This is a genomic window from Phycicoccus sp. DTK01, from assembly GCF_017312765.1.
Lineage (GTDB): Bacteria > Actinomycetota > Actinomycetes > Actinomycetales > Dermatophilaceae > Phycicoccus > Phycicoccus jejuensis.
This window is the reverse complement of sequence record NZ_BOPU01000004.1, coordinates 67235-294307: the sequence shown is the minus strand read 5'-3', so window position 1 is coordinate 294307 and position 227073 is coordinate 67235. Positions and strand designations below refer to the sequence as shown.

Below are 227073 nucleotides of genomic sequence, written 5' to 3'. Positions count from 1 at the left end.
CAGAAGGGCATCGTCGACCGCTTCCTCGCGGAGCTCGAGGCCGGCGAGGTCCGGCCCGAGAAGGTCGCGCCGGCCGGGCAGGACGCCTGATGCGTGGCTCGTCCCGCGGTGCCGCGAAGGCCTCCCAGGAGGCCCTCGACACCGCCCTGCGCGGCGGTGACGCCGGGACCCTCGCCGAGGAGCTCTTCGCGGTGACCGGTGTCGTCGAGGGCAACGCGTCCCTGCGGCGCGCGCTCGCCGACCCCTCCCGCGAGGGCTCGGCGAAGGCCGGGCTCGCCCGCTCGCTCTTCGGCAGCCGCCTCGGCGCCTCCACCGCCGAGCTCGTCGCCACGGTGGCGGGCCAGCGGTGGGCCGACGAGCGCGACCTCGGCGACACCCTCGAGAGCCTCGCCGTGCAGGCGGTCCTCGCGGGTGCCGAGTCCGCGGGCCGCATCGACCGGGTCGAGGACGAGCTGTTCCGCTTCGAGCGGATCGTCGCCGCCGACCCCGGTCTGCGCGACACGCTCTCCAGCCGCAACACCGACGCCGAGGGCAAGGCCGGCCTCGTCCGGACGCTGCTGGCCGCCAAGGCCGCCCCCGAGACGGTGCGCCTCGTCGAGCAGGCCGTGCGCACGCCGCGCGGTCGTCGGCTCGACCGGGTCATGGAGGCCTACCTCGAGCTCGCCTCGCGCCGTCGCGACGAGCTCACCGCCCTGGTGACGACCGCCGTCGCCCTGAGCGAGCAGCAGCAGGCCCGCCTGCGCAGCGCGCTCGAGAAGCACTACGGCAAGGCCGTCGCCCTCCAGGTGGTCCTCGAGCCCGCCGTCATGGGCGGCATCCGGGTCCAGGTCGGCGACGAGGTCGTCGACGGGACCGTGCTGCGCCGCCTCGACGAGGCGCGCCGGCACGTCACCGGCAGCTGACCTCCGCACGACAACTTCAGACGCACGACCACACGAACTGCGGCCCACAGGGGCCGGTGACCGAGGAGAAGATCACACATGACGGAGCTCTCGATCCGTCCGGACGAGATCCGGGACGCGCTGGACAGCTACGTGCGCTCCTACGAGCCGGGGGCGGCCTCCCGCGAGGAGGTCGGCCGCGTCACCGACGCCGGTGACGGCATCGCGCACGTCGAGGGTCTGCCCTCGGCGATGACCAACGAGCTGCTGCAGTTCGAGGACGGCACGCTGGGCCTCGCGCTCAACCTCGACGTCCACGAGATCGGCGTCGTCGTCCTCGGTGACTTCTCCAAGATCGAGGAGGGCCAGGAGGTCAAGCGGACCGGCGAGGTCCTCTCGGTCCCCGTCGGGGACGCGTTCCTCGGCCGCGTCGTCGACCCGCTCGGCAACCCCATCGACGGCCTCGGCGAGATCGCCTCGGACGAGCGCCGCGCGCTCGAGCTCCAGGCGCCGACCGTCGTCCAGCGCAAGTCGGTCCACCAGCCGCTGCAGACCGGCCTCAAGGCCGTCGACGCGATGACGCCCATCGGGCGTGGCCAGCGCCAGCTGATCATCGGTGACCGCCAGACCGGCAAGACCACGGTGGCGGTCGACACGATCATCAACCAGAAGGAGTTCTGGGAGACCGGCGACCCGGAGAAGCAGGTCCGCTGCATCTACGTCGCCATCGGCCAGAAGGGCTCGACGATCGCCTCCGTGCGCGGCACCCTCGAGGACGCCGGCGCGATGGAGTACACGACCATCGTCGCGGCCCCCGCCTCCGACTCCGCGGGCTTCAAGTACCTCGCGCCGTACACCGGCTCGGCCATCGGCCAGCACTGGATGTACCAGGGCAAGCACGTCCTCATCGTCTTCGACGACCTGTCCAAGCAGGCCGAGGCCTACCGCGCCGTCTCCCTCCTGCTGCGCCGCCCGCCGGGCCGCGAGGCCTACCCCGGTGACGTCTTCTACCTGCACAGCCGGCTGCTCGAGCGCTGCGCGAAGCTCTCCGACGAGCTCGGCGCGGGCTCGATGACCGGCCTGCCGATCATCGAGACCAAGGCGGGTGACGTCTCGGCGTACATCCCGACCAACGTCATCTCGATCACCGACGGCCAGATCTACCTCCAGGCCGACCTGTTCAACGCCAACGTCCGCCCGGCGATCGACGTGGGTGTCTCCGTCTCCCGCGTCGGTGGTGCCGCGCAGATCAAGGCGATGAAGTCGGTCGCCGGTCGCCTCAAGCTCGACCTCGCGCAGTACCGCGCCCTCGAGGCCTTCGCGATGTTCGCGTCCGACCTCGACCCGGCCTCCCGCGCCCAGCTCGCGAAGGGTGCCCGCCTCGTCGAGCTCCTCAAGCAGCGCCAGGCCGCGCCGGTCCCGGTCGAGGAGCAGGTCGTCTCCATCTGGATGGGCACGACCGGCAAGCTCGACAGCGTCGCCGTCGAGGACGTGCGTCGCTTCGAGGGCGAGTTCCTCGACCACCTGCGCCGCACCAAGGGCGACCTCCTCGCGGCCATCCGCGAGACGGGGAAGTTCGAGGAGAGCACCGAGCAGGCGCTCGAGGCCGAGGTCGAGACCTTCAAGACCAAGCTCTTCGACGGCTCGGGCGCCGAGTCGGTCCCGGTCAACGACCAGGGCGAGGACGGCAGCGAGGCGATGGACTCCGACCAGGAGCAGATCGTCCGCCAGAAGCGCTGACGCCCTCCACCGAGACACGACGAAAGGCGGGATGACATGGGAGCGCAGATCCGGGAGTACCGGCAGCGCATCCGCGCCGTCAGCTCGACGAAGAAGATCACCCGGGCCATGGAGCTCATGGCCGCGGCCCGCGTCGTCAAGGCGCAGGAGGCGGTCCGCGAGTCCTCGCCGTACGCCCGGGCGCTGACCCGTGCGGTCTCGGCGGTGGCGACGTTCTCGACCGAGGACCACCCGCTCACCTCCGAGAAGACCGACGTGCGGCGTGCGGCGGTCGTCATCATGACCTCCGACCGCGGCCTCGCGGGTGCGTACTCCTCCTCGGTCATCAAGGAGAGCGAGCGCCTCGTCGCGCGCCTGCGCGACGAGGGCAAGGAGGTCGTGCCCTACCTCCTCGGCCGCAAGGCGATCGGGTTCTACAAGTTCCGCCACCGCGAGATCGCGGCGGAGTGGAGCGGCTTCTCCGAGAAGCCGTCCTTCGAGATCGCCCGCGAGGTCGGGGAGCGGCTCGTCGCCGACTTCACGACGGCGACCGACGAGGGCGGCATCGACGAGGTGCACGTCGTCTTCAGCCGCTTCGTGTCGATGGTGACCCAGGAGCCGGACGTCATCCGCCTCCTGCCGCTCGAGGTCGTCGAGGGTGAGGAGAAGCCGTCCGCGGACGAGCTGCTCCCGCTGTACGACTTCGAGCCGGGGGCCGCCCAGGTGCTCGACGCGCTGCTGCCGAAGTACGTCAACGCGCGGCTCTTCAACTGCATGCTCCAGGCCGCCGCCTCCGAGCTCGCCGCCCGCCAGCGGGCGATGAAGTCGGCGACGGACAACGCCGAGGAGCTCATCAAGAAGTACACCCGGCTGGCGAACCAGGCGCGCCAGGCCGAGATCACCCAAGAGATCAGCGAAATCGTCGGTGGCGCCAGCGCGCTGGCCGAGAGCAAGTGAGTGAGAGAGAGACCATGACTGCCACTGTCACCGAGAACAGCGAGGCCGCCGCCGCCGGCGCGGTCGGCCGGATCTCCCGCATCATCGGCCCGGTCGTCGACGTCGAGTTCCCCGTCGACGGCATGCCGGACCAGTACAACCTGCTGACCACCGAGGTCGAGATCGGCGGCGAGAAGAAGTCGCTCAACCTCGAGGTCGCCCAGCACATCGGCGACAACATGGTCCGCGCCATCTCCCTGCAGCCGACCGACGGCCTCGTCCGCGGCACGGCGGTGCAGGACACCGGCGGCCCCATCACGGTGCCCGTCGGCGACGTCACGCTCGGCAAGGTGTTCAACACGACCGGTGAGGTCATGAACCTCGCCGAGGGCGAGCGCTTCGAGGTCAACGAGCGCTGGGGGATCCACCGCAAGGCCCCGGCCTTCGACCAGCTCGAGTCCAAGACCCAGATGTTCGAGACGGGCATCAAGGTCATCGACCTGCTCACCCCGTACGTCCAGGGTGGGAAGATCGGCCTCTTCGGTGGTGCGGGCGTCGGCAAGACCGTCCTCATCCAGGAGATGATCGCCCGCGTCGCCCGCGACCACGGTGGTGTGTCGGTGTTCGCCGGTGTCGGCGAGCGCACCCGTGAGGGCAACGACCTCATGGTCGAGATGGAGGAGGCCGGCGTCCTCGGCCAGACCGCCCTGGTCTTCGGCCAGATGGACGAGCCGCCGGGCACCCGCCTGCGCGTCGCCCTGTCGGCGCTGACGATGGCGGAGTACTTCCGCGACGTCCAGAAGCAGGACGTGCTCCTGTTCATCGACAACATCTTCCGCTTCACGCAGGCCGGCTCCGAGGTCTCGACCCTCCTCGGCCGCATGCCGTCCGCGGTGGGCTACCAGCCGACCCTCGCCGACGAGATGGGCACCCTCCAGGAGCGCATCACCTCGACGCGTGGTCACTCGATCACCTCGATGCAGGCGATCTACGTCCCCGCCGACGACTACACCGACCCGGCGCCGGCCACGACGTTCGCGCACCTCGACGCGACGACCGAGCTCTCGCGCGAGATCGCGTCGCTCGGCATCTACCCGGCCGTGGACCCGCTCACCTCGACGAGCCGGATCCTCGACCGCCGCTACATCGCCGAGGACCACTACAGCACCGCGCTGCGCGTCAAGGGGATCCTCCAGCGCAACAAGGAGCTGCAGGACATCATCGCGATCCTCGGCATCGACGAGCTCTCCGAGGAGGACAAGGTCCTCGTCAACCGGGCCCGTCGCCTCCAGCGCTTCCTGTCGCAGAACACCTACGTCGCGAAGCAGTTCACCGGCATCGAGGGCTCCACGGTCTCGCTCGCCGACACGATCGAGGGCTTCACCAAGATCTGTGACGGCGACTTCGACCACGTCGGTGAGCAGGCGTTCTTCATGTGCGGTGGCCTCGACGACGTCGAGCGCCAGTGGGCCGAGATCCAGAAGAACCTCTGATGGCTCTCCAGGTCGAGCTCGTCGCCGCGGACCGCAAGGTCTGGGAGGGCGAGGCCAGCCAGGTCAGCGCCCGCTCGACCGAGGGTGACCTCGGCGTGCTCCCGGGCCACCAGCCGATGCTCGTCGTCCTCGCCGAGGGCGAGGTCCGCATCAACGCCGGTGGCTGGAAGAGCGCGGTCGTCGACGGCGGCTTCATGTCGGTCGACCACGACCGCGTGACGATCGTCGCCGAGACGGTGGACGCCGCCGGCATGGGTTCCTGACGACACGGGCGGGGACGGGCTTCGGATGGATGCACTGGTCGTCTCCGAGCTCGTCCTCGCCCTCGTCGTCCTCACCGTCCTCGGCGCGCTCACCTTCGTGTGGGCGCGCCGTCGGTTCATCTCCGGGGACGGTCGTCCCGTCATGCTCTGCGCGCTGCGGGACGACGACGGGGGACGCTGGCGCCTGGGCCTGGCCCGGCTCGGGGCCGAGCGCTTCGAGTGGTTCAGCATCGTCGGGCCGTCGCTGCGGCCCGAGGTCTCCTGGCTGCGCGGGGAGGTCGAGCTCGGCTCGCCGCAGCCGACGACCGAGGTCATCCCCGGGCTGTCGGAGCCGGTGGCCGTGACCGGCACCGCGGCGGGCCGCTCGTGCGAGTTCGCCTTCGTGCCGGCGGCCTACACCGCCGTCCGGGCCTGGCTCGAGTCGAGCCCGCCCGGACTCAACGTCAACGTCGCCTGACCTCAGCGGGCGTTGGGGTCGGCCTCGCGGCCGCCGCCGGGCGCCCAGAGGACGTCGCCGCCGGCATCGACGTTGGCCGTGCGGGCGAGGACGAAGAGCAGGTCCGAGAGCCGGTTGAGGTACTGCGCGGTCGTCGGGTTGACCCCGCCGTGGCCGCGCTCGGTGCCCGGCTCGGTGCCGTACTCCTCGATGGCCGCCCACGTCGAGCGCTCGGCTCGCCGGACGACGGTGAGCGCCTGGTGCAGGTAGGCCGAGCCGGGCGTGCCGCCGGGCAGGATGAACGAGCGCAGCTTCTCGAGCGGGGCGAGCCAGGTGTCGCAGTCGGCCTCGAGCTCGGCGACCCACTCGTCCTTGACGCGCAGCGGCGGGTACTCGTAGCTCTCCTGGAGCGGCGTGCACAGGTCGGCGCCGACGTCGAAGAGGTCGTTCTGCACGCGCAGCAGGACGGTGCGCACCTCGACCGGCAGCCCGCCGCACGCGATGGCGACGCCGAGGGCGGCGTTCGCCTCGTTGACGTCCGCGTAGGCGGCCAGGCGCACGTCGGTCTTGCGGGTGCGGCTGAGGTCGCCGAGCGCCGTCGTGCCGTCGTCGCCGGTCCGGGTCCAGATCCGGGTGAGGTTGACCATGCGCACAGTCTCGCAGGCGACCGGCACGGCCACGGCGCTGGCCGCTAGGTGACATCGGCGACGTCGTTGTCGAATCGTGACCGTGTGCGCTGGGCCACCGGGGCGGGTTCGTGGGTCGATAGGGGCACACGACGACGTGGAGAGGGGGAGGACGTGGCCGACCGGGGAGAACCGACCGCGACCATCACCGAGCACGCCCGGGACGAGGGTGTGCTCATCACCGTGACGGGGCGCCTCGACGCCCGCAGCGCCGCCGACCTCAGGTCGGCGCTGCACCGGGTCATCGCCCAGGGCGCGGACCCGCTCCACCTCGACCTCACGGGGGCGCACATCGGGGACGCGTGCGCCCTCGGGCTGCTGCTCGAGGCGCACCGGCGGGCCCACCGCGCCGGTCGGCGCCTCGTCGTCGTGGCCGCCGACGACCGCACCCGCCGTCTGCTCCTGCGGCTGCGGCTGCCCGGCCTGCTCGCGCCGCCGGTCCCCGTGCCCTGAGCGGCGGTCGGCGCGACGCCGGTCGCCGTGGCGTGCCTCACGTGTGGGCACTCTCACCGCCGGACGACCTACCCGGCTCCGGGGGCCGCGGCTAGCGTTCCGGCCATGTCCGAGAGCAGCGACGCCCCGCGCCCCGAGCGCGACCGCCCGTGGGTCATGCGCACCTACGCCGGCCACTCGAGCGCGGCGGCGAGCAACGCGCTCTACCGGCGCAACCTCGAGAAGGGCCAGACCGGCCTGTCGGTCGCCTTCGACCTGCCGACCCAGACCGGCTACGACCCGGACCACGCGCTGGCCCGCGGCGAGGTCGGCAAGGTCGGCGTCCCCGTGTCGCACGTCGGCGACATGCGGGCGCTCTTCGACGGCATCCCGCTCGCCGAGATGAACACGTCGATGACGATCAACGCGACGGCGATGTGGCTGCTCGCCCTGTACCAGGTGGTCGCCGAGGAGCAGGCCGAGGCGGCCGGGCTCGACCCCGACGAGGCGGTCCGGGCGCTGGCCGGCACGACGCAGAACGACATCATCAAGGAGTACCTGTCGCGGGGGACCTACGCGTTCCCGCCCGGACCCTCGATGCGGCTGATCACCGACCTCGTCGCGCACACCGTCGCCGAGATCCCGCGGTGGAACCCGATCAACATCTGCAGCTACCACCTCCAGGAGGCCGGGGCGACGCCGGTGCAGGAGGTCGCCTACGCGATGTCGACCGCGATCGCGGTCCTCGACGCCGTCCGCGACTCCGGGCAGGTGCCGCCGGAGCGGTTCGGCGAGGTCGTCGCCCGCATCTCGTTCTTCGTCAACGCCGGCGTGCGGTTCGTCGAGGAGATGTGCAAGATGCGCGCCTTCGTCCGGCTCTGGGACGAGGTGACGCTCGAGCGCTACGGCGTCCAGGACCCCAAGCAGCGGCGCTTCCGCTACGGCGTGCAGGTCAACTCGCTGGGGCTGACCGAGGCCCAGCCCGAGAACAACGTCCAGCGCATCGTCCTGGAGATGCTCGCCGTCACCCTGAGCAAGGACGCGCGGGCCCGCGCCGTGCAGCTGCCGGCGTGGAACGAGGCGCTCGGGCTGCCCCGGCCGTGGGACCAGCAGTGGTCGCTGCGGATCCAGCAGGTGCTCGCCTACGAGTCCGACCTGCTCGAGTACGCGGACCTCTTCGAGGGGTCGGTCGTCGTCGAGGCCAAGGTCGAGGAGCTGCTCGCCGGGGCGCGCGAGGAGATGGCGAGGGTCGCCGAGCTCGGCGGCGCGGTCGCGGCGGTCGAGGGCGGCTACATGAAGTCCGAGCTCGTCGCGTCGCACGCGCGCCGCCGCGCCCGCATCGAGGCGGGCGAGGAGGTCGTCATCGGCGTCAACCGCTTCGAGTCGACCGAGCCCAACCCGCTGACCGCCGACCTCGACACCGCGATCCAGACCGTCGACCCCGGGGTCGAGGCCGCCGCCGTCGAGGCGGTGCGGCGCTGGCGCGAGGAGCGGGACGCCGACCCCGCACGGCGCGAGCGGGCCGAGCGCGCCCTCGCCCGCCTGCGCGAGGACGCGGCCGGGTCGACCAACCTCGTGCCCGCGACGCTCGAGTGCGCACGGGCCGGGCTGACGACGGGGGAGTGGGCCGGCGCGCTGCGCGAGGTGTTCGGCGAGTTCCGGGCGCCGACGGGGGTCACGGGCTCGGTCGGGGTCGCCGCGGGTAGCGCCGAGCTGGTGCGGGTGCGCGAGCTCGTCCGCTCGACCGGCGAGGAGCTCGGCGAGCGGCTGCGCGTCCTCGTCGGCAAGCCGGGGCTCGACGGGCACTCCAACGGGGCCGAGCAGGTGGCCGTCCGGGCCCGGGACGCCGGCTTCGAGGTCGTCTACCAAGGCATCCGGCTGACGCCCGAGCAGATCGTCGGCGCGGCCGTCGCCGAGGACGTCCACCTCGTCGGGCTCTCGATCCTCTCCGGCTCGCACATGGAGCTCGTGCCCGACGTCCTCGAGCGGATGCGGGCCGCCGGCGCCGGTGACGTGCCGGTCATCGTCGGCGGGATCATCCCGGACGCCGACGCGGCCCGGCTCAAGGCGCTCGGGGTGGCCGAGGTGTTCACCCCGAAGGACTTCGGGCTCAACGACATCATGGCCCGCTTCGTCGACGTCATCCGCGAGTCCCGGGGGCTCGCGCCGCTCTCCGCCGACAGCGACGCGCCCGCCCCGGCCTGAGCCGGGACGGGCGCGAGGGGGCGTCGGTCAGGCGCCGAGGGCGTCGGTCAGGGCCTTGCCGAACGCGGGGAGGTCGTCGGGGTTGCGGCTCGTGATGAGGTTGTCGTCGATGACGACCTCGCGGTCCTCCCACGTCGCGCCCGCGTTGCGCAGGTCGGTCTGCAGGCTCGGCCACGAGGTGAGCGTGCGACCGCGCAGGACGTCCGCCTCGATGAGCGTCCACGGGGCGTGGCAGATCGCGGCGACCGGCTTGCCGGACTCGACGAACGTGCGCACGAAGGAGACGGCGTCCTGCTCGGTGCGCAGGGCGTCCGGGTTGGCGACACCGCCGGGCAGGACGAGGGCGTCGTAGTCGCCGACCTCGGCGTCGGAGACGACGACGTCGACGGAGAAGGTGTCGGCCTTGTCCAGGTGGTTGAAGGCCTGCACCTCGCCGGACTCGGTGGATACGAGGACGGGGGTGTGGCCGGCCTGCTCGACGGCCTTCCAGGGCTCGGTGAGCTCGACCTGCTCGATGCCCTCGGTGGCGACGAGGAAGGCGACCTTGCGGGGGGTGGTGTTGGTGTCGGTCATGACCATCGGCTACCCGGCCGGGAGGACGCCGAAACAGCGGGTCAGAAGAGGCGGTGCTCGGTGTCGTCGATGCCGCGCAGGGCGTCGTAGTCGAGGACGACGCAGCGGATGCCGCGGTCCTCGGCGAGGGTGCGCGCCTGCGGCTTGATGACCTGGGCGGCGAAGATGCCGGTGACCGGCGCGAGGTGCGGGTCACGGTTCATCAGCTCGAGGTAGCGGGTCAGCTGCTCGACGCCGTCGATCTCGCCGCGCCGCTTGATCTCGACGGCGACGTGGCCGCCGGAGGCGTCGCGGCAGAGGATGTCGACCGGCCCGATCGCCGTCATGTACTCGCGGCGCGAGAGGGTCCAGCCCTCCCCGAGGGTCGTGATGTGCTCGGCGAGCAGCCGCTGGAGGTGCGCCTCGACCCCGTCCTTGACGAGGCCGGGGTCGACCCCGAGGTCGTGCGAGCTGTCGTGGTGGACCTCGTGCAGGCGCACCCGCAGCCGGTCCTCGGACTTCGCGTGCTGGACGACCCAGACCGCGCTCACGCCGTCGGCGGCCTCGGTCTCGTCGGGGGCGACCTCGGCCATCGCGCACGGCGGGGACATCCAGTTGAGCGGCTTGTACGAGCCGCCGTCGGAGTGGACGAGCACCGAGCCGTCGGCCTTGACGAGGAGCAGGCGCGTCGCGAGGGGCAGGTGGGCGCTCAGGCGTCCCTCGTAGTCGACCGAGCACGTCGCGATGACCATCCGCACGAGCGTGAACCCTACCGACCGGCCGTCGAGGCCGCTTGCCCCGCCCCGGACCCCGCGCGCACACTGGTGCCCGAGGTGAGGCCGATGAGGGCAGCGCTGGTGCCGCTGGTGCTCGTGGCGCTGCCGGGCGCCGTCTTCGTCGCCGGCCTCTCCCTCCTGCGCTGGTTCACCGGCGAGCCCGCGCCGCGGGTCCTGCGCCGGCTCGGCCGGCCGACCCGGTGGTGCGCCGACCGGCTGCGGGGCGTGGCCGACGGGATGGAGCGCGTCGGGATGGTGCGGCGGACCCGTCCCGAGCCGGTGCTGCCGGTGCTCCTCGTCCTCGAGCTGCGCCGGCTGGCCGCGGAGGTCGTGCGCATCGAGGGCGACGACCAGCCGCACCGCGCCGCCCGGCTCGCCGCCGCGCGGGCCGCGTACGACCACGTCCTCGTGCAGCTCTGCGGCCACGCCAGCGTGCCGACACCCATCGGCCTGCTGCCCCTGGACCCGCGCGACCGGCTCGGGCTGGAGGTCGAGCTCGTCGCCGCGGGCGTCGACTGGTGACGCCGGGCCCCGCGGCCACGGGGTAAGCAGCGTCACGCCCCGCCGGTCTCGTGGCCCGTGGGGCCCTCTGGAAGGATCGCCGCCATGACGCGTGACTTCACCAGCGTGGGTGTGATCGGCCTCGGGACCATGGGCGCAGGCATCGTGGAGGTGTTCGCGCGCAACGGCATCGACGTCGTCGCGGTCGACGCGAACGAGGCCGGCGTGGCCCACGGTCGCGAGATCCTCGCCGGCAGCACCGGCCGCGCCCTGCGCCGCGAGAAGATCACCCAGGAGCAGCACGACGCCCTCCACGCCCGGGTCCGCTTCACGAGCGACCTCGCCGACCTCGCGGGCTGCCAGCTCGTCGTCGAGGCCGTCCCGGAGCAGCTGGAGCTGAAGAAGCAGATCCTCGGCCGGCTCGACGACATCGTCGCTGCTGACGCCGTCCTCGCGACGAACACCTCCTCGCTGCCCGTCACCGAGATCGCCGTCGCCACCCGAGACCCCAAGCGCGTCGTCGGGATGCACTTCTTCAACCCGGCCCCGGTGCAGCAGTTCGTCGAGGTCATCCGCACCGTCATCACGGCCGACGACGTCTTCGAGGACGTCAAGGCCCTCGCCGAGCGGATCGGCAAGAAGCCGGTCATCGTCGGCGACAAGGCGGGCTTCATCGCCAACGCCCTGCTCTTCGGCTACCTCAACCACGCCGTCGCGATGTACGAGAGCCGCTACGCCACCCGCGAGGACCTCGACGCCGCGATGCGCTTCGGCTGCGGCTACCCGATGGGCCCGCTCCAGCTGCTCGACCTCATCGGCCTCGACACCGCGTACGAGATCCTCGACACGATGTACAAGCAGGGCCGCGACCGCCTCCACGCCCCGAGCCCGATCATCAAGCAGATGGTCTCCGCCGGCCTGCTCGGCCGGAAGTCGGGCCGCGGTTTCTACACCTACGCCGCCCCCGGCTCGCCCGAGGTCGTCGCCGACGCGCAGACCCCGTCCGGCGGGGTGCCCGCGGGCGTCGACCTGCGCGAGGTGCGCACGGTCGGCGTCGTCGGGAGCGGCACGATGGCGACCGGCATCATCGAGGTCTTCGCGAAGGCCGGCTACGCGGTGACGTTCGTCGCCCGCTCGGACGCCAAGGTCGCCGACGTCGTCACCGCGCTCGGCCGCAGCTGCGCCCGCGCGGTCGAGAAGGGACGGATGGAGCAGGCCGACGCCGACGCGCTCCTGGGCCGGGTCGCCGGCGCGACCAGGCGTGAGGCGCTCGCCGACGTCGACCTCGTCGTCGAGGCCGTCGCCGAGGACCTCGCGGTCAAGCAGGACCTCTTCCGCGACCTGGACCGCATCTGCAAGCCGGGCGCGATCCTCGCGACGACCACCTCGTCGCTGCCGATCATCGACTGCGCCAAGGTCACCGCCCGGCCGCAGGACGTCATCGGGATGCACTTCTTCAACCCGGCGCAGGTGATGAGGCTGGTCGAGGTCGTCCACACGATCTCGACCGCGCCCGACGTCGTCGCGACCGTCCAGGACCTGTGCGCGAGGACCGGCAAGGTGGCCGTCACCTGCGGCGACCGCAGCGGCTTCGTCGTCAACGCGCTGCTCTTCCCGTACCTCAACGACGCCGTGAAGATGCTCGAGGCCAACTACGCGAGCGCCGACGACATCGACACCGCGATGAAGACCGGCTGCGGGCTGCCGATGGGGCCCTTCGAGCTGCTCGACGTCGTCGGGCTCGACGTGTCGCTGGCCATCGAGCGCGAGCTCTACCTCGAGTTCCGTGAGCGCGGCTACGCGCCGGCGCCGCTGCTCGAGCACCTCGTGACGGCCGGCTACCTCGGCCGGAAGACCGGGCGCGGGTTCCGCACGTACGCCTGAGCCCGGCCCGTCCGGGCGTGGCCGATCGGTGGATGGGCATCGGCCGGACGGACATCACACACCTTTCGGGGTGCGCACCGGCGCGTCGCACGGGATCCTGAGGGGGAGATCGGTGCTGCAGCGCAGACGTGGACCCTCTGCCCAGCACGCCCTGCCGCCCACCTCACGACGCCGTGCACCCCTGCCGCACGGCGCGGTGAGGACTGCCCGAGGAGCCGACGTCATGCAGTCCACCCCTGTCCTGCGAGTCCCGCGCGCCCTCGGGCGCGTCCTCCTGGCCGCCGCCACGGTCATCGCGGCCGCGGTCGGTGCCACCGCCCCCGCGCTCGCCGACGGGCCGCGCATCGTGCGCCCCGTCGTCCTGCCGGCCGCCCCGGCGCCGGGCCGGGTCGCGGCCATCGACTCGAGCCACCCGTACAGCGCGCCGGTGTGGCTGCCGCTGCGCAAGGCCTCGGCCATCTCGTGCGTGAAGTCCAACTGCGCGGGCAGCGGCGGCGACTACCACGGCTACTGGGCGATCGACTTCATCGGCGACCTCGGGGAGCCGGTCTACGCGGCCGGCGCGGGCGTGTTCCACGTCGGGGCGACCAGCCGGACCTGCAGCACCTCGGGCCAGAGCGACGGCACGTGGGGCTGGGTCGACCACGGGGGCGGCGTCGTCACCAAGTACACGCACCTGGACTCGCTCACCGTGGCGGAGGGGACCCGGGTCACACCGAGCACCCAGATCGGGCGGATGGGGCACTGGGGCGACACCCTGCCCTGCACGACGAACTACCTGCACTTCGAGGTCCGCGAGGGCGGCATCAAGGGCACGCGGGTGGAGCCGCGCATCCTCTCGGCCTGCACCGCGTACGGGCGCGCGGACTACCCGAGGGCCTTCGGCGTCTCGTCCTTCGACAGCCTCGTCAAGGGGCAGAGCTCCACGGTCGACTCGACGAACGCGTGCATCGCCTCCCCGTGGGTCTCGACGCCGACCGCGCCGCGCCTCTCGGTCACCCGCCAGAGCTCCTCGGCGCAGCTGTCGTGGGGCACGCCGCCCGCCGGCACGACGACGGTCCGCATCGCCACCCAGCTGTGGAGCCCGAGCCTGTCGGCGTGGAACGACCCGGTCTACCGCACCTACGGCGGCACGACGACCGGCACCACGCTGACGAGCCTGACCAACGGCCGCACCTACCGGACGACGGTGGCCTTCGCGAACGCCTCGGGCTTCAGCGCCTGGGCGCCGCAGGTGTCGTACGTCCCGGCGAGCGTGCCCTCGGTGCCGAAGAGCCCTCGCTTCCTCACCTCGCCGACCCGCGACTACATCCACTACGGCTGGTGGAAGAGCACCGACAACGGCGCGGCCGTCTCCCGCTACGAGACGCAGGTGCGCTGCTACTACGGCACCGCCTGGAAGCCGTGGACGACGCGGACGACGAACGCCTCGACGTACTACTACAACCACCGTGGCCTGACCGGGTACCAGACCTGCCAGGTGCGGGTCCGGGCGGTCAACGCGATGGGCGCGAGCGCCTGGTCGGCCGCGAGCCAGATCCGCAAGCAGCGCTGAGCCGTCCGGGCCGTCGGGGCCGCCGCGCCGGCCAGTAGGGTCGGCGGGTGAGCCCCGCACCGCTGCCCGCCCGCGCCCGTGTCGTCGTCGTCGGCGGGGGTGTCATCGGCACCTCGGTCGCCTACCACCTCGCGCAGGCCGGCGAGAGCGACGTGCTGCTGCTGGAGCGCGACCGGCTGACCTCCGGCACGACGTGGCACGCCGCCGGCCTCATGACGTGCTTCGGATCCTTCAGCGAGACGAGCACGCGGCTGCGCCTGTACTCCCGCGACCTCTACGAGCGACTCGAGGCCGAGACGGGGCAGTCGACCGGTTTCACGCCGGTCGGGCTCGTCGAGGCCGCCGCCGACCGCGACCGTCTCGAGGAGTACCGGCGGGTCGCGACCTTCCAGCGGCGCCTCGGGCTGGAGGTCGAGGAGGTCTCGCCGGCCGAGATGGCCGAGCTCTTCCCGCTGGCCCGCACCGACGACCTCGCCGGCGGCTTCCACGTCCCCGGGGACGGCCGGGTGAACCCCGTCGACCTGACGATGGCCCTCGCGAAGGGGGCCCGGGCCCGCGGCGTGCGGGTCGCCGAGGGGGTGCGCGTCGAGCAGGTGCTCACGCGCCGGCGCGGCGTCGTCGAGGAGGTGGCCGGGGTCGTCACCGACCACGGCACGGTCGAGTGCGACGTCGTCGTCAACGCCGCCGGGATGTGGGCCCGCGAGCTCGCCGCGCAGAACGGCGTCGTCGTGCCCAACCAGGCCGCCGAGCACTACTACCTCGTGACCGAGCCGATCGAGGGGATGAGCCCGGACGCCCCGGTCTTCGAGGACCCCGCCTCCTACGGGTACTACCGCGAGGAGGGCGGCGGCATGATGGTCGGCCTCTTCGAGCCGGTCGCGGCCGCCTGGAAGGTCGAGGGCATCCCGCGGGACTTCTCCTTCGGCACCCTCCCGCCCGACACCGACCGCGTCGGCCCGTTCCTCGAGAAGGCGATGGCGCGCGTGCCCGTCGTCGAGACCGCCGGCATCCGCACCTTCTTCTGCGGCCCCGAGTCCTTCATGCCCGACCTCGCCCCGGGCGTCGGCGAGGCCCCCGGCATCCACGGCTACTTCGTCTGCGCGGGGCTGAACTCGGTCGGCATCCTCTCGGCGGGCGGGCTCGGGCGCATCCTCGCCCGCTGGGTGCTCACCGGGAGGCCGGACGTCGACGTCACGGGGATCGACGTCGCCCGCTTCCGAGAGCACCAGCTGCTGCCGGAGCACCGGCGGGCCCGCACCGCCGAGGTGCTCGGCACCGTCTACGCCGCGCACACGCCGGGCGTGCAGCTGACCACGTCGCGGGGTGTCTTCCGCTCGCCCGTCCACGACCGGGTCGTCGCGGCCGGCGGGTACCTGCGTGACGTCTCGGGCTGGGAGGGCGCCGCCTGGTACGCCGGGCCGGGGGAGACCCCGCAGGCGGAGCCGACCTGGGGGCGCGCCCCGTGGTTCGCGCGCTGGGAGGCCGAGCACCGGGCCGTCCGCGAGGCCGCCGGCCTGTTCGACATGTCGTTCATGGGGCGCTTCGCCGTGCGCGGCCCGGACGCCCTCGCCGTGCTCGACCACCTGAGCGCGGGCGACCTGTCCGTCGACGGCCGGATCACCTACACGCAGTGGCTCGCCGACGACGGCGGCCTGCTCGCCGACCTCACGGTGACCCGGCTCGCCGCCGACGACCTCCTCGTCGTCGCCTCCGACACCCAGCACGCGCAGGTCCTCGGGATGCTGCGCCGCGCCCTCGGCGACGCCGACGCGACCGTCACGGACGTCACCGAGGACGGCGCGATGCTCAGCGTCCAGGGGCCGGCGTCCCGCGCGGTGCTCGAGACCGTTGCGCCGCAGGCGGACTGGAGCGACGAGGCCTTCCCGTTCCGGGCCGCCCGCAGCATCGAGGTCGACGGCACGCCGGTGCTCGCCGTCCGTGTCACGTACGTCGGTGAGCTGGGCTGGGAGCTCTACGTCCCGGCCGCCGCCGCGCCCGCCGTGTGGGACCGGCTGCTCGCGGCCGGCGCGCCGCACGGCCTGCGGCCGACGGGGCTCGCCGCGCTCGGCAGCCTGCGTCTCGAGAAGGGCTACCGCGACTACGGCCACGACGTCGACACCACCGACGACGTCCGCACCGCCGGGCTGTCCTTCGCGGTGGCGGCCGACAAGCCGGGCGGCTTCCGGGGCCGTGGGGCCGTGCAGGCCGGCGCACGGGCCGTCGCCCCGCGCCACCGCGTCGTCTCGCTCGTCGTCGCCGACCCCGAGCCGCTGCTCTTCCACGGCGAGGTCGTCCTGCGCGACGGCGTCGCGGTCGGTGACGTCCGCAGCGGCTCCTACGGCTGGAGCGTCGGGGGAGCCGTCGGCCTCGCGGGCGTCGAGCACGAGGAGGGCGTCACGGCGCAGTGGCTGCGCGAGGGCCGCTGGGAGGTCGACGTCGCGGGCACGCGGTACCCGGCCGAGGTCTCGCTCCGCCCGCCCTACGACCCCACGTCCGCGCGCGTGCGCGGCTGAGCGGCAGACTGGTCGACGTGCCCCGCTCCAACCGTCGCCGCCGCGACCTCGAGTCCCGTCCGCTCGGCGGCTCGACCGAGGTCGCGACCGAGCTATGGCGCGGACGGCCCTGGCACGTCCGCCGGCTGACCGGCGCCACGTCGAGCCGCGAGTACCGCTGCCCGGGGTGCCACCAGGGCATCCCGGTCGGGACGGCCCACGTCGTCGCGTGGCCGGCGACCGGGGTGGGCGGGGTCGAGGAGCGGCGCCACTGGCACACCCGCTGCTGGGCCTCGCGGCACGCCGCGCAGCCCTGAGCCTCCTCAGGCCTCGCGCTGGCGCGGGACGAGGACCTCTTCGTAGAGCAGGAGCAGCCCGGCCGCGACGGGGATGGCGAGCAGCGCCCCGAGCACGCCGAGCAGCGCCCCGCCGGCGAGCGCGGCGACGACCGTGACGGTGCCGGGCACCGAGACCGTCTGCTGCATGACCCGCGGGGCGATGACGTAGTTCTCGACCTGCTGGTAGACGACGTAGTAGACGACCACGACGAGCGCCTTCTGCGGCTCGTCGAAGAACGCGACGAGGGTGACGATGGCCGCGCCGAGCGTGGCGCCGACCATCGGGATGAGGCCGAGCAGGCCGACGGTCACCGCGAGGACCGCGGGGTAGGGCACGCCGACGATGCGGAGCATCACGTACGACAGCACCGCGTTGAGGGTCGCGATGAGCACCTGGCCGCCGGCGTACGCGCCGACCCGACGCATGATCTCCTCCGAGAGCGCGACGACCCGCGGGCGCCGGCTCATCGGGACCAGCGCGTAGGCGGCGGTCTTGACCCGGGGCATCGACACGAGCAGGTAGAGGGTCAGGACGAGGACGGTGAGGACCTGGAAGGTCCCGCTGAGCACGGCCCGGCCGGCGCCGAGGAGGCCGCCGAGCAGGCCCTCGACGAACGACTGGTCGGTCAGCTTGGACACGAGCTCGGCCTGGAGCCGGTCGATGACGTCGTAGTGCCGGTCGAGCTCGCGGACCCACCGGGCGTCGAGGAGGTCGCCGACGTACTCGGGCGTGCGGGCGGCGAGGGCCGACCCCTGGACGACCACGGTCGGCAGGACGAGCGAGGCGATGGCGGCGAGGACGAGCAGCAGCCCGCCGAAGACCGCCGTGACGGCCACGGGACGGGGCAGCCACCGCTGCGACAGCTTCTCGACGACGGGGTCGAGCGCGAGGGCGAGGAAGAAGGCGACGAGGAGGATGGTGATCGTCGTCGCGAGCCGGGCGAGGCCCGTCCACAGGCCGACGGCGAGCAGCGCCCCCGTGGCCCCGAAGAACCCGATGTAGAAGGGCGAGTGCCGGTTGAGCGGCTGGCCCGCCGAGCCGTAGCGCAGCAGCGCCGCGGTGCCAGGGTCGAGCGCGCCCGCGGGGCCCGGCGGCAGGTCGCCCTCGGCGGGGATCGCCTCGGGGTCGATGTGGTTGCTCTGCTCGAGGACGCGCCGCTGGCGCCGCCGGTAGTCGCCCCACCGGGACACCGGGCCCCACACCGTCGTCATCCGCACCGGCACACCTCCGGCCCACACCCTAGTGGCGGGTGCGGGCCGGGGGCGGAGGCGCCCGGGATGTCGCTCAGGCGTCCCGGAACCGGTTGATCTCGGCCTCGAAGCGCGCGCGCTTCTCGGGGTCGCTGACGCCCAGGCCCTCCTCGGGCGAGAGGGTGAGGACGCCGACCTTGCCCTGGTGCGCGTTGCGGTGGACGTCGAGCGCCGCCTGCCCCACGTCCTCGAGCCGGTAGGTCTTCGACAGGGTCGGGTGGACGATGCCGCGGTCGATGAGGTCGTTGGCCTCCCACGCCTCGCGGTAGTTCGCGAAGTGCGACGAGAGGATCTTCTTGAGGTTCATCCACAGGTAGCGGTTGTCATACTCGTGGAGGTAGCCCGAGGTCGAGGCGCAGGTGATGATCGTGCCGCCCTTGCGCGCGACGTAGACCGACGCACCGAAGGTCTCGCGGCCCGGGTGCTCGAAGACGATGTCGACGTCGTGCCCGCCGGTCAGCTCACGGATCCGCTTGCCGAGGCGCTGCCACTCCTTCGGGTCCTGCGCGGTGTTGTCCTCGTTCCAGAACCGGTAGCCCTCGGCGGAGCGGTCGATGATGAGCTCGGCGCCCATCGCCCGGCAGATGTCCGCCTTCTCGGGGGAGGAGACGACGCAGATCGGGGTCGCGCCGCCGGCGAGGGCCATCTGGGTGGCGTAGGAGCCGAGGCCACCGGAGGCACCCCAGATGAGGACGCGGTCGCCGAGCTTCATGTGCGCGCCGTTCTTGCTCACGAGCTGCCGGTAGGCCGTGCTGTTGACGAGGCCGGGGGAGGCCGCCTCCTCCCACGACAGGTGGGCCGGCTTGGGCATCAGCTGGTTGGCCTTGACGATCGCGAGCTCGGCGAGACCGCCGAAGTTGGTCTCGAAGCCCCAGATGCGCTGCTGCGGGTCCATCATCGTGTCGTCGTGGCCCTCGGCGTCCTCGAGCTCGACCGAGAGGCAGTGCGCGACGACCTCGGTGCCCGGCTTCCACTTGGTGACGCCCGGGCCGGTGCGCAGCACGACGCCCGCGAGGTCGGAGCCGACGACGTGGTAGGGCAGGTCGTGCCGCTTCGCGAACTCCGAGGTGCGGCCGTAGCGCTCGAGGAAGCCGAAGGTCGAGACCGGCTCGAAGATCGAGGTCCACACGGTGTTGTAGTTGATGGCGCTGGCCATCACCGCGACGAGCGCCTCGCCGGGGGCGAGCTCGGGGGTGGGGACGTCCTCGACGTGGAGGGACCGGCGCGGGTCCTTCTCCTTGGTGGACAGGCCCTCGAACATGTCGACCTCGTCCTTGTGCACGGTGGCGGCGCGGTACGAGCCGGGGACGGCGATGCCCGAGTAGGTCTCGGGGGTGCGGTCACCGGAGAGGATGGCCTCGCGGATCTGGTCCATGGGGTCGTGCTCCTTCGGTGCTGGGCAGCGGTTCCCGGCGAACCTACTGGCCGGTCACCGGGCCCGGTACTGCCTGAGACGGCAGTCACCCCGTGACCCCGGTCACGGAGCGGCGAGCCGGTGGGCGGGCGCGCGGGATACCGTTCCGGTGTGTGTCCCGAGCCCATCCGCCGACCCCGGCGCGCCGTGGTAGGCGCGCTCGTCGCGACGCTCTGCGCGGTGCTGGGGCTGCTCCTCGGCCCGGTGCCGACGGCCTCGGCGGCCACCGGGGCGGACCCCGTCCCGGTCGTGCTCGTCGGGGCCCCCGGCCTCGCGTGGTCCGACATCGACGAGGCCCGCACGCCGTGGCTCTCGCGGGTCGCCGCCGAGGGCGCCGTCGCGTCGCTCACCGTGCGGGGGCCGCACTCGCGGGCGTGCGCCGTCGACGGGTGGCTCACGCTGTCGGCCGGGCGCCGGGCCGGTGGCCCGACCGCGGCCTGCGAGCCGCCGGCCGCCCCCGAGTCGGGGCTCCTCCCCGGCTGGGGCACCTACCGGCAGGCCGCCCGCGACGCGTCCTACGGCGCGGTGCCGGGGACGCTCGGGCAGCGGCTGGCCGACGCCGGCACGTGCGTGCAGGCCGTCGGGCCGGGGGCCGCGCTCGCGGCCGCCGACGAGGACGGGGCCGTCCCCGACTATGCGTCCGAGGTCCCCGCCACCCCCTCGTGCCCGGTGCTGCTCGTCGACGCCGGCACCCTCCCGGTCGACCCGCCTGCGCGCGACGCCGCGCTGCGCCGCCTCGACGCGGTCGTCGAGGGCCTCGTCCGCTCGACGGCGCCGGGGACCCGCCTCGTCGTCGCCGGGGTCGGTGACGGCGACTCGCCGGTGCGCCCCCGTGCGGTCGTTGTCTCGGGGCCGCCCGCGGGCGTCCTCACCTCGCCCTCGACGCGCCAGCCGGGCCTCGTGCAGCTCCAGGACCTCACGGCGTCCGTGCTCGAGTGGTCCGGGGCCGACGCCTCCGGGCTGACCGGGCGGGTCGTCACCGCCGAGGCCGACGACGTGCCCGGGCAGGAGCGGGTCGCCGCGCGCGACGGGTTCGAGGTCCGGGCCGCGACGCTGCGCGAGGTGAGCCCCCAGGTCACCGGATGGCTGGCGGCGGCCTTCGCGCTGTGGTGCGCCGCCGCCGTCGGTGTGCTGCTGGTCCGTCGTCGCCGTGGGGGAGGGGACGCGCCCCTGCCGGCATGGCTCGTCGCCTCCGGCGTCGCCGTGGCGACCGTGCCCGTCGCGACCTTCGTCGCCAACCTCGTGCCGTGGTGGTCGACCGGTCGCCCGCGCCCGGCGTTCGCGGGTGCGCTGGCCGTGGCCGTCGTGCTCGTCACGGCCGTGGGGCTCGCGGCCGGGCGGCGCCACCGCCTCGGCGCGGCCCTCGTCGTCGGCGCCGTCACGCTCGTCGTGCTCGGTGGCGACGTCCTCGCCGGCTCGCGCCTGCAGCTGTCGTCGGTCTTCGGGCAGAACCCGACCGTGGGCGGGCGCTTCTACGGGTTCGGCAACACGAGCTTCGCGCTCTACGGCGTCGCGGTCCTCACCGTCATGGCGGTGCTCGGGGCGTGGACGCGGCCCCGCCGGCGGGTCGCCCTCGGCCTCGCCGCGCTCCTGCTCCTGCTCGCGACGGCCCTCGAGGGTCACCCCTCCTACGGCGCCGACTTCGGCGGCCCGCCCGGTCTCGTGCTCGGCGGCCTGCTCGTCCTCGCGGCCGCGGCGGGCCTGCGGCTCAGCGTCGTCCGGGTCCTCGTCGCCGGGGCCGCCGTCGTCGTCCTCACGCTCGCGCTCGCGGTCCTCGACTGGCTGCGGCCGGCCGCGGCGCGCACGCACCTCGGCGAGTTCGTCCAGACCGTGATCGACGGCGGGGCCGGCGAGGTGGTCGGGCGCAAGCTCGCGCAGAACCTCACGAACCTCGGCTCGCCGCCGCTGCTGACGATCTCGCTCGCGGCGCTCGTGCTCCTGCTCGTCGCGTGGCGGACCGGGTGGCGCGTGCCGGCGCCCGGCGGCGTGCTCCTGCGCGCGGCCGTCGTCCTCGGGGTCGTCGGGTTCGCCGTCAACGACTCCGGGCTCGTCGTCCCGGCCTTCGTCCTGCTGCCGCTGCTGCCGGTCCTGGCGGCCGCCGGACCCCGCCGCGACGCCTGAGCGGGGTCAGTGGGCGGCGTCGGCCGCCGGCTCGACGAGCTCCACGAGGATGCCGCCGGCGTCCTTCGGGTGCACGAAGTTGACCCGGCTGTCGCTCGTCCCGCGCTTCGGGGTGTCGTAGAGCAGGCGTAGCCCCCGCTCGCGCAGGGTCGCGCAGACGGCGTCGATGTCCTCGACGCGGTAGGCCATCTGCTGGATGCCGGGACCGCTGCGGTCGAGGAACTTCGCGATCGTCGACTCCTCCGACAGCGGGGCGAGCAGCTGGATGCAGGAGCCGCTGTCGCCGACGCCCATCATCGCCTCGCGCACGCCCTGCTCCTCGTTCGTCTCCTCGTGCAGCTTCGTCATCCCGTAGGCGCGCTCGTAGAAGGCGACCGCCTCGTCGAGGTCGCGGACGGCGACGCCCACGTGGTCGATGGCGGTGAAGAGGTCGGTGGCGCTCATGCGGCCAGCGTAGGTCGGCCCCGCGCGCGGCGACAGGGCACGGTGGCGAGCGTCACCGTGCCTCGGGGTCGGCAGCGTCGGAGGCCGCCGACTAGCATCGAGAGGATTTCCCGACCCGACCACGGAGGCCACCGCATGTCCACCGACCCGACCGTCATCGTCGCCGGCGCCCGCACCCCGATGGGGCGGATGAGCGGCTCCCTCAAGGGCTTCAGCGGGTCCGACCTCGGTGGCTTCGCCATCAAGGGCGCCCTCGAGAAGGCCGGCGTCGCGCCGGACCAGGTCGACTACGTGATCATGGGCCAGGTCCTCACCGCCGGCGAGGGCCAGATCCCCGCCCGCCAGGCCGCGACGAAGGCCGGCATCCCGATGTCGGTGCCCGCGCTGACCATCAACAAGGTGTGCCTCTCGGGCATCGACGCCATCGCGCTCGCCGACCAGCTGATCCGCGCCGGTGAGTTCGACGTCGTCGTCGCCGGTGGCCAGGAGTCGATGACCAACGCGCCGCACCTGCTCGAGAAGAGCCGCGACGGCTACAAGTACGGCGACGTCACCCTCCACGACCACATGGCGCAGGACGGCCTCTGGGACGCGTTCACCGACCAGGCGATGGGCCTGCTCACCGAGACCGCCAACACCGGCGACCTCGCCTTCACCCGCGAGCAGCAGGACGAGTTCTCGGCCCGCAGCCACCAGCTCGCGGCGCGCGCCTGGAAGGACGGCCTCTTCGACGACGAGGTCGTCACCGTGAGCATCCCGCAGCGCCGCGGCGAGCCGGTCGAGTTCAAGAGCGACGAGGGCATCCGCCCCGACACCACGACCGAGTCGCTCGGCGGTCTGCGCCCGGCCTTCAGCAAGGAGGGCACGATCACCGCGGGCTCGGCGTCGCAGATCAGCGACGGCGCCGCGGCCGTCGTCGTCATGAAGCGCTCGAAGGCCGAGGAGCTCGGCCTCGAGTGGCTCGCCGAGATCGGCGCCCACGGCGTCGTCGCCGGCCCGGACTCGACGCTGCAGAGCCAGCCGGCGCGCGCCATCGCGAAGGCCTGTGCGCGAGAGGGGATCTCGCCGACCGATCTCGACCTCGTCGAGATCAACGAGGCCTTCGCCGCGGTCGGTCTCGCCTCGACCAAGGAGCTCGGCCTCGACGCCGACAAGGTCAACGTCAACGGTGGCGCCATCGCGCTCGGCCACCCCATCGGGATGTCCGGCGCGCGCATCACGCTGCACCTCGCCCTCGAGCTCAAGCGCCGCGGCGGTGGTGTCGGCGCGGCCGCCCTCTGCGGCGGCGGCGGCCAGGGCGACGCCCTCGTCGTCAAGGTCCCGGCCCGGGGCTGACCCCGCTGGCCGCGGCGCGCGACGTCGACGTCCCCTCCCTCGTCTCCGCGGCGAGGGAGGGGAGCCCGCGCGCCGTCGCCCGGCTGATCTCCCTCGTCGAGGACGCCCACCCCGCCCTGCGCGAGGTGATGGCGGCCCTCGCCCCGGACTCGGGCCGTGCCCACGTCGTCGGCCTGACCGGCGCCCCCGGTGTCGGCAAGTCGACGACGACGAACGCGCTCGTCGCGGCCCACCGCGCCCGTGGCCGGCGCGTCGGCGTCCTCGCCGTCGACCCGTCCTCGCCCTTCTCCGGCGGGGCGCTGCTCGGCGACCGCATCCGGATGTCCGAGCACGCCGCCGACCCCGAGGTCTTCATCCGCTCGATGGCCTCGCGCGGTCACCTCGGCGGCCTGTCGTGGGCCGCGCCGCAGGCCCTGCGCGTGCTCGACGCCGCCGGCTGCGACGTCGTCCTCCTCGAGACGGTCGGGGTGGGGCAGAGCGAGGTCGAGGTCGCGGGGACGGCCGACACCACCGTCGTCCTGCTCGCGCCGGGCATGGGCGACGGCATCCAGGCCGCGAAGGCCGGCATCCTCGAGGTCGGTGACGTCCTCGCCGTGAACAAGGCCGACCGCGAGGGGGCGTCACGCACCACCCGCGACCTGCGGCACATGGTGGAGATGGCCGACCGGGGCGAACCAGGTTGGCGCCCACCGGTGGTGAGGATGGTGGCCACGTCCGGCGAGGGGGTCGACGACCTCGTCGAGGCCGTCGAGGCCCACCGGGCGCACCTCGGCACCGACGGTCTACGGAAGCGGCGGCTGGCCCGGGCCGCGCGCGAGGTCGAGGGCCTGGCGCTCGAGGCGCTGCGGGCCCGCGTCGGCCGGGTCGCCGGGGCCGACCGGCTCGGCGCGCTCGCCGCGGAGGTCGTCGACGGCCGGTCCGACGCGTGGTCGGCCGCCGACCGCCTCGTCGAGGCGTCCCGCACGACCTGACGGTCGGTCGGGCCGCGGGCTCAGCTCGTCGGGTCGCCCGCGAAGGCGTCGGGGGAGTCGGCGACGTCGAAGGGCATCGGGTCCGGTACCCCCGCGGTGATCCGGCTGCCGTCGGCACGGGTACCGCCGGTCTGCGGGCGCTTGGGGAGCAGGCCGTCGACGCGGGGTCCCTGGTGCCCCAGAGCGACGACGACCGGCCGGCCCGGCGCGACGACGTGGTCGGAGCCCCGGACCGACACCGGCACCTCACCGTCACCCGCCTCGACCTCCATCCGCAGCTCGGAGGCGCTGAGCCGCACCGCGATTCGCGTGCCCCGCCACGTGAGGCGGAAGCACAACGATCCCCAGGCCGCGGGCAGCCGCGGGTCGAGGGTGAGGCGTCCGCCGTGGTCGCGCATCCCGCCGAAGCCGCCGACGAGGGTCGCCCACACGCCTCCCGCGGAGGCGACGTGGAGGCCGTCGACGGTGTTGTCGTGGAGGTCCGCGAGATCGACGTACAGGGCGTCGTGGAAGTACTCCAGCGCGGCCTGGTGGTAGCCCACCTCCGCGGCCACGACCGACTGCACGACGGCGGAGAGCGTCGAGTCCCCGGTGGTGATCGGGTCGTAGTACTCGAAGTCGGCGCGCTTCTCGTCCGCGGTGAAACGGTGGCCCTGGAGGTAGAGGGCGAGGACGACGTCGGCCTGCTTGAGCACCTGGAAGCGGTAGATGACGAGCGGGTGGTAGTGCAGGAGGAGGGGGCGCAGCGAGGCGGGCGTGCGGCTGAGGTCCCACACCTCGCGGTCGAGGAAGAAGTCGTCCTGGGGGTGGATGCCGAGGCCCTCGTCGAACGGGATGTGCATCCCGTCGGCGCACCGCCGCCACTCCGCCACCTCGTCCGGGCTGACGTGCAGGCGGTGCGCGATGACCGCCCAGTCGTCCGGGTGCTCGGTGCGCAGCCGGTCGGCCGCGTCGGCGGCCTGCTCGAGGGTGGCCCGGGCCATGACGTTGGTGAAGAGGTTGTTGTTGACGACCGTCGTGTACTCGTCGGGGCCGGTGACACCGTGGATGTGAAAGCTGTCGGTGCCGTTGCTGCGCCAGAACCCGAGGTCGGCGTAGAGACGAGCCGTCTCGACGAGGATCGGCATGCCGTGCCGGAGGAGGAACTCGACGTCGCCGGTCGCGGCGAGGTACTGCGTCAGCGCGTGCACGACGTCGGCGTCGATGTGCACCTGCGCGGTGCCGGCGGCGTAGTAGGCCGAGGCCTCCTCGCCGCTGATCGTCCGCCAGGGGAACAGGGCCCCGCGCTGCGACATCTCGCGGGCCCGGTCGCGGGCCGCCGGCAGCATGAGGCTGCGGAAGCGCAGCAGGTTGCGGGCGGTCTGCGGCTGTGTGTAGGTGAGGAACGGCGCGACGTAGATCTCGCTGTCCCAGAAGTAGTGCCCCTCGTAGCCCGACCCCGTCACGCCCTTGGCCGGCACACCCATCCGGTCGGCCCGGGCGCTGGCCTGCGCGAGGGAGAAGAGGTTGAACCGCACCGCCTGCTGCACGGCGTCGGCGTGCTGGTCGGCGGTGTCGACCTCGACGTCGCTCGCCGCCCAGAAGGCGTCGAACCAGGCGCGCTGGGTCGCGTGGTGGTCGGCGACCGTGCGGCGCACCGCGCGGTCGAGGGTGCGTTCGCAGCGGTCGCGCAGTTCGCGGACGGGCAGGCTGTTCGAGGTGTGGTAGGCCACGAGCTTCTCGACGCGGATGGTGTGACCCTCGTGCGCCTCGACCCGGTAGACGGCCTTGGTGAGGTCGTCGTCGTCGCGGACGACCACCTCGTAGGGGTCCTCGATGGCGACCCGGTGGTCCGCGGCCACGGCCACGGTCATCCCCGAGCTCGCGCAGCGGTACCCGAGGACCTGCCGGTCCTCGTCGGCGGTGTGGAGCACGGGCAGGAGGACCCGGCCCTCGAAGACCGACGCCTTGCGGGGGTCGCTCGTCGAGGCGCGGCTGGGGGCGGGGGCGTGGTACTCGTCCTCGCCGTCCTGCCGGTTGAGCAGCTGCGACGACACGACGACCGGCGCGTCGCCCGAGAGCATCGTCACCTCGAGGGTCAGCACGGCGAGGTGGCGCTCGGTCATCGACACCATCCGGGTCGAGTCGACCCGGACGCGCTTGCCCGACGGGGTGCGCCAGACGAGGGAGCGGCGCAGCAGGCCCGCCCGGAAGTCGAGCGCGCGCTCGTAGTGCTCGAGGTCGGCCATGCCGACGACGAGCGGCTCGTCGTCGACGTAGAGCTTCATGAGCTTGGCGTCCGGCACGTCGACGATGGTCTGCCCGGTGCGTGCGAACCCGTAGGCGGACTCGGCGTGCCGGATCGGCCAGGTCTCGTGGAAGCCGTTGACGTAGGTGCCGTGCGCGTGCGCCTCGCGGCCCTCCTCGGGGTTGCCGCGCATCCCGAGGTAGCCGTTGGCGACGGCGAAGAGGGTCTCGGTCAGCCCGAGGTCGCTCGTGTCGGGAGCGCACTCGACGAGGCGCCAGGGGTCGGCGGGGAAGCGGAGCCGGTCGACGGGGTCCGGCCCGACGGCCGCGGTCCTCACGCGAGCTCGCCGAGGTCGGCGACCACGAGGTCGGCGCCGGCGGCGGTGAGCGCCTCGGCGCCCGCCCCGCGGTCCACGCCGACGACGAGCGCGACGTCGCCCGCCGCTCCGGCGCGCACGCCGGAGACCGCGTCCTCGACGACGACCGAGGCGCCGGGCTCCGCCCCGCACACCCGCGCGGCGTGCAGGAAGGTGTCGGGGGCGGGCTTGCCCGCGAGCCCGAGCTCGCGGGCCACGCGCCCGTCGACGACCGTGCGGAACCGGTCGGTCAGCCCCGCGGCGGCGAGGACGGCCGGCGCGTTGGCGGAGGACGAGACGACGGCCAGCGGCGTGCCGAGGTCGCGCAGGCGGTCCAGGAGGGCGACCGAGCCCGGGTACGGGCGCACGCCGTCGCGCTCGAGGACGGTGCGGAAGGCGTCGTTCTTGCGGTTGCCCAGCCCGCAGACGGTCTCGGCGGAGGGCGGGTCGTCGGGGGAGCCGTGCGGCAGCGTGATGCCGCGCGCCGCGAGGAGGTCGGCGACGCCCTCGTAGCGCGGCTTGCCGTCGACGTGGGCGTAGTAGTCGGCGTCCGTGTAGGGGGAGGTGTCGGCGCCCTCGAGCCCGGGCCGGGAGGTGTCGACGCCGGCGAGGTACGCGCCGAACATCTCCGCCCAGGCCGCCATGTGCACCTCGGCGGTCGGCGTCAGCACGCCGTCGAGGTCGAAGAGGACGGCGGCGTACGCGTCCCAGGCCACGCTTCTCGAGCCAGTCACGGGGACCACGGTAGGGACACGGGGCCCGGACGGGCGAACGGCGGGCGTGTCGCGTTCGCTAGCGTTGAGGCGTGAGCGAGCCGGTCCGCCTCCCGTTCGACCCGATCGAGCGGGCGCGCGAGCTCTGGGTGGCGCGGTGGGGCGAGGGGTCGCGGGCGACCTCGATGGCCACCGCGACGTCGGTGATGCGCGTCCAGCAGCTCCTCCTGGGGCGCTTCGACGCCATCGCCGGGCGGCACGGGCTGACCTTCGCCCGCTACGAGGCGCTCGTCCTCCTCGCGTTCAGCCGGGAGGGTCGGCTGTCGATGTCCAAGGTCGGCGAGCGGCTCATGGTCCACCCGACGAGCGCGACGAACATCGTCCAGCGCCTCGTCGCCCAGGGCTTCGTCCAGCGGGTCCCGAACCCCGCCGACCGGCGCGGCGCCTTCGCCGTCATCACCGACAGCGGGCGGGTCGCGATGGAGGCCGTGACGCGCGACCTCGAGGAGGCGGACTTCGGTCTCGCCTCGCTCTCCGAGGAGCAGCACGCCCTCCTGTTCTCCCTGTTGCGGGAGGTGCGGGTGGGGTCGCGCGACTTCCTTCCCTGAGAACCGGGGATTTGTCCGGACCCCTCGGCGTTTGTCATCGTGGAGAGATCGCCCTGCGCCCGACCGACCCGGTGCGGGGCGTCCCCGGACCCGAAGGAACCCTCTCGATGCTCAGGACACTCACGCGGGTGGCCGGCGCCCTCGCCGCCCTCGTCGGGCTCGCCCTCACGGCGACCGGCGTGTGGTTCGCCGCCGCCCTCGGTGGCAGTGGCACCGCCGAGTTCACCGCCAAACCAGCCCCGGGCGCCCCGGTCGTCATCACCCCCGACGTGCTCAACCGCGTCGATGCCGACGTGCGCGTCAGCGCCACCCCGTCCCGCGGGGCGTCGCTCTGGATGGCCCGCGCCAACCCCTCCGACGCCTCGGCCGTCATCGGCGAGGGCCGTCACGTCGAGGTGACCGGCGTGTCCGTCCGGGACTGGGCCCTGCTGACCGCGGCCCGCGGCAGCGGTGAGCCGGCGACGCCGGGCGCCGCCGACCTCTGGCGGCAGCAGGACGACGCCGACGGTCCGGTCGCCCTGACCGTCGAGCAGGCGGACGCGCCCGAGAGCGTCGTCATCGCCGCCGACGGCGGCTCGGTCGAGCAGGTGACGCTCACGGTCGTCGACAAGCGCTGGTTCGTCGAGTCGGTCGTCGCCGCCCTCGTCGGGCTCTTCCTCCTCGCCGCCGGCGTCGTCGCCCTCTGGCCGCGTCGCCCCCGCCCGGCACCGGCCGCACCGTCCGTGCCCGCCCGACCGGCTCCCGGGCCGGACACCGACGAGCAGACCGCCGACGAGCCGACCGCCGACGCCCCGGAGGACGCCCGATGACCCGCCACCCCCTGTCCGTCCGGCCCCGTCGCCGGACCGCCCTCGCGGCCGCGGCGCTCGGCCTGGCGCTCGCGACCACCGGCTGCGGTGCCACCGACGCGCTCGTCGGTGTCCACCCCGCGCCGGCGGAGCAGCCCGCGTCCGCCCCGCTCGACGAGGACGGCGCGACGGCCATCGCGACGCGCCTGCTCTCCGCCGCCGCGGCCGACGCCGCGACGAAGGGCGACGCGGGCCACGACGCCCGCGCGAAGGTCCTCGCGGGCGACGCCCTGACGATGGCCGACAACACCGCCGCCCGTGGGGCCGCGCCAGCCGCCGCGACCGACCTCGCGAAGCAGCCCGAGCCGTCCGTGCTCGCGCAGTCGCGGGGCCGCGAGTGGCCGCGCGCCATCCTCGCCACCACCCTCGACGAGGCGACCTCCACCCAGTCGCTGCACGTCATGGTCTCGCGCGAGCCGGACCAGCCGTACCGCATCGAGGCCTCGGTGCCGATGCTCGCCGGCTCGCGCCTGCCCAGCCTCGGCTCGCAGGGCGCGGGCGCCCCGTTCGTCGACGTCACGGACGGCGAGGGCCTCGTCATGTCACCCGAGAAGGCGTACGGCGCCTACGCCGCCGCGCTCGGCCGGCCCGCCCCGAAGAAGGCGCCCGCCGGCGTCACCACCGACGACCCCTTCGGCCAGGCGCTCGAGGCCTCGGCGGCCGTGCAGGCCAAGGCGCTCGGCAAGCTCGCGACGCTCGAGCAGGCCCACGAGCCCGTGCTCGACGACGCGCTCGCCTTCCGGCTCGCCGACGGCGGCGTCGTGACCTTCGGCATGATGCGGCGCACCGACACCATCACCGTCGGCTCCGGGGCCAAGGAGCTCGTCCTGCCCTCGCGCTACTCGGGGCTCGTCGGGAAGAAGAAGGTGACCCGCGACGTGCGCCTCACGAGCCTGGAGCCGGTCGTCCTCGTCGTGCCGACCGAGGGCGAGGTGTCCGCCATCGGCGCCACCGAGCTCCTCGTCTCCGGGAAGGGTCGCTGACCCCGGTCCCGCGCGAGGGCCCGAGGTGCGCGAGAATCCGACCATGACGCAGACTCCCGACCCCGCCGGCGCCAGGGGCGCCGTCGACCTGTCCGCCGTGGCGGCGATGACGACCCCCGGCGCCGCCACCGCCGGCGCGGCCGCACCCGTCGCGCCGGTGCCCGGGCCGCCGGCCCCCGCCGGGCGCGCGGTCCCGGACGGCCTCGTCGTCGAGGTCACGCCGGCCACGCTCCAGCAGGCCCTGACCCGCACCGTCAACGTCGCCGGGCTGCTCGTCCTGTGGTCCTCGGGCCACCCGCAGACGCGGCAGCTCATCGACACGGTCGCGGCGGTCGCCGCCCGGCAGGAGGGGCGTGTCCTCGTCCTCACCGCCGACCTCACCGGCCACCCGGAGCTGCTCCAGGCCTTCCAGCCGCTGCTCGTGCAGGCCTTCGGCCAGCCGACCGTGCCGGCCACCTTCGGGCTGCTCCAGGGACAGCCGGTCCCGCTCTTCCCCGGCATCGCCGACGAGGGCCAGGTCGCGCAGGCCGTCGAGCAGCTGCTGCAGGCCGCGGTGCAGAACGGCATCACCGGTCGCGTCGACCTCGGCCCGCTCCCCGAGGGCGCCGAGGCCGAGGAGGAGGCGCTCTCGCCGCTGCACGAGGCGGCGTACGAGGCCATCGAGCGGGGTGACCTCACGGCGGCCGCGCAGGCCTACGAGCAGGCGATCGCCGCAAACGCCTCCGACGACGACGCGCGCCTCGGGCTCGCGCAGGTGCGGCTCATGGAGCGCACCCAGGGTGTCGACCTGAACGCCGCCCGTGCGGCGGCCGCGGCCGACCCGTCCGACGTCGAGGCTGCCTGCGTCGTCGCCGACCTCGACGTCCTCGGCGGTCACGTCGAGGACGCCTTCACCCGCCTCGTCGACCTCGTGCGCACGAGCGCGGGGGAGGAGCGCGACCGCGCCCGCACCCACCTCCTCGGGCTCTTCGACGTCGTCGGCGCGCAGGACGAGCGGGTGCGCAAGGGGCGCACCGCGCTCATGAGCGCCCTCTTCTGACGGTGCCCGTCGTCGTCTCCGACGAGACCCTCGAGCTCGTCCACGACACCGACGACGCCACGCTCACCGGGGTCTCGCTCGACTGCGACCCCGCCGTGCCCGGGCCGCGGGAGTTCACGGCGGTCCCCGGGGGCTGGCGGCTCGTCCTGCCCCGGCCCGCCCTCGGGCGCGTCGAGTACCGGCTCGCGCTGAGCCGGGGCGAGGAGACCGAGGTCGTCTGCGACCCCGCCAACCCGCTGCGCGTCGGCACCGCGTTCGGCGACCGGTCGGTGCTCGAGCTGCCCGGCTACGCGCCGCCGTGGTGGCTCGACGCGCCGGTGGCCCCCGGGCGGATGTCGCCGATGGCCGTCGCGGGCGAGACCGCCGACGACGTCCCCGTCACCGTGTGGACCCCCGAGCGGCTCGCCGACGACGAGCCCGCACCGCTGCTGCTGGTCCACGACGGGCCGGAGTACGACCTGCTCGCCGGGATGACGCGCTACTCCGGCGCGCTCGTCGAGGCGGGAGTCCTCCCGCCGCACCGCGTCGCGCTGGCCCACCCGGTCCTGCGCGACGCGTGGTACTCCGGCTCGCCCGGCTACCTGCGCACGGTCGCCGAGGCCGGGCTCGACCGGATCGCGGCGGCGCACCCCGTCTCGGCGCCGGTCGTCGTCGTCGGTGCCAGCCTCGGTGGCCTGACGGCGCTGCTGCTGGCCCTCGCCGCGGCCCCGCGCGTGGGTGGGGTTCTCGCGCAGTCGGGCTCGTTCTTCCAGGTCCGGCACGACGACTCCGAGAGCGGCTTCAGGTACTTCGGCCGCATCTCGCGCGCGGTCCAGGCCGTCCTCGACACCCGGCACGCGGAGCACCCGCTCGTCGTCGGGATGACGTGCGGCGCGCTCGAGGAGAACGCCGCGAACAACCGCGACATGGCCGCGGCCCTGGCCCGCGCGGGCCACGACGTGCGCCACCGCGAGGTCGACGACCTGCACTCGTACACGGCGTGGCGCGACGCGCTCGACCCCACGCTCACCGACGTCCTGCGGACGGTGTGGTGCTCGGAGGGCGAGCGGCCCTGACGCCCGGCTAGGGTCGGGGCGCATGGAGCAGCGCAGCGTCCGGCTCGGGGTCCCCGGTCACGACGCCGACCTCGAGGTCGTGCGGTACGGCCACTGGGGGCGGCCGGTCCTCCTCTTCCCGTCCGAGGCCGGCGCGGCGCGCGACGCCGAGGGCAACGGGATGCTCGACGCGGTCCGCCCGCTCGTCGACGCCGGCCGGGTCAGCCTCTTCTGCGTCGACTCCCTCGACGGCTGGTCCTGGTCCGACACCTCGCTGCCGACCGAGGAGCGCGCCCGCCGCGCCGGCGCGTACACGGCGTGGCTCTCGGAGGCGGTCCTGCCGTGGGTGCAGGGCGAGAGCGGCGGCTCGTCGGAGGTCGTGGCGGTCGGGCCGTCGATGGGCGCGTACCACGCCGTGCACCTCGCGCTGACCCGCGCCGACGTCGTGCCCCTCGCCATCGGGCTCTCGGGCAACTACGACCCGACGACGTGGAACGGCTGGGGCGAGGTCGGCGACGCGACGTACTTCGCGAACCCGTCGGCCTACGTCGCGCACGCCGGCGGCGACCACCTCGACTGGCTGCGCGCGCGGGTGTCCATCCTCCTCGTCGTCGGGCAGGGGCCGTTCGAGGTCTCACCGACGCGGTCGCTGCCCGCCACCCACGAGTTCGCGAACGTGCTGTCCGGCAAGGGGATCCGCCACGAGCTCGATGTCTGGGGCCACGACAGCGCCCACGACTGGCCGTGGTGGTCCCGCCAGCTCGCCCACCACCTGCCCCGCTTCACCTGACGAAGGGACCTCGCCGTGACCGACCCGACCGACCACCCCGTCGGCCTCCTGCTCGGCGCCGAGCAGGACTGGCCGACCGCGTTCGAGGCGCTCGCCGCCCGGCTGGGCGTGCTCACCGCGCCCGACGGCTCGCGGCACACGCTCTCGACCGAGCGGATGACGATCGAGCCGTTCAACCTGCGCGACCGGGCGCGCCACGAGCTCGTCATCGACCGGCTCGCGCACTGGTACTACCACCCGCGCGAGTGGCTCAAGAAGGCCGCGCTCATGGACGACGTGTACCTGCTCAACAGCCCGTTCACCTTCCAGTCGATGGAGAAGCACTCGGCGTACTGCGCGCTCATGCGGCTCGGGATGAACGTGCCCGAGACGGTGCTCGTGCCGTACAAGAACCCCGTCGACAACGCCCGCTGGGCCTTCACCTCGGCGAAGTACAACCGTCCGTTCGACCTCGACGAGATCGCCGACTCGCTCGGCTACCCGCTCTACATGAAGCCCTTCGACGGCGGTGGCTGGCGCGGCGTCTCGCAGGTCCGCGACCGCGAGGACCTGCACCGGGCGTACGACGACTCCGGCGAGATGCTCATGCACCTGCAGGCCTCGGTGCCGGACTACGAGCACTTCGTCCGGACGCTGACCATCGGCCCCGAGACGATGGCGATGAAGTTCCGCCCCGAGGAGCCGATGCACGAGCGCTACGCCGTCGTCCACGACTTCCTCTCCGACGAGGTCGGCCGCGAGGTCCTCACGGTGAGCCAGACCGTCAACGCGTTCTTCCGGTGGGAGTTCAACTCCTGCGAGATGCTTGTCAAGGACGGGGTCGTCTACCCCATCGACTACGCGAACGCCTGCCCCGACGTCGCCGTCACGTCGCTGCACTACTACTTCCCGTGGGCGATGACGGCGCTGCTGCGCTGGACGACGTTCTGCACCGTGACCGGGCGCTCGCCGCGGCCGCACATCGACACCGCCCCGTGGTTCGCCGTGGCCGACGACGAGGTGCTCGACCACCAGGGGCGCCTGGCTGCCTACCAGACCCTGGCCGACGACCACTTCGAGGCCGAGCGCTACCGCGCCTTCTGCGACTCGACGCTGGCGCACGTCCCCGAGATGGTCCTCGAGTGGGTCGGCTCCGAGGACTTCCACCGGATGCTCGTCTCCACCGTGCAGCAGACCTACCCGCCGCAGGAGTGGGAGCGCTTCGAGGCCCACTTCACGGGGCTGATCGGGCTGTGGCTCTCGGACGAGCAGGTGCGGCTCACGACGGGTCCGGCGGCGGGCTGAGCTCCCGCCGGCGGCGCAGCTCGGCGAGGGTGCCACGTACCCGCAGCCAGCGCAGCGACGCGAGAGGGAGGAGGGCGAGGAAGAGGAACGCGGACTCGCGCCATCGGCCGAGCACGAGGAACACGACGAGCGCGACCGGCAGGGGCGCGAAGACGGCGAGATCGAGCACCATCCGACGGCGCAGGACCCGGGTCGGTGTCGGCGGCACGTGGAAGGGCGAGCCCGGCGGCGCGACCGGCCAGGTCCTCGGGTCCCCCGAGAGAGGTTCCACGGCGACCACCCCCTGCGCGCGACCGTACTCCTGCGGGGGCGCCACGTCACCCTGCCGGGGCGCGCGACAGGCCTAGGGTGGGCGCATGAGCACCCGGGTGGGGTTCCTGCGGGCCGTCAACGTCGGCCGGCGCCGTGTCGCGATGAGCCGCGTGGTCGCCGTGTGCGAGGGCCTCGGGTACCAGGACGTGTGGACGTACGTCAACAGCGGCAACGTCGTCCTCGACGCGACGGGCGCCCGGGCGGCGGTCGAGCGGGCGGTGCAGACGGCGCTCGAGGAGGAGCTCGGGTTCGAGTGCTCGACGTTCGTCCGCACGCCGGCGCAGCTGCACGCGGTGCTGGAGGACCGGCCGTTCGAGGTCGCCGACGGCGACACGCACTTCGTGACGTTCCTGCGCTCGGCGCCGTCCGCCGCGGACCGCGGGGCGCTCGAGTCCCTCTCGAACGAGTTCGACACCATCGTCGTGCGGGGGAGCGACGTGCACTGGCGGATGCGGGGGAAGTCGACGGACTCCCGTCTGGTGACGCGCGACTGGGAGCGCATCCTCGGCCCGGCGAGCAGCACGAGCCGCAACGTCACGATGCTGACCAGGCTTGTCGCGAAGATCGACGCCCGCTGACCACCACGCCGCCGTCACCTCGCCCTGCCGCGCTCACCTCGTCCTGCCGCCCTGTCAGGTCGCCCCGGCACGGCGAGGTCGTCCCGGCACGGCGAGGTCGTCACGGCACGGCGAGGTGGCACCGGCACGGCGAGGTCGCCCCGGCACCGCGCGAGACCCCGGTTCGTCCGCGAGACCCCGGTTCGGAGCCGGGGTCTCGCGGACATTTCGGGGTGACCCCGAAATGTTGGGGCGGGTGGGGCGGGTGGGGCGCGTGGGGCGGTCGGGTCAGGAGCCGAGGGCGGCGGAGACGACGTCCTTGGCCTCGGCCTGGACCTGGGCGAGGTGGTCGGGGCCGCGGAAGGACTCGGCGTAGATCTTGTAGACGTCCTCGGTGCCGCTCGGCCGCGCCGCGAACCACGCCGACTCCGTGACGACCTTGAGGCCGCCGATGGCCGCGCCGTTGCCGGGGGCCTCGGTGAGCTTGGCGGTGATCGGCTCGCCGGCGAGGGTCTCGGCCGCGACGTCGGCGGGGGAGAGGGCCGCGAGCTTCGCCTTCTGCGCGCGGTCGGCCGGGGCGTCGATGCGGGCGTAGGCCGGCTCGCCGTGGCGCGCGACGAGGTCGCCGTAGTGCTCGCTCGGGGTCCGCCCGGTGCGCGCGATGATCTCGGAGGCGAGCAGGGCGAGGAGGATGCCGTCCTTGTCGGTCGTCCACACCGAGCCGTCGTGGCGCAGGAACGACGCACCGGCCGACTCCTCGCCGCCGAACGGGCCGGAGCCGTCGAGCAGCCCCGGCACGAACCACTTGAAGCCGACCGGCACCTCGACGAGCCGGCGTCCGAGGTCGGCCGCGACCCGGTCGATCATCGAGCTCGACACGAGGGTCTTGCCGATGAAGCCGTCCTCGCGCCACTGCGGGCGCGCCCCGCCGTAGAGGTAGCGGATGGCGACCGCGAGGTAGTGGTTGGGGTTCATGAGACCGGCGTCCGGGGTGACGATGCCGTGCCGGTCGCTGTCGGCGTCGTTGCCGGTCGCGACGTCGTACTCGTCGCGCCGCTCGATGAGCGAGGCCATCGCCGAGGGGGAGGAGCAGTCCATCCGGATCTTGCCGTCCCAGTCGAGCGTCATGAAGCGCCAGGTCGGGTCGACGAGCGGGTTGACGACCGTGAGGTCGAGGCGGTGCCGCTCGGCGATCGCGCCCCAGTAGTCCACGGCCGCACCCCCGAGGGGGTCGGCGCCGATCCGCACCCCGGCCTCGCGGACGGCGTCGAGGTCGAGGACGTTCGGCAGGTCGTCGACGTAGCGGCCCATGAAGTCGTAGGACTGCGCGGCGGCCCGGGCGCGCGCGAAGGGGATGCGCCGCACGCCGTACAGCCCGGCCCGCAGGTACGCGTTGGCCGCCGCGGCGATGACCTTCGTCGCGTCGGAGTCGGCCGGCCCGCCGTGCGGGGGGTTGTACTTGAACCCGCCGTCGGTCGGCGGGTTGTGCGACGGGGTGACGACGATGCCGTCGGCGAGGCCGCGGCCGGCCGGCATGTCGTCGACGCCGGAGACCTTGCCGCGGTTGGCGACGAGGATCGCGTGGGAGACGGCCGGGGTCGGGGTGTAGCGGTCGGCGGAGTCGACGAGCACCGTGACGTCGTTCGCGGCGAGCACCTCGAGGGCGCTCGACCACGCGGGCTCGGACAGGCCGTGGGTGTCGCGACCCATGAACAGCGGTCCGTCGTAACCCTGCTCGCGCCGGTAGTCGCAGATGGCCTGCGTCGTGGCCAGGATGTGCGCCTCGTTGAACGACGTGCGCAGGCTCGAGCCGCGGTGGCCGGAGGTCCCGAACGCGACCTGCTGGTCGACGTCCTCCGGGTCGGGCACGCGCGTGTAGTACGCCGTGACGAGCGCCGCGACGTCGACGAGGTCGGAGGGCTGGGCGGGCTGTCCGGCGCGCGAGGAGGTCATGGCGCCGATCCTCGCAGACCACCCGCACCACCGACAGGTGACGGTGTCTGCGAGATCACACCCGGACATACCCCATGGGGTAGACGCAGAACTACTACGACGAGTAGTAAAGAACCATGACCGGAACCCAGAAGCACCTGCTGGTCCTCGGCGCCGGGACCGCCGGGACGATGATCGTCAACAAGCTGCGCAAGCGGCTGCCCCGCGAGGCGTGGACCATCACCGTCGTCGACCGCGACGACGTCCACGACTACCAGCCGGGCTACCTGTTCATCCCCTTCGGCATCACCACCCCCGAGCAGGTCCGCAGGACCAAGCGCCCCTTCATCCACGACGGCGTCGACGTCGTCATGGGGACGGTCGAGCGGGTCGACGCCGACGCCCACGAGGTGCGCCTCGAGGACGGCCGCGTCCTGCCCTGGGACCAGCTCGTCATCGCCACCGGCACCTCGCCCCGCCCCGACCAGACCGAGGGGACCCTCGGCCCCCAGTGGCACCACGAGGTCGGCGAGTTCTACACGTACGAGGGCGCCCTCGCCCTGCACGAGCAGCTCGACACCTTCACGGGCGGCCGCCTCGTCGTGCACATCACCGAGCTGCCGATCAAGTGCCCGGTCGCGCCGCTGGAGTTCACCTTCCTCGCCGACGACTGGCTGCGGCAGCGCGGCCTGCGCGAGCGCACCGAGCTCGTCTTCGTCACCCCGCTCGACGGTGCGTTCACGAAGCCCGTCGCGAGCCGGACGCTCGGGAGCCTGCTCGAGGAGAAGGGCATCACCGTCGAGCCCGACTTCATGGTCGAGCGGATCGACCAGGAGCGGAAGGTCATCGTCTCCTTCGACGAGCGGGAGGTCGCCTACGACCAGCTCGTCACCGTGCCGCTCAACATGGGCGCGGACTTCGTCGGCACGTCGGGGCTCGGCGACGAGCTCAACTACGTGCCGGTCGACAAGCACACCTTCCTCGCGCACGGGTACGACGACGTCTTCGCCCTCGGCGACGCGAGCAACATCCCGACGAGCAAGGCGGGGTCGGTCGCGCACTTCTCGGTCGAGGTCTTCGTCGAGAACTTCGTCGAGCACGTCGCCGGCCGGCCGATGACCCACTCCTTCGACGGGCACGCGAACTGCTTCGTCGAGTCGGGCCACGGCAAGGCCCTGCTCCTCGACTTCAACTACGACACCGAGCCCCTGACGGGCACCTTCCCCCTCCCGAAGGTCGGCCCGATGCGGCTGCTCGGGGAGTCGCGCGCCAACCACCTCGGCAAGCTCGCGTTCCGGCACATCTACTGGAACGCCCTGCTCCCCGGTCGCCCGCTCGGCCTGCCCGCCGAGATGTCGATGGCCGGCAAGAACCCCGCCTGAGCCCCACGGAAAGGACACACCGCGATGACCACCACGACGATCGCCGGCCACCAGGTCGAGATCAACGAGGAGGGCTTCCTCACCCGCCCCGACGAGTGGAGCGAGGACCTCGCCCCGGAGCTCGCCGGCCTCATCGGCCTCCGGCTCGGCGACGAGCACTGGAAGCTCATCCACTTCCTGCGCGACGACTTCGCCGCCCAGGGCGAGACCGCCACCCTGCGCCGGGTCTCGACGCAGACCGGGACGCCCGTCAAGCAGCTCTTCGCGCTCTTCCCCGGCAAGCCCGCCAAGAAGATGGCCTACGTCTCCGGCCTGCCCAAGCCCAAGGGATGTGTCTGACATGACCGCCACCGACACCGCACCCGTCGTCGTCCCCTCGTTCGACGACGCCGTCGACAGCGGGCGCAAGCTCGCGATCATCTGCTCCAAGGGCAACCTCGACATGGCCTACCCGGGTCTCATCCTCGCCAACGCCGCCGTCGGCGAGGGCGTCGAGACGCACATGTTCTTCACCTTCTGGGGCTTCGACATCATCACGCGCGCGACGATGGCCGACCTCAAGTTCAGCTTCGTCGGCAACACGGCGATGCACCCGCCGGGCCACAGCGGCGTGGGGATCCACCACATGCTCGGCGCCCTGCCGGGGGCCACGGCCGCGGCGACGAGGATGATGAAGAAGCAGATCGCCGACCTCGACGTGCCCGACGTGCCGGAGTTCCTCGAGCTGCTCAGCGGCTCCGGGGTGCACATGTGGGCCTGCCGGATGTCGGCCGACATGAACCACGTGACCGAGGACGACCTCTACGAGGGCGTCGAGGGCATCATCTCGGCGAGCGACTTCATCGAGCTCACCGACGGCGCGCAGCTGCTGTTCATCTGAGGGGGCGGCGCGCACGACAGCCCGGCGGGACCCTGTCACCCGCCGGGCCGTTCGCGCGTCGTCAGATGTCGAGGACGGTGGCCGGACGCTCGGTGCCCGGGACCGGCGCGAGGTAGACCGTCGAGAGGCGGGCGACCCGCACCGTGACCGACCACGGCTGGTCGTTCCAGGGCGTCGGCTCGGCGGACACGACGACGCCGCCCTGGCTCGGGCTGCCGGCCTCGTCGTAGCCGCTCGTGTCGAGGACGACCTCCCAGTCGCCGGAGCGCGGGACGCCGAGGCGCACCCACTCCTTGTCCTCGCCGCTGTAGTTGACGGCCGTGACGACGACGTCGCCGGTGCCGTCGGACCGCTCGTGGCGCAGGTACGACAGGAGGTTGCCGGTGTTGTCGTCGGCGTCGAGCCACCGGAAGCCGGCGGGCTGCTCGTCGAGCGTCCACAGGGCGGGGTGCGCGCGGTAGAGCGCGTTGAGCTGCTTCACCAGGGCGTGCACGCGGTGGTGTGCCGCGTGGTCGAGGAGCCACCACTCGAGCGAGCGCCCGTCGGCCCACTCCTGCGGCTGGGCGAACTCCGAGCCCATGAACAACAGCTGCTTGCCGGGGTGGCTCCACATGTAGGCGAGGAAGGCCCGCAGCGTCGCGAGCTGCTCGGGCCGCTCGCCGGGGATCTTCGTCAGCAGCGAGCCCTTGCCGTGGACGACCTCGTCGTGGCTGATGGGCAGCACGAAGCTCTCGCTGAAGGCGTACATGAGCGAGAAGGTCAGCAGGTTGTGGTGGTACTGGCGGTGGACCGGCTGCTCCTGCAGGTAGCGCAGGGTGTCGTTCATCCAGCCCATGTTCCACTTGAGACCGAAGCCGAGGCCGCCGGCGGACGTCGGGCGGGTGACGCCCGGCCAGGAGGTCGACTCCTCGGCGATCGTGACGATGCCGGGCACCCGCTTGTAGGCCGTCGCGTTGGCCTCCTGGAGCAGCCCGATGGCCTCGAGGTGCTCGCGGCCCCCGTGGACGTTGGGGATCCACTCGCCGTCCTTGCGCGAGTAGTCGAGGTAGAGCATCGAGGCGACGGCGTCGACCCGCAGGCCGTCGACGTGGAACTCCTCGAGCCAGTAGACCGCGTTGGCGACGAGGAAGTTGCGCACCTCGAGCCGGCCGAAGTCGAACACGTGCGTGCCCCAGTCGGGCTGGTCGCCGCGGCGCGGGTCAGGGTGCTCGTAGAGGGGCAGGCCGTCGAAGCGGGCGAGGGCCCACTCGTCGCGCGGGAAGTGCCCGGGCACCCAGTCGAGGATGACCCCGACGCCGGCGCGGTGCAGGGCGTCGACGAGGTACTTGAAGTCGTCGGGGTCGCCGAAGCGCGCGGTCGGGGCGTAGTAGCCCGTCACCTGGTAGCCCCATGAGGGACCGTACGGGTGCTCCATGACGGGCAGGAGCTCGACGTGCGTGAACCCGAGGTCGGTCACGTAGTTGACGAGGTGCTCGGCGAGCTCGCGGTAGCCGAGGCCCTGGCGCCACGAGCCGAGGTGGACCTCGTAGACACTCATCGGGCCGGTGTGCGGGTCGCGCGAGGCGCGCTGCTCCATCCAGGCGGCGTCGTCCCACGCGTGGGTGCTCTCGTCGACGACGGAGCCGGTGCGCGGCGGGCACTCGGTGCGGCGGGCCATCGGGTCGGCCTTGGCGCGCACGACGTCGTCGGCGCCGCGGATCTCGTACTTGTAGACCGCGCCCGCGCCGACGCCGGGGACGAAGAGCTCCCAGACGCCGCTGCTGCCGAGGTGGCGCATCGGGTGCACGCGCCCGTCCCAGCCGTTGAAGTCGCCGACGACGCGGACGGCCTTGGCCCGCGGGGCCCAGACCGCGAAGGACGTGCCGCGGACCTCGCCCATCGGGCCCGGGTAGGTGTGCACCCGGGCGCCGAGCACCGTCCACAGTTGCTCGTGCCGGCCCTCGCCGACGAGGTGGAGGTCGACCTCGCCGAGGGTCGGGGCGAAGCGGTAGGGGTCGTCCTGCTCGTGCTCGATGCCGTCGTCCCACGCGACGAGGAGGCGGTAGTCCATCGTGCGCGTCGTCTCCGGCCGGACGGCGGTCCACACGCCCTCGGCCTCGTGCTCGAGCGCGAGCTCCTCGCCGTCCTCGAAGCGCACCCGCACCGAGCGGGCCATCGGCCGCAGGACGCGGATGCGCAGGCCCGCCGGCTCGAGGTGCTGGCCGAGCAGGTCGTGCGGCTGCTGGTGGCGGCCCTGGACGAGCGCGGTGATGGCGCCTCCGACCTCGGGGCTGGGGGAGGGGGTCACGAGAGATCTCCTTGCGGCGGGGTGGCGGGGGAGAAGCGGGCGGTCAGCCGGGTCACGGCGTCGAGAGGGACCGCGAGCCACTCGGGTCGGTTGCGGGCCTCGTAGACCACCTCGTAGAGCGCCTTGTCGAGCTCGAAGGCGGCGAGCACGGCGGCACGGTGGCGGGGGTCCTCGCCGGCCTCGGCGGCGTACCCGTCGAGGAAGGCGTCCTGGGCGGCGGTGACCCACGAGCGGGCGGAGCGGCCGACGACGCGCTCGAGCGTGCCGCCGACGTAGTCGAAGCTGCGGAGCATCCCGGCGACGTCGCGGACCCACTGGTCGGGCAGCACGCGCTCGGCGAGCGGACGCAGCGGCTCGCCCTCGAAGTCGAGAAGGACCCAGCCGCGCTCGGGGGAGCGCAGCACCTGGCCGAGGTGGTAGTCGCCGTGGATGCGTTGCAGCGCAGGCCAGTCGGCCGCCGCGGCAGCAGCGAGGACGGCCTCGACGGCCGGCGCCTCGGCCGCGAGCCCGGGCACGGCGGCGACGGCGGCGTCGAAGCGCGAGCGCATGCTCGCGAGGATGGCGTCGACCTGCTCGGGGGTCGTCGGGCTCGTGCCGAGCACGCCGGCCAGGGTGCGGTGCACCTCGGCGGTGGCCTCGCCGAGCTCGCGGGCCGGGCCGGTGAAGTCCGTGCCGTCCTCCGCGGCGCGCAGCGCGACCCGCCAGGCGTCCTCGACGCCGGGCAGGAACTCCTGCGCGAAGGCGAGGTGGCCGTGGGCCGGGCGGTCGCCCTCGGGGCCGGGGTGCGGCCAGGCGCCGGTCACCGCGCCCACGACCCCGGGCACGCGGCGCGAGCCGGCGTCGACGAGGGCGCCCTGGAGCACGACGTCGGGGTTGTCACCGGGCGAGAGCATCCGGAAGACCTTGACGATGAGCGGCACGTGGGCGCCGGACTCGTCCTCGGTGTCGAGGATGACGGAGGTGTTGGACTGCTCGCCGGTGAGGACCCGGGACGAGCGGACGCGGACGGCGGAGGTCCAGCTCGGCTGCGGCACACCCGAGACCGAGTCGTCGACGGCGTCGGAAGCCGACGACGACGCGGCCGGGACCCGCCCCTGGACGAGCTCGAGGAGCTGCGCGGCGTAGGCCGGGTCGTGCGGCGCGTCGTACACCCACCGGCGGCCGAGCACCGAGTGCTCTCTGGTGCCCACGAGCGCGTGGTCGGCGGACGCCAGCGGCTCGCCGCGGTAGGTGAGCGGCACCTGGTAGACGACCGGCTCGTCGCCGGACTCGTCGACGACGACCATCGTCTCGATGCCGACCTCGCCGGCCGGGTCGTCGAGCCGCCACGCCGCGAGCCGACGCACCCTGGGGCGCCGGCCCTTCGCGGCGTACCAGCGCTGCTCACCCATCCACTCCTCGACGAGCTCCTGCTTCGAGGGGGTGAGGCTCGCGCCGGTGTGAATCTCAGCCACGGTCGCTCCCGGGCGGCGGGTCGAGCGCCAGCCAGAAGAAGTCGCGCGAGCCGAGGGTGACGGTGAGGGTGCCGTCGGCGGAGACGTCGGGGAACCCGGTGCCGCCGAACAGGTCCCGCGTCTCCCAGCCGGCGAGCTCCTCGGGGAGCGTCACCGTCGTGGCCTGCGGGCGGGAGGAGAGGTTGTTGATGCAGAGCACCGCCTTGGCCGAGCGGTCCTCGACGTCGCGGTCGCGCCGGTCGACCCGGGTGTAGGCGAGGACGCGGTCGTGCGTGGAGTCGCAGACCGTGAAGTCACCGAGCCCGAAGACGGGGTGCTCGCGGCGGACCGCGAGCATGCCGCGCACCCAGTGCAGGAGCGAGGAGCCCGAGGCCATCTGCGCCTCGACGTTGACGTGGTTGTAGTGGTGCACCAGCGACTGCACGACGGGCAGGTAGAGCTTGCCGGGGTCGGCGGTCGAGAAGCCGGCGTTGCGGTCCGGGGTCCACTGCATCGGCGTGCGCACCGCGTCGCGGTCGTCGAGCCAGATGTTGTCGCCCATCCCGATCTCGTCGCCGTAGTAGAGGCACGGCGAGCCGGGCAGCGAGAGCAGCAGCGCGTGGATCAGCTCGATCTCGGGGCGGCTGTTGTCGAGCAGCGGCGAGAGCCGCCGCCGGATGCCGACGTTGGCGCGCATCCGGGGGTCCGGCGCGTACCAGCCGTACATCGCGGCGCGCTGCTCCGGCGTCACCATCTCGAGGGTCAGCTCGTCGTGGTTGCGCAGGAACGTGCCCCACTGCGTGCCGGCCGGGATCGCCGGGGTGTCGGCGAGGACGTCGATGATCGGCGACGCCTTCTCCTCCCGCAGCGCGTAGTAGAGCATCGGCATGACGGGGAAGTGGAAGCACATCTGGCACTCCGGCGACTCGTCGGTGCCGAAGTAGTCGACGACGTCGCGCGGCGGCTGGTTGGCCTCGGCGAGCAGGATGCGCCCCGGGTACTCGGTGTCGACCATCCGGCGCAGCGAGGCGAGGAAGTCGTGCGTCTTCGGGTGGTTCTCGCAGTTGTGCCCCTCCTCCTCGTAGAGGTAGGGCACGGCGTCGAGCCGGAAGCCGTCGATGCCCATGTCCATCCAGAACCGGACGGCGTCGAAGATCGCCTCGTGCACGGCCGGGTTCTCGAAGTTGAGGTCGGGCTGGTGGCTGAAGAACCGGTGCCAGAAGAACTGGCGACGGATCGGGTCGAAGGTCCAGTTGGACGTCTCGGTGTCGATGAAGATGATCCGCGCGTCGGTGTAGCGGTCGTCGGTGTCGGACCAGACGTAGAAGTCGCCGTACGGGCCGTCCGGGTCGCTGCGCGAGGCCTGGAACCACGGGTGCTGGTCGCTCGTGTGGTTCATCACGAGGTCGGTGACGATGCGGATGCCGCGGGCGTGCGCCTGGGTGATGAGCTCGCGGAACTCCGGCAGCGTGCCGAACTCCGGCAGCACCTGCGTGTAGTCGGAGATGTCGTAGCCGCCGTCGCGCAGCGGGCTCGCGTAGAACGGCGGCAGCCAGAGGCAGTCGATGCCGAGCCACTGGAGGTAGTCCAGCCGGTTGATGATGCCCTTGAAGTCGCCCTCGCCCGAGCCCGTCGAGTCGCCGAAGGCGCGCACGAGGACCTCGTAGAAGACGGCCGTGCGGAACCACTCGGGGTCGTGCCGCAGGCCCGGCTGGTTCATGCCGAGGCCGGGGGTGCTGTGCCCCATCCCGGGGATCGCGCTCACCAGGGCCTCCTCAGCTCGACGACGTGACAGGGTTCGACCTCCGGGCCGAGGCGGACGTAGACGTCGCGCTGCCACGTCCACTTCTCGCCGGTCACGAGGTCGTGGGCCTCGAACGAGTCGCCCGGCTGGAACCCGAGCGCCGGCATGTCCAGGCGCAGGGTCGTGGCCCGGGTCGAGTGCGGGTCGAGGTTGGCGACGACGAGGACGACGTCGTCGGAGCCGTCGTCGAGGACGCGGCGCTTGGAGAACGCGATGAAGTTCTCGTCGTCGACGTGGTGGAACTCGATGTTGCGCAGGCGGTGCAGCGCCGGGTGGGCGCGGCGCGCCTCGTTGAGCATGGTCAGCCAACCCGCCAGGGACTGGCCCTCCTTCGGGCCGCCGGGCTCGTAGTCCGCCCAGCCGCGGTCCTTGAACTCGTACTTCTCGTTGTCGATCTGCTCCTCGGCGCCGGGGCGGGCGACGTGCTCCATCAGCTCGTAGCCGGCGTAGATGCCGTAGGTCGGCACGAGGGTCGCCGCGAGGGCGCTGCGCACCTTCCACGCCGCCGGGCCGCCGAACTGCATGTACGGCGTGAGGATGTCGTGGGTCGTCGGCCAGAACGAGGGCCGCATGTAGTCGGCCGCCTCGCCCGAGAGCTCCTGGAGGTACTCGCGCAGCTCGGGGGCGGTGTTGCGCCACGTGTAGTACGTGTAGCTCTGCTGGAAGCCGACCTTGGCGAGCGTGTGCATCATCGCCGGCTTCGTGAAGGCCTCGGCCAGCCAGATGACGTCGGGGTGGTCCGTCGCCACGTCGGCGATGATCCACTGCCAGAACTCGACCGGCTTGGTGTGCGGGTTGTCGACGCGGAAGATCTTGACGCCGTGGTCGATCCACACCTGGACGACGCGACGCACCTCGGCGTAGATGCCCGCCGGGTCGTTGTCGAAGTTCAGCGGGTAGATGTCCTGGTACTTCTTCGGCGGGTTCTCGGCGTAGGCGATCGTGCCGTCGGCGCGCGTCGTGAACCACTCCGGGTGCTCGGCGACCCACGGGTGGTCGGGGGAGCACTGGAGGGCGAGGTCCATCGCGACCTCCATCCCGAGGCGCTCGGCCTCGGCGACGAACGCGTCGAAGTCGGCGAAGGTCCCGAGATCGGGGTGGATGGCGTCGTGGCCGCCGTCGGGGGAACCGATGGCGTACGGGCTGCCGGGGTCCTCGGGGCGCGCGTCGAGGGTGTTGTTCGGGCCCTTCTTCGCGGCCTGACCGATCGGGTGGATCGGCGTGAGGTAGACGACGTCGAACTTCATCGCGGCGATGGCCGGCAGGCGCTCGGCGGCGGTGCGCAGCGTGCCGGTGACCCAGCGGTGGTCCTCCGCGTCGTAGCGGGCGCCCTCGCTGCGCGGGAACAGCTCGTACCAGGCGCCGTAGAGGGCGCGCTCGCGCTCGACGAGCAGCGCGTGCTCGGCCGACGGCGAGACCATGTCGCGCAGCGGGCGGGCGCCGAGCTCGAGCTCGACGGCCGCGGCCGTGCCGGCCTTGAGGCGCACGAGGTCGGGGCGGCTCGCGTCGCGCAGGGTGCGGATGGCGTCGACGAGGACCTTCTCCTGCTCGGGGGTGCGGTCGACCTCGTCGAGGGCCCGCTCGAGGACGAGGGCGCCCTCCTCGAGCATCAGCTCGGTGTCGACGTCGGCGGCGACCTTGATCGTCGCGTCGTGCTCCCAGGTGCCGTAGGGGTCCGACCAGCCCTCGACCCGGTAGGACCACCAGCCGGTGCGGTCGGGGGTCACGCGGGCGACCCACGTGTTGAGCCCCTCGTTGGTGCACGTCATCGGCACGTGGTGCTCGGCGCCGTCGGGGTCGGTGAGCACGACGGTCGCGTTGACCGCGTCGTGGCCTTCCCGGAACACGGTCGCGGAGACCTCGAGATCCTCCCCGACGACGGCCTTCGCGGGGCGCGCCCCGTGGTCGACGACGGGGCGGACGTCCTGGACCGGGATGCGGCCGATCGGGACCTGGGGCGGGGCGGTGCGGAGGGCATCACTCACCCCACCGAACCTACACGGACGCGGGCGGGTGGCGCGGGTCGCGTCACCCGCCCGCGTCCGCGTCGTGGTCAGGCGCGCCAGATGCGCTCGAGGTAGTCGCGCATCGAGCGGTCGGAGGAGAAGAACCCCGAGCGCGCGACGTTGAGGATGGCCGAGCGCGACCAGGCGTCCTCGTCGCGGTAGGCGGCGTCGACGCGGGCCTGCGCGTCGAGGTAGGCCTGGAAGTCCGCAAGGGCCATGAATGCGTCCTGGTGGAGCAGGTTGTCGATGACCGGGGCGACGGCCTGGCGGTCGCCGTCGGTGAACCGGCCGCTCGCGAGGAGGTCGATCGTGCTGCGCAGGCGCGGGTTCTCCTCGTAGTAGCTCGAGGGGGAGTAGCCCGGCCGCAGCCGCTCGACCTCCGGCTCGGTCATCCCGAAGAGGAAGAAGTGGTCGTCGCCGACGAGCCGGCGGATCTCGACGTTCGCGCCGTCGTCGGTGCCGATGGTCAGCGCGCCGTTGAGGGCGAACTTCATGTTGCCCGTGCCGGAGGCCTCCTTGCCCGCGAGCGAGATCTGCTCGGAGAGGTCGGCGGCCGGGATGAGCTTCTCGGCGAGGGTGACGTTGTAGTTCGCCGGGAACGCGACCGAGAGCCGGCCGGCGACGACGGGGTCGGTGTTGACGACGTCGGCGACGGCGTTGATGAGGAAGATGATCTCCTTCGCCATGTGGTAGCCGGGGGCCGCCTTGGCGCCGAAGACGAAGGTGCGCGGGACGATGTCGTCGGCGGCGACGCGGCCGGAGACGACGTCGTCGTAGAGCGAGACGATGTGGAGCAGCTTGAGGGTCTGGCGCTTGTACTCGTGGAGGCGCTTGACCATGACGTCGAGCATCGTGTCGCGGGGGATCTCGAGCCCGTCGCGGACCTTGAGCAGGTCGTGCAGCCGCTCCTTGTTGGCCTGCTTGACCCGGCGGAACTCGGCGCGGAACGAGGCGTCGTCGGCGTAGGGCTCGAGCTCGCGCAGCCGGTCGAGGTCGGTGACCCAGCCCTCGCCGATCGTGTCGTTGAGCAGCTCGGAGAGCCGGCGGTTGGCGAGGCGCACGAACCGGCGCGGGGTGATGCCGTTGGTGACGTTGGTGAACTTCTCGGGCCAGAGCTCGCTGAAGTCGGGGAGGACCTTGTCGCGCAGCAGCTGGCTGTGCAGCTCGGCGACGCCGTTGACCTTGGAGCCGGCCACCGTCGCGAGGTAGGCCATCCGGACCGAGCGCTCGGGGTACTCCGCGATGACCGACATCCGGCGCACCCGCATCTCGTCGCCGGGGAAGGCCGCGCGGACCTCCTCGAGGAACTCCTCGTTGATCCGGTAGATGATCTCGAGGTGGCGGGGCAGCAGCCGGCCGAGGAGCTCGACGGGCCAGACCTCGAGCGCCTCGGGCAGCAGGGTGTGACAGGTGTAGGCGAAGCACTTCTGCGTGATGCTCCACGCCTCGTCCCAGTCGAAGCCCTTGCGGTCGACGAGGATGCGCATCAGCTCGGGGATGGCGATCACCGGGTGGGTGTCGTTGAGCTGGAACATGATCCGCTCGTTCAGGCGGCGCAGGTCGAAGTCCGCCGGCAGCGTGTTGTCGATGAAGTCGTGCAGCGAGCACGCGACGAAGAAGTACTGCTGCTGCAGGCGCAGCTCCTTGCCCTGCGGCGTGGAGTCCTCGGGGTAGAGGACCTTCGAGATGTTCTCGGCGAAGGTCTGGGCACGCACGGCCTGGGCGTAGTCGCCGGAGTTGAAGATCTGCAGGTCGAACGCCTGGGTGGCGCGGGCGCTCCACAGGCGCAGGGTGTTGACGACGCCGTTGCGGAAGCCGGGGACCATGTAGTGGTAGGGCATCCCGAGGACGTTCCAGTCGGGCGTCCACGTGGTCCGCTCGGTGCCGGCGTCGTCCGTCGTCGTGGTCGTCGAGCCGCCGAAGCCGACGAGCACCTGGCGCTCCGGGTGCGGGAACTCCCAGGGGCTGCCGAGCGAGAGCCAGGAGTCGGGCCGCTCGACCTGGCGGTCCTCCTCGAAGGTCTGGCGGAAGATGCCGTACTCGTAGCGGATGCCGTAGCCGATGCAGGGGACGTCCATCGTCGCGAGGGAGTCGACGAAGCAGGCCGCGAGCCGGCCGAGGCCGCCGTTGCCGAGGCCGGGCTCCACCTCCTGGGCGCGCAGCGTCGCGATGTCGATGCCGCAGCGGCGCATCGCCTCCTCGGCGATGTCCTGGAGGTTGGTCGCGAGGACGTTGTTGCCGAGCTGGCGGCCGAGCAGGTACTCGGCCGAGAGGTAGCCGATGGTCTTCTGCTGCGCCTGGCGGCGGCGCGCGCCCGTCTCGAGCCAGTCGGCCATGAGGTAGCGGCGCACCGTCCGGGCCAGCGCGAGGTACTGGTCGTTGACGGTCGACTGCGACAGGAGCGTGCCCTGGCTGTAGTTGAGCTCGGCGAGGAAGGTCTCGACGAAGCCGTCGACCGTCGTCGCCGGCTGGACGACCGGGCCGTTGGCCAGCGGGTGCGTCGTGCGGAACTCCGGACCGATCCGGCGGGCGTCGGTCGACGGCGACTCGTCGGAGACGAGGGAGCTCGTGGGCACGGTGTCGGTCATCGGTGCTCGTCCTTCGGGCATGAGGTGGGTCGGGCGCGGCGACGGTGGTGCGCTGACACAGGGTAGCGACCTCGTGCGGAAACGCTTGCACACTCGGGGGGTGGCGCGCAGCCCCTCGACCGGATGCCGGTCAGCCGGCGCGGGTGAGGAGGTCGGGCGTGACGTCGGCGAGCGTGCGGACGCCGGTCAGCGCCGCCGTGAGGTCGAGCTCGGCGGCGATGTTGCGCAGGACCTCGCCGACGCCCTCCTCGCCGGCGAGGGCGAGCCCGTAGACGTGCGGGCGGCCGATGCCGACCGCGGTGGCGCCGAGGGCGAGCGCGACGAGCGCGTCGACACCGGTGCGTACCCCGCTGTCGAAGAGGACCGGCGTGCCGGGGGCGCGCTCGCGGACGGCGGCGACGACGCCGGGCAGCGCGTCGAGCGCGGCGACGGTGCGGTCGACCTGCCGGCCGCCGTGGTTGCTGACCCAGAGGCCGTCGACCCCGAGGTCGAGCGCGCGGGTGGCGTCGTCGGGGTGGAGCACGCCCTTGAGGACGACCGGCAGGCTGGTCAGCTCGCGCAGGCGGGGGAGGTCCGCCCAGGTGAGCGAGGGGCGGGAGAAGACGTCGAGGAAGGTCTCGACGGCGGCTCGCGGCACGGGGGAGCGGAGGTTGTCGCGGGTGCCGCCGGGGTGGTTGCGGCTCATCGCGAGGAGGGTGCGGACGGCGGCGGGGGTGGGGCGCGGGCTCGGTCCGGCCGGGCGGGCGGAGGCGGCGGCGACGCGCTCGGCGACGAGGCGCGCGAAGACCGGGTCGGAGGTGTACTGCGCGATGCCCTCGCCGCGTGCGAAGGGGAGGTGGCCGAGGTCGAGGTCGCGGGGGCGCCACCCGAGGTAGGCGGTGTCGAGGGTGACGACGAGGGCCTCGGCGCCGCAGGCCTCGGCGCGGTGGACGAGGGAGGCGGCGAGGTCGTCGTCGCGGCTCCAGTAGAGCTGGTACCAGAACGGGCTGCCGGCCAAGGCCTCCGCGACGGTCTCCATCGGGACGCTCGCCTGGGTGCTGAGCACCGGTGTGACGGAGGCGTCCCGGGCGGCGCGGGCGACGGCGAGGTCGGCGTCCGGGTGGGCGGCGGACAGCACGCCGACGGGGGAGACGAGCAACGGCGTCGCGTGGCGGCGGCCGAGGACCTCGACGGAGACGTCGCGCTCGGAGGTGTCGACGAGCAGGCGCGGGACGACGCGCCACCGGTCGAACGCCTCGCGGTTGGCGCGGGCCCCGGCCTCGCCACCGGCCGAGCCGGCGACGTAGGCGAAGCCGCGGCGCGACATCACCGTCTCGGCGGCCTCCTCGAGGCGGGTGCCGTCGGTGGGGACGGCCGGGCGGCGACCGAAGGATCCCGCCCGGTAGATCGCCGCCTGCGCCACGCGTCCGATGCCCTCTGCCACCTGCCTGGGTGCTGCCGCCATGCCCGACTGTCTACACGGTGCGGTGCGCGGGGGTGGGAGCACACACCATCCAGCCGGGCGGTGACCGGTCGGCCGGTCCGAGGGCCCGCCGGGCGAACCGGGCGACCGGGCCCGGGCCGGACGCCCTAGGGTCGTGCCGTGCAGCGTTTCGTGTGGGTCGCCTGGGGTCTTCTCGTCGTCGTCGTCGACCTGCCGCTCGCCGGCTGGGACGTCCTGCCGGACCTCGTCGGCTACGCGTGGGTGATCATCGGCCTCGCCGGCGCCGCGAGCGTCCACCCGGCGTTCGTCCGGGCGCGGGCGGCCGCCGTCGTCGGCATCCCGGTCTGGGCGTTCCTCGGCACGCCGCTGTTCGCCGCGCCGCGGTTCGGCACGCTGCTGCTCACCGCCCTGACGGTCGAGATCGTCGTCGTGACGCTGCTCGTCCACCAGCTCTGCAGCGGCATCCTGGCCACGGCCCCGGCCGACGACCCCGACTCGGCCCGCTGGGCGCGCATCCTGCGCGTCGCCGCGGTGGTCGTCGGTGTCCTCCTGCTCGTCGCGCTCGTGCTCACCGCCGGCGGGTTCGGCCTCTACCCCCTGGCCTTCCTCGCGAGCGTCGTCGTCGGCGTGCTCACCGTGATCCTGCTCCAGCGCGTCGCGCGCGCCGGGTGGATCGCCGCCGCCTGAGGCCCCCGCGGCCGTCAGGCCGGCGCGTAGAGGCGCACCGACGGCCCGGCGACGAGCACCGTGCCCTCGTGCGGCGCGTCCAGCGCCTGCGGGCGCTCCCACGCGCTGTCCCAGAGCAGGCGGTGGGGACCGGTGGGCAGCGTCACCTCGGTGTCGCCGACCCCGCCGTGGACGACGAGGAGCGCCGCGCTGCTGCCGTCCACCGGCGGCGCGAGGGCCATCTGGAGCACGCGGGTGCCCTCGCCGTGCCAGCGGTCACCCATCGGCCGGCCGTCGGCGGCGTACCAGGCGACGTCGAGCGTCCCCTCGTCGTCGACCTCGCGGCCGGTCAGCCAGGTGCGCTGGCGCAGGACGGGATGGGCCCGGCGCAGGGCCAGCAGGTGCTTGGTGGTCTCGAGGAGGTCCTCCTGCCAGGGCGCGAGCTCCCAGTCGACCCACGACACCTCGTTGTCCTGGCAGTAGGGGTTGTTGTTCCCGCGCTGGGTGCGTCCCATCTCGTCGCCGGCGGTGAGCATCGGCACGCCCTGCGAGAGCAGCAGGGTCCCGAGCAGGGCGCGGACGGCGCGCGTCCGGGCCGCCAGCACCGCGGGGTCGTCGGTCGGCCCCTCGACCCCGTGGTTCCACGACCCGTTGCCGTCGGTCCCGTCGCGGTTGTCCTCGCCGTTGGCCTCGTTGTGCTTGCGGTCGTAGGCGACGAGGTCGGCGAGGGTCATCCCGTCGTGCGCGGTGACGAAGTTGACCGAGGCGGTCGGGCCGCGGTCACGGGCCCCGAACAGGTCGCGCGAGCCGGACAGCCGGGTCGCGAGCTCGCGCGCGTCGTGCCCGCGCTCGCCGAGCGACTGCGCGCGCACGTCCCCGACCCAGAAGCGCCGGGCGGTGTCGCGGAAGCGGTCGTTCCACTCGAGGAACGGCGGCGGGAACTGCCCCGTGCGCCAGCCGTGCATCCCGAGGTCCCAAGGTTCGGCGACGAGCACGACCCGGGAGAGCACGGGGTCGGTGCGCAGCGCGACGAGGAACGGGTGGTCGGGGTCGTAGTCGTCACCGCGACCGCGGCCGAGGGCGACGGCGAGGTCGAACCGGAACCCGTCGACGCGGTAGGTCTGCACCCAGTGCCGCAGGCTGTCGAGGACCATCCGGCAGACGACCGGGTGGCGCAGGTCGAGGGTGTTGCCGCAGCCGGTGACGTCGATGTCGCGCCCGCGCTCGTCGAGCCGGTAGTAGGCGCGCTGGTCCAGGCCGCGCCACGAGAGCATCGCCCCCGACCGGCTCTGCTCGGCGGTGTGGTTGTAGACGACGTCGAGGACGACCTCGATGCCCGCGGCGTGGAGCAGCTTGACCATGCCCTTGACCTCGTCGACGACCCCCTGGGGGTCGGACGCGGCGGCGTAGCGCGCGTGCGGCGCCATGAACCCGAGCGTGTTGTAGCCCCAGTGGTTGGTCAGGCCGCGCTGCACGAGGTGGGGCTCGTGGGTGAAGGCGTGGACGGGCAGCAGCTCGACGGTGGTCACCCCGAGCGAGAGCAGGTGCTCGACCGAGGCGGGATGCGCGAGACCGGCGTACGTGCCGCGCAGGTGCTCCGGCACCCCCGGCAGGAGCATCGTCTGGTTACGCACGTGCGCCTCGTAGACGACCGTCTCGCTGCGCGAGCGGCGCGGGCGGGCGTCGTCGCCCCAGTCGAAGGAGTGGTCGACGACGACGCCGCGCGGGACGTGCCCCCGGCTGTCGAGCGGCGAGCGCTGCTCGAGGTCCCCGCGCCACCGTTCGTCGACCCGGTGGCCGTACACCTCCGGGCCCCACGCCACCTCGCCCTCGACGGCGCCGGCGTAGGGGTCGAGGAGCAGCTTGGCCGGGTTGTGGTGCAGCCCGTGGTCGGGCGACCACGGGCCGTCCACCCGCACGCCGTAGCGCGTGCCCGGCCCCATCCCCGGGACGAAGCCGAACCACCAGCCGTGGGCGCGCTCGCGCAGCGGCACCCGCCGCTCGCTCGTGCCGGCGGTGTCGCCCGGCTCGAAGAGGCAGACGTCGACGGCCTCGGCGTGCCCGGCGTACACGGCGACGTCGGCGCCGCCCGGGACGAGCGTCACCCCGGGGGGCGGCGGCAGGTCACGGGTCGTCGGCCCGGGCGGGGCGGGGCGGGTGGGCACGGCAGGACCCTAGCCGGGCGGTCGCGCGGGCGTGGGGGTGTCGGTACGGGTCAGGCGCGCAGGGCCTCGGCGAGCTCGCGGACGTGCTCGACGAGGAGGTTCATGTCCTCGTCGGTGTGCGCGAGCGAGACCAGCCACTGCTCGTCGAGGCCGGGCGGCGTGAGGATGTTGCGGTTGACGCCCCACAGCCACGACAGCTCGGCCATCGCGAAGTCGGTCGCCTTGTAGTCGCGGTAGGTGCGCACCGGCGCGGTCGACCACGTGACGCAGCCCTTGACGCCGAGGCCGACGGTGTGGGCCGGCAGCTCGAAGGTGTCGATGACGTCGTCGATGGCCGAGAGGGCGCGGACGTTGATCGCCTCGGTGGCGGCGAGGGCCTCGGGGGTGCAGATCTCGTCGACGGCCTTCGCGGCGGCCATGACGAGCGGGTTGCCGTTGTAGGTGCCGAAGTGCGCCATCCGGCCGTCGACGACGACCTCCATGACCTCGCGGCGGCCACCGAACGCGGCGAGCGGCAGGCCGCCGCCGATCGACTTGGCGAGGGTGATGAGGTCGGGCTTGACGCCGAGGCGCTGCGCGGCGCCCGCGTACCCGGCGGTGAGGCCGGTCTTCACCTCGTCGAAGAGCAGCACGACGCCGTGCTCGTCGCACAGATCTCGGACACCGGCGAGGTACCCGGCGTCGGGGACGACGATCGAGAGGTTCTCGACGACGGGCTCGACGACCATGACGGCGATCTCGCGGCCGTGCTCGGTGAGGATCGCGCGCAGGCGGTCGAGGTCGTTGTAGGGGACGACGTGGACGGTGCCGGCCTCGACGTCGAACGGCACCTCGGGCACGGGGGCCTCGGCCGGGCCGATGTCCTCGAGTGCGGGCTTGACCGACACCTGGAGGGCGTCGTAGCCGCCGTGGTAGCCACCCTCGATCTTCACGACGGCCTTGCGGCCGGTGTAGGCACGGGCGGCGCGGATCGCGTACATCAGCGACTCGGTGCCGGAGTTGGTGAAGCGGATCATGTCGAGGCCGAAGCGCTCGCAGAACCGCTCGCTCATCTCGGTCGCCTGCGGGGACGGGGTGACGAACAGGGTGCCGGTGTCGGTCAGCGCGCGCTGCACGTGCTCGACGACGGTCGGGTTGAGGTGGCCGACGAGCATCGCGCCGAAGCCCATCGACAGGTCGAGCATCCGGCGGCCGTCGACGTCGGTCAGCCAGGCGCCCCGGGCGGAGGCGACCGAGACGGGGTAGGGGTCCCAGTGCTGGAAGGAGGAGGTGACGCCGAGCGGCAGGGTGCGCGCGGCGCGGGTGTTGTGCTCGCCGGAGGCCGGGGTGCTCGCCGCGAAGCGCTCCCACTCGGCCGCGAGGAGGGAATCGACGCGCGCCGGGTCGACCGGGCGGCTGCTCGCCGGGAGGCGGCGGTAGGTGGCCGGGTCGTGGGCGGGGTACGGGCGGGCCGGGGTCTCGGTCGCGGACATCGTCGCTGCTCCTGGGGTGGTGGAATCCGTGGCGACGGGGCCGTCAGGCTACCCATCACAGAGGTCTGGGGCCGAATGTACTACCGGATCCGGGGTCGGGGCGAGTCCTGAGGGCCGCATCGTGCCTCGACGGCGGCCCCGGTCCGGCCCACCCGGCCCGGTCGCGCCGTCGGGTACGGTCGATACGGTGGGGCCATGACCGACCCCACCTCGCTGCCCAACTTCCCGCCGCCCGCGAACGAGCACCCGCTGCGCGGCCGGGTCCTCGACGTCCTCGTCGACCTCGGGCTCGCCCCGAACCTCGACGGCGACGGTGACGTGGCCTTCACGGTCAACGACCAGCAGCTCTTCGTCCGCTGCACCGAGGGCGACGTCGAGATCATGCGCCTGTTCGGCCAGTGGCAGATCCAGGACGAGCTGACCGCCGACCGCCTCAAGCTCCACGAGACGTGCAACGAGATCAACCTGCACATGAACCACGTGAAGACCGGCATCGCGGGCACGACCCTCGTCGTCACCGGCGAGCACGTCGTCACCCCGGGCGCGGACCTCTCGACGCTCACCCAGGTCTCGATCCAGGTCGTCCTCTCCGCCGTGCACCTGTGGCACCAGCGCATCCTCGGCATCGACCCCGAGACCGGCCAGCCGATCGAGGACGGGCAGTGACCGAGCTCGTCCGCCTCGAGGTCGCGGACGGCATCGGCACCATCCGGCTCGAGCGGCCGCCGATGAACGCGCTCAACGCCGAGATCCAGCACGGCCTCGTCGCCGCGTGCCGCGAGGCCGCCGAGCGCCGCGACGTCGCCGCCGTCGTCGTCTGGGGCGGCGAGAAGGTCTTCGCGGCGGGCGCCGACATCAAGGAGATGGAGACGATGTCGTACACCGACATGGTCGACCACTCCGCGCTGCTCCAGGACTTCACGAAGGCGCTCGCCGGCCTGCCGAAGCCGACCGTCGCCGCCATCACCGGGTACGCCCTCGGGGGCGGCTGCGAGGTCGCGCTCGCGTGCGACTGGCGGGTCGCCGCCGACGACGCCAAGCTCGGCCAGCCCGAGATCAACCTCGGCATCATCCCGGGGGCCGGCGGCACGCAGCGCCTCGCGCGGCTCGTCGGACCGGCGAAGGCCAAGGACCTCGTGTTCTCCGGCCGCTTCGTCGACGCGCAGGAGGCGCTCGCCATCGGCCTCGTCGACCGGGTCGTCCCGGTCGCCGAGGTGTACGAGAGCGCCCGCTCCCTCGTCGCGCGCTACGTCGGCGGCCCCGCCTACGCCCTGCGCGCCGCGAAGGAGGCCATCGACCGGGGTCTCGAGGTCGACCTCGAGACCGGTCTCGAGATCGAGCGCGTGCTCTTCGCCGGCCTCTTCGCGACGAAGGACCAGTCCACCGGGATGCGCCACTTCGTCGAGAAGGGCAAGGGCCCGGCCCCGTTCGAGGGCGCCTGACCCTCCGGCCTCGGCCCACCTGAAGGCGTCACGCGACCCGGCGCAGCCCGGCGAGCTTGGCGGCGGCGGTCGCGGCGTGCTCCGGGCGCCCGTCGGCGACGAGGTCCTCGAGCAGGTCCTCGATGCGTCGGGGCACCTGGAGCCCGTCGCGGCCGTAGTGCCAGACCTCGTCGAGCGCGAGGTCGAGGAGGCGGGCGAAGGTCGTCGGCCGGTCCACGACCCGGACCGCGCCCGACCCGTCGACGAGGAGGTTCGAGCGGTCCGGCCGCAGCGCCGCCACCCGGAGGATGCGGTGCAGCTCGTCGAGGACCTGCACGGCCGTCGTCGGGTCGTTGACCCCGGGGGAGAGGGCCCGCTCGGCGATGTCGACGAGCTGGCGCACCCCGAACTCGGGGTCCTGGGTCATGCTGCGCTCCCGGCCGAGGCCGATGGCGTCGCGGACGGCCTCGGCGAGGTCGTCGTCGCGGCGACCCCCGTGGACGACCGCGAGCACCTGGCCGCGGTGCCGGACCTCGCCGAGGCGGGTGCGCAGCTCGACGACCGCGCCCGTCCGCTCGGCACACTCGACGAGGGCGCTGAGGTGCACCCGCGAGACGACGCCGTGCTCCGACCCCGTCGTCACCGTCACCCCCGGACCGTCACCCTGCGACCACGTCGGGGGCACCGCGGAGGTGTCGTCCCACTCCTGCGCCGACCCGCGCTCCAGGGCCTCGACGGTGAGCCGCGCGATCCGGTCGACGACCTGGTCGACGCGGATGGAGTCGGTGATGTGGTGGATGAACGCGAGGAAGAGGGCGACGCTCGCGAGGACCAGCACGAAGGCGACGGTCACCGACAGCTGGGGCACGAACGGCCCGTCACCCCCGCGCACGTCGCGCAGCACCATGAGCGCGAAGACGAACGAGGAGATGAAGACACCGAGGGTCACCTGCACCACGCGGCTGCCGAGGAACGTGGAGAGCAGCCGCGGCGTGAACTGGCTGCTCGCCAGCTGCATGACGACCATCGTGATCGAGAAGACCAGCCCGGTCACCGAGATCATCGCGCTGGCGATCGTCCCGAGCAGGCTGCGCGCGGAGTCCGCGTTGCCGCCGAAGAGGACGTCGACGTCGCCGAGCAGGTGCTCGTCGACGAGGGGGAGGGTGGCGCCGGCGAGCACCGTCACGACGACGACGGCGGAGGGGAGCGCCCAGAAGGGGCGCCACAGCGACTCCCACCAGCCGACGGTGACCGGGTCCCCGACGGGACCGACGGTGCGCCGCACGGTGCCCGGCCCGGTACCGCCCTCGTCGCTCATCCACCGATCCTGTCAGACCGTCGGGGGCGTGGCGCGGACCGTCAGGCGCGGGGGAAGGACGAGCGGACGAGGACCCGGCCGTCGTCGCCGAGGACCTCGAAGCCGCTCGCGCGCTCGCGCAGCACCGACGAGTTGAGGTTGCAGCGCATGGTGCGCTCGCCCGTGCCGACGAACTCGCCGGCCGGGAACTGTGTGCCGTCCGGCCCGAGGACGACGACGCGGTAGCGGTCCCCGGCCGTGAAGCCGCTCGCCGTGAGCTTGACCTCGACCCCCCAGGTGTGGGGGACCAGCCCGGCGGACGCGACGACGCCCGGGGCGCCGACGGCGACCGGGACGGCCTCGAGCGGGACCGCGGGGGCCGCGGGCTCGGCCACGAGACGCGTCACGCCGAGGGTGAGGACCGCACCCACCGCGGCCGCGACGAGCAGCGTCCCGGCCCGACGGGCAGCGCCACCCGGACGAGATCCGCGCCGGGCGTCGGCGGCCACCGCCGCGGAGACCCGGTCGCCGAGGTCGGCCGGCGGGAGCGGGAGGGCCGGCCGGGAGCCGCGCAGCCCGGTCAGCGCGGCCGCGACCGGGGTGAGCGCGGCGAGCTCCGCCGTGCAGGAGGCGCACCCGTCGAGGTGCGCCTCGAGCGCCGGGACCTCGTCCGGGGGGAGGTCGCCGAGGACGTACGGGCCGAGGGCGGTCCGCAGCGCCTCGTGGTCGGTCGGCGTGCTCATCGCTCCACTCCCATCTCCTCCATCGCGACCCGCAGGGCCTTGAGACCGTAGAAGACCCTGCTGCGCAGCGTGCTCTCCGGGATGCCCAGCTCGGCCGCCACCTCGCCGTAGGGCCGGCCGGCGAGGTGGGTCTCGGTGAGGGCCTGCCGGTGGGCCTCACCGAGGCGGCCGAGCGCCTCCTCGACGAGCCACGTGTGCAGCAGGGCGTCCCAGCCGTCGGTGGCGGGCGCCGCGCCCTCGAGGCCCTCGTGGTCGGCGAGGTCGCGCAGCCACGGACGCGCCTGGCGCACCCGGTGCAGGTCGATGACGACGTTGCGCGCGATGCCGAAGAGCCAGGTGCGCAGCGCGGCGACCGCCGGGTCGTAGCGCTCGCGGGCCCGCCAGGCACGCAGGAAGGTCTCCTGGACGGCGTCCTGGGCGAGGCCGCCGTCGCCGAGGCCCCGCAGCGCGAACCGGTAGAGCTCCGCGCCGTGGGCCGCGTACGCCGCCCGGACGTCCTCCTCGGTGAGCGAGGAGGACGTCCGGGGGCGGCGCACGAGCATCCGACGGCCCCGGTCAGCGACCCGTCGGGACCGCGAGGTCGAGCACCTGGGTGCCGCGCGGGAACCAGCCCTCCCGGGTGGCCTTGCCGGTGAGCACGTCGACGCGGTACAGGCCGGCCTTCCCGCCGACCTCGAGCGCGGCGTACGCACGGTTCTTCCGGTCGATGTCCATGCCACCGCGGGTGGCGTCGACGCCGAGCGAGCCCGTCGGGGCCAGCGAGCCGGCGTTGGCCGGCGACTGGACGACCACCTGGTCGGCCTTCGTGTCGATGTCGAGGAGCGTCGTCGCGGTCGCGGCGTCGGTGTCGGGGTTGGTGTACGCGGCGGCGGTCACGCCCGTCGACGGGCCGGTGGCCCCGGTGACGGTGAGCGGGGTGTCGGCGATCGTCGTGCCTCCGGGGTTCACGTCGTGGCGCAGGTTCTGGCCGGTGTCGCTGATGACCCGCAGGCGGTCGGCCGCGGGGTTGAAGTCGACGCCGAAGTGCTTGCCCTCGAGGGCGACCGTGAGCCGGTTGACGAGCGTGGCCTTCGGCGCCTTGGTGAAGAGCAGGCGCCGCTCGGGGACGGTCACCGTGTAGACGCCGCCGCGGTCGCCGACGGCGTAGAGGCGCCCGTCGGCCGGACGGTGGTCGATACCGACGAGGCGCGTGTCCTGGGTCAGGCCGGTGACGGCGCCGAGCGAGCGGGCCGAGCCCGGACGGTCGAGGTCGACGGCGACCAGCGTCCTCGCGCCCGCCAGTCCGACGGCGTCGGGGGAGGGCAGGAGGGTGGCGGTGGCGGCGGGCGCCATCGGGAGGGCGAGGGCGGCGGTGAGGACGCCGGCGGCGGCGAGGCGGGTGCGGTGCATCGGGAGCTCCTTCGGTCCGTGGGCTGGTACCGGTGGATACGGGGCCCGGCGCGCGTCCGTTGAACGCCGTCGCAGGTTTCTTCGGCGCGCCGTCGCGCCCCGGATGGCCGCGGGACCCTCGACGGGGTGGTGACCGTCACGCCGACCGGGTGGTGAACGAGCGCTCACCGGCTGAGAGGATGGGAGGCGTTGTGCGCCGGGGACCACCCGACGCAAGACCCCCCACGACACGAAGGGACGAGGGACGGATGAACATCGTCGTCTGCGTCAAGTACGTCCCGGACGCCCAGTCCGACCGGACGTTCCAGGAGTCCGACAACACCGTCGACCGCGCCGTCGACGGCCTGCTCTCCGAGCTCGACGAGTACGCCGTCGAGGAGGCCCTCAAGATCGTCGAGGCCGCCGGCGACGGTGAGGTCACCGTCGTGACGGTCGGCCCCGAGGCCGCCGCCGACGCGCTGAAGAAGGCCCTCCAGATGGGCGCCCACAAGGCGGTCCACGTGCAGGACGAGGCGATCCACGGCTCGGACGCCGTCGGCACCTCGCTCGTCCTCGCGAAGGCCGTCGAGAAGGCGACCGACGGCAGCCCCGAGCTCGTCCTCACCGGGATGTCCTCGACCGACGGCGTCATGGGTGTCGTGCCCGCGATGCTCGCCGAGCGGCTCGGCCTGCCGCAGGTCACCTACGCCTCGGAGCTGACCGTCGGCGACGGCCGCGTCACCATCCGCCGCGACGGCGACGTCGCGTCCGAGACCATCGAGGCTGCGCTGCCGGCGCTCGTCTCGGTCACCGACCAGATCAACGAGCCGCGCTACCCCTCCTTCAAGGGGATCATGGCGGCCAAGAAGAAGCCGGTCGAGACGTGGTCGCTGGCCGACCTCGGCGTCGACGCCGGTGACGTGGGCCTCGGCGCCGCGTGGACCTCGGTCGTCGCGTTCGCCAAGCGCCCGCCGCGCGAGCAGGGCCAGATCGTCACCGACGAGGGCGAGGGTGGCGCGAAGCTCGCCGAGTTCCTCAGCGCCCAGAAGTTCCTCTGACCGCGGCCGCCCGAGACCAGGAGCACAGACCCATGGCTGAAGTACTCGTCCTCGCCGACCACGCCGGGGGGCGCCTGCGCAAGGCGACCGCCGAGCTGCTGACCCTCGCCCGCCGCCTCGGCGAGCCCTCCGCGGTGCACATCGGCCCCGGCGCCGAGACCGCGCAGAAGACCTACGCCAAGTACGGCGCGCACAAGGTGTACGTCGTCGACGATGCCGACGCCGCGACCTACCTCGTGGCCCCGCAGGCCGAGGTCCTCGCGCAGCTCATCGAGAAGACCTCTCCCGCAGCCGTGCTCATCCCGAGCAACGCCGCCGGCAAGGAGATCGCCGCCCGCCTGGCCATCAAGGCCGGCTCCGGGATGATCACCGACGCCGTCGACGTCCGCGCGGGCGAGGACGGCACGCCCGAGACGACACAGTCGGTCTTCGCCGGCTCGTACACCGTGACCGCGAAGGTCACGACCGGCACGCCGATCATCTGCGTCAAGCCCAACTCGGCCTCCATCGAGGCCGCGCCGGAGGCCGGCGCGGTCGAGGCCGTCGAGGTGAGCGTCAGCGACGCCGCGAAGGCGGCCCGCATCACCGACTCGCAGCCGAAGAAGGCGACCGGGCGCCCCGAGCTGACCGAGGCGGCCATCGTCGTCTCCGGCGGCCGCGGCACCGGTGGCGACTTCTCGCCCGTCGAGGAGTTCGCCGACAGCCTCGGCGCCGCCGTCGGCGCGAGCCGCGCGGCGGTCGACGCCGGCTGGTACCCGCACAGCAACCAGGTCGGCCAGACGGGCAAGCAGGTCTCGCCGCAGCTCTACGTCGCGGCCGGCATCTCGGGCGCCATCCAGCACCGGGCGGGCATGCAGACGTCCAAGACGATCGTCGCCGTCAACAAGGACGAGGAGGCGCCGATCTTCGAGCTCGTCGACTTCGGCGTCGTCGGCGACCTCTTCTCGGTCCTCCCGCAGGCCACGACCGAGGTCAAGAAGCGCAAGGGCTGACCCGACCACCGCTCACGAGGCGGTCTCGTCGCGCGCGAGCGCGACAGGTGAGGGGCGAGCGATCCGCTCGCCCCTCTGCCGTACCCGGGGCGACTCCGGCCGCCGGCCCGCCAGGCCCCGAAACGTAGACTCGACCCTCGTGACGCACTACCTCGACCACGCGGCGACCACGCCGATGCTCCCCGCCGCGGTCGAGGCGTTCGTCGAGTCGGCGGGCCGCGTCGGCAACCCCTCCTCGCTGCACACCTCGGGCCGCGCCGCGCGCAAGACCGTGGAGGAGTCGCGCGAGCGGATCGCCGCGGCCCTGGGCGCCCGACCCTCGGAGGTCGTGTTCACCTCGGGCGGGACCGAGGCCGACAACCTCGCCGTCAAGGGCACCTGGCTCGCCCGCCGGGACGCCGAGCCGCGCCGGGTGCGGGTGGTGGCCAGCGCCATCGAGCACCACGCCGTGCTCGACCCCGTCGAGCACCTCGTCGAGCGGCGCGGGGCCCGGGTGTCGTGGCTCGAGCCCGACCGCTGCGGGCACCTGTCGGCGGACGACCTCGCGGCCCTGCTCGCCGAGCACGCCGACGACACCGCGCTCGTCTCCGTCATGTGGGCCAACAACGAGGTCGGCACCGTCCAGCCCGTCGCCGCGCTGGCCGCCGCCGCGCGCGCCCACGGTGTCCCCTTCCACACCGACGCCGTCCAGGCGGTCGGGCACCTGCCGGTGCGCTTCGACGACTCCGGCGTCGACCTGATGACGGTCACCGCGCACAAGCTCGGCGGCCCCCTGGGGGTGGGGGCGCTGATCGCCCGTCGCGACGCCGTCCTCGTGCCGCAGCTCCACGGCGGCGGCCAGGAGCGCCAGGTCCGCAGCGGCACGCTCGACGCCCCCGCGGTCCACGCGTTCGCGGTCGCCCTCGACCACGCGGTCGCCACCCGCGACGTCGAGGCCAAGCGGGTCATGGCGCTGCGCGACCGCCTCGTCGAGGGTGCGCTCGCGCTCGACCTCGGCATCTCGGTGAGCGGCTGCTGGCGGCCGGGAGACGCCGAGGGGCGCCTGCCCGGCAACGCCCACCTCCTCGTCCCCGGCTGCGAGGGGGACTCGCTGCTCTACCTCCTCGACGCGGCGGGGGTGGAGTGCAGCACCGGCTCGGCGTGCCAGGCCGGGGTGCCGCAGCCCAGCCACGTCCTCCTCGCGATGGGCCACGACGAGACCGCGGCCCGCGGCGCGCTGCGCCTCACCCTCGGGCACACCTCGACCGACGCCGACGTCGACGCCGTCCTCGCCGCCCTCCCCGGGGTCGTCGAGCGGGCCCGGCGGGCCGGCGGGCTGCTCTGATGCGCGTCGTCGCCGCGATGTCCGGCGGGGTCGACTCCGCGGTCGCCGCCGCACGGATGCTCGACGCCGGCCACGAGGTCGTCGGCGTCCACCTCGCCCTCTCGCGCTCGGCCGCGACGCTGCGCGAGTCGGCCCGCGGCTGCTGCACCCTCGAGGACGCCGGGGACGCGCGCCGGGTCGCGGACCGCCTCGGCATCCCGTTCTACGTCTGGGACCTTGCCGCCCGGTTCGAGCGGGACGTCGTCGAGGACTTCGTCGCCGAGTACGCCGCCGGGCGCACCCCGAACCCCTGCCTGCGCTGCAACGAGAAGATCAAGTTCGCCGGGCTGCTCGACAAGGCGCTCGCCCTCGGGTTCGACGCGGTGGCCACGGGCCACTACGCGCGCGTGGTCGAGGGGTCGGCGGGGCGCGAGCTGCACCGCGCGGTCGACGCGGCCAAGGACCAGTCGTACGTCCTCGGCGTCCTCGACGCCGACCAGCTCGGGCGCGCCTTCTTCCCGCTCGGGGACCTCACGAAGCCGCAGGTGCGCGAGGAGGCGGCGGAGCGCGGGTTCTCGGTGGCGCGCAAGCCCGACAGCCACGACATCTGCTTCATCCCGGACGGCGACACCCGCGGCTTCCTCGGCCGGCGCCTGGGGGAGCGGCCCGGCGAGCTCGTCGACGCGGTGAGCGGCGAGGTCGTGGGCGAGCACGCCGGCGCGCACGGCTTCACGGTCGGCCAGCGGCGCGGGCTCGGCATCGACCGCTCCCGTCTGGACGGCGACCCCCGCTACGTCGTCGAGGTCGACGCCCCCCGCAACCGCGTGCTCGTCGGCACGGCCGACCTGCTCGGCGTCGACGTCGTCGACGGGGCGCACCTGCGCTGGTGCGGCCCGGCGCCCGCCGGGGAGGTCGCGGTCGGGGCGCAGGTGCGGGCCCACGGCGAGGAGGTGCCCGCGACGGCCGCCGTCGAGGGCGATGCGGTCCGCGTGCGGCTGGAGCGACGGCTGCGCGGGGTCGCGCCCGGCCAGTCGGTCGTGCTCTACGACGGCACCCGGGTCGTCGGGTCCGCGACGATCACGGGGACCTCGCGTGCCGCCTGAGGCCACCCCGGCCGAGCGGCTGCTCGCCGAGCGGGCGGCCCTCCTCGAGCGGCTCGCGGGGATGGAGGCCGACATGGGCCGCCTCGTCGAGGCCTCGCAGGACTCCAACGCCGACGACGAGCACGACCCGGAGGGGCAGACCATCGCGTACGAGCGCTCGCAGCTGGCGGCCCTGACCGACGGGCAGCGCGAGCACCTCGCCGAGCTCGACGCCGCGCTGCGACGCGTGGACGACGGCACCTACGGCGTGTGCTCGGTGTGCGGCGAGCCGATCCCGGCGGGCCGGCTCGAGGCGCGGCCGACGGCCCGCACCTGCGTGCGGCACGCGCGCTGACGGGGTCAGCCGTCGCGGCTGCGCCGGCCGCCGAGGAAGGCCAGGGCGAGCCCGGCGAACGCCACGAGCGGGCCGACGACGGCCCAGAGGGTCACGCCGGTCATCGGGCTGCCGCCGACGTAGCCGAGGCCCTGGAGCATCCAGAGCAGGCCGACGAGGACGAGGACGGCGCCGAGGACGACGGACACGGAGCGGCTCATGCGTCGAAGGCTAACCCGTGCCCCGGGTCGCGGAATAGTTGAACTGTCAACTACTGTTGGACGCGGTGACCCTCCACCCCGGAGGATGACCACGAGGAGCGTGAGTGACATGCCGGCCGTGACCGTCGAGAACATCCTGACCCTGCCCCGGGTCTCCGAGCCCCTGCCCACGGCGGTGTCCCGTCCGGTGCGCTCGGTGACCACCGCCCCGCAGGGCTTCGAGGGCGAGGGGTTCCCGGTGCGCCGCGCGTTCGCCGGCGTCGACCTCGCCGCCCTCGACCCCTTCATCCACATGGACCAGATGGGTGAGGTCGAGTACGCCCCGGGCGAGCCCAAGGGCACCGCGTGGCACCCGCACCGCGGCTTCGAGACCGTCACGTACATCATCGACGGCTCGTTCGTGCACCGCGACAGCCACGGTGGCGGCGGCGTCATCACCAACGGCGACACCCAGTGGATGACGGCCGGCTCCGGCCTGCTCCACATCGAGGTCCCGCCGGAGGAGCTCGTCGTCAGCGGCGGTCTGTTCCACGGCCTCCAGCTGTGGGTGAACCTGCCGGCGGCGCAGAAGATGTCGGCGCCGCGCTACCAGGACATCCGTGGCGGCGACGTCGCGCTGCTGTCCAGCCCCGACGGCGGCGCGCTCGTGCGCGTCATCGCCGGCGAGCTCGACGGGCACGAGGGCCCGGGCATCACGCACACGCCCATCACCGCGCTCCACGTCACCGTGGCGCCCGGCGCGCGGGTGCGGCTGCCGTGGAACCCGGCCTACAACGCGCTCGTGTACTCGCTCAACGGCAACGGGTCGGTCGGCCCCGACCGGCGTCCGCTGCGGATGGGCCAGCTCGCGGTGCTCGGTGGCGGCGACGTCGTCGAGGTCGGCGCGGACGAGAGCCAGGAGAGCCGCAGCCCGAGCCTCGACCTCTACATCCTCGGTGGGCGCCCGATCCGCGAGCCCGTCGCGGCGTACGGCCCGTTCGTCATGAACACCCGCGCCGAGCTGATCCAGGCGTTCGAGGACTTCCAGGCCGGTCGCCTCGGGACCATCCCGAGCGAGCCGCACCCGGGCCACGACGTGCTCTGACCCCGCACGACAGCGACGCCCCCGTCACCGTGAGGTGACGGGGGCGTCGTCGTGCCGACCTGTGGCTCAGCGCTTCTCGCAGGCGATGCCGTCCTTGTCGCGGTCGAGGCCCTTGTTGGCCCGCATGGCCTGCGCGTAGAGCGAGTCGCTCTTGCGGAACGTCGTGACCGGCCGGCCGGACGTGCGGTCCCTGGCCTTCACCTTGCCCACGCCGTGCGGGTACTTCTTGTTGACGCTCGTGCAGTTCTTCCACGTGCCGGTGACGGCGCCCGCGGGCGCGGCCGGTCCGATGGTGAGCGCGACGGCGACCGCCGCGACGACGGCTGCTGCGCCGGACTTCCGGAACATGACGGGTCCTTCCCCCTGGGTGTCGACGGACCGACGCTAGCGGTCGGGACGCCTGCGGCGCAGGCGAACCGGTCAGCGCGTGACCGCGGCGACGAGGAGCTCGACGGCGTCGCCGGCGGAGGACTCGGGCAGACCGGCGTAGCAGACGACCAGGCCGCGCACGTCCGACTCGACGGCGTAGGCCGACAACGGGCTCACCTCGACACCGACGTGCGCGCAGCGCCGGGCCACCTCGTGGTCGTCGGTGCCGTCGGGCAGGCGCAGGACGACGTGCAGCCCCGCGTCGACGCCCTCGAGGACCGCGTCGGGCATCCGGTCGGCCACCGCGGCGACGAGGGCGCCGCGGCGGGCCGCGTAGGTCCGGCTCGCGCGCGCGTGGTGGGCGGCGAGGGCGCCGGACGAGACCAGCTCGGCGAGGGCGAGGCCGGTCGCCTCGTTGACGACGAGGCCGCGCGACTCGACCGCGACCCGGAAGGCGTCGCGCAGGTGCCGGGGGACGGCGACCCACGCCACGCGCAGCGACGGCGCGAGGAGCTTGGAGGCGGTGCCGACGTAGGCGACGTGGTCCTGCGCACCGGGCAGCGACCGGAGCGCGGGGAGCGGGGAGACGTCGTAGCGGAACTCCCCGTCGTAGTCGTCCTCGACGACGAGGCCGCCCGTCGTGCGGGCCCAGTCGAGCAGCGCGACGCGGCGGGTCACGGGCATCCGCGCGCCGAGCGGGTACTGGTGCGAGGGCGTGACGTAGACGGCGGCTGCCTCCGCGGGAAGCCGGGTGGGGTCGAGGCCGTCGGCGTCCACGGGCACGGGGTGCTTACGGACCCCCTCGGCGCCGAACGCCGTCCAGGCCTCGACGTAGCCCGGGTCCTCGAGGGCGACCGTCCGGCCCACGAGCCCGAACGCCTCGGGCAGCGCCCGCAGCGAGCCGCCGACCCCGGGGACGACGAAGAGGTCGTCCGGGTCGACCACCACACCGCGGCTGCGGCGCAGGTGGTCGGCGAGGACGCCCCGCAGGAGGGTGTGCCGCGGGACCTCGCCGGCGTCGTTGCCGGGGAGGGCGTCCCCGACCGCCCGCCACGCCCGCCGCCACGCGGCCCGGTCCAGCAGGGAGGTGTCCGGGCGGCCGGGGCGCAGGTCGAAGCGCGCGGCGGGGACGGGAGGGGCCGGGGTCACGGGGCGCTCGCGGCCCGGCTCGGGGACGTGGGTGGCGGCGCCGGCGCGGGCCGCGACGTCCGCCCCGGCGGCGACGACGGCGCCCGACCCGGCGCGCGAGACGAGGAACCCGGCTGCGGCGAGCTCGTCGTAGGCGGCGACGACCGGACCGCGCGAGACGCCGAGGGAGGCCGCCAGGGTCCGGGTGGAGGGGAGCGTGTCACCGGGGCGCAGCCGGCCGGAGCGCAGGGCGTCGACCACGGCGTCGGCCACCCGGTGGCGCAGCGGCGCGGACGAGTCCGCCAGGCGCAGGGGCAGGTCGAGGGCGCGGGGGGAGCGGGCCACGGCTCGCACCATACCGGTCCTGCCCGATCGGTCGATAGTGGTCCTTCCGCGTGGTCCAGTGGTGTTGGCAGGATGGCCTCGTGACCCTGGAGATGCGCCCGTCGTGCGAGTGCTGCGACGCCGACCTGCCCGCCGACGCCGTGGGGGCGGTCGTCTGTTCCCACGAGTGCACGTTCTGCGCGGGGTGTTCCGAGCACCTCGAGCGGGTGTGCCCTAACTGCGGCGGCGAGCTCGTGCCGCGCCCGACCCGGGTCGGCGACGCGCTGCGCCGCACCCCCGCCTCCACCGAGCGCGTGGTGTCCGCGGGGGAGTGTCCCGGCACCGGCTACTCCGGTCTCGCGCACGCCGACCGTGCCCCCGAGCGGCTCGCTCGCCACGCCGAGCGCGGCAGCACCGAGCGCGGCGCCCTCGACGCGCTCCTCGACGAGGTCCTCGCCGGCACGCTGTCGACCGTCGTCGACGGCCGGCCGTGGGTCGTCCCGATGCTCTTCGCCCGCGACGGCGACCGCATCCTGCTGCACGGCTCGACCGGGGCGGGCGCGCTGCGCCGGGTGGCCTCCGGCGCACCCGCCGCCCTGATGGTCGTGTCCGTCGACGGGCTCGTCGTCGCCCACACGACGTTCGAGTCGTCGGCCAACTACCGCTCGGCCGTCGTCCACGGCGAGCTCGTGACCCTGACCGGCGCCGAGCGCGCCGGCGCCCTCGACCGGCTCTCGGACCGCCTCCTGCCCGGGCGCACCGGCGAGGTACGGCCGACGACCCGCCGCGAGGAGGCCGCGACGCTCGCGATGGCCCTCCCCATCACCGACGGACGCTGGCTGCTCAAGGCGCGCGCCGGGGGCCCGAGCGCCCCCGAGGAGGAGACCGCCGGGGCCTGGTGCGGTGTCGTGCCGCTGCGGACCGTGGCCGGTGTGCCCGAGCCCGCGCCGTGGGCCGGTGACGCGCCGGTCCCGGCCTCCGTCGAGGCACTCGTCGGACGGTGGACGTGACGACGTCGGCGCCGGTGCGTGCCACCGGGATCGGCTCCTGGCCGGGGGCGTCGGCCCGCGAGGCCGTCCGCACGGTGCGCGACCTCCTCGTCGACGGCGACGGCTTCGGGCTGCCCTTCCTCCCCGAGACGCCCGCGCGGGGTCCCGGGGCCGACATGGTCGGCCGGGCCGCCGGGATGCTCGTCGACCTGCCCGTCGACCTCCAGCCGAGCGGATGGCGGCTGGTCGACCGGCCGGGCCGGGACGCCTCGCGCACCGCCTCGCTCCTGCGCGAGGACCTCGACGAGCTCGCCGAGGCCTACGACGGCTGGTCGGGCCCGCTCAAGGTGCAGGTCTGCGGGCCGTGGACGCTGGCCGCCACCCTCGAGCTGAACCGCGGCGAGCGGGTCGTCACCGACCCCGGCGCCGCCGCGGACCTGCGGGCCTCGCTCGCCGAGGGGATGGCCCGCCACGTCGCCGACGTCCGCCGGCTCGTGCCCGGCGCCGAGGTGGTGCTCCAGGTCGACGAGCCGGCCCTCACGGCCGTCCTCGAGGGCTCGCTGCCGACCGCGTCCGGCTACGGCCGGGTGCGCGCGGTCGACCCGCAGACCGTCGCCTCCGGCCTGCGCGAGCTCCTCGCGGCCCACGACGGGCCGACCGTGGTCCACTCCTGCCACCCCGCCGCGCCCGTCCCGCTCCTGAGGTCGACCGGGGCCGGGGCGCTCGCGCTCGACCTCACCGCCGCCTCGCCCGCGCGCTGGGAGAGCGTCGCGGCGACGCTCGAGGCGGGGACCGGGGTGTACGCCGGCGTCCTCGCGACCGACGGCTCGACGAACGACACCGGGGCTCACCGCGCGCTCGTCGAGGGCCTCGGGCGGGCGGGCCTGGACGCGGCCGCCGTCGAGGGGCTCGTCGTCGCGCCGACCTGCGGGCTCGCGGGGGTCACCCCCGCGGTGGCGCAGGGGGTGCTGCGGGCCACGCTCGACACCGCGCGGCGCCTCGCCGAGCAGGCGTCCTGATGGCCGGCCCGCGGGTGGCCTGGCAGGTCAAGTTCGTCGCGCTCGTCCTCATCTGGGGTTCGAGCTTCCTGCTCATGAAGGTCGGGCTCGAGTCGCTCGAGCCGGTGCAGATCTCCGGGCTGCGCATCGTCACCGGCGCCGTCGTCGTCACCGCGCTGCTCCTCGCCGGGGGCGGGCGGCTCCCGCGAGGGGCGCGCGTCTGGGGGCACCTGCTCGTGTGCGGCTTCCTGCTCGCGACGCTCCCGTTCACCCTGTTCGCGCTGTCCGAGACGCGGATCTCGTCGGCGCTCGCCGGAATCGGCAACGCCGCGACCCCGATCGCCACCGTGCTGGCGACCCTCGCCCTGCTCCCCGGCGCCCGGGTCACGGGACGGCGCCTCGTCGCCGTCGGCGTCGGGTTCCTCGGCGTCGTGACGATCATGCAGCCGTTGACCTCGACCGAGGGGCCGGACCTCGTCGGCTTCGCGATGGCCCTCGCGGGCGGCGCCAGCTACGGCGTCGGCTGGACCTACAACCGCCGCTTCCTCGCCGGCGCCGACCTCGGCGGGCTCGCGATGCCTGCCGCCACGCTGCTCACCGGGCTCGCGCTCATGGTGCCGACGGCGCTCGGCTGGGCGCTGACCCGCCCCGAGGGCCTCGACGCGCTCTGGGCGCACGGGGCCGCGACGGACGTCCCCGGATGGCTCCCGCTCGCCTGCGTCCTGGTGCTGGGGGTCGTGGGTACCGGCTTCGCCTACGTCCTGCAGTTCGACGTCGTCCGGGGCGCCGGGCCGGTCGTCGGCTCGACGATCACCTACCTCATCCCGGTCGTCTCGGTGCTGCTCGGCGTCCTCGTCCTCCACGAGCGGCTCGGGGCCTGGCAGGTGGTCGGCTTCGCCGTCGTCCTCGGGGCGGCGTGGGTCGTCAACCGCCGGCCCCGCACCCCCGAGGCCGCGGTCGTGCGGGAGCGCGAGCAGACCACCGCCTGACCGAGGCTCGGCTCAGCCCTCGGCGGGGGCGCGGACCTCGCGGCGCAGGATCTTGCCGGTCGGGCCCTTGGGCAGCGCGTCGACGACCCACACCTTCCGGGGGTACTTGTAGGCCGCGATGCGCTCCTTCGTGAACGCGATGATGTCCTCCGGCGTCGCGGTCGAGCCCTCGCGCAGCGCGACGGCCGCACCGACCTGCTCGCCGAGGAGGTCGTCGGGCAGGCCGACGACGGCGACCTCGAGGACGTCGGGGTGCTGGTAGACGACCTCCTCGACCTCCCGGGGGTACACGTTCATCCCGCCGCGCAGGATCATGTCCTTCTTGCGGTCGACGATCGTGAAGTAGCCCTCGTCGTCCATCGTCGCGAGGTCGCCGGTGCGGAACCAGCCGTCGGGGATGGCCTCCGCGGTCGCCTCGGGCTTGTTCCAGTACCCCTTCATGACGTTGTCGCCACGGATGGCGATCTCGCCGACCTCGCCGACCGGCACCTCGTTCCCGTCGAGGTCGACGCACCTCATCTCGCACCCGGGGATGGCCACGCCGATGGTGCCCGGCTTGCGCTCCTTGTCGGGCATGTTGAAACTCGCGACGGGGGAGGTCTCGGACAGGCCGTAGCCCTCGAGGATGACGCAGCCGAACTTCTCCTCGAAGGCCTTCATCACCTCGAGCGGCATCGCGGACCCGCCACTGGCACAGGTGCGCAGCGAGCTGGCGTCCATCCCGTCCGAGCTCGGGTGGTTGAGGATCGCGGCGTACATCGTCGGCACGCCCTGCATGATCGTCACCCGCTCCTTCTCGATGACCTCGACCGCGGCCTGCGGGTCGAAGCGGGGGATGAGGGCGAGCGAGGCGCCCGAGATCGTCGCCGCGTTGAGCCCGACGACGAGCCCGAACACGTGGAAGAGGGGCAGGCAGCCCATGACGACGTCGTCGGCGGTCATCTGCTGGATGACCTGCGCCGAGCGCATCGCGTTGAGGTGGATGTTGCTGTGGGTCAGCTCGGCGCCCTTCGGGCGGCCGGTCGTGCCCGAGGTGTAGAGGATGATCGCGGTGTCGTCGTCCTCGCGGGGAGTGGGCTCGGGGACCGGCGTCCCGCCCTCGAAGTCCTCCGGGCCCATCGCGCCCGTCGTCACGACCCGGGTGCCGCTGTTCTGCGCCCCCTTGACCGCCTCGTCGACGAAGTCCGGCCAGACGAACGCGATCTTCGCGCCGGAGTCGGTGAAGAAGTAGTCGATCTCGCCGGACTTGAGGAGCGGGTTCATCGGGACGACGATGCCGCCGGCGAGGAGGATGCCCCAGTAGACGACCGGGAAGGCCGGCACGTTGGGGAGGATGACGGCGACGCGGTCACCGGGCTGGATGCCGTTCTCGCGCAACGTCCCCGCGACCTTCGCGGCCATGCCGTGCAGCTGGGCATAGGTGACGCCCTGGCCGTTGACCCGCAGCGCGTTCTGCTCGGGGTGCGCCGCGGCGGTCGTCGTGAGGTTGGTCGAGAGGTTGGTCATCGGTGCTCCTGGGTCCGGCGTCGGTGACGGACCCCCATCCTCATACGCCGGGGCGCGCTCGCGCCAGAGGTCGGCCGACCCGGCTCTCCTCGTGTCGAGGCGCGGGACCGTTCAGTCCTCGTCGACCGGGCGGACCTCGACGACCGGGTGGGCCCGCAGCAGGACGCGGGCGGCCTCGACGACCGCGTCCCGATCGCTCGCCTGCACGACGTAGAAGCCCGAGAGCTGCTCGGCGGTCTCGGCGAAGGGCCCGTCGGTGACGAGGGCGTCCCCGCTCGGGTCCCGGCGCAGCGTGGCGACGCCGACGCTCGGACCGAGGGCCGCGCCACCGGTCACCGACCCGCCGGCGGCGCGCAGCCGCTCGACGAACTCGACGTCGGTGTCGTAGGTGGCCTGGCGCTGGTCGGCGGTGGCGGCCAGCCAGGCCGCCTCGTCGTCGGCGGGGAACATGACGATGAACTCGGGCACGGTGGGCATCCTCTCGTGGGGGCGGTCACCGGGACGACGAGCGAGCGGCCCGGTTCTCGACAGCCGCCCTCCCACGACCTCGCACGGCGGCGGGCTAGCCTCGCCGGATGACCGCCGCCGACGAGCTGCTCGCCTCCTGCGAGGGCCTCCTCGACCAGTACGAGGCGCTGTGCCGTGAGCTGGGCGAGCACCACGTCAACGCCCGGCTCGACGAGGTGCCCGGGTCGAACAGCGCCTTCGCGCTCGTGACGCACGTCGCGGGAGTCATGGCGCGGTGGGGGAGGACCGTCAACCGCGGCCTGCCCGTGCCGCGCGACCGGGACGCGGAGTTCCGTGCCGCGGGCACGGCGGAGGAGGTGCTCGCCCTGCTGGCGCGCGCCCGCCGCGACCTGGCCGACGACGTGCGCGCCGCGCGGCTCGGGGAACCGCCCGTCGCACCCCCGCCGGACCAGCCGGACGCGTACCCCACCCAGGGTGCGGTCCTGCTCCACGTCCACGAGGAGCTCGCCCAGCACCTCGGGCAGCTGGAGGTGACGCGCGACATCGTCCTCCAGCGTGCCCGCCGCAAGGCCGGGCAGCGCTAGGGTCCGTCGCAGGAGGGCGGGGGGTCCGTCCGGGAGGGACGCTCGTGTCGGCCTCGATCACCAGCGTGCTGTCGATGCTCCTCGTGGTGGCGCACCTCGTGCCGCCGCTCGTGGGGCTCGTCCTCGTCGCCCGGCGGCGCACCCGCGCGTCGTGGCGGACCTTCGCCCTGCTGTCCTTCGGCATCGGCCTCGTGAGCGGGGTGTCGCAGGCCGCCATCACCGGGAGCTTCTGGTTCGGGGGCACGTGGGGGATGGAGGTGTACCCGGTGCTCTCGCTGCTCCAGACCGCGCTCGGCCTGGTGTCGCTCGTCGGTTCGGCGCTCGGCGTCGCGGCCGTCCTCGCCGACCGTCGGGACGACGAGCCCGCCCCGCCCGCCGCGTCGGCGCCCGGGCCGTACCCGCGGGGCTGACGCGCGCCGGGCCGTCGGTGGTCTGCGGCAGGATGGGCGGGTGAGCGAGACCCCGACCGACCCCGCCGCGCAGGAGCCCGCCGCCACCGTCCCGGACGAGGTCCGGCACGAGTGGGAGACGCTGGCCGAGGAGGCGCGCGGCCACCAGTTCGCCTACCACGTCAAGGACGCACCGACGGTCAGCGACGGCGAGTACGACGCGCTCATGAAGCGCCTCAACGCCCTCGAGGACGAGCACCCCTCGCTGCGCACGCCCGACAGCCCGACCCAGCAGGTCGGCGGGGCCACCTTCTCGACGGACTTCACGGCCGTCGACCACATGGAACGGATGCTCAGCCTCGACAACGCCTTCTCCGCCGAGGAGCTCGCGGCGTGGGCCGCGCGGGTCGAGCGCGACGCCGGAGGAGCGTCGTTCCACTGGCTCTGCGAGCTGAAGATCGACGGCCTCGCGATCAACCTGCTCTACGAGAACGGCCGGCTCACCCGCGCCCTGACCCGCGGCGACGGGCGAACCGGCGAGGACGTGACGCTCAACGTCCGCACCATCGACGGCGTCCCCAGCGAGCTGCACGGCGACGACGTGCCCGAGCTCGTCGAGGTGCGCGGCGAGGTGTTCTTCCCCATCGAGGCCTTCGGCGACCTCAACGCCTCGCTCGTCGAGCAGGGTCGGCCGCCCTTCGCGAACCCCCGCAACGCCGCCGCGGGGTCGTTGCGGCAGAAGGACCCCCGCGTCACCGCGACCCGCCCGCTGCGGATGCTCGTCCACGGCATCGGCGCCCGGCGCGGCTTCGACATCACCCGGCAGTCGGAGGCCTACGACCTGCTCCACGCGTGGGGCCTACCCACGAGCACGCACTACCGGGTCCTCGGCAGCGTCGAGGACGTCCAGGCCTTCGTCGACGGCTACGGCGAGCGCCGGCACAGCGTCGAGCACGAGATCGACGGGGTCGTCGTCAAGGTCGACGAGCTCTCGGTGCAGCGGCAGCTCGGCTCGACGAGCCGCGCGCCGCGCTGGGCGATGGCGTTCAAGTACCCGCCGGAGGAGGTCAACACGAGGCTCCTCGACATCCAGGTCAACGTCGGCCGCACCGGCCGGGTCACGCCGTTCGGGGTGATGGAGCCGGTCACCGTCGCGGGCTCGACAGTCTCGATGGCCACGCTGCACAACGCCCACGAGGTCGTGCGCAAGGGCGTGCTCATCGGCGACACCGTCGTCCTGCGCAAGGCCGGCGACGTCATCCCCGAGATCCTCGGCCCGGTCGTCGCCCTGCGCGACGGCTCGGAGCGCGAGTTCGAGATGCCGACGCGCTGCCCCTCGTGCGGCACCGAGCTCGCCTACGAGAAGGAGGGCGACAAGGACATCCGCTGCCCCAACTCGCGCTCCTGCCCGAGCCAGCTGCGCGAGCGGCTGTTCTCGCTGGCCGGTCGCGGCGCGTTCGACATCGAGGCGCTCGGCTGGGAGGGCTCGACGGCGCTGCTGGAGTCCGGCGTCCTCGACGACCCCGAGCTCGGCGGCCCGAGCGAGGCGATGGTGTTCTCGCTCACCGCTGCCGACGTCGCCCGTGTGCCGCTCTACACGCGCGCGGCCAAGAAGACCGACCCCGAGGACGCCGTCGTCGACGGTCGCGTCCTGTCGGCCAACGGGCAGCGGCTCGTCGACAACCTCGGCTCCGCCAAGGACCAGCCGCTGTGGCGCGTGCTCGTCGCGCTGTCCATCCGGCACGTCGGGCCCACGGCCGCCCGGGCGCTCGCGCAGCACCTCGGCTCGATGGAGCGCGTGCGCGAGGCGAGCCTCGAGGAGCTCGCCGGCGTCGAGGGCGTCGGCCCGGTCATCGCCCAGGCGGTCCGCGAGTGGTTCGACGGCGAGGGGTCCGACTGGCACCGGCGCATCGTCGAGCAGTGGGCCGCCGACGGGGTCCGGATGGAGGACGAGCGCGACGAGTCGGTCGAGCAGACCCTCGCCGGCCTCACCGTCGTGGTCACCGGCTCGCTCGAGGGCTACTCGCGCGACGAGACCAAGGAGGCCATCCTCGCGCGCGGCGGCAAGGCGTCCGGGTCGGTCTCGAAGAAGACCGACTACGTCGTCGTCGGCGCCAACGCCGGCTCCAAGGAGGACAAGGCCCGCGAGCTCGGGCTGACCATCCTCGACGAGGCGCGGTTCACCCGCCTGCTCGAGACCGGCTCACCCGACTGAGGCCCCCGCCCGCGCGCGTCAGTGGTGGCCCTCGATCTGGTTCTGGATCGCCGCGTTGATGTTCTTGCCGGCGTCGCTCGCGTTGCCCGGCACCCCGTCCCGGAACGCCTCGCGCACGACCTTGGCCCAGAGGGCGGGGTCGTTGGCGAACAGGTGGCGGTACTGCGGCTTGACGTTGACGAGGTTCATCGCGTCGCGCACGGACATCCCGTTGAGCAGGTGGGCGGGGTCGTTGACCACGTTGCTCCACCGCAGGTTGGGGTGGTTCGGCACCGAGTAGCGGTTGCCGAGGAAGCGCGGGATGTCGTTGAGGATGTCGCGGAGCTCGTGCATGAGGCTGTCGAGGTCGGTGACCGAGTTCTTGAGCCCGGTGATCTTCGGACCGATCTCGGCGACGAGCGCCGACACGCGGGTCGTCGCCTGGTGGATGACCAGCGGGGTCGCCGCGCCGAGGGTGATGACGAGCTCGGCGACGTAGCTGCAGATCGCCCCGGCGATCTGCGCCAGGGCGTCGCGCAGCAGCCCGTGGACGAAGCCCACGATGACCGCGGCGGCCTCGGTGCCGATCGACATGGCCCGGGCGGCGCCGGACCAGAACGACAGGCGGTCGGACATCTCGTCGACGTGCTCGCGGTAGCGCGTCATGTTGGGGCCGGACATGCCCTCGAGCTTCTGGTTCGCCCCCATGACGAAGGTCGTGTTGCTCGCCGAGAGGCTGTTGGCGACGTTGAGCCACGTGCCGGCGAAGGCGCTGACCTCCTCGGGGTTGCCCGCGAGGTCGTCGAACCAGCTCTTGATCGGGTCCAGGTGGTCGATGACCCACCCGATGCCTGCGGCGAACAGGCTGCCCAGCGGGTCACTCACCGTCGCCACGACGTCGAACCCGACGGCCACGCCCGACAGCGCCGCGTCGACCCAGCTGCGGTCGCCGATGGCCTGGCACAGCGAGGTGCCCGAGTCGATGAGACCGGCGCCCGAGGTGGCCGACCGCTCGCCCGGGGCGACGACGAGGTCGCTCATCGGCCGGCCCCCGCGACGTTCCCGGCGGCGCTCGCGTCGTCGTCCTGGTAGTTCGTCACCTGCGTGCGCAGGATGGTCACCGTCTCGCCGAGGTCGGCGGCGGCGTTCGAGATGCCGGTGTTGACCGCGCCCGCGAAGAGCGCGACCGTGCTCGCGAGGAACTGGTTGATGACCCCGAAGGACGACCCGTCGAGCGTCGTCTCCGCGGCCGTCGAGCTCGAGCGCACGTCGGCCTCGATGCCGGCCAGGCTCACGGCATGCTGCTGGATGCCCGTGGGGTTCACGTCGTACTGCACGGTGTTCCGTCCCTCCCGAGGTCCCTCGACCCCTCCGCCCGTACGATATGCGGACTCGCCACCCCTGACGATGGGGAGCGCTCCCCGCCGGGTGTCGGGGTGGGAATCTCGACCGAAGGGACGACCGATGGCCTGGGGGCTGCGGCTTCTGCTCGTGCTGGTGGGGATCGGGGTGGTCGGCATCGCTGCACTCGCCCTGTGGCTCATCGTCCGCCCGGTCGTCACCGAGGCGCTCCGTGCACGCGCGACGGGGGACTGGTGGGTCCCGTTCCTGCCGAACGCGACCGGCGGATACGGGCCGCTGGCCGAGAACCACTGGTGGTCGGCCATGCGCGCCGAGACCCCCGGGTCGTCCGGCGGCCTCGCGGTGCGCTGGGGCTTCTGGGCCCTCATGAGCGTGCTGCTCGTCGTCGCCGCGGGCAGCATCGTCGTCAACGTCCTGCGTCTCCTGGCCCGAGGCTGGTCGGCGGTCGGCTAGGACGCGGTCGGCCTCCGGCTCACCACATTCCGCCGCCGGACGGCGGCGGGGGCGGGGGACGCCTCGGTCCGCGGTCGCCCTCGTCGGTCCCCGTGCGCAGCACGGCCGGCCGGTGGAGCGCACCGGCCTCCCACTGCTCGCGGACGGTGCGGACCTCGGAGGCGTCCTCGCCGAACGCGTCCTCGGCGGTGCGTACGACATGGCGGGCGACCTCGGCCCGGGCACGTGAGATGGCCTCGCCCACCCGCGCGGCCAGCGCGTCGCCGCCGTCGGCGCAGGCGCTCGTCGCGATGCGCAGGTCGACGAGGGCTCCGGTGCCGCTCACCGTCGCTCGCACGCCCTCGTGCTCGCCGGCGGCTCGCTGCTGCTCGGCGGTGCGACGCCACTCGAGGGCGGTGCGCGCGCGGGTGGCGAGCCGGTCGAGCTCGGCCTGGCCGAGCCCGTCGATGCGGCTGAGGTCGTCGAACCCGCTCACCAGGCACCTCCCTGCGGTCGGGGGCGGGGGTCCGGCTCGTCGCGCTCGGCGCGGGGGGTGAGCCGCTCGACCTCGTCCGTCACCGCGGCCGTGGTGGCCGACCCGGGTCCCCACGCCGCCGCGGTGGACTCCTCCGTGCGCCGGCGCAGGTCGCGCTGGGCCTCGGCGTGCGCCTCGAGCACGGCCTGGGCGACGGCCTGACCGCCGTGGCCGGCGGCGGTGTCGCTGATGCCGAGCCCGACGACGGTGCCGCCCAGGTCGACCTCGACGCTCACGCCCCCGCGCAGGGCCGTGCCCCGGCCGGTGAGCTGCTCCATCTCGCGCACCCAGACGCCGGACCGCTGCGCGCGCTCGTGCGCGGCCTCGACCTGGGCGTCGATGTCTCCGTAGCCGTTCCCGGCCGATGACCCCACCATGGGCGCCACCCTAGAGGACCGGCGCTCCCCCGGGGCGTGGTCGCGACGGCTACCGTGCGGGGGTGGTCGACGACGCGCGCGAGGTGGTGGTCCGGGTGCAGCGAGGGCTGCGCCTCCTGGCCACCGTGATCATGGCGCCCCTCTGCCTGGGCATCCTCCTGGCGGTCGTCGACGCGGCCCGCGCCGGCGACCCCGGTGTCCCGCTGGGCCGTTCGGGGTGGACCGGCTACGTCGTCGTGGGCTGGGCGGTGTCCGGCCTGCTCCTTGTCGCGATGGCGGGGTCGCTCCTCGTGCTCTGGCGCACGGAGGTCCGCGTCGGGCCGTGGACCGTCATCCGGCGGACGGTGTTCGCCCGGCGGGAGACCGGGCTGCAGGACCTGCGACGGGTCGTGCTGCGCGGGCCGACGACCTCCTCGCCCACCGGCCCTCGGCCCGCGGCCGTGCTGCTCGTCGACAAGGACGGCCGGACCGCGGCCGCGCTGAGACCCACCGAGACGGGGTTCACGGAGGCCCTGGCCGTCGTGCACGGCTGGACGCAGCGCCGTCCCGACCTCGTGCGCGACGAGGACACCGCGGCGCTGCTCAGGGCCGTCGGTCCCCGCACCCCCGCCTGAGCGGGTCCTGCTACTCGACGGGTGTGCTGCGCAGCGCCCGAGGCGCGTTGAGGTCCAGGGCCACGGCCACGACCCGGATGACGAAGACCAGTCCCACGCACAGCCAGGCCGTGAGGGGCGTCAGGGCGTCGAGGTCGTGCAGGAGGACGACGAGCGCCGCCCCGACGAGGGCCGGAACGGCGTAGAGCTCGCGCTGGAGCACCTCGGGGACCTGACGGGCGAGGACGTCGCGGAGCATCCCGCCGCCCACCGCCGTGATGCCCCCGATGAGCGTCGCGGCCAGCGGCCCGGCCGACCGGTCGAGGGCGACGAGGGCGCCGCTCACGGCGAAGACCGCGAGCCCGGCCGCGTCGAGCAGGCGCACGACCGACGAGACGCGGCGTCGCCGAGCGTGCGGGCGGGTCGAGGACGACTGCTCCCACGTGCCGTGGAGGAGGAACACCCCGAGGCCGGCGGTCACGGCCGCGGCCAGCAGGCGCCAGTCGCTCACCGCCACCGGCGGGGTGATGCCGAGGAAGAGGTCGCGGATGATCCCGCCCCCGAGGCCGGCGACCCAGCCGAGCACGAGGATGCCGAAGAGGTCCAGCCCCCGACGGACCGCGACGATGGCGCCCGAGAGGGCGAAGACGAAGACCCCGACGACGTCGAGGACCGTCTGGAGCGACGCGGTGTCGGTGAGCACCGGCCGATTCTCGCAGCGGCACGGGCCGGAGGGGACGATGGGCTGACCGCCGTCCTCGACGCGACCGGTCCTGCGTCTCGCTGTTCCGGGCGCCGCGCGGCCGTGACCGCGTGCCCCCATAGACTGACCGCCATGGCCGACCTGACCCGCGACGACGTCGCGCACCTCGCCGGGCTCGCCCGGATCGACCTCTCGGACGCCGAGCTCGACCGCATGGTCGGGGAGCTGGGCGTCATCCTCGAGTCCGTCGCGACGGTGCAGCAGGCCCCGATCGCCGACGTCGAGCCGATGAGCCACCCGCTGCCGCTCGTCAACGTGACCCGCCCGGACGTCGTCCGGCCGTCGCTGACGCCGCAGGAGGCGCTCGCCGGCGCCCCCGAGAGCGAGCAGCAGCGCTTCAGCGTGCCCCGCATCCTGGACGAGGAGTGACCGACCGCGTGACCACCGACCTGACCCGCGCCACCGCCGCCGAGCTCGCCGACCTCCTCGGCGCCGGCTCGGTCTCCTCCCGCGAGGTGACCCGCGCGCTGCTCGACCGCACCGCCGCCGTCGACGGCGCGGTGCGCTCCTACCTGCACGTCGACGAGGACGGCGCGCTCGCCGCCGCCGACGACGTCGACCGCCGTCGCGCCGCGGGGGAGGAGCTGCACGCCCTCGCCGGCGTCCCCATCGCCGTCAAGGACGTCATGGCGACCCGCGGGCTGCCGACGACCTGCGGCAGCCGCATCCTCGAGGGCTGGGTGCCGCCGTACGACGCGACCGTCGTGCGCCGCCTGCGCGAGGCCGGCATGCCGATCCTCGGCAAGACGAACATGGACGAGTTCGCGATGGGCTCCTCGACCGAGCACAGCGCGTTCGGGCCGAGCCACAACCCGTGGGACCTCGACCGCATCCCCGGCGGCTCGGGCGGCGGCTCGTCGTCGGTCGTCGCCTCGTTCCAGGCGCCGCTGGCCATCGGCACCGACACCGGCGGCTCGATCCGCCAGCCGGCCGCGGTCACCGGCACGGTCGGCACCAAGCCGACCTACGGCGGGGTCTCGCGCTACGGCCTCGTGGCGCTCGCGTCCTCCCTCGACCAGGCCGGCCCGTGCAGCCGCACCGTGCTGGACTCGGCTCTCCTGCACGAGGTCATCGCCGGGCACGACCCGATGGACTCGACGTCCGTCGACGCCCCGGTGCCCGCCGTCGTCGAGGCCGCGCGCCGCGCCGACGTCAGCGGGATGCGCATCGGCATCGTCCGCGAGCTGACCGGCGAGGGCTTCCAGCCCGGCGTCCAGGCCCGCTTCGACGAGGCCGTCCAGCACCTCGTCGACGCCGGGGCCGAGGTCGTCGAGGTCTCCTGCCCGTCCTTCACCTACGCGCTCGCCGCGTACTACCTGATCCTCCCGAGCGAGGCGAGCAGCAACCTCGCCAAGTTCGACGCGATGCGCTACGGCCTGCGGGTCACGCCGGACGGCGTCGACGCGCCGAGCGCCGAGCAGGTCATGGCCGCGACGCGCGACGCCGGCTTCGGCGACGAGGTCAAGCGCCGCATCATCCTCGGCACCTACGCGCTCTCGAGCGGCTACTACGACGCGTACTACGGCTCCGCGCAGAAGGTGCGCCGGCTCATCGCGGACGACTTCGCCGCCGCGTTCGAGACGGCCGACGTCCTCGTGACGCCGACCGCGCCGACCACCGCCTTCAGGCTCGGCGACAAGCTCGACGACCCGATGGCCATGTACCTCAACGACATCGCGACGATCCCGGCCAACCTCGCCGGCATCCCCGGCCTGTCGCTGCCGAGCGGCCTCGCCGACGAGGACGGCCTCCCGGCCGGCTTCCAGGTGCTCGCCCCGGCGATGGCCGACGAGCGCCTGTACTCGGTGGGCGCGGCCCTCGAGGCTCGCCTCGCCGCGGCCTGGGGAGGCCCCCTGCTGGACCGCGCGCCCGACCTGACGGAGGTGTCCCGATGAGCACGACGACCGGTGAGCGCACGCTCTCGTTCGACGAGGCGCTGGCCTCGTTCGACCCCGTCATGGGCCTCGAGGTGCACGTCGAGCTGGGCACGAACACGAAGATGTTCTGCGGCTGCCCGACCGAGTTCGGCGCCGAGCCGAACACGCAGGTCTGCCCGGTCTGCCTCGGCCTGCCCGGCGCCCTGCCGGTCGTCAACGCGGTCGCGGTCGAGTCGGCCATCCGGATCGGGTTGGCGCTCAACTGTTCCATCGCGAAGTGGTGCCGGTTCGCCCGGAAGAACTACTTCTACCCGGACATGCCGAAGAACTTCCAGACCTCGCAGTACGACGAGCCGATCGCCTTCGACGGCTACCTCGACGTCGAGCTCGAGGACGGCTCGACCTTCCGCGTCGAGATCGAGCGCGCGCACATGGAGGAGGACACCGGCAAGTCGCTGCACGTCGGCGGCGCGACGGGTCGCATCCACGGCGCCACCCACTCGCTCGTCGACTACAACCGGGCCGGCATCCCGCTCATCGAGATCGTCACGAAGCCGATCGTCGCGACGCGCGAGAAGGCCCCCGAGGTCGCGAAGGCCTACGTCGCGACGCTGCGCGACCTGCTCAAGGCGATGGACGTCTCGGACGTGAAGATGGAGCAGGGCTCGATGCGCTGCGACGTCAACCTCTCGCTCATGCCGCGCGACGGCGACACCTTCGGCACGCGCACCGAGACCAAGAACGTCAACTCGCTGCGCTCGGTCGAGCGGGCCGTCCGCTACGAGATCGGGCGGCACGCAGCGGTGCTCACCGACGGCGGCTCCATCACCCAGGAGACCCGCCACTGGCACGAGGACACCGGCATCACGACCTCGGGCCGCGTCAAGTCCGACGCCGAGGACTACCGCTACTTCCCGGAGCCCGACCTCGTGCCCGTCGCACCCTCGCGCGAGACGGTCGAGGCGCTGCGGGCCACGCTGCCCGAGCCGCCGGCCGCCCGCCGCAAGCGGCTCCAGGCCGACTGGGGCTACAGCGACCTCGAGATGCGCGACGTCGTCAACGCCGGGCTCGTCGAGCTCGTCGAGGACACCGTGGCCGCCGGCGCCTCGCCCGCGGCCGCCCGCAAGTGGTGGTCCGGCGAGATCGCGCGCCGCGCCAACACCGAGGGCGAGGACGTGCCGTCGTACGCCGCGCGCCTCGGTGTCACCCCGGCGCACGTCGTCGAGCTCGAGGGCCTCGTCACGAGCGGCCGCCTCAACGACTCGATGGCCCGTCAGGCCTGGGAGGGCGTCCTCGACGGCGAGGGCACGCCCACCGCCGTCGCCGACGCCCGCGGCCTGGAGCTGGTCCAGGACACCGGGGCGCTCGAGTCGGCCGTCGACGCCGTCATCGCCGCCAACCCCGACGTCGCCGCGAAGATCCGCGACGGCAAGGTGCAGGCGGTCGGTGCGCTCATCGGCCAGGTCATGCGCGAGATGAAGGGTCAGGCCGACGCCGGCGCGGCTCGCGCCATCATCCTCGAGCGGCTCGGCCAGGCCTGACCTGCGGGGTCCTGTCGCCCTCCTCACGCGGGGGCGCGTGGGGATGACCCGCGTGCCCGACGGGTGCATGATCGGAGCATGACCAGCGCCGCCCGAGACCGCGTCCTCGTCCTGCTCCGGCACGCCAAGACGGAGGAGACCAACCCGGGCGGCGACCACGAGCGCGAGCTGACCGGCCGGGGCCGGCGCGACGCGAGCGCCGCCGGTCGCTGGCTGCACGAGCACGGCATCGGCATCGACGAGGTGCTCTGCTCGACCGCCGAGCGGACCCGGCAGACGTGCGAGCTCGTCTGGGAGGCAGGCTGCCCCGAGGCCGACGTGCACCACGACCGGCGCATCTACAACGCCTCTCCCGAGGCGCTGCTCGACGTCGTGCACGAGGCCGACGACGACGCCGACGTCGTCATGGTCGTCGGCCACGCGCCCGGCATCCCCGCCCTCGCCGAGCTGCTCGCCGACGGCGAGGGCAGCGCCGAGGGGCACCGGGCCATGGCCGAGGGCTTCCCGACCTGCGCGCTCGCCGTCCTGCACTACGCCGGCCGGTGGTCCGACCTCGCGTTCGGCGACGCGCAGCTCGAGCGCTTCCACGTCGCCCGTGACGGGCGCTGACGACCGCCGGCTGCGGGCCATCGAGCACGTCCGGCGGCTCGCCCGCGGAGGGCCGCTGGACCCGACCCTCCGGGTGACGGTGAACTTCCACCCGGAGCGCAGGTCGGCCGGCCGCACGGTGCTCGAGCACCTGGGCCACGACCGGGTGTACCGCTCGCAGTTCGAGACCGGGACGAGCAACGGCGGGCTGACCGCCCACCCCGGGGGCAGCCGCTGGCGGTGGGAGCAGCGGATGTTCGGGGGCGCCTACGACGACGCGCCCGCGGCGGAGCGGCCGCGCTACGGGGCGCTGGACCACCGACGGCGGGGTCTCGGTGGGGCCCCGCGCTTCGGCTCGGCCCACGTCCGGCTGGCCTCGTCCGTCCTGCCGCGGACGACCTTCTGCTTCCCCGACTCCGTCTTCCTGCCCACCGCCGTCGGCACGGTCGAGCGCTGCGACCTCATCGGTCCGGCCGATGCGTTCGCGGCGAGGCCGCTGAGCGACGCCCTCGAGCGGGAGGAGGGCGGGCTGCTCGACGACTACGTCGAGGCCCAGGTGCACGGGCCGGTCCGGATCCCCGAGGACGTCGAGGCCCTCGTCCTCGACCCCTGCTTCCGGGGGAGCGAGGTCGAGCACCACGCCGCGGCCCTGGGGGTGCCGGTCGAGTGGCACGAGGGCCGCGTCCTCGAGGTCGCGGAGCTCGAACGCCATCCGGACTACCGCGGGCCCCACGTCGTCGAGGTCGGCCGGCGGGTGGCCGAGGAGGGCCGGCTGGACGCCGCGGTCGTCGGCCGGGCCGTCGAGACCGGACGCGAGGACCCGCAGGACCTCAAGAAGGTCTGGCACCACGTCGCGCGCTTCGGGTCGCCCCGGGAGCGTTGAGGGTCAGGGGCGCAGGTCGAGGGCGTCCGCGACGCCGGTCCAGTAGCGCACGCGGTCCGCCGTGGTCGTGCGCGTCGAGGGCAGCACGCTCGTCGGCCGTGGCCGTCGGTCGTGCCACAGCCGGCCCGGCTCCGGGGCGGGCTCGGTCGCCACGACCCAGACGGTGGTGTCGCTGCCGTCGGCGTCGGTGCGCAGGACCGGGCGCAATGCCCTGGAGAAGGACGGGAGCGAGGCGTCCAGACCGGGCGTGCGCGCCCAGCCCGGGTGCGTGGCGTGGACCGTGACCCCGCGCGACGCCCAGCGGTCGGTGAGCACGGGGAGGAGCTCGACCTGGCCGCGCTTGCTGCGGGCGTAGGCGACCGACCCGCTGTAGCGGCCGGTCGTGTACTCGGGGTCGTCGACGGGGAGCGGCTGGGTGTACATCCCGCCGGAGGTGACGAGGACGACGCGGCCGGCGTCCTGCTCGAGGACGGGCAGGAGCAGCTCGGTCATGAGGACCGGGCCGAGCACGTGCAGGGCGAGGGTCAGCTCGTGGCCCTGCGGTGACTCCGTGCGTTCCGCGGGCAGCGCGCCGGCGTTGTGCACCAGCCCGCGCAGCGGCAGGTCGGCGGCGGCGAAGCGGCCCACGAAGGTCCGGACCGAGTCGAGGTCGGCGACGTCGCAGCGCCAGACGCGGGCGGCGTCCGGTCGTCCGACGGCGGCGGCCACCTGTCCCGCGACGCGCTCGCCGCGCTCGGCGTCGCGGACGACGAGGTGGACGGTGGCACCGAGCGTGGCGAGGTCGAGGGCCGTGCGCCGGCCCAGGCCCGACGTCGCGCCGGTGACGGCGACGTGCCGGCCGGCGAGGGCCCCGACGGCGGGGTCGGCGGGCCAGCCCGGCAGCCGCCGGCGCACGGCGAGGCCGAGCGCGGTGAAACCGGGAGCGACCGTGCGGTCCAGGGCGGTGTCGACGAGCCGGGCGGCGGCCAGGGGGAGCGGGCCGCTCACGTGAGGGACCTCATCGCGGCGATGGCGCCCCGCAGGTAGCGCTCGACGACCTCGCGCTCGGCGGGCGTCAGCGAGGCGTCGGTGCGGGCGAGGCCCTCGAACATCGGGGCGAGGTGACGCACGGCCTCGCGGCGACCGGACTCGGTGATGACGACCTCGGTGCGCCGGCCGTCGGCGGGGTGGCGGCGGCGCTCTGCGTGGCCACGGGCGACGAGGCGGTCGATGACCTGGGACGAGGCCGCCGACGTGACGCCGAGCGCGCGTGCGAGGTCGACCGGGCCCATCGAACCCATCGCCAGGTGCCGCAGCGAGTGCAGCTCGGAGGTCGACAGGCCCGCCCGGCGGGCCACCTCGTGGGGGACCTGGGCGGCCACGTCGGTCAGCTCCTGGAGCGTGTCGAGCGTGCTCGAGCCGGTCCAGGCCGGGACGAGCTCGGTGACGGCGCGGGTTGCGTCCTGGGGGTCGTGGTCCGTAATATCACTCACCAACTTAGCAATTAGGTGAATCACCTGTTGCTCAGATCCTAGCAATTCCTGTCAACAGCAACGGAGGCTGAACCGTGGGACGCATCGCCGACCTCGTCACCCGCCGGTGGGTCGCCGGCCTGCTGGCGCTCGTCGCGCTCCTCGCCGCCGGTGCGGTCGTCGGCGTCGTCGGGCAGGCCGAGAAGCCCGACGGCACGCTCACCGCCCTGCCGCTCGACTCCGAGAGTCGCGAGGCGGCCGCGCTGCGCCAGCAGCTGCCCGACGAGCAGGGGTCGGCGGCCGTCGTCCTCTTCGCACGGGACGGCAGGCTGACCGACGCCGACACGCAGGCCATCGAGACCAAGGCCCGCGACCTGCCGGGCGCCGCCGGCATCCCCGCGCAGCGCAGCGAGGACGGGACGGCCGCCGTCGTCGTCGTCCCGGTGCAGGAGGGTGACGCGACCCGGACGGCCGACACCGTCGCGCAGATCCGTGCCGCGGCGAAGGCCGACCTGCCCGACGGGCTGACCGCGCAGGTCACCGGTCCGGCCGCGATCCAGGCCGACCTCGCCGGTGTCTTCGACGGCGCCAACACCCGGTTGCTGCTCGCGACGGCGAGCGTCGTCGCGCTGCTGCTCGTCCTCACCTACCGCAGCCCGGTCCTCTGGCTCGTGCCGCTCACCGTCGTCGGCGTCGCCGACCAGCTCGCCGCCGTCGCCGCGACGCACACGCTGGCCCTCTTCGGCGTCGCCTGGGACGAGTCGACCGTCGGCATCCTCTCGGTGCTCGTCTTCGGTGCGGGCACCGACTACGCGCTGCTGCTCATCTCGCGCTACCGCGACGAGCTGCGCACCACCGAGGACCGGCGCGCGGCGATGGCCCACGCGCTGCGGCGCACCACCGAGGCCGTGCTCTCGAGCGCCTCGACCGTCGTCCTCGGCCTCCTCACCCTCCTGCTGTCGGCCTTCCCCGCGACCCGCGGGCTCGGGCTCGCCTGCGCCGTCGGCGTCGTCGTCGCGGCGTTCTTCGTGCTCGTCGTCCTGCCGGCCGCGCTCGTCGTCTTCGGCCGGTGGATCTTCTGGCCCCAGGTCCCGCGGGTCGGCCAGACCGGCCTCGCCGACGGTCACTCGGCCTGGCGCCGGGTCGGTGACGCGGTCGCCCGTCGACCCGTCGCGGTCGTCGCCGTCGTCGTCGTCGGCCTCGCGGTCGCCGCGGGCGGCATCAGCCAGGTCAGGGCCGGCCTCTCGACGGCCGACCAGTTCCTCGACACCCCCGAGTCCATCACCGCCTCGCAGCGCTACGGCGAGTCCTTCCCGGCCGGCTCGGTGGATCCCGTCGTCGTCATGACGCGCGGCGACGGCGAGGCGCTCGCGCAGCGGGTCGGGCAGGTCCCCGGCGTCGAGTCCGCCCGGGTCGCGGCCAGTGGCGGCGGGGTGACCGAGGTCGACGCCGTGCTCACCGGCGACCCCGGCTCGGACGAGGTCCGCGGCAACGTCCGTGCCCTGCGCGAGGCGCTCGCCGACCAGCCCGACACCTACGTCGGAGGCACCGAGGCCGAGGCGGTCGACACGGCCGACGCGTCCTCCCGCGACCGTGCCCTCATCCTGCCGCTCATCCTCGGGCTCGTGCTCCTCGCGCTCGGCGGGCTCCTGCGCAGCGTCGTCGCCCCGGTCGTCCTCGTGGCGACCGTCGTCGGCACCTACCTCGCCAGCCTCGGCATCAGCTGGGTGCTCTTCACCCAGGTGCTCGGGTTCGAACGGCTCGACGAGGGCGTCCCGCTGCTGGCGTTCGTCTTCCTCGTCGCGCTCGGCGTCGACTACAACATCTTCCTCGTGACCCGGGCGTCCGAGGAGGCCCGGCGGCACGGGCCGCGCGAGGGGATGCTCCGCGCCCTCGCGGCGACCGGTGGCGTCATCACGAGCGCGGGCATCCTGCTCGCGGCGGTCTTCGCCGTGCTCGGCGTGCTGCCGCTGGTGGTCCTCGCGCAGCTCGGCGTCATCATCTGCGTCGGTGTCCTGCTCGACACGCTGATCGTGCGGACCCTGCTCGTCCCGGCCGCCGCGGTCCTGCTCGGCGAGCGGTTCTGGTGGCCGCGCAGGCTCCGGCGCCACGACGACGAGCGCGGCGCCGGCCGCGACGAGGAGCCCGTCGCCGCGGGGGCGCCGAGCGCCTGAGGCCACGCCCGGGCGGGAGGAGAAATTTCCTCCCGCCCGGTGCATCCGGGCCGGGGGGCGCGGCGGAAGAGGGGGTGGGTCGCCACCGGGGCGACCCTCCCTCGACCAGGAGGTCCTCCATGCGAACCCGTCGCCTCGTCACCGCCGCCGTGGCCGTCGCCCTCGGTGCCACCACCCTCGCCGCAGCCCCGGCGAGCGCGTCGTCCGGCTCGTCCACGCCCACCGGCACCCGCAGCCTCGCGGCCGTGCTCACGAGCGACGGCAACACGTTCGACCACAACTGGTACGACTACGACATCGTCACCGAGGCGGTCCTCGCGGTGCTCGCCGCGAAGCCGAACAGCCCGGTCAAGGTGCTGGCGGACGGCACGACGCCGGTCACCGCGTTCCTGCCCGACGACCGCTCGTTCCAGGTCCTCGCGTACGACCTCACCAAGCGCTGGCCCTCGACCGAGAAGAAGACCTTCGAGGCCCTCGTCGCGGCCGTCGGGGTCGACGCGATCGAGCAGGTGCTGCTCTACCACGTCGTGCCGGGCGCCACGATCACCAAGCGGGACGCCGTCAAGGCCAACGGCGCGGCCCTGACGACCGCCCAGGGCGGCACGGTGACGGTCAAGGTCCTCAACAAGTGGATCCCGATCATCGAGCTCAAGGACCAGGACCGCAACGACGTCAACCCGTTCGTCAACCCCCGCCGGTTCGACATCAACAAGGGCAACAAGCAGATCGCCCACGGGATCGTCTTCGTCCTGCGGCCCCTCGACCTCTGAGGTGTCGCTCGCGACGGGCGTCGCGCCGGTGGTGGGGGGACAGGACCCCACCATCGGTGCGGCGCCGCCGTCGGTGCCGTACCGGGCGGCACGCCCTAGGGTGGGTGGCGTGAGCGTGGACGCGGAGACCGGGGCCGAGGCGCAGGTCGACGACGTCGCCGCCCGTCTCGTGGCGGGGTCGCGCGAGGCGCTGGAGGAGGCCTGGGCCCGCTGGTCGGGCCTGGTCCACACGCTGGCGGTGCGCTCGCTCGGCAACCACCACGACGCCGAGGACGTGACCCAGCAGGTGTTCGTCGCGGCGTGGCGGGGCCGGCACACGCTCGACCCGGCGCGCGGGTCGGTGCCCGGCTGGCTCGTCGGCATCACCCGGCACAAGATCGCGGACCTGCACGCCCAGCGGGCCCGCCAGGCCCGCGACGCCGAGGCGGCGGCGCGCGAGTCCCTGCCCGACACGCACGCTCCGCCCCCCGAGGAGCGGCTCGCGGCGCGGCTCCTGCTGGCCGACGCGCTCGACCGTCTCGGCGAACCCCGCGCGAGTGCCATCCGTCTGGCCCTCGTCGACGAACTCACCCATGAGGAGGTCGCGCAGCGGCTCGGCCTCCCGCTCGGCACCGTCAAGAGCCACATCCGCCGAGGACTCACGACCCTGCGACGCCACCTGGAGGAGGTGACCGATGACCACGCCTGACCACGCCGTCCACCCGGACGACGACCTCGTGCTGCTCGCGACCGGTCACCCGGTCCCGGCCGAGGTGTCCGCCCACGTCGAGACCTGCCCCCGCTGCGCCCACGAGGTCGCCGCCCTGCGCGCCGTCTCCGAGCTGCTGCGCGACCCGGTCGACCTCGTCGCCGCGCCGGCCGGCCTCTGGGACAAGGTCGCCGCCGAGATCGACCGTGACGAGGAGGGGCGTCCCGTCCTCACCGTCGTCGACGGCGCGGTGGCCGACGACGCGACCCCGTCCGCGCCGCCGCGCGGTACCGTCGCTCCGCTGCCCGACCCGGCTCCCGCGGCCTTGGTGGTACCCGCCCGGTCGCGCCGGCGCCGCTTCGCCGGCGGGTGGCTCGTCGCCGCCGCTGCTGCCGGGGTCGTCGTCGGGGGCGTCGGGGTGCGCGCCCTGGACGGTCCGGAGCCGCAGCCGACACCGTCCGCGGTCGTGCTCGGCGAGACGAAGCTCGACACCCTCGACACGCAGCAGGTCCTCGGGGCGGCCAGCGCCGTCCGCGTCGACGGCCACCTCGACCTCGACGTCGACACCCCGGCGCTCGACCCGGGCACCGGATACCTCGAGGTGTGGCTCATCAACAAGGACCTCAAGCGGATGGTCTCGGTGGGCGTGCTCCGGCCCGGCGAGGGCAACCAGCGCTTCGCCATCGACCAGTCGCTCATCGACCAGGGCTACGTCATCGTCGACATCTCCCGTGAGGGGTACGACGACAGGCCCGAGCACTCCGGCGACAGCATCGCGCGCGGCACCCTCGCCCTCTGACGAGAGTCCGCCGCACACACGGACGGGCCCCGGGTGCTGGTGCACCCGGGGCCCGTCCGCGTCGGTCGGTGGCTCAGCCCTTGGGGACGAGGACGCCGTCGATGACGTGGATGACGCCGTTCGTGGCCTCGATGTCGGTCTGCGTCACCGTCACCTCGCCACCGGAGGTGTCGGTGAGGGTGACGGTGTCGCCGTCGACGCCGACGGTCAGCTTCTCGCCGTTGACCGTCTCGACCTCCTGACCGTCCATCGTCGCGACGTCGGCGGCCATGACCTTGCCCGGCACCACGTGGTAGGTGAGGACGTCGGTCAGCGCGCCCTGCGGGTCGGCGAGCAGGTCGTCGAGGGTGCCGGCGGGCAGGGCCGTGAACGCCTCGTCGGTCGGGGCGAAGACCGTGTACGGCCCCTCGCCCTTGAGGGTCTCGACGAGGCCGGCGGCCTCGAGCGCGGTGGCGAGGGTGGTGAAGCCGCCGGCCGCGACGGCGGTGTCGACGATGTCGGCGGAGGCGGCGGCGGACTCCGAGGCGCTCGGCGAGGCCGAGGTCGGCGCGACCGAGGAGGTGGCGGGGGTGCTCGCCCCGGCGTCGGTGTCGGAGTCCGACCCGCAGGCGCTGACGACGAGCGCGAGGGAGAGGGCGGCGGTGGCGGCGAGGGTGCGTCGCATGACGGGGGTCCTTCGGGAGAGGGTGGTGTTCCTGACACCCCCTCTTCCGTCGCCACCCCGCCCGTGGATGCACTTCCTTCGACAAACTTTCGACGACCTGCGGTGGCGACGGTCGTGGGTCGATCGGCGGGACACCCGGGCGAGACCCCGGCGGCGAACCTAGGATGACCGGCATGACGACGACGCCCGACATCAAGCCCCGCAGCCGCGACGTCACCGACGGTCTCGAGAAGACCGCCGCCCGAGGGATGTTGCGCGCCGTCGGCATGGGCGACGACGACTTCGCGAAGCCCCAGGTCGGCGTCGCGAGCTCGTGGAACGAGATCACCCCGTGCAACCTCTCGCTCGACCGGCTGGCCAAGGCGGTCAAGGACGGCGTGCACGCCGGCGGCGGCTACCCGCTGGAGTTCGGCACCATCTCCGTCTCCGACGGCATCTCGATGGGCCACGAGGGGATGCACTTCTCGCTCGTCAGCCGCGAGATCATCGCCGACTCGGTCGAGACCGTCATGAGCGCCGAGCGCCTCGACGGCTCGGTCCTGCTCGCCGGCTGCGACAAGTCCCTGCCGGGGATGCTCATGGCCGCCGCGCGCCTGGACCTCTCGTCGGTCTTCCTCTACGCGGGCTCGATCCTCCCGGGCATCGCCAAGCTGTCGGACGGCACCGAGAAGACCGTGACGATCATCGACGCCTTCGAGGCGGTCGGCGCGTGCCTCGCGGGGAAGATGAGCCGTGAGGACGTCGACGCCATCGAGCGCGCCATCTGCCCGGGGGAGGGCGCCTGCGGCGGCATGTACACCGCCAACACGATGGCGTCCGTCGCCGAGGCGATGGGGATGTCGCTGCCCGGCTCGGCCGCCCCGCCGGCCACCGACCGCCGCCGCGACGGCTTCGCCCGCAAGTCCGGCGAGGCGGTCGTCGAGCTGCTCCGCCGCGGCATCACCGCGCGCGACATCATGACCAAGGAGGCGTTCGAGAACGCCATCGCCGTCGTCATGGCCTTCGGCGGCTCGACCAACGCGGTGCTCCACCTCCTGGCCATCGCCCACGAGGCCGAGGTCGACCTCACCATCGACGACTTCCAGCGGATCGGCGCCCGGGTCCCGCACCTCGCCGACGTCAAGCCCTTCGGCCGCTTCGTGATGACCGACATCGACCGCGTCGGCGGCGTGCCCGTCGTCATGCGCGCGCTGCTGGACGCCGGTCTGCTGCACGGGGACTGCCTCACCGTCACCGGTCGCACCGTCGCCGAGAACCTCGCCGACATCCGTCCGCCGGACCCCGACGGCCACGTCGTGCGTGCGATGGACGAGCCGATCCACCGCACCGGTGGCCTGACCATCCTCAAGGGCTCGCTCGCCCCCGAGGGCGCGGTCGTCAAGTCGGCCGGCTTCGACTCCGACGTCTTCGAGGGCACCGCCCGCGTCTTCGACGGCGAGCGCGCCGCGATGGACGCCGTCGAGCAGGGCGCCCTCACCGCCGGCGACGTCGTCGTCATCCGCTACGAGGGTCCCAAGGGCGGCCCCGGGATGCGCGAGATGCTCGCCGTCACCGGGGCCATCAAGGGCGCCGGCCTCGGCAAGGACGTCCTCCTCCTCACCGACGGCCGCTTCAGCGGCGGCACCACCGGCCTGTGCGTCGGCCACGTCGCGCCCGAGGCCGTCGACGAGGGCCCGGTCGCGTTCGTCCGCGACGGCGACCGCATCCGCCTCGACGTCGCGAACGCCACGCTCGACCTCCTCGTCGACGACGCGGAGATGGAGCGCCGGCGGTCCGAGGGCGTCACGCACCCCGAGCCGAAGTACACCCGCGGTGTCCTCGCCAAGTACCGCCGGCTGGTGCAGAGCGCCAGCACGGGGGCGGTGTGTGACTGACGCACCGGGGGAGGGGCCGGCGCTCGAGCTGGTCGGCCTCGTCAAGGAGTTCCGGGGGCGGCGGGTGGTCCACGGGCTCTCGCTCGCGGTGCCCCGGGGCTGCCTCTACGGGCTCGTCGGGCCCAACGGCGCCGGCAAGACGACCACGCTGTCGATGGCGACCGGCCTGCTGCGCCCGACCGCCGGCACCGCGCGCGTCCTCGGTCACGACGTGTGGGCGGACCCGCCGGCGGCCAAGGCGGTCATGGGGGTCGCCCCCGACGGGCTGCGCCTGTTCGAGCAGCTCGGCGGGCGCGAGCTCCTGCACTACGTCGCCGACCTGCGCCGGATGCCCCAGGACGTGAGCCGTCCGCGGGCCGAGGAGCTCCTCACCGTGCTCGACCTCGCCGCCGACGCCGACACGGTCGTCGCCGACTACAGCGCGGGGATGGTCAAGAAGATCAGCCTCGCGGCCGCGCTCATCCACGCCCCGCGCCTGCTCGTGCTCGACGAGCCGTTCGAGGCCGTCGACCCCGTGTCGGGCCAGGCCATCCGGACCATCCTGCGGCGCTACGTCGCGACGGGCGGCACGGTCGTCATGTCGAGCCACGTCATGGAGCTCGTCGAGGGCCTCTGCGACCGGGTGGCGGTCGTCGCCGGCGGCCGGGTGCTCGCCGAGGACACCGTGGCCGCACTCACCGCGACCGGGTCCCTGCACCAGCGCTTCCTCGAGCTCGTCGGCGCGGGCGACGTCTCGGAGGACGGCCTCACCTGGCTCGGGGGGTGAGTCGCCGATGACCCTGCTCATCGTCCGGCTGCGGCTGCGGATGTGGCGGACCGCCCTCTCGCGCAGCTCGGTCCAGCTGGTGTCGGCCATCGTCGGCGGGCTGGTCGCGCTCGGTGCGGTCGGCCTCCTCGGGCCGTCCATCGCGCTCCTCGCGGCGCGCCCCCTCGCGCTCACGGCGGTCACGGTGCCGCTCTTCGCCGGGGTCACGCTCCTCTGGCTGGTGCTCAGCCTCGTCGCGACGGGCGTCGACAACGTCCTCGACCCCACCCGCTTCACCGTCCTGCCGCTGCGCGCGCCCGAGCTGGCGCGGGGACTGCTCGCCGCGACCCTCACGGGCATCCCCGCCGTCGTGCTCACGCTGCTCGCGCTCGCCCAGGTGCTCGCGTGGTCCTCGCACCCCGCGGCGGTCCCGGCGGCGCTCGCGGCGGCCGTGCTCGGCCCGCTCACGGCCGTGCTCCTCACGCGCGCGGTCACCAGCGCCCTCGCCGGGGTGATGACGAGCCGGACCGGTCGGCTGCTCGGGGCGGCCGTCGTGGCGCTCGCGACCCTGCTGCCGCTCGTCCTCAACCTCCTCGTCACCTCGGGGGAGCCGGGCCTGTCGCTGCGCTCGCTCGACGCCCGCGGCGCCGCCGTCGTCGCGTCGTGGACACCGGTCGGCTGGGCCTGGGGCCTGCCCTTCGACGTCGCGACCGGTCGGTGGGCCTCCGCCGTCGTCCACCTCGCCCTCGCGCTCGGCCTGCTCGCCGTCCTCTGGCGGGTGTGGGTGCGGCAGCTCGAGCGGGTGCTCACCTCCCCGATGACGAGCGGCGGCGGCCAGCACATCGGTCGCGGCCGGCTCCTGCCGCGCCTGCTCGGGCACTCGCCGACGGCCGCGGTGGCCGCGCGCCGGGTGCGGGCCTGGTACCGCGACAGCCGCCTCGTGAGCATCGCGCTGCGCACGGCGGTGCTGCCGGTCTTCTTCGTCGTGCAGGCGGCCGTGACCGGGACGGGGGCCCTCGCCGGGACCGGGGTGGTGACCCTCGCGGTCTTCGCCGGGCTGACCCTCATGAACGACCTCGCCTTCGACGGGCCGGCGTGGTGGATGCACGTGAGCACCGGGGTGCGGGGGTGGGAGGACCGGCTCGGGCGGGTCGTGGCCTCGGCCGTCGTCTTCGGCCCGGTGGTCGCCCTCACCTTCGTCGTGTCGGTGGGGATCGGCGCGATCGAGGCGGTGCTCGCCTGGCTCGCCGTGGTCGTGGCGGCGTTCGGCGCGAGCCTCGGCCTCGCCGCCGGGATCGGGGCCGTCCTGCCGGGCACCGCCCCGCGGACCGGCGGCAACCCCTTCGCCGCGTCGTCCGGCGGCGCCGCCCAGGGCTGCCTCACGGCCCTCGTGTCGTTCGTCGGCCCGGTGGTGCTCGTGCTCCCGGTCGTCGTCGGCGCGGTGCTGTCGCGGGGGAGCGCCCTGCTCGGTGCCGTCGTCGTGGTGGTCTCGGTCCTCTACGGCGCCGGCCTGCTCGCCGCAGGGGTCGTGCTCGGCGGGCGCCACCTCGACCGCACCGCCCCCGAGATGCTCGGACGCCTCGGTCAGGTCCAGGTCTGACGCCGGTCCGGCCCCGCGGACTCGAGCCGCCAGAGGAGCGCGGCGAGCCCCGCCCCGGCCACCGTGAGGAGCAGCCGCTCCAGGGCGACGCCCGAGGCCCGGCCGACGAGGCCGCTCGCGCCGACGAGCACGATCGCCGCGCTCGACGCCCCGGCCATCCAGCGGGTCTCGCGGACGGCCGTCCACGCGAGGGCGAGCACGCCGAGGACGCCGGCCCCCGCGAGGACGACGGCGGTCGGGGCGAGGCCGGTGGCAAGGACGGCGAGCACGACACCGACGACGGTGCCGACGACCCGCGCGGTGGCCTGGCCGGCGGTCTCGTCGCGCGACACCGCCAGCACCGTCGCGACCGCGACGACGAGCCAGTAGCCGTGCCCGAGGCCGAGGGCGCTCGTCACGGTGGTGCCGACCCCGGCGACGACGGCGGTGGCCAGCGCGTGCCGACCCGCCTCGGCCAGGGGTACCGGCTGCGGGGCGGCGCCGGCCCGGGCCGCGGTGGCGGCCGCCACGACGAGCAGCGCGCCGACGCCAACCCACAGGGTCACGACGCCACCGGTCCGCCCCAGCGGCAGCCCGGCGCCGAGGGCCGCGAGGACGGGGAGGAAGGTCGCGAGGCGCGCGGCCCGGCGGGTCAGCGGCACCTGCGCGAGGGACGCCGCGGCGACCGCCGCACCGGCGGCGACGGGGTGCCCCGCGGAGAGGACACCGAGACCGAAGGAGGCGGCGCAGAGCACCGCGACGACGACCCGGGGGCGCACACCGACGTCGGTCCCCGCCGCGCTCGCGGCACCCAGCGCCCCGAGGAGCAGGCCGAGGGCGGGCCCGGGCCCGGCGGCCTCACCGACGAGCGCGGCGAGGGCCGCGACGGCGACGACGAGCGCGGCCGCGAGGGCGAGGACGCGGCGTGGTGGCCACGGGACGGACACGGCGCGAGGCTAGCGCGGCCCGGACCCGCCGGGGTGACGGACGCCACGGTCCCGGATGCTGGGACCGGCCGTCTCGCCGGTTGACACACCGGGGGGTGGGGGAGACAGTTGTCGCGTGGCCCGGATCCTCGTACTTCCACAGCGCGCCTGACGCCCCCGCGACCAGGCGCGCTCCCTCCGTCGTCCCACCACGGGACTGGAGGGTTTTTTTGTGCGCGGACCCCGGCACGACCCTTTCGGCGAGAAGGAAGCGGTGACACGAACGTGAGCGACACCCGACCGGCGACCCCGGCACCCCTGAAACCGGCTCCCAGCCCGGCCCGGGTGGCCGAGCAGGCGCGCGCCAAGGCACCCGTGGAGGTGACCGGCGCCCAGAGCCTCGTGCTCTCGCTCGAGGCGATGGAGGTCGACACGGTCTTCGGCATCCCCGGCGGCGCGATCCTCCCCGCCTACGACCCGCTCCTGGACTCCGTCAAGGTCCGCCACATCCTCGTGCGCCACGAGCAGGGCGCCGGTCACGCGGCCGAGGGGTACGCGGCCGCCACGGGGCGGGTCGGCGTGTGCATGGCGACCTCCGGCCCCGGCGCCACCAACCTCGTGACGCCGCTCGCCGACGCCTACATGGACTCGGTGCCGATCGTCGCGATCACCGGGCAGGTCAGCTCGACGGCCATCGGGACCGACGCGTTCCAGGAGGCCGACATCCGCGGCATCACGATGCCGGTCACGAAGCACAACTACCTCGTCACCGACCCCGCCGAGATCCCGCGGGTCATCGCCGAGGCGTTCCACGTCGCGAGCACCGGCCGGCCCGGGCCCGTCCTCGTCGACATCTCCAAGGACGCGCTCCAGGCGCGCACCACGTTCTCGTGGCCGCCGAAGATCGCCCTGCCCGGCTACCACCCGGTGACCCGTCCGCACGGCAAGCAGATCCGCGAGGCCGCGCGCCTCGTCGCGGCGGCCGAGCGCCCCGTCCTCTACGTCGGCGGCGGCGTCATCCGGGCCCGCGCGAGCGAGGAGCTGCGCCGCTTCGTCGAGCTGACGCAGATCCCCGTCGTCACGACGCTCATGGCCCGCGGCGCCCTGCCCGACAGCCACCCGCTGCACCTCGGCATGCCGGGGATGCACGGCTCGGTCGCCGCCGTGACCGGCCTCCAGAAGAGCGACCTCATCATCGCGCTCGGCGCGCGCTTCGACGACCGGGTCACCGGGCAGCTGTCGACCTTCGCGCCCGAGGCCAAGGTCATCCACGCCGACATCGACCCGGCCGAGATCGGCAAGAACCGCGTCGCCGAGGTGCCGATCGTCGGCGACGCGCGCGCCGTCATCGCCGACCTCGCCGAGGGGGTCGAGGCCGACATGGAGGCCGGGCAGGGCGGCGACTACACCGCGTGGCGCGAGCGTGTGGCCGGCTGGAAGGAGACCTTCCCCGTCGGGTACACGGCGCCCGAGAACGGCGCTCTCGCACCGCAGTACGTCATCGAGCGGCTCAGCGCGCTGAGCGGGCCGGAGTCGGTGTACGTGGCCGGCGTCGGGCAGCACCAGATGTGGGCCGCGCAGTTCGTGCAGTACGAGCGGCCCAACGCCTGGCTCAACTCCGGCGGCCTCGGGACGATGGGCTACTCCGTCCCGGCCGCGATGGGCGCGCAGGTCGGCGAGCCGGACCGCACGGTCTGGGCCATCGACGGCGACGGCTGCTTCCAGATGACCAACCAGGAGCTCGCCACCTGCGTCATCAACAACATCCCGATCAAGGTCGCGATCATCAACAACAGCAGCCTCGGGATGGTCCGCCAGTGGCAGACCCTCTTCTACAACGAGCGCTACTCGAACACCGACCTGCACACCTCGGTCGGCTCGCGCGTCCCCGACTTCGTCAAGCTCGCCGACGCCTACGGCTGCGTCGGGCTGCGGTGCGAGCGACCGGAGGACGTCGACGAGACGATCCGCCAGGCGATGGCCGTCACCGACCGCCCGGTCGTCGTCGACTTCGTCGTCGAGCGCGACGCGATGGTCTGGCCGATGGTCCCCGCCGGCGTGAGCAACGACGCGATCCAGGTCGCCCGCGACACCGCGCCGCAGTGGGACCGCGAGGAGTCCGAGGCCATCGAGCAGCACACCGACGCCGACCACGACGGCCGCTGAGGGAGAACCATGAGCAAGCACACGCTGTCCGTCCTCGTCGAGAACAAGCCCGGCGTCCTCGCGCGCATCGCCGCGCTCTTCTCCCGCCGCGGCTTCAACATCGACAGCCTCGCCGTCGGCGAGACCGAGCACCCCGAGGTCTCGCGGATGACCGTCGTCGTCGACGTCGAGGACCTCCCGCTCGAGCAGGTGACCAAGCAGCTCAACAAGCTCGTCGAGGTGCTCAAGGTCGTCGAGCTCGAGCCCGGCTCGGCCGTCCAGCGGCAGGTCATGCTCATCAAGGTGCGCGCGGACGCCGCCACCCGCAGCCAGGTCCTCGAGATGGTCCAGATGTTCCGGGCCAAGGTCGTCGACGTCGCGACCGAGTCGCTGACCATCGAGGCGACCGGCACCACCGAGAAGCTCCACGCGCTGCTCGAGGTCCTCGAGCCCTTCGGGGTCCGCGAGCTCGTGCAGTCGGGGATGGTCGCGATCGGCCGTGGGCCGCGCTCGATCACGGACCGGGCGCTCCGCAGCGCCTGAGCCGCACCCCCCTAGAGTCCCATCCAGCAGCACACCCGACCCGAAGGAGAGGCCTGTTCCGATGGCCGAGATGTTCTACGACGACGACGCCGACCTGTCGGTGATCCAGGGCCGCAAGGTCGCGGTCATCGGCTACGGCAGCCAGGGCCACGCCCACGCCCTCAACCTGCGCGACTCCGGCGTCGACGTGCGCGTCGGCCTCGCCGAGGGCTCCAAGAGCCGCGCCAAGGCGGAGGCCGAGGGCCTGACCGTCCACACCGTCGCCGACGCCGTCCGCGAGGCCGACCTCGTCGTCATCCTCACGCCGGACCAGGTGCAGCGCGGTCTCTACGCGGCCGAGATCGAGCCGAACCTCCGGGACGGCGCGGCCCTGCTCTTCGGCCACGGTTTCAACATCCGCTTCGGCTACATCGAGCCGCCGGCCGGCTCCGACGTGCTCATGGTCGCCCCGAAGGGCCCCGGCCACATCGTGCGCCGCGAGTTCGTCGACGGTCGCGGCGTGCCCGTGCTCCTCGCCGTCGAGCAGGACGCCTCGGGCTCGGCCTGGGACCTCGCGAAGTCCTACGGCAAGGCGATCGGCGGCCTGCGCGCCGGCGGCATCAGGACCACTTTCACGGAGGAGACCGAGACCGACCTGTTCGGTGAGCAGGCCGTCCTCTGCGGCGGCGCCTCGCAGCTCGTCATGTACGGCTTCGAGACGCTCGTCGAGGCGGGCTACCAGCCCGAGGTCGCGTACTTCGAGTGCCTCCACGAGCTCAAGCTCATCGTCGACCTCATGATCGAGGGCGGCATCGCCAAGCAGCGCTGGTCGGTCTCCGACACCGCCGAGTACGGCGACTACGTCTCCGGGCCCCGCGTCATCGACCCGCACGTCAAGGACAACATGAAGGCCGTCCTCGAGGACATCCGCAACGGGAACTTCGCCAAGCGCTTCATCGACGACCAGGACGCCGGCGCACCGGAGTTCAAGGAGCTGCGCGCCAAGGGCGCCGCCCACCCCATCGAGGGCACCGGCCGCGAGCTGCGCCAGCTCATGGCGTGGGTCGACACCGACCGCGACAGCGACTACGTCGAGGGATCCGCCGCGCGCTGACGCGACACCACCACCTCGACCCACCCCGTCGAGTGAGCAGAACACGCCGTGCGCGACTCCTCGCGCACGGCGTGTTCTGTACGTTCGACGCATGCGTGACCTCGTCGACGGGTGGCCCTTCTGGGTCGTCCTCGTCGCGTTCTGGGCCGGCGCCACGGCCCGCGGGGTCGCGACGTACTGGGTCGGGCGCGGCGTGCGGGCCGGGGGAGGGCGCACCCGCTGGGCCCACCACCTCGACCGGCCGGCCGTGGCGCGCGCCGAGCGCTTCGTGCGCCGGGTCGGCCCGCCCGCCGTCACCCTCGGCTTCCTCACCGTCGGCCTGCAGAGCGCGATCAACGCCTCCAGCGGGATGCTCCGGATGCCGCTGCGCCGCTTCCTGCCCGCGGTCGTCCTCGGGGCCCTGCTCTGGGCGGCGATCTACACGACGGTCGGGATGACGGTCGTCGACGCCGCGCTCGGCCGGGTGCCCTGGTGGTGGCTCCTCGTGGCCGCCGGCGTCGTGCTGCTCGTCGTCCTCGCGGCGCGGCGGCTGCGTCGTCGGGTCGACGCCGCGGCCTGACCCCGGACGCGACGACGATCACATCGTGGTCACTGGTGTCCACATGCTGGCGGGTGCCTACGATGGAGGTCCCGGCACAGCGGCGTGCCGGACGGCACGTCACCGCATCGGCGGACCCCCGACCACCCACGCACGCAAGGGACCTTTCACGTGACCAAGCCCGTCGTCCTCATCGCCGAGGAGCTCTCGCCCGCGACCATCGACGCCCTCGGACCCGACTTCGAGGTGCGCCACACCGACGGCGCGGACCGCTCCCAGCTCCTGCCGGCCATCGCCGACGTCGACGCGATCCTCATCCGGTCCGCGACCAAGGTCGACGCGGAGGCCCTGGCCGCCGCGAAGAACCTCAAGGTCGTCGCCCGCGCCGGGGTCGGTCTCGACAACGTCGACGTCGACGCCGCCACGAAGGCCGGTGTGATGGTCGTCAACGCGCCGACCTCGAACATCACCTCCGCGGCCGAGCTCGCCGTCGGCCTGCTCCTCGCCTGCGCCCGCAACATCGCGCCGGCCAACGAGGCGCTGAAGAACGGCGCGTGGAAGCGCAGCAAGTACGGCGGCGTCGAGCTGCTCGAGAAGAAGGTCGGCATCGTCGGCTTCGGGCGCATCGGCCAGCTGGTCGCCGAGCGCCTCAAGGGCTTCGGCGTCGAGATCCTCGCCTACGACCCCTACGTGTCGGTACAGCGCGCCGGCCAGCTCGGGGCGCGCCTCGTCACCCTCGACGAGCTGCTCGCCGAGTCCGACTTCATCACCATCCACCTGCCGAAGACCCCCGAGACCCTCGGCCTCATCGGCAAGGAGGCCCTCGCGAAGGTCAAGCCGAGCGTGCGGATCATCAACGCCGCCCGTGGTGGCGTCCTCGACGAGTCGGCCCTCGCCGAGGCCATCGCCGACGGTCGCGTCGCCGGCGCCGGACTCGACGTCTTCGCGTCCGAGCCGTGCACCGACAGCCCGCTGTTCGCCTTCGAGTCGGTCGTCGTCACGCCGCACCTCGGCGCCTCGACCGAGGAGGCCCAGGAGAAGGCCGGTGTCGCGGTCGCGAAGTCCGTGCGCCTCGCGCTCGGCGGCGACCTCGTGCCGGACGCCGTCAACGTCTCCGGAGGCGCCGTCGCCGAGGAGGTCCGCCCGGGCATCGACCTCGTCGAGAAGCTCGGCCGCGTCTTCACCGCCATCGCCGGCTCCGTGCCGGTGCAGCTCGACGTCGAGGTGCGCGGCGAGATCACCCAGCACGACGTCTCGATCTGGGAGCTGTCGGCGCTCAAGGGCCTGTTCACGGACATCACCGAGGACCCGGTGACCTACGTCAACGCCCCGCTGCTCGCCAAGGAGCGCGGCCTGGAGTCGCGCCTGGTCACCGACGGCAGCAGCGAGGACTACCGCAACGTCACGACGCTCAAGGGCACGCTCGCCGACGGCACGGTCGTCTCCGTGGCCGGCACGCTGACCGGCCCGAAGCTCGTGCAGAAGGTCACCGGCGTCCACGGCTACGACCTCGAGGTGCCGCTGAGCCGCCACCTCGCGTTCTTCTCCTACGTCGACCGGCCGGGCGTCATCGGCTCGATCGGCCGCCTCCTCGGCGACGCCGACGTCAACATCGCCGCCATGCAGGTCTCTCCGCACGACGCCGACGGCACCGCGATGGTGGCGCTGACGGTCGACCGCGCGATCCCCGACGAGGTCGTCGCGGCGATCGGTCGCGAGATCGGCGCCGACACCGTGCGCGTCGTCAACCTCGGCTGACCACCGGCACCCCGCGACGGCGGTCCGCCCCCTCGGGGGTGGGCCGCCGTCGTCGTGCGCCGCGCAGCCCCGCCCCGAGCGCGAGGCCCCACGCGAGGAAGAGGGGGGCCCACAGCCAGGCGTGGCCGCGGACGGCCACGAGGTCCTCGACCGGGCCGAGCGCACCCGTCAGGGCCAGGTTGGCCGCGACGGTGTTCGCGAGGCCGTAGAGCACGAGGGCCACGGCGACGAGGACGGGGGAGCCGGCCGCCCACGCGGGGCTGGAGGTGGCGTGCACCGTGCCGAGGCCGGCGGCGAGCAGCAGGGCGGGCGGGACGGAGGGGCGGAGGGGCACGGTGTCGACGCTAGGGGCGGGCGACCGGCCGTGGCAGGGGGGGAGGACCCCGGTCGGACCCGGGGACGCCGTGGTGGGACGCGGGCCGCCCGGCGCACTCGATCCGTCGACCTCACCGCTGATCCCGGCATCCATGGACCGTCGAGACGAGCGATTCCGCACATCATCGGTCGGTGTGACGCGCATCTCGAGCGTCATGTGGTCCGCATCGTGGGATCGACCTGACGAGTAGTAGGACGTCCTCCTACCGTGGAGGCATGACGCGGCGCGTACTCCTCATTCCCGGCCGCGGCGAGGTCCTCTAGTCAGCACCCTCGCCGCGGAGACCCCGCGACGTCGCTGACGCGCTCGCCGGCCCACCCCGGCTCGAGCACCGGACCACCCACGAACCCCGAGCGGCACCCGCCGCGGAAGCGAGAGACGCGATGAACACCGAGACGACGTTCGACGAGGCCACCCTGGCGCGCCAGGCCCTGCAGGAGTCGATGGACCTGCGCGACCAGGGCCACAGCGACGACTGACGCCCGACGCCGCCCCCGGGCGGCGCGACCCGACGGCCGTCCCGCCCTCCCACGGGCTGGGACGGCCGTCCGCATCCCGGACCCATCTCCCTAGGCTGGAGCACATGAGCGACGCCGCCACGACCACCCCGTCCTCCCTCGACCTCGCCGTCATTGCCGGCGACGGGATCGGCCCGGAGGTCGTCGCCGAGGGGCTCAAGGTGCTCGAGGCGGCGGTCGGCGCCGACGGACCCAAGGTCGCGACCACCGAGTACGACCTCGGCGCCCGGCGCTGGCACGCGACCGGCGAGACCCTCCCGGACTCCGTCCTCGAGGAGATCACGGGCCACGACGCCATCCTCCTCGGCGCGATCGGTGACCCCGGCGTGCCGAGCGGCGTCCTCGAGCGCGGTGTCCTCCTGCCGCTGCGCTTCGCCCTCGAGCACTACGTCAACCTGCGCCCGGCCAAGCTCTACCCCGGCGTCGAGAGCCCGCTGGCCGTCGAGCGCGTCGCGCCCGAGGGCATCGACTTCGTCGTCGTCCGCGAGGGCACCGAGGGTCCGTACACCGGCAACGGCGGCGCCCTGCGCGTCGGCACGCCGCACGAGATCGCGACCGAGGTGAGCGTCAACACCCGCTTCGGCGTCGAGCGGGTCGTCCGCGACGCGTTCGCCCGCGCGCAGGCCCGCCCGCGCCGGCACCTGACCCTCGTGCACAAGCACAACGTCCTCACCCACGCCGGCCACCTGTGGCGGCGCACCGTCGAGGAGGTCGGCGCCGAGTTCCCCGACGTCGAGACCGCCTACCAGCACGTCGACGCCGCGACGATCTTCCTCGCGACCGACCCCGGCCGCTTCGACGTCGTCGTCACCGACAACCTCTTCGGCGACATCATCACCGACATCGCCGCGGCCATCGCCGGCGGCATCGGCCTCGCGGCCAGCGGCAACATCAACCCCGAGGGCCGCTTCCCGAGCATGTTCGAGCCGGTCCACGGCTCGGCCCCCGACATCGCCGGCCAGGGCGTCGCCGACCCGACCGCCACCGTGCTCTCGGTGGCGATGCTCCTCGCGCACGTCGGGCTCGCGGACGCCGCCGCCCGCGTCGAGCAGGCCGTCGCCGCCGACCTCGCCGAGCGCGGCATCGCCGCCCGCTCGACGAGCGCCGTCGGCGACGCCATCGCGGCGCGCCTCTGACCGACCGGCTAGCCTCTCGGGAGCACCGTCGCTTCCCGAGGAAAGGACCTTCCGTCCCATGAGCCTGACCTTCGACCTCGAGCGTCGCCCGGACCCCGCGAGCGACGAGCGTCGTGCCGAGATCCTCGCGAACCCCGGCTTCGGCGTGTACTTCACCGACCACATGGCCAGCGCCACGTGGACCCGCGACGGCGGGTGGCACGACGGGCGCATCCACCCGTACGGCCCGATCACGATCATGCCGAGCGCCGCCGTGCTGCACTACGCGCAGGAGGTCTTCGAGGGCCTCAAGGCGTACCGCCACGAGGACGGCTCGGTGTGGTCCTTCCGCCCGGAGGCCAACGCCGAGCGGATGCAGCGCAGCGCCAGGCGCCTGGCGCTGCCCGAGCTGCCCACCGACGACTTCCTCGCCTCGCTGCGCGCGCTCGTCGAGGTCGACGAGGCGTGGGTGCCGGCGTTCGGCACGGGCGAGACGAGCCTGTACCTGCGCCCGTTCCTCTACGCGAGCGAGGCCTTCCTCGGGGTGCGCCCGGCGAATGAGGTCACCTACTCGGTCATCGCCTCGCCGGCCGGCGCGTACTTCCCGCGCGGCCTCAAGCCGGTGCGCCTCTGGATCTCCGAGCACTACGCCCGGGCCGGCGTCGGTGGCACCGGCGCCGCGAAGACCGGCGGCAACTACGCCTCCTCGCTCGCGGGCCAGCTCGAGGGCATCGAGCACGGCTGCGACCAGGCCGTGTTCCTCGACTCCGCGACGCACACGTACATCGAGGAGCTCGGCGGGATGAACCTCTTCCTCGTCACCGACGACGGGCGGCTGCTCACCCCGGAGCTCACCGGCACGATCCTCGAGGGCGTGACGCGCAGCTCCATCCTCGAGCTCGCCAAGGACCTCGGGCTCGAGCCGGAGGAGCGTCGCATCGAGATCCAGGAGTGGAAGGACGGCGTGCGCGACGGGCACATCCGCGAGGTGTTCGCCTGTGGCACAGCCGCGGTCATCACGCCGGTGGGTGAGCTCTGCTGGGACGGCGGCGAGGCGCCGTCGACCGCGGGCGACGAGGGCGGCGAGGTCACGCGCTCCATCCGGCAGGCCCTGCTCGACGTCCAGTACGGGCGCGCCGAGGACTCCCGCGGCTGGCTGACGCGCCTGGCCTGAGCTCGCGCGCGACGGGCCCCGCACCCCCGACGGGGAGCGGGGCCCGTCCGCGTCCCGGTAATGGTTCCTGAACGGACCATTGACACCGCCGGAGCGCCGGGTGTTGTCTGTGCACCACTCGATCCGCCCCGGACCCGCGCGGTCCGCTTCTGCACACCAAGAGGTGCACGTGAGCGTTTCCCGGACGACCGAAGGCCACTCGGACGACGAGGCCCTCCTCGCCGAGCTGGGCTACAAGCAGGAGCTGAACCGGAGCTGGTCCGGCTTCTCCAACTTCGCGATCTCCTTCTCGATCATCTCCATCCTCGCCGGCTGCTTCACGACCTTCGGCCAGGCGTGGAACAACGGCGGCCCGATCGCCATCTCGATCGGCTGGCCGATCATCTCGGCCTTCATCCTCGTCATCGGCCTGTGCATGTCGGAGCTGGTGTCGGCCTACCCGACGTCCGGCGGCATCTACTGGTGGGCGGCCAAGCTCGGTGGCGCGAAGGCGGGCTACTACACCGGCTGGCTCAACCTCATCGGCCTGCTCGCGGTCGACGCATCGGTGGCCTACGGTGCCGCGACGTTCTTCGACCTGTCGTTCAGCACGATGAGCGAGTCATGGGCGGCGGGCTACAGCCTCCAGCGCGTGTTCTGGATGTTCCTCGTCGTCCTCGTGCTGACCGCGCTCGTCAACATCTTCGGCGGGCACCTCCTCGCGCTGCTCAACAACGTCTCGGTGTGGTGGCACGTGGCCGGCGCCGCGGCCGTCATCCTCATCCTCGTGTTCCTCCCCGAGAAGCACATGAGCGTCGCGGACGTCTTCACGATGCGGGTCAACAACAGCGGCGGGCTGGCGGGGGGTGACACCGAGGGCTTCGGCTTCTGGTTCTACGTCCTGCCCCTCGGCTTCCTCCTCACGCAGTACACGATCACCGGCTACGACGCCTCGGCCCACCTCTCGGAGGAGACGCAGGGCGCGGCCGACGGTGCGGCCAAGGGCATCTGGCGCTCGATCTTCTACTCGGCCATCGGTGGCTGGATCCTCCTGCTGTCCTTCCTCTTCGCCGTCCAGGACCCCGCGGCGGTCACCGAGGGCGGTGGCGGCGTGGCCCTGATCTTCAACCAGGCGCTCTCGTCGGGCTGGGCCGGCACCGTGCTCCTCATCGCGAGCATCGGCCAGTTCTTCTGCACCACCGCCTGCATGACCTCGACGAGCCGGATGCTCTTCGCCTTCAGCCGCGACGGTGCGGTGCCGGGTGCCTCCCGGTGGGCGCGGCTCAACAGCCGCAAGGTGCCGGCCAACGCGGTCCTCGTCTCGTCCGTCGTGGCCGCGATCATCACCCTCCCGGCGCTCGTCGAGGTCGACATCAACGGGGCCCCGGTCCCGGTGGCCTTCTACGCCGTCGTGTCGGTGGCCGTCATCGGCCTGTACCTCGCCTTCGCCATCCCGATCTACCTGCGGTGGAAGGCCGGTGACTCCTTCAAGCAGGGCCGGTGGAACCTCGGCAGCAAGTGGCGGTGGATGGCCCCGCTCGCGGTCGCGGAGATCGCGGTCGTGTCGGTGTACTTCGTCCTCCCGTTCACTCCGGCCGCCAACCCGCTGAACGACGAGTTCAGCTGGAAGTTCGTCAACTACGCCCCCATCCTCACCGGCGGCACGCTCGTCGCGCTATGGGTCGGGTGGCACCTGTCGGCCAAGAAGTGGTTCACCGGGCCGAAGACGACGATCGACCTGCCCGAGGGCATGACCGGCGCCGACGAGATCGCGCTCGAGCACCACGGCAAGACGGCCCACGGCGGGGCGGAGCACGACTGGAAGCCCGGCGACCCGCTGAAGTGACCGGCCCCTCCGTGACCGGTCACGACGAGGTCCTCGACGGGATCCCCGTCCTCGCCGGGCAGGCGCGCCACGTGACGCGCCTGCCCGGCGGGCTGACCAACACCAACCTGCGGGTGCGCACCGGCACCGGCCTCGACGTCGTCGTGCGCCTCTCGGACCCCGGGACCGGGCTGCTCGGGGTCGACCGGCACGCCGAGTTCGTCAACACCCTCGCCGCGGCGGGCACCGGGGTCGGGGCGCCGGTCGTCGACTACCTCGGCGGCCGCGGCATCCTCGTCGTCGCCTTCCTGCCCGGGCGCACGTGGGGGGACGCCGACGTCGCGGCCAACCTGCCCCGGCTCGCGACGGCGCTGCGCCGGCTGCACTCCGCGCCGGTCTTCGTCGGCCGCTTCGACATGACCGCGCTGCGCCGGGAGTACCGCCGGGTCGTCGAGCAGCAGGGCTTCGCGCTCCCGCCCGGGTACGACGACCTCGAGCCCGCCGCCGAGCGCGCCGAGGCCGCCCTCGCCGCGCGGCCCGAGCCGCTCGTGCCCTGCCACAACGACCTGCTCGCCGCCAACGTCCTCGACGACGGGGGCGACCTGCGCATCATCGACTACGAGTACTCCGGGATGAACGAGCCGTCCTTCGAGCTGGGCAACGCGGCCGCCGAGGCCGGCCTCGACCACGAGGCGCTCGCCGAGCTGTGCGCGGTCTACCACGCCCGGCGCGACCCCGGCGACGCGGCGCGGGCCGAGCTCTGGGGCTTCCTCGCCCGCTACGGCTGGACGCTGTGGGGCGTCATCCAGGAGGGACGCGGCGAGATCGACTTCGACTTCCGGGCATGGGCCACGGAGAAGCTCGACGCCGCGCGGGAGCTCGCCGGAGGGCCGCGCTGGGAACGGCTGCTGGCCGGGGCGGCGGGATCATGAGCGGCGAGCTGCCCTCCCGCGCACGGGTGGTCGTCGTCGGTGGCGGGGTCATCGGCGCCTCCGTCGCCTACCATCTGGCGCACCTGGGGGAGACCGACGTCGTCGTCCTCGAGCAGGGCACGCTGTCGTGCGGCACGACCTGGCACGCGGCCGGGCTCGTCGGGCAGCTGCGCGCCAGCGAGGCCGCGACACGGCTCGTCCGCTACTCGACGGAGCTCTACGGCCGGCTCGAGGCCGAGACGGGGCTCTCGACCGGCTACCGGGTCTGCGGCGGCCTCACCGTCGCCCGGACCCCCGAGCGGATGGTGCAGCTGCGGCGCACGGTCGCGAGCGCCGCCGCCTACGACCTCGAGTGCGAGCTGCTGACCCCTGCGCAGGCCGCAGAGCGCTACCCCCTGCTGCGCACCGACGACCTCGTCGGCGCCATCTGGCTGCCGGGGGACGTGCGCGCGGACCCGGCGGACCTCACCCAGGCGCTCGCCCGCGGCGCGCGGCAGCTCGGCGTGCGCGTCCACGAGCGGGTGCGCGTCACCGGGATGCACCTGGAGCAGCGTGGCGACCGGCGGCGCGTCACGGGTGTCGTCACCGACCGTGGGGAGGTCGAGTGCGAGGTGGTCGTCAACGCCGCCGGCCAGTGGGCGCCGCTCGTCGGGGCGATGGCCGGCGTCGGCGTGCCCCTGCACTCGGCCGAGCACTTCTACGTCGTCACCGACCAGGTCGAGGGCGTGCACCGCGACCTGCCGGTGCTGCGCGACCCCGACGGCTACACGTACGTCAAGGAGGAGGTCGGTGGCCTGCTCGTCGGCGGCTTCGAGCCCGAGGCCAAGCCGTGGGTCGCGCCGCAGGACATCCCCTACCCGTTCGAGTTCCAGCTGCTCGAGGAGGACTGGGAGCACTTCTCGGTGCTCATGGACAGCGCGGTCCACCGCCTCCCGGTGCTCGCCGAGACGGGCATCCGCAAGTTCTACAACGGGCCCGAGTCCTTCACGCCGGACAACCAGTTCATCCTCGGCGAGGCCCCCGCGTGCGACGGGTTCTTCGTCGCCGCCGGCTTCAACTCCGTCGGCATCGCGTCGGCGGGCGGCGCAGGAAGGGCGCTCGCCGAGTGGGTCGTCGCGGGGGAGGCGACCTCGGACCTGCTGGCCGTCGACCTGCGCCGCTTCCCGTCGGTGGCGGCCAACCCGACGTGGCTGCGCTCCCGGGTGGTCGAGGTGCTCGGGCTGCACTACGCGGTGCCGTGGCCCAACCGCGAGCTGACCTCCGGTCGGCCACAACGCTGCTCGCCGGTGCACGACCGGGTCGCCGCACTGGGCGCGGTCTTCGGGACGCGCAACGGGTGGGAGCGTCCGCTGGTCTTCGCGCCGCCCGGGGAGGAACCGCGGCTCGAGTACTCGTGGGAGCGACCGGCGTGGGCCGACTGGTGCGACGCGGAGCAGCGCGCCACCCGCTCGGCCGTCGCGGTCTTCGACCAGACCTCGTTCAGCAAGTACCTCGTGACCGGCCCCGACGCGCTGGCCACCCTGCAGCGGACGTGCACGGCCGACGTCGACGTGCCGGTGGGGCGCACGGTCTACACGGGCATGCTCGACGAGCGCGCCGGGTACCAGGCCGACGTGACCGTGACCCGCACCGCGCCCGAGGAGTTCCTCGTCGTCTCGAGCGCCGCGACGACCGAGCGCGACCTCGACCGGCTGCGGCGCCACCGCGTCGGCCGGCCGGGCGTCGTCGACGTCACGAGCGCGTACGCCGTCCTCGGGGTCATGGGTCCGCGCTCGCGCGAGCTGCTCGCGCGCCTCACCCCCGAGCCCCTCGACGACGCCGCCCACCCGTTCGGCACCTCGCGCGTCCTGCCGCTCGGCCGCTCGGTGGTGCGCGCCACCCGGATGACGTACGTCGGCGAGCTCGGGTGGGAGCTGTCCGTACCGACCGAGCAGGCGGCGGTCGTCCACGACGCGCTGATGGACGCCGGGGCGGACCTCGGTGCGGTGCCCGCGGGCTACTCGGCCATCGAGGCGCTGCGGCTCGAGAAGGGGTACCGGGCGTTCGGGCGCGAGCTGACCCCCGAGGTGACCCCGGTCGAGGCCGGGCTGCTCTTCGCCTGCGACCTCGCGGGCGGCTCCGACTTCCTCGGGCGGGCGGCGCTGGTGGAGCGCCGCAGACGCGGCCCGGCGCGCCGGGTCGTCTCCCTCGTGTGCGCCGAGCCGCAGGCCTGGCTGTGGGGCGGCGAGCTCGTCCTGCGTGACGACGTGCCGGCCGGGCAGGTGACGAGCGCGGCGTGGGGCGCGACGGTCGGGGCGTCGGTCGGCCTCGCCCTCGTGGGGGACCGGGCGACCGGCTCCGCCGACGACGGGTGGCTCGGCACGGGGCGCTGGGAGGTCGACCTGGCGGGGGAGCGGCTGCCCCTCACGGTGTCCCGGCGTCCGCCCCTCGACCCACGGACGGCGCGGACGGTGACGCCGTGACAGACTCGACGCCACGAAAGGTCCGGAAAGGGACCTTTGCCGACGACGCCCCCGGCGTCGTCGTCCGGGAAGGAGGACCGAGCATGGGCGACCCCGCCCTCGTGACCCACCTGCCGTCGGCCATCCTCCGGCAGACCCCGGGCAACCCCTTCGAGACGACCGTCGAGCAGCTCGCGACGGCCATCCGGCTCGGCGTGTTCTTCGACGGCGACCAGCTGCCGCCCGAGCGCGAGCTCGCGGAGCGGATGGGCGTGGCGCGCGGCACGCTGCGCGACGCCATCGCCGCCCTGCGCGACGCCGGGCTCGTGACCACGCGCCGCGGCCGGGGCGGCGGGTCGGTCGTCACCTACACCGCGCCCGCCCCCGGCAGCGGAGGACCCGTGCGGCGGGGGGCGACCCTGCTCGACGCGCTCGACTTCCGGCGGGTCGTGGAGCCGGGGGCCGCGTGGCTCGCGGCGACCCGCGACCTCTCCGGCGACCAGCGCGCGTGGCTCGAGACGTGCCTGCGCGAGACGACGGAGGCCGTCGACCCGGGGGCGCACCGCCTCGCGGACAGCCGTCTCCACCTCGCGGTGGCCACGGTGTCCGGCTCGCCGATGCTCATCGAGGCGGTCACCCGCGCGCAGGCGGCGCTCGGCGAGCTGCTCACGGCGATCCCCGTGCTCCGCAAGAACATCCAGCACTCGCACGACCAGCACCGGGCGGTCGTCGATGCCATCCTGACCGGGGCGGCCGACGACGCGCGGACCGCCATGGAAGAACACTGCGACGCGACCTCCGCACTCCTGCGGGGGCTCATCGGATGACCGGGAGGACGACCATGACGACCCCGACCCACCTCGGCGGACCGCCGCGCCTGACCCTCGAGCAGCTGCGGACCGACGTCGCCGACGGCACCGTCGACACCGTCATCGTCGCGTTCACCGACATGCAGGGACGGTTGCAGGGCAAGCGGATCCACGCGGCCTTCTTCCTCGAGCACGTCCTCGACGGCGGGACCGAGGGCTGCAACTACCTCCTCGCCGTCGACGTCGACATGAACACCGTCGGGGGCTACGCGATCTCGTCGTGGGAGCGCGGCTACGGCGACATGTTCTTCGACCTCGACCTCTCGACGCTGCGGCGCACCCCCGCGCACCCGGGCTCGGTCACCGTCCAGTGCGACCTGTCGTGGCTCGACGGCTCGGGCGAGGTCGTGCAGTCGCCGCGGACCATCCTCAAGAAGCAGGTCGCGGCGGCGCAGGAGGGCGGCTGGGGCGCCTTCGCCGGCACCGAGCTCGAGTTCATCCTCTTCGAGGACTCCTACGACAGCGCCTGGGACCGCCGCTACCAGGGCCTGACCGGGGCCAACCGGTACAACGTCGACTACTCGATCCTCGGCGGCAGCAAGGTCGAGCCGGTCCTGCGCGAGATCCGCAACGAGATGTACCGCGCCGGGATGACCGTCGAGTCGGCCAAGGGGGAGTGCAACCTCGGCCAGCACGAGGTCGGCTTCCTCTTCGACGAGGTCCTGCGCACCTGCGACAACCACACCGTCTACAAGACCGGGGCCAAGGAGATCGCGGCCCGGCACGGGCAGTCGCTGACCTTCATGGCGAAGTACGACGAGCGCGAGGGCAACTCGTGCCACGTGCACCTCTCGCTGCGCGGCACCGACGGCGAGATCGTCTTCGCCGACGACGAGCGCGAGGGGGGTCGCTCCGAGCTCTTCGACCACTTCCTCGCCGGCCTGCTCGCGACGATGCGTGAGCTCACGTACTTCTACGCGCCGAACATCAACTCCTACAAGCGATTCGCTGCCGGTTCGTTCGCCCCCACCGCCGTCGCCTGGGGCACCGACAACCGCACCTGTGCCCTGCGCGTCGTCGGCCACGGCGCCGGCCTGCGCGTCGAGAACCGCGTCCCGGGCGGGGACGTCAACCCCTACCTCACGGTGGCCGCGATGATGGCCGGCGGCCTGCACGGCATCCGTGAGGGCCTCGAGCTCCCCCCGGTCTGCGAGGGGAACGCCTACACGGGCGAGTACGACCACGTCCCGACGACCCTCGCCGAGGCGCGGGACCTGCTCGCCGGCAGCGCGGTGGCCCGTGCCGCGTTCGGCGACGAGGTCGTCGACCACTACGTCAACGCCGCCGACGTCGAGATCACCGCGTTCAACGCGGCGGTCACCGACTGGGAGCGGGTCCGCGGATTCGAGAGGCTGTGAGCACCCAGCGATGAGCACCACCACGCACGACGTCATCGACCCGGCGACCGAGGAGGTCGTGACCACGGTCACCCTGGCCGGCGTCGAGGAGACCGACGCCGCGGTCGCCCGGGCCGTCGAGGTCGGGCCGGCCTGGCGCGCCGTCGCGCCCGCCGACCGCGGGATGCTCCTGCGCCGCTTCGCCGACCTCGTCGAGGAGCACACCGAGGAGCTCGCGCGGCTCGAGGTGCGCAACGCGGGGCACACCATCGGCAACGCCCGCTGGGAGGCCGGCAACGTCGTCAACGTCCTGCGTTACTACTCCGCCGCTCCGGAACGCCTCTTCGGCCGGCAGATCCCGGTCGCGGGCGGACTCGACGTGACCTTCCGTGAGGCGCTCGGCGTCGTCGGAATCATCGTCCCCTGGAACTTCCCGATGCCGATCATGGGCTGGGGGATGGCCCCCGCGCTGGCCGCCGGCAACACCGTCGTGCTCAAGCCGGCCGAGCTCACCCCGCTCACGGCGATGCGCATCGGCGAGCTCGCGCTCGAGGCCGGCCTCCCGGAGGGTGTGCTGCAGGTCCTGCCCGGCGCCGGCGCCGTCGTCGGCGAGCGCTTCGTCACCCACCCCGACGTCCGCAAGATCGCCTTCACCGGCTCGACCCGGGTCGGGCAGGGGATCATGCGCGGCGCTGCGGAGCACGTCAAGCGGGTGACGCTCGAGCTCGGCGGCAAGTCCGCCAACGTCGTCTTCGCCGACGCCGACCTCGACAAGGCGGCGGCCGCGGCCCCGATGAGCTTCCTCGACAACGCCGGCCAGGACTGCTGCGCCCGCACCCGGATCCTCGTGCAGCGCAGCGTCCTCGACGCGTTCATGGAGCGCTTCGAGACCGCCGTCCGCGACGTCGTCGTCGGCGACCCGGGGGACGAGGCGACGCAGATGGGCCCGCTCGTCAGCGAGCGGCAGCGCGAGACCGTTCGCGGCTACGTCGACGGCACCGACGGGCACGACGCGGTCGACGTCGCGTTCCGGGGCAGCGCCCCCGAGGGCGCCGGCTGGTGGTACCCGCCGACCGTCGTCCTGCCCTCGGGCACCGAGGACCGGATCTGGCGCGAGGAGGTCTTCGGGCCGGTCGTCGCCGTGCTGCCGTTCGAGGACGAGGCGGAGGCCGTCGCGATGGCCAACGACAGCGCCTACGGGCTCTCGGGCTCGATCTGGACGCGCGACGTCGGCCGGGCCCTGCGCGTCTCGCGGGGCATCGAGGCGGGCAACCTCTCGGTCAACAGCCACTCGTCGGTCCGCTACTCCACGCCCTTCGGCGGGTTCAAGCAGAGCGGCATCGGCCGTGAGCTCGGGCCCGACGCCCTCGACGCGTTCACCGAGGTGAAGAACGTCTTCATCTCCACCGAGGACTGAGCGCCGCTCCACCCCGACCACCCACCGCACCACCCAGCACCGAGGAGAGAACATGTCAGGCAGGCTCGCGGGCAAGGTCGCCGTCGTCACCGGCGGCTGCTCCGGCATCGGCCTCGCGACCGTGCGTCGCTTCGCCGAGGAGGGCGCGACCGTCGTCGTCGCCGACCTCGCGGACGAGGCGGGCGAGGCGCTCGCCGCCGAGATCGGCGGCACGTACGTGCACTGCGACGTCGCGTCCAAGGACGACGTCGACGCCCTCTTCGCCACGGCGAAGGAGAAGCACGGCCGGGTCGACATCGCCTTCAACAACGCGGGGATCAGCCCGCCCGACGACGACTCGATCCTCGACACCGACCTCGACGCGTGGCGCCGGGTGCAGGAGGTCAACCTCACCTCGGTGTACCTCTGCTGCAAGGCGGTCATCCCGATGATGCGCGAGCAGGGCGGCGGCTCGATCATCAACACGGCGAGCTTCGTCGCGGTCATGGGTGCGGCGACGTCGCAGATCTCGTACTCCGCGTCCAAGGGCGGCGTCCTGTCGATGACCCGCGAGCTCGGCGTGCAGTTCGCCCGCGAGGGCATCCGGGTCAACGCCCTCTGCCCGGGCCCGGTCAACACCCCGCTGCTCAAGGAGCTGTTCGCCAAGGACGCCGAGCGCGCCGCGCGCCGGCTCGTCCACGTGCCGATGGGTCGCTTCGGCGAGCCGGAGGAGATGGCGAACGCGGTGCTCTTCCTCGCCTCGGACGAGTCGAGCTTCATGACCGCCTCGACCTTCCTCGTCGACGGCGGCATCTCGGGCGCCTACGTCACGCCGCTCTGAGCCCGGCCGTGCCCACCCACCGCCCGGTCATCGGGATCACCTGCTACGTCGAGGACGTCGACCGCTACCCCTGGGTGGGGCAGCGCAGCGTCGTCCTGCCGCACCGGTACGTCGCGCAGGTCGAGGCGGCGGGTGGGGTGGCCGTCGTCCTGCCCCCGCGACCCGACGTCGACGCGGCGCTCGCCCGCTCGGTACTCGAGCGCGTGGACGGGCTCGTCGTCGCCGGGGGAGCGGACGTCGAGGCCGGCCGCTACGGCGCGCAGCCGCACCCCACCTCCCAGTCGCCGCGGCCCGACCGCGACGACTGGGAGACGGCCCTGGTCCGGGCGGCTGCGGAGGTCGACCTGCCGGTCCTCGGCATCTGCCGGGGGATGCAGGTGATGGCCGTCGCGGACGGCGGGACGCTCGAGCAGCACCTGCCGGACCGCGTCGGGCACGAGGCGCACTGCCCGAGCCCCGGCGTCTACACCTCGCACCACGTCGACCCGGTGCCGAGGAGCCTCCTCGCGTCCGTCGTCGGCGAGCTGCCGCTCGACGTGCCGACCTACCACCACCAGGCGGTGCTCCCGTCCTCCCTGGAGGGGTCGGGCTGGGTGCCGGCGGCGTGGCACGGCGACGGGACGCTCGAGGCGATGGAGGACCCGCGGGCCCGCTTCCGCCTCGGGGTGCAGTGGCACGCCGAGGAGGGGGAGCTCGCCGACCTGTTCGTCGCGCTCGTCCGCGCGGCGGCCGACGTGGCGGCGCTCCGGCCCTGAGCGCGTCCGCGGCTCAGGCGCGGGCGTCGCGCCCGAGCTCGTCGAGCACCCGGCGGAAGCCGGCGTAGCGCCGCGGCCCCACCTCGGCGGCGAAGGTCTCCTCGGCCCGCGCCATGGCGTCCCGGGCCCGGCCGAGGAGCCGCTCGCCCTCGGGCGTGAGGCGGACGCGGCGCACGCGGCGGTCGCCCGGCTCGGCGTCGCGGCGCACGAGGCCCGCGGTCTCGAGCTGCGTGACGAACTGTCCGCAGCCCTGCTTGGTCATCCCGAGTCGCTCCGCGAGGGCGGTGACGCTGGCGCCCTCGGCCGGCACCGCGTCGAGGACCCGGACGTGCGAGAAGCGCAGCCCGGGGCCGAGCAGGCCCGCGACCTCCGACCGCAGGCGTCCGAAGAGCCGCCCCAGCAGCTCGGGCAGGATCTCCTTGACGTCGGTCACAAAGTCACTTTACCTTCTTGGTGGTAAACCGACTTTACGAGGAGGGGGCATGGTCGCCACCGACGCCCTCGGCCCGGCCGCCGTCGACGACGACGAGCTCGCCCGGATGCTCGCCGCCCACCACGGGGTCGACGGCCCGGCCACGGTGCGGGACGTCGAGGTGAGCGAGTTCGCCTACGACCTCGTGGCCATCACGACGCGCTCGCGGCACCTCGTGCGCGGGACGCTCGTGACGGCGGAGGGGGAGCGGCCCTTCCGGCTCTTCGTCAAGGTCGTCCAGGCCTGGGAGCGCTCGCCGCTCTTCGCGCAGGTCCCGGAGCACCTGCGGGCGGTGGCGGCGGCGGGGGTGCCCTGGCGCACCGAGCCGCTCGCCTACCGCTCGGACCTCGCGGACCGGTTGCCGGCGGGGCTGACGATGCCGGCCGCGGTCGCCGTCCGCGACCTCGACGAGCTGTCCTGCGCCCTCTGGCTCGAGGAGCTCGACGTCGTCGACGAACCGTGGGACGAGCAGCGCTCGGTGCGCGCCGCACGCCTGCTCGGCCGGCTGTCGGGCAGCCCGCGCGTGGCGCCGCTGGCGGGCGTCGGCGGCGTCCGGCTCACCCTGCGCGACTACCGCGACGGGCGGCTGGCGCACCAGGTCCTGCCGATGCTGCGGGACGACGGTCCGTGGCGCCACCCGCTCGTCGCCGACGCGTTCGACGCCGACCTGCGCGGGCGGCTGCTCGAGGCGGCCGGGCGCGCGGGCGAGCTCGTCGAGGAGGCGATGGCCCTGCCGCACCTGCCCGCCCACGGCGACGCCTGCCCGAACAACCTGCTCGCCCTGCGGGGCCTCGACGGCTTCGTCCTCGTCGACTACGGCTACTGGATGCCGATGCCGGCCGGCGCCGACCTCGGCCAGCTCCTCGTCGGTGACGTGCAGACCGGCCGCGCGCCGGCCGGCGACCTCGCCGGTCGCGACGCCGCCCACCGTGCGGCCTACGTCGCGGGGCTGCGCGACGAGGGCTGCGACGTGCCCGCGGAGGTCGTGGCCCGGGGCCACGCCGTGCACCACCTCGTGCTCACCGGGCTGTCGAGCCTGCCCTGGGAGCACCTCGGCGCCGAGCCCTCGCCGGCGCTCACCGCGCTCGCCCGGGACCGGGCCGCCATCGCCCGGTTCTGTCTCGACAGGGTGGACGAGACCGCCACTGCCTGACGCCGGGGTGACAATGGGCCGGTGAGCCGACTCAACAGACTGGCCGTCGCCGCCGGCGCCGCGAGCGCCCTCGGGGCCCTCGCCGCCGCCGGGCGCGGCGTGGGTGCCGCCATGGGGGCACGACCGGACGGGGTCCGCCTCGAGCGGATGCGGCGCTCGCCGCACTACCGCGCGGGCGCCTTCCACAACCGCCGCCGCGGGACGGCGTCGATGCCGACGAGCCAGCGCGACGTGCTCGAGCGCTACCGGGCCAACGCCGAGACGCGCCGGCCTGCGGGGCCCATCCCCGTCGTCAGCGCGCACCGCGAGCCCGCGACCGAGGGCCTGCACGTCACGTGGTTCGGTCACGCGAGCGCCCTCGTCGAGCTCGACGGCGTCCGCCTCCTGCTCGACCCGGTGTGGAGCGAGCGCTGCTCGCCGAGCCAGCACGTCGGCCCCCGACGCCTCCACGCGACCCCCGTGCCGCTCGAGGCGCTCGGGCGCATCGACGCCGTCGTCATCTCGCACGACCACTACGACCACCTCGACATGGCGAGCATCCAGGCGCTCGCCGCCGGCACGGACGCCGTCTTCGTCGTGCCGCTCGGCATCGGCGCGCACCTCGACGTCTGGGGCGTGCCCGGGGCGCGGGTCGTCGAGTGCGACTGGGGTGAGGGACACGACGTCCGCGGCGTGCGGGTGACCGCGGTCGAGTCGCAGCACTTCTCGGGTCGCGGCCTGCGCCGCGACGGGACGCTCTGGGCCTCGTGGGTGTTCGCCGGCCCCGGCGGGCGCGTGTTCTTCAGCGGCGACACCGGGTACTTCGACGGGTATGCCGGGATCGGGGCCGAGCACGGCCCGTTCGACGTCTCGCTCATGGCCGTCGGTGCCTATGACGCCGCGTGGCGCGACATCCACCTCGACCCCGAGGAGGCCGTCCGCGCGACCGTCGAGCTCGGCGGCGGCCTGCTGCTGCCGATCCACTGGTGCACGTTCGTGCTCGCCCCGCACCCGTGGGCCGAGCCGGTCGAGCGCCTGCTCGTCGCCGCGGCGACCGAGGGCGTCCAGGTCGCCGTCCCGCGCGTCGGCGACCGGGTCGACGTGGCGGACCCGCCCGGCCTCGACTCGTGGTGGGAGGCGGCGGCCGGCCTCCCCGTGCGAGCCTGAGCACCGCTCCGGCCCCGGACGGTCAGCCCGGACCCCGGCCCGTGGCCCGCACCGGGCCGCGACGGACCGCGCCCAGCATCTCCTCCGCCGGGCCCGGGTGGACGAACTCCAGCCACCACGTGGCGCCGCCCCGGGCCGCGGCGTCGACGGCGGCGCGCTCGGCCTCCACCGAGGACAGCCGACGCCGTCCACCGATGGCGACGTCGAGGGGTGCGTCCGCCCGGCCGGCCTCCCGGCGGTGGCGCGCCACCGCCTCGCGCAGCCGGAGCACGTCCTCGGTCGTGTGGTCGCTCCACCGCCCGGTGTCGGCGAGCTTGTAGGGCACGACACCGTCGGCGCGGGCCGCCCGCCGGGCCGCCGCCCCGGCCTCGGTGCTGCCGCCCACCCAGACGGGCACCCGCCCCGACAGCCGTCCGAGCAGCAGGTCGAGACGCTCGTCCACCTGGGGCCCGCGGGCGCGGGTGGTGTCCCACAACGGGTTCAGCGCTGCGCCACGGTCGCCCGGGTCGCCGGCACCCACCCCGAGCACCACGCGGCCGCCGGAGAGGGCCTGCAGGGTCATGGCCCCCCGGGCGAGCCCGACGGGGTCCCGCGCGAGCAGCCCGGTGACCGTCGTCCCCAGCGTGACCTTCTGCGTCCGTCCCGCCACGAGGGCGAGGACCAGCCAGGGGTCGGAGGTCGAGGGGTCCTCACCGCGGTAGTACTCCAGGTAGTCCTCCAGGAAGACGCCGTCCCAGCCGGCGCGCTCGGCCTCGACACCCAGCTCGACCAGCAGGTCGGCCGGGACGTCGTCGCCTCCGCAGGGGAGCTCGAGCCCGTACCTCATCCCGCCACCGTACGAGGACCCGGTGACATCGAGCCGTCCGGCACCGCCACGATGTGGACGGGTGCTGGCCGCCGGTCCGGCCCCGTGCCACGCTGGGCCCGTGACGTTCCGTGACGCGGCCACCACCGCGATCATCATCGTGTAGCGCGACGAGAGCACTTCCTCGTCGCGCAGACCTCCCGCACCCCGGGAGGTCTTTTCGTTGGGAGGGACGTCACCCGGGAGGGTGCGGCCGGACCGACGGAGACGGTCGACCGCCCACCCCCGCGGGCGACCGGGCACCGGCGAGGCGATGATGGAGCACGAAGCACCACGCGTCGACGCCCCGGCCCGCACGGGCCGGGGCACGGGCGCCGGGAGACCGGCCTGACTCGCGGATGGATCCGATGACCGACCTGCACGTGTACGACACGACCCTGCGTGACGGGGCGCAGCAGGAGGGGCTCAACCTCTCCGTCGCCGACAAGATGGCGATCGCGGCGCACCTCGACGAGCTCGGGGTCGGCTACATCGAGGGCGGCTGGCCGGGGGCCAACCCCAAGGACACCGAGTTCTTCGCCCGGGCCGCACGCGACCTGCGGCTGCGCAACGCCACCCTCGCCGCGTTCGGGGCCACGCGCCGGGCCGGCGGCCGTGCCGACACCGACCCGCTGGTGCGCGCGCTCCTCGACAGCCGGGCGCAGGTCGTCACGCTCGTCGCCAAGTCGCACACCGGCCACGTCGAGCGCGCACTGCGCACGACGCTCGCCGAGAACCTCGAGATGGTCCGCGACACCGTCTCCTTCCTCGTCGGGGAGGGCCGCCGGGTCTTCCTCGACGCCGAGCACTTCTTCGACGGCTACCGCACCGACCGCGACTACGCCCTCGAGGTCGTCCGGGCCGCGATGGAGTCCGGCGCGGAGGTCGCGGCCCTCTGCGACACCAACGGCGGGCTGCTGCCCGGCGAGGTCGGCGGCATCGTCGACGACGTCGTCCGCTCGACCGGCGCGCGCGTGGGCATCCACTGCCACAACGACACCGGCTGCGCCGTCGCCAACTCGATGGCCGCCGTCGACGCCGGCGCCACGCACGTGCAGGGCACGGTCAACGGCTACGGGGAGCGCACCGGCAACGCCGACCTGCTCACCGTCGTCGCCAACCTCCAGCTCAAGCAGGGTCGCGCGCTCCTCGAGCCGCACCGCCTCCAGGAGGCGACCCGGATCGCGCACGCCATCGCCGAGGTGACCAACGTGCCGGCGTACTCGCGACAGCCGTACGTCGGCTCGAGCGCGTTCGCGCACAAGGCCGGCCTGCACGCGAGCGCCATCAAGGTCGACCCCGACCTCTACCAGCACCTCGACCCCAAGCACGTCGGCAACGACATGCGGATGCTGGTCTCCGACATGGCCGGGCGCGCGTCCATCGAGCTGAAGTCCCGCGAGCTCGGCTTCGACCTCGACGCCTCCGACGAGGCGGACGCCGCGACGCTGCGCCGGGTGCTCGCCGCCGTCAAGGAGAAGGAGCTTCGCGGGTACACCTTCGACGCCGCCGACGCCAGCTTCGAGCTGCTGCTGCGCCGCGAGCTCGACGGCGGCCTGCCCGCGTTCTTCGAGACCGAGTCGTGGCGGGTCATCACCGACGCGCGGGGCGACGAGGACGCGCTGTCCGAGGCCACCGTCAAGGTGCGCGCGGCGGGGGAGCGGCACGTCGAGACCGGCGAGGGCAACGGGCCGGTCAACGCGCTCGACCACGCGCTGCGGGCCGCGCTCGCCACCACCTACCCGGAGCTCGCCGGCCTCGAGCTCATCGACTACAAGGTGCGCATCCTCGACGCCGCCCACGGCACCGACGCCGTGACGCGCGTGCTCATCGAGACCTCCGACGGCACGACGTCGTGGACGACGATCGGGGTCGCGGCGAACATCCTCGAGGCGAGCTGGGACGCGCTCGTCGAGTCGGTCACCTACGGGCTGGTCCGCGCGCAGGTGCCGCCCCGCTGACGCGCGTCAGGCGTCGGCGTGCTCGCCGACGCCGGCGGTGAGGTTCCGACCGCTGCCGACGTCGAAGACGTGCATCTTCGAGGTGTCGACCCACAGCTCGGCCTGCTGCCCGGCCCGGACGCGCGCCGCGGCGTCGAGCCGCGCCGTGACCGTCGTGCCCTCGCCGACCATGTCCTGGCCGGTGTCCTTCGCGAGGTCCTCGAGGTCGCCGGAGGTGACCTGCTCGCCCTGGACGGTGAAGTAGGCGTAGACGTCCGAGCCCATCGACTCGACGAGGTCGACCGGCACCGTGACGGTGGCGCCCGGCTTGTCGCCGACGAGGGAGGCGTCCTCGAAGTGCTCGGGCCGCAACCCGATGAGCACCTGCTTGCTGGTCGACTCCTGCACGGCGCGGCGGACGGCGTCCGGGACGGTCAGCTCGCCCAGGCCGGTCTGCAGCCGGTCACCCTCGATCGTCGCCGGGAGGAAGTTCATCGACGGGCTGCCGATGAAGCCGCCGACGAAGAGGTTGGTCGGGTGCTCGTAGAGCTCGGTGGGGGAGCCGACCTGCTGGACGATGCCGCCGCGCATGACGACGACGCGGTCGCCGAGGGTCATCGCCTCGGTCTGGTCGTGGGTGACGTAGACGGTCGTCGTGCCGAGGGCCTTCTGGATGCGCGAGACCTGCGTGCGCATCTGGACCCGGAGCTTGGCGTCGAGGTTGGACAGCGGCTCGTCCATGAGGAAGGCCTTGGGGCTGCGGACGATCGCGCGGCCCATCGCGACGCGCTGGCGCTGCCCGCCGGAGAGGTTGGCCGGCTTGCGGTCGAGGTGGTTGGTCAGCTCGAGCATCTCGGCGGCCTCGCCGACCTTCTGGTCGATCGTCTTCTGGTCGACCTTCGCGAGGACGAGCGGGAAGGCCATGTTCTCGGCGACGGTCATGTGCGGGTAGAGCGCGTAGGACTGGAAGACCATCGCGATGTCGCGGTCCTTGGGCGCCTTGTCGTTGACGACCTGGCCGTCGATCCGCAGCTCGCCCTGGGTGATGTCCTCCAGCCCGGCGATCATGTTGAGGGTCGTGGACTTCCCGCAGCCCGAGGGCCCGACGAGGATGATGAACTCCCCGTCGCGGATCTCGAGGTTGAGGTCGTCGACGGCGAGCGCGCCGTCCGGGTACCGCTTGACGACGTGGTCGAGGACGATCTCTGCCATGGGGTGCTCCTTCGTGGTCCGGGTCGCGGGCGTCAGCCCTTGACCGCTCCCGAGGTGAGGCCGGCGACGATCCGCCGCTGGAAGAACAGGACGAACAGGACGATCGGGATGGTGATGACGACGGCGGCGGCCGCGATGGCCGCGGTCGGCTTCTCGAACGTCGTCGCGCCGGTGAAGTACGACATCGCGGCGGGCACGGTGCGCGCCGAGTTGGTCGAGGTGAGCGAGATCGCGAAGAGGAAGTCGTTCCAGCAGGCGATGAAGACGAGGATCGCCGTCGTGAAGACGCCCGGGAGGGCGAGCGGGGCGATGACCCGGCGGAACGCCTGGTAGGGGGTGGCGCCGTCCATCTGGGCGGCCTTCTCGAGCTCCCAGGGGATCTCGCGGAAGAACGCCGACAGGGTGTAGATGCCCAGAGGCAGGGCGAAGGTGATGTACGGGAGGATGAGCCCGGGCCAGGTGTCGAAGATGCCGATCGCCGTCTCGATCTTGAACAGCGGTGTCACGAGGGCGATCTGGGGGAACATCGAGATGAGGAGCGACGTCGCGACGATCGCCCGCTTGCCGGGGAACTCGAGCCGGGCGATGGCGTAGGCGGCCATCGTCGCGAGCGTCAGGGCGACGCCGGTGGCGATGAGGCAGATGCCGATCGAGTTGACCAGTGCCCGGATGAAGTCGCTGTTCCGGAAGATGTCGCTGTAGGCGGTGGTGTCCGGGTTGAGCGGCAGGAAGTTGCCGTCGTTGAGGGTGTCGTCGCCCTTGAGCGAGAGCGAGATGATCCAGATGATCGGGACGAAGGCGTAGACGAGGACGATCGCGTTGGCGACGCTCCAGCCGATGCGTCGCTGGGGGGTGATGGGGACTGCAGTCATCGGGACCCGCTCCCTCCCGGGGCCGCGGCCCCGAACAGCTTGACGAACAGGAAGGCGATGATCGCGGTGGTGATGAAGATGAGCACCGCCATCGTCGACCCGATGCCGAGGTTGAGGCCGCGGATCAGGTTGTTGTAGGCCACCATCGACACCGACGAGGTGTCGTTGCTGCCCCCGGTCAGCACGAAGATGTTGTCGAAGACGCGGAAGGCGTCGAGCGTGCGGAAGAGCAGCGCGACGAGGATCGACGGCTTGATGAGCGGGACCGTGACGCGCCAGAACCGTTGCCACGCACTGGCTCCGTCCATCGAGGCGGCCTTGAGGAGGTCCTCGGGGACGAGCGCCAGGCCGGCCATGAGGAGCAGCGCCATGAAGGGCACCGTCTTCCAGACCTCGGCGAGGATGATGATCCAGATCGAGGGCCACCGGTCCGTCAGTGGCGCGGAGTCGCCGGCCAGCCACCCGATGCCCTGGGTCCACGCGAAGCGCCACGAGAACGCGGCGACGACGGTGACGATGGCGTACGGCACGAGGGCCGAGGTGCGCACGAGCCCGCGGCCGACGAGGGTGCGGTGCATGACGAGCGCGAGCAGCATCCCGAGCACGAGCTCGGCGGCGGCGCCGATGACGGTGATGAACATCGTGATGCCGAAGGACTGCCACCAGATCGGGCTCGTCAGCACGGTCACGTAGTTCGAGAGGCCGACGAACTCGTTGGCGTCCGGCTTGCGCAGGTCGGCCTTGAAGAACGACAGGTAGATCGCGTAGGCGATGGGGTAGGCCGCGACCGCGAGCATGACGAGCACGGCCGGGGCGCAGAGCATGAGCCCCAGGCGCTGCTCGGCGCGACGGCCCTCGCTGGCGCGCTTGCGGGCGATGACGAGGCCCTCGTCGGGCTCGGGAGCGGCGACCGCCGGCGGCGTCTGGGTGCTCACGGGAGGATCCCCTTGCCGTCGATGGCGTCCTGGATCTCGGTGCGCAGGGTGTCGGCCGTGCGTTGTGGGTCGATCTGCGACGGTGGCGACAGCGTCGACGACACGATCGTCGAGATGTTCTGGTAGAGAGGCGTCTTGGGCCGCGGGACGGCGGTCTCGAGCTCGGCGAGGATGTCCTCGTACATCGGGTAGGCCTCCTGGAACTCGGGGTCGTCGAAGACCTCCTCGAGGACCGGGACGTTGCCGGCGTCGAGGGCGCCGTTGAGCTCGGCCTCGGGGTTGCGCAGGCACATCGCGGCGTCGAAGGCGAGGTCGGGGTGCGTGCTGTAGGTGCTGATCGCGTAGTTCATCCCGCCGAGCGTGGCGCGGGCGGGCTCGCCCTCCTTGAACTGCGGGAGCTTGGTCCAGCCGAGGTCGTCGGCGACCTCGGGGTTGGCCTCGCGCATCGCCGAGAGCATGTACGGCCAGTTGATGGCGAAGGCCGCCTGGCCGTTCTGCATCTGGGCGAAGACCTCCGGCTCCTGGCTGTTGGAGAGGGAGGCGCTCGCCAGCCCGTCGGTCGCGAGGCTCTTGAGGATCCCGAGCGCCTCGACCGTGCGCTCGTCGACGGTCGGCTTCGTGCTGTCCTCGTTGACGAGCGTGCCGCCGAGCGAGGAGAGGATCGTGTTGAAGCCGACCACGTAGCCCTCGTACTGCGCGGCGGTCAGGCCGATGACGTACGGCTTGTTCTCGGACTTCAGCTGCTGGGCCCGGTCGACGACCTGCTGCCACGTCGTCGGCGCGTCGGGCACGAGCGACTTGCGGTACCAGAGGAGCTGGACGTTGGTCGTCCGCGGGATGCCGTAGAGCTTGTCCTTCCACGTCGCGGTGTCGATCGGCTGCTGGAGCACGCCGTCCGTGGCGGCCTGCGCCTGCTCGCCGGTCAGCTCGCGGATCCACCCGGCCTCCGCGAACTCCGCCGTCCACGTGACGTCCATCCCGAGGACGTCCATGCCCTCGTCGCGGGCCGCGAGCCGGCGGACGAACTGCTCGCGCTGGCTGTCGGCGTCGCTCGGGATGAGGTTGGGACGGATCGTGTAGCGGCCCTGGGCGGCGGCGTTGCAGGCGTCGAGGATCTTGGTCCATCCCGCGTCGGAGGTGCTGCCGTAGACGTTGATGACGGGCGTGCCGCCGTCCCCGTCGCTGCAGGCCGCGAGCGCCGCCACCGAGGCCGCGACCACCCCCAGGCCCGTGAGTCGTCGCAGTTGCATCGGCCCGCTCTCCCTCCGTTGGGTGCCGTGCCCGACGGTGACCTGGGTCACAGCCGGTGGAGCGACCCTAGGTGCAGGTGGGCCTCAGGGCAACAGGTGGGAGCGGTCCGTGTCCGGGCCGTGACCTCTCACGCCAGATGGAAGCGCTTGCGGCACACGGTGATCGTCACGAGTGACAGCGCTGCCACCGCCATGAAGTAGAACGCGGGGGCCGAGAGGCTGCCCGTGCGGTCGATGAGGAACGTGAAGATCGCGCCCGCGAAGCCGCCGAAGACGAGGACGCCGAGGTTGTAGCCGACGGCCATGCCGGTCGTGCGCACGTTGGTCGGGAAGAGGTCGTGGTACAGACCCGGCAGGGGGCCGAAGTACGAGGCCATGACCGCGCCGAACACGACCTGGACGACGGTGAGGACGGCGACGGTCGGCACCGCGACGAGCAGCTGGAAGAGGGGCCACGCGACGACGAGACCCGCGACGGCGGCGACGGTCATGACGCGGGCCGGGCCGACGCGGTCGGCGAGCCGGCCGACGAAGGGGGTGCCGACGAGGGTGACGACGCCGGCGATCATCCCGCCGAGGAAGCCCGCGTAGCCCGGCAGGTCGAGGCTCTTCACGGCGAAGGTCGGCATGTAGAGGATGAGGTAGACCGAGATCGACGCGAGCGCGACGGCGCCGGCGGCCGCGAGCAGGCGGCCGAGGTGCGTGCTGACCGTGGAGCCCAGCGGGGAGTCGAGCTTCTCGGCGTGCTCGAAGTCGGCGGTCTCGTCCATCTTGCGGCGGATGTACCAGCCGACCGGGCCGATGAGCATCCCGACGAAGAACGGGACGCGCCAGCCCCACGTGTAGAGGGCCTCGCGGGACAGGAAGGTGGTGAGCCCGAAGCCGAACGCGGAGGCGAGGAACATCGCCGCGCCCTGGGTCGCCACCTGCCAGCTGCCGTAGAAGGCGCGCCGGTCGGGGGCCGACTCGACGAGGAAGGTCGTCGCGGTGCCGAACTCACCGCCGGCCGAGAACCCTTGCACGAGACGGGAGGCGAGCAGCCAGAGGCCGGCCGCGACCGGTCCGACAACGGCTGCGGTCGGGGCCACGGCCATGAGGCCCGTGCCCACCATCATCGTGAGGATGGTCATCGACAGGGCGCGCTTGCGGCCGTGACGGTCGGCCCAGCTGCCGATGACCGCGGCGCCGAGCGGGCGGATGAGGTAGGAGACGGCGAAGGTGAGGAAGGTGAGCATCAGCGCGGCGAAGCCGGAGACCTCGGGGAAGAACAGCTCGCTGATGACGACCGCGAAGCTCGAGTAGACGATGATGTCGAACCACTCGAGGGCGTTGCCGATCGAGGACGCGACGACGGCCTTGCGCGCCTTCGTGACGGCCTCGGGCGACGCCTCCCAGGTGCGGTCGCGCGGTGTGCTGACGTGGTGGTCGGTGCTGGCCATGACCTCGACCCTCGCACCGCGACGCGGTCGATGGCGGTTCGGGAGCGGGTGAGCTCCACGCGGTCCGCGATGCGGACGACAGCGGTCGTCGGCTCGGGGGGCGTCGTCACGAGGCGGAAGCCGCCACCCACACACCCTTCTCGGCGCAGGCCGCGGGGACGACGACGCCGGCCACCTCGTGGTTGGAACGCCGCTCGCCCGGTTCGAGCGCGACTCCGCCGCCGACGTCCACCGGGTCGCCGAGCGCGGCCGACGGCCGGCCGGGCACGTCGACCGTCGCCGGGCCGTCGGTGGTCACCGACGTGCCGGCGGGCCAGACGACGACCATGTCGCCGACGCCCAGGCACCCGCCGACGTCCGTGAGGGGCCCCGAGAGCAGGGCGTCGCCCCCGGAGTCGGTCCGTTCCCCGACGAGCACCGGCGTGCCGCTGACGTCCAGCACCTGACCGGAGCCGGAGTCGCACCCGACGAGGACGGCGCACGCGCAGAGCACCGAGAGCGCGGTGAGGGGACGACCGACGGCCACCTCACGATGGTGGCAGACGGCTACGTGGTCGGGCCGGTGCTCGAGCCACGGGTCCGACCACGTAGCCGCCGGGGTCCTCGCCGCGGAAGGTCGGTGGGCGTTGTCGGTGGCTTCTCCTAGAGTGTGGGGCACAGGGAAAGGGGGCGGCCGATGGACGTGATCTCGCTGCAGGACAGCCGAAGTGCTGTTGCGCCCGCGGACGTCGTCGCCTCCCTGCGCGCCTCGTTGGCCACGCTCGACGCCGGGGCCGTGACGGACCACGAGCGGGTCGCGTTGGTCGCCGAGCTGGAGCGGCTCAAGGCCGCGGCGGCGGCCTGCCAGGCCCGTGCGACGGACGCGCTCCGACGCTCGCGCGAGGCGGTGGCGCCGCACGACGTGACCCGCTCGGTGGGCTCGGAGATCGCCCTCGCCCGCCGCGAGGCCCCGAGCCGCGGGGACCGGTTCGTCGGCCTGGCGCGGGCGCTCGTGCACGAGATGCCCTGTCTGATGGCGGCTCTCACCGACGGGACGACGACCGAGTGGGCCGCGGTCGAGGTCGCCCGCGAGACCGCGACGCTGACCCGCGCGGACCGGGCCGAGGTCGACCGCCGCATCGCCGACGCCCTCCATCGGCTCTCCGCCCGCGCGGCCGGCCGGGCCGCCGCCCGGGTGGCGGCAGAGCTGGACGCCGCGTCCGTGGTCCGCCGGATGGAGGCCGCGGTGCGGAGCCGGCGGGTGAGCGTGCGCCCCGCTCCCGACGGGATGGCCTACCTGACGGTGCTCGGCCCCCTGCACGAGATCGTCGGCGCGCACGCCGCCCTGCTGCGCCGGGCGCGGAGCGTTGTCGGCGGGCAGTGCGAGGACGAGGCGCCCGACGGGCGGGGCGTCGGGGCGGTCAGCGCCGACACCGCCCTGCGCCTGCTCTCCGGGCGGACGCACGGGCAGGTGCAGCCCCTCGAGGTCCAGCTCGTCATGACCGACCGCTCCCTCCTCGGCACCGGTGACGCCGACCGCCCGCTCGACGAGCCCGCCCGCCTCCCGGGGCACGGCTCGGTACCGGCGCCGGTCGCCCGCGCCTGGGTCCGAGGGGCCGGCCCCGCGTCCGTGTGGCTCCGCCGGCTCTACACGACGCCCGACGGGCGGGACCTCCTCGCGATGGACTCCCGCCGCCGCACCTTCCTCGGCGGGCTGCGCCGGATGCTCGTGCTGCGCGACGACGTCTGCACGACGCCGTTCTGCGACGCACCGATCGTCCAGGCCGACCACGCCCACCCCGCCCACGACGGCGGGCCCACCAGCGCATGGAACGGGAACGGGAAGTGCCTGCGCTGCAACCTCGTCAAGGAGGCGCCCGGCTGGTGCGTCACCGTGACGCGTGGCTCACCCCACGAGCTGGTCACGCGCACCCCGGCCGGGCACTCCTACCGCTCCCTCGCGCCGCCCCTGCTCGGATGGGGGAGCGAGCCGCACCCACCACCGGGCGCCGACGGACGAGGCGGCTCAGCGCTCGAGCGACGCATCGACTGGCTCTTCGCGAACGCCGCCTGAGCGCACTCCCTGCTCGAGCACCTCGACGAGCCTGCGCCGCAACGCGTTCGACCGGACCGTGAACTCACGCTGCCGCGTCAGGTACTCGGTCTTGCCCTCGGGTGTCTCGATGCGCACCGGCTCGTACCCGAGCTCGAGCAGGTCGTACGGCGAGGCCTGCATGTCGAGGACACGGATGTCGCGCGCGAGGTCGAAGGCGTCCGCCGTGAGGTCGCTCGGCACGAGCGGCGCGAGCTTGAACGCCCACTTGTAGACGTCCATCCCCGCGTGCAGGCACCCCGGCTGCTCGTGCGCGACCTGCCCCTCGCGCGTCGGCCGCAGCTGGTTGAGCGGGGCGGCCGACGCGGTGAAGAAGCGGTAGGCGTCGAAGTGCGAGCACCGCACCGCGTGCCGCTCGACGACCTCGTCGGTGCCCCGCGGGCCGAGGCGCAGCGGCCACCCGGTGTGGCGGACGTCGTCGGCCGGCAGCCGGTGGACCATCGCCCACTCGTGCAGCCCGAAGCACCCAAGGTGCGGGGGCCGCGAGAGCGTGGCCGTCAGCAGCTCTCGGACGAACGAGACCGTGCCACCCCGCGCGTCGAGGAACGACCCGAGGTCCAGCCGGACGCCGTCGCCGACGACCTCGTGGTGCCGCCACCCGGCCCGCTCGGTGGACGCCGCACCCTCGAGCAGCACGCCGGCGCCGGGGTGCCATCGGCGCAGCTTCGCGGGGGAGTGGTTGTAGTAGCGGAACAGGAAGTCCTCGACGGGGTGCGCCCGCCCGTCGGCGCGACGGGTGCGGTGGCCGGCGGTCGCGGCGTCGACCCGCTCGGCGTGGGCCCGCTCGAGCCCACGCCACTCCTCGCGGGCCAGGACGACGGTCACCCGCACCACGGTAGCCGCGACGGGCGCACGCCCCGGGCACACCCGGGAGCCCTCGGGCGTTGGACGCGGGTGAGGATGGAGGTGCGGCCACCGCCGCGCCCCACCAGCGTCCAGCCACCGACCCGGAGGTCCACCCGTGCGCCGCCCCGCGCTTCTCACCGCCGCGCTCGCCGCGCTCGCCCTCGTCGGCGGCTGCACCATCGGCGGCTCCGAGCCGGACCCCGCCGCCTCGTCGGCCCCGGCGCCGGCCTCGAGCGCCCCCTCCGCCTCCCCGTCGCCGTCCGCGTCCGCGACGGCGGCCCCCGACGGCCCCGTGGTCCTGGCCCTCGGCGACTCCCTGGCCGCCGGCTACCAGCCCGGGGGCAGCGAGCGGCGCGACACCGCCTACCCCGCGCTCGCCGCAGCGCGGGTGTCGCAGGCCGGCACGGAGCTCGGCGTCGAGAACCTCGCCTGCAGCGGCGAGACCACCGGCACCCTCCTCGAGGGCGGCCGCTGCGACTACGCCGAGGGCAGCCAGCTGGCCCAGGCCGAGGCCTTCCTGCGGGAGCGCGGCTCCGACGTGCGGATGGTGACCCTCGACATCGGCGGCAACGACCTGCTCCGCTGCGCGGCCCGCCTCCAGGTCGACGCGGCCTGCGCCGAGCAGGGCGTGCAGACCGTCGCGAAGAACCTGCCGACGATCGTCGAGCGGCTGCGCGCCGCGGCCGGCCCCGACGTCCCCGTGCTCGTCCTCGGCTACTACAACCCGTGGCTCGCGGCCTCCTACCTCGGCACGGGCGAGGCCCAGCTCGACGCCGCGAAGACCGCGTACTCCGGGCTCGACGCCGCCATCGAGAAGGCGACCAAGGCCGCCGGGGCGCGCTACGTCGGGCTCGACGCCGCCTTCGCGTTCGACGACGAGTCGCCGACGACCTTCAACGGCCGCGAGGTCCCGACCAACGTCGCGCAGGTCTGCACCCTCACCTACATCTGCACCGCCTTCGACGTGCACCTCACCGACGAGGGCGCCGCCGTCGTCGGCCGCGTCGTCGCGGACGCCGCCCGCAAGGCCGGGGTCTCCTGACCCGCAGGCCCGGTCGGTAGGCTCGCGCCATGCGCATCGCGAGGTTCACCACCGGGGACGACCCCGTCTACGGCCTGGTCGACGGGGCCGGCGAGAAGATCGCCGAGGTCACCGGCGACCCCCTCTACCAGCGGATCGAGCTGACCGGCGCCACGCACCTCGTCGAGGACGTGCGCCTGCTCGCCCCGGTCATCCCGCGGAGCAAGGTCATCGGCATCGGCAAGAACTACGCCGACCACGCGGCCGAGATGGGGACGGACGTGCCCGAGGAGCCGCTGATGTTCCTCGTGCCCAACACCGCGGTCGTCGGCCCCGGCGACCCCGTCGTCCTGCCGCCGCAGAGCACCGAGGTCCACTACGAGGGCGAGCTCGCGGTCGTCATCGGCCGGATGTGCAAGGACCTCGAGCCGGAGGACGCGCTCTCGGTCGTCTTCGGCTACACCTGCGCCAACGACGTCACCGCGCGCGACCTGCAGCGCTCCGACGGCCAGTGGGCGCGGGCCAAGGGCTTCGACACCTTCTGCCCGCTCGGGCCGTGGATCGAGACCGACCTCGACGTCTCGTCCCTCTCGGTCGTCACGCGCCGCGACGACGAGGTCGTCCAGGACGGCACGACAGGCGACATGGTGCACGGCGTCGCCGCGCTCGTCTCGTACGCGTCCAAGGCGTTCACCCTGCTGCCCGGCGACGTCATCCTCACGGGGACCCCGGCGGGCGTCGGGCCGGTCGAGGCCGGCCAGCGCGTCGAGGTCGAGGTCGAGGGCATCGGGGTCCTCGCCAACCCGTTCGTCCGGCACTGAGCACCGGTGCGCCCGGCCGCGTTTCGCGCCGGGCGCCACGGGGCATGGTCGGGATGACGACGTCCCGACCCCCGAGGAGCACCCCGTGACCGAGCAGGACCGCCCCGAGACCACCGACGACGCCTCCACCCACGAGGCCGCGACCGAGGCCGCCCAGAACGTCGTCGACGAGGTGACGTCGTGGGAGTACAGCGGCGAGCGCGAGACCATCGAGGGCGAGCTGGACCGCGGCCTCGACGAGGCCGGCGTCGCCCTGGACCCCGCCGAGCGCGAGCGCGTCGTCGACGAGATCGACGAGGTCAAGGACGACGAGACCGCCGGCTCGCCCGACGTCGGCGACGCCCGGCCCGCGGACCAGTCCTGACCGCTCCGCCCGACCGGGTCAGCGCCGCTCGGTGAGGTGGACGGACACGGTGTCCCCGACGTCCTTACCGAGGGCGCGGAGCAGGTCCTGCGTCATCGGCAGCTTGTGGCGGCCGTCGCCGAGCGCCATGAAGGACGTGCGGATGTCCCGCCCGTCGACCGTGCCGGTGACCTTGACGAGGCCGCGGGTGCCGAAGACCTAGGCGGACCGCGGCCAGACGACGTAGCACCAGCCGCCCGGGGCGTCGCTGCGGACGACCTCGCCGTCGAAGCGCAGGTCGACCGGCCCCGGTCGCGTGGCGTCGTGCGTGGTGTCCATGGTGGGCTCCTCCCGGCCGGCTCCCTGCCGGCTCACGTGGACCGACCGCCGGGGGTCGCCGGACTCATCGGTCGGCGACGCAGCCACCACTCACCGGCGACGACGTGCATCGAGAGGCCGAGCCAGAACGCCACCCCGAACGTGGCCCGCAGCGGCATCGTCGTCCCGCCCATCCCGAGCAGCCCGAGCTGGACGCCGGTGAACAGCCCCACCCACAGGCGGATGGTCCCGACGCCGAGCCCGACGGCGAACGCCCGCACCATCCAGCGCCGGTGGTCGGCGATGCGCCCGGAGCGGACGGCGCGCAGCGCGAGCACCAGGCAGAGGACGAACCACGCGCCGAAGACGAGCGTCGCGCTCGTCTCGGCGCCTCCGCCCCAGGCGAACACGAACCCGAGCACCACGGCGAGGACGCCCGAGACGAGGCCGCACGCCAGCAGCACGCGACCGAGCCGGCGGTGCAGGCGCAGGTGGCGGTCCCGGACGCGCGCCGACAGCTGGAGCGGGGCCCCGAGCAGGTAGAGGACGCCGGGCACCATGTGGCCGTAGGCGAGCCACGGGTGCGCGACGTAGAGCTCGGCGAGGTCGTCGTCCGGGACGGTGCCGTCCACCAGGTGCGGCACGTCGGTGACGAGGCGCAGGGCGAAGAAGACGAGCACGACGGTCGTGAGCACGGCCACGACGACGCCGACGGGGCGTACCCGTCGCGCCGGTCGCTCCGCCGTCGCCCCCGCCATGCCGCGAGTCTGCGCCCGTCGCCGCCCGTGCGCCACCCCCCGCGCGACGTCACTACGCTGGCCCCATCATGAGCGAGCACACCCCCGCAGCCCCGCCGGCCGGCGACCTCCCCGGTCCCGTCCGCCTCCGCGTCGCCCCGTCCCCGACGGGCGACCCGCACGTCGGCACGGCGTACATGTCCCTCTTCAACCTCGCCTTCGCGCGCCAGCAGGGGGGCCGGTTCCTCCTGCGCATCGAGGACACCGACCGGACGCGCTTCCGCGAGGACTCCGAGCAGCAGGTCTTCGACACGCTGCGCTGGCTCGGCCTCACGTGGGACGAGGGCCCGGACGTCGGCGGGCCGTGCGCGCCGTACCGCCAGAGCGAGCGGCTGACGACCTACCGCCCCTACGTCGACCGGCTGCTCGCCGACGGCCACGCCTACCTCTGCTGGTGCTCGACCGAGCGCCTCGCCGCGATGCGCGAGGAGCAGCAGCGCCTCAAGCAGCCGACCGGCTACGACCGCCTCTGCCTCGGCAAGAGCGAGGAGGAGCGGCGCGCGCTGCCCGGCTTCTCCGAGACGCCCGTCGTGCGACTCCTCGTGCCGGACGACGTCGAGCTCGAGTTCGACGACCTCATCCGCGGCCGGATGACCGCCCCGCGCCCCGACGACCAGGTCATCCTCAAGGCCGACGGGTTCCCGACCTACCACCTCGCCGTCGTCGTCGACGACCACGAGATGGGCATCACCCACGTCGTGCGTGGCGAGGAGTGGGTCAGCTCGACCCCCAAGCACGTCCTGCTCTACCGCCGCCTGGGGCTCGAGCCGCCGCGGTTCGCGCACATGCCCCTGCTGCGCAACGAGAACAAGAGCAAGATCAGCAAGCGCAAGAACCCCGAGGCGCGCCTCACGTGGTTCCAGGAGGAGGGCTACCTGCCCGAGGCGCTCGTCAACTTCCTCGGCCTGCTCGCGTACCCGCCGGCCCAGGACGCCGAGGGCAACGACGTCGAGTTCTTCACCTTCGAGGAGTTCGCGCAGCGCTTCGACTGGTCGCTCGTCAACCCCGTCGGCCCGATCTTCGACCTCAAGAAGCTCGACTGGCTCAACGGCGTCCACATCCGCTCGCTCGCGCTCGGCGACTTCGCCTCCCGCCTCCTGCCCTACCTCGTGCGGGACGGCGTCCTCGGCGAGAACCCCTCGCTCGCCGAGCTCGCGCGCCTGGAGCTCGTCGCCGAGCTCGTCCAGACCCGCATCGCCCACCTCACCGAGGCGACCGCGCTCGTCGCGCCGTTCTACGTCGCCGACGACGCCGTCGTCGTCGCGGACGACGCGCGCGCCCAGCTCAAGGACGACGCCGCCGCGACGCTCGACGCCGCGTCGGCCGCGCTGGCCGACCTGCCGGACGAGCGGGGCGGGCCGCTCGGTGCCGAGCGCACCTGGCGCGCCGAGGCGATCGAGGCCGCGTTGCGGGCCGCGCTCGTCGAGGGCCTCGGCCTCAAGCCGAAGTTCGCCTTCGGGCCGCTGCGCACGGCGGTCTCGGGGCAGCGCGTCAGCCCGCCGCTGTTCGAGTCGATGGAGATCCTCGGCAAGGACTCGACGCTCGCCCGCCTCGCGGCGCTGCGCGCGACGCTGTGACCGCCGCGTGGGACGGCCTCGGCGTCGAGGCCGTCCTCCTCGACGCCGACGACACGCTCTACGACACCCGCACGGCGATGCACCGGGCCGGCGCGGCGGCGGCGACCCGCGTCTGGCCGGATGCCGACCCCGAGCGGCTCGCGGCGGCCGGGGTGCGCTTCCGTGACGACCCGCAGGGGCACTTCGCCGCGTACACGCGCGGCGAGACCGACTTCGCGCAGATGCGCCGGGCCCGCCTCGGCGAGCTCGCGGTGTGGCTCGGGCAGCCGGACGGCGAGTGGTCGGCGCCGTTCGACGAGGCCTACGAGCCGGCCTTCCTCGACGCGCTCGAGGCCTTCGACGACGTCCGGCCGGCGGTCGGGGCGCTGCGGGAGCAGGGCGTGCTGGTGGGCGTGCTCACCAACTCGGCGGGTGACTACACGCAGGCCAAGCTGATGGCCGCGGGGCTGGAGGACCTCTTCGACGTCGTCTGCAGCCGCGACACCCTCGGCTTCGGCAAGCCGGATGCCCGCGCCTTCCACGAGGCCGCGCGGCGGCTCGGGGCCGACCCGTCCCGGACCGGGTACGTCGGCGACGAGCTGACCACCGACCCGCTCGGCGCCGTCGGTGCCGGGATGCCCGCGGCGTGGCTCGTCCGCGACGGCGAGCCGGGGGAGCGGGAGCGGCTGCTCGTCGCGCAGCACGGTGTGCCGGTGGTGCGTTCGCTGCGCGAGATCGCCGGTCTGCGGGGGGTGTGAGCCCCGCGATTTGGGTCGGGGGAGGAGGCCCGGTAGTGTTCTCTCTCGGTTCGCCGCTCGGTCGGCCCGCTCGCGGGACATCGGACGGCATACCCCATGGGGTATGGTGTAATTGGCAACACTGGTGATTCTGGTTCATCCGTTCTAGGTTCGAGTCCTGGTACCCCAGCCATCGCCCCCGGCTTCGGCCGGAGGCGATTTCGGAGAAAGCCCTCCCGTTCGGTAAGGTTTCTCCTCGTTGCCCGGCCCGCCTCGCGGTGGTCCGGACGACACCGAGGCCCCGTTGTGTAGTGGCCTAGCACGCCGCCCTCTCAAGGCGGTAGCGCGGGTTCGAATCCCGTCGGGGCTACATCGAGCGAAGGCCCGGTCCACCAGGACCGGGCCTTCGTCGTGGGTCGACGGGGTTGCGTCTCAGGCGTCCTCGCGCGCGTCGGCCGCCGCCTGACGCCGGCTGCTCACCGCCTCCTGGGCGAGCCGTCGCAGCGCGACGAGCACGGGATCGCCGAGCACGGTCCCGACGACGACGGTGCGCATCGCCTCGGCCGGGTCCTGCGCCGCGAGGGCGAGGTCGACGTCGGCCTCGGCGACCACGGTCATCCCCGCGGCGTACCGCCGCAGGGTCGCTGCGTCCAACGGGACGCCGGCCGCCCGGGCCGCCGCCACCGCGTCGCCGAGCGCGGTGAGGGCGGGTGCGCCCGACCACGTGCACCAGCCGAGCTCCTCGAGCAGCCCCGTGATCTCGGGGTCGACCGGGCCGCGGGCGGCAGGGGTCGGGATGACGGCCGCGGCCGCGCCGAGCAGGTCGTGACGGGACGGGGGAGGGGACTCCAGGGCGCCGACGATCGCGCGCACACCGCTGAGGCCGACGCCGCCGTGCTCGACGAGCGCCCGGACCAGCCGGACCCGCTCGACGTGCTCGTCACCGTAGTCGGCCGAGGTCCGGCTCGTCGCCCGGCCCGGCGGCAGCACGCCCTCCCGGAGGTAGAACTTCAGCGTGTGCACCGGCACGCCGGTCCGCTCCGCCAGCTCCGAGATGCGCACTCCCGCTCCTTCCCTCTTGACACCGGATAGTGCCACTCTCCACCATGGTGTCACCGGACAGCGTCACTATCCAGTCAGGAGCGTCCCATGGATCGCATGACCCACGCCTACGACGGCCCCCTCACCGTCTTCCTCATCGGCCTGCGCGTCCACCGCCCCTGGCGGGTCGGCATCGTGCGCCAGGCTGCGAGCGCGATGCCGCGGATGATCACCGAGCTCGAGCGCAACAAGGCCGCGGCCGCCCGCGGGGAGGAGGAGTCGCTCGGCTACCTCGGCAGCCGCTCGACCGTGCACCTCATGGCGACGACGATGGTCCAGTGGTGGCGCAGCACCGAGGACCTCTACGCCTACGCGAACGCCGCCGACCACCTGCACCGGCCGGCGTGGACCGAGTTCTACGCCGTCGCGAAGAAGGACCCCGGCGCCGTCACCATCTGGCACGAGACCTACGAGGTGACGCCGCACGGTGCCGAGAGCGCGTACGCGGGTCCGAAGCCGCTCGGGCTCGCGTCGATCGCCGGAGTCCTCCCGCTGGGTCGGCGCGGTGAGACGGCCCGCCAGCGGCTCGGCAGCCGGCTGTCCTGAGGCCTCAGGCGACCGTGACCCGGGCGCTCGCGGCGAGCGCGCACACCCGGGCGTCGAGCCGGGCGTCGCCGGTCGCCGCGTGGACGAGCCACGCCGAGCGCAGGTCCTCGAGCGTGGGCCAGCGGTTCTCCCAGGTGACGAGCCGCTCGGCGAGCAGGTCGAAGACGTCGTCGCACAGGGTCGGTGCGAAGACGATGACCGGCGTCCGGGCCCGGGTCAGCGCCGCCGCGCGCCGGGCCGCGACGCTGCCACCGCCGACGACCAGCGCCGGCCGGTCCGGGCGCGGGAAGGCGAGCAGCCGGGTGCGGTCACGGGCGATGCGCGAGGCGGCGGTCGGGGTCACGTGCGCTCCTCCTGCGATGGACGGTGCGCCCAGCCTGCCCGCGCCGTGTTGCCCCGGCGCGCGCCGCGTGTGACATCCGTGTTGCGTGGCGGCCGGCGGGCCCCGCCGGTCAGGCGTTGTTCTGGACCTCCTGCTGCGCGGCGTGCCGCGCGAGGACCTCGCTCAGCTTGTTCGCGCCGGCCATGACCGTCGCGGCGTGCAGGCGGCCGGGCTGGCGCGAGAGGCGCTCGATGGGTCCCGAGATCGAGACCGCCGCGATGACCCGCCCGCTCGGGGAGCGGACGGGGGCCGAGACCGACGCCACGCCGGGCTCGCGCTCGCCGACGCTCTGCGCCCAGCCCCGGCGCCGGACCCCGGAGAGGGCCGTCGCCGTGAAGGCCGCGCCCTGGAGGCCGCGGTGCAGCCGGTCGGGCTCCTCCCAGGCGAGGAGGATCTGCGCGGCCGAGCCGGCGCGCATCGAGAGGGTGGCGCCGATCGGGATGGAGTCGCGCAGGCCGACGGGGCGCTCGGCGGCCGAGACGCACACCCGGTACTCGCCCTGGCGCCGGAAGAGCTGCGCCGACTCGTTCGTGTGGTCGCGCAGCGCGCCGAGGACCGGACCGGCGGCGGCGAGGAGGCGGTCCTCGCCGGCGGCGGCCGCGAGCTCGCCGAGGCGCGGGCCGAGGACGAAGCGTCCCTGCAGGTCGCGCGTCACGAGCCGGTGGTGCTCGAGGGCGACGGCGAGCCGGTGCGCCGTCGGGCGGGCCAGGCCGGTGGCCGTCACGAGCTGGGCGAGCGTCGACGGGCCGGCCTCGAGGGCGGACAGCACGACGGCTGCCTTGTCGAGCACTCCGACCCCACTGCTGTTGTCCATGTCTTGATATTGCTATCTCATCGGATGAGACGCAAGTCCATCCATGACATCACCGTGCGAATCTCGGGACGACGGCGACGACGCGGTGCCGCGTCCGCCGCCGACGACCCCGCGGCCGACCGCCGCGGTCACGTGGACGAGAGGTGAGTGGGATGGCCGGAACGCTGGCCGAGAAGGTGTGGGAGCAGCACGTCGTGCGACGGGGCGACGGGGAGCCCGACCTCCTCTACATCGACCTCCACCTCCTCCACGAGGTGACGAGCCCGCAGGCCTTCGACGGGCTCCGCCTCGCCGGCCGGCCGGTCCGCCGCCCCGACCTCACCCTGGCGACCGAGGACCACAACGTCCCGACGACCCCGGGCCCGATCACCGACCCGGTGAGCCGCACCCAGGTCGAGACGCTGCGCCGCAACTGCGAGGAGTTCGGCGTCACGCTCTACCCGATGGGCGACGCCGAGCAGGGCATCGTCCACGTGGTCGGCCCGCAGCTGGGCCTGACCCAGCCGGGGATGACGATCGTCTGCGGCGACAGCCACACCTCGACGCACGGGGCCTTCGGGGCGCTGGCCTTCGGCATCGGCACCTCCGAGGTCGAGCACGTCCTCGCGACGCAGACCCTGCCGCTCAAGCCGTTCCGGACGATGGCCGTGACCGTCGAGGGCGAGCTCTCGCCCGGCGTCACCGCCAAGGACATCGTCCTCGCCGTCATCGCGAAGATCGGCACCGGCGGCGGCCAGGGCTACGTCATCGAGTACCGGGGCAGCGCCATCCGCGCCCTCTCGATGGAGGCCCGGATGACCGTGTGCAACATGTCGATCGAGGCCGGCGCGCGCGCCGGGATGATCGCTCCCGACGAGACGACCTTCGAGTACGTCCGCGGCCGCGACCACGCGCCGACCGGCGCCGACTGGGACGCCGCCGTCGAGGCCTGGCGCGAGCTGCGCAGCGACGACGACGCCGAGTTCGACACCGAGGTCACGCTCGACGCCGCCTCCCTCACCCCCTTCGTCACCTGGGGCACCAACCCCGGCCAGGGCAGCCCGCTCGGCGAGGCCGTGCCGGACCCCGAGTCGATGGGGGACGACAACGACAAGGTCGCCGCCCGCCGCGCGCTCGAGTACATGGGTCTGCAGGCCGGGACGCCGCTGCGCGAGATCCACGTCGACACCGTCTTCGTCGGCTCCTGCACCAACGGCCGGATCGAGGACCTGCGCGCCGCGGCCGAGGTCATCGAGGGTCGCCACGTGGCCGACGGCGTGCGGATGCTCGTCGTCCCCGGCTCCGCCCGCGTCCGCCTCCAGGCCGAGGCCGAGGGCCTGCACGAGGTCTTCACCGCGGCCGGCGCCGAGTGGCGCCTGCCGGGGTGCTCGATGTGCCTCGGGATGAACCCCGACCAGCTCGCGCCGGGGGAGCGCAGCGCGTCGACCTCGAACCGCAACTTCGAGGGACGGCAGGGCAAGGGCGGCCGGACCCACCTGGTCAGCCCGCTCGTCGCGGCCGCCACCGCGGTCCGCGGCACCCTGTCGAGCCCTGCCGACCTCGAGCCCGTGGAGGCGAACGCCTGATGGAGAAGTTCACGTCGCACACCGGCATCGGCGTCCCGCTGCGCCGCAGCAACGTCGACACCGACCAGATCATCCCGGCCGTCTACCTCAAGCGGGTGACCCGCACCGGGTTCGAGGACGGGCTCTTCGCCGCCTGGCGGAACGACGAGACGTTCGTGCTCAACGACCCGAACTTCGCCGCGGGGTCGGTCCTCGTCGCCGGCCCCGACTTCGGCACCGGGTCCTCGCGCGAGCACGCGGTGTGGGCGCTCATGGACTACGGCTTCCGGGTCGTCATCTCCTCGCGCTTCGCGGACATCTTCCGGGGCAACAGCGGCAAGCAGGGCCTGCTCACCGCGCAGTGCTCGCAGGACGACGTCGAGCTGCTCTGGAAGCTGCTGGAGAACGAGCCCGGTACCTCCGTGACGGTCGACCTCGAGTCCCGCACCGTCACCGCCGGTGACCTCGTGGCCCCCTTCGAGGTCGACGACTACACCCGCTGGCGCCTCCTCGAGGGACTGGACGACATCAGCCTCTCGCTGCGGCACGAAGAGGACATCACGGCCTACGAGACAATTCGTCCGGCGTGGAAGCCGAGCGTCACCGCCTGACAAAGCCCCTCTCCCAAAACCGTTTCCGGGCAGGAACACAGCGGCGCGGCATCCCCTCGGGGGTGCCGCGCTGGTGTGCGTGGGGCTGCTGTGACGCCGACGGCGTCGCCAAAGCCTCTGTCGCGCAACCAGAACACGCCGCGAGAGTGGTGGACGTGCCTCTCCGGCAGGCATACCGTCGTCCCCAAGGTCGGCGAGCCCCGGCCCCACGTCCCAGCGTCGAGGCGGCCGCCTCGCGCCGACCGATGGAGGATCCACCGTGAACAAGGCAGACATCGTCAAGGAGCTCGAGAAGGCCCTCGGCAGCCGCAAGCTCGCGAACGACGCGCTGGACACCGTGCTCGACACGATCGTCCGTGAGGTCACCCGGGGCGGCAAGGTCGCGATCACCGGCTTCGGCACGTTCGACCGCGCGGAGCGCGCCGCTCGCACCGGCCGCAACCCGCACACCGGTACCTCGGTGCGCATCCCCAAGAGCAAGGCTCCGCGCTTCCGTCCGGGCACCGCCTTCAAGGACTACGTCCGCAAGCCCAGCTCGCTGCCCAAGGGCGGCACGGCGACGGGTCGTGCCGCCGCCGGCAGCGCGGGCGCCGCGGCGGCCCCGGCCAAGAAGACGGCCGCCAAGAAGTCGGCGACCAAGGCCACGACCGCGAAGAAGACGGCGACCAAGGCGGCGCCGGCCAAGGCCGCGGCGAAGAAGACCACGACCAAGGCCACGGCGCCGCCGAAGACGGCGGCGAAGAAGGTCGCGACGAAGGCGGCGCCCGTCAAGACCGCGGCGAAGAAGACCGCGACCAAGGCGACGGCGCCGGCGAAGACCGCCGCGAAGAAGGTCGCGACGAAGGCGACCCCGGCGAAGACCGCCGCGAAGAAGGCGCCGGCGAAGAAGACCGCGACCAAGGCCGCCCCCGCGAAGAAGACCGCCACGAAGGCGACGGCGAGCAAGGCGACGACCGCGAAGAAGACGACCGCCAAGAAGGCCCCGGCCAAGAGGACCGCCAAGCGCTGACGCGCCGGGTCGGGCGGGGCCGTCAGTGGATGGTCTCGCCCGGCCCGATGCCGACGATCCAGGCCCGCGTGGCGACGAGGCCGTCGGCGTCGAGCTCGATGCTCACCCGCTGGCCGCTGCGCAGGTGCAGGAGACCGCTGTCGACGAGCGCGGCGATCGGCACCTCGACCTCGCGGCCGTCGTCGAGCAGCGCGCTGCCGCCCGTCTCGTCCGGGACCCGGTGGATGGTGGCCTGCACGCCCGGCAGGGTAGCGCGAGCCAGGGCCTGGGCGGTGTGCGCACCCACCCCGAGCGCAACGGCGTCGGCCAGCGACGCGGCGTCGTCGACGTCGGTCCGCAGGCCCGCGGCGGGCACCCGGACCGTCTCCCAGCCGAGGTCGGCGTGCGCGGTAGCGCTCCCCGCCCCGAAGCGCGTCGGGGCCGGCCCGTCGTCGAGCGCGAGGTCCAGCAGCGCCGTGCCGGTGCCGTCGGCGTCGGGGACGACGGCCCGGGGGAGCCGGCCCGTCCGCTCGAGCGTGGCGGCGAGCTCGGTGCCGGTGAGCGCCGGGTGGTCCCCGAGCAGCACGACGGCGCGGCGGGCGCCCGTGCCGCGGGCCGCCGCGACCCCGGCCCGCACCGCGGCGTCCAGCCCCCCGCCGGGGTCCGGCACGACCTGGGCGACGACCGCGGCCCAGGCCGCCACGACGGGGTCGCCGGTGACGACGAGCACGCGGACGCCGGGCAGGGACGCGGCCGCGGCGACGGTGTCGCGGGAGAAGGCGTCGGCGAGGGCCATCCGGTCCTCGCGCGGCAGTGGCAGGCGCGACTTCGCGAGCGGGCCGCCCTTGACGGGGACGACGACCGCGAGCGCTGGGGACGAGGGCACGTGCCGATCCTGACACCCCGCCGTGGCACGCTCGACATCACCTGCACCGCGGACCAGAATGCGGTGACCCCCACCCCGGAAGGCCACAGGTGACCACCCCGACCGACAGCTCGCGTCCCTTCGGGTACCGGTTCGCCATCGCCGTCCTCCGGCCGGTCTTCCGGGCGCTGACGCGCCGCCGCTGGGAGGGGGCCGAGCACCTGCCGACCACGGGCGGCTGGGTCGTGTGCCCCAACCACGTCTCGCACGTCGACCCGCTCGCCTTCGCGCACTTCCTCGTCGACCAGGGGTACTCGCCGCGCTTCCTCGGCAAGGACGAGGTCTTCCGCGTCCCGGTCGTCGGGGCGGTGCTGCGCTCGGCCGACCAGATCCCGGTGCACCGCGAGTCGGGCAGCGCGGTCGACGCCTACCGCGCCGCGGTCGCCGCGGTCCGCGCGAACAAGTGCGTCGCCATCTACCCGGAGGGCACGCTCACCCGCGACCCCGGCCTCTGGCCGATGCGCGGGAAGACCGGCGCGGCCCGCGTCGCCCTCGAGACCCGGTGCCCCGTCGTCCCCGTCGCGGTCTGGGGGCCGCAGGAGATGCTCGCGCCGTACGCGCGGGTGCCGCGGCTCCTGCCGCGCCCCGTCATGCGGGTGCGGGCCGGCCGCCCGGTCGACCTCGCGGACCTCTACGACCTGCCGGTGACGGCCGAGGTGCTCGCCGAGGCGACCCGCCGGATCATGGCCGCCATCACCACCGAGCTCGAGGTGCTGCGGGGCGAGCCCGCGCCCGCCGAGCGCTTCGACCCCCGACGGGCCCGCGTCACCCCGACCGGCCGACCCCGACCGATCGAGGAGGCGTCATGAGCCGAGCGGCCGTCTACGGCACCGGGAGCTGGGGGACCGCCTTCGCGGCCGTCCTCGCCGACGCCGGCACCCCGGTGACGATGTGGGGCCGGCGGCCCGAGGTCGTCGCGCAGGTCAACGAGGGCGTCAACCGCGACTACCTCCCCGAGCTGCGCCTGCCGGGCACCGTCCGCGCGACGACCGACCCGGCGGAGGCCGCGGACGGCGCGGACGTCGTCGTCCTCGCGGTGCCCTCGCAGACCCTGCGCGACAACCTCACCGCCTGGGGGCACGTGCTGCCGGGCGACGCCGCGGTCGTCTCGCTCATGAAGGGCGTCGAGCTCGGCACGACCCGGCGGATGTCGGAGGTCGTCGCCGAGGTCGGGGGCGTGGACCCCGACCGGGTCGTCGTCGTCTCCGGTCCCAACCTCGCGCGCGAGATCGCGGCCAAGCAGCCCGCCGCGTCCGTCGTCGCGAGCCGGAGCGAGGAGATGGCCGAGCGCGTGGCCGCGGCCTGTGCCGCACCGTACTTCCGCCCGTACACCGGCTCCGACGTCGTCGGCACCGAGATCGCCGGCGCCGTCAAGAACGTCATCGCCCTCGCCGTCGGGATGGCCGAGGGCCTCGGGATGGGCGACAACTCCAAGGCCTCGATCATCACCCGCGGCCTCGCCGAGACGATGCGCCTCGGGACCGCGCTCGGCGGCGAGGCCGTGACCTTCGCGGGCCTCGCCGGGGTCGGGGACCTCATCGCGACGTGCATGTCGCCGCTGTCGCGCAACCACTCCTTCGGCGTCCGGCTCGGGCAGGGGATGGCCGTCGACGAGGTCGTCGCGTTGACCCGGCAGACCGCCGAGGGGGTCAAGTCGTGCACCTCGATCCTCGAGCTCGCCGGCGCGCACGGCGTCGATGTGCCGATCATCGAGCAGGTCGACGCGATGATCCGGCACGGCCGGACCGCGCAGGAGGTTGTCGCCGCCCTGCTCTCGCGGCCCCGCAAGGCCGAGACCGCCTGAGCCGCAGCGGCACCCGCGGGTTCAGCCCGCCGCGTGGTCCAGGGCGGTCGCGAGGTCGCGCCACAGGTCGTCGACGTCCTCGACGCCGACCGAGAGCCGCAGCAGCTCGTCGGGGACCTTGAGGGGCTCGTCGGGCTGGCGCTTGCGTCGCTCGAGGAGGCTCTCGACGCCGCCGAGGCTCGTCGCGTGCACCCAGAGCCGCGTGGCGGCCGAGACGCGCTCGGCGCCGTCGGCCCCGCCGACGACCTCGATGCTGACGATCGCGCCGAAGCCGGGGTAGCGGACGCGGGTGACGGCCGGGTGGCCCTCGAGCCGGCGCGCGAGCTCGACCGCGCTCGCACAGGCCCGCTCGAGGCGCAGGTGCAGGGTGCGCATCCCGCGCAGCGCGAGCCAGGACTCCATCGGCCCGGCGATGGCGCCCCGCAGGCGCCGGTACCGGTGCAGGCGGTCGTGGAGGGCGCGGCCGGCCTCGGTGGGCGCCGTGACGACCGCGCCGAGGAGGACGTCGCTGTGGCCGGCGAGGTACTTGGTGACCGAGTGCACGACGACGTCGGCGCCGTCCTCGAGCGGCCGCTGGAGGAGCGGCGTCGCGAAGGTGTTGTCGACGACCGTCAGCACCCCGCGCTCGCGGGCGGCGGCGGCGAGGGTCGCGACCTCGGCGACCTCGAGGAGGGGGTTGGTCGGTGACTCGAGCCAGAGCAGGTCGGCGCCGTCGAGGGCGGCGACGACCGCCGCGCTGTCGGTGAGGTCGACCCGGCGGACCGTCGCGGCGCCCTCGGCCTCGAGGTCGCCGACGGTCGCCATCACGCCGTTGTAGGCGGCGTCCGGGACGACGACGGTGCCGCCGTGGGGGAGGAGCGAGAACGCGGCGGACACGGCGGCCATCCCGGAGGCGAGGACGAGCGCGTCGCCGCCCTCGAGCGAGCCGAGGGCCTCCTCGAGGGCCGACCACGTCGGGTTGCCGCCGCGGCCGTAGCTGACCGCGCCGTCCGCGTGGTAGGTCGAGGTGAGCACGAGCGGCGCGCCGACCTGCGCTCCCGGGGAGGCCGGCTCGCGCCCGAGGGCGACGAGCCGGGTGGCGGGGGCGAGGGGCTCGGGCGAGGAGGGGCCGTCGGTCACGAGGGCCACCCTAGGGGCGGCTAGAGTCGCCTGCGATGACCGACCGCCCAGCCGACAAGATCCGCGTCGCCCTCGTCTTCGGGGGCCGCTCGTCCGAGCACGCCGTCTCCTGCGCGACCGCCGCGAGCGTCCTCGAGGCGCTCGACCGCGACCGCTACGACGTCGTGCCCGTGGGCATCGCCAAGGACGGCCACTGGGTCCTCGCCGCCGACGACCCCGAGCCGCTGCGGCTCGCGCCCGGCCACGAGCCGCAGGTCGACGGCGGGTCGGCGAGCGTCATCGTCCCGACCTCGGCCACCGACCGCACCCTCGTCGTCCACGAGGCGGGGCAGGCGCCGCGCACGCTCGGGGAGGTCGACGTCGTCTTCCCGCTGCTCCACGGCCCGTTCGGCGAGGACGGCACCATCCAGGGGCTGCTCGACCTCGCCGACGTCCGGTACGTCGGGTCGGGCGTCACCGCCTCGGCGGTCATGATGGACAAGGCGATGATGAAGACCGTGCTGGCGGCGGCCGGCCTGCCGGTCGGCCCGTACGTCGTCATCACCGACCGCGACTGGCGGCGCGACCCCGCGGCCGCGATGGACGCCGTCGGCGCCCTGACCTTCCCGGTGTTCGTCAAGCCGGCCCGCGCCGGGTCGAGCATGGGCATCACGAAGGTCGCGTCGACGGACGCCCTCGAGGCCGCGATCGAGGCGGCCCGCGAGCACGACCCCAAGGTCGTCGTCGAGCAGGGCATCGTCGGGCGCGAGATCGAGTGCGGCGTCCTCGAGGGCCGTGGCACCGACGCCCCCCGCACGAGCGAGCTCGGCGAGTGCGTCGTCGTGCAGAACCACGACTTCTACGACTTCGAGGCCAAGTACCTCGCGGGGGACGACGTGCGGCTCGAGGCGCCGGCCGACGTGCCGTCGCAGGTGGCCGTCGACATCCGGTCGATGGCGGCGCGCGCCTTCGAGGCCGCCGGCTGCGAGGGCCTCGCCCGCGTCGACTTCTTCCTCACCGACGAGGGCGAGATCGTCCTCAACGAGGTCAACACGATGCCCGGCTTCACCCCGAGCTCGATGTACCCGCGGATGTGGGCCGCGACCGGGGTCGCCTACCCCGAGCTCATCGACGAGCTCGTCGCGCTGGCGCTCGAGCGGCGCACCGGCCTGCGCTGACGCGCCGCCGCCGCGGGGGTTCAGCGGCAGCGGAGACCGTTGGGCGGCAGGGCCTTCGCGACCTCGTCGAAGGCCGGCAGCACGAGCGGCGCGGGGTCGTAGGCCGACGGCACGAGCACCTCGAGCGCGGGGTCGGTGCCAAACGTCGTGAAGCGCGTGCCGTCCGAGAGGCTCGACGGGATCCATCCGACGCCGTCGATCTCGATGCACTCCGTCTCGGTCGGCGCCAGCGCGCCGACGCCGCAGCGCGCGACCACCGCGGGGTCGCCCCACGCGGCGACGGCAGCGTTCGCGGGGTCGGTGTCGACGCGCTCGTGGCCGCCGACCTGCGCCGGCCAGCGGGGGTCGCCGCAGCCGGCGGCGCCCCCGGGCACGCTCACCCCGACGGCCGTGGAGCACCCGGACAGCAGGACGGCGGCAGCGCCGAGCGCTGCCGCCGTCCGACGGGGTCCGGGCACGCTCAGACGTGGACCACGGTGCACGTGAGGGTGCGGGTGATGCCCTCGGTGTCCTGGATGCGGGAGATGACGAGCTTGCCCAGCTCGTCGACGGTCGCGGCCTCCACCCGGGCGATGACGTCGTAGGGGCCGGTGACGTCCTCGGCGAGGACGACGCCGTCGATGCCGGCGATCGTCGCGGCGACGGACGCGGCGCGCCCGACGTCGGTCTGGATCAGGATGTAGGCCTGGACCACTGAACTCCACCTTGTCGTCGGTCGGCGGGGCCGGTGCGGCCCCGCACGTGGTGCCCACCGGGTCCGGCGGGGCTCGACCCAGACGCTACCGTGCCGGTGGACCGGACGTCACCGCAGGGAGGGAGCACCGCGTGGAGCGCCTGCGCGACCTGGACGAGGCCGAGCTCCTCGCCCGCGTCTTCCCCCTCTACGCCGCGGCCGTGGCCCCGGACGACGCGGCCCTGCCGGTCGGCCCGGGCGACGACGCCGCGGTGCTCGCGACCCCGTCCGGCACGGTCGTCGCGACGACCGACGGGATGGTCCGCGGCCGCGACTGGCGCGACGACTGGTCGGGCCCGCACGACGTCGGCGTCAAGGTGAGCGTGCAGAACCTCGCCGACGTCGCGGCGATGGGCGCCGTCCCGACCGGGCTGCTCGTCTCGCTCGTCGCCGACCCCGACACCCCGGTCGACTGGGTGCTCGGGCTGGCCGAGGGCATCGCCGCGGTGTCGCGGGAGTCCGGCGCACCCGTCGTCGGCGGCGACCTGTCGTCCGGGCCGGCGGGGGTCGTGACGGTCACCCTCACGGCGCTCGGCGACCTGCGCGGCCGGCGACCGGTCCGGCGCTCGGGCGCGCGCCCCGGCGACGTCGTCGCCGTCTGCGGCACGCTCGGGACCTCCGGCGGCGGCCTGGCCCTCTACCTCGCGGGGCGTTCGTCCGGGGGAGGGGAGGACGCCGACCGGCTGCGCGCGGCCCACCGGGCGCCGCGGCCGCCGTGGGAGGCCGGGCCGGTCGCCGCCGACGCCGGCGCGCACGCGCTCGTCGACGTCTCGGACGGGCTCGTCACCGACCTCGGGCGGGTCGCCCGGGCGAGCGGGGTGGGCATCGACCTGTCGGGGGAGGCGCTGCGGACGCGGTTCGCGAGCGGCCCGCTCAAGCGCTGCCTCGGGGCCGACGAGGCGCTGCGCCAGGTGCTCGGCGGGGGCGAGGAGCACTCGCTCGTCGGGTGCTTCCCGGCGTCGGTCGACCTCGGAGCGCTGCCGGGGCGGCCGTGGGTGGCGGTGGGCCGGGTCGGCGGGACCGGGCCCGACGGCGCGCGCGTCACGGTCGACGGGGTCGTGCCGGACGTGCGCGGCTGGGACCACTTCGCCGGCGCCTGAACCCTGCCCGGAAGACGCGGAACGGGCGGCCTCCGCGAGGGAGGCCGCCCGTTCCGAGGTGCGTCAGGGGGAGGTCAGCGCTTGACCTTGCCCGCCTTGAGGCACGAGGTGCAGACGTTGAGCCGCTTCGGGGTCACACCGGCCTCGCCCACCATCGCCTTGACGCGCTGGATGTTGGGGTTCCAACGGCGCTTCGTGCGGCGGTGCGAGTGCGAGATGTTGTGCCCGAAACCGGGGCCCTTGCCGCAGACGTCGCAGTTGGCAGCCACGGGAGATCTCCTGATGCAGTAACGGTCGTGTGGTCATCGGGGCGCGGCGCAGAGCGCACGCGCAACCGGACAAGAGTAGCCGAGGGCCACCGGCCCGACCAAAACGGCTCCGGCGGGGGCGACGGACCACCCCGTTACCCTGACATCGTGCCCGACGTCCTCACCGCCGCCGACGCCCGGCAGTGGGCCCTGCTGACCCGGGCCGCCCTCGCGGCGCGCCGCACGGAGATCGACGAGCTCAACGTCTTCCCCGTGCCCGACGGCGACACGGGCACCAACCTCTACCTCACCCTCGACGGCGCGATCGACGAGGTCGTCGCGGCGCGCTCGGCCGACGGGGGGAGCGGCGCCGTCGGGCTCGTCGAGGAGTGCCGAACGCTGCGCCGCGCCGTCCTGCTCTCGGCCCGCGGCAACTCCGGGGTCATCCTCAGCCAGGTGGTCGGAGGCGTCTGCGACGTCGTCGTCGAGGAGGACGCCGCCGAGGTCGACGTCGCGCTCCTCGCCGCCTGCCTCGAGCGGGGGGCGGCCAAGGCCCGGGCCAGCGTCGCGCACCCGCAGGAGGGGACCATCCTCAGCGTCGCCGACGCCGCGGCGGCCGGGGCCCGGGCGGCCTGCGACGCCGGCGGCTCGATGGCCCAGGTGTCGGCCGCCGCCGTCGAGGCCGCGACGGAGGCGCTCGCCCGCACGCCCGAGCAGCTGCCGGCCCTCGCCCGCGCCGGCGTCGTCGACGCCGGGGGAGCGGGCTGCGTCCTGCTCCTCGAGGCCCTGCACCGGGTCGTCACCGGTGCGTGGACGAGCGCCGACGAGGGGCTGCTCACCGCGGCGAGCGGCACCGACCCCGCGCGCTGGCACTCCCCGCCGCGGCGCCCGTCGCCGGACGACACGACCGACGAGGGCGAGGCGCCCGGGCCGGCCTTCGAGGTGATGTACCTGCTGCTGGACACCGACGCCGCGCGCGTGCAGGCGCTGACCGAGCAGCTCGACGCCCTCGGCGACTCGCTCATCGTCGTCGGCGGCCCGGACCTCTGGAACGTCCACGTCCACGTCGACGACGCCGGCGCCGCGGTCGAGGCCGCGCTCGGCGCGGGCCGGCCGGAGCGCATCCGCATCACCCACCTGCCGAGCCAGGTCGCGGCCCGTGAGGCCGTCGTGCCCCTCGGGGTCGTCGCCGGCGCCGCGGGGCCGGGGGTCGTGGCCCTGCTCGAGGAGGCCGGCGCCGTCGCGCTGGAGTTCGGCCCGGGCCGGCGCGCCTCGGCCAGCCAGCTGCTCGACGCCGCCCGGCGCACCGGGGCCTGCGCGGTCGTCGTCCTGCCCGCCGACCCCGACGGGCTGATGGCCGCCGAGGTCGCGGCCGAGGCCGGCGCGGCCGACGGGCTCGAGGTGCACGTCGTCCCGGCCCGCACCACCGTGCAGGCCATCGCGGCGATGGCCGTCCTCGACCCCGCGCGGCCGGTGCACGCCAACGTCGTCGCGATGACCCAGGCCGCCGTCGCGACCCGCCACGGGGCGGTGTCGGTGGCCACCAAGGAGGCGCTGACCTGGGCCGGCGTCTGCCGCCCGGGGGACGTCCTCGGGATCGTCGACGGCGACGTCGCGTTCCTCGGCACCGACCTCGCGGCGTCCGCGCGCGACGTCCTCGACCGGCTCCTCTCGGCCGGCGGCGAGCTCGTCACCCTGGTCCGCGGCGCCGACGCCGACCCGCTGCTCGTCGAGCGCCTCGCCACCGACCTCGGGCGCGAGCGACCCGAGCTCGAGGTCGTCGTCCTCGACGGCGGCCAGCCCGTGTACCCGCTCCTCATCGGGGTGGAGTGACGTGGCGACCGAGTCCAGCCCGCTGCGGCCGATCATCGCCACGGCCGCCGCCGACTTCGCCAAGCACCGTGACGTCCACACCGTCGGCGACCTGCTCGCCTACTGGCCGCGTCGCTACCGCACCCGCGAGGCGGACCTCGGCGCCGTGACGCCCGGTGAGTTCCTCGTCGGGGTCGCCGAGGTGCGCTCGGCGCAGACCCGGCGGATGAAGACGCGCAAGGGCACGATGCTCGAGGTCGTCATCACCGACGGGCGCCACGAGCTCGACATCACGTTCTTCAAGGCCTGGGGCCACGACAAGGTGCTCGTGCCCGGGGCCCGCGGGATCTTCGCCGGCACGGTCGGCACCTACCGCGGTCGCCTCCAGCTGACGCACCCCGGCTACACGATGCTCGACGACTACGACGCGGGGGATCGGCGCGACCTCATCCCCATCTACCGCCGGGTCGGCAAGCTGCACACGTGGACGGTCACCGAGTCGGTGCGCCGCGTCCTCGACGTCCTCGACGACGTGCCCGACGCCCTGCCGGCGGACGTCCGTGCGCGGCGGAACCTGGTGTCGCGCACCGACGCCCTGCGCGGCATCCACGGCCCGGACACCCTCGAGCAGGTCGCGGCGGCCCAGCAGCGGCTGCGCTACGAGGAGGCGTTCGTCCTCCAGGCGACGCTCGCGCAGCGCCGGCGGGCCTCGGCCGCGACGGCGACGCGCGCCCGCGCCGGGCAGGCCGACGGGCTGCTCGCCGCGTTCGACGAGCGGCTGCCGTTCACCCTCACCGACGGCCAGCGGGACATCGGGGCAGTCGTCGCCGACGAGATGGGCCGCGAGGTGCCGATGCACCGGCTGCTCCAGGGCGAGGTCGGCTCCGGCAAGACGGTCGTCGCGCTGCGGGCGATGCTCCAGGCGGTCGACTCCGGAGGCCAGGCCGCGCTGCTCGCCCCGACCGAGGTCCTCGCCGCGCAGCACCACCGGACGATCACCCGGATGCTCGGCGACCTCGCGGAGGGCGGGATGCTCGGCGGCGCCGAGCACGGGACGCGGGTCGCGCTGCTCACCGGCAGCCAGCCGACCGCGGAGCGCCGGCGCACCCTCCTCGACGTCGTGAGCGGCGACGCGGGCATCGTCGTCGGCACGCACGCGCTGCTCCAGGAGCACGTCGACTTCTACGACCTCGCCCTCGTCGTCGTCGACGAGCAGCACCGGTTCGGGGTCGAGCAGCGGGACGCGTTGCGCGCCAAGGGGTCCACGCCGCCGCACGTCCTCGTCATGACCGCCACGCCCATCCCGCGCACCGTCGCGATGACGGTGTTCGGCGACCTCGAGACCTCGACCCTGCGCGAGCTGCCCGCCGGGCGAGCGCCGATCACGACCCACGTCGTGCCCGAGGACCGGCCGGGGTGGATGGAGCGGACGTGGCAGCGCATCGCCGAGGAGGTGCGGTCCGGCCGGCAGGCGTACGTCGTGTGCCCGCGCATCGGCGACGACGACGCGCCCGAGGACGGCGCCGTGCTGACCGTCGAGGCCACCGACCCCGACGCCGACGAGGCCCAGGCACCGCCGCCGCGGCCGCTGACCAGCGTCACCGCCCTCGCCGCGCGGCTGGCCGACGAGCCGGCGCTCGCCGGGCTCACCCTCGAGGTCCTGCACGGCCGGATGCCGCCCGAGGACAAGGACGCCGTCATGGGGCGCTTCCAGCGGGGCGAGACCGACGTCCTCGTCTCGACGACGGTCGTCGAGGTCGGGGTCGACGTGCCGAACGCGAGCGTCATGGTCGTCATGGACGCCGACCGCTTCGGGGTGAGCCAGCTGCACCAGCTGCGCGGGCGCATCGGCCGGGGCGGCTTCCCCGGGCTGTGCCTGCTCGTCACCGGGTCCGAGGCCGAACCGGCACTGACCCGGCTCGCCGCGGTCGCGGGGACGACGGACGGCTTCGAGCTCGCCCGCCTCGACCTCGCCCAGCGCCGCGAGGGCGACATCCTCGGGGCCGCGCAGCACGGCCGGCGCACACAGCTGGAGTTCCTCCACATCCTCGAGCACGAGGACGTCATCGAGCAGGCCCGCGAGGACGCCTTCGCGCTCGTCGACGCCGACCCCGACCTCGCCGACCACCCCCTGCTGGCGGCCGCCGTCCAGGCCCGCGTCGACGCCGAGCAGGCCGCCTACCTGGAGCGTGGCTGATGACCCGCATCATCGCCGGCACGCACGGCGGACGCACCCTGCGCACCCCGCCCGGCGCGGGGACCCGCCCCACGAGCGACCGGGTCCGCGAGGCGCTCTTCTCGGCGCTCGAGGCCCGCGGCGCGGTGCGCGGTGCCCACGTCCTCGACCTCTACGCCGGCTCCGGCGCGCTCGGCCTCGAGGCGGTGAGCCGCGGGGCGCGCTCGTGCGTGCTCGTCGAGTCCGACCGGCGCGCCGCGACGGTCATCGCCGCCAACGTCGCCTCGCTCGCGCTGCGAGGGGTGCGGGTCGTGCCGACGACGGTCGCCTCGGCGCTCGCCGGCGAGCCCGGGGCCGAGGGCCCGGCCGACCTCGTGCTGCTCGACCCCCCGTACGACGTGGGGGAGGAGGCGCTGGCCTCCGTGCTGGAGCGGCTCGCCGACGGCTGGCTCGGGGACGACGGGCTCGTCGTCGTCGAGCGCTCCTCGCGCTCACCGGAGCCCGCCTGGCCCGCCGGCCTCGAGCGCGTCGGCAAGCCGCGCAAGTACGGCGAGACCACCGTCTGGCTCGCCGAGCGCCCCTGACGCTCGTCGAAGGACGGGATGCGTCGACGCAGGTCAGGCATGCCCTCTGACAGGATGCGTGGATGAGCGACTACGAGATCCCCCGGCCGGTCAGCGGCGACGTCATCGAGCGCATCCTCGAGGACCACCGGCTCTTCGAGGACCTCCTGCGCGAGGCCCGGCGCACCGACACCGACCGCGAGGCCGCCCGCCGCGCCCTGGCCGAGGTGCTGACCGCGCACGCCGTCGCCGAGGAGGAGAAGGTCTACCCGACCCTGCGCCGCAAGGCCGACGACATCACCGACCACGAGGCCGAGCACGGCGAGGAGGAGCACGCCGAGATCAACGAGGCGCTGCTGGCCTTCCTGCGCGCCAAGGGCACCGACACCCAGAAGTACGACGACGCCCTCGAGGACCTCGCGACGGTGGTCAACCACCACGCGAACGAGGAGGAGCAGACCATCCTCAACCCGGCGCGCGAGGAGGTCGACCTCGAGGTGCGCGAGCGGCTCGGCGTCGACTGGCTGACCCGCCGCAACCAGCTCCTCGAGGAGGGTTGCGGCTCCGAGGAGCAGGTCGCCGCCCTCATCGACGAGGCCGTCGCCAAGGGCGCCCTCGCCCCCGAGGAGGCGCGCGAGGAGGCCGACCGCATCAAGGAGGAGGCCAAGGAGAAGGCCGAGGAGGTCGAGGACGCCGCGAAGAACGGCGACTGACCCACCCCGCCCGGGCCCTTGCTAGGTTGGCGCGCGTGAGCGAGCGCGTCCGCCGGGCCGTCTGCCCCGGCTCCTACGACCCGGTGACCCACGGCCACCTCGACGTCGTGGCGCGCGCCGCCGCGCTGCACGACGAGGTGGTCGTGGCGATCCTCCACAACCCCGCCAAGCAGGGGACCTTCACCGTCCCCGAGCGGGTGGCCCTCGTCGAGCACGCGCTCGCCGACCGGGACCTCGCCGACGTGGTGCGGGTCGAGGCCTTCGCGGACCGGCTCCTCGTCGACGTCTGCCGCGACCTCGGGGCCGACGTCCTCGTCAAGGGCCTGCGCGGTGGCACCGACTTCGACTATGAGCTGCCGATGGCCCGGATGAACCGCCACCTGACCGGCCTCGAGACCCTGTTCCTGCCGGGGGAGCCCTCGCTCGCCCACGTCTCGAGCTCGCTCGTCAAGGAGGTCGTCCGCTACGGCGGCGACGTGACCGGCCTCGTGCCCGACGAGGTCCGCGACGCCCTCGTCGAGCGGCTGCGTGAGCGCTGAGGCGAGCGCCCCGGAGCGGACCCGCGCCGGGCAGCGCACGACGGGGCGGCGACCGGGCTTCCGGCGCGACGTCGAGGGCCTGCGCGCCGTCGCGGTGCTCTCCGTGCTGGCCTACCACGCCGGCCTGCCGGTCCACGCCGGCTTCGTCGGCGTCGACATCTTCTTCGTCATCTCCGGCTTCCTCATCACCGGCCTGCTCGTCGCCGAGCTCGACCGCACGGGGACGGTCTCGTGGGTGCGCTTCGTCGGCCGCCGCGTGCGCCGGCTCCTGCCGGCCGCGGTCCTCGTCCTCCTCGTCACGAGCCTGTTCTCGTGGCTCGTCATCCCCGGGCAGCGCCGCCAGCAGGTCGGCCACGACGTCATCGCCGCCGCGACCTACGTCGTCAACTGGGTCCTCGCCGGCCGCGAGGTCGACTACCTCTCCTCGGACGTGCGCCCGTCGCCGGTGCAGCACTTCTGGAGCCTCGCGGTCGAGGAACAGTTCTACGTCGTCTGGCCGCTCCTCCTGCTGACCCTCGCCGTCGTGGCCCGCCTGCTTGGCCGGCGCCCCGACCGCCGCACCGTGGCGATCGCCCTCGGCGCGCTGACCGGGGTGTCGTTCGTCTGGTCGCTCGTCGCCTCGCACACGAGCCCGGAGGCGTCCTTCTTCACGACGACGACCCGCGTCTGGGAGCTCGGCGTCGGTGCCCTGCTCGCCGTGTGGCTGACCGGCCGCCAGCGCCCCGCGGGCGGCAGCCGCGCCGCCGACGCCCTCGGCTGGCTGGGGCTCGCCGCCCTCGTCGTCGTCGCCGTCGCGCTGCCCACCGGCATCGAGTGGCCGAGCGGGTGGGCGCTGCTGCCGACGCTGCCGACCGCGCTCGTCCTCTGGGCCGGGTGGCGCGGGGGCCGCTCCGGCCCGGTCCGGCTCCTCGGCACCCGGGCGATGGTCTGGGTCGGCGGCCTGTCGTACTCGATCTACCTCTGGCACTGGCCGGTGCTCGTCCTCGGGGACTGGAGCGCCGAGCGGCTGACCGGCGGTCCGTTGCCCGGATGGGCCCGCGTCGCGCTCGCCCTGGGGTCGCTCTGGCCGGCGTGGGTGTCGTGGCGGTTCGTCGAGCAGCCGATCCACCACGGGACGTGGCTGCGGCGTCGGCCGCGCGTCCTCGTCGCCGCGGGCCTCGGGATGTCCGGGCTGGCCGTGCTCGCCGCCCTGCCGCTGCTGCCGCTGGCGTCCCCGTTCGTCACGACGCCGCCGGACGGCCGCGTGCCGCCGCTCACGCAGCTCGGGGCATCCACCGTCGTGCCGGGCCGCGCCGTCGCCGACGACGTGCAGCCCGGCTGGGTCACCCCCGACCCGCTCGTCAGCGGCGAGGACCGGCCGGACGCCGACGTCGACCGCTGCCAGGTCGACCACGGCGCCACGGAGCCGGTCGCCTGCACCTTCGGCGACCCGCGTGGCGCCGTCACCGTCGCGCTCGTCGGGGACTCCAAGGCGATGCAGTGGCTGCCCGCGCTCCAGGAGCAGGCCGGCGAGCGCGGCTGGCGCGTCGTCACCTACGGCAAGTCCGCCTGCGCGTTCAGCGCCGCACCGGCGGCCAACGCCGGCCGGGCCTATCCCGAGTGCGACGCCTGGAACGCCGCCGTGGCGCGGGCGCTCGCGGCCGACCCGCCGGACGTGCTCGTCACCTCCGGCGTGGCGCGGGGAGCCTGGGACGGCTCGCGCACCGACGCCCCGCTCCTCGAGGACGGCTACGCGCGGCGCTGGGCCGCGCTCGCCCGCGCCGGGGTCCCGGTCGTCGTCGTCGGCGACAGCCCGGTCTCGCCGGACGACCTCGACGTCTGCGCCGCCTGGCACCCCGACGCGCTCGCGCAGTGCACCTTCGCGGCCGCCCCGGCCGTCGCGGCGAGCGGCCTGCCGGTGCAGCGCCCGGCCGTCGAGCGGGCGGGGGAGGGCGTCGCGCTCCTCGACCTCACCCCGTGGATCTGCCCCGGCGGCGAGTGCCCGCCGGTCGTCGGGCACGTCACCGTCCACCGCGCCGGCGACCACGTCACCGCGACCTACGCCCGCACCCTCGCGCCGCAGGTCGCGGGCGCCGTCGAGGCCGCCCTCGCCCCGCCGGGACGCCGCTGACGGCCCCGGTTTGGGGAGGTGGGGGGCCTGCCGGTACCGTTGTCCTTCGGTCTGCGTCCGTGCGGCGTGACCCGAACCCGTCCCGACCCCACCGAAAGCCCATGTCGCGTCTCGATCCCCGGTCCCCCTTGGTGCTCGACACCAAGCTCGTGGGCCGTCGACCCGGGACGATGCACGAGCTCGAGCGTGAGGCAGGGGCGCCGAGCGATCTCGGCACCGACGTCATCCGCGTCGAGGAGGGCAGCCCGCTGTCCCTCTCGCTGCGGATGGAGTCCGTCGTCGAGGGCGTGCTCGTCACGGGTTCGGTGCGCGGCACGGCCACCGGCGCCTGCGTGCGGTGCCTGGACCCGGTGAGCGTCCCGCTCGACGGTCACTTCCAGGAGCTGTTCGTTCACGCCGATCGCCACGACCACCACCACGAGGTGGGGGACGAGGACGCCGACGAGGAGTACCGCGTCGAGGACGGCTACATCGACCTCGACCCGGTGGTCCGGGACACGGTGGTGCCCGCACTGCCGTTCCAGCCGGTGTGCCGGCCGGACTGCCCCGGGCTCTGCTCCGTGTGCGGACAGCCGCTCGCGGAGGACCCCGAGCACCAGCACGACGAGATCGACCCCCGATGGGCGGCGCTCTCGGCCCTGGCCGAGAACCCGTCCACGCCGACAGAGAAGAGGACCTGACGTGGCCGTTCCGAAGCGGAAGATGTCGCGCTCCAACACCCGCTCGCGCCGCGCCAACTGGAAGGCGACGGTCGTCGCGACGACCACCTGCCCGCAGTGCAAGGCGCCGACCCAGCCGCACATGGCGTGCCCGTCGTGCGGCACCTACAAGGGGCGCCACTTCGGCGCCGCCGAGCGCACCGAGCACCAGGCCTGACCCCCCTCCCCATGGGGAAGGGGTCGGCCTCGGCCGATGCACTCGCGCCCCTGCGCCCCGTCGCCGAGCTCGTCGGTCACCTCTCGGAGGTGACCGGCGGTCCGGTCGACGAGGCGCTGGTCCGGCGTGCCCTCACCCACCGCTCGTACGCGTACGAGATGGGGGGACTGCCGCACAACGAGCGGCTCGAGTTCCTCGGTGACTCCGTCCTCGGGCTCGTCGTCACGACGACGCTCTACGACACCAACCCGGACGAGTCCGAGGGCCAGCTCGCGAAGCTGCGCGCCGCCGTGGTCAACATGCGGGCCCTCGCCGACGTCGGGCGCACGCTCGGCCTCGGCGACTTCGTGTTCCTCGGCCGCGGCGAGGAGAGCACCGGTGGGCGCGACAAGGACTCGATCCTCGCCGACACCGTCGAGGCGGTCATCGGCGCCGTGTACCAGTCGGCCGGCATCGAGGCCGCGGGCGAGCTCGTCCACAGCCTCGTCGACCCGCTGCTCGCCCAGTCCGCCACCCTCGGGGCCGGCCTGGACTGGAAGACGAGCCTGCAGGAGATCAGCTCGCGCCACGGCCTCGGCTCGCCCGAGTACGTCGTGACCGAGGACGGCCCCGAGCACGCGAAGTCCTTCGAGGCAGCGGTCGTCGTCGGCGGCCAGGTCCTCGGCCGCGGCTCCGGCCGGACGAAGAAGGTCGCCGAGCAGGAGGCCGCCGCCCACGGCTGGGCCGCCATCCGCGACGCCCACGAGCCGCCCGAGGGCCGCCCGAGCGGTGCCTGAGCTCCCCGAGGTCGAGGTCGTCCGCCGCGGCCTCGCCGCACACGTCGAGGGCCGGCGTCTCGCGGCCGTCGAGCTGCGGGGACATCGGGTCGCGCGCCGCCACCTGCCCGGGCCGCAGGACCTCGCCCAGCGCCTCGAAGGCCGCCGGGTCGCCGCCGTCCGCCGCCGCGGCAAGTACCTCTGGTGGGACCTCGAGGACTCCGTCGGCCTCATCCTCCACCTCGGGATGAGCGGCCAGCTGCTCGTCGAGGACGCCGCCGCGCCCGACGAGAAGCACCTGCACGGCCGGTTCACGTTCGACGACGGCGGGCCCGAGCTGCGCTTCGTCGACCAGCGCACCTTCGGCGGTCTCGCGCTCGCCGACCTCGACGACGCCGGCGTGCCGCGCAGCATCGCCCACATCGCCCCCGACCCCCTGGAGCCGGCGTTCGACCGGGCCGCGACGATCCGGCGCATCAAGGCCAAGGACAGCGCGGTCAAGCGCGTCCTGCTCGACCAGACCGTCGTCTCCGGGATCGGCAACATCTACGCGGACGAGTCCCTCTGGCGCGCGCAGGTGCACGGCGAGCGGCCGGCGTCGGCCCTGACCAAGCCGCGCATCGGTGCCCTCCTCGACCACGCGACCGACGTGATGACCGAGGCGCTGGGCCAGGGCGGGACGAGCTTCGACGCCCTCTACGTCAACGTCAACGGCGCCTCGGGCTACTTCGACCGCTCGCTCGCCGCCTACGGCCAGGCCGGCCGCCCGTGCCGACGCTGCGGCACCCCCATCCGCCGCGAGCAGTTCATGAACCGCAGCTCGTTCTCGTGCCCGCGCTGCCAGCCGCGCCCCCGCAGGGTCAGGGCAGCGGGATCGGCTTGAGCCGCACCGGCTTCCCGGTCTTGCGCTCCGACAGCTGCGCCATCGCGGTCCGGACGGTCGAGCTGTAGAGGTGCGCCCCGCGGATGCTCGGGTGGATGCCGTCCGACTGGAGCATCCCGCTCGTGTCGGCCAGCGCCCGGTCCCAGTCCGCGACGACGACGTTGTCGTGCCCGGCGACGACCTCGCGCAGCTGCTCGTTGTCGGTCTCGGCCCGGGCGTAGCGGCCGTGCACGGTGAGGACGACGACCATCCGGTCCGGCCCGATCTCGCGCAGGGTCCGCTCGATGGACCGCGCGTCCGTGCCGAAGTTCGTGCCGAAGGCGAGGACGACGACGCGGCGCAGCCCGTCGCCACGCGCCCCGACAAGCCGCGGCGCCTCGCTCCAGCGGCGGTTGGAGCGGGCGTCGATCCGGATATTCGGGAAGTAGTACTCCATCGCCGGCTTGGCGCCGACCAGCATCGAGTCGCCGAACGCGTCGACCTCCGCGCCCGTGGGCATGCTCCAGTCGGCGGCGGTGGGCCGGATGCCCGCGGCCTCGGCCGGTACGGTGGAGCGGGTGGCCGAGGGAGTCGGCGCGGCGCTCGTGGCGGCGGCCTCGCGGGCCAGGGCCGCCTCGTTGGCCTCGATCATCTGCTCCGTGGCGGTGCGGTCGGGGGCGGTCGCCATCACCGCGGTCGTCGCGACGGCCGCGACGGCGAGGACGGCCCACACGGTGCGGGCCCGGCGGGTCCCGGCGCGACGCATCCGGCGGGCCAGGGCCCGGAAGGCCCCGCCGAAGCCGAGGCGCCGGACCGGGGTCTCGACGAAGCGGTAGGAGAGGTCGGCGGCCGCGACCGTGACGAGGACGGCCCAGCCGCGGGTCAGCACGTAGTCGAGCCCGCCCGGCGCGACGGGGATGTCCTGCCCCACGACGAGGACGACGGGCCAGTGCCACAGGTAGATGCCGTAGCTGCGCGAGCCGACCCAGCGGAGTGCGGGCAGGTCGAGCAGGGCGCGCAGCCGGCCGGGCCGCTCGACCACGACGAGGACGACGCCGGCCGTCGCGAGGGAGGCGAGGAGGATGCCGCCGCGGAAGGTCAGCGACGACTGCTCGTCGGCGAGGACGAGCAGGCCGCCGAGGACGGCGAGCGCGACGGCGCCGACCGTGCGGCGGTGGCGCTCCCAGAGGGCGGTCCGCGTGCCCGCGCGCCCGGGGGCGGCGAGCGCCAGCGCGAGGGCGGCGCCGACCATCAGACCCGTCGCGTGGGTGTCGGTGCCGTAGTAGACGCGCGTGGGGGCGTCCGGGTCCAGGCGCAGGGCCATGAGCAGCGAGGAGGCGACGGCGAGCCCGAGCGCGGTGGCGGCCCGCGCCTCCGGCCGGCGGACCGCCCGCAGCAGGAGGAGGAGCGCGAGCGGCCACAGCAGGTAGAACTGCTCCTCGACCGCGAGGGACCAGAGGTTGGCGAGCAGCGTCGGGGAGGTCGCCGCGAAGTAGTCGGTGCCGGCCGCGACCTCGAGCCAGTTCGAGGTGAAGGTCAGCGCCCCGAGCACCTGGCGACCGACGCCGACGAGCAGGTCGCCCTCGGCGACGCGGGCCAGCAGCACCGCCGACGGCACGAGGACGAGCAGCGCCGGCAGCAGGCGGCGGGCGCGGCGGGTCCAGAAGCCCCGCAGGTCGACCCGGCCGGTGCTCGCGCGCTCGCGCAGGAGGAGCGTCGTGATGAGGAACCCGGAGAGGACGAAGAAGACGTCGACGCCGAGGAACCCGCCGGGCAGCCAGCCGGGGTCGAGGTGGAAGACGACGACCGCGACGACGGCGAGGGCGCGCAGCCCGTCGAGACCGGCGAGGCGGTGGCCCGGCCGGGAGGCGTCGTCGACCGGGCGGGTCGCGGTGGTGACACCACCGAGCCCGTCGGGCGCCGCGGGTGCGACCGGGTCCATGCTGGAACGGTAGTGACGCGGGGGGCCGCCGTGACGGAGGCGCGCTGTGGGGCGCCTGTGACGCCTGTCGCGCGCGCTGCCTACGATCGGCGCGTGGACGAGGAGCGGCAGGACGGGCGCGGGGACGGCGAGCGCGCGACGGTGTTCGTCCGCGGCCGCGTGCAGGGGGTCGGCTTCCGCTGGTGGACCCGGGCCCGGGCGCTCGAGCTCGGGCTCGTCGGCTGGGCGCGCAACACCGCCGACGGACGGGTCGAGGTCGTCGCCGAGGGGCCGCGCGCCGCCGTCGAGGCCCTCCACGGGATGCTCGCGGAGGAGCCGTCGACGACCGGCCGGCCGGGCCACGTGGCCCTCGTGTCCGCGCCGCTGTGGGCGGCGGCCAAGGGGGAGAGCGGGTTCCGCGAGCGCTGAGCCCCGTTCGCGCTCCGGACGCCGCGCGCCGGCCCGGGCGTGGGTTCCTACGATGGTGCCGTGAGCGACATCCCCCCGGACCTCGCGCGGCTGCGCTCGAGCATCGACAACATCGACGCCGCGCTCGTGCACCTGCTCGCCGAGCGGTTCAAGTGCACCCAGGCCGTCGGTGAGCTCAAGGCCGCCGCGGGGCTGCCCGCCGCCGACCCCGGCCGCGAGGAGCGCCAGGTGGCGCGCCTGCGCGCGCTCGCCGACGAGTCGGGGCTGGACCCGCAGTTCGCCGAGGCGTTCCTCAACTTCATCATCGCCGAGGTCATCCACCACCACGAGCACATCGCGGGCGCCGGCTCCTGACCCCGGTCCCCGGACCACACGCGTATCGGGTGACCCGATACCGGTGCGCTTCACCCGACAACCGTTCCCGGGTAGAGCGCGGTCGTATCGGGTGACCCGATACGCGTGGGATGCGTGGGATCCGGGCACGAGCCCTGCGGACGTCCCATCAGGCACAGCAGCCTCAGCGGCACCAGGGGCCACAGGCACCTCCGGGGGATGCCGCGTCCCGCCACCGCGCCGCGACCCCGGTAGCATCGCCCGCGACCCGGCCGCGGCCGGGGCCGCCCGACCCCTGCGAGAGACGACCCGCCGATGTACCTCAAGACGCTGACCCTCAAGGGGTTCAAGTCCTTCGCCTCGGCGACGACGATGCGCCTCGAGCCCGGCATCACCTGCGTCGTCGGCCCCAACGGCTCCGGCAAGTCCAACGTCGTCGACGCGCTCGCCTGGGTCATGGGCGAGCAGGGCGCCAAGAGCCTGCGCGGCGGCAAGATGGAGGACGTCATCTTCGCCGGCACCGCCGGCCGCGCCCCGCTCGGGCGCGCCGAGGTCAGCCTGACGATCGACAACACCGACGGCGCCCTGCCCATCGACTACACCGAGGTGACGATCACCCGGACGATGTTCCGCGGCGGCGGCTCCGAGTACGCGATCAACGGCACGGGTTGCCGCCTGCTCGACGTCCAGGAGCTGCTCTCGGACTCCGGCCTCGGCCGCGAGATGCACGTCATCGTCGGCCAGGGCCAGCTCGACACCGTGCTGCGCGCGACACCGGAGGAGCGCCGCGGGTTCATCGAGGAGGCCGCCGGCGTCCTCAAGCACCGCCGCCGCAAGGAGCGGGCGCTGCGCAAGCTCGAGCAGATGGAGGGCAACCTCACCCGCGTCCAGGACCTGACCGGCGAGATCCGCCGCCAGCTCGGGCCGCTCGGTCGCCAGGCCGAGGCCGCGCGCCGGGCGGCGGTCGTCCAGGCCGACGTCCGCGACGCCCGCCTGCGCCTGCTCGCCGACGACCTCGTCCAGCTGACCGGCATCGTCGAGCGGGAGGTGGCCGACGAGACCGCTCTCCTCGAGCGGCGCACCGCCGTGGAGGACGCCCTCGCGACGGTCCGCGGCCGGCTGACCGAGGTCGAGCGCCAGGCCGCCGACGCCGCGCCCGAGCTCGGCCGGGCGCAGGAGCGGGTCGTGCGGCTCCAGAGCCTGCGCGACCGGCTCGAGTCCACCGGCTCGGTCGCGGCCGAGCGGGTCCGCCTGCTCTCGCAGGACGAGGTGCACGAGAGCACCTCCGGCCGCGACCCCGAGGAGCTGCGCGCGCAGGCCGCCCGCGCCCGCGAGGCCGAGGAGCTGCTCCAGGCCGAGATCGCCGAGACGACCCAGGCCCTCCAGGACGCCGTCGCCGCCCGCGAGGACGCCGAGAAGGCCTTCACCGCCGAGCAGCAGCGCCTCGCCCGCCTGGCCCGGGCCGCGGCCGACCGTCGCGAGGGGCTGGCCAAGCTCGCCGGCCAGGTCGGCGCCCGGCGCAGCCGCATCGAGGCGGGGGAGGCCGAGATCGGCCGGCTCCAGGCGCTGGTCACCGAGGCCCGCCAGCGCGCCGCCGACGCCGAGCGCGAGTTCGCCTCGCTCGAGGGTGGCATCGCCCACGAGGAGGAGGGCGAGGAGGGCCTCGACACGACGTACGAGGCGGCCGCCGAGCGGCTCGCCGAGGTCGAGGCCGAGGTCGAGCGGCTCCAGCAGGAGGAGCGCGAGGCCGAGCGCGACCGCTCGACCGCCCAGGCCCGCCTCGAGGCGCTCGAGCTGAGCCTGCGCCGCAAGGACGGCGCCGCCACGCTGCTCGAGGCCGCCGACGACGCGCACGCCGTCATCGGCGCGGTCGCGGCGCTCGTCCAGGTCGCCAAGGGACACGAGGCCGCGGTCGCCGCCGCGCTCGGGTGGGCGTCCGAGGCGCTCGCCGTCGGGTCGGCGGACGCCGCCGCGGCCGCGCTCGCCTCGCTGCGTGACACCGACGGTGGCCGGGCCGCGCTGCTCGTCGGCGAGACCGCCGCGCCGCAGGACCCGGCATCGTGGCCGTCGCTGGACGCCGACGCCGTCTGGGCGCGCGACGTCGTCACCGCCCCGGACACCGTCCTGCCCGCCGTGCACCAGGTGCTCGAGCGGGTCGCCCTCGTCCCGACCGCCGCCCACGCGGTCGCCCTCGTCGCCCGCCACCCGGGCGTCACCGCCGTGACCGCCGACGGCGACGTCTTCGGACCCGGCTGGGCCCGCGGCGGCAGCAGCGCCGGCGAGAGCCTCCTCGAGGTCCAGGCCGCCGTCGACGAGACCCGGGCCACCCTCGACGAGGCCGCGGCGCGGGCCGAGCGGACGCGCTTCGCCCTGGCCGCCGCCCGCGAGAAGGCGACCGCCGTCGAGACCGACGTCGACGCCGCGCTCGAGGCCCTCCACGAGTCCGACGCCCGGATGGCCGCCGTCGCCGAGCGCCTCGGCGGACTCGGGGCCGCGATGCGCACCGCCGGGGCCGAGGCCGAGCGCGCCGAGAAGGCCATCGCCGGTGCCAGCGAGCGGCTCGAGGCCGACCGCGCCGAGCTCGACGCCCTCGCCCAACGCCTCGCCGAGGCGGAGGCCGAGCCGGCCGCCGACGACGCCGACCCGTCCACCGACGAGCGCGACCGCCTCGAGCTCGAGGCCAGCCGGGCCCGCACCGCCGAGACCGAGGTCCGCCTCGCCCTGCGCACCAAGGAGGAGCGGGCCCGCTCGCTCGCCGGGCGGGCCGACTCCCTCGAGGGCGCCGCCCGCAACGAGATCGCCGCCCGCGAGCGGCTGCGCGAGCGGCGCGAGAAGCGCCGCCGCGAGGCCGAGGTCGCCGCCGCCGTCCACGAGGCCGCGACGTGGGCCGTCGAGGAGGTCGCCGCCGCGCTCACCCGGGCCGGGACGCTGCGCGACGCCGCCGAGGCCGAGCGGGTCGAGCGCGACCGCACCGTGGCCGGGCTGCGGGAGCGGCTCGGGACCGTCCAGGACGAGCTGCGCGACCTCACCGACGCCGCGCACCGCGACGAGATGGCTCGCGCCCGGCAGCTGGCGCGCATCGAGCAGCTCCAGGCCAGGGCCGTCGAGGAGCTCGGCGTCGACCCCGACGTGCTCGTCGAGGAGTTCGGGCCGCACCAGCCGGTCCCGCACGTCGCCGCGCCGGGGGAGGACCCCGACGCGCTGCCCGAGCCGCAGCCCTACGTCCGCGAGGAGCAGGAGAAGCGGCTGCGCAAGGCCGAGCGCGCCCTCTCGGCGCTCGGTCGGGTCAACCCGCTCGCGCTCGAGGAGTTCGCGGCGCTCGAGGAGCGGCACACGTTCCTCACGACCCAGCTCGAGGACCTCAAGCGCTCCAAGCGCGACCTGCTCGACATCGTCAAGGAGGTCGACGAGCGCGTCGAGCAGGTCTTCACCGAGGCCTTCTTCGACACCAAGGAGCAGTTCGAGCGCGTCTTCCAGCGGCTGTTCCCCGGCGGCGAGGGGCGGCTGGTCCTCACCGACCCCGACAACATGCTGACGACCGGCATCGAGGTCGAGGCGCGCCCGCCCGGCAAGAAGGTCAAGCGGCTCTCGCTGCTCTCCGGTGGCGAGCGCTCGCTCGTCGCGGTGGCGCTGCTCGTCGCGATCTTCAAGGCCCGCCCGAGCCCGTTCTACATCATGGACGAGGTCGAGGCGGCGCTCGACGACACCAACCTCGGCCGGCTCATCACCCTCTTCGAGGAGCTGCGCGACTCCAGCCAGCTCATCGTCATCACGCACCAGAAGCGCACGATGGAGGTCGCCGACGCGCTCTACGGCGTCTCGATGCGCGGCGACGGCGTGACGACGGTCGTCAGCCAGCGCATCCGCGACGTCGCCGCCTCCGCCTGACCACGGAAGGGCCGGGCACCCCCGGCGCCCGGCCCCTCCGTGCCGGGTCGCCCCGGCGGTGTCCTACTTCTGCGCCACGCAGCACCCGAAGCACGGTCCGCACTTGACGAACGCGTTCGCCGGCAGCGTGGTGGACAGGAGCGTTCCCCCCGCGATGAGCGAGACGGCGACGATACGAGCAACCTTCTTCATGGTGTTCCTCTCGGTCGAAGTGACCGGGACGCTACTCGGCTACCGGGATCCGCGCGCGCTGGACGAACCCGGCCCCTGCGCCCAGGCCGCGAGGAGGGCGCGCTCGTCGGCGTCGTCGAGCCCGGTGCGCCGCGGCTGGTCGGCCGGGCGCGCCTCCTCCCACGCGAGGGTGTCGCGCAGCGTCTCGAGGAGGGGACGGTGCGTCAGGCCGAGCGCATGGGCGGCCTCGCCGGTGCGCGAGGCGAAGCCGCCGTACTCGGCGAACGGCAGCCAGAGCGGGAGCGAGCGCGGCCCCATCCACGCGTCGACGCCCTGCTCGGCGAGCCACGCCGGATCCGCCGCGACGACCTCGGCATCACCGCCGGCCGCCGCACGGGATGCCTCGAGCAGCCGCCCCAAGGTCGTCGTCGGGCCGACCGCGTCGACGACGCCGCTCGTGCCGGACTCGGCGCAGCGGACCATCCAGGCGGCGAGGTCGCGGCCGTCGAGGACCTGGACCGGGTCGCCGAGGGCGGCGGGCACGAGGACCCGCCCCGGCGCGGCGGGGTGCGCGAAGCGCCAGGGCCACCACCCGGTGCGCCCCGAGGAGTCACCCGGCCCGCCGATGAGGCCCGCGCGTGCCACGAGCGTCCGGGACGGGCCGAGGCCGTCGAGGACGGCCTGCTCGCACGCGACCTTGGCGCCGCCGTAGGCGTCGGGGTCGTCGCCGCCGACGTCGCGCGGGGCGAGCAGCGGCGTGGACTCGTCGGCCCCCGGGACGGAGTGGTCGGCGTAGACGTTGCCGGTCGACACGAACCCCCAGTGACCGACCCGGCCGGCGAGGGGGGCCACGGCCCGTCGCACCTGGCCGGGGTCGCGGGCGACGTCGAGCACCGCGTCCCAGTCCTCGTGCTCGACCCCGCCGAGCCCGGCGTCCGGGTCGTCGCGGTCGACCCGGACGAGCCTCGCGCCGTCCGCCGGAGCCCCGGAGCGGCCGCGTGCCACGCAGGTGACGTCGTGCCCGCGCGCGAGGCCGGCGCGGGCCAGCTCGCGGCCGAGGAAGGCGGTGCCACCGAGGACGAGGAGTCGCATCCGGCCACCCGACCACGCTCGACGGGTCGCCCGAAAGGGTTGTTCGCGCAGGGCGGAGCGCGTCGTGGCGATCGCCGACACCCCGGTTCGTCCACGAGACCCCGGTTCGTAGCCCGTGTCTCGTGGACATTTCGGGGTGACCCCGAAATGTCGTGACGGGTGGGACAGGTGGGGCGGAGTCGGTCAGCGGGGGAGGGGGCCGACGGAGCCGAGGGGCCAGAAGCGCAGGACCACCGGCCCGACGACGCGCTCGACGGGGACGAAGCGGGCGCACTCGCCGCCTCCCGACGTCGAGCCCCGGCAGCCGAGGACTGAGTCGGCCGACTGCGAGCGGTGGTCGCCGAGCACCAGGAGGTTCTCCTCGGGCACGGTCACCTGAGGGAAGCAGCGCTGAGAGCGTGGGGTGCTCGCGCAGTCGAGGCTGCCGCGGACGAACGGCAGGTCGTCGTGGACGTAGGGCTCGTCGAGGGCGACGTCGTCGACCGTCACCCGGCCGTCGACCGAGCAGCAGGCGACGCGGTCACCGGGCAGCCCGACGACCCGCTTGACCGTGTAGGAGGTGTTGCTCGGGCCGATGCCGACGACGTCGCCGGCCGCGCGCGCGACGCGGGCGAGCGGGTTCGAGGCCGGCGGCAGCCGACGGTCCTGCCACGTCGCGCCGTGCCCGAAGACGACGACGTCACCCCGGTCGACCGCGTGGTCGAGGCGGTCGACGAGGATGCGGTCACCGATCCGCAGGGTGTTCTCCATCGACTGCGACGGCACGCCGAAGGGCTTGACGAGGAAGGCCTGGACGAGGGCGATCGCCACCACGGCGACGAGGACCTCGGTGAACCACGGCAGCCGACGCCGACGTCGGGTGGTGGGCGGCTCGGCCGTCGCGACACCGGGGTCGGTCACCCGCGCCACCCTAGTTGCGGCCCGTGACAGGTGTCGATTTGGCCACGTGCGCACCGGGTCCCGAGAATGGACGCATGCTCGCGGTCGTCGTCACCCTGCTCCTCCTCGTCGCCCTCGCCGTCGCCGTCCTCGGGATGGTGGCCGTCCCCGCCCGTCGGGCCGGCCGAGAGGTGCTGACGGAGCGCGGGACCGCCGCCGTCGCCGGCCTGCGCGAGCGCGGCGACCGCCGGACGGCCCCGGACGGCGGCCGGCCGGAGCGCGAGACCGTCGCCGCCTGAGCGCACGGCGCCACCCGGCTCCGGGTGTCCGCGGGGTGTGGTCGAATGAGACGACCCCCGAGAGCGAAGGAGCCGCCCCGATGAGGTCCGGCATCGACATGTCGGCCGTCGACCAGACGGTCCGCCCGCAGGACGACCTGTTCGCGTTCACCAACGGCAGCTGGCTGGCGCGCACGACCATCCCCGAGGACCGCGGGCGCTACGGCACCTTCGACGCCCTGCGCGAGGCCGCCGAGGAGCACGTCCGGACGATCATCGAGGAGACGGCCGCCGGGTCGCCCGCGCCCGGCACGGTCGCGGCCAAGGTCGGCGACCTCTACTCGAGCTTCATGGACGAGGAGCGGGTCGAGGCCCTCGGCGCCGGCCCCGTGCTCGCCGACCTCGAGCGGGTCGCGGCCGTCCGCGACGCCTCCGGCCTCATGGGCCTGCTCGGCGAGCTGGCCCGCGAGGGCGTCTTCGGCCCCGTCGTCCCCTTCGTCAACACCGACGACCGCGACCCCGACCGCTACGTCGTCTACCTCGAGCAGGCCGGCTTGGGCCTGCCCGACGAGTCCTACTACCGCGAGCCCCAGCACGCCGCCGTGCTCGAGGCCTACACCCCGCACGTCGCGCGCATGCTCGAGCTCGCCGGGTACCTCGGCGCGCAGGGGGCCGCCGAGCGCGTCGTCGCGCTCGAGACCCACCTCGCGTCCCACCACTGGGACAAGGTGACCAACCGCGACCCGGTCAAGACCTACACGCTGCTCGACCGCGCCGGCCTCGACGCGCTCGCCCCCGGCATCGACTGGGACGCCTTCCTCGCGGGGATGCAGGCCCCGGCCCGCACCTTCTCCGCGGTCGTCGTGCGCCAGCCCGGCTACCTCACCGCGCTCGGCGAGGCGCTCCGGCACGAGCCGGTGGAGGCGTGGCGCGACTGGCTCGCGTGGCACGTCGTCCACGCGCACGCTCCGTACCTGTCCTCGGCCTTCGTCGAGGAGAACTTCGACTTCTACGGTCGCACCCTCTCGGGCGTCCCGCGGCTGCGCGACCGCTGGAAGCGTGCCGTCTCCCTCGTCGAGGACGCGCTCGGCGAGGCCGTCGGGCAGCTCTACGTCGAGCGCCACTTCCCGCCGCACGCCAAGGCGCGGATGCTCGAGCTCGTCGACAACGTCGTCGAGGCGTTCCGGCAGAGCCTGTCCGCCGTCCCGTGGATGGGGCCGGCGACGCGGGCCGAGGCCCTGGCCAAGCTCGAGGCGTTCACCCCGAAGATCGGCTACCCCGACCGCTGGCGCGACTACACCGCGCTCCAGGTCGAGGCCGGTGACCTGCTCGGCAACGTCAAGCGGGCCAGCGCCTTCGAGGCCGAGCGCAACCTCGCCAAGCTCGGCGGCCCGGTCGACCGCACCGAGTGGTTCATGACCCCGCAGACCGTCAACGCGTACTACAACCCGGGGATGAACGAGATCGTCTTCCCCGCGGCGATCCTCCAGCCCCCCTTCTTCGACGTCGACGCCGACGACGCGGTCAACTACGGCGGCATCGGCGCGGTCATCGGCCACGAGATCGGGCACGGCTTCGACGACTCCGGCTCGCAGTTCGACGGCCGCGGCGAGCTGCGCGACTGGTGGACCGCCGAGGACCGCGAGCGGTTCCAGGCGCTCGCGGACGCGCTCATCGGGCAGTTCTCCGTCCTCGAGACCCGCGACGCCCCCGGCACGCCGGTCAACGGTGCGCTGACCGTCGGCGAGAACATCGGCGACCTCGGCGGCCTGACCATCGGCCACGCCGCCTACCGGATCTCGCTCGGCGGGCAGGACGCGCCCGAGCTCGACGGCTTCACCGGCGACCAGCGCTTCTTCCTCGGCTGGGCCCAGGTCTGGCGCGGGATGGCGCGGGCCGCCGAGGCCGAGCGCCTGCTCGCCGTCGACCCGCACAGCCCGATGGACCTGCGCGCGAACGCCGCGCGCAACCTCACGGCCTTCCACGAGGCCTTCGGGACGCAGCCGGGCGACGGCATGTACCTGCCGGAGGCGGAGCGGGTCAGCATCTTCTGACGCGGGCCTGCCCGTCCGGTTTGGGCTGCGCCGGTCGCCTTGACAGGATGGCCGGGTGACTGACTCGATCCTCACCTACGTCGGCATCGCCGTCGCCGTCCTCGTCGTCGTCGGGGGCGTGGTCCTCGGGCTGGTCCGCGGACGCGGCGGCGCCGAGCGCGACCTCGAGGCGCCCGAGCGCGCCGACGCCCCGGGCACGCCCGGGCCGGCCGACGCCGACCTCGCCCCGGACGGCGCGATCGGGACGATCGAGCACCCCGGCGAGGTCGTCGAGGAGGAGCCGCCCGCCCCGGCGCCGGCCCCCGCCCCGACGGTCCCGACCGTCGAGACCCCGGAGGCGCCGGCCGGCCGGCTGCACCGCCTGCGCGCCCGCCTCGCGCGCTCCAACACGGCGATCGGTCGCGGCCTGCTCGCGCTGCTCGCGGGCGGCAAGCTCGACGACGCCGCCTGGGAGGAGGTCGAGGACACCCTCCTCGCCGCCGACCTCGGGGTCGCCGCGACGACCGAGCTCGTCGACGCCCTGCGCACCCGCGTCGCCGTCGAGGGCGTGGCCGACGAGGCCGCCGTCCGCCGCCTCCTGCGCGAGGAGCTGCTCGCCCTCGTCGACCCGTCGATGGACCGCTCGCTCGCCGACGAGCGCGTCGGCGACCGCCCGGCCTGCATCCTCGTCGTCGGCGTCAACGGCACCGGCAAGACGACGACCGTCGGCAAGCTGGCCCGCGTGCTCGTCGCCGAGGACAAGGACGTCGTCCTCGGCGCCGCCGACACCTTCCGCGCCGCCGCCGCCGACCAGCTCGAGACGTGGGGCGGGCGGGTCGGTGTCCCGACCGTGCGCTCCGACCGCGACGGCGCCGACCCCGCGTCGGTCGCCTTCGACGCCGTCAGGGCCGCCGCGGAGCTCGAGGCCGACGTCGTGATCGTCGACACCGCGGGCCGCCTCCAGAACAAGACCGGCCTCATGGACGAGCTCGGCAAGGTCAAGCGCGTCATCGAGAAGCAGAGCCCCGTCGACGAGGTCCTCCTCGTCCTCGACGCGACGACCGGCCAGAACGGCATGAAGCAGGCCGACGTCTTCGCGCAGGTCGTCGGCATCACCGGCATTGTGCTGACCAAGCTCGACGGCACCGCCAAGGGCGGCATCGTCGTCGCCGTCCAGCGCGCGCTCGGCGTGCCGGTCAAGCTCGTCGGGCTCGGCGAGGGCCCGGACGACCTCGCGCCGTTCGACGCCGAGGCCTTCGTCGACGCGATCATCGACTGACGCCGCCGCCCGGCGCGGCGCCCGGCCCCGCTCAGACCGAGCAGGCCGGCGTCCCGCCGGGCAGCCGGTGCCGGTTGCGCGCCACCCAGAAGTAGATCGCCCGCGCCACCTGGCGCACCCCCGGCACGAGGACGAGGGCCCCGAGCGGGCGCACCCACGGCCGTGACGCGAGCAGCGCCCGCGCGACGGCGTCCTGCGCCGACGACACCCGGCCGTCGGCCGCGACCCACTGGACGGCCTCGGTGCACGCGCGCTCGGTGACGCCGAGCGGCCCGAGGTCGACCTGCTGCCACGGCTCCACCGCGTAGTCGGCGGGGGAGCGGCGCAGGCGCAGGAGCAGCCGCACGGACGAGCTGCAGAAGGCGCAGTCGCCGTCGAAGAGCAGGACCGGGAGCCGGGGCGTCACGGGGGCGGGCACCCCTCCATCGTCGCACCGGGTCTCACGATGCGGGACCGGCCGGACGGCGAAACGCGTTCCTTACACGGACGCCGATCCCGCAACACCGGCGTAACAGGACGCGGCAGGTCGTGAAACCCGGGGCCGTGACAGTACTGGTCCATGAGCACGACACTCCTCCCGCTGGCAGACGCTGCGGAGACCGTCGACTACGCGTCGGCGGGGTTCCTCATCCTCTGCGCCTCCCTCGTCCTCCTCATGACCACGCCGGGCCTCGCGCTGTTCTACGGCGGCCTGACCCGGTCCAAGTCGGTCCTCAACATGATGATGATGTCGTTCGGCGCCATGGGCGTCGTCGGCATCGTCTACGTCCTCTGGGGCTACTCGATGTCCTTCGGCTCCGAGAACGTGGGCGGCATCATCGCCAACCCGTTCGAGAAGTTCGGCCTCGCGAACACCGACGCGGTCATCAACCCGTTCGGCTACGAGGGCTACGGGAACATCCCCGAGCTCGCGTTCGTGGGCTTCCAGCTGACCTTCGCCGTCATCACCGTCGCCCTCATCAGCGGCGCGGTGGCCGACCGCGTGAAGTTCTCGACCTGGATGGTGTTCTCGGGCCTCTGGGTGACCTTCGCCTACTTCCCGATCGCCCACATGGTGTGGGGCGGCGGCCTGCTGTCCGGCGCCGAGACGAGCCTCTCGTCGCTCGTCTTCGGCTCCACCGACGGGGTCGCGAACTTCGCGCCGATCGACTTCGCCGGCGGCACGGTCGTCCACATCAACGCCGGCATGGCGGGCCTCGTCCTCGCCCTGGTCGTCGGGGTCCGGGTCGGCTTCGGCAAGGTGCCGATGCGCCCGCACAACGTCCCGCTCGTGATGATCGGCGCCGGCCTGCTGTGGTTCGGCTGGTTCGGGTTCAACGCGGGCTCCGAGCTCGCCCCCGACGGCACCGCGGCCCTCGTCTGGGTCAACACGACCGTCGCGACCTGCGCGGCGATGATGGGCTGGCTACTCCTGGAGAAGATCCGCGACGGCCACGCCACCTCCGTCGGCGCCGCGTCCGGTGTCGTCGCCGGCCTCGTCGCCATCACCCCGGCCTGTGGTGCCCTCTCGCCCCTCGGCTCGATCGTCCTCGGCCTCGTCGCCGGCGCCCTGTCGGCCTACGCGGTCGGCCTCAAGTTCAAGCTCGGCTTCGACGACTCGCTCGACGTCGTCGGCGTCCACCTCGTCGCCGGCCTCTGGGGCACCATCGGCGCGGGCCTGCTCTCCACGAGCACCGGCCTCTTCTACGGTGGTGGCGTGCAGCAGACCGTCGTCCAGGTCCTCGTCGCGCTCGCCTCGCTCGTCGTCTCGGGTGTCGTCACCCTCGTCATCGCCCTGGCACTCAAGGCGACGATGGGCTGGCGCATCCCGGAGGACGTCGAGGTCGCCGGCATCGACCAGGCCGAGCACGCCGAGTCCGCCTACGAGCTCGCGACCCGCGGCGGCCGCCTCGGCGGGGCCACCCCCGCCCCCGGCGCCACCCGCAGCAGCGAGAGCCTCGACCTCGAAGGAGCCAAGTGATGAAGCTCGTCACCGCCATCATCAAGCCGCACCAGCTCGACGAGGTGAAGGAGGCCCTCGAGGCCTTCGGCATCCAGGGCATGACCATCAGCGAGGCCCAGGGCTACGGCCGCCAGCGCGGGCACAGCGAGGTCTACCGCGGCGCGGAGTACACCGTGGACTTCGTCCCGAAGACCCGCCTCGAGGTCCTCGTCGACGACATGGACGCCAGCTCGGTCGTCGACGTCGTCCTCAAGGCCGCGCAGACCGGCCGCATCGGTGACGGGAAGGTCTGGGTGACGCCCGTCGAGGAGGTCGCCCGGGTCCGCACCGGGGAGCGCGGGGTCGAGGCGATCTGAGCGATGGCCACCTCCTCGAGCGACATCGGCTCCCGGAGGCTCGACCTGGCCGGCACCCGCGACTTCGCCGTCGCCGGTGCCGGCCGGGCGCGCCGGGAGGCCCTGTCCACCTTCAACCGGGCGTGGCTGGCCGAGGTCTGGCGCACCGCGACCGGCGGGGTGCGCCTCGAGGGGGTGGCCCTGGCCGCCGTCGGCAGCCTCGGGCGCGGTGACGCCGGGCCCCTCTCCGACTACGACCTCGTCCTCCTGCACTCCGAGCGCTCCCTGCCCGCCAAGGAGCTGACCGCCCTCGCCGACCGGGTCTGGTACCCGATCTGGGACGCCGGGGTGCGCCTGGACCACAGCGTCCGCACGGTCACGCAGTGCCGCCAGGTGGCGGCCGCCGACCTCACCGCGGCCGTCGGGATGCTCGACCTCGCCGCGGTGGCGGGGGACGCCGAGCTCGTGACCGCCGCCCGCTCCACCGTCGCCCACGACTGGCGCGGCAACGCCCGCAAGCGCCTGCCGCAGCTCGTCGAGGCGCTCGGCTCCCGGCACGCTCGCCAGGGCGACCTCGCGCAGTCGATCGAGCCCGAGCTCAAGGAGGCCCACGGCGGCCTGCGCGACATGACCGTCCTCGCCGCGCTCGCGGAGGCGTGGCTCGCCGACCGCCCGCACGGCGGCGTCGACCGCGCCCACGAGCTGCTCCTCGACGTCCGCGACGCGGTCCACGTCGTGACCGGCCGGGGCCGCGACCGTCTCGGGCGCGAGGACCACGACGCCGTCGCCGCGCTGCTCGGCTTCCCGGACGCCGACGACCTGCTGACCGCCGTCTCCGGCGCCGGCCGGCTCATCGCCTACGCGCTCGACGGCACCGTGCGCCGCGCCGGGCAGTCGCAGCGTGCCCGCACGCTGCGGGTCGGCCCGCGCCGCCCGCAGATGACCCCGCTCGGGCACGGCTACTTCGCGAGCGACGGCGAGGTCGTCCTCGGCTCCTCGCGCCTCGCCGAGACCGATGACGGGATGGCGCTGCGCGCCGGGGTCGTCGCCGCGCGGGCCGGCCTGCCGGTCGCCCCGACGACCCTCGAGAACCTCGCCTCCCACGTGCCCGCGCTCCCGGAGCCGTGGCCGCAGGCCGCGCGCGACCTGCTCGGCGACCTCCTCGCGTCCGGCCCCGGGCTCGTCACCGTCTGGGAGGGCCTGGACCAGGTCGGCGTCGTCGAGCAGTGGCTGCCCGAGTGGGCCGCCGTCCGCTCGCGCCCGCAGCGCAACGCCGTGCACCGGCACACGGTCGACCGGCACCTCGTCGAGACCGTCGTCCGTGCGGCCGGGCTGGTGCGCCGCACCTCGCGCCCGGACCTGCTCCTCGTCGCCGCGCTGCTCCACGACATCGGCAAGGTCCGTGGCGCGCACGACCACTCGGTGACCGGCGCCGAGACGACGCGCACCGTCGCGACCCGGTGGGGCTTCCCGCCGCGCGACGTCGAGGTCCTCGTCACGCTCGTGCGCGAGCACCTGACGCTCATCGAGCTCGCGACCCGTCGCGACCACCAGGACCCCGCCACCGTCGACGCCGCCGTCGAGGCCGTCGGCGGCGACCGCGAGGTGCTCGAGCTGCTGCTCGCGCTCTCGGAGGCCGACGCCTCGGCCGCCGGCCCGCTCGCGTGGACCGACTGGCGCTCGACGCTCCTGGACCAGCTGGCGAACGCCGTCCGGGCGCGCCTCGACGCGCCGCAGCCGGTGCCGGCCTCCGCAGGGCCCGAGACGCCGGCCGGGCCGGGCGCGCTCGACCCCGAGGTCGCGGCCGCGGTGCGCGCCGGTGAGCCGAGGGTCACCGTCGTCTCGGGCGGCGGGTCGCACCGCCTCGACATCGTCGACCTCGACCGGGTCGGGCTGTTCGCCGACACCGCGGGGCTGCTCGCCGCCGAGGGCCACACGGTGCGCACGGCCATCCTGCGCACGGTCGACGGCATCGCCATCGACGAGTGGCACGTCGAGTCCCCGTCGGGCGCCGTCCCGGACCCCGAGCGCATCGTCCGCGGCCTCGCCCGGCTCGGCCGTGGCGACCGCGCGCCGCTGCAGACGCTCGACCGCCGCCGTGCGCACCTGCCCCGGCCCTCGCGGGAGTCGGGCATCGGCTCGCCGGGCCAGGCGCGGGCGCTCGTCGTGCCCGGGGCCAGCACCGAGGCGACCGTGCTCGAGGTGCGGGCACAGGACCGGCCGGGGCTGCTCCACGAGCTCGGGGCGGCGCTCGCCGGCGCGGGGATGTCGGTCCGCTCGGCGCACATCGCGACCTACGCCGGGCAGACGCTCGACACCTTCTACCTGACCGGCGCCGACGGGCTGCCGCTGCCGCCGGCCCGGGTGGCCCAGGCGGTCAGCCTCGTCATCGACACGTGCGACGGGGTCGGCCCGGCCTGACCCTCGGTCACACCCGCCACGCGCGTATCGGGTGACCCGATACCGCTGCGCTTTCCCCGAGAACCGTTGTCGGATGAAGCGCGGTCGTATCGGGTGACCCGATACGCGTGGGGTCTCGGGGTGCGGGTCGCGGAGCGCGGTCCGGCGGGGCGTCCACCAGTCGTTAGGCTGTGCCGGTGTTCACGAGCCTGTCCGACCGCCTGACCGAGACCTTCCGCAACCTGCGGACCAAGGGCCGCCTCAGCGAGTCCGACGTCAACAGGACGGTGCGCGACATCCGCCTCGCGCTCCTCGACGCCGACGTCGCCCTGCCGGTCGTCAAGGCCTTCACCGGCAGCGTGCGCGAGCGCGCCCTCGGGGCCGAGGTCAGCGAGGCGCTCAACCCGGCGCAGCAGGTCGTCAAGATCGTCAACGAGGAGCTCGTCGGCATCCTCGGCGGCGAGACGCGCAGCATCCGCTTCGCCAAGCAGCCGCCGACCGTCATCATGCTCGCCGGCCTCCAGGGCTCGGGCAAGACGACCCTCGCGGGCAAGCTCGCCTTCTGGCTCAAGGAGCAGGGGCACACCCCGATGCTCGTCGCGGCCGACCTCCAGCGCCCGAACGCCGTCACCCAGCTCGAGGTCGTCGGCCAGCGCGCCGGCGTGCCGGTCTACGCGCCCGAGCGCGGCAACATCGCCGGCCACGACGTCGTCGGCGGCGACATCGAGGGCACCCGCTCGCACGGCGACCCGGTCCGCGTCTCGCGCAACGGCATCGCCGAGGCCCGCGCCCGCCAGCACGACGTCGTCATCGTCGACACCGCGGGCCGCCTCGCCGTCGACGCCGACCTCATGCAGCAGGCCGCCGACATCCGCGCGGCGATCCAGCCCGACGAGGTCCTCTTCGTCATCGACGCGATGATCGGCCAGGCGGCCGTCGAGACCGCCGAGGCATTCCTCGAGGGCGTCGACTTCACCGGGGTCGTCCTCTCCAAGCTCGACGGCGACGCCCGCGGTGGCGCGGCGCTCTCGGTCGCGTCGGTCACCGGCCGGCCGATCATGTTCGCCTCGACCGGCGAGAACACCAAGGACTTCGAGGTCTTCCACCCCGACCGGATGGCCTCGCGCATCCTCGACATGGGTGACGTCCTCACCCTCATCGAGCAGGCCGAGAAGGCGTTCGACCGCACCCAGGCCGCCGAGATGGAGCGCAAGTTCCTCGCGGCCGAGGACTTCACGTTCGACGACTTCCTCCAGCAGATGGCCGCCATCAAGAAGATGGGGTCCCTCAAGTCGATCCTCGGCATGATGCCGGGCATGGGCCAGATGAAGGCCCAGCTCGACGCCTTCGACGAGCGCGAGTTCGACCGGGTCGAGGCGATGGTCCGCTCGATGACCCCGTTCGAGCGCAACCACCCCAAGCAGATCAACGGCTCGCGCCGCGCCCGCATCGCGAAGGGCTCGGGCGTCACGACCTCCGAGGTCAACCAGCTGCTCGAGCGCTTCGGCGAGGCGCAGAAGATGATGAAGCAGCTCGCGAAGGGCGGCGGCATCCCCGGCATGCCCGGGATGGGCTCCGGCCCCGGCAAGCGCGGCCGCCAGCAGGCGCCGCAGCGCAAGAAGTCCAAGTCGGGCAACCCGGCCAAGCGGGCGGCCGAGGAGCGCGCGGCGGCGCAGAAGGCCGCGCAGGCCCCGCCCTCGGGCGCGAGCTTCGGCGGCGGCGACCTCGACCCCGCCGCCTTCGACCCGGCCAACCTGCCGAAGGGCTTCGACAAGTTCCTCGGGAAGTGACCACCGCCGGCCTGAACACGCTCGCGGTCGGCACCGACGGCCCGCGGGTCGCGTTCCTCCACGGGCTCTTCGGCCAGGGCCGCAACTGGACCCAGATCGCCAAGGCCCTCGCCGGCCCGGACGGGACGGGGGCGCGCTGCCTGCTCGTCGACCTGCCGGACCACGGGCGCTCGCCGTGGAGCGAGGAGTTCTCCTACGAGGGCTACGCGGCGGCCGTCGCGGCGACCCTCGCCGAGACCGCGCCGGGGGAGCGCTGGGTCGTCGTCGGCCACAGCCTCGGCGGCAAGGTCTCGATGGTCCTCGCGCTGCGGCACCCCGAGCTGCTCGCGAGCCTGGTCGTCGTCGACATCGCCCCGAAGGGCTACGGCGACCTCGACCGCTTCCGGGGCTACATCGACGAGATGCACGCCCTGCCGCTGGCCGAGCTGACCAGCCGTGCGGACGCCGAGGCGCGCTTCCGCGAGCCCGACCCCGGCGTCAAGGCCTTCCTCCTGCAGAACCTGCGGCGGCACGGCAGCGACTGGTCGTGGCAGGCCAACCTCGCGCTCGTGCGCGCCGACGCCGACCGGGGGAGCGCCTCGCTCATCGCCGACTTCCCGGACCTCGGGGACGCGGTGTGGGACGGCCCCGTCGTCTGGCTGGCCGGCTCCGAGTCCGGGTACGTGGGTCCCGACGACGTGCCGGGGATGCGCGCGCACTTCCCGCGCGTGCGCCTCGTGACCGTCAAGGGCGCCGCCCACTGGGTGCACACCGACGCGCCGCAGGTCGTCGTCGAGACGCTGCGCCGCGTCGTCCGTTCCGTCATAGCCCCTTGACTACCCCTAATTCGCACGGTCTCGAGGGCGACAGTCCTGTGACAACCGAATAGTAGTCTCTAGGGAGCCGAAAGATCCCAATGGCGTTTTGTCGCCGATTTGGGTACAAGGCGACGAGGTAGTCCGTACTTGTCTGCGCAATGAGGATGGGAACCCGCCGTTGCTCGCAAGCGCCCAACGGGTCGTTTTCTGCATCAAGAAGAGCAATGCTGGCTGCTTTGGCTTGGCCAGTTAGAAACAGGTCAACGATGGCGGTCTGTTTATTGAAGTCGTAACTAAGCAGCTGCTGCGCCCTGCTTCTCGCCGTTGTTTCTAGGTGAGAGACGGCCACCCAAGTGAGCGCCGAAGCGATCAATACACACCAACATGCCACGCCAACAACGCTGGCCTTGGCAATCCGAAACCGCAGAGGCTGAATGTCGACGGAAACGCCGGCAGCAAATTCATATCCGAAGCTGAATGCGAATGAACTTGCAACAAATAGAATTGCGGGATTTACCATCTCTTGCAGGACGAGCATTGCGGCCATGGGTAAAAGCGATACGCCTAAGGGGGAAAATGCAACAAGGCCCGCACAGAGCCTGGAGGCAGCGGTCCTACCGCTCTGAATGGATCGAAACTTCAGCCAGCGGATCGCGGCGCTGTTGCGGGAAATCTTGCCAACGACTCGGGCGGCGGTTACTCGACCAGTGATGTAGGCCGCCGTAGTGGCCGAAATCAAGGCCAGTATTAACAAGAAGACGAGAGTGGCCTTTGCGACTAGAACACTCTGTGAGGCGCCGATCTCCTCGGGGGTGAGGCCCAATGAGCGTGCGTAGACCTCGTTCGCGTCGCGAGTAATCGCGTACGTTGCTGCGGCCAGCACGGCAGCCACCAAGCCGGAAACACCCAAAGTCAAGTCACGGTAGCGAAGAATTCGCGCGGCCGCATCCTCGACCGTGAGCCAGCTGTTCGCTTGTGTTTCAATTTTGCTCCCAGGCATCGAAACCCCTCTCAAGCGCAACCCCTCCCCGCCCGAAGTTTGGCTGAGACGTGCACGATCCTAATCGTTTCGACAACTCAGGTGCTTCAGCGCTGTCCATGGCGTGAAGTGGTCGGGTTGGCGCCTGCTCGGAACGGGAAGCGAGTAGTACTCGGCGCACGCGCACTTCCCGCGCGTGCGCCTCGTGACCGTCAAGGGCGCCGCCCACTGGGTGCACACCGACGCACCGCAGGTCGTCGTCGAGACGCTGCGCCCCGTCGTCCGCTCGGTCAGCCCCTGACGGCGGGGTCCGGGTCCGGCACGTCGTCGATGGTCCGGACGCGCAGCACCGGGCTGCCGACGAGCCAGAGCACCGCCAGCGCCGCGACGAGGGCCGCGAGCGCGATCGCCGGCCCCGTCCCGACGAGCCCCGCGAGCGCACCGCCGAGCAGCGCCCCGAGGGGGCGCACCCCGTAGTTGACGGTCGTGAACGCGCCCTGGACCCGAGCGCGGACGGCGTCCGGGATGGACGCCACCATCACCGCGTTCACGTTGACGTCGAAGAGCATCACGCCGAAGCCGGTCACCGCCTCGACGGCCGCGAGCACCGACGCCTTCGCAAGGTCCGACCCGTCGGCGAGGACCAGCGCGGACGTCGGCACCGTGAAGAGCAGCAGCCCGACGACGCCGGTGCGCCCGATGCCCAGACGCCTCGAGACCCGTCCGGCGACCACCGCGCCGAGCAGCCCGCCCGAGGCGCCGAGCCCGAGGGCCAGGCCGATCGTGCCGGCGGAGAGCCCGAGCTCGCGGCTGGCGAAGACGACGAGCAGGGCCTGCACGACGAAGCTGAAGAGGTTGACCCACGACACGCAGCGCAGCAGCGGCGCGAGGATCGGGTCGCGCCAGACGTACCGCATCCCGTCGGCGACGCGCCGGCGCAGCGACGAGCCGTCGTCCGGGGCGGGCTCGCGGTCGGGCACGTCGGCGCTGCGCAGCAGGCCCGCGGAGGCGAGGAACGAGAGCCCGTCGACGACGAGCGCGTACGGGGCGGTGAGCAGCTGGACGAGGCCGCCACCGAGCGCGGGGCCGGCGACGAACGAGACCGAGCGGGTCGTGGCGAAGTGCCCGTTGGCCTCGACGTAGCGCTCGCGGGGCACGAGCGCGACGAAGAACGGCTGCCACGCGGAGCGGAAGAGGGTCGACCACGCCCCGAGCAGCAGGGCGACGGCGAGGAGGTGGCCGAAGGTGAGCGCCCCCAGCGCCGCGGCGACCGGCACGGTGAGGACGACGAGCGCGCGGGCGAGGTCGGCGGTGACGAGCAGCGCGCGCGGCCGCGGCCGGCGGTCGACCCAGGTGCCGACGAGCAGCGCCAGAAGGTTGGGCAGCCAGACGACCGCCGTGAGCAGGGCGACCCGCGAGGCGCTCTCGTCGAGGACGGTGACGGCGACGAGGGGGACGGCCAGCTCCGAGACGCGGTCGCCGAGCTCGGACACCGTCTGTGCGCCCCAGGCGGTGGCGAACCGCCGGCCGCGCCAGAGCGGGGCGGTCGGTGCGAGGGGCGGGGCGCCGGCCACGCTCAGCCGTCGCGCTCGGGCATCACGTGCCGCAGGACGTGGACGAGGCGCGCGCCGGCGGGGGCGGAGGCGGGGTCGGTCTTGCGGTGGACGTAGGGCGCGAGCAGCTCCTCCCACCTGGCCTCGAGCGCGAGCAGCTCCTCGCGGGTGACGAGCACGCGGGTGCTCGAGCGCCCCGCGACCTCCTGCCACGCGGGGGGCAGGTCGGGCTCGGTGTCGCGGTGCCAGTCGCCGACGACGTCGCCCTCGACCTCCTCGACGACGCGGGCGAGGGCCCGGCCGGCCTCGAGCGCACCCGGGCCGTCGGCGGACAGCCGGTAGCCCCGGCTCGCGGCCTCCCACCAGCGCTCCCGCCCGGACCCCGGCACCGCGGCGTCGCGGACCATCCCGTGCTCGGCGAGGTGGCGCAGGTGCCAGCTCGTGACCGACGGCGTCGCGCCGACGACGGGGGAGAGGCGGGTCGCCGTCGAGGGGCCGTGGCGCTGCAGCTCGCCGAGGAGGCGGACGCGCACCGGGTGCGCGAGGGCCCGCATCCCGCGGGCGTCGAGCTCGAGGTCGTCGTACGCGTTGGCCATCCTGGCCTCCTCCCTGATCTGAGAGGACCGTATCGAGAGAGTTCTCTCACGTCAACGGACGAGGGCCGTTGGCTAGGGTCGGCGCATGGCAACGGTGCTGCACCTCACGGGACCCGTCCTCGTCGGCCGCGAGGAGGAGCGGCCCGAGGCGTGGGTCCTCGGCGGCCGGCTGACCTTCGAGCGGCCCGTGGGGGACCACGACGTCACGACGATCGCGGGATGGGCGCTGCCCGGCCTCGTCGACGCGCACTGCCACGTCGGCCTCGTCGCCACCGGCGCGACGGACGCCGCGACCGCGGAGGCGCAGGCCACGACCGACCGCGACGCCGGCACGCTCCTCATCCGGGACGCCGGCTCACCGAGCGACACCCGCTGGGTCGACGACCGCGCCGACCTGCCGCGGATCATCCGGGCGGGGCGGCACATCGCCCGCACGCGCCGCTACATCCGCAACTTCGCGTGGGAGGTCGAGCCCGACGAGCTCGTCGACCGGGTGCGGCTCGAGGCGCGCGCCGGCGACGGGTGGGTCAAGCTCGTCGGCGACTGGATCGACCGCGAGGCCGGCGACCTCACGCCGTGCTGGCCGGTCGACGTCCTCACCGAGGCGGTGGCCGCGGCCCACGAGGAGGGCGCCCGGGTCACGGCGCACTGCTTCGGCGAGCAGAGCCTGCACGACTTCGCCGCCGCGGGCACCGACTGCATCGAGCACGCGACCGGGCTGGTCCCCGAGAGCATCGACGCGTTCGCCCGGCAGGGCATCGCCATCGTGCCGACGCTCGTCAACATCGACACCTTCCCGCAGATCGCCGCGCCGGCCCGCGAGAAGTTCCCCGACTACCACCGGCACATGCTCGACCTCCACGCCCGCCGCTACGAGACGGTCGCGGCGGCGCACGAGGCCGGGGTGCCGGTCTACGTCGGCACCGACGCCGGCGGCTCCCTGCCCCACGGCCTGGCCGGCCAGGAGGTCGAGCGGCTGACCCGCTGCGGGTTCTCGGCGCTCGACGCCGTCGACGCCGCGACCTGGTCGGCCCGCGCCTGGCTCGGTCGGCCCGGGCTGGAGGAGGGGGCCGAGGCCGACCTCGTCGTCTACGCCGAGGACCCGCGGGCCGACGTCGGGGTGCTCGGGCACCCCGTGGCCGTCGTGCTCCGCGGGTCCGTCGTCGGCTGAGCGGGCCTCAGCCGCGCGGGGCGGCCTCGGGGTCGGTGGCGTCCTCGAGGACGGCCAGGTCACGGTCGAGCTCGCGGTCCAGCCGGGCCTCCTCGGCGCGCTCGGCGCGGTGCGCCCGCAGCGACCAGGCGACGGCTGCGGCCCACACGAGGTAGAGGACGGCGTAGACGACCCAGCGGGTGCCCTCGGAGGCGTCGACCCAGTCGCTCTTGAGGATCGTGCGGGTGTTGGTGAGGACGATGACGCCGCCGACGGCCGAGCCGAGGACGCGCGGCGGCACGTGGCGCACGAGCCACGCCGCGATGGGCGCCGCGACGAGACCACCCGCGAGCAGGGCGACGACCCAGGTGAAGTCGATGTCCTCCGACCCCAGGGCGAGGAGGAAGCCGAGGCTCGCGGCGACGGAGACGAGGAACTCGCTCGTGTCGATCGAGCCGACGACCTTGCGCGGCTCGAGGCGGCCGCTCGCGAGGATGGCCGGCGTGCCGACCGGGCCCCAGCCGCCGCCACCGGTGGAGTCGACGAAGCCGGCGACGAGGCCGAGCGGCGCGAGGAAGCGCGAGCGCAGCGGGTGGCCGAGGCGGTCCTTGCGCAGGCCCTTGACGGTGAAGCGGACGAGCACGTAGACGCCGAGCGTCAGGAGGATGAGCGACATGACCGGCGCCGCGACGGAGGTGTCGAGGCTGGAGAGGAAGGTCGCGCCGGCGAAGGCGCCGACCGCGCCCGGGATGCCGATCTTCAGCACGACCCGCCAGTCGACGTTGCCGAACTTCCAGTGCGAGGCACCGGAGGCGAGCGTCGTGCCGATCTCGGCGAGGTGGACGGTCGCGGACGCCGCCGCGGGGTTGGTGCCGATGGCGAGCAGCAGGGTCGTCGAGGTGACCCCGTACGCCATGCCGAGCGACCCGTCGACGAGCTGGGCGCCCAGACCGACGAGGGCGAGAAGAACGAGACGCCGCACGGCGACCCCCTGCGATTAGATGAAACCTAGCGGACAAGTAGGGAATATAGGGATGAGAGGGCACGGCGCGCAAGGGTTTCTCGGAACCCGGACCGGTGGCGCCCGGGTGGAAGGATGACGGCGTGGACATCTCCGCCCGCGCCGACTACGCCGTCCGTGCCCTCCTCGTGCTCGCCGAGGACCCGACGGCGGACCGGGCCCACCCCTCCGACGAGCTCGCGCGGCGGGCCGGCGTCCCGGCCAAGTTCCTCGAGGCGATCCTCGGCGACCTGCGCCGCGCGGGGTTCGTCTCGAGCCGGCGCGGCAGCTCGGGCGGCTACCTCCTCGCCCGCCCCCCGGCCGAGGTCACGCTGGGGGAGGTCCTGCGCACCGTCGACGGCCCGCTCGCCGAGGTCCGGGGGCAGCGGCCGCACGAGACCCACTACGAGGGGTCCGCCGAGCATCTCGCGACGGTGTGGGTGGCGGCGCGGGCCGCCCTGCGCCGGGTCCTCGACGAGACGACGCTGGAGCAGGTGCTCGAGGGTCGCCTGCCCGAGCACGTGCGCGCCATGGCCGAGCTGCCCGACGCGTGGGAGAGCCGCTGACCGGAGCCGATTCGGCCGCGGGCGCGCGCTCTGGCAGACTGGACCGCTGTACCCGTCCGGGCCCGCCCCTCTCGTGTGGCCCTGGACCGGACGCCTACACACCGGGCGTCGGCTCCCCGCACGCAGATCGTGCGGTCTCGCCGCGTCCACGAACCGAAAGTGGGACCGCCACCGTGGCCGTCAAGATTCGTCTCAAGCGGATGGGCAAGATCCGCACCGCCATCTACCGCGTCGTCGTCATGGACTCGCGCACCAAGCGCGACGGCCGGGCGATCGAGGAGATCGGCAAGTACGACCCCAACCAGGAGCCGTCGCTCATCGAGATCGACATGGAGCGCGCGGACTACTGGGTCGCCCAGGGCGCCCAGCCGACCGAGGCCGTCGCGGCCCTCCTCAAGCACTACAAGGACGGCACCCTCAAGGTCGCCGAGCCGAAGACCTCGAAGAAGGACCTCTACGAGGCGGCCGTCGCCGCCGCGGGCAAGGCCGAGGCCGACGGTGGCGCCGCCACCACCCCGCGCAAGAAGGCCGCGAAGAAGGCCGAGGACACTCCCGTCGCCGCCGACACCGAGGGCAGCACCGCCGCGGCGGAGTCCACGGACGCCGACGCCGACGCGTCCGCCGACAAGGCCTGACCGTGCTCGAGGAGGCTCTCGAGCACCTCGTGACCGGCATCGTCGACCACAAGGACGAGGTGCAGGTCCGTCGTCGTGACCTGCGCCGTGGCGAGGTCCTCGAGGTGCGCGTGCACCCCGACGACCTCGGCCGCGTCATCGGTCGCTCCGGCCGCACCGCCAGCGCGCTGCGCACCGTCCTCGGTGCCCTCGCCGGTGGCAAGCCGGTCCGCATCGACATCGTCGACACCGACCGGGTCCGCTGACCCGCGTCACCCGTGACGGCGGGGCGCCCCACACCGGGGTGCCCCGCCGTCCGTCGTTCCCTCCAGTCCCCGAGAGGATGTCCGCGTGAGCGAGTCCACCGTCATCGCCCGGATCGGCAAGCCGCACGGCCTGCGCGGCGAGGTGACCGTCCGCCTGCACACCGACGAGCCCGAGCTGCGCCTCGCGGTCGGCGCCGTGCTCGCGACCGAGGCCGAGGCCGGCTCGGGGGTCCCGCGGGCCCTCACCGTGCGCTCGACCCGCGTGCACAACGGCATCTGGCTGGTGGCCTTCGAGGAGGTCCCCGACCGCACCGGCGCCGAGGGCCTGCGCGGCACCCGGCTCGTCCTCGACGCGGACGCCCCCGAGATCGCCGACGAGGACGACGAGGACCTCTTCACCGAGGCCGAGCTCGTCGGGCTCGCGGTCCACACGCCGGCCGGCGAGCGGATCGGCGAGGTGACCGGGCTCGTCATCGGCGCCGCCCAGGACCGGCTCGCGGTGCGCCTGGACGACGGACGCACCGGCGAGGTGCCGTTCGTCGCGGCGCTCGTGCCCGAGGTCGACGTCGCGGGCGGCCGCGTCGTCGTCGACGCGCCGGGCGGCCTGTTCGACCTCGAGGACTGACCCCGGTGCGCCTCGACGTCGTCTCGATCTTCCCGGAGTACCTCGCGCCGCTCGACCTCTCGCTCATCGGGAAGGCGCGGCGCGACGGGCTGCTGGACCTGCACGTCCACGACCTGCGCGACTTCGCCCACGACCGGCACCGCACCGTCGACGACAGCCCGTTCGGCGGCGGCGCCGGGATGGTCATGAAGCCCGAGCCGTGGGCCGGGGCGCTCGAGCACGTCGTGGCCACCGGGGCGAGCGACGCCGCCCCCGTGCCGCACCTGCTCGTCCCGGGGCCGGGCGGCGTGCCCTTCACGCAGGCGATGGCCCACGAGCTCGCGGCCGAGCCGTGGCTGGCCTTCGCGTGCGGCCGCTACGAGGGGCTCGACGAGCGCGTCTACGAGCACGCGGCGGAGCGGATGCGCGTCACGGTCGTCTCGCTCGGCGACTACGTGCTCAACGGGGGAGAGGTGGCGGTGCTCGCGGTCGTCGAGGCCGTCGCGCGGCTGCTGCCGGGCGTCGTCGGCAACGCCGAGTCGCTCGTCGAGGAGTCGCACGAGGGTGGCCTGCTCGAGTACCCCGTCTACACCCGGCCCGCGCTCTGGCAGGACGGCGGCACGACCCGCGAGGTGCCGCCCGTGCTGCTCTCGGGCGACCACGCGGCCATCGCCCGCTGGCGCCACGAGCAGCGGGTCGCCCGCACGGTCGCGCGGCGTCCGGACCTCGCCGCCCCCGCCGCGGCCGTCGGCGGCCTCGACCACCTCGACGTGCGCCCCGCCGTCCCGGCCGACGCCCCCGAGCTGCTCGTCCTCCAGCGCGCCTGCTGGATGCAGGAGGGGCGCATCTCGGGCTCGTGGCACATCCCGCCGCTCGAGGAGAGCCTCGAGGACGTGGCGCGGGGCCTCGGCGAGTGGACGACCTGGGTGGTGCGGGTGCCCTCGCTCGACGGGTCCGGCCGGCTCGTCGGCTCGGTCCGCGGCCGCGTGCGCCCCGATGACCCGACGGTCTGGGAGACCGGCCGGCTCATGGTCGCCCCGGACCTCCAGGGCCGCGGCCTCGGGCGCGACCTGCTCGCGCTCGCGGAGGCCGGTGCGCCGCAGTCGGTCTCGACGTACTGGATCAACACCGGCCGGGTCAGCGAGGCGAACATCCGGCGCTACAAGCGCGCGGGCTACCGGCTGCTGCCCGGCGAGGGCTCCTTTCCCGGAACCGTCGACCTCACCAAGCGCCGCCGCTGACCGGCACGCGCGTCCCGACATTTCGGGGTCACCCCGAAATGTCCACGAGACAAGACCTCGGAGCCGGGGTTTCGTGGACGAACCGGGGTCTCGAGCCCGTCACGGACGCAGCGCCGCCCGCAGGTCGTCCGGCAGGAGCAGCGCCCGGCCGATGAGCCGCTCGGCGACGACGGCGGTCACCGTCTGCGCCGCCATGATGCCGACGAGGACGAGCACCTGCGCCGCGGCGGCCTGCGCCGGGGTGCCCCCGCCGAGGAGGACGCCGATGAACGCGCCCGGCAGGGTGACGACGCCGGCGGTGCGGACCTGGTCGAGCCCCGGGACGAGCGCCTCGGGGATGCGCCGGTGCACGACCTCCTCGACCGCCTGGGCCCGGGTCAGGCCGAGCGACAGCCCGGCCTCGTACTGCCCGTGCTCCTCGCGCAGCGCGGCGAAGGCCCGCCGGCAGGTCAGGGTGTGCCCGTTCATCGTGTTGCCGGCGATGATGCCGACGACCGGCACGAGCGCCAGCCCCGTCGGCGGGACCGTCCGCGTCGCGAGCACGACGACGACGACGGGCAGGAGGCCGGCGAGCATCGCGACGGTCGCCCAGGGCCAGGCGCGCGTGGCCTCGACCCGTCGCACGGTCGTCACGACGGCGATCGTGAACATCACGCAGAGCAGGACGACCGACAGGGCGAGGGAGCGCACGACGGCGGTGATGACGAGCGCGGCGACCCCGAGCTGGCCGATCGCCCGGGCCATCGCGAGCACCGGGGACGCCGGCCGGGGCAGGCGGCCGACGACGTAGCCCCCCACCGTCACGGCGAGGAGCAGGACGACGGCGAGGGCGACGGGCAGGCCGGGGTCGATCGTCACACCGGAAGCCTAGGGCCGCGCGACTCGGCGGATTTCTCCGGACCCGTCGTCCTCTGGCAGACTGGACCGCTGCGTCACCCCACACCGTCGGCCCCCGCCACAGGGGGAGTGCCCCGGACCCCGGTCCGAGCAGCGGCATGCGGCCGGGTGGTGACGCTCCCGTCAGCGAGAAGCAGTACCGACAGCACGCGGATGACCTGTGGCAGCCCGCGAGAACGGATCCACCATGCAGCGTTTCGACGAGCTCGACCGCGCGTCGCTCAAGGCCGACATCCCGGACTTCCGCGCCGGTGACACGGTCAACGTCCACGTGAAGGTCGTCGAGGGCACCCGCTCGCGCATCCAGGTCTACAAGGGCGTCGTCATCCGTCGCCACGGCGGCGGCGTCGGCGAGACCTTCACCGTCCGCAAGGTCTCCTTCGGTGTCGGCGTCGAGCGGACCTTCCCGCTCCACACCCCGATCATCGACAAGATCGAGGTCGTCACCCGCGGTGACGTCCGTCGCGCGAAGCTGTACTACCTGCGCGAGCTGCGCGGCAAGGCCGCCAAGATCCGCGAGAAGCGCGAGACCCCGGCCAACGCCTGAGACGCGAGCCGACCACCCGGGCGCGGCGCACATCCACGAGGACTACCCTCGGGCGAGTGACTGCCCCGACCGCCACCGACCCGGTGCCCGCCACGGCGCGCACCGGGTCGTGGCGTCCCGGGGTGCTCGGCGTCCTCGTCGTCGCCGTCCTCGTCGGTGCCCTCGTGCGCGGTCTGCTCCTCGAGAGCTACCACGTCCCGACCGCCGGCTACGCCCCCACCCTCGAGCCAGGAGACCGTGTGCTCGTCCTCAAGACCGACCACCACGTCGACGCCGGTGAGCTCGGGCTCGTCGAGACCGACGGGGCGCTGCGGCTCGCCCCGTCGACCGACCTCGCCGGCACCGGCTCCGACGTCGTGGGCACCGTCCTGTGGCGGTTCTGGCCGCTGGACCGGATGGGCTCCGTCGGCACGATCCCCGGTCCGGGTCTCCCGTGACCGCCCCCGAGACCACGCGCGGCGAGAACCCGGTGCCCCCGACCCAGCAGCCCGAGCAGCACCGCTCGACGGCCGGGCTGCTCGGCGCGGCCGTCAAGGAGGTCGCCCTCGTCCTCGTCATGGCGATGGTGCTCTCCTTCGTCGTCAAGACGTGGCTGCTCCAGGCCTTCTTCATCCCCTCCGGCTCGATGGAGGACACGCTCCTCGTCGGGGACCGCGTCGTCGTCTCCAAGCTGACCCCGGGCCCCTTCGACCTCGAGCGCGGTGACGTCGTCGTCTTCGAGGACCCGGGCGGCTGGCTCGGCGAGACCCCGACGACGCCCCGCACCGGGGTGTCCGGGACCATCCACGACGCGCTCGTCTTCGTCGGGCTGCTGCCCAGCGAGTCCGAGGACCACCTCATCAAGCGCGTCATCGGCCTGCCGGGCGACCGCGTCGTCTGCTGCACGGCGCAGCGGCAGCTGAGCATCAACGGCAAGGCCGTCGACGAGCCGTACCTCAAGCCTGGGGACGTCGCCAGCTCGATCACCTTCGACATCACGGTGCCCGCGGGCCACGTCTGGGTCATGGGCGACCACCGCTCCGACAGCGAGGACTCGCGCTACCACGACGACGCCGGTGACGGCAGCGACGGCTCGGTGCCGATCAGCCGGATCACCGGTCGCGCCGTCGGCATCGTCTGGCCGTTCTCGCGCCTGGACTGGCTCTCCGACTTCCCCGAGGCCTTCTCGGGCGTCCCCGCCCGTCCGTCCGGCTCGTGAGCCCCGCCCCCTCCTCGAAGAAGCCCAGCCTGCGGGTCGAGCGGCAGCTGCAGCGCGACGGGCACCGCGTCCTCGCCGGGATGGACGAGGTCGGCCGCGGCGCGCTCGCGGGTCCGGTCACGGTCGGGGTCGTCGTCATCGACGAGACCTGCCGCAGCGCCCCGCAGGGCGTGCGCGACTCCAAGCTGCTCCAGCCGCACGTCCGCGAGGCGATGGTCCCGCGCATCGAGCGGTGGGCCCTGTGCCACGCCGTCGGGCACGCGAGCGCGGCCGAGATCGACGAGGTCGGCATCATCGCGGCCCTGCGGCTGGCCGGGACGCGGGCGCTCGCACAGTGCGGCGTGCGTCCCGACCTCGTCATCCTCGACGGCAACCACGACTGGCTCACCGCCCCCGAGGACGTCGGGCTGTTCGCCTTCGGGCACGACGCGCCCGTCGCGACCCCGCCGGTCACGACGATGGTCAAGGCCGACCTGCGCTGCTCGTCGGTCGCGGCGGCCTCCGTCCTCGCCAAGGTGACGCGCGACCGCATCATGGTCGACCTCGGCGCCGAGGACGGCGAGCACGCCGCGTACGGCTGGGTGGGCAACAAGGGCTACGCCGCCCCGGACCACCTCGAGGCCCTGCGCGCGCACGGTCCCTCGGTGTGGCACCGACGCTCGTGGCGGCTGCCCGGCACGATGGACGATGATGGCCCGGTGACCGGGACGAAGCTGACGAGCGTGGGGGAGCGATGAGCTCGGAGGACCTCGAGAAGTACGAGAGCGAAGCCGAGCTGGCGCTCTACCGCGAGTACCGCGACGTCGTCGGGCTCTTCAGCCACGTCGTCGAGACCGAGCGGCGCTTCTACCTCTGCAACAGCGTCGACGTGAAGGTGCGCTCCGACGGCGGCGAGGTCTTCTTCGACGTGACGATGCACGACGCGTGGGTCTGGGACATCTACCGGCCGGCGCGCTTCGCCAAGACCGTCCGCGTCGTCACCTTCAAGGACGTCAACGTCGAGGAGCTCGCGAAGTCCGAGCTCGAGCTCCCGAAGGGCGAGTTCTAGGCCCTCCCGCCGCGGGTCACCGGGCGCCGGGCTCGTGGATGAGCTTGGTGTTGACGAACTCGCGGATGCCGAGCGTCCCGAGCTCGCGTCCGACGCCGGAGCGCTTGGTGCCGCCGAAGGGCAGGTCGGCCATGGATCCCTGCATCGAGTTGACCCACACCATGCCGGTCTCGAGGCGCGCGACGACGTCGGCCACGGCGTCGGGGTCGGTGCCGAAGACCGCCCCGCCGAGGCCGAAGGGTGACGCGTTGGCGAGCTCGACCGCGGCGTCGGCGTCGGCGACCCGGTGGACGACGGCGACCGGGCCGAAGAGCTCCTCGTCGAAGGCGCGCATCCCCGGTGTGACGCCGGTGAGGACCGTCGGCGTGACCCACGCGCCGGGGCGGTCGGGCCGCTCGGCGCCGCCGACGACCGCGGTGGCGCCCCGGTCGAGGGCGTCCTGCACCTGCTCGACGAGGGTGGTGGCCGCGGCCTCCGAGGCCATCGGGGCGAGCGTCGTCCCCGGGTCGGTGGGGTCGCCGGGGCACAGGGCGGCGACGGCGGCGGCGAAGCGCTCGAGGAACGCGTCGTGGACGGCGTCGACGACGAGGATCCGCTTGGCGGCGTTGCACGCCTGGCCGCAGTTCTGCATCCGTCCCAGGACGGCGTGCTTGACGGCACGGTCCAGGTCGGCGTCGGCGAGGACGACGAAGGGGTCGGAGCCGCCGAGCTCGAGGACGACCTTCGTGAGGTGGCGCCCGGCCTGCGCGGCGACGGCCGAGCCGGCGCGCTCGCTGCCGGTGACCGAGACCCCGGCGACCCGGGGGTCGGCGACGAGGTCGGCGACCTGCTCGTCGGTGGCGAGCAGCACCTCGTAGCACCCGTCGGACAGACCTGCGTCGTGCCACACCTGCGCGGCGGCGAGGGCGGACTCGGGGCACTGCGGGGCGGGCTTGAGGAGGATGGTGTTGCCCGCGACGAGGTTGGGCGCGGCCAGCCGGACCGCTTGGTAGTAGGGGAAGTTCCACGGCATGACGCCGAGCAGCGGGCCGACCGGCTCGTGGCGCAGGTGGGCGCGACCACCACGGCGCGGGCTCAGCGGCTCGTCGGCGAGCATCGCCGGGCCGTCGTCGGCGTAGTAGGCGCAGATGTCGGCCACGAGCGAGAGCTCGCCCCTCGCCTCGCCCGTGCGCTTGCCCATCTCGCGGGTGACGAGCGCGGCGAGGGCGTCGCGTCGCTCGGCGAACAGCTCCCCGGCGCGGCGGACGACGGCCGCCCGCTCCTGCACCGGGACGGCCCGCCAGGCGCGCTGCGCGGTGTGCGAGCGGCCGAGCGCGGCCTCGACCTCGGCGTCGGTCGCCGTGGGGTGCTCGGCGAGGAGCTCGTTGCGCGTGGGGTCGACGACGCGGTAGGCGGTCACGGGCTGCTCCTGGTCTCGCGGGCGGGGAGGACCCGATGCTGGCACGCGCCGGCGACACCCGTCCCCGTCCGGACGGCCGGGTCGGCGCGGTCGTCCACAGGCGCGCCGCCGCGCGGTCGTCGTCCACAGATGTCCACGGGGGGCTGTCGTGAGGCCGACCGGCCGGGCTTGGCTGGGCGCATGACGACGCCCGACTCCCCACCGCCCACCCCTCCGCCCGACCCCCGCCGCGGGCTCGGCCGCTACGGGGAGGACCTCGCTGCGCGCTTCCTCGAGGAGCGGGGGATGCGCGTGCTCGAGCGCAACTGGCGCTGCGAGCACGGCGAGGTCGACCTCGTCGCGCTGGACGGGCGCTGCCTCGTCATCTGCGAGGTCAAGACCCGGCGCGGCACCGGGTTCGGCGACCCGGTCGAGGCGGTGACCGTGGCCAAGGCGCTGCGCCTGCGGCGGCTCGCGGCCGTGTACGCCCGGGCCCACCCCGGCGCCGAGCGGGTCCGGATCGACGTCGTCGGTGTGCTGTGCCGCCCGGGGGAGGCGCCCCGGGTGCGGCACGTCGTCGGGGTGGGGTCGTGACCTTCGGGCTCGGGCGCACCCGGGCGGTCGCCCTGAGCGGGCTCGACGGCACCCTCGTCGACGTCGAGGCCCACGTCGCGGCCGGCCTGCCGGGCTTCACGGTCGGCGGCCTCCCCGACACCGCCTGCGCCCAGGCGCCCGACCGGGTGCGGGCGGCGGCCGCGACGGCCGGCTTCCCGGTCCCGCCGCACCGTGTCACGGTCAACCTGTCCCCGGCGTCGGTGCCCAAGCGGGGCTCGGGCTTCGACCTCGGCATCGCCGTGGCCGTGCTCGCCGCGTCGGGGGTGCTCCCGCGTGGGGCGGTGGAGCCGGTCGTGCACCTCGGCGAGCTCTCGCTCGACGGTCGGCTGCGCGGGGTGCGCGGTGTGCTGCCGGCCCTGCTCGAGGCCGCCCGCCGCGGGGCGCGCCACGTCGTCGTCCCCGTCGAGAACGTCGCCGAGGCCCAGCTCGTCGACCGGCTCGTCGTCCACGGCGCCCGCACCCTCGAGGAGGTCGTCCGCTGGTACCGCGAGCCGGCCCCCGGCGGACTGCCGGTCGCCGAGCGGGCGACCGGCACCGACGACGAGCCCGACCGGCGGCCCGACCTCGCCGACGTCGTCGGCCAGCCGGAGGCGCGCGTCGCGCTCGAGCTCGCGGCCACCGGCGGGCACCACCTGCTGATGACGGGACCGCCGGGGGTCGGCAAGACGATGCTCGCCGAGCGCCTCGTCACCGTCCTGCCCCGGCTGGGGCGCGAGGAGGCGCTCGAGGTGCACGCGGTGCGCAGCCTCGTCGCCCCGGTCGGCGAGGTGGCGCGCCTGGACCGGACACCACCCTTCGTCGCGCCGCACCACAGCACCTCCACCGCCGCGCTCGCCGGTGGGGGCTCCGGGGTCGTCCTGCCCGGCGCGGTGTCGCGCGCGCACCACGGCGTCCTCTTCCTCGACGAGGCACCCGAGTTCAAGTCCTCGGTGCTCCAGACGCTGCGGCAGCCGCTCGAGAGCGGGGAGGTCCTCATCGCCCGGGCCAAGGCCCTCGTGCGCTACCCGGCGCGCTTCCTGCTGGTCCTCGCCGCCAACCCCTGCCCGTGCGGGATGGCCTTCGGCAAGGGCACCGAGTGCCGGTGCAGCGCCCACGACCTGCGCGCGTACACGACCAAGCTGTCCGGCCCGTTGCTGGACCGGGTCGACCTGCGCGTCCACGTGCCGCCGGTGCACCCCGCGGCGTTCGGCGACGAGACGGGGGAGCCCAGCGCGGTCGTCGCGGCCCGGGTCCTCGCCGCGCGCGGTGCCCAGGCCGAGCGCTGGCACGGAGCCGGCTGGAGCGTCAACGGTCTCGCGCCCGGCCACGTCCTGCGCCGCCCGCCCTACCGCCTCGCCCCGTCGGTCACCGCCGTCATCGACCGCGCGCTCGACACCGGCGGGCTGAGCCTGCGCGGGTACGACCGGGTGCTCCGGGTGGCGTGGTCCGCCGCCGACCTCGCGGGACGCACCACTCCCGGGCGCGAGGAGGTCGCCCTCGGGCTCCAGCTGCGCCGCGCCGAGGGGACGGCGGCATGACCGGGGGTGTGTCGCCGCTCGAGCGCGACGAGCGCTGGGCGCGGGTGGCGCTGTCCTACCTCGTCGAGCCCAAGCACGGACCCACCGTGCGCGCTGTCGCGGAGCAGGGCGGGGCGGCGGCGCTCGCCGCGATCCGCGAGCGACGGGCCGAGGGCGGCGGGGAGGTCTACGTCCGCGTGCCGGGGCTGGACCTGCCCGGGCTGGCGGCCGCGGTCGCGGCGGCGGGCCTCCGGGTCCTCGTCCCGGGCGACCCGGAGTGGCCGACCGCCCTGGACCGGCTCTCGTCCCCGCCGTACTGCCTGTACGTGCGGGGGAGCGCGGACGTCGCCGCCCTCACCGAGCGGTCCGTGGCGGTCGTCGGCTCCCGCACGGCGACCGCGTACGGGCTCCGGGTGGCCGCCGAGCTCGGCGAGGGCCTCGCCGGCCGCGGGTGGACCGTGGTCAGCGGCGCGGCCTTCGGCATCGACGCGGCGGCCCACCGCGGGGCGCTCGCCGCCGAGGGGGACACCGTCGCCGTGCTCGCGTGCGGGCTCGACCGCGCCTACCCGCGGGCGCACGAGCGCCTCATCGGCGCGGTCGCCGCGACGGCCGCCGTGGTCGGCGAGGTGCCGCCAGGGGCCGAGCCGCTGCGGGGCCGCTTCCTCGCCCGCAACCGGGTCATCGCCGGGCTCGCGCGGGCCACGGTCGTCGTGGAGGCCGGGCTGCGGTCGGGCTCCCTCTCGACGGCGCGCGAGGCTCGTGACCTCCTGCGGCCCGTCGGGGCGGTCCCCGGCCCCGTGACCAGCCCGACGTCCGCCGGCTGCCACGAGCTCGTCCGCGAGACCGGGGCCGTGCTGGTCACCGACGTCGCGGACGTGGTCGAGCTCGCCGGGCGCATCGGCGAGGACCTCGGGGCGCCCCGCCGGGCCGAACCCCGGCCCACCGACTCGCTCGACCCGACCGAGTACGCCGTCTGGGCGGCGGCGCCGCTGCGACGGTGGTTCCCGCCGGAGCGCCTCGCCGCGCTCTCGGGCACCGACCCGGTGCGGCTCCCGGCCGCGCTCGCGGTGCTCGAGGTCCTGGGGTTGCTGGAGCAGGCGGACGGCCGCTGGCGCAAGACCGCGGCCGGCGCGGCGGTCTCGCGGACCGGATGACGACGTGCCTGGGCGCCTGCGTGGACGAACGGTTGATGTTGCGGCGGTTCCCGTTGCGTGGCGGGAGGCCCGATGACACCGTGTGGGCGTGACCGCCCCCGAGCCAGAGGTGCTGTCCGCGTTCGAGCGTCATCTGCGTGCCGAGCGCGGCCGCTCCGAGAACACCGTCCGCGCGTACACGCGCGACGTCTCGGCCTTCCTCGCCGCGGCCGGGGTCGAGGACGACGCCGGTCTCCGGGCGGTCACCCTCGCGGACCTGCGTGGGTGGCTCGGCTCCGTCGCCCGCTCCGGAGCCGCCCGCTCCACGCTCGCCCGCACCTCCGCCTCCCTGCGCACCTTCTTCCGCTGGTGCGAGCGCACGGGACGCGTCGAGCAGGATCCCTCGCTCCGGCTCGCGGCCCCCCGCCGTCACCGCACGCTGCCCCCGGTGCTCACGCAGCGGTCGGCCGGCGCCCTGCTCGAGGTCGCGGCGACCGCGGCCGACGACGACGACCCCGTCCACCTGCGCGACCGCGCGGCCCTGGAGCTGCTGTACGCCACCGGGATCCGGGTGAGCGAGCTGACCGGGCTCGACGTCGACGACGTCGACCTCGACGCCTGCGTCGCGCGTGTCGTCGGCAAGGGCGACAAGGAGCGGCGGGTGCCGTTCGGCACTCCGGCGCGCGACGCCGTCACCGAGTGGCTCGAGCGGGGCCGCCCACGCCTGGTGGTCGACGGCAGCGGGCCCGCGCTCCTGCTGGGTCGCCGCGGCCGACGGGTCGACCCGCGGCAGGTCCGCGACGCGGTGCACCGCCTGCTGGCCCACGTCCCCGACGCGCCCGACCTCGGGCCGCACGGGCTCCGTCACAGCGCCGCGACGCACCTGCTCGAGGGCGGGGCGGACCTGCGGATGGTCCAGGAGCTGCTCGGCCACGCCTCGCTCGCGACGACCCAGATCTACACGCACGTGTCCGTCGACCGCCTCAAGCGGTCCTTCGCGCAGGCCCACCCCCGTGCCTGAGGTGCCCGGCGCCGTGGGGGACACCGCGTACCCGGAGTGGATCTCCGAGGTCCGGCGCCTCTACCTCGAGCCGAAGGACCTCACCGAGATCAGCCTCGAGGAGGCGCTGGCCGAGGCCGAGGCGGCCCCGAAGCGCAGCCGGCTCGCCCGCCGCTTCCGGCGCACCGACGGCCCCGCAGACCTGACGGCGCTCGGTGCGGACGAGGACGAGCCGTCGTCGGCCGAGCCATCGACCCCCGAGCCGTCGACCGGGCCCCACCCGGACGCCCACGTGCTGGCCGCGGGCACCGCCGCTCAGGTCGCGGCGCGTGGCGCCCACCTGCGAGCCGTCGGCGACCGCCTCGGCCTCGACCTCGAGGACTCCTCGGCCCTCCCCGCCTCGGTGCTCCCCGCCGCCACGCAGGCCCCGACGGCGGCGGTCCCGGCGTGGTTCGCTGCCCCCGAGCCCGAGCCCGAGCCCGAGCCCGAGCCCGAGCCCGAGCCCGAGCCCGAGCCCGAGCCCGAGCCCGAGCCCGAGCCCGTCGTGACCGTCGTGGCCGACGCCGCTCCGGCCCCGGCCGTCCCCGCCGCCGACGCGCCCAGCCGGTGGTGGGACGACACCCCGCCCCCGGTCGAGGACGACGTGCCCGTCGGGCCGGTCGCGCCGCCCGCGTCCGCGCCCGTGCCGGCGACGGCGGGCGAGCCGGACGAGGAGCGGCCCGCCCCGCGACGCTCGTGGTGGGACGACTCGCTGCCCGAGGACCTCGACGACGAGCCCGCACCCGAGCCCTCCCCGGCCCACGACCTCGCCGAGCGGGGAGTCTCCGCGGCGTCCTCGCCGGACGGCCACCCGGGCGCGCCCGGGCCGGTCGGCGGTACCGACAGCGACACCGACGCCACCGCGACCGCTGCGGTCGTGCGCCGCAGCGACCTCCACGGCCGGTCCCGCCGCGGGTTCTCCGTGCGGCGTCCCGGGCGCGCGGGGCTGCGTGGGGCCGACGCACCGGCCGGAGCACCGGCCGACGCCGGGACCGCCGGCGCCGCAGCGGACCCCTCGACCCCCCGGGCCCGGGCCCGGCGGGCGGCCCACGGAAGGGGCGAGGCGCCGGCGCCCCGTCGCCGGCTGGCGCTCTTCCTGGCGATCGCCCTCGTCGTCCTCCTCGCCGCCGCTTGGTGGCTGACGCGCCCCGACGCCCCGTCCGCAGCAGCACCGGCCGGCCACGGGCCCCTGGCGGTGGCGCTCGTGCCGGCCGCCGGCGCCGCGGCGCCGCCTGTCACCTCACACTGACCCCCGTCGCCCCGAGGGGCAGCAGCCGGACGTGGCCGCCTCCGACGAGGAGCGGGAGCGGGTCGAGGTAGGCGCCCTCACGTCGGGCTCCGAGGTGGAGGCACGCACGCCGACCGCAGTGGGCGGACACCGGTCCGAGCAGCCCCAGCCGCCCGCCGGCCGCGACCTCGTCGCCGACGTGCACCTCGGGGACGACCGGCTCGTACGTGCTCTCCAGGCCGTCGCGGTGCCGCAGGGTCACCGTGCCCCGGCCGGCGACGACGCCGGCGTGCGTCACCCTCCCCGCCTCGACCGCCAGCACCGGGGTCGCGCCCGCGACCGCGAGGTCGAGCCCGCGGTGGCCCGGACCGTACGTCGACGCCGGCGGCACGAAGCGGCGCACGACCCCGGGCACGGGCGTGGCCGGCCAGCGCCACCGAGCACGACCGACCGGGGAGCCGGCGCCCGGCGCGCCGGGGACCGCGCTCGCGGCCGGCGGGCCCGTCGCCGCCGCAGCCGCCGGGCCGGACGTGACGGACCCCGGAGCCCCACCCCTGACCGACGCGCCCACGCCGAGGGCGAGGCCCGCCGCCACGAGGAGCGCTCCCACGGTGCCGGTCGTCGTCATGGGTCGAGCCTCGACGGCGCGCCGGGCCGGGGCCAGGGGGCCCGGAGCATCTGTGGACGACACGGCGGCCACCGGCGCCCTGTGGACGAAGGAGCGGCGAGCGGTCAGGCCCGACGCAGGCCGGCGAGGCGACGGCAGGCCTCGTCGAGCACCTCGTCGCGCTTGCAGAAGGCGAACCGCACCAGGGTGTGCGCGGCGTCGACGTCGTCGTGGAACGCGGAGGCAGGGACCCCGACGACCCCGACGAGGTCGGGCAGCTCGAGACAGAACGCCTCGGCGTCGCGCACCCCGAGCGGAGCGGCGTCGGCGAGGACGAAGTAGCCGCCCTCGGGCACGGGCACCTCGAAGCCGGCCGCGCGCAGCCCCGCGACGAGGCGGTCGCGCTTGGCCTCCATCGAGGACGCGAGGCCGGCGAACACCGCGTCCGGCAGCCCGAGCCCGACGGCGACGGCCGGCTGGAAGGGACCCGAGCCGACGAAGGTCAGGTACTGCTTGACCCCGCGCGCCGCGGCGACGGCCTGCGCCGGTCCGGTCAGCCAGCCGACCTTCCACCCGGTCGTCGCGAACGTCTTGCCCCCGGACGAGATGGTCAGCGTCCGCTCGCGCATCCCGGGCAGCGCCGCGATGGGCAGGTGCCGCCGGCCGTCGAAGAGCAGGTGCTCGTACACCTCGTCGGCCACCACCCACGCGTCGTGCTCGACGGCGAGCCGCGCGACGAGCTCGAGCTCCGTGCGGGTGAACACCTTGCCCGTCGGGTTGTGCGGCGTGTTGAGCAGGACCATCCGGGTCCGGTCCGAGAACGCGGCGCGCAGCGACTCCTCGTCGACGGCGAAGTCGGGGAAGCGCAGCAGCGAGGTGCGCCGCACCCCACCGGCCAGGGCGATGGTCGCCGCGTAGGAGTCGTAGTAGGGCTCGAAGGTCACGACCTCGTCGCCCGGCCGCACGAGCGCCAGCACGGCCGCCGCGATGGCCTCGGTCGCCCCGACGGTCACGAGCACCTCGCGGGCGGGGTCGACCTCCAGGCCGTGGAAGCGCTGCTGGTGCGCGGCGATCGCCGTACGCAGCTCCGGCACGCCCGGCCCCGGCGGGTACTGGTTGCGCCCGGACCGGATGGCCTCGACGGCCGCCTCGAGGACCTCGGGCGGCCCGTCGGTGTCGGGGAAGCCCTGCCCGAGGTTGACGGCGTCCTTCTCGAGGGCCAGCTGCGTCATCGTCGCGAAGATCGTCGTCCCGAACTCGGTCAGCGCGGGGTGGCCGGGGATCGAGGGCATGGCCCGCAGGCTACGCGGGGGCGCCGTCGGGCGGGGTGGTCCCGGCGTCGGCGTGCGCGATGTGGTCCAGCTGGCGCCAGACGAGCACGAGGGTCAGGCCGGCCCCGGCGAAGGCGAACCAGAACGGCGCCGCCGCCCCGAACCGCTCGGCGATGACGCCGCCGAGCAGCTGCCCGACGAGCAGCCCGCCGACGAGGCCGACCCAGTAGACGCTGCCGACCCGTCCCTGGTAGTCCTGCGGCGTCGCGCGCTGGCGCACGGCCGACGACAGGGACCCCCAGACGAAGGCGTAGCCGCCGAAGACGACCATGACCGCGAGGGCCACGGCCCAGACGGTCGTCACCGCGAGGGCGAGGTGGGTGAGCACCTCGAGCGCGAGGCAGGCCTTCATGAGCCGGGCCAGCGGCACGTGTCGCTCGAGCCACCCGTAGGAGAGGACGGCGACGATGCCTCCGGTCGCCGAGGCCGTCGTGAGCAGGCCGAACCCGACGGCGCCGACCCCGAGCCGCTCCTGCGCCCAGAAGACGAGGACGCCCCACGGCGCACCCCACGTGACGTTGAAGACGAGGATGACGAGCGTCAGCGTCCGGACCGGGGCGTTGTGCGCGATCCAGCGGAGGCCGTCGAGGATGTCGCGGCCCACGTGCTGGTCGGGGGCGGTGCGCTCGACGACGGGCAGCCGGACCCGGGTGAAGAGCCCGACCGACAGCAGGAGCGCCAGGACGTGCACCCCGAACGGCACCGCCGACCCCAGCGCGAAGAGCGCCGCCCCGACGGCCGGCCCGATCAGCTGGTCGCCGACGAGGAAGCCCGACATCTGGCGGGCGTTGGCCAGGCCGAGGTCCGCGGGCCGCACGATCATCGGCAGGATGGCCCGCCACCCGGTGTCGGCGAACACCTCGGCCGTCCCGACGAGCAGGAGCAGGCCGAGGAGCAGCCCGACCGAGAGCGTGTCGGTGAGCAGCGCGACGACGAGCGCGAGGAGGACCGCGATGCGCCCGGCGTTGGCGGCGAGGACGACGCGCCGGCGGTCGACCCGGTCGGCGACCGCCCCGGCGTACAGGCCGAGCACGAGGCCGGGCAGCTTCTGGACGACGGCGGCCATCGCGATGAGCACGGGGGATCGGGTCTGCGAGGCGACGAGCAGCGGCCCGGCCGCGAGGGCGATGCCGTCGCCGACCTGGGCGACCCACGACGACGCGAGGTTCCACCGGAACGCCCCGCCCATCCGGGGCGGGGCGACGACGTCGAGGAGGCGGCCCACGAGGTCGCGACGCTACCTCGGCTCCCGCGGGGCCGCCCACCGATTTCGTGCCGGACCCCTGCGCGCCGTAGCATGTCCGATGGCCTCCGTGCGTCCGCGTGCGGGAGCCACATCTCGCGCGTCCTCCTCCCGCGCCGGTCCGCCGGCCGGGGACGCACCACGGCAGTGGCGGCCCGCGACCTCACGAGGTCGGGTCCGCCCGGGGTGCGTCGGGACGCCAGGCAGGTGGGTCCACCCCTCGGGGCTCGGAGCCCACCGACGCAACTGACAACCACACACACCAAGGAGAACGACGATGGCCGTCGTCACCATGCGCCAGCTCCTCGAGAGCGGCGTCCACTTCGGGCACCAGACCCGTCGCTGGAACCCGAAGATGAAGCGCTTCATCATGACCGAGCGCAACGGCATCTACATCATCGACCTGCAGCAGTCGGTGACCTACATCAACAACGCGTACGAGTTCGTCCGCGAGACCGTCGCCCACGGCGGCACCATCCTCTTCGTCGGCACCAAGCGCCAGGCGCAGGAGCCGGTCGCCGAGCAGGCGACCCGCGTCGGCATGCCGTACGTCAACCACCGCTGGCTCGGTGGCATGCTCACCAACTTCCAGACGATCTCCAAGCGCCTCACGCGCCTCAAGGAGCTCGAGGAGATCAACTTCGACGACGTGGCCGGCTCGGGCCGCACGAAGAAGGAGCTCCTCATGATGAAGCGCGAGAAGGACAAGCTCGAGAAGACCCTGGGCGGCATCCGCTCGATGTCCAAGGTCCCCTCGGCCGTCTGGATCGTCGACACCAAGAAGGAGCACCTCGCGGTCGACGAGGCGCGCAAGCTCGGCCTGCCGGTCATCGCGATCCTCGACACCAACTGCGACCCCGACGAGGTCGACTACAAGATCCCGGGCAACGACGACGCCATCCGCTCGGTCACCCTCCTGACCCGCGTCATCGCCGACGCCGTCGCCGACGGTCTCATCGCGCGCTCCGGTGGCCAGGCCGCCACGGGCGAGCAGGCCCAGGGCGAGGAGCCGCTGGCCGAGTGGGAGCGCGAGCTGCTCTCCGGCGACGCCGACCAGGCCGCCGAGGCCGTGGCCCCGGAGGCCGGCGAGACCACCGCCGCGACCGCCCCCGAGGCTGCCGAGGCCACCGCCGAGGAGACCCCGGCCGCCGAGGAGACCCCGGCCGCCGAGGCCGCCCCGGCCGAGCAGGCCTGAGCCACAGGCTCATTCCCCTCACCCCAACGAGCGAGACAGGAAACCATGGCGAACTACACCGCCGCTGACATCAAGGCGCTCCGCGAGAAGACCGCGGCCGGCATGATGGACGTCAAGAAGGCTCTCGACGAGGCCGACGGCGACATGGCCAAGGCCGAGGAGATCCTCCGCGTCAAGGGCCAGAAGGGCGTCACCAAGCGCGAGGGCCGCACGACCTCCAACGGTCTGGTCACCGCGCAGGCCGAGGGCGGCCAGGGCACCCTCGTCGAGGTCCTCTGCGAGACCGACTTCGTCGCCAAGGGCGAGCGCTTCATCGCCCTCGCGGACCAGGTGCTCGCGCAGGCCGTGGCCACCAAGGCCGCGGACGCGGACCAGCTGCTGGACTCCACCCTGGAGGACGGCACGACGGTCAAGCAGCTCCTCGACGACGCCAACGCCACCATCGGCGAGAAGATCGAGGTCAAGCGGGTCGCGCGCCTCGAGGGCGAGCACGTCGTCTCCTACCTGCACAAGACGAGCCCCGACCTGCCCGCGCAGATCGGTGTCCTCGTCGCCACGCAGGGCGGCGACACCACGACCGCCCGCGACGTCGCGATGCACGTCGCCGCGTTCGCGCCGACCGTCCTCACGCGCGACGAGATCGACGCCGAGACGGTCGAGAACGAGCGTCGCGTCGCCGAGGCCACCGCGAAGGAGGAGGGCAAGCCCGAGGCCGCCCTCCCGAAGATCGTCGAGGGTCGCGTCAACGGCTTCTTCAAGGAGCAGGTGCTCCTCGAGCAGCCGTTCGCCAAGGACGCCAAGAAGACCGTCGCCAAGGTCCTCGACGAGGCCGGCGCGTCGGCCACCGGCTTCGCGCGCTTCCGCATCGGGTCCTGACCCGGTCGCTCACCGAGCGCACCACGTACGCCGCCCCCGGGTCCTCCCGGGGGCGGCGTCGTGTCAGTCCTCGAGCTCGGTGAGGTGCGTCCGCTCGGCCGGGCGCTCGTACGGCTCCGGCCACCAGTCCTCGACCTCGGTGACCAGGCCCTCGGCGTCGAGGACGAACAGGCACAGCCCGGTCATCGTCGCGCCGTCGACGGAGAAGGTCGTGCGGGTCATGGCGCCGTGCTCGTCGGTGAGCACGCGGTCGAGCACGAGGTGCCAGTTACCGGGGAACTCCCGGTTGAAGCGCACGTAGGCCTCGCGGCCGCGGACGACCTCACCGGTCTGCGGGACGCGGTAGACGACGTCGGGGGAGAGCGTGGCGGCGAAGCCCTCCCAGTCGCGGGCCTCGGCGCAGGCCCAGTAGCGGCGGACGACGGCGGCGGGGTCATCGGTCATGCCGGGACCGTAGGGCGGGCCACCGACAGCGGTGCGGGAGGCGTGACGTCGTCGGCCACGCGTGCGACGATGAGGGCGGGAGGACCGCCATGGACGCAGCGCAGCAGCACACCGACCGGCACGACCTGGAACGCCGGGTGCACGTCGACCTGCCACGGGTGCGGCCGGAGGAGATGGTGACGACCCAGGAGACGCAGCCGGCCCGCGACCCGCGCGGCGGGCGCGACACCGACACGGAGTTCATGCTCCGCAACGCCGGCGTCCTCTGACGCCGTCAGGACCCGCTCGTCAGCCGACGCGCCCCAGGGCGATCGCGGCGAACATGAGCGCCGCCACCGTCTCGCCGTCGCGGATGCCCCCGTCGGCGACCATGGTCATCACCTCGCGCCACGGCACCGTGCGCACCGCGCTGATGCCCTCGGCCTCCGGCTCGGCGCCCTCGGCGGGGGAGAGGCCGGTCGCAAGGTAGACGACCTCCGGCGCGACGCAGATGCCGTTGAGCGCGTCCATCCGCCCGACCTCGCGCCAGTGCTCGGCCTGGAGCCCGGTCTCCTCGGCGAGCTCGCGGCGCGCCCCGGCCAGCGTGTCGGGCCCGTCGGAGCCGCCCGCCGGGACCTCGACCGACGAGCCGGTCGTGTGACGGTCGACGGTGACGAGGACGACCTCGTCCGCCTCGGTCAGGGCGACGACGAAGACCGCGGGCTGGCGCAGGCGCACGACGCCGTAGATCCCCGGCTCACCGTCGGGGCGGACGACGTCGTCCTCGACGACCTCGATCCAGGCGTTGGCGTAGACGGTCCGCGACGCGGTGACCGGCCACACGGCTCAGGCCTCCACGACGCCGCGGCCGGTGACCGGTGGGCGGTCGCTCCACGGGAAGGTGATCCAGCGGTCGGTGTCGCGCCAGACGTGGTCGGGCCGGACGACCGAGCGGGGCTTGGCGTAGATGGTGGCGGTCCGCACCCGGCCGACCTTCCCGGCGCAGAACTCCTCCACCGAGCGCAGGGTCAGGCCGGTGTCCGCGACGTCGTCGGCGACGAGGACCGTCGCGTCGTGGAGGTCGACGAAGTCGGGCGCCGGCGGGAGGATGCGCGGCACCTCCAGGCGCTCGTCGACCCCGGTGTAGAACTCGACGTTCATCGTGTACGTGTTCTTCACCCCGAGCGCGTACCCGAGGGCCCCGCCGATGAGCAGCCCGCCCCGGGCGATCGACAGGATCATGTCCGGGACGCCCTCGGCGGCGACCTCCTCGGCCAGCGACCAGACGGCCTCGTCGAACAGCTCCCAGGTCAGCACCTCGCGCGCGTCGTCCACCGCCCCATCGTGGCAGCCCGTGGGCAGGCGCGGGAGCCCGGTCCGTGACCGGGGCCCGTCAGCCGGCGGACACCCGGATGATGCGCGGTCCCTCGGCGACGAAGCACTCACCGGGCGCCCAGCACGAGGTGGTGGCCCCCCACACCCCGGGCTGCCCGGGGATGTCGGTCGTCGAGGCCACGTGCTGCAGCACCCCGCCCCACACCGAGTAGCCCATGCCGCCGGTGAAGGCCTGGACGGCGAGGCAGAAGTCACGGCCGGCGCACGAGAGGTCCGACTGGGTGCCCACACCCGCCGTGCTGCCGGTCCACGCCGTGCCGCGGGTGCGCTGCCAGTAGCGCCCGGACTGCTCGACGACGAGGCACCAGTCGTCCGCGGTGCAGTCCAGCTGGTAGGGCCGGACCATCGACGTGGACGAGGGGACGGACCAGCGGCTCCCGTCCCAGGTGCGCTGGGATCGTTCGGTGACGAAGACACAGAACCGTTGGCCGGAGCACTCCAGCATGCCGCCGCCGACCTGGGCCCCGGGCAGGCGCACCGGGGTCGACCACCGGCCGCCGGTGTAGACGGACGTCGACGAGGTCGCCGCGTCCATGGCCATGCACCACCCCGCGACGGGACAGGACAGCTCACCGAGCTGGAAGGGCAGCCGGGTGGCGCCCGACCAGGTGGAGCCGGAGCGCACCCTGTACGAGCCGACCCCGGTGGCGTTCCCGCCCGTCGTGAGGCACCAGGTGTCGCTCGGGCAGTCGATCTGGTCCGCGCCGAGCCGGCGGGGAGCGGACCAGACGGAGCCGTCCCAGGAGCGGACCGTCCCGAAGGCGTCGAGCCCCGAGCACGCCCGGGCCGACGAGCAGCTGAGCTCGAGCACCGGTCCGCTGACGGGTGCCACGTCCGTGGTCGCCGACCACGTCGAGCCGCGGAACCAGCGCACCGTGCCCTCGGGGTATACCCGCACGCAGGTGGTGCTCGATGCGCACGACATCTGCAGCGGGCGCCCTCGGTATCCGTCGAGACCCCCGGTCACCGCCCGCCAGGTCGACCCGTCGAAGCGCGCAGAGGTCCCGTCCCAGTCGCTGCTCAGGCACCAGCGAGCCGAGGTGCAGTCGAGCACCGGGGCGAAGGCGGACTCATCCCCGAGAGCGGCGCTGGTGCGGGGGCCGGACCACCCGTTCGACCCGAACAGCCAGTACGTGCCGGCCGCCCCCACGGCGACACAGGACCCAGCCGCGGGGCAGGAGACGTCGCTCACCTCCGGACCGGTCGAGATCCGGGTCCGGGCCCAGGTGCTGCCCTTGAGCACCGCCGCGTAGGAGGTGTAGGGGACGTCCGGAGTGATGCCGACGGCTGCGCACGACGTGGCGGAGCCGCACGACAGCGCGGACCAGTCGACGCCGGTCGGCAGCGTGGTGGTGCCCTGCACGCGCTCGCCGTCGAACGCCACGACCGTCCCCGGCCGGGCCAGCAGCCGGCAGTGCGTCGTCGTGGGGCAGGACACGGCCGAGACGGTGCGGCCCACGCCGACCGTGCGCCAGCTCCCGGCACGCCAGACGAGCACCGACGGGTCGTCGGTCCGCGTGACGACGCAGAACGTCGCGTCGGCGCAGGACACCTTGTCGAGCCCGGCGTCGGGGTCGCCGTCGGCCCGACGGGGCAGCACCTGGCTGCGCGCCGACCACGACGTGCCGTTCCACGTCCGCACGGCACCGTCCCGCTCCAGCGCGACACACCACGAGGCGGTGGGGCAGTCGACGTCGAGCAGGCCGCCGGTCACCGGGGCCACCGCCTCGGGGGTGCCGATGGTCAGCGGGACGGTCCGCGTGGGGCTGCTGCCGGCGGGGCCGGCGTTCTGCCACGGGTCGACCGCGACCACCTCGTACCGGACGGTCAGACCGGGCGGCGCGCCGGCGTCGACGACGGAGGAGCCGGTCGTGGACGCCAGGGGTCGCCGGAGCACCGTCTGCCAGGGCTGCCCCTCGTTGACGATCCTCTCGACGCGGTAGCCCAGGGGGTCGACGTCGGTGGGCGGGGTCCACCTGACGGTGACGGAGGTGCCGGTGACCGTCGCGGTGACGCCCGTCGGCACGGCCGGCGGGGACACGTCGGCCGGCGGCCCGTCCACCCAGCCGACGACGTCGACGACGAGCCGGAGGGTGCCCCCGGAGGAGGCGACGACGTCGAGCCGGCCCGAGGACGTGAGCAGCCCGACGGCGAAGGAGGCCTTCGTGCGGCCCTTCTCGAAGGTGAGGGTCGAGGAGCCCGGCACGCCCGCACCGGTGGCCACGACCGTCAGGTGCCCGGTGTACGTCGCGTCGGCGACCGTGACGTTGAGGAGGGCGGCGCCGGCCCCGGTCGTCGGCACACCGCCGCGACCGCTGACCTGCACCGTGCGCCGTGAGCCGCCGAGCACGGCGCCGCCGCCGTCGGCCGCGCGGGTGTCGAGCAGCCGGGTGGGCGCGACCGACGCGGCGCCGAGGGGACCGGGCGGCGTGCCCACCGCGACCCAGCCGACGACGTCGGCGACGAGCCGGACGGTGCCCGGCGAGGTGACCCGCAGGTCGACGCCGCCGTCCGGGCCGAGCCCGACGGTCACGAGGTTGGCCACCGTCTCCCCGGTGGCGTAGTTGAGGCTCGACGCGCCTGCGGGACCGCGGTCGGTGGGGGAGACCGACACGTGGCCGCCGGCGCTCGCGTCGGCGACGGTGACGTTGAGGACGACCGCACCGGCACCCGTCGCGGGGACACCACCGCGACCGGCCACCGCGAGCCCGAGCACGCTGCCGCCGCGGGCGGGGCGGGCCGGCGCCCCCACCCCGCTGCGGGTGTCGAGCAGGCGGGTCGGGGTCAGGGCCGTGACCCCGCCCGGACCCGGGGAGGCCGCGGGGTCGAGGACCCAGCCGACGACGTCGGCGACCAGGTGGGTGCCCGTGCCGCTGACCCGCAGGTCGACGGCGCCGCCGGTCCCGACGCGCACGAGGGCGGTGTTGCTGACGGTGCGGCCGGCGGTCCAGTTGAGCGTCGAGGCCTGCGGTGAGGCCACGCCGTGGGGGAACGCGGTGAGGTACCCGTTGCCCGTCGTGCCGGTGGCGACCACCGTGACCAGCACCGCGGACACCCCGCTCGCGGGGATCCCGTGGCCGCCGAGGACCCGAAGGCTCGTCGTCGACCCCGCAGCCCGCAGGCCGGCCGGGGCGCCGGTGCCGTTCCTCGTGTCGAGCAGGCGGGCCGCCGGCACCGGGTGGTACCCGCCCGGCATGGCGTCGTCGGTGAGCGCCGCCGGCGCCGCGGCGCTCCTCGTGCTCGCCGTGCTCGGGGCCACCTGGGCCACGAGGCCCGACCCCGCGACGACCAGCGCCGCCACCCAGGACATCCACCGTCGACCGCGCACGGCACTCCCTCACGCTCAGCGCCCCACGCTCGTCCGCGGTGCCGCGCTCGGATCCTAGGGTCGGCCGCCGACACGTGGGGAGGGGTTCTGCGAGATGTCGCAGCGCCCGCCGCCCGCACTCCCGGACAGCCGCTCCTCCCTCACGGTTCGGTCCGGCCGCGCGTGCTGTGAAAGGATCGGGCGACCGCTGTGCACCACCCGCCGAGGAGGCCCCGTGACCACGCCTGCCACCACCGAGGCCCCGGCCGCACCCGGGATGCCGGGTCGCGCGCGCCGGGTGCTGCTCAAGCTCTCCGGCGAGGTGTTCGGCGGCGGGCAGGTCGGCGTCGACCCCGACGTCGTCCGGGGGGTGGCCCGCCAGATCGCGGCGGCGGTCCGCGAGGGCATCGAGGTCGCCATCGTCGTCGGCGGCGGCAACTTCTTCCGCGGCGCCGAGCTGCAGCAGAAGGGCATGGACCGCGCCCGCGCCGACTACATTGGCATGCTCGGCACCGTCATGAACTGCCTCGCGCTCCAGGACTTCCTCGAGAAGGAGGGCGTCGACACCCGCGTGCAGAGCGCCATCACGATGGGCCAGGTCGCCGAGCCCTACATCCCGCGCCGCGCGATCCGCCACCTCGAGAAGGGCCGGGTCGTCATCTTCGGCGCCGGCGCCGGCATGCCGTACTTCTCCACCGACACGGTGAGCGCCCAGCGTGCGCTCGAGTGCCAGTGCGACGCGGTCCTCATGAGCAAGAACGGCGTCGACGGCGTCTACGACAGCGACCCTCGCGAGAACCCGGACGCCCGCAAGCTCGACGAGGTGACCTTCGGCGAGGCGCTGCGCACCGGCCTCAAGGTCGTCGACGCCGCCGCCTTCAGCCTCTGCATGGACAACCGCCTCCCGATGGTCGTCTTCGGCATGGAGGGCGACGGCAACGTGACGCGCGCCCTGCGCGGCGAGGCCATCGGCACCCTCGTCCACGCCGGCTGACCGACCCCGGCCCGGTGCTGCCGGGCCTTTGACACACTGGACCCGCAGCGCCGCACCCGCGACGCGAACCGAAGGAGATGCCTGCCGTGATCGACGAGACCTTGTTCGAGGCCGAGGAGAAGATGGAGAAGGCCGTCGAGGTCGCCAAGGAGAGCTTCGCCGGCATCCGGACCGGCCGGGCGCACCCCGGCATGTTCCAGAAGATCACCGTCGACTACTACGGCGCCCCGACCCCGCTGCAGCAGCTCGCGTCGTTCCAGACGCCCGAGGCGCGCACGATCATCATCAGCCCGTTCGACAAGTCCTCGATGCACGCCATCGAGAAGGCTATCCAGCAGGCCGACCTCGGCGTCAACCCGAGCAACGACGGCAACATCATCCGCTGCACGATGCCGCAGCTGACCGAGGAGCGCCGTCGCGAGTACGTGAAGATGGCGCACAGCGAGGCCGAGGAGGCCCGCGTGTCGGTCCGCAACATCCGGCGCAGCGCGAAGACCTCCCTCGAGAAGCTCGTCAAGGACGGCGAGGTCGGCGAGGACGAGGGCGCCCGCGCCGAGAAGGAGCTCGAGGCGGTCACCAAGCGGCACGTCGAGCAGATCGACGAGCTGCTCAAGGGCAAGGAAGCCGAGCTCCTCGACGTCTGACCACCCCATGACCGACGCCACCGACGCCGCCGCGGCCACCGACACCGCGGACGCCCCGACGAAGCCCAGGGCCGGGCGCGACCTGCGGGCCGCGATCGGGGTCGGGCTGCTGCTCGGCGCCGTCGTCATCGCGAGCCTCGTGCTCGATCCGCGGGCCTTCCTCGTCGTCGTGGTCGTCGCCATCTGCCGGGGCGCCTGGGAGGTGCGGCGGGCCGTCGCGACCCGCGGCTTCCACGTCCCGCTGCCGCCGCTGCTGCTCGGGGCCGTCGGGATGATCTCGTCGGCGTACCTGCGCGGCGCCGAGGCGCTCGTCGTCACCTTCGGCCTGACGCTCGTCGGGCTCGTCGTGTGGCGCGTCGCCGACGGCCTCGACGGCGCGGCCCGGGACCTGTCGGCCTCGTCGCTCGTCACCTTCTACCCCGTCTTCCTCGGGGGCTTCGCCTCGCTCATGCTGGCCGAGCCCGACGGCCGCCAGCGCATCATCGTCTTCGTGCTCGTCACGGTGTTCTCCGACATCGGCGGCTACGCCGTCGGGGTGGTCCTCGGCAAGCACCCGATGGCGCCCTCGCTCAGCCCGAAGAAGTCCTGGGAGGGCTTCGCGGGGTCGGTCGCCACGTGCGCGCTCGTCGGCGCCGTGTCCCTGCCGCTGCTCCTCGACGGGCCGTGGTGGGGCGGCGCGCTCCTCGGGGCGGTGGCCGCCGGGGCGGCGACGACCGGCGACCTCATCGAGTCGAGCATCAAGCGTGACCTCGGCATCAAGGACATGGGGACGATGCTCCCGGGCCACGGCGGCCTGATGGACCGCCTCGACTCCCTCGTCGCGGTCGCGCCCATCGCCTGGGCCCTGCTGTTCTTCCTCGTCCCGGTGTCCTGACCCGGGAGCCCGACCGCGGCGGGTCAGCCCGCGCGGCGGCGGCCGCGCGTGAGCATCGCGTCGAGCACCGGCGTCGACCCCACCGCGAGCGTGCCGTCGGGCAGCTCCTCGGTGAGGCACGTGATCTCGCGGTGGTACCAGTGGTAGACGTGCGGCGTCACCGGACCCGCGCCGTCGGCGTACATCTCGGCGGCGTGCGCGGGGACGAGCTCGAGGGCGGCACGGGCCTCCGCCGGCGTCGAGCACGGCTGCAGCACGAGGGCGTTGCGGTGCGGCATCGCGAAGACGACCCCGCCGGAGAGGTCGGCGCCGGGCAGCCAGCGCTCGATCACCTCGGGGAGGAAGCGGGCGAAGGAGGAGGTGTACGGCGAGTCGCCGACGATCGCGGAGACCGAGTGGCGCGGACGGCCGAGGCGGATGCGCTCGGCGTCGGCGGTCTGCAGCTCCTCGAGGAGGTTGGCGCGAGCGATCTCCATGAGCGACCACAGGTGGCGACGCGTCGCCACCACGCGGGACTCGGGGAGGGTGACGACGCTCAACGGGAGGTCGAGGGTCAGCACCTCGTCGACGTGCTCGGTGAAGGGCATGACGTACTGGAAGCCCAGGCCGGTCGCGTGCAGCCGGTCCCGCGCGACGAGGCGGGAGGTGAGCGCGGCGTCGAACCGCTCGGGCGACATCGAGTCGATGTCGGTCTCGGCGGCGGCGGTGAGGCGCTCGAGGTGCGCCCGCACCTCGGCGTCGAGCGCGGGGTCGGAGTCGAGGTCCGGCACCGGCGCGAGCGGGTGCCGGACGGGGGAGGTCGTCCCCGGGACGGTGGCGGCGCCCCCTGCGAGCGAGCGCCAGCGGTCGAACAGGCCCATGGCCCTGCCTTTCCCTGCATCCTCGCTCCCCCTGCGGAGCGAAGTTAAAGAGAGAGTAAAGGGATGACAGGTCCCGGTGTGGGCGAACCGAAGAATCTTGAGGTGGGGAGCGGCGCGCAGCGCCTCCGGCCGCGGTTCGCCCGGGCCGCGCTCGGCCTGCGAGAATCGGGGGACCATGTCCGAGACCCCCGCCCCGCGCCCCGCCCCCGGCCAGCTGACCCTCGTCGCGCCCCGCCGGGGCAAGCCGCCGCGTCACCTCGCCGACCTCACGGTCGAGGAGCGCCGCGAGGCCGCCACGGCCCTCGGCCACCCGGCCTTCCGCGCCAACCAGCTCTCGACGCACTACTTCGAGCGGCTCGTCGACTCCCCGGACGAGATGACCGACCTGCCCAAGGCCGTCCGCGACGACCTCGTCCGCGACCTCCTGCCGCCGCTGCTCCAGCCGGTCCGCCACATCACGGCCGACCAGGGCGCCACCGTCAAGCAGGTCTGGAAGCTCTTCGACGGCGCGCTCGTCGAGTCGGTCCTCATGCGCTACCCGAACCGGGTGACGGTCTGCATCTCCAGCCAGGCCGGCTGCGGGATGAACTGCCCGTTCTGCGCGACCGGGCAGGAGGGCCTGACCCGCAACATGTCGACGGCCGAGATCGTCGAGCAGGTCGTCGCCGCGGCCCGGATGCTGCGCCACGGCGGGCTGCCCGAGGTGGGCGCGGGCACCGAGGGGGCCGGTCTCGGCGACGAGGCCGAGGGCTCCGACGAGGCGCCCGCCGGCGGCCCGGCGCGCGTCAGCAACATCGTCTTCATGGGGATGGGCGAGGCGCTGGCCAACTACAAGGCGGCGATCGGCGCGATCCGGCGCCTCACCGAGCCGGCGCCCTCGGGCCTGGGCATCTCGGCCCGGGGCATCACGATGTCGACGGTCGGCCTCGTGCCGGGCATCGACCGGCTCGCGGCCGAGGGCATCCCGGTGACGCTCGCCCTGTCGCTGCACGCTCCGGACGACGAGCTGCGCGACGAGCTCGTGCCGATCAACACGCGCTTCAAGGTCGACGAGGCCATCGACGCCGCGTACCGCTATTACGAGGTCACCGGGCGGCGCGTGAGCATCGAGTACGCGCTGATCCGCGACATCAACGACCAGGCGTGGCGGGCCGACCTCCTCGGCGAGAAGCTCGCCGCCCGCGGCCGGGGCTGGGTGCACGTCAACCCGATCCCGCTCAACCCGACGCCCGGCTCGAAGTGGACGGCGTCGCGGCGCGGGGTCGAGCAGCAGTTCGTCGAGCGGCTGCGGGCGCACGGCATCCCGACGACGGTCCGTGACACCCGCGGCTCCGAGATCGACGGCGCCTGCGGGCAGCTGGCCGCCTCCACCGCCTGACCGACGGGGGGCGCCGGCACTACGCTCCGGTCATGCGACGACGCCTGCTCTCCCTGGCCGCCGTGCTGGCCGTGGGGCTGGCGGGCTGCTCGTCCGCGCCGCTGCCCGACAACCTGCGGGCGAAGGGCTCGCACGAGGCGGCCCACGCCGCCGCGACGACGGCGCCCTCCGCCGCGGTGTCGCGGCCGCCGGACGTGCCGCTGCGCGCCGGGGAGCGCTTCGTCGAGGTCCGGCTGCCCGGCGCCTACACCCCGACGGCGCCGACCCCCACCGCCACCGACGACTACCGCTGCTTCCTCCTGGACCCCCACCTGGGCACGGACCAGCTCGTGAGCGGTGTCGACATCCGCCCCGACAACGCGGCGCTGGTGCACCACGTCATCGTGTCGCGGGTCGAGCCGAAGGGCATCGCGCAGGCCGAGCAGCTCGACGCCGCCGACCCGGGGGACGGCTGGACCTGCTTCGGCGGCAGCGGGATCCAGGGCATCGGGGTCAACCTCGACGACGCCGACTGGGTCGGCGCCTGGGCGCCCGGAGGTGGCGAGCGGGTGATGGCCGACGACATCGGCATCCCGCTGCGGGCGGGTGGCCGGCTCGTCGTCCAGATGCACTACAACCTCCTGGCCGGCTCCGGCACCGACCGCAGCACGGTCCGGCTGCGCGTCTCGGAGGCGGCGGGCAGCCGGAAGAAGGCCCTCGACACGATGCTCCTGCCCGCCCCGGTCGAGCTGCCGTGCCGCGAGAACCGCACGGCCGGGCTGTGCGCGCGCGTCGTCTCGGTGGCCGACGTCTCGCGCCGCTTCGAGGAGCGCCCGGCGACCGCCGACCTGCTGCACCTGCTCTGCGGCCCGGTCGTGCCCGGCCCGGTCCAGAGCTGCTCCCGCACGGTCCGGGAGAAGGGCACGATCCGGGCCGTCGCCGGGCACATGCACCTGCTCGGCCGGTCCATCACCGTCGACGTCGACAAGGGCACCGACCGCGCGCGACGCGTGCTCGACATCGCGAGCTGGGACTTCGACGACCAGGGGAGCATCCCGCTGGAGAAGCCGGTCCGCGTCGCGCCGGGGGACCGCATCACCGTCACCTGCCGCCACGACCAGGCGCTGCGCGACCTGCTGCCGGCCTTCGCGGGCCAGCGCGAGCGCTACGTCGTGTGGGGCGAGGGCACGACCGACGAGATGTGCCTCGGCATCGTCCTGCTCACGCGCCCCTGACCGAGCCGCCACCCCGGGTGGCGGGCCGGTGTCGTGGTGCCGGCGGGCACTCACGGGTGAGACTGGGGGCGTGAGCCTTCGTGAGGTGCGGCGGCGCCGCGGGTGGAGCCAGGAACAGCTGGCCGACGCCAGCGGCGTGAGCGTGCGGACCATCCAGCGCGTCGAGGGGGGACGCCACGCGGGACTCGCGTCGACGACGGCCCTCGCGGCGGCGCTGGGCGTGGACCCTGCGGACCTCGGTGCGGCGGATGAGGACGGCCCGGCCGGGCACCTGGCGCCGGAGGTGACCTTCGCCGAGGCGCTGCGCCGCGCCGCAGAGCGGTGGTCGGACTTCGAGGGGCGAGCGAGCCGCACGGAGTTCTGGTTCGCGCTGGTGGGGGTGCTGGTGCTCGTGGCGGCGCCGGCCGCGCTCGACGAGCGGCTGGGCGCGGCGGTCCTGGTCCTCGGCCTCGTCCCCCTCGCAGCGGTCGGGACGCGGCGGCTGCGCGATGCGGGGCAGAGTCCCTGGTGGCTCCTGCTGGCCTTCGCGCCGATGGGGTTCGTCGTCCCGCTGTGCCTCCTGGCGATGCCAGGGCGCGACGAACCGTCACGCGCGCAGGTCGGGCAACCCTAGGCCGAGGTGAGCAGAGCGACCGCGTCGGCGAGGTCGTCGACGAGGTGCACGTGCTGCGCCATCGGGCGCCCGGCGGCCAGCGCCGTGAGGGCGGGCCAGACCGGAACCGTCTCGCTCCAGTGCCGGGCCCCGACGAGGACGAGCCGGGGGAGCGGGCGGCCGTCGGCCGGCTCGGCGTCGTAGTAGAGGCGGGTCGCGGCCTGGAACACCTCCTGCACCGTGCCGGCGGCCCCCTCGAGGACGACGACGCCGGCGCGGGAGCGGGCGAGCAGCCCGTCCTCGCGGATGGCGTTGCTGAAGTACTTCGCGATCCCGTCGCAGAACACGTTCGGCGGCTCGTGCCCGTAGAACCACGTGGGGATGCCGACGCTGTGCACTGCGCGCGCCGTCCGGCCCGCGACGAGGGGCTCGCGCACCTCGAGGGCCAGGCGCGCCCACGCGTCGACGTCGGGCCGGAAGGAGGGCACGGCCCGGAGCCGCTCGACCGCCGCGGCGAGGTCGTCGGGGTGCTCGGCGAGCGCGCCGAGGTTGGCGGCCTCCATCGCGCCGGGTCCTCCGCCGGTCGCGACGACGAGGCCGGAGCGGGCCAGGGCGTGGCCGAGGGCGGCGGCGCGGGCGTAGGCCTCCTCGTCGCGGCGCAGGGCGTGGCCGCCCATGACACCGACGACGGGGAGGTCGTCGAGCAGGTCGGTGAGCGCGTCGCTCATCGAGTCGTCGTGGACGGCCCGCAGGAGGGTGACGAAGACGTCGTGGCCGAGGGTCGCGTCGCGCGACCAGGCGTACGCGAGCGCGTCGGGGGTCGTGGCGTAGCCCGAGGCGGCCAGGCCGGCGTAGAGCTCCTCGGGGGAGTAGAGGGTCGCGCGATAGGGGTCGACCGGGGCGTGCGGGTCGGTCGGGAAGACGAGGGCGCCGTGCCGGCGCAGGTGCTCGCCGAGACGGTCCGGCAGCCGGCCGCCGAGGACGACGAGGCCCTCGAGGTCGGTGCGCGCGAGCAGCCGGTCGGCGCGCTCGGTGAGGTCGAGGTCCTGCAGCCGCATCCGGCGCAGCGGGGTGCCCGCGTCGAGGGCGGCGTCGAGGGCGTCGAGGGTCTCGATCTCGTGCACCGGGCGAACCTACCGCCCGCACACGGGGATCAGTGGCCGCCGGTCAGGCGGGACAGGAGCGGGGCGATGCGGCTCGCGCGGCCCGTCCGCGTCTCCTCGGCGTCCGCGAGCCGGGCGGCCTGCAGGCCGGCGTTGACCCCGAGCCAGCGCAGCGGCTCCGGCTCCCACGACGGCGAGCGGTGGCCGACCCAGGGCAGCGCCGTGAGGGCGCTCGTGCGGCCGAGGACGAGGTCGGCGAGCGTCCGCCCGGCGAGGTTGGTGGCCGCGACCCCGTCGCCGACGTACCCACCGGCGCGGCCGGTGCGCGTCACCGGGTCCCAGAGGACCGTGGGGTTCCAGTCGCGGGGGATGCCGAGCGGCCCGCCCCACGCGTGCGTGAAGCGCACCCCGCGCACTGCGGGCAGGAGGTCGGTCAGCGTCCGCCGCAGCGAGGCGAACACGGCCTCCTCGTGGTCGAACTCGGGCCGGATGCCGGAGCCGAGGTGGTACGGCGCGCCGCGGCCGCCGAACGCGATGCGGTCGTCGACGGTGCGCTGCCCGTAGATGACGAGGTGCCCGTGGTCGGTGAACACCTCGCGCTGCGCGAGGCCGATGCGCTCCCAGGTCGCGGCGGGCAGCGGCTCGGTCGCGACCATGAGCGAGTAGACCGGGACGAGCGCGCGCTCGTGGCCCGGCAGGTGCGGGGTCCATCCCTCCGTCGCGAGCACGACCGCCCGCGCGCTGAGCCGACGACCGTCGGCGAGGACGACCACGCCGTCCCCGGCGCGCGCCACCCGCACTCCCTCGACGACCCGCGCCCCGAGGCGCCGGACCGCGGCGCCGAGACCGTCGACGAGGTCGCGCGGCTGCACCCGGGCGCAGTGCGGGTTGAAGGTGGCCCCGAGGACGCCGGGGGAGTCGAGGCGCTCGCGGGCCTCCTGCGGCCCGAGCCACGTCGTCCCATCGCCCCACGCCGCGCCGTGGGCCGCAGCGGCCCGCGCCCGGGCCTCCTGCGCCGCGGTGCGCGCGAGGGCGACCGTCCCGCCCTTGACGAAGCCGCCGCCGAGCTGCTCGTCCGCATCGACCCGGCCGACCTCGTCGACGGTGTCGCGCAGCGCGGCGAGCAGCGAGAGCGTCGCCTCCCGGCCGTGCCGTGCGGCGACCGTGTCGGCGCCGACCGGCCAGAGGGCCGAGACCCAGCCGCCGTTGCGTCCGCTCGCCCCGAAGCCCACGTGCTCGGACTCGAGCACGAGCACCTCGAGCGAGGGGTCGGCCCGCAGGAGGTAGTAGGCCGTCCACAGCCCGGTGAAGCCACCGCCCACGACGACGACGTCGGCGCGCAGCGGCAGCTCGGCGTCGGACGCCGGTGCAGGAGAAGGGGACCGGCCGTCCCACCAGAGCGGCGCGGTGCCCGTCGAGCCGTCCACGCTCAGAGGTGGTTCTCGGCCTCGGTGAGCACCGAGCGCAGGCGGCGCTCGATCTCGTCGAACTCGCTCGGACCCATCGTCAGCGGGGGCGCGAGCTGGACGACGGGGTCGCCGCGGTCGTCGGCCCGGCAGTACAGGCCCGCGTCGAAGAGCGCCTTGGAGAGGAAGCCGCGCAGCAGCCGCTCGCTCTCGGCGTCGTCGAAGGTCTCGCGGGTCGTCTTGTCCTTGACGAGCTCGATCCCGTAGAAGTACCCGGCGCCGCGCACGTCACCGACGAGCGGCAGGTCGAGCAGCTGCTCGAGGGTGCGCTTGAAGACGGGGGCGTTCTCCTTGACGCGGTCGTTGAGGCCCTCGGCGTCGAAGATGTCGAGGTTGGCCATCGCCGCGGCGCACGAGACGGGGTGACCGCCCCAGGTGTAGCCGTGCGGGAAGTACGTCGTGCCCTTCCGGAACGGCTCGAAGAGGCGCTCGCTCGCGATCATCAGGCCGAGCGGGGCGTACCCGGAGGTGATGCCCTTCGCGGTCGTGATGATGTCCGGCACGTAGCCGAAGTCCTGGCAGGCGAACATCGACCCGATCCGGCCGAAGGCGCAGATCGTCTCGTCGGAGACGAGGAGGACGTCGTACTCGTCGCAGATCTCGCGGACCCGCTCGAAGTAGCCGGCCGGGGGCGGGAAGCACCCGCCGGAGTTCTGCACCGGCTCGAGGAAGACGGCCGCGACCGAGTCGGGCCCCTCGAACTCGATGGCCTCCGCGATCCGGTCGGCGGCCCAGCGGCCGAACGCCTTCTCGTCCTCGCGCAGGTGCTCCGGCGCCCGGTAGATGTTCGTGTTGGGCACCTTGTGGCCACCGGGCACGAGCGGCTCGAACGGCATCTTCGCGTCCGGGATGCCGGTGATCGACAGCGCGCCCTGCGGGGTGCCGTGGTAGGCCACCGACCGCGAGATGACCTTGTGCTTGGTCGGCTTGCCGGTCAGCTTGAAGTACTGCTTGGCGAGCTTCCACGCGGTCTCGACCGCCTCGCCGCCGCCGGTCGTGAAGAAGACGCGGTTGAGGTCGCCCGGCGCGTGGTGGGCCAGCCGCTCCGCGAGCTCGATGGCCCGCGGGTGCGCGTAGGACCACAGCGGGAAGAACGCCAGCTCCGCGGCCTGCTTGGCCATCGCCTCGGCGATCGCGGTGCGACCGTGGCCGGCGTTGACGACGAAGAGGCCGGCGAGGCCGTCGATGTACTCGTTGCCGCGGTCGTCCCAGACCCGCCAGCCCTCGCCGCGGGTGATGATCGGCACGGACTGGCCGAGGCCCCCGTGGCCCGGGTCCTCGAAGGTCGAGTGCCGCGTGAAGTGCATCCAGAGGTGGTCGCGGGCGGCCTCGGAGTACAGGGCGCCGGTCGCGGTGTGCCGGTCGGAGCTCGGCTCCCACACGTCGTTCGGGTGGATGGTCATCGGGTGCCCCAGTTGTAGTGCTGCTTGTTGAGCTTGAGGTAGACGAAGGTCTCGGTGCTCGCGACGCCCGGCAGCTGCCGGATGCGCTGGGTGAGCAGCTCGAGGAGGTGGTCGTCGTCCTCGCAGACCACCTCGGCGAGCACGTCGAAGGAGCCGGCCGTCGTCACGACGTAGTCGACCTCCGGCATGTCCGAGAGGGCCTGGCCGAGGTCGACGAGGTCCCCGCCGGCGCGGATGCCGATCATCGCCTGGCGCCGGAAGCCGACCTGGAGGGGGTCGGTGACGGCGACGATCTGCATCACCTCGGCGTCGAGGAGGCGCTGGACGCGCTGGCGGACGGCGGCCTCCGAGAGGCCCACCGCCTTCGCGATGGCGGCGTAGGACTGCCGTCCGTCCTCCTGGAGGAGCTCGATGATGCGTTTGGCGACGTCGTCGAGGCGGATGTCGTGCGAGCGGTCGCGGGGCTGCCGTGCGGTCACGCGCCCCATCGTGGCTGCTGGGCGGGGGTCACGCAAGTACCGGGGAACGGATTCCGCAACTTCCGTGCCACATTCGTGCAACATTCCCCATGAATCGTGGACGGACCCTAGTGATTTCGCGGCGCGGCGTACTACTGTGCCCGCAGCCGCGTGCCCGGTCACCCCGACGCACCGCGTCCACCCCGCCACCGACCCCCGGGAGCACCAGACATGAGCAGCCCTCGCGACCTGCGCAACTTCGTCGACGGGTCCTATACGGACGCCTCCACCGGAGCCACGACCGACGTGGTCAACCCGGCGACCGGGCAGGTCGTCGCCAAGGCCCCCGTCAGCGGCGCCGAGGACGTCGACCGCGCCTACGCCGCCGCGTCGAAGGCGTTCGGGGAGTGGGGGAACACGACGCCGAGCGAGCGGCAGCAGGCGCTGCTGAAGATCGCCGACGCGCTCGAGTCGCGCGCCGAGGAGATCATCGCCCTCGAGTCCGAGAACACCGGCAAGATCAAGGCGCTCACCGCGAGCGAGGAGATCCCGCCGATGGTCGACCAGCTGCGGTTCTTCGCCGGGGCCGCCCGGGTCCTCGAGGGCAAGGCGGCCGGCGAGTACATGGCCGGGCACACCTCATGGATCCGTCGTGAGCCGATCGGGGTCGTCGGCCAGGTGACGCCGTGGAACTACCCGCTCCTCATGGCGGTCTGGAAGATCGCCCCGGCCCTGGCCGCCGGCAACACCGTCGTCCTCAAGCCGAGCGACACCACCCCCGAGTCCACGCTGCTGCTCGCCGAGATCGCCTCGGAGTTCCTCCCGTCCGGCACGCTCAACGTCGTGACCGGCGACCGCGACACCGGCCGCCTCGTCGTCGAGCACCCGACCCCCTCGCTCGTCGCCATCACCGGCTCGGTCCGGGCCGGCGCCGAGGTCGCGGCGAGCGCCGCGCCGCAGGTCAAGCGCGTCCACCTCGAGCTCGGCGGCAAGGCACCGGTCGTCGTCTTCGACGACGCCGACATCGAGGCCGCGGTCGAGGGCATCGCCATCGCCGGCTACTTCAACGCGGGCCAGGACTGCACCGCGGCCACCCGCGTGCTCGCGGCGCCGCGCATCCACGACGACTTCGTCGCCGCGCTCGCCGAGTACGCGAAGAGCTCCGCGCCGGTCGGTCTGCCCGACGATGCCGACGCGCTCCTCGGCCCGGTCAACAACGCCCGCCAGCTCGCGCACGTCTCGGGGTTCGTCGAGCGGCTGCCCTCGCACGCGCAGGTCGCGGCCGGGGGCAACCGGGTCTCGGCGCTCGGCGACGGCTACTACCTCGAGCCGACCGTGCTGTCCGGGCTGCGCCAGGACGACGAGGCGATCCAGAACGAGATCTTCGGCCCGGTCATCACCGTCCAGCGCTTCACCGACGAGGCCGAGGCCGTGGCCTGGGCCAACGGGGTCGACTACGGCCTCGCGTCCTCGTTGTGGACCAAGGACTTCGGCCGCGCGATGCGGATGAGCAAGGCCCTCGACTTCGGCTGCGTGTGGATCAACACCCACATCCCGCTCGTCGCCGAGATGCCGCACGGGGGCTACAAGAAGTCCGGGTACGGCAAGGACCTGTCGATGTACGGGTTCGAGGACTACACCCGGGTCAAGCACGTCATGGCCAACATCGAGAGCTGAGGCAGGTCACCCATGGCACCTCTCCGCAGGCGGCCCCCCGCCGACCCCGCCGTCCGCGACCTCGTCCGGGCCGCCCGCTCCGCACAGCTCTCGCGCCGCTCGCTCCTCGGCACGGCCGCGCTGGGCGGCGCCGCGAGCCTGGCCGCGTGCGCACCCCCGACCCCGCCGTCCGGGGGAGCGGCGGCCGTGCAGCTGCCGGAGGACGTCTCGGCCACCGACAAGGTCGTGCGCTGGGCCAACTGGACCGCCTACCTCGACTACGACGAGGACACCAAGCAGTACCCGACCCTCGAGGCGTTCATCAAGAAGACGGGCATCAAGGCCACGTACTCCGAGGACATCGAGGACAACGACTCCTACTTCAACAAGATCGCGCCGCAGCTGCGGGCCAAGCAGGACATCGGCAAGGACATCTTCGTCTTCACCGACTGGATGGCCAACCGCGTCATCCGCGAGCAGCTGGCCCAGCCGCTCGAGATCATCCGGATGCCCAACGCGAGCAACCTCCTCGACAGCCTCAAGGACGTCAGCTTCGACCCCGGGCGCAACTACTCCCTCACCTGGCAGTCGGGCTTCGCCGGCATCGGCTACGACAAGACGAAGGTCTCCAAAGAGATCAAGAGCCTCGACGACCTGTGGACCCCCGAGCTCAAGGGCCGCATCGTCGTCCTGTCGGAGTTCCGCGACACCGTCGCGCTCGTCATGCAGAGCCAGGGCGTCGACATCACCGGCGGCTGGGGGCGCACCCAGTTCGAGAACGCGGTCAACCTCATCGAGCAGAAGATGTCCGAGGGGTACATCCGCCGGATCAAGGGCAACAGCTACCTCGAGGACCTCAAGTCCGGCAACGCGATCGCCGGCATCGTCTGGAGCGGCGACCTGTTCATCCTCCGGGCCGAGACCGAGAACGACAACTGGCAGTTCGTCATCCCCGAGTCCGGCGGCACCCTCTGGAGCGACAACATGATGGTGCCGATCACCTCGACGCACCGCCGCAACGCGATGACGCTCATGAACTACTACTACGAGCCCGCCGTCGCCGCCGAGGTCGCCGCGTGGGTCAACTACGTCTGCCCGGTCCAGGGGGCGCAGGAGGAGCTCGCCAAGTCCGACCCCGAGCTGGCCGAGAGCCCGTTCATCTTCCCGTCGGCGGAGTACATCAAGGACAACAACATCCAGGGCTTCCCGGCGCTCTCGCCCCAGGACGACCAGGCCTACAGCGCCATCTGGCAGAAGGTGCAGGGCAACTGATGGCACGCAACAGCGGCTTCCGCGAGGCGACGGGCGACCTGCGCCTCGAGTCCGTCACGAAGTCCTTCGGGGACTTCACCGCCGTCGACGACCTCGACCTCGTCGTCCCCCGCGGCTCGTTCTTCGCCCTCCTCGGCCCCTCGGGCTGCGGCAAGACGACCACCCTGCGGATGGTCGCCGGGCTCGAGCAGCCGACGGCCGGCAAGGTGCTCATCGGCGACACCGAGATCACCGGCAGCCGGCCCTACGAGCGCCCCGTCAACACGGTGTTCCAGAGCTATGCGCTCTTCCCGCACCTGACCATCCGCGACAACGTCGCGTTCGGGCCCAAGCGCCGGGGCGACAAGAACGCGCTCGCGCTCGCCGACGAGACCCTCGCGCTCGTCCAGGTCGACCACCTCGCGGCCCGCAAGCCGGCCCAGCTCTCCGGTGGCCAGCAGCAGCGCGTCGCGCTCGCGCGGGCCCTGGTCAACCGGCCCGAGGTGCTCCTCCTCGACGAGCCGCTCGGCGCCCTCGACCTCAAGCTGCGCCGCCAGCTCCAGGTCGAGCTCAAGCGGATCCAGACCGAGGTCGGGCTCACCTTCATCCACGTCACCCACGACCAGGAGGAGGCCATGACGATGGCCGACACCGTCGCGGTGATGAACCACGGCCGGATCGAGCAGATGGGCCACCCCGCCGACCTGTACGACCTGCCGCGGACCTCGTTCGTCGCGAACTTCGTCGGCCGCTCCAACCTCGGCACCGGCCGGGTCGTCGACCGCGACGGCGACAGCCTCGTCGCCGAGGTGCAGGGCACGAAGGTCAAGGTGCCGCTGGCCCGGGCCAACGCGACCGACGGCACCGTGATGTTCGGCGTGCGCCCCGAGAAGGTCCGCGTGCTGCGCCGTCCCCCGGAGGGCACCGGCGACGACGTCAAGGGCACCGTCCTCGACGTCTCGTTCACCGGGGTCGCCACCGAGTACCTCGTCCGCCTCCCGAGCGGGACGATCTGGAGCTGCTACGAGCAGAACCTCGACGTCGACCCGATCGACCTGCGGCCCGGCGACGACGTGTGGATCGCCTGGAACCACGCCCACGCCTTCACCGTGCCGGCCGACGAGGCCGAGGCGCAGGCCGCCGCGGAGGCGACGGCGTGAGCGCCCTCGCCCACGCCGGCCCGGCGGGAGGTACCCCCGCCGGGGACGCCCCGCCGCAGGAGCGCCAGGGCCGCAGCTGGCTGCCCTACCTCCTGCTGGTCCCCGGGGCGCTCTGGCTGCTCGTCTTCTTCGTCGTCCCGCTCGTGCAGCTGTTCTCGGTCAGCCTGCAGTCGCAGTTCCCCGGGTACCCGGGCTACTACTACCGCGACGTCAACTTCTCGAACTACCTCTCGGCCCTCACCGACTTCGCGCCGCAGTTCGGGCGCTCGCTGCTCTTCGCGGGGCTCGCGACCTTCTTCGCCTTCTGCCTGGCCTACCCGCTGGCCTACGCGATGGCCTTCAAGGCCGGGCGCTGGCGCAACATCATGCTCATCGCGGTCATCGCGCCGTTCTTCACCTCGTTCATCCTGCGCACCGTCGCGTGGCGCCAGATCCTCGCCGACGAGGGGCCGGTCGCGAGCACGCTCAACGCGCTGCACCTGCTGCCCGGCGGGCACATCACCGAGACGTGGGCGGCGGTCGTCGCGGGCCTGACCTACAACTTCCTGCCGTTCATGGTGCTGCCGATCTACGCCAGCCTCGAGCGGGCCGACCACCGCGTCATCGAGGCCGGGGGAGACCTGTACGCCAACGGGTTCACCACCTTCCGGACGGTGACCCTGCCGATGTCGATGCCGGGCGTCCTCGCCGGCACGCTGCTGACGTTCATCCCGGCGGCCGGTGACTACGTCAACGCCGACCTGCTCGGCGCCGACAACACGAAGATGGTCGGCAACGTCATCGAGAGCCAGTTCTTCAAGGTGCTCGGCGGGTTCCCCGTCGCCGCCGCGCTGTCCTTCACGCTCATGGCGCTCATCCTCGCCATGGTGTTCGTCTACGTCCGCCGCTTCGGGACGGAGGAGCTGGTGTGATCCGCTGGTTGACCAACCGCTTCGCGATCATCGTCGCGGTCCTCGTCCTGCTCTACCTGTTCCTGCCCGTCGCCTACACGTTCGTCTTCTCGTTCAACAACTACCGGAAGTCGAACATCGTCTGGAACCCCGAGGGGAGCCCGACCCTCAAGCACTGGAAGGACCCCTGCGGTGCGCCCGGGGTCTGCGACGCGCTCGTCACCTCGCTGCAGATCGGCGTCATCGCGACCGTCGTCGCGACGGTGCTCGGCACGCTGCTCGCCTTCGCGCTCGTGCGCCACCAGTTCCGCGGCCGGGCGGCGAGCAACGTCCTCGTCTTCGTCCCGATGGCCACGCCCGAGATCGTCCTCGGCGCGAGCCTGCTGACGATCTTCGTCCAGGGCTTCTCGCGGGTCGGCCTCGGCCTCGGCTTCTGGACGATCACCATCGCGCACATCATGTTCTGCATCAGCTTCGTCGTCGTCACGGTCAAGGCCCGTCTCCAGAGCCTCGACCCGCGCATGGAGGAGGCCGCGCAGGACCTCTACGCCGGGCCGGGCGCGACGTTCTGGCGGGTCACCTTCCCGCTCGTCCTCCCCGGCATCGTCGGGGCCGCGCTGCTGTCGTTCTCGCTGTCCTTCGACGACTTCATCATCACGAACTTCGTCTCCGGCAACGAGACGACGTTCCCCAAGTTCGTCTACGTCTCCTACCTGCGCGGGATCCCCGCCCAGGCCAACGTCATCGGCTTCTCGATGTTCGTGCTCGCCCTCGCCCTGGTCATCATCGGCCAGGTCGTCGGCAACGCCCGTCGCAGCAGCAAGTGACTCCCCCCGCCGGGGACGCTCCCCGGCCGACAGGAAGGTTCCCGTGCGCGTCCTCATGATCGGTGCGGGCGGCGTCGGCGACGCCGCCGCGCGCATCGCCGCAGAGCGTGACTTCTTCGAGGCGTGGGTCGTGGCCGACCACGACGTCTCCCGGGCGGAGCGGACGGTGGCCGCGGCCTCCGGGCGCCGCGAGGGGGAGAGCCGCTTCCGCGCCGCGCAGGTCGACGCCTCGGACGCCGCGGCCGTCGAGGCGCTCGTCCGCGAGGTCGGCGCGACGCACGTGCTCAACGCCGTGGACCCGCGCTTCGTCGTCCCGATCTTCGAGGGGACGCGCGCCGGCGGCGCCGACTACCTCGACATGGCGATGAGCCTCTCGCGCCGACACCCGGAGGAGCCCTACGCCAAGGTCGGCGTCAAGCTCGGCGACGAGCAGTTCGCGCAGGCGGGGGAGTGGGAGGCCGACGGCCGCCTCGCGCTCGTCGGCATCGGCGTCGAGCCGGGCCTGTCCGACGTCTTCGCGCGCTACGCCGCCGACCACCTCTTCTCGGAGATCGACGAGCTCGGCACCCGCGACGGCGCCAACCTCGTCATCCGCGACGAGGACGGCAACGAGGTCTTCGCCCCCGGCTTCTCGATGTGGACGATCATCGAGGAGTGCCTCAACCCGCCGGTCGTCTGGGAGAAGGAGAGGGCCGGTGAGCCCGACGGCGGCTGGTCCACCCTGCCGCCGTTCAGCGAGCCCGAGGTCTTCGAGTTCCCCGAGGGCATCGGCCCGGTCGAGTGCGTCCACGTCGAGCACGAGGAGGTGCTCCTCATGCCCCGCTGGGTCGACGCGAAGAAGGTCACCTTCAAGTACGGGCTCGGCGAGGAGATGATCACCATCCTGCGCACGCTGCACACCCTCGGCCTGGACCGCACCGAGCCGGTCACCGTCAAGGGCGTCGAGGTGAGCCCCCGCGACGTCGTCGCCGCGGTGCTCCCGGACCCGCTGACCATCGGCCCGCGGATGGAGGGCAAGACGTGTGCCGGCCTGTGGGTCACCGGGACCGGCAAGGACGGGCAGCCGCGGCGCACCTACCTCTACCACGTGTCCGACAACGCCGACACGATGCGCGAGTACGACGCCCAGTGCGTCGTCTGGCAGACCGCGGTCAACCCCGTCGTCGCGCTCGAGCTGCTCTCGAGCGGTGCCTGGTCCGGTGCCGGCGTGCTCGGCCCGGAGGCCTTCGACGCCGTGCCGTTCCTCGACCTGCTCGCCGCCCCGAAGCCCGCCGGCTACGGCTCGCCGTGGGGCCTCGAGGACCGCTGACCCCGGCCGGCCCCCGGCCGCCCCGCCCGTCCTAGGCTCGACCCGTCCGGCGCACGCCCG

Annotated in this window: 219 protein-coding genes, 2 tRNA genes and 1 pseudogene (1 of these 222 running past the window's edge); 144 read left to right on the top strand and 78 right to left on the bottom strand. The window is 73.9% G+C overall.

The genetic code is table 11. The features are described 5' to 3' along the window. The 7 genes from J3473_RS11425 to J3473_RS11395 all read left to right on the top strand — a co-directional run. Positions 1–90, top strand: the end of a protein-coding gene (locus J3473_RS11425) for a F0F1 ATP synthase subunit B (RefSeq protein WP_030527794.1). Its footprint begins 495 nt before the window's first position; only the last 90 of its 585 coding nucleotides appear in the window; its start codon lies off the left edge, out of view; it ends in the stop codon at positions 88–90. Beyond that, on the top strand, positions 90–902 hold the full coding sequence (locus J3473_RS11420) for a F0F1 ATP synthase subunit delta (protein ID WP_030527795.1): 813 nt from the start codon (positions 90–92) through the stop codon (positions 900–902). The genes J3473_RS11425 and J3473_RS11420 overlap by 1 nt, the downstream gene beginning before the upstream one ends. A gap of 78 nt (positions 903–980) precedes the next feature. Beyond that, positions 981–2621, top strand: a complete 1641-nt coding sequence (gene atpA / locus J3473_RS11415; RefSeq protein ID WP_030527796.1) for a F0F1 ATP synthase subunit alpha — start codon at positions 981–983, stop codon at positions 2619–2621. 36 nt (positions 2622–2657) lie between these two features. Then, the gene (locus J3473_RS11410; RefSeq protein WP_030527797.1) at positions 2658–3557 is read left to right on the top strand and encodes a F0F1 ATP synthase subunit gamma; all 900 of its coding nucleotides are present in this window, start codon (positions 2658–2660) and stop codon (positions 3555–3557) included. Positions 3558–3571: 14 nt separating this feature from the next. After that, on the top strand, positions 3572–5029 hold the full coding sequence (gene atpD, locus J3473_RS11405; protein WP_030527798.1) for a F0F1 ATP synthase subunit beta: 1458 nt from the start codon (positions 3572–3574) through the stop codon (positions 5027–5029). Next, positions 5026–5292 (top strand): F0F1 ATP synthase subunit epsilon, encoded by a 267-nt coding sequence (locus tag J3473_RS11400; RefSeq protein ID WP_030527799.1) that lies wholly within the window; start codon positions 5026–5028, stop codon positions 5290–5292. The genes atpD and J3473_RS11400 overlap by 4 nt, the downstream gene beginning before the upstream one ends. 25 nt (positions 5293–5317) lie before the next feature. Then, on the top strand, positions 5318–5749 hold the full coding sequence (locus J3473_RS11395) for a DUF2550 family protein (RefSeq protein ID WP_030527800.1): 432 nt from the start codon (positions 5318–5320) through the stop codon (positions 5747–5749). Between the two features lie 2 nt (positions 5750–5751). Here the strand turns inward: J3473_RS11395 and J3473_RS11390 are convergent, their stop codons facing one another. Next, positions 5752–6375 (bottom strand): cob(I)yrinic acid a,c-diamide adenosyltransferase, encoded by a 624-nt coding sequence (locus J3473_RS11390; RefSeq protein WP_030527801.1) that lies wholly within the window; start codon positions 6373–6375, stop codon positions 5752–5754. 153 nt (positions 6376–6528) lie between these two features. On the opposite strand from J3473_RS11390, the gene J3473_RS11385 reads away from it, so the two are divergent. Beyond that, positions 6529–6867 carry an STAS domain-containing protein gene (locus J3473_RS11385; RefSeq protein ID WP_242525824.1) on the top strand — a complete coding sequence of 113 codons (339 nt, stop codon included), beginning with the start codon at positions 6529–6531 and terminating at the stop codon, positions 6865–6867. A 105-nt stretch (positions 6868–6972) separates the two neighbouring features. Then, positions 6973–9051, top strand: a complete 2079-nt coding sequence (locus J3473_RS11380) for a protein meaA (RefSeq protein ID WP_207023476.1) — start codon at positions 6973–6975, stop codon at positions 9049–9051. 27 nt (positions 9052–9078) lie between these two features. On the opposite strand, the gene J3473_RS11375 is transcribed toward J3473_RS11380, so the two are convergent. Both J3473_RS11375 and nucS read right to left on the bottom strand, forming a co-directional pair. Next, positions 9079–9624, bottom strand: a complete 546-nt coding sequence (locus J3473_RS11375) for a type 1 glutamine amidotransferase domain-containing protein (RefSeq protein ID WP_030527804.1) — start codon at positions 9622–9624, stop codon at positions 9079–9081. Positions 9625–9665: 41 nt separating this feature from the next. Then, positions 9666–10361, bottom strand: coding sequence for an endonuclease NucS (gene nucS / locus J3473_RS11370; RefSeq protein WP_030527806.1), 696 nt, complete (start codon positions 10359–10361; stop codon positions 9666–9668). An 84-nt stretch (positions 10362–10445) separates the two neighbouring features. On the opposite strand from nucS, the gene J3473_RS11365 reads away from it, so the two are divergent. The 5 genes from J3473_RS11365 to J3473_RS11345 all read left to right on the top strand — a co-directional run bounded on the left by J3473_RS11365 (position 10446) and on the right by J3473_RS11345 (position 17128). Then, the gene (locus tag J3473_RS11365; RefSeq protein ID WP_207023474.1) at positions 10446–10901 is read left to right on the top strand and encodes a hypothetical protein; all 456 of its coding nucleotides are present in this window, start codon (positions 10446–10448) and stop codon (positions 10899–10901) included. An 84-nt stretch (positions 10902–10985) separates the two neighbouring features. Beyond that, the gene (locus J3473_RS11360; protein WP_207023472.1) at positions 10986–12764 is read left to right on the top strand and encodes a 3-hydroxyacyl-CoA dehydrogenase family protein; all 1779 of its coding nucleotides are present in this window, start codon (positions 10986–10988) and stop codon (positions 12762–12764) included. 223 nt (positions 12765–12987) lie between these two features. Continuing rightward, on the top strand, positions 12988–14319 hold the full coding sequence (locus J3473_RS11355) for a peptidoglycan DD-metalloendopeptidase family protein (protein WP_207023470.1): 1332 nt from the start codon (positions 12988–12990) through the stop codon (positions 14317–14319). Positions 14320–14366: 47 nt separating this feature from the next. After that, positions 14367–16832, top strand: a complete 2466-nt coding sequence (locus J3473_RS11350; RefSeq protein ID WP_207023468.1) for an FAD-dependent oxidoreductase — start codon at positions 14367–14369, stop codon at positions 16830–16832. Positions 16833–16849: 17 nt separating this feature from the next. After that, positions 16850–17128 carry a hypothetical protein gene (locus tag J3473_RS11345; protein ID WP_036829626.1) on the top strand — a complete coding sequence of 93 codons (279 nt, stop codon included), beginning with the start codon at positions 16850–16852 and terminating at the stop codon, positions 17126–17128. A gap of 6 nt (positions 17129–17134) precedes the next feature. On the opposite strand, the gene J3473_RS11340 is transcribed toward J3473_RS11345, so the two are convergent. Both J3473_RS11340 and ccrA read right to left on the bottom strand, forming a co-directional pair. After that, complete coding sequence (locus tag J3473_RS11340; RefSeq protein WP_036829628.1) at positions 17135–18361, bottom strand: AI-2E family transporter; 1227 nt, start codon at positions 18359–18361, stop codon at positions 17135–17137. A gap of 73 nt (positions 18362–18434) precedes the next feature. Next, positions 18435–19775 carry a crotonyl-CoA carboxylase/reductase gene (ccrA, locus tag J3473_RS11335; RefSeq protein ID WP_207023466.1) on the bottom strand — a complete coding sequence of 447 codons (1341 nt, stop codon included), beginning with the start codon at positions 19773–19775 and terminating at the stop codon, positions 18435–18437. A 150-nt stretch (positions 19776–19925) separates the two neighbouring features. Here ccrA and J3473_RS11330 point away from each other — a divergent pair, with 150 nt between their 5' ends. After that, positions 19926–21935 (top strand): hypothetical protein, encoded by a 2010-nt coding sequence (locus J3473_RS11330; RefSeq protein ID WP_207023464.1) that lies wholly within the window; start codon positions 19926–19928, stop codon positions 21933–21935. A gap of 6 nt (positions 21936–21941) precedes the next feature. Here the strand turns inward: J3473_RS11330 and mce are convergent, their stop codons facing one another. Then, on the bottom strand, positions 21942–22379 hold the full coding sequence (gene mce, locus J3473_RS11325) for a methylmalonyl-CoA epimerase (protein ID WP_030527815.1): 438 nt from the start codon (positions 22377–22379) through the stop codon (positions 21942–21944). Between the two features lie 135 nt (positions 22380–22514). On the opposite strand from mce, the gene J3473_RS11320 reads away from it, so the two are divergent. Both J3473_RS11320 and meaB read left to right on the top strand, forming a co-directional pair. Next, a complete protein-coding gene (locus J3473_RS11320) occupies positions 22515–23714 on the top strand; it encodes an acetyl-CoA C-acetyltransferase (protein ID WP_207023462.1) in 1200 nt (399 codons plus the stop codon). A gap of 5 nt (positions 23715–23719) precedes the next feature. Beyond that, positions 23720–24685 carry a methylmalonyl Co-A mutase-associated GTPase MeaB gene (gene meaB, locus J3473_RS11315; protein ID WP_207023636.1) on the top strand — a complete coding sequence of 322 codons (966 nt, stop codon included), beginning with the start codon at positions 23720–23722 and terminating at the stop codon, positions 24683–24685. Between the two features lie 20 nt (positions 24686–24705). Here the strand turns inward: meaB and J3473_RS11310 are convergent, their stop codons facing one another. Continuing rightward, positions 24706–27249: a glycoside hydrolase family 65 protein gene (locus J3473_RS11310; RefSeq protein WP_207023460.1), complete on the bottom strand. Its 2544-nt coding sequence runs from the start codon at positions 27247–27249 to the stop codon at positions 24706–24708. Further along, positions 27246–28001, bottom strand: coding sequence for an HAD family phosphatase (locus J3473_RS11305; protein WP_256437939.1), 756 nt, complete (start codon positions 27999–28001; stop codon positions 27246–27248). The genes J3473_RS11310 and J3473_RS11305 overlap by 4 nt, the downstream gene beginning before the upstream one ends. A 71-nt stretch (positions 28002–28072) precedes the next feature. Between J3473_RS11305 and J3473_RS11300 the strand changes: the two genes are divergently transcribed. The 7 genes from J3473_RS11300 to J3473_RS11270 all read left to right on the top strand — a co-directional run bounded on the left by J3473_RS11300 (position 28073) and on the right by J3473_RS11270 (position 34566). Continuing rightward, complete coding sequence (locus J3473_RS11300) at positions 28073–28588, top strand: MarR family winged helix-turn-helix transcriptional regulator (protein WP_207023457.1); 516 nt, start codon at positions 28073–28075, stop codon at positions 28586–28588. Between the two features lie 107 nt (positions 28589–28695). Beyond that, positions 28696–29397, top strand: a complete 702-nt coding sequence (locus J3473_RS11295) for a hypothetical protein (protein ID WP_157577470.1) — start codon at positions 28696–28698, stop codon at positions 29395–29397. After that, positions 29394–30419, top strand: a complete 1026-nt coding sequence (locus J3473_RS11290; protein ID WP_207023455.1) for a hypothetical protein — start codon at positions 29394–29396, stop codon at positions 30417–30419. Before J3473_RS11295 ends, J3473_RS11290 begins: the two co-directional genes overlap by 4 nt. A gap of 43 nt (positions 30420–30462) precedes the next feature. Next, entirely contained in the window at positions 30463–31458 is a 996-nt protein-coding gene (locus J3473_RS11285) for a tetratricopeptide repeat protein (RefSeq protein WP_207023453.1), read from the top strand. Between the two features lie 2 nt (positions 31459–31460). Beyond that, positions 31461–32513: an alpha/beta hydrolase-fold protein gene (locus J3473_RS11280; protein WP_207023451.1), complete on the top strand. Its 1053-nt coding sequence runs from the start codon at positions 31461–31463 to the stop codon at positions 32511–32513. 22 nt (positions 32514–32535) lie between these two features. Then, on the top strand, positions 32536–33282 hold the full coding sequence (locus J3473_RS11275; RefSeq protein WP_207023449.1) for an esterase family protein: 747 nt from the start codon (positions 32536–32538) through the stop codon (positions 33280–33282). A gap of 15 nt (positions 33283–33297) precedes the next feature. Further along, positions 33298–34566 carry a RimK family alpha-L-glutamate ligase gene (locus tag J3473_RS11270; protein WP_207023447.1) on the top strand — a complete coding sequence of 423 codons (1269 nt, stop codon included), beginning with the start codon at positions 33298–33300 and terminating at the stop codon, positions 34564–34566. Here J3473_RS11270 and J3473_RS11265 read toward each other — a convergent pair. Further along, the gene (locus J3473_RS11265) at positions 34541–34837 is read right to left on the bottom strand and encodes a hypothetical protein (RefSeq protein ID WP_207023445.1); all 297 of its coding nucleotides are present in this window, start codon (positions 34835–34837) and stop codon (positions 34541–34543) included. The two genes, J3473_RS11270 and J3473_RS11265, sit on opposite strands and share 26 nt — an antisense overlap. Positions 34838–34922: 85 nt before the next feature. Between J3473_RS11265 and J3473_RS11260 the strand changes: the two genes are divergently transcribed. After that, a complete protein-coding gene (locus J3473_RS11260) occupies positions 34923–35456 on the top strand; it encodes a DUF1697 domain-containing protein (protein ID WP_207023444.1) in 534 nt (177 codons plus the stop codon). Between the two features lie 267 nt (positions 35457–35723). Here the strand turns inward: J3473_RS11260 and pgm are convergent, their stop codons facing one another. Beyond that, a complete protein-coding gene (gene pgm / locus J3473_RS11255; RefSeq protein ID WP_207023441.1) occupies positions 35724–37388 on the bottom strand; it encodes a phosphoglucomutase (alpha-D-glucose-1,6-bisphosphate-dependent) in 1665 nt (554 codons plus the stop codon). A gap of 116 nt (positions 37389–37504) precedes the next feature. Between pgm and J3473_RS11250 the strand changes: the two genes are divergently transcribed. From J3473_RS11250 to J3473_RS11240, 3 genes are read left to right on the top strand one after another with little or no spacing between them, the layout of a single operon-like run. Next, complete coding sequence (locus tag J3473_RS11250) at positions 37505–38749, top strand: NAD(P)/FAD-dependent oxidoreductase (RefSeq protein ID WP_207023438.1); 1245 nt, start codon at positions 37505–37507, stop codon at positions 38747–38749. A 24-nt stretch (positions 38750–38773) separates the two neighbouring features. Continuing rightward, positions 38774–39088 (top strand): TusE/DsrC/DsvC family sulfur relay protein, encoded by a 315-nt coding sequence (locus J3473_RS11245; RefSeq protein ID WP_207023435.1) that lies wholly within the window; start codon positions 38774–38776, stop codon positions 39086–39088. A gap of 1 nt (position 39089) precedes the next feature. After that, complete coding sequence (locus tag J3473_RS11240; RefSeq protein ID WP_207023433.1) at positions 39090–39629, top strand: DsrE/DsrF/DrsH-like family protein; 540 nt, start codon at positions 39090–39092, stop codon at positions 39627–39629. Positions 39630–39690: 61 nt separating this feature from the next. Here the strand turns inward: J3473_RS11240 and glgB are convergent, their stop codons facing one another. The 6 genes from glgB to J3473_RS11210 all read right to left on the bottom strand — a co-directional run bounded on the left by glgB (position 39691) and on the right by J3473_RS11210 (position 51191). Next, positions 39691–41916 carry a 1,4-alpha-glucan branching protein GlgB gene (glgB, locus tag J3473_RS11235; protein ID WP_207023431.1) on the bottom strand — a complete coding sequence of 742 codons (2226 nt, stop codon included), beginning with the start codon at positions 41914–41916 and terminating at the stop codon, positions 39691–39693. Beyond that, a complete protein-coding gene (locus tag J3473_RS11230; RefSeq protein WP_207023429.1) occupies positions 41913–43370 on the bottom strand; it encodes a phosphotransferase in 1458 nt (485 codons plus the stop codon). The genes glgB and J3473_RS11230 overlap by 4 nt, the downstream gene beginning before the upstream one ends. Next, positions 43363–45096 (bottom strand): maltose alpha-D-glucosyltransferase, encoded by a 1734-nt coding sequence (gene treS, locus J3473_RS11225; protein ID WP_207023632.1) that lies wholly within the window; start codon positions 45094–45096, stop codon positions 43363–43365. Before treS ends, J3473_RS11230 begins: the two co-directional genes overlap by 8 nt. Before the next feature lie 14 nt (positions 45097–45110). Beyond that, positions 45111–47138, bottom strand: a complete 2028-nt coding sequence (locus J3473_RS11220; protein ID WP_207023427.1) for an alpha-1,4-glucan--maltose-1-phosphate maltosyltransferase — start codon at positions 47136–47138, stop codon at positions 45111–45113. Positions 47139–47206: 68 nt separating this feature from the next. Continuing rightward, positions 47207–49747: a glycogen/starch/alpha-glucan phosphorylase gene (locus J3473_RS11215; RefSeq protein ID WP_207023426.1), complete on the bottom strand. Its 2541-nt coding sequence runs from the start codon at positions 49745–49747 to the stop codon at positions 47207–47209. Positions 49748–49877: 130 nt separating this feature from the next. Further along, on the bottom strand, positions 49878–51191 hold the full coding sequence (locus J3473_RS11210) for an alpha-hydroxy-acid oxidizing protein (protein ID WP_207023424.1): 1314 nt from the start codon (positions 51189–51191) through the stop codon (positions 49878–49880). Positions 51192–51329: 138 nt separating this feature from the next. Here J3473_RS11210 and J3473_RS11205 point away from each other — a divergent pair, with 138 nt between their 5' ends. Continuing rightward, positions 51330–51857, top strand: coding sequence for a hypothetical protein (locus tag J3473_RS11205; RefSeq protein ID WP_207023422.1), 528 nt, complete (start codon positions 51330–51332; stop codon positions 51855–51857). A 14-nt stretch (positions 51858–51871) separates the two neighbouring features. Here the strand turns inward: J3473_RS11205 and glgX are convergent, their stop codons facing one another. After that, entirely contained in the window at positions 51872–54001 is a 2130-nt protein-coding gene (gene glgX / locus J3473_RS11200; protein ID WP_207023420.1) for a glycogen debranching protein GlgX, read from the bottom strand. A 50-nt stretch (positions 54002–54051) separates the two neighbouring features. Beyond that, positions 54052–55473: an aspartate aminotransferase family protein gene (locus J3473_RS11195; protein ID WP_207023418.1), complete on the bottom strand. Its 1422-nt coding sequence runs from the start codon at positions 55471–55473 to the stop codon at positions 54052–54054. 195 nt (positions 55474–55668) lie between these two features. On the opposite strand from J3473_RS11195, the gene J3473_RS11190 reads away from it, so the two are divergent. Continuing rightward, on the top strand, positions 55669–56139 hold the full coding sequence (locus J3473_RS11190) for a YbjN domain-containing protein (protein ID WP_207023414.1): 471 nt from the start codon (positions 55669–55671) through the stop codon (positions 56137–56139). Next, positions 56136–56915 (top strand): enoyl-CoA hydratase/isomerase family protein, encoded by a 780-nt coding sequence (locus tag J3473_RS11185; RefSeq protein ID WP_207023412.1) that lies wholly within the window; start codon positions 56136–56138, stop codon positions 56913–56915. Before J3473_RS11190 ends, J3473_RS11185 begins: the two co-directional genes overlap by 4 nt. A gap of 28 nt (positions 56916–56943) precedes the next feature. On the opposite strand, the gene J3473_RS11180 is transcribed toward J3473_RS11185, so the two are convergent. The 4 genes from J3473_RS11180 to J3473_RS11165 are packed head-to-tail and all read right to left on the bottom strand — an operon-like array spanning position 56944 to position 60323. Further along, positions 56944–58212, bottom strand: a complete 1269-nt coding sequence (locus J3473_RS11180; RefSeq protein ID WP_207023409.1) for a DUF2254 domain-containing protein — start codon at positions 58210–58212, stop codon at positions 56944–56946. Between the two features lie 41 nt (positions 58213–58253). After that, positions 58254–58934: a zf-HC2 domain-containing protein gene (locus tag J3473_RS11175; RefSeq protein WP_207023405.1), complete on the bottom strand. Its 681-nt coding sequence runs from the start codon at positions 58932–58934 to the stop codon at positions 58254–58256. Further along, positions 58931–59470 carry a sigma-70 family RNA polymerase sigma factor gene (locus tag J3473_RS11170; RefSeq protein WP_207023403.1) on the bottom strand — a complete coding sequence of 180 codons (540 nt, stop codon included), beginning with the start codon at positions 59468–59470 and terminating at the stop codon, positions 58931–58933. Before J3473_RS11170 ends, J3473_RS11175 begins: the two co-directional genes overlap by 4 nt. 19 nt (positions 59471–59489) lie before the next feature. Further along, positions 59490–60323 carry a DUF4394 domain-containing protein gene (locus J3473_RS11165; protein WP_207023400.1) on the bottom strand — a complete coding sequence of 278 codons (834 nt, stop codon included), beginning with the start codon at positions 60321–60323 and terminating at the stop codon, positions 59490–59492. A 248-nt stretch (positions 60324–60571) separates the two neighbouring features. Here J3473_RS11165 and J3473_RS11160 point away from each other — a divergent pair, with 248 nt between their 5' ends. The 5 genes from J3473_RS11160 to J3473_RS11140 all read left to right on the top strand — a co-directional run bounded on the left by J3473_RS11160 (position 60572) and on the right by J3473_RS11140 (position 65092). After that, positions 60572–61360, top strand: coding sequence for an electron transfer flavoprotein subunit beta/FixA family protein (locus J3473_RS11160; RefSeq protein WP_030527847.1), 789 nt, complete (start codon positions 60572–60574; stop codon positions 61358–61360). A 32-nt stretch (positions 61361–61392) separates the two neighbouring features. Then, the gene (locus tag J3473_RS11155; RefSeq protein ID WP_030527848.1) at positions 61393–62352 is read left to right on the top strand and encodes an electron transfer flavoprotein subunit alpha/FixB family protein; all 960 of its coding nucleotides are present in this window, start codon (positions 61393–61395) and stop codon (positions 62350–62352) included. A gap of 139 nt (positions 62353–62491) precedes the next feature. Further along, positions 62492–63676 carry a cysteine desulfurase family protein gene (locus J3473_RS11150; protein ID WP_030527849.1) on the top strand — a complete coding sequence of 395 codons (1185 nt, stop codon included), beginning with the start codon at positions 62492–62494 and terminating at the stop codon, positions 63674–63676. Continuing rightward, positions 63676–64758 (top strand): tRNA 2-thiouridine(34) synthase MnmA, encoded by a 1083-nt coding sequence (gene mnmA / locus J3473_RS11145; protein ID WP_207023398.1) that lies wholly within the window; start codon positions 63676–63678, stop codon positions 64756–64758. Before J3473_RS11150 ends, mnmA begins: the two co-directional genes overlap by 1 nt. Next, positions 64748–65092 (top strand): TraR/DksA C4-type zinc finger protein, encoded by a 345-nt coding sequence (locus J3473_RS11140; protein WP_030527851.1) that lies wholly within the window; start codon positions 64748–64750, stop codon positions 65090–65092. Before mnmA ends, J3473_RS11140 begins: the two co-directional genes overlap by 11 nt. Before the next feature lie 5 nt (positions 65093–65097). On the opposite strand, the gene J3473_RS11135 is transcribed toward J3473_RS11140, so the two are convergent. Next, positions 65098–65292: a hypothetical protein gene (locus tag J3473_RS11135; protein ID WP_030527852.1), complete on the bottom strand. Its 195-nt coding sequence runs from the start codon at positions 65290–65292 to the stop codon at positions 65098–65100. Positions 65293–65401: 109 nt separating this feature from the next. Between J3473_RS11135 and J3473_RS11130 the strand changes: the two genes are divergently transcribed. After that, complete coding sequence (locus J3473_RS11130) at positions 65402–66376, top strand: pirin family protein (protein WP_207023396.1); 975 nt, start codon at positions 65402–65404, stop codon at positions 66374–66376. A 66-nt stretch (positions 66377–66442) separates the two neighbouring features. On the opposite strand, the gene J3473_RS11125 is transcribed toward J3473_RS11130, so the two are convergent. Both J3473_RS11125 and J3473_RS11120 read right to left on the bottom strand, forming a co-directional pair. Further along, on the bottom strand, positions 66443–66724 hold the full coding sequence (locus tag J3473_RS11125) for an excalibur calcium-binding domain-containing protein (RefSeq protein WP_207023394.1): 282 nt from the start codon (positions 66722–66724) through the stop codon (positions 66443–66445). A gap of 72 nt (positions 66725–66796) precedes the next feature. Further along, positions 66797–68218, bottom strand: coding sequence for a PLP-dependent aminotransferase family protein (locus J3473_RS11120; protein WP_207023392.1), 1422 nt, complete (start codon positions 68216–68218; stop codon positions 66797–66799). A gap of 80 nt (positions 68219–68298) precedes the next feature. Between J3473_RS11120 and J3473_RS11110 the strand changes: the two genes are divergently transcribed. Genes J3473_RS11110 through J3473_RS11100 form a run of 3 tightly spaced genes read left to right on the top strand, consistent with a single transcriptional unit; the run spans position 68299 to position 71173 of the window. Continuing rightward, complete coding sequence (locus J3473_RS11110) at positions 68299–69207, top strand: DUF1272 domain-containing protein (protein WP_242525823.1); 909 nt, start codon at positions 68299–68301, stop codon at positions 69205–69207. After that, the gene (locus J3473_RS11105; RefSeq protein ID WP_242525822.1) at positions 69204–70205 is read left to right on the top strand and encodes a methionine synthase; all 1002 of its coding nucleotides are present in this window, start codon (positions 69204–69206) and stop codon (positions 70203–70205) included. Before J3473_RS11110 ends, J3473_RS11105 begins: the two co-directional genes overlap by 4 nt. Then, positions 70205–71173, top strand: a complete 969-nt coding sequence (locus J3473_RS11100) for a DMT family transporter (RefSeq protein ID WP_207023390.1) — start codon at positions 70205–70207, stop codon at positions 71171–71173. The genes J3473_RS11105 and J3473_RS11100 overlap by 1 nt, the downstream gene beginning before the upstream one ends. 12 nt (positions 71174–71185) lie before the next feature. Here J3473_RS11100 and J3473_RS11095 read toward each other — a convergent pair whose 3' ends face one another. Beyond that, a complete protein-coding gene (locus tag J3473_RS11095) occupies positions 71186–72679 on the bottom strand; it encodes a long-chain fatty acid--CoA ligase (protein WP_207023388.1) in 1494 nt (497 codons plus the stop codon). 111 nt (positions 72680–72790) lie between these two features. Continuing rightward, positions 72791–73147 carry a YciI family protein gene (locus J3473_RS11090; RefSeq protein ID WP_207023385.1) on the bottom strand — a complete coding sequence of 119 codons (357 nt, stop codon included), beginning with the start codon at positions 73145–73147 and terminating at the stop codon, positions 72791–72793. A 107-nt stretch (positions 73148–73254) separates the two neighbouring features. On the opposite strand from J3473_RS11090, the gene J3473_RS11085 reads away from it, so the two are divergent. Genes J3473_RS11085 through ligA form a run of 3 tightly spaced genes read left to right on the top strand, consistent with a single transcriptional unit; the run spans position 73255 to position 76335 of the window. Further along, positions 73255–73731, top strand: a complete 477-nt coding sequence (locus tag J3473_RS11085) for a DUF664 domain-containing protein (RefSeq protein WP_207023383.1) — start codon at positions 73255–73257, stop codon at positions 73729–73731. Positions 73732–73775: 44 nt separating this feature from the next. Then, a complete protein-coding gene (locus tag J3473_RS11080; RefSeq protein ID WP_030527862.1) occupies positions 73776–74141 on the top strand; it encodes a hypothetical protein in 366 nt (121 codons plus the stop codon). Positions 74142–74181: 40 nt separating this feature from the next. After that, positions 74182–76335, top strand: coding sequence for an NAD-dependent DNA ligase LigA (ligA, locus tag J3473_RS11075; RefSeq protein WP_207023380.1), 2154 nt, complete (start codon positions 74182–74184; stop codon positions 76333–76335). A gap of 18 nt (positions 76336–76353) precedes the next feature. Here the strand turns inward: ligA and J3473_RS11070 are convergent, their stop codons facing one another. Beyond that, the gene (locus J3473_RS11070) at positions 76354–77355 is read right to left on the bottom strand and encodes a hypothetical protein (RefSeq protein ID WP_051750394.1); all 1002 of its coding nucleotides are present in this window, start codon (positions 77353–77355) and stop codon (positions 76354–76356) included. Beyond that, positions 77352–77651, bottom strand: coding sequence for a hypothetical protein (locus J3473_RS11065; protein ID WP_207023378.1), 300 nt, complete (start codon positions 77649–77651; stop codon positions 77352–77354). Before J3473_RS11065 ends, J3473_RS11070 begins: the two co-directional genes overlap by 4 nt. Before the next feature lie 127 nt (positions 77652–77778). Here J3473_RS11065 and J3473_RS11060 point away from each other — a divergent pair, with 127 nt between their 5' ends. Next, complete coding sequence (locus J3473_RS11060) at positions 77779–78129, top strand: hypothetical protein (protein WP_030527866.1); 351 nt, start codon at positions 77779–77781, stop codon at positions 78127–78129. 19 nt (positions 78130–78148) lie between these two features. On the opposite strand, the gene J3473_RS11055 is transcribed toward J3473_RS11060, so the two are convergent. Both J3473_RS11055 and J3473_RS11050 read right to left on the bottom strand, forming a co-directional pair. After that, complete coding sequence (locus tag J3473_RS11055; protein ID WP_207023376.1) at positions 78149–78604, bottom strand: hypothetical protein; 456 nt, start codon at positions 78602–78604, stop codon at positions 78149–78151. After that, the gene (locus J3473_RS11050; RefSeq protein ID WP_207023374.1) at positions 78601–79020 is read right to left on the bottom strand and encodes a YbaB/EbfC family nucleoid-associated protein; all 420 of its coding nucleotides are present in this window, start codon (positions 79018–79020) and stop codon (positions 78601–78603) included. Before J3473_RS11050 ends, J3473_RS11055 begins: the two co-directional genes overlap by 4 nt. 62 nt (positions 79021–79082) lie before the next feature. Between J3473_RS11050 and J3473_RS11045 the strand changes: the two genes are divergently transcribed. Beyond that, a complete protein-coding gene (locus tag J3473_RS11045; protein ID WP_207023363.1) occupies positions 79083–79634 on the top strand; it encodes a hypothetical protein in 552 nt (183 codons plus the stop codon). A gap of 10 nt (positions 79635–79644) precedes the next feature. Here J3473_RS11045 and J3473_RS11040 read toward each other — a convergent pair whose 3' ends face one another. Beyond that, the gene (locus tag J3473_RS11040; RefSeq protein ID WP_030527870.1) at positions 79645–80316 is read right to left on the bottom strand and encodes a trimeric intracellular cation channel family protein; all 672 of its coding nucleotides are present in this window, start codon (positions 80314–80316) and stop codon (positions 79645–79647) included. Between the two features lie 132 nt (positions 80317–80448). Here J3473_RS11040 and gatC point away from each other — a divergent pair, with 132 nt between their 5' ends. From gatC to J3473_RS11015, 5 genes are all read left to right on the top strand, one after another. Further along, positions 80449–80745: an Asp-tRNA(Asn)/Glu-tRNA(Gln) amidotransferase subunit GatC gene (gene gatC / locus J3473_RS11035; RefSeq protein WP_030527871.1), complete on the top strand. Its 297-nt coding sequence runs from the start codon at positions 80449–80451 to the stop codon at positions 80743–80745. Between the two features lie 8 nt (positions 80746–80753). Next, entirely contained in the window at positions 80754–82271 is a 1518-nt protein-coding gene (gatA, locus tag J3473_RS11030; protein WP_207023358.1) for an Asp-tRNA(Asn)/Glu-tRNA(Gln) amidotransferase subunit GatA, read from the top strand. Beyond that, positions 82268–83794 carry an Asp-tRNA(Asn)/Glu-tRNA(Gln) amidotransferase subunit GatB gene (gatB, locus tag J3473_RS11025; RefSeq protein ID WP_207023356.1) on the top strand — a complete coding sequence of 509 codons (1527 nt, stop codon included), beginning with the start codon at positions 82268–82270 and terminating at the stop codon, positions 83792–83794. The genes gatA and gatB overlap by 4 nt, the downstream gene beginning before the upstream one ends. 78 nt (positions 83795–83872) lie before the next feature. Continuing rightward, positions 83873–84403 (top strand): histidine phosphatase family protein, encoded by a 531-nt coding sequence (locus J3473_RS11020; RefSeq protein WP_030527874.1) that lies wholly within the window; start codon positions 83873–83875, stop codon positions 84401–84403. Beyond that, entirely contained in the window at positions 84390–85265 is an 876-nt protein-coding gene (locus tag J3473_RS11015) for a DUF3626 domain-containing protein (protein WP_207023355.1), read from the top strand. Before J3473_RS11020 ends, J3473_RS11015 begins: the two co-directional genes overlap by 14 nt. A 3-nt stretch (positions 85266–85268) precedes the next feature. Here J3473_RS11015 and J3473_RS11010 read toward each other — a convergent pair whose 3' ends face one another. Continuing rightward, complete coding sequence (locus J3473_RS11010) at positions 85269–86252, bottom strand: SDR family NAD(P)-dependent oxidoreductase (RefSeq protein WP_242525821.1); 984 nt, start codon at positions 86250–86252, stop codon at positions 85269–85271. Further along, entirely contained in the window at positions 86249–86737 is a 489-nt protein-coding gene (locus J3473_RS11005; RefSeq protein ID WP_242525820.1) for a MarR family winged helix-turn-helix transcriptional regulator, read from the bottom strand. The genes J3473_RS11010 and J3473_RS11005 overlap by 4 nt, the downstream gene beginning before the upstream one ends. Before the next feature lie 74 nt (positions 86738–86811). Here J3473_RS11005 and J3473_RS11000 point away from each other — a divergent pair, with 74 nt between their 5' ends. The 4 genes from J3473_RS11000 (at position 86812) to J3473_RS10985 (ending at position 91147) form a co-directional block, all read left to right on the top strand. After that, complete coding sequence (locus tag J3473_RS11000; RefSeq protein WP_207023352.1) at positions 86812–88890, top strand: MMPL family transporter; 2079 nt, start codon at positions 86812–86814, stop codon at positions 88888–88890. A 119-nt stretch (positions 88891–89009) separates the two neighbouring features. Further along, positions 89010–89660: a fasciclin domain-containing protein gene (locus J3473_RS10995; protein ID WP_207023350.1), complete on the top strand. Its 651-nt coding sequence runs from the start codon at positions 89010–89012 to the stop codon at positions 89658–89660. 109 nt (positions 89661–89769) lie between these two features. Continuing rightward, positions 89770–90348, top strand: coding sequence for an RNA polymerase sigma factor (locus J3473_RS10990; RefSeq protein WP_242525819.1), 579 nt, complete (start codon positions 89770–89772; stop codon positions 90346–90348). Then, on the top strand, positions 90335–91147 hold the full coding sequence (locus J3473_RS10985) for an anti-sigma factor (protein WP_207023348.1): 813 nt from the start codon (positions 90335–90337) through the stop codon (positions 91145–91147). The genes J3473_RS10990 and J3473_RS10985 overlap by 14 nt, the downstream gene beginning before the upstream one ends. A 73-nt stretch (positions 91148–91220) precedes the next feature. Here J3473_RS10985 and J3473_RS10980 read toward each other — a convergent pair whose 3' ends face one another. Continuing rightward, entirely contained in the window at positions 91221–91811 is a 591-nt protein-coding gene (locus tag J3473_RS10980; protein WP_207023346.1) for a fasciclin domain-containing protein, read from the bottom strand. 173 nt (positions 91812–91984) lie between these two features. On the opposite strand from J3473_RS10980, the gene ilvD reads away from it, so the two are divergent. From ilvD to J3473_RS10965, 3 genes are read left to right on the top strand one after another with little or no spacing between them, the layout of a single operon-like run. Continuing rightward, entirely contained in the window at positions 91985–93685 is a 1701-nt protein-coding gene (ilvD, locus tag J3473_RS10975; protein ID WP_242525818.1) for a dihydroxy-acid dehydratase, read from the top strand. Then, complete coding sequence (locus tag J3473_RS10970) at positions 93678–94451, top strand: ABC transporter ATP-binding protein (protein ID WP_242525817.1); 774 nt, start codon at positions 93678–93680, stop codon at positions 94449–94451. Before ilvD ends, J3473_RS10970 begins: the two co-directional genes overlap by 8 nt. Before the next feature lie 7 nt (positions 94452–94458). Next, entirely contained in the window at positions 94459–96030 is a 1572-nt protein-coding gene (locus J3473_RS10965) for a hypothetical protein (RefSeq protein ID WP_207023341.1), read from the top strand. Here J3473_RS10965 and J3473_RS10960 read toward each other — a convergent pair. Beyond that, positions 96015–96956, bottom strand: coding sequence for an FUSC family protein (locus tag J3473_RS10960; RefSeq protein ID WP_207023339.1), 942 nt, complete (start codon positions 96954–96956; stop codon positions 96015–96017). The two genes, J3473_RS10965 and J3473_RS10960, sit on opposite strands and share 16 nt — an antisense overlap. A gap of 297 nt (positions 96957–97253) precedes the next feature. Here J3473_RS10960 and J3473_RS10955 point away from each other — a divergent pair, with 297 nt between their 5' ends. From J3473_RS10955 to serA, 5 genes are all read left to right on the top strand, one after another. Beyond that, entirely contained in the window at positions 97254–99101 is a 1848-nt protein-coding gene (locus tag J3473_RS10955) for an acetolactate synthase large subunit (RefSeq protein WP_256437942.1), read from the top strand. Between the two features lie 9 nt (positions 99102–99110). Next, the gene (gene ilvN / locus J3473_RS10950; RefSeq protein WP_030527888.1) at positions 99111–99623 is read left to right on the top strand and encodes an acetolactate synthase small subunit; all 513 of its coding nucleotides are present in this window, start codon (positions 99111–99113) and stop codon (positions 99621–99623) included. A gap of 61 nt (positions 99624–99684) precedes the next feature. Next, entirely contained in the window at positions 99685–100716 is a 1032-nt protein-coding gene (ilvC, locus tag J3473_RS10945) for a ketol-acid reductoisomerase (RefSeq protein WP_207023336.1), read from the top strand. Positions 100717–100807: 91 nt separating this feature from the next. After that, the gene (locus J3473_RS10940) at positions 100808–101275 is read left to right on the top strand and encodes a DedA family protein (protein ID WP_207023333.1); all 468 of its coding nucleotides are present in this window, start codon (positions 100808–100810) and stop codon (positions 101273–101275) included. A gap of 150 nt (positions 101276–101425) precedes the next feature. Next, positions 101426–103012 (top strand): phosphoglycerate dehydrogenase, encoded by a 1587-nt coding sequence (gene serA, locus J3473_RS10935; protein ID WP_030527891.1) that lies wholly within the window; start codon positions 101426–101428, stop codon positions 103010–103012. Here serA and J3473_RS10930 read toward each other — a convergent pair. Further along, the gene (locus J3473_RS10930) at positions 102999–103346 is read right to left on the bottom strand and encodes a DUF3995 domain-containing protein (RefSeq protein ID WP_207023331.1); all 348 of its coding nucleotides are present in this window, start codon (positions 103344–103346) and stop codon (positions 102999–103001) included. The genes serA and J3473_RS10930 overlap by 14 nt on opposite strands. A gap of 425 nt (positions 103347–103771) precedes the next feature. Here J3473_RS10930 and J3473_RS10925 point away from each other — a divergent pair, with 425 nt between their 5' ends. The 11 genes from J3473_RS10925 (at position 103772) to J3473_RS10875 (ending at position 116570) form a co-directional block, all read left to right on the top strand. Further along, complete coding sequence (locus J3473_RS10925) at positions 103772–103867, top strand: hypothetical protein (protein ID WP_030527893.1); 96 nt, start codon at positions 103772–103774, stop codon at positions 103865–103867. 104 nt (positions 103868–103971) lie between these two features. Next, positions 103972–105042: a 3-isopropylmalate dehydrogenase gene (locus tag J3473_RS10920; RefSeq protein WP_207023329.1), complete on the top strand. Its 1071-nt coding sequence runs from the start codon at positions 103972–103974 to the stop codon at positions 105040–105042. Positions 105043–105100: 58 nt separating this feature from the next. Further along, positions 105101–106195 carry a branched-chain amino acid aminotransferase gene (locus J3473_RS10915; protein ID WP_030527895.1) on the top strand — a complete coding sequence of 365 codons (1095 nt, stop codon included), beginning with the start codon at positions 105101–105103 and terminating at the stop codon, positions 106193–106195. 169 nt (positions 106196–106364) lie between these two features. After that, entirely contained in the window at positions 106365–108020 is a 1656-nt protein-coding gene (locus J3473_RS10910; RefSeq protein ID WP_207023327.1) for an amino acid permease, read from the top strand. 11 nt (positions 108021–108031) lie between these two features. Beyond that, entirely contained in the window at positions 108032–108931 is a 900-nt protein-coding gene (locus J3473_RS10905; RefSeq protein WP_207023651.1) for a phosphotransferase, read from the top strand. Continuing rightward, complete coding sequence (locus J3473_RS10900; RefSeq protein ID WP_207023325.1) at positions 108928–111393, top strand: FAD-dependent oxidoreductase; 2466 nt, start codon at positions 108928–108930, stop codon at positions 111391–111393. Before J3473_RS10905 ends, J3473_RS10900 begins: the two co-directional genes overlap by 4 nt. Positions 111394–111476: 83 nt before the next feature. Beyond that, complete coding sequence (locus J3473_RS10895) at positions 111477–112199, top strand: FadR/GntR family transcriptional regulator (protein ID WP_207023323.1); 723 nt, start codon at positions 111477–111479, stop codon at positions 112197–112199. Positions 112200–112213: 14 nt separating this feature from the next. Continuing rightward, the gene (locus J3473_RS10890; protein WP_030527900.1) at positions 112214–113599 is read left to right on the top strand and encodes a glutamine synthetase family protein; all 1386 of its coding nucleotides are present in this window, start codon (positions 112214–112216) and stop codon (positions 113597–113599) included. Between the two features lie 10 nt (positions 113600–113609). After that, positions 113610–114995, top strand: coding sequence for an aldehyde dehydrogenase (locus J3473_RS10885; protein ID WP_207023322.1), 1386 nt, complete (start codon positions 113610–113612; stop codon positions 114993–114995). A 52-nt stretch (positions 114996–115047) separates the two neighbouring features. Beyond that, positions 115048–115815, top strand: coding sequence for a 3-oxoacyl-ACP reductase (locus tag J3473_RS10880; RefSeq protein ID WP_030527902.1), 768 nt, complete (start codon positions 115048–115050; stop codon positions 115813–115815). Between the two features lie 8 nt (positions 115816–115823). After that, positions 115824–116570, top strand: a complete 747-nt coding sequence (locus J3473_RS10875; RefSeq protein ID WP_207023320.1) for a gamma-glutamyl-gamma-aminobutyrate hydrolase family protein — start codon at positions 115824–115826, stop codon at positions 116568–116570. A 13-nt stretch (positions 116571–116583) separates the two neighbouring features. On the opposite strand, the gene J3473_RS10870 is transcribed toward J3473_RS10875, so the two are convergent. After that, a complete protein-coding gene (locus J3473_RS10870) occupies positions 116584–117003 on the bottom strand; it encodes a MarR family winged helix-turn-helix transcriptional regulator (RefSeq protein ID WP_207023317.1) in 420 nt (139 codons plus the stop codon). A 49-nt stretch (positions 117004–117052) separates the two neighbouring features. Between J3473_RS10870 and J3473_RS10865 the strand changes: the two genes are divergently transcribed. Continuing rightward, on the top strand, positions 117053–118195 hold the full coding sequence (locus J3473_RS10865) for a phosphotransferase (protein WP_207023314.1): 1143 nt from the start codon (positions 117053–117055) through the stop codon (positions 118193–118195). Between the two features lie 21 nt (positions 118196–118216). Then, a complete protein-coding gene (locus J3473_RS10860) occupies positions 118217–119341 on the top strand; it encodes an MBL fold metallo-hydrolase (RefSeq protein ID WP_242525816.1) in 1125 nt (374 codons plus the stop codon). A gap of 22 nt (positions 119342–119363) precedes the next feature. On the opposite strand, the gene J3473_RS10855 is transcribed toward J3473_RS10860, so the two are convergent. Continuing rightward, entirely contained in the window at positions 119364–120167 is an 804-nt protein-coding gene (locus J3473_RS10855; protein ID WP_207023312.1) for an LLM class flavin-dependent oxidoreductase, read from the bottom strand. Positions 120168–120553: 386 nt separating this feature from the next. Here J3473_RS10855 and cimA point away from each other — a divergent pair, with 386 nt between their 5' ends. Next, positions 120554–122146 (top strand): citramalate synthase, encoded by a 1593-nt coding sequence (cimA, locus tag J3473_RS10850; protein ID WP_207023309.1) that lies wholly within the window; start codon positions 120554–120556, stop codon positions 122144–122146. Positions 122147–122152: 6 nt separating this feature from the next. On the opposite strand, the gene J3473_RS10845 is transcribed toward cimA, so the two are convergent. The 6 genes from J3473_RS10845 to J3473_RS10820 form a co-directional block, all read right to left on the bottom strand. After that, positions 122153–123337 carry an ABC transporter ATP-binding protein gene (locus tag J3473_RS10845; RefSeq protein ID WP_207023307.1) on the bottom strand — a complete coding sequence of 395 codons (1185 nt, stop codon included), beginning with the start codon at positions 123335–123337 and terminating at the stop codon, positions 122153–122155. 32 nt (positions 123338–123369) lie between these two features. Further along, positions 123370–124209: a carbohydrate ABC transporter permease gene (locus J3473_RS10840; RefSeq protein WP_207023305.1), complete on the bottom strand. Its 840-nt coding sequence runs from the start codon at positions 124207–124209 to the stop codon at positions 123370–123372. Then, positions 124206–125144 (bottom strand): carbohydrate ABC transporter permease, encoded by a 939-nt coding sequence (locus J3473_RS10835; protein WP_030527908.1) that lies wholly within the window; start codon positions 125142–125144, stop codon positions 124206–124208. Before J3473_RS10835 ends, J3473_RS10840 begins: the two co-directional genes overlap by 4 nt. Further along, positions 125141–126394 (bottom strand): ABC transporter substrate-binding protein, encoded by a 1254-nt coding sequence (locus J3473_RS10830; RefSeq protein WP_207023303.1) that lies wholly within the window; start codon positions 126392–126394, stop codon positions 125141–125143. The genes J3473_RS10835 and J3473_RS10830 overlap by 4 nt, the downstream gene beginning before the upstream one ends. 128 nt (positions 126395–126522) lie before the next feature. Next, positions 126523–127833, bottom strand: a complete 1311-nt coding sequence (locus tag J3473_RS10825; RefSeq protein ID WP_207023301.1) for an MFS transporter — start codon at positions 127831–127833, stop codon at positions 126523–126525. Between the two features lie 106 nt (positions 127834–127939). After that, positions 127940–128359 (bottom strand): hypothetical protein, encoded by a 420-nt coding sequence (locus J3473_RS10820; protein WP_207023298.1) that lies wholly within the window; start codon positions 128357–128359, stop codon positions 127940–127942. A gap of 150 nt (positions 128360–128509) precedes the next feature. On the opposite strand from J3473_RS10820, the gene J3473_RS10815 reads away from it, so the two are divergent. Next, on the top strand, positions 128510–129886 hold the full coding sequence (locus J3473_RS10815) for an HNH endonuclease (RefSeq protein ID WP_207023297.1): 1377 nt from the start codon (positions 128510–128512) through the stop codon (positions 129884–129886). On the opposite strand, the gene J3473_RS10810 is transcribed toward J3473_RS10815, so the two are convergent. Next, positions 129839–130750, bottom strand: coding sequence for a 3-methyladenine DNA glycosylase (locus J3473_RS10810; RefSeq protein WP_207023295.1), 912 nt, complete (start codon positions 130748–130750; stop codon positions 129839–129841). The genes J3473_RS10815 and J3473_RS10810 overlap by 48 nt on opposite strands. 136 nt (positions 130751–130886) lie before the next feature. On the opposite strand from J3473_RS10810, the gene J3473_RS10805 reads away from it, so the two are divergent. The 3 genes from J3473_RS10805 to J3473_RS10795 all read left to right on the top strand — a co-directional run bounded on the left by J3473_RS10805 (position 130887) and on the right by J3473_RS10795 (position 132977). Beyond that, positions 130887–131813 (top strand): SGNH/GDSL hydrolase family protein, encoded by a 927-nt coding sequence (locus J3473_RS10805; protein WP_207023293.1) that lies wholly within the window; start codon positions 130887–130889, stop codon positions 131811–131813. Between the two features lie 29 nt (positions 131814–131842). Beyond that, positions 131843–132613: a fumarylacetoacetate hydrolase family protein gene (locus J3473_RS10800; protein WP_207023291.1), complete on the top strand. Its 771-nt coding sequence runs from the start codon at positions 131843–131845 to the stop codon at positions 132611–132613. 85 nt (positions 132614–132698) lie between these two features. Beyond that, a complete protein-coding gene (locus J3473_RS10795) occupies positions 132699–132977 on the top strand; it encodes a hypothetical protein (protein WP_207023289.1) in 279 nt (92 codons plus the stop codon). A gap of 18 nt (positions 132978–132995) precedes the next feature. On the opposite strand, the pseudogene J3473_RS19515 reads toward J3473_RS10795, so the two are convergent. Together J3473_RS19515 and J3473_RS10785 are read right to left on the bottom strand one after the other, a co-directional pair. Beyond that, positions 132996–133160 (bottom strand): annotated as a pseudogene (locus J3473_RS19515) (DUF1905 domain-containing protein); the annotation flags it as partial. A gap of 167 nt (positions 133161–133327) precedes the next feature. After that, positions 133328–134032, bottom strand: coding sequence for a DUF2306 domain-containing protein (locus tag J3473_RS10785; protein ID WP_207023288.1), 705 nt, complete (start codon positions 134030–134032; stop codon positions 133328–133330). A 68-nt stretch (positions 134033–134100) separates the two neighbouring features. On the opposite strand from J3473_RS10785, the gene gltX reads away from it, so the two are divergent. From gltX to J3473_RS10765, 4 genes are all read left to right on the top strand, one after another. Continuing rightward, a complete protein-coding gene (gene gltX, locus J3473_RS10780) occupies positions 134101–135648 on the top strand; it encodes a glutamate--tRNA ligase (protein WP_207023286.1) in 1548 nt (515 codons plus the stop codon). Then, a complete protein-coding gene (locus J3473_RS10775) occupies positions 135645–136385 on the top strand; it encodes an HAD family hydrolase (protein WP_207023284.1) in 741 nt (246 codons plus the stop codon). The genes gltX and J3473_RS10775 overlap by 4 nt, the downstream gene beginning before the upstream one ends. Positions 136386–136482: 97 nt before the next feature. Continuing rightward, positions 136483–136557: transfer RNA gene (locus tag J3473_RS10770), tRNA-Gln, on the top strand. A gap of 104 nt (positions 136558–136661) precedes the next feature. Continuing rightward, a tRNA-Glu gene (locus J3473_RS10765) sits at positions 136662–136734 on the top strand. Between the two features lie 62 nt (positions 136735–136796). Here the strand turns inward: J3473_RS10765 and J3473_RS10760 are convergent. Further along, on the bottom strand, positions 136797–137426 hold the full coding sequence (locus tag J3473_RS10760; protein WP_207023281.1) for a MerR family transcriptional regulator: 630 nt from the start codon (positions 137424–137426) through the stop codon (positions 136797–136799). An 87-nt stretch (positions 137427–137513) separates the two neighbouring features. On the opposite strand from J3473_RS10760, the gene J3473_RS10755 reads away from it, so the two are divergent. Beyond that, complete coding sequence (locus J3473_RS10755) at positions 137514–138011, top strand: DUF4188 domain-containing protein (protein WP_207023279.1); 498 nt, start codon at positions 137514–137516, stop codon at positions 138009–138011. A gap of 4 nt (positions 138012–138015) precedes the next feature. On the opposite strand, the gene J3473_RS10750 is transcribed toward J3473_RS10755, so the two are convergent. Continuing rightward, the gene (locus tag J3473_RS10750) at positions 138016–138354 is read right to left on the bottom strand and encodes an NAD(P)-dependent oxidoreductase (RefSeq protein ID WP_207023276.1); all 339 of its coding nucleotides are present in this window, start codon (positions 138352–138354) and stop codon (positions 138016–138018) included. A gap of 109 nt (positions 138355–138463) precedes the next feature. Next, positions 138464–139207, bottom strand: a complete 744-nt coding sequence (locus J3473_RS10745) for an IclR family transcriptional regulator (protein WP_030527924.1) — start codon at positions 139205–139207, stop codon at positions 138464–138466. 152 nt (positions 139208–139359) lie between these two features. Here J3473_RS10745 and leuC point away from each other — a divergent pair, with 152 nt between their 5' ends. From leuC to J3473_RS10730, 3 genes are all read left to right on the top strand, one after another. After that, positions 139360–140772, top strand: a complete 1413-nt coding sequence (gene leuC, locus J3473_RS10740; RefSeq protein WP_207023274.1) for a 3-isopropylmalate dehydratase large subunit — start codon at positions 139360–139362, stop codon at positions 140770–140772. After that, positions 140772–141362 (top strand): 3-isopropylmalate dehydratase small subunit, encoded by a 591-nt coding sequence (gene leuD / locus J3473_RS10735; protein ID WP_207023271.1) that lies wholly within the window; start codon positions 140772–140774, stop codon positions 141360–141362. Before leuC ends, leuD begins: the two co-directional genes overlap by 1 nt. Before the next feature lie 259 nt (positions 141363–141621). After that, positions 141622–142371, top strand: a complete 750-nt coding sequence (locus J3473_RS10730; protein WP_207023269.1) for an HU family DNA-binding protein — start codon at positions 141622–141624, stop codon at positions 142369–142371. Positions 142372–142393: 22 nt separating this feature from the next. Here J3473_RS10730 and cofC read toward each other — a convergent pair whose 3' ends face one another. Next, on the bottom strand, positions 142394–143236 hold the full coding sequence (cofC, locus tag J3473_RS10720; protein WP_242525815.1) for a 2-phospho-L-lactate guanylyltransferase: 843 nt from the start codon (positions 143234–143236) through the stop codon (positions 142394–142396). Between the two features lie 89 nt (positions 143237–143325). On the opposite strand from cofC, the gene J3473_RS10715 reads away from it, so the two are divergent. Together J3473_RS10715 and J3473_RS10710 are read left to right on the top strand one after the other, a co-directional pair. Then, positions 143326–144084, top strand: a complete 759-nt coding sequence (locus tag J3473_RS10715; protein WP_207023267.1) for a 1-acyl-sn-glycerol-3-phosphate acyltransferase — start codon at positions 143326–143328, stop codon at positions 144082–144084. Continuing rightward, on the top strand, positions 144081–145079 hold the full coding sequence (locus tag J3473_RS10710; protein WP_030527930.1) for an NAD(P)H-dependent glycerol-3-phosphate dehydrogenase: 999 nt from the start codon (positions 144081–144083) through the stop codon (positions 145077–145079). The genes J3473_RS10715 and J3473_RS10710 overlap by 4 nt, the downstream gene beginning before the upstream one ends. 21 nt (positions 145080–145100) lie before the next feature. Here J3473_RS10710 and J3473_RS10705 read toward each other — a convergent pair whose 3' ends face one another. Further along, the gene (locus J3473_RS10705) at positions 145101–146198 is read right to left on the bottom strand and encodes a PLP-dependent aspartate aminotransferase family protein (protein ID WP_207023265.1); all 1098 of its coding nucleotides are present in this window, start codon (positions 146196–146198) and stop codon (positions 145101–145103) included. A 35-nt stretch (positions 146199–146233) separates the two neighbouring features. Here J3473_RS10705 and J3473_RS10700 point away from each other — a divergent pair, with 35 nt between their 5' ends. Further along, positions 146234–147355: a D-alanine--D-alanine ligase family protein gene (locus tag J3473_RS10700; protein WP_207023263.1), complete on the top strand. Its 1122-nt coding sequence runs from the start codon at positions 146234–146236 to the stop codon at positions 147353–147355. 20 nt (positions 147356–147375) lie between these two features. Here J3473_RS10700 and J3473_RS10695 read toward each other — a convergent pair whose 3' ends face one another. Then, positions 147376–147813: a DUF3515 family protein gene (locus J3473_RS10695; RefSeq protein WP_207023261.1), complete on the bottom strand. Its 438-nt coding sequence runs from the start codon at positions 147811–147813 to the stop codon at positions 147376–147378. A 2-nt stretch (positions 147814–147815) separates the two neighbouring features. Further along, positions 147816–148049 (bottom strand): Lrp/AsnC family transcriptional regulator, encoded by a 234-nt coding sequence (locus J3473_RS10690; RefSeq protein WP_207023259.1) that lies wholly within the window; start codon positions 148047–148049, stop codon positions 147816–147818. A gap of 131 nt (positions 148050–148180) precedes the next feature. On the opposite strand from J3473_RS10690, the gene thiL reads away from it, so the two are divergent. Continuing rightward, positions 148181–149188: a thiamine-phosphate kinase gene (gene thiL, locus J3473_RS10685; protein WP_207023257.1), complete on the top strand. Its 1008-nt coding sequence runs from the start codon at positions 148181–148183 to the stop codon at positions 149186–149188. 74 nt (positions 149189–149262) lie between these two features. On the opposite strand, the gene rpmB is transcribed toward thiL, so the two are convergent. Beyond that, positions 149263–149457, bottom strand: coding sequence for a 50S ribosomal protein L28 (rpmB, locus tag J3473_RS10680; RefSeq protein WP_030527936.1), 195 nt, complete (start codon positions 149455–149457; stop codon positions 149263–149265). 147 nt (positions 149458–149604) lie between these two features. On the opposite strand from rpmB, the gene J3473_RS10675 reads away from it, so the two are divergent. From J3473_RS10675 to mutM, 10 genes are all read left to right on the top strand, one after another. Next, positions 149605–151269 carry a DAK2 domain-containing protein gene (locus J3473_RS10675; RefSeq protein ID WP_207023254.1) on the top strand — a complete coding sequence of 555 codons (1665 nt, stop codon included), beginning with the start codon at positions 149605–149607 and terminating at the stop codon, positions 151267–151269. Position 151270: 1 nt separating this feature from the next. After that, positions 151271–153445 (top strand): ATP-dependent DNA helicase RecG, encoded by a 2175-nt coding sequence (locus J3473_RS10670; RefSeq protein WP_207023252.1) that lies wholly within the window; start codon positions 151271–151273, stop codon positions 153443–153445. Further along, positions 153445–154008, top strand: a complete 564-nt coding sequence (gene rsmD / locus J3473_RS10665) for a 16S rRNA (guanine(966)-N(2))-methyltransferase RsmD (RefSeq protein ID WP_207023250.1) — start codon at positions 153445–153447, stop codon at positions 154006–154008. Before J3473_RS10670 ends, rsmD begins: the two co-directional genes overlap by 1 nt. 62 nt (positions 154009–154070) lie before the next feature. Continuing rightward, positions 154071–154700, top strand: coding sequence for a hemerythrin domain-containing protein (locus tag J3473_RS10660; RefSeq protein WP_030527940.1), 630 nt, complete (start codon positions 154071–154073; stop codon positions 154698–154700). Positions 154701–154735: 35 nt separating this feature from the next. Beyond that, a complete protein-coding gene (gene coaD, locus J3473_RS10655; protein ID WP_030527941.1) occupies positions 154736–155239 on the top strand; it encodes a pantetheine-phosphate adenylyltransferase in 504 nt (167 codons plus the stop codon). Then, entirely contained in the window at positions 155229–157349 is a 2121-nt protein-coding gene (locus J3473_RS10650) for an acyltransferase family protein (RefSeq protein ID WP_207023247.1), read from the top strand. Before coaD ends, J3473_RS10650 begins: the two co-directional genes overlap by 11 nt. 101 nt (positions 157350–157450) lie before the next feature. Continuing rightward, a complete protein-coding gene (locus tag J3473_RS10645) occupies positions 157451–158029 on the top strand; it encodes a DUF177 domain-containing protein (RefSeq protein WP_030527943.1) in 579 nt (192 codons plus the stop codon). Between the two features lies 1 nt (position 158030). Continuing rightward, entirely contained in the window at positions 158031–158225 is a 195-nt protein-coding gene (gene rpmF / locus J3473_RS10640; protein WP_207023244.1) for a 50S ribosomal protein L32, read from the top strand. An 11-nt stretch (positions 158226–158236) separates the two neighbouring features. Beyond that, a complete protein-coding gene (gene rnc / locus J3473_RS10635; protein ID WP_207023242.1) occupies positions 158237–159001 on the top strand; it encodes a ribonuclease III in 765 nt (254 codons plus the stop codon). Next, positions 158994–159863, top strand: coding sequence for a bifunctional DNA-formamidopyrimidine glycosylase/DNA-(apurinic or apyrimidinic site) lyase (gene mutM / locus J3473_RS10630; RefSeq protein ID WP_207023241.1), 870 nt, complete (start codon positions 158994–158996; stop codon positions 159861–159863). Before rnc ends, mutM begins: the two co-directional genes overlap by 8 nt. Here the strand turns inward: mutM and J3473_RS10625 are convergent. Beyond that, entirely contained in the window at positions 159841–161784 is a 1944-nt protein-coding gene (locus J3473_RS10625) for an acyltransferase family protein (RefSeq protein ID WP_207023239.1), read from the bottom strand. The two genes, mutM and J3473_RS10625, sit on opposite strands and share 23 nt — an antisense overlap. 93 nt (positions 161785–161877) lie before the next feature. Between J3473_RS10625 and J3473_RS10620 the strand changes: the two genes are divergently transcribed. The 3 genes from J3473_RS10620 (at position 161878) to smc (ending at position 166413) form a co-directional block, all read left to right on the top strand. Next, a complete protein-coding gene (locus J3473_RS10620) occupies positions 161878–162192 on the top strand; it encodes an acylphosphatase (protein ID WP_207023238.1) in 315 nt (104 codons plus the stop codon). A 39-nt stretch (positions 162193–162231) separates the two neighbouring features. Next, positions 162232–162546: a chorismate mutase gene (locus tag J3473_RS10615; protein WP_030527949.1), complete on the top strand. Its 315-nt coding sequence runs from the start codon at positions 162232–162234 to the stop codon at positions 162544–162546. 294 nt (positions 162547–162840) lie between these two features. Beyond that, positions 162841–166413 carry a chromosome segregation protein SMC gene (gene smc / locus J3473_RS10610; protein ID WP_207023236.1) on the top strand — a complete coding sequence of 1191 codons (3573 nt, stop codon included), beginning with the start codon at positions 162841–162843 and terminating at the stop codon, positions 166411–166413. Between the two features lie 231 nt (positions 166414–166644). On the opposite strand, the gene J3473_RS10605 is transcribed toward smc, so the two are convergent. Together J3473_RS10605 and lepB (J3473_RS10600) are read right to left on the bottom strand one after the other, a co-directional pair. Continuing rightward, complete coding sequence (locus tag J3473_RS10605; RefSeq protein ID WP_207023234.1) at positions 166645–167676, bottom strand: NAD-dependent epimerase/dehydratase family protein; 1032 nt, start codon at positions 167674–167676, stop codon at positions 166645–166647. A 183-nt stretch (positions 167677–167859) separates the two neighbouring features. Next, positions 167860–168576 carry a signal peptidase I gene (gene lepB, locus J3473_RS10600; protein ID WP_207023233.1) on the bottom strand — a complete coding sequence of 239 codons (717 nt, stop codon included), beginning with the start codon at positions 168574–168576 and terminating at the stop codon, positions 167860–167862. A gap of 74 nt (positions 168577–168650) precedes the next feature. On the opposite strand from lepB (J3473_RS10600), the gene J3473_RS10595 reads away from it, so the two are divergent. From J3473_RS10595 to ftsY, 3 genes are all read left to right on the top strand, one after another. After that, on the top strand, positions 168651–168854 hold the full coding sequence (locus J3473_RS10595) for a hypothetical protein (protein ID WP_207023231.1): 204 nt from the start codon (positions 168651–168653) through the stop codon (positions 168852–168854). 80 nt (positions 168855–168934) lie between these two features. Further along, entirely contained in the window at positions 168935–170887 is a 1953-nt protein-coding gene (locus J3473_RS10590; RefSeq protein WP_207023228.1) for a M13 family metallopeptidase, read from the top strand. A gap of 55 nt (positions 170888–170942) precedes the next feature. After that, the gene (gene ftsY / locus J3473_RS10585) at positions 170943–172145 is read left to right on the top strand and encodes a signal recognition particle-docking protein FtsY (RefSeq protein ID WP_207023226.1); all 1203 of its coding nucleotides are present in this window, start codon (positions 170943–170945) and stop codon (positions 172143–172145) included. 31 nt (positions 172146–172176) lie between these two features. Here ftsY and J3473_RS10580 read toward each other — a convergent pair whose 3' ends face one another. Beyond that, entirely contained in the window at positions 172177–172563 is a 387-nt protein-coding gene (locus tag J3473_RS10580) for a thiol-disulfide oxidoreductase DCC family protein (RefSeq protein WP_207023224.1), read from the bottom strand. Between the two features lie 141 nt (positions 172564–172704). Here J3473_RS10580 and J3473_RS10575 point away from each other — a divergent pair, with 141 nt between their 5' ends. From J3473_RS10575 to J3473_RS10555, 5 genes are all read left to right on the top strand, one after another. Next, on the top strand, positions 172705–174105 hold the full coding sequence (locus J3473_RS10575) for an ammonium transporter (protein ID WP_207023222.1): 1401 nt from the start codon (positions 172705–172707) through the stop codon (positions 174103–174105). Next, positions 174105–174443, top strand: coding sequence for a P-II family nitrogen regulator (locus tag J3473_RS10570; protein WP_030527957.1), 339 nt, complete (start codon positions 174105–174107; stop codon positions 174441–174443). The genes J3473_RS10575 and J3473_RS10570 overlap by 1 nt, the downstream gene beginning before the upstream one ends. A gap of 3 nt (positions 174444–174446) precedes the next feature. Further along, on the top strand, positions 174447–176843 hold the full coding sequence (locus J3473_RS10565) for a [protein-PII] uridylyltransferase (RefSeq protein WP_207023221.1): 2397 nt from the start codon (positions 174447–174449) through the stop codon (positions 176841–176843). Positions 176844–177019: 176 nt separating this feature from the next. Beyond that, entirely contained in the window at positions 177020–178612 is a 1593-nt protein-coding gene (gene ffh / locus J3473_RS10560; RefSeq protein WP_207023219.1) for a signal recognition particle protein, read from the top strand. Continuing rightward, a complete protein-coding gene (locus J3473_RS10555) occupies positions 178609–179427 on the top strand; it encodes an alpha/beta fold hydrolase (RefSeq protein WP_207023217.1) in 819 nt (272 codons plus the stop codon). The genes ffh and J3473_RS10555 overlap by 4 nt, the downstream gene beginning before the upstream one ends. Here J3473_RS10555 and J3473_RS10550 read toward each other — a convergent pair. From J3473_RS10550 to J3473_RS10540, 3 genes are all read right to left on the bottom strand, one after another. Beyond that, complete coding sequence (locus J3473_RS10550) at positions 179414–180409, bottom strand: hypothetical protein (protein ID WP_207023215.1); 996 nt, start codon at positions 180407–180409, stop codon at positions 179414–179416. The genes J3473_RS10555 and J3473_RS10550 overlap by 14 nt on opposite strands. Before the next feature lie 269 nt (positions 180410–180678). Then, on the bottom strand, positions 180679–181962 hold the full coding sequence (locus J3473_RS10545) for an MFS transporter (RefSeq protein WP_207023213.1): 1284 nt from the start codon (positions 181960–181962) through the stop codon (positions 180679–180681). Between the two features lie 2 nt (positions 181963–181964). Further along, the gene (locus tag J3473_RS10540) at positions 181965–182537 is read right to left on the bottom strand and encodes a helix-turn-helix domain-containing protein (RefSeq protein ID WP_207023211.1); all 573 of its coding nucleotides are present in this window, start codon (positions 182535–182537) and stop codon (positions 181965–181967) included. Between the two features lie 85 nt (positions 182538–182622). On the opposite strand from J3473_RS10540, the gene J3473_RS10535 reads away from it, so the two are divergent. Continuing rightward, positions 182623–183708, top strand: coding sequence for an amidohydrolase family protein (locus J3473_RS10535; protein ID WP_207023209.1), 1086 nt, complete (start codon positions 182623–182625; stop codon positions 183706–183708). A gap of 7 nt (positions 183709–183715) precedes the next feature. Here J3473_RS10535 and J3473_RS10530 read toward each other — a convergent pair whose 3' ends face one another. Continuing rightward, complete coding sequence (locus J3473_RS10530; RefSeq protein WP_207023207.1) at positions 183716–184669, bottom strand: sulfite exporter TauE/SafE family protein; 954 nt, start codon at positions 184667–184669, stop codon at positions 183716–183718. A gap of 122 nt (positions 184670–184791) precedes the next feature. On the opposite strand from J3473_RS10530, the gene J3473_RS10525 reads away from it, so the two are divergent. The 5 genes from J3473_RS10525 to trmD all read left to right on the top strand — a co-directional run bounded on the left by J3473_RS10525 (position 184792) and on the right by trmD (position 187978). Further along, a complete protein-coding gene (locus J3473_RS10525) occupies positions 184792–185253 on the top strand; it encodes an Rrf2 family transcriptional regulator (protein ID WP_207023205.1) in 462 nt (153 codons plus the stop codon). Positions 185254–185426: 173 nt separating this feature from the next. Next, a complete protein-coding gene (rpsP, locus tag J3473_RS10520; protein WP_207023204.1) occupies positions 185427–185888 on the top strand; it encodes a 30S ribosomal protein S16 in 462 nt (153 codons plus the stop codon). Between the two features lie 2 nt (positions 185889–185890). After that, on the top strand, positions 185891–186133 hold the full coding sequence (locus tag J3473_RS10515; RefSeq protein WP_030527967.1) for an RNA-binding protein: 243 nt from the start codon (positions 185891–185893) through the stop codon (positions 186131–186133). A gap of 85 nt (positions 186134–186218) precedes the next feature. Beyond that, positions 186219–186758, top strand: coding sequence for a ribosome maturation factor RimM (gene rimM, locus J3473_RS10510; protein WP_207023202.1), 540 nt, complete (start codon positions 186219–186221; stop codon positions 186756–186758). A 5-nt stretch (positions 186759–186763) separates the two neighbouring features. Then, positions 186764–187978: a tRNA (guanosine(37)-N1)-methyltransferase TrmD gene (gene trmD / locus J3473_RS10505; protein WP_207023201.1), complete on the top strand. Its 1215-nt coding sequence runs from the start codon at positions 186764–186766 to the stop codon at positions 187976–187978. A gap of 99 nt (positions 187979–188077) precedes the next feature. On the opposite strand, the gene J3473_RS10500 is transcribed toward trmD, so the two are convergent. After that, positions 188078–188836 (bottom strand): ABC transporter permease, encoded by a 759-nt coding sequence (locus J3473_RS10500; protein ID WP_030527970.1) that lies wholly within the window; start codon positions 188834–188836, stop codon positions 188078–188080. A 226-nt stretch (positions 188837–189062) separates the two neighbouring features. On the opposite strand from J3473_RS10500, the gene rplS reads away from it, so the two are divergent. Genes rplS through J3473_RS10475 form a run of 5 tightly spaced genes read left to right on the top strand, consistent with a single transcriptional unit; the run spans position 189063 to position 191668 of the window. Further along, complete coding sequence (rplS, locus tag J3473_RS10495; RefSeq protein WP_030527971.1) at positions 189063–189422, top strand: 50S ribosomal protein L19; 360 nt, start codon at positions 189063–189065, stop codon at positions 189420–189422. A 56-nt stretch (positions 189423–189478) separates the two neighbouring features. Continuing rightward, complete coding sequence (locus tag J3473_RS10490) at positions 189479–189859, top strand: S26 family signal peptidase (RefSeq protein ID WP_030527972.1); 381 nt, start codon at positions 189479–189481, stop codon at positions 189857–189859. Further along, positions 189856–190620, top strand: coding sequence for a signal peptidase I (gene lepB / locus J3473_RS10485; protein WP_242525814.1), 765 nt, complete (start codon positions 189856–189858; stop codon positions 190618–190620). Before J3473_RS10490 ends, lepB (J3473_RS10485) begins: the two co-directional genes overlap by 4 nt. Then, positions 190617–191357, top strand: coding sequence for a ribonuclease HII (locus J3473_RS10480; protein WP_242525813.1), 741 nt, complete (start codon positions 190617–190619; stop codon positions 191355–191357). Before lepB (J3473_RS10485) ends, J3473_RS10480 begins: the two co-directional genes overlap by 4 nt. Continuing rightward, complete coding sequence (locus J3473_RS10475) at positions 191354–191668, top strand: DUF2469 domain-containing protein (protein ID WP_030527975.1); 315 nt, start codon at positions 191354–191356, stop codon at positions 191666–191668. Before J3473_RS10480 ends, J3473_RS10475 begins: the two co-directional genes overlap by 4 nt. A gap of 16 nt (positions 191669–191684) precedes the next feature. Here J3473_RS10475 and J3473_RS10470 read toward each other — a convergent pair whose 3' ends face one another. Next, positions 191685–193067 carry an NAD-dependent succinate-semialdehyde dehydrogenase gene (locus tag J3473_RS10470; RefSeq protein ID WP_207023199.1) on the bottom strand — a complete coding sequence of 461 codons (1383 nt, stop codon included), beginning with the start codon at positions 193065–193067 and terminating at the stop codon, positions 191685–191687. A gap of 180 nt (positions 193068–193247) precedes the next feature. Here J3473_RS10470 and J3473_RS10465 point away from each other — a divergent pair, with 180 nt between their 5' ends. The 5 genes from J3473_RS10465 (at position 193248) to J3473_RS10445 (ending at position 198578) form a co-directional block, all read left to right on the top strand. Further along, positions 193248–193640, top strand: coding sequence for a YraN family protein (locus J3473_RS10465; protein ID WP_207023197.1), 393 nt, complete (start codon positions 193248–193250; stop codon positions 193638–193640). Continuing rightward, entirely contained in the window at positions 193637–195178 is a 1542-nt protein-coding gene (locus J3473_RS10460; RefSeq protein WP_207023194.1) for a YifB family Mg chelatase-like AAA ATPase, read from the top strand. The genes J3473_RS10465 and J3473_RS10460 overlap by 4 nt, the downstream gene beginning before the upstream one ends. Then, positions 195175–196311 (top strand): DNA-processing protein DprA, encoded by a 1137-nt coding sequence (dprA, locus tag J3473_RS10455; RefSeq protein WP_207023192.1) that lies wholly within the window; start codon positions 195175–195177, stop codon positions 196309–196311. The genes J3473_RS10460 and dprA overlap by 4 nt, the downstream gene beginning before the upstream one ends. An 88-nt stretch (positions 196312–196399) precedes the next feature. After that, a complete protein-coding gene (locus J3473_RS10450; protein ID WP_242525812.1) occupies positions 196400–197311 on the top strand; it encodes a tyrosine recombinase XerC in 912 nt (303 codons plus the stop codon). Further along, positions 197304–198578: a hypothetical protein gene (locus tag J3473_RS10445; protein WP_207023185.1), complete on the top strand. Its 1275-nt coding sequence runs from the start codon at positions 197304–197306 to the stop codon at positions 198576–198578. The genes J3473_RS10450 and J3473_RS10445 overlap by 8 nt, the downstream gene beginning before the upstream one ends. Here the strand turns inward: J3473_RS10445 and J3473_RS10440 are convergent. The 3 genes from J3473_RS10440 to J3473_RS10430 form a co-directional block, all read right to left on the bottom strand. Next, positions 198565–199185: a murein hydrolase activator EnvC gene (locus J3473_RS10440; RefSeq protein WP_207023184.1), complete on the bottom strand. Its 621-nt coding sequence runs from the start codon at positions 199183–199185 to the stop codon at positions 198565–198567. The two genes, J3473_RS10445 and J3473_RS10440, sit on opposite strands and share 14 nt — an antisense overlap. Before the next feature lie 104 nt (positions 199186–199289). Further along, positions 199290–200456, bottom strand: coding sequence for a pyridoxal phosphate-dependent aminotransferase (locus J3473_RS10435; RefSeq protein ID WP_207023183.1), 1167 nt, complete (start codon positions 200454–200456; stop codon positions 199290–199292). Between the two features lie 10 nt (positions 200457–200466). Next, complete coding sequence (locus J3473_RS10430; RefSeq protein ID WP_242525811.1) at positions 200467–201720, bottom strand: MFS transporter; 1254 nt, start codon at positions 201718–201720, stop codon at positions 200467–200469. A gap of 295 nt (positions 201721–202015) precedes the next feature. Here J3473_RS10430 and rpsB point away from each other — a divergent pair, with 295 nt between their 5' ends. Together rpsB and tsf are read left to right on the top strand one after the other, a co-directional pair. After that, positions 202016–202933, top strand: coding sequence for a 30S ribosomal protein S2 (rpsB, locus tag J3473_RS10425; protein WP_207023182.1), 918 nt, complete (start codon positions 202016–202018; stop codon positions 202931–202933). Between the two features lie 45 nt (positions 202934–202978). Then, complete coding sequence (tsf, locus tag J3473_RS10420) at positions 202979–203809, top strand: translation elongation factor Ts (RefSeq protein WP_030527985.1); 831 nt, start codon at positions 202979–202981, stop codon at positions 203807–203809. A 63-nt stretch (positions 203810–203872) separates the two neighbouring features. Here tsf and J3473_RS10415 read toward each other — a convergent pair whose 3' ends face one another. Further along, positions 203873–204253 carry a nuclear transport factor 2 family protein gene (locus tag J3473_RS10415; RefSeq protein ID WP_207023181.1) on the bottom strand — a complete coding sequence of 127 codons (381 nt, stop codon included), beginning with the start codon at positions 204251–204253 and terminating at the stop codon, positions 203873–203875. An 89-nt stretch (positions 204254–204342) separates the two neighbouring features. On the opposite strand from J3473_RS10415, the gene J3473_RS10410 reads away from it, so the two are divergent. Beyond that, complete coding sequence (locus tag J3473_RS10410; RefSeq protein ID WP_030527987.1) at positions 204343–204522, top strand: hypothetical protein; 180 nt, start codon at positions 204343–204345, stop codon at positions 204520–204522. A 19-nt stretch (positions 204523–204541) separates the two neighbouring features. Here J3473_RS10410 and J3473_RS10405 read toward each other — a convergent pair whose 3' ends face one another. The 3 genes from J3473_RS10405 to J3473_RS10395 are packed head-to-tail and all read right to left on the bottom strand — an operon-like array spanning position 204542 to position 208955. Continuing rightward, positions 204542–205075 carry an NUDIX hydrolase gene (locus tag J3473_RS10405; RefSeq protein WP_207023178.1) on the bottom strand — a complete coding sequence of 178 codons (534 nt, stop codon included), beginning with the start codon at positions 205073–205075 and terminating at the stop codon, positions 204542–204544. Positions 205076–205078: 3 nt separating this feature from the next. Continuing rightward, on the bottom strand, positions 205079–205567 hold the full coding sequence (locus tag J3473_RS10400; protein WP_030527989.1) for a phosphoribosyltransferase: 489 nt from the start codon (positions 205565–205567) through the stop codon (positions 205079–205081). A gap of 58 nt (positions 205568–205625) precedes the next feature. Next, positions 205626–208955, bottom strand: a complete 3330-nt coding sequence (locus J3473_RS10395) for a hypothetical protein (protein ID WP_207023176.1) — start codon at positions 208953–208955, stop codon at positions 205626–205628. A gap of 256 nt (positions 208956–209211) precedes the next feature. Between J3473_RS10395 and pyrH the strand changes: the two genes are divergently transcribed. The 3 genes from pyrH (at position 209212) to J3473_RS10380 (ending at position 211446) form a co-directional block, all read left to right on the top strand. Further along, the gene (gene pyrH, locus J3473_RS10390) at positions 209212–209928 is read left to right on the top strand and encodes a UMP kinase (protein ID WP_030527990.1); all 717 of its coding nucleotides are present in this window, start codon (positions 209212–209214) and stop codon (positions 209926–209928) included. Between the two features lie 86 nt (positions 209929–210014). After that, a complete protein-coding gene (gene frr, locus J3473_RS10385; RefSeq protein WP_030527991.1) occupies positions 210015–210572 on the top strand; it encodes a ribosome recycling factor in 558 nt (185 codons plus the stop codon). A 7-nt stretch (positions 210573–210579) separates the two neighbouring features. Continuing rightward, entirely contained in the window at positions 210580–211446 is an 867-nt protein-coding gene (locus J3473_RS10380; RefSeq protein ID WP_207023174.1) for a phosphatidate cytidylyltransferase, read from the top strand. Between the two features lie 23 nt (positions 211447–211469). On the opposite strand, the gene J3473_RS10375 is transcribed toward J3473_RS10380, so the two are convergent. Continuing rightward, positions 211470–212306, bottom strand: a complete 837-nt coding sequence (locus J3473_RS10375; protein WP_207023169.1) for a hypothetical protein — start codon at positions 212304–212306, stop codon at positions 211470–211472. Between the two features lie 175 nt (positions 212307–212481). On the opposite strand from J3473_RS10375, the gene rlmN reads away from it, so the two are divergent. The 3 genes from rlmN (at position 212482) to J3473_RS10360 (ending at position 215511) form a co-directional block, all read left to right on the top strand. Beyond that, the gene (gene rlmN / locus J3473_RS10370; protein ID WP_030527994.1) at positions 212482–213684 is read left to right on the top strand and encodes a 23S rRNA (adenine(2503)-C(2))-methyltransferase RlmN; all 1203 of its coding nucleotides are present in this window, start codon (positions 212482–212484) and stop codon (positions 213682–213684) included. Between the two features lie 32 nt (positions 213685–213716). Then, positions 213717–214898, top strand: coding sequence for a hypothetical protein (locus tag J3473_RS10365; protein ID WP_207023165.1), 1182 nt, complete (start codon positions 213717–213719; stop codon positions 214896–214898). A gap of 70 nt (positions 214899–214968) precedes the next feature. After that, positions 214969–215511 (top strand): DUF805 domain-containing protein, encoded by a 543-nt coding sequence (locus tag J3473_RS10360; protein ID WP_207023163.1) that lies wholly within the window; start codon positions 214969–214971, stop codon positions 215509–215511. On the opposite strand, the gene J3473_RS10355 is transcribed toward J3473_RS10360, so the two are convergent. The 4 genes from J3473_RS10355 to J3473_RS10340 are packed head-to-tail and all read right to left on the bottom strand — an operon-like array spanning position 215508 to position 219941. After that, complete coding sequence (locus J3473_RS10355) at positions 215508–216614, bottom strand: LOG family protein (protein WP_242525810.1); 1107 nt, start codon at positions 216612–216614, stop codon at positions 215508–215510. The two genes, J3473_RS10360 and J3473_RS10355, sit on opposite strands and share 4 nt — an antisense overlap. 29 nt (positions 216615–216643) lie before the next feature. Then, positions 216644–218020: an FAD-binding oxidoreductase gene (locus J3473_RS10350; protein WP_207023161.1), complete on the bottom strand. Its 1377-nt coding sequence runs from the start codon at positions 218018–218020 to the stop codon at positions 216644–216646. 2 nt (positions 218021–218022) lie between these two features. Then, positions 218023–219462, bottom strand: a complete 1440-nt coding sequence (locus J3473_RS10345; RefSeq protein ID WP_207023159.1) for an aspartate aminotransferase family protein — start codon at positions 219460–219462, stop codon at positions 218023–218025. After that, entirely contained in the window at positions 219459–219941 is a 483-nt protein-coding gene (locus tag J3473_RS10340) for an Lrp/AsnC family transcriptional regulator (RefSeq protein WP_242525809.1), read from the bottom strand. The genes J3473_RS10345 and J3473_RS10340 overlap by 4 nt, the downstream gene beginning before the upstream one ends. Positions 219942–220151: 210 nt before the next feature. Between J3473_RS10340 and J3473_RS10335 the strand changes: the two genes are divergently transcribed. Genes J3473_RS10335 through J3473_RS10310 form a run of 6 tightly spaced genes read left to right on the top strand, consistent with a single transcriptional unit; the run spans position 220152 to position 227013 of the window. After that, the gene (locus J3473_RS10335) at positions 220152–221597 is read left to right on the top strand and encodes a gamma-aminobutyraldehyde dehydrogenase (RefSeq protein ID WP_207023157.1); all 1446 of its coding nucleotides are present in this window, start codon (positions 220152–220154) and stop codon (positions 221595–221597) included. Between the two features lie 12 nt (positions 221598–221609). Further along, a complete protein-coding gene (locus tag J3473_RS10330) occupies positions 221610–222848 on the top strand; it encodes a PotD/PotF family extracellular solute-binding protein (RefSeq protein WP_207023155.1) in 1239 nt (412 codons plus the stop codon). After that, positions 222848–223987 (top strand): ABC transporter ATP-binding protein, encoded by a 1140-nt coding sequence (locus J3473_RS10325; protein WP_030528002.1) that lies wholly within the window; start codon positions 222848–222850, stop codon positions 223985–223987. Before J3473_RS10330 ends, J3473_RS10325 begins: the two co-directional genes overlap by 1 nt. Then, positions 223984–224898, top strand: coding sequence for an ABC transporter permease (locus tag J3473_RS10320; RefSeq protein WP_207023153.1), 915 nt, complete (start codon positions 223984–223986; stop codon positions 224896–224898). Before J3473_RS10325 ends, J3473_RS10320 begins: the two co-directional genes overlap by 4 nt. Continuing rightward, on the top strand, positions 224895–225704 hold the full coding sequence (locus J3473_RS10315; protein ID WP_030528004.1) for an ABC transporter permease: 810 nt from the start codon (positions 224895–224897) through the stop codon (positions 225702–225704). Before J3473_RS10320 ends, J3473_RS10315 begins: the two co-directional genes overlap by 4 nt. Before the next feature lie 43 nt (positions 225705–225747). Further along, positions 225748–227013: a saccharopine dehydrogenase family protein gene (locus J3473_RS10310; RefSeq protein WP_207023151.1), complete on the top strand. Its 1266-nt coding sequence runs from the start codon at positions 225748–225750 to the stop codon at positions 227011–227013. Positions 227014–227073: the final 60 nt, after the last annotated feature.

Coding starts and splice junctions, on each gene's coding strand:
- J3473_RS11420 (WP_030527795.1), top strand. CDS start 90: ATGCGTGGCTCGTCCCGCGGTGCCGCGAAGGCCTCCCAGGAGGCCCTC.
- atpA (WP_030527796.1), top strand. CDS start 981: ATGACGGAGCTCTCGATCCGTCCGGACGAGATCCGGGACGCGCTGGAC.
- J3473_RS11410 (WP_030527797.1), top strand. CDS start 2,658: ATGGGAGCGCAGATCCGGGAGTACCGGCAGCGCATCCGCGCCGTCAGC.
- atpD (WP_030527798.1), top strand. CDS start 3,572: ATGACTGCCACTGTCACCGAGAACAGCGAGGCCGCCGCCGCCGGCGCG.
- J3473_RS11395 (WP_030527800.1), top strand. CDS start 5,318: ATGGATGCACTGGTCGTCTCCGAGCTCGTCCTCGCCCTCGTCGTCCTC.
- J3473_RS11390 (WP_030527801.1), bottom strand. CDS start 6,375: ATGGTCAACCTCACCCGGATCTGGACCCGGACCGGCGACGACGGCACG.
- J3473_RS11380 (WP_207023476.1), top strand. CDS start 6,973: ATGTCCGAGAGCAGCGACGCCCCGCGCCCCGAGCGCGACCGCCCGTGG.
- J3473_RS11375 (WP_030527804.1), bottom strand. CDS start 9,624: ATGACCGACACCAACACCACCCCCCGCAAGGTCGCCTTCCTCGTCGCC.
- J3473_RS11365 (WP_207023474.1), top strand. CDS start 10,446: ATGAGGGCAGCGCTGGTGCCGCTGGTGCTCGTGGCGCTGCCGGGCGCC.
- J3473_RS11360 (WP_207023472.1), top strand. CDS start 10,986: ATGACGCGTGACTTCACCAGCGTGGGTGTGATCGGCCTCGGGACCATG.
- J3473_RS11355 (WP_207023470.1), top strand. CDS start 12,988: ATGCAGTCCACCCCTGTCCTGCGAGTCCCGCGCGCCCTCGGGCGCGTC.
- J3473_RS11340 (WP_036829628.1), bottom strand. CDS start 18,361: ATGACGACGGTGTGGGGCCCGGTGTCCCGGTGGGGCGACTACCGGCGG.
- ccrA (WP_207023466.1), bottom strand. CDS start 19,775: ATGGACCAGATCCGCGAGGCCATCCTCTCCGGTGACCGCACCCCCGAG.
- mce (WP_030527815.1), bottom strand. CDS start 22,379: ATGAGCGCCACCGACCTCTTCACCGCCATCGACCACGTGGGCGTCGCC.
- J3473_RS11320 (WP_207023462.1), top strand. CDS start 22,515: ATGTCCACCGACCCGACCGTCATCGTCGCCGGCGCCCGCACCCCGATG.
- J3473_RS11295 (WP_157577470.1), top strand. CDS start 28,696: ATGCTCAGGACACTCACGCGGGTGGCCGGCGCCCTCGCCGCCCTCGTC.
- J3473_RS11290 (WP_207023455.1), top strand. CDS start 29,394: ATGACCCGCCACCCCCTGTCCGTCCGGCCCCGTCGCCGGACCGCCCTC.
- J3473_RS11285 (WP_207023453.1), top strand. CDS start 30,463: ATGACGCAGACTCCCGACCCCGCCGGCGCCAGGGGCGCCGTCGACCTG.
- J3473_RS11275 (WP_207023449.1), top strand. CDS start 32,536: ATGGAGCAGCGCAGCGTCCGGCTCGGGGTCCCCGGTCACGACGCCGAC.
- J3473_RS11260 (WP_207023444.1), top strand. CDS start 34,923: ATGAGCACCCGGGTGGGGTTCCTGCGGGCCGTCAACGTCGGCCGGCGC.
- pgm (WP_207023441.1), bottom strand. CDS start 37,388: ATGACCTCCTCGCGCGCCGGACAGCCCGCCCAGCCCTCCGACCTCGTC.
- J3473_RS11250 (WP_207023438.1), top strand. CDS start 37,505: ATGACCGGAACCCAGAAGCACCTGCTGGTCCTCGGCGCCGGGACCGCC.
- J3473_RS11245 (WP_207023435.1), top strand. CDS start 38,774: ATGACCACCACGACGATCGCCGGCCACCAGGTCGAGATCAACGAGGAG.
- J3473_RS11240 (WP_207023433.1), top strand. CDS start 39,090: ATGACCGCCACCGACACCGCACCCGTCGTCGTCCCCTCGTTCGACGAC.
- treS (WP_207023632.1), bottom strand. CDS start 45,096: ATGGGGCACAGCACCCCCGGCCTCGGCATGAACCAGCCGGGCCTGCGG.
- J3473_RS11215 (WP_207023426.1), bottom strand. CDS start 49,747: ATGACCGACACCGTGCCCACGAGCTCCCTCGTCTCCGACGAGTCGCCG.
- J3473_RS11210 (WP_207023424.1), bottom strand. CDS start 51,191: ATGGCGGCAGCACCCAGGCAGGTGGCAGAGGGCATCGGACGCGTGGCG.
- J3473_RS11195 (WP_207023418.1), bottom strand. CDS start 55,473: ATGTCCGCGACCGAGACCCCGGCCCGCCCGTACCCCGCCCACGACCCG.
- J3473_RS11190 (WP_207023414.1), top strand. CDS start 55,669: ATGACCGACCCCACCTCGCTGCCCAACTTCCCGCCGCCCGCGAACGAG.
- J3473_RS11180 (WP_207023409.1), bottom strand. CDS start 58,212: ATGAGCGACGAGGGCGGTACCGGGCCGGGCACCGTGCGGCGCACCGTC.
- J3473_RS11175 (WP_207023405.1), bottom strand. CDS start 58,934: ATGAGCACGCCGACCGACCACGAGGCGCTGCGGACCGCCCTCGGCCCG.
- J3473_RS11165 (WP_207023400.1), bottom strand. CDS start 60,323: ATGCACCGCACCCGCCTCGCCGCCGCCGGCGTCCTCACCGCCGCCCTC.
- J3473_RS11160 (WP_030527847.1), top strand. CDS start 60,572: ATGAACATCGTCGTCTGCGTCAAGTACGTCCCGGACGCCCAGTCCGAC.
- J3473_RS11155 (WP_030527848.1), top strand. CDS start 61,393: ATGGCTGAAGTACTCGTCCTCGCCGACCACGCCGGGGGGCGCCTGCGC.
- mnmA (WP_207023398.1), top strand. CDS start 63,676: ATGCGCGTCGTCGCCGCGATGTCCGGCGGGGTCGACTCCGCGGTCGCC.
- J3473_RS11135 (WP_030527852.1), bottom strand. CDS start 65,292: ATGAGCCGCTCCGTGTCCGTCGTCCTCGGCGCCGTCCTCGTCCTCGTC.
- J3473_RS11130 (WP_207023396.1), top strand. CDS start 65,402: ATGCCGGCCGTGACCGTCGAGAACATCCTGACCCTGCCCCGGGTCTCC.
- J3473_RS11125 (WP_207023394.1), bottom strand. CDS start 66,724: ATGTTCCGGAAGTCCGGCGCAGCAGCCGTCGTCGCGGCGGTCGCCGTC.
- J3473_RS11100 (WP_207023390.1), top strand. CDS start 70,205: ATGGCCGGCCCGCGGGTGGCCTGGCAGGTCAAGTTCGTCGCGCTCGTC.
- J3473_RS11095 (WP_207023388.1), bottom strand. CDS start 72,679: ATGACCAACCTCTCGACCAACCTCACGACGACCGCCGCGGCGCACCCC.
- J3473_RS11085 (WP_207023383.1), top strand. CDS start 73,255: ATGACCGCCGCCGACGAGCTGCTCGCCTCCTGCGAGGGCCTCCTCGAC.
- J3473_RS11070 (WP_051750394.1), bottom strand. CDS start 77,355: ATGAGCGACCTCGTCGTCGCCCCGGGCGAGCGGTCGGCCACCTCGGGC.
- J3473_RS11060 (WP_030527866.1), top strand. CDS start 77,779: ATGGCCTGGGGGCTGCGGCTTCTGCTCGTGCTGGTGGGGATCGGGGTG.
- J3473_RS11050 (WP_207023374.1), bottom strand. CDS start 79,020: ATGGTGGGGTCATCGGCCGGGAACGGCTACGGAGACATCGACGCCCAG.
- gatC (WP_030527871.1), top strand. CDS start 80,449: ATGGCCGACCTGACCCGCGACGACGTCGCGCACCTCGCCGGGCTCGCC.
- gatB (WP_207023356.1), top strand. CDS start 82,268: ATGAGCACGACGACCGGTGAGCGCACGCTCTCGTTCGACGAGGCGCTG.
- J3473_RS11020 (WP_030527874.1), top strand. CDS start 83,873: ATGACCAGCGCCGCCCGAGACCGCGTCCTCGTCCTGCTCCGGCACGCC.
- J3473_RS10995 (WP_207023350.1), top strand. CDS start 89,010: ATGCGAACCCGTCGCCTCGTCACCGCCGCCGTGGCCGTCGCCCTCGGT.
- J3473_RS10985 (WP_207023348.1), top strand. CDS start 90,335: ATGACCACGCCTGACCACGCCGTCCACCCGGACGACGACCTCGTGCTG.
- J3473_RS10980 (WP_207023346.1), bottom strand. CDS start 91,811: ATGCGACGCACCCTCGCCGCCACCGCCGCCCTCTCCCTCGCGCTCGTC.
- ilvD (WP_242525818.1), top strand. CDS start 91,985: ATGACGACGACGCCCGACATCAAGCCCCGCAGCCGCGACGTCACCGAC.
- J3473_RS10965 (WP_207023341.1), top strand. CDS start 94,459: ATGACCCTGCTCATCGTCCGGCTGCGGCTGCGGATGTGGCGGACCGCC.
- ilvN (WP_030527888.1), top strand. CDS start 99,111: ATGAGCAAGCACACGCTGTCCGTCCTCGTCGAGAACAAGCCCGGCGTC.
- ilvC (WP_207023336.1), top strand. CDS start 99,685: ATGGCCGAGATGTTCTACGACGACGACGCCGACCTGTCGGTGATCCAG.
- J3473_RS10940 (WP_207023333.1), top strand. CDS start 100,808: ATGCGTGACCTCGTCGACGGGTGGCCCTTCTGGGTCGTCCTCGTCGCG.
- J3473_RS10925 (WP_030527893.1), top strand. CDS start 103,772: ATGAACACCGAGACGACGTTCGACGAGGCCACCCTGGCGCGCCAGGCC.
- J3473_RS10920 (WP_207023329.1), top strand. CDS start 103,972: ATGAGCGACGCCGCCACGACCACCCCGTCCTCCCTCGACCTCGCCGTC.
- J3473_RS10915 (WP_030527895.1), top strand. CDS start 105,101: ATGAGCCTGACCTTCGACCTCGAGCGTCGCCCGGACCCCGCGAGCGAC.
- J3473_RS10900 (WP_207023325.1), top strand. CDS start 108,928: ATGAGCGGCGAGCTGCCCTCCCGCGCACGGGTGGTCGTCGTCGGTGGC.
- J3473_RS10895 (WP_207023323.1), top strand. CDS start 111,477: ATGGGCGACCCCGCCCTCGTGACCCACCTGCCGTCGGCCATCCTCCGG.
- J3473_RS10890 (WP_030527900.1), top strand. CDS start 112,214: ATGACGACCCCGACCCACCTCGGCGGACCGCCGCGCCTGACCCTCGAG.
- J3473_RS10885 (WP_207023322.1), top strand. CDS start 113,610: ATGAGCACCACCACGCACGACGTCATCGACCCGGCGACCGAGGAGGTC.
- J3473_RS10880 (WP_030527902.1), top strand. CDS start 115,048: ATGTCAGGCAGGCTCGCGGGCAAGGTCGCCGTCGTCACCGGCGGCTGC.
- J3473_RS10865 (WP_207023314.1), top strand. CDS start 117,053: ATGGTCGCCACCGACGCCCTCGGCCCGGCCGCCGTCGACGACGACGAG.
- J3473_RS10855 (WP_207023312.1), bottom strand. CDS start 120,167: ATGAGGTACGGGCTCGAGCTCCCCTGCGGAGGCGACGACGTCCCGGCC.
- cimA (WP_207023309.1), top strand. CDS start 120,554: ATGACCGACCTGCACGTGTACGACACGACCCTGCGTGACGGGGCGCAG.
- J3473_RS10845 (WP_207023307.1), bottom strand. CDS start 123,337: ATGGCAGAGATCGTCCTCGACCACGTCGTCAAGCGGTACCCGGACGGC.
- J3473_RS10840 (WP_207023305.1), bottom strand. CDS start 124,209: ATGACTGCAGTCCCCATCACCCCCCAGCGACGCATCGGCTGGAGCGTC.
- J3473_RS10830 (WP_207023303.1), bottom strand. CDS start 126,394: ATGCAACTGCGACGACTCACGGGCCTGGGGGTGGTCGCGGCCTCGGTG.
- J3473_RS10825 (WP_207023301.1), bottom strand. CDS start 127,833: ATGGCCAGCACCGACCACCACGTCAGCACACCGCGCGACCGCACCTGG.
- J3473_RS10815 (WP_207023297.1), top strand. CDS start 128,510: ATGGACGTGATCTCGCTGCAGGACAGCCGAAGTGCTGTTGCGCCCGCG.
- J3473_RS10800 (WP_207023291.1), top strand. CDS start 131,843: ATGCGCATCGCGAGGTTCACCACCGGGGACGACCCCGTCTACGGCCTG.
- J3473_RS10785 (WP_207023288.1), bottom strand. CDS start 134,032: ATGGCGGGGGCGACGGCGGAGCGACCGGCGCGACGGGTACGCCCCGTC.
- gltX (WP_207023286.1), top strand. CDS start 134,101: ATGAGCGAGCACACCCCCGCAGCCCCGCCGGCCGGCGACCTCCCCGGT.
- J3473_RS10755 (WP_207023279.1), top strand. CDS start 137,514: ATGGATCGCATGACCCACGCCTACGACGGCCCCCTCACCGTCTTCCTC.
- J3473_RS10745 (WP_030527924.1), bottom strand. CDS start 139,207: ATGGACAACAGCAGTGGGGTCGGAGTGCTCGACAAGGCAGCCGTCGTG.
- leuC (WP_207023274.1), top strand. CDS start 139,360: ATGGCCGGAACGCTGGCCGAGAAGGTGTGGGAGCAGCACGTCGTGCGA.
- leuD (WP_207023271.1), top strand. CDS start 140,772: ATGGAGAAGTTCACGTCGCACACCGGCATCGGCGTCCCGCTGCGCCGC.
- J3473_RS10710 (WP_030527930.1), top strand. CDS start 144,081: ATGAGCCGAGCGGCCGTCTACGGCACCGGGAGCTGGGGGACCGCCTTC.
- J3473_RS10700 (WP_207023263.1), top strand. CDS start 146,234: ATGACCGACCGCCCAGCCGACAAGATCCGCGTCGCCCTCGTCTTCGGG.
- rsmD (WP_207023250.1), top strand. CDS start 153,445: ATGACCCGCATCATCGCCGGCACGCACGGCGGACGCACCCTGCGCACC.
- J3473_RS10660 (WP_030527940.1), top strand. CDS start 154,071: ATGAGCGACTACGAGATCCCCCGGCCGGTCAGCGGCGACGTCATCGAG.
- J3473_RS10645 (WP_030527943.1), top strand. CDS start 157,451: ATGTCGCGTCTCGATCCCCGGTCCCCCTTGGTGCTCGACACCAAGCTC.
- rnc (WP_207023242.1), top strand. CDS start 158,237: ATGGGGAAGGGGTCGGCCTCGGCCGATGCACTCGCGCCCCTGCGCCCC.
- J3473_RS10625 (WP_207023239.1), bottom strand. CDS start 161,784: ATGGACCCGGTCGCACCCGCGGCGCCCGACGGGCTCGGTGGTGTCACC.
- smc (WP_207023236.1), top strand. CDS start 162,841: ATGTACCTCAAGACGCTGACCCTCAAGGGGTTCAAGTCCTTCGCCTCG.
- J3473_RS10605 (WP_207023234.1), bottom strand. CDS start 167,676: ATGCGACTCCTCGTCCTCGGTGGCACCGCCTTCCTCGGCCGCGAGCTG.
- J3473_RS10595 (WP_207023231.1), top strand. CDS start 168,651: ATGCTCGCGGTCGTCGTCACCCTGCTCCTCCTCGTCGCCCTCGCCGTC.
- J3473_RS10590 (WP_207023228.1), top strand. CDS start 168,935: ATGAGGTCCGGCATCGACATGTCGGCCGTCGACCAGACGGTCCGCCCG.
- J3473_RS10575 (WP_207023222.1), top strand. CDS start 172,705: ATGAGCACGACACTCCTCCCGCTGGCAGACGCTGCGGAGACCGTCGAC.
- J3473_RS10570 (WP_030527957.1), top strand. CDS start 174,105: ATGAAGCTCGTCACCGCCATCATCAAGCCGCACCAGCTCGACGAGGTG.
- J3473_RS10565 (WP_207023221.1), top strand. CDS start 174,447: ATGGCCACCTCCTCGAGCGACATCGGCTCCCGGAGGCTCGACCTGGCC.
- J3473_RS10550 (WP_207023215.1), bottom strand. CDS start 180,409: ATGCCTGGGAGCAAAATTGAAACACAAGCGAACAGCTGGCTCACGGTC.
- J3473_RS10540 (WP_207023211.1), bottom strand. CDS start 182,537: ATGGCCAACGCGTACGACGACCTCGAGCTCGACGCCCGCGGGATGCGG.
- J3473_RS10535 (WP_207023209.1), top strand. CDS start 182,623: ATGGCAACGGTGCTGCACCTCACGGGACCCGTCCTCGTCGGCCGCGAG.
- rplS (WP_030527971.1), top strand. CDS start 189,063: ATGCAGCGTTTCGACGAGCTCGACCGCGCGTCGCTCAAGGCCGACATC.
- J3473_RS10475 (WP_030527975.1), top strand. CDS start 191,354: ATGAGCTCGGAGGACCTCGAGAAGTACGAGAGCGAAGCCGAGCTGGCG.
- J3473_RS10465 (WP_207023197.1), top strand. CDS start 193,248: ATGACGACGCCCGACTCCCCACCGCCCACCCCTCCGCCCGACCCCCGC.
- dprA (WP_207023192.1), top strand. CDS start 195,175: ATGACCGGGGGTGTGTCGCCGCTCGAGCGCGACGAGCGCTGGGCGCGG.
- J3473_RS10440 (WP_207023184.1), bottom strand. CDS start 199,185: ATGACGACGACCGGCACCGTGGGAGCGCTCCTCGTGGCGGCGGGCCTC.
- J3473_RS10435 (WP_207023183.1), bottom strand. CDS start 200,456: ATGCCCTCGATCCCCGGCCACCCCGCGCTGACCGAGTTCGGGACGACG.
- rpsB (WP_207023182.1), top strand. CDS start 202,016: ATGGCCGTCGTCACCATGCGCCAGCTCCTCGAGAGCGGCGTCCACTTC.
- tsf (WP_030527985.1), top strand. CDS start 202,979: ATGGCGAACTACACCGCCGCTGACATCAAGGCGCTCCGCGAGAAGACC.
- J3473_RS10415 (WP_207023181.1), bottom strand. CDS start 204,253: ATGACCGATGACCCCGCCGCCGTCGTCCGCCGCTACTGGGCCTGCGCC.
- J3473_RS10410 (WP_030527987.1), top strand. CDS start 204,343: ATGGACGCAGCGCAGCAGCACACCGACCGGCACGACCTGGAACGCCGG.
- pyrH (WP_030527990.1), top strand. CDS start 209,212: ATGCCGGGTCGCGCGCGCCGGGTGCTGCTCAAGCTCTCCGGCGAGGTG.
- J3473_RS10380 (WP_207023174.1), top strand. CDS start 210,580: ATGACCGACGCCACCGACGCCGCCGCGGCCACCGACACCGCGGACGCC.
- J3473_RS10375 (WP_207023169.1), bottom strand. CDS start 212,306: ATGGGCCTGTTCGACCGCTGGCGCTCGCTCGCAGGGGGCGCCGCCACC.
- rlmN (WP_030527994.1), top strand. CDS start 212,482: ATGTCCGAGACCCCCGCCCCGCGCCCCGCCCCCGGCCAGCTGACCCTC.
- J3473_RS10365 (WP_207023165.1), top strand. CDS start 213,717: ATGCGACGACGCCTGCTCTCCCTGGCCGCCGTGCTGGCCGTGGGGCTG.
- J3473_RS10345 (WP_207023159.1), bottom strand. CDS start 219,462: ATGACCATCCACCCGAACGACGTGTGGGAGCCGAGCTCCGACCGGCAC.
- J3473_RS10335 (WP_207023157.1), top strand. CDS start 220,152: ATGAGCAGCCCTCGCGACCTGCGCAACTTCGTCGACGGGTCCTATACG.
- J3473_RS10330 (WP_207023155.1), top strand. CDS start 221,610: ATGGCACCTCTCCGCAGGCGGCCCCCCGCCGACCCCGCCGTCCGCGAC.
- J3473_RS10325 (WP_030528002.1), top strand. CDS start 222,848: ATGGCACGCAACAGCGGCTTCCGCGAGGCGACGGGCGACCTGCGCCTC.